The sequence below is a fragment of the Actinosynnema sp. NPDC050801 genome, from assembly GCF_040673975.1.
Lineage (GTDB): Bacteria > Actinomycetota > Actinomycetes > Mycobacteriales > Pseudonocardiaceae > Actinosynnema.
Map to the genome: position 1 here is coordinate 1 of NZ_JBFAQZ010000013.1, position 230,686 is coordinate 230,686.

The 230,686-nt window shown below is 71.0% G+C and carries 173 protein-coding genes, 1 tRNA gene and 4 pseudogenes (1 of these 178 cut by a window edge); 95 read left to right on the top strand and 83 right to left on the bottom strand.

Translation table 11 applies throughout. The annotated features are described in order from the left end of the window. The first annotated feature begins 719 nt into the window (after nucleotides 1-719). The gene (locus AB0K14_RS26295) at nucleotides 720-3,737 is read left to right on the top strand and encodes an RICIN domain-containing protein (protein WP_360455603.1); all 3,018 of its coding nucleotides are present in this window, start codon (nucleotides 720-722) and stop codon (nucleotides 3,735-3,737) included. Nucleotides 3,738-3,918: 181 nt separating this feature from the next. Further along, nucleotides 3,919-4,647 carry a LysR substrate-binding domain-containing protein gene (locus AB0K14_RS26300; protein ID WP_360455606.1) on the top strand — a complete coding sequence of 243 codons (729 nt, stop codon included), beginning with the start codon at nucleotides 3,919-3,921 and terminating at the stop codon, nucleotides 4,645-4,647. Nucleotides 4,648-4,651: 4 nt separating this feature from the next. On the opposite strand, the pseudogene AB0K14_RS26305 reads toward AB0K14_RS26300, so the two are convergent. From AB0K14_RS26305 to AB0K14_RS26315, 3 genes and pseudogenes are all read right to left on the bottom strand, one after another. Beyond that, a pseudogene (locus AB0K14_RS26305) lies at nucleotides 4,652-5,473 on the bottom strand (M20 family metallopeptidase); the annotation flags it as partial. A 451-nt stretch (nucleotides 5,474-5,924) separates the two neighbouring features. Continuing rightward, nucleotides 5,925-6,929, bottom strand: coding sequence for an IS3 family transposase (locus AB0K14_RS26310; protein ID WP_360455905.1), 1,005 nt, complete (start codon nucleotides 6,927-6,929; stop codon nucleotides 5,925-5,927). Next, entirely contained in the window at nucleotides 6,926-7,354 is a 429-nt protein-coding gene (locus tag AB0K14_RS26315; protein ID WP_360455911.1) for a transposase, read from the bottom strand. The genes AB0K14_RS26310 and AB0K14_RS26315 overlap by 4 nt, the downstream gene beginning before the upstream one ends. A 507-nt stretch (nucleotides 7,355-7,861) precedes the next feature. Here AB0K14_RS26315 and AB0K14_RS26320 point away from each other — a divergent pair. From AB0K14_RS26320 to AB0K14_RS26330, 3 genes are all read left to right on the top strand, one after another. Further along, nucleotides 7,862-8,386, top strand: a complete 525-nt coding sequence (locus AB0K14_RS26320) for a hypothetical protein (RefSeq protein WP_360455609.1) — start codon at nucleotides 7,862-7,864, stop codon at nucleotides 8,384-8,386. Between the two features lie 139 nt (nucleotides 8,387-8,525). After that, nucleotides 8,526-8,675: a hypothetical protein gene (locus AB0K14_RS26325; RefSeq protein ID WP_360455612.1), complete on the top strand. Its 150-nt coding sequence runs from the start codon at nucleotides 8,526-8,528 to the stop codon at nucleotides 8,673-8,675. A 109-nt stretch (nucleotides 8,676-8,784) separates the two neighbouring features. Further along, a complete protein-coding gene (locus AB0K14_RS26330) occupies nucleotides 8,785-9,318 on the top strand; it encodes a tetratricopeptide repeat protein (RefSeq protein ID WP_360455615.1) in 534 nt (177 codons plus the stop codon). A gap of 17 nt (nucleotides 9,319-9,335) precedes the next feature. Here AB0K14_RS26330 and AB0K14_RS26335 read toward each other — a convergent pair whose 3' ends face one another. After that, complete coding sequence (locus tag AB0K14_RS26335) at nucleotides 9,336-11,462, bottom strand: non-ribosomal peptide synthetase (RefSeq protein ID WP_360455618.1); 2,127 nt, start codon at nucleotides 11,460-11,462, stop codon at nucleotides 9,336-9,338. A 185-nt stretch (nucleotides 11,463-11,647) separates the two neighbouring features. On the opposite strand from AB0K14_RS26335, the gene AB0K14_RS26340 reads away from it, so the two are divergent. The 12 genes from AB0K14_RS26340 (at nucleotide 11,648) to AB0K14_RS26395 (ending at nucleotide 34,523) form a co-directional block, all read left to right on the top strand. Further along, a complete protein-coding gene (locus AB0K14_RS26340) occupies nucleotides 11,648-12,703 on the top strand; it encodes a hypothetical protein (RefSeq protein WP_360455621.1) in 1,056 nt (351 codons plus the stop codon). Beyond that, complete coding sequence (locus AB0K14_RS26345; protein ID WP_360455624.1) at nucleotides 12,703-14,091, top strand: DUF6002 family protein; 1,389 nt, start codon at nucleotides 12,703-12,705, stop codon at nucleotides 14,089-14,091. The genes AB0K14_RS26340 and AB0K14_RS26345 overlap by 1 nt, the downstream gene beginning before the upstream one ends. 25 nt (nucleotides 14,092-14,116) lie before the next feature. Then, nucleotides 14,117-15,826, top strand: a complete 1,710-nt coding sequence (locus tag AB0K14_RS26350) for a polyketide synthase (RefSeq protein ID WP_360455626.1) — start codon at nucleotides 14,117-14,119, stop codon at nucleotides 15,824-15,826. Further along, entirely contained in the window at nucleotides 15,823-18,135 is a 2,313-nt protein-coding gene (locus tag AB0K14_RS26355) for a lantibiotic dehydratase (RefSeq protein ID WP_360455629.1), read from the top strand. The genes AB0K14_RS26350 and AB0K14_RS26355 overlap by 4 nt, the downstream gene beginning before the upstream one ends. Then, nucleotides 18,132-21,545: an amino acid adenylation domain-containing protein gene (locus tag AB0K14_RS26360; protein WP_360455632.1), complete on the top strand. Its 3,414-nt coding sequence runs from the start codon at nucleotides 18,132-18,134 to the stop codon at nucleotides 21,543-21,545. The genes AB0K14_RS26355 and AB0K14_RS26360 overlap by 4 nt, the downstream gene beginning before the upstream one ends. Next, on the top strand, nucleotides 21,542-26,815 hold the full coding sequence (locus tag AB0K14_RS26365; RefSeq protein ID WP_360455635.1) for an SDR family NAD(P)-dependent oxidoreductase: 5,274 nt from the start codon (nucleotides 21,542-21,544) through the stop codon (nucleotides 26,813-26,815). The genes AB0K14_RS26360 and AB0K14_RS26365 overlap by 4 nt, the downstream gene beginning before the upstream one ends. A 17-nt stretch (nucleotides 26,816-26,832) precedes the next feature. Beyond that, complete coding sequence (locus AB0K14_RS26370; protein WP_360455638.1) at nucleotides 26,833-27,018, top strand: MbtH family NRPS accessory protein; 186 nt, start codon at nucleotides 26,833-26,835, stop codon at nucleotides 27,016-27,018. 2 nt (nucleotides 27,019-27,020) lie between these two features. Continuing rightward, the gene (locus AB0K14_RS26375; protein ID WP_360455641.1) at nucleotides 27,021-31,442 is read left to right on the top strand and encodes an amino acid adenylation domain-containing protein; all 4,422 of its coding nucleotides are present in this window, start codon (nucleotides 27,021-27,023) and stop codon (nucleotides 31,440-31,442) included. Continuing rightward, entirely contained in the window at nucleotides 31,435-32,811 is a 1,377-nt protein-coding gene (locus AB0K14_RS26380; protein ID WP_360455644.1) for an MFS transporter, read from the top strand. The genes AB0K14_RS26375 and AB0K14_RS26380 overlap by 8 nt, the downstream gene beginning before the upstream one ends. Continuing rightward, a complete protein-coding gene (locus AB0K14_RS26385; protein ID WP_360455647.1) occupies nucleotides 32,801-33,700 on the top strand; it encodes a TauD/TfdA family dioxygenase in 900 nt (299 codons plus the stop codon). The genes AB0K14_RS26380 and AB0K14_RS26385 overlap by 11 nt, the downstream gene beginning before the upstream one ends. A gap of 336 nt (nucleotides 33,701-34,036) precedes the next feature. Then, on the top strand, nucleotides 34,037-34,198 hold the full coding sequence (locus tag AB0K14_RS26390) for a hypothetical protein (RefSeq protein ID WP_360455650.1): 162 nt from the start codon (nucleotides 34,037-34,039) through the stop codon (nucleotides 34,196-34,198). A 37-nt stretch (nucleotides 34,199-34,235) separates the two neighbouring features. Next, on the top strand, nucleotides 34,236-34,523 hold the full coding sequence (locus AB0K14_RS26395; RefSeq protein WP_360455653.1) for a hypothetical protein: 288 nt from the start codon (nucleotides 34,236-34,238) through the stop codon (nucleotides 34,521-34,523). Here the strand turns inward: AB0K14_RS26395 and AB0K14_RS26400 are convergent. From AB0K14_RS26400 to AB0K14_RS26410, 3 genes are read right to left on the bottom strand one after another with little or no spacing between them, the layout of a single operon-like run. Next, complete coding sequence (locus tag AB0K14_RS26400) at nucleotides 34,477-41,364, bottom strand: amino acid adenylation domain-containing protein (RefSeq protein WP_360455656.1); 6,888 nt, start codon at nucleotides 41,362-41,364, stop codon at nucleotides 34,477-34,479. The genes AB0K14_RS26395 and AB0K14_RS26400 overlap by 47 nt on opposite strands. Beyond that, the gene (locus AB0K14_RS26405; RefSeq protein ID WP_360455659.1) at nucleotides 41,361-43,355 is read right to left on the bottom strand and encodes a beta-ketoacyl synthase N-terminal-like domain-containing protein; all 1,995 of its coding nucleotides are present in this window, start codon (nucleotides 43,353-43,355) and stop codon (nucleotides 41,361-41,363) included. The genes AB0K14_RS26400 and AB0K14_RS26405 overlap by 4 nt, the downstream gene beginning before the upstream one ends. After that, a complete protein-coding gene (locus tag AB0K14_RS26410) occupies nucleotides 43,348-45,237 on the bottom strand; it encodes a non-ribosomal peptide synthetase (RefSeq protein WP_360455662.1) in 1,890 nt (629 codons plus the stop codon). The genes AB0K14_RS26405 and AB0K14_RS26410 overlap by 8 nt, the downstream gene beginning before the upstream one ends. 123 nt (nucleotides 45,238-45,360) lie before the next feature. Here AB0K14_RS26410 and AB0K14_RS26415 point away from each other — a divergent pair, with 123 nt between their 5' ends. Both AB0K14_RS26415 and AB0K14_RS26420 read left to right on the top strand, forming a co-directional pair. After that, nucleotides 45,361-46,248 carry a linear amide C-N hydrolase gene (locus AB0K14_RS26415; protein WP_360455665.1) on the top strand — a complete coding sequence of 296 codons (888 nt, stop codon included), beginning with the start codon at nucleotides 45,361-45,363 and terminating at the stop codon, nucleotides 46,246-46,248. Beyond that, nucleotides 46,191-46,403, top strand: a complete 213-nt coding sequence (locus AB0K14_RS26420; protein ID WP_360455668.1) for a hypothetical protein — start codon at nucleotides 46,191-46,193, stop codon at nucleotides 46,401-46,403. The genes AB0K14_RS26415 and AB0K14_RS26420 overlap by 58 nt, the downstream gene beginning before the upstream one ends. On the opposite strand, the gene AB0K14_RS26425 is transcribed toward AB0K14_RS26420, so the two are convergent. After that, nucleotides 46,390-46,929, bottom strand: a complete 540-nt coding sequence (locus AB0K14_RS26425) for a tetratricopeptide repeat protein (RefSeq protein ID WP_360455671.1) — start codon at nucleotides 46,927-46,929, stop codon at nucleotides 46,390-46,392. The genes AB0K14_RS26420 and AB0K14_RS26425 overlap by 14 nt on opposite strands. Nucleotides 46,930-47,015: 86 nt before the next feature. On the opposite strand from AB0K14_RS26425, the gene AB0K14_RS26430 reads away from it, so the two are divergent. Together AB0K14_RS26430 and AB0K14_RS26435 are read left to right on the top strand one after the other, a co-directional pair. Next, on the top strand, nucleotides 47,016-47,621 hold the full coding sequence (locus AB0K14_RS26430) for a hypothetical protein (RefSeq protein ID WP_360455673.1): 606 nt from the start codon (nucleotides 47,016-47,018) through the stop codon (nucleotides 47,619-47,621). A gap of 241 nt (nucleotides 47,622-47,862) precedes the next feature. Further along, nucleotides 47,863-48,204 (top strand): hypothetical protein, encoded by a 342-nt coding sequence (locus tag AB0K14_RS26435; protein WP_364338998.1) that lies wholly within the window; start codon nucleotides 47,863-47,865, stop codon nucleotides 48,202-48,204. Between the two features lie 16 nt (nucleotides 48,205-48,220). Here the strand turns inward: AB0K14_RS26435 and AB0K14_RS26440 are convergent, their stop codons facing one another. The 3 genes from AB0K14_RS26440 to AB0K14_RS26450 form a co-directional block, all read right to left on the bottom strand. Next, nucleotides 48,221-48,637, bottom strand: a complete 417-nt coding sequence (locus AB0K14_RS26440) for a hypothetical protein (RefSeq protein ID WP_360455679.1) — start codon at nucleotides 48,635-48,637, stop codon at nucleotides 48,221-48,223. Between the two features lie 11 nt (nucleotides 48,638-48,648). Further along, nucleotides 48,649-49,617 (bottom strand): hypothetical protein, encoded by a 969-nt coding sequence (locus AB0K14_RS26445; RefSeq protein WP_360455682.1) that lies wholly within the window; start codon nucleotides 49,615-49,617, stop codon nucleotides 48,649-48,651. A gap of 878 nt (nucleotides 49,618-50,495) precedes the next feature. Then, a complete protein-coding gene (locus tag AB0K14_RS26450) occupies nucleotides 50,496-52,622 on the bottom strand; it encodes a tetratricopeptide repeat protein (protein ID WP_360455685.1) in 2,127 nt (708 codons plus the stop codon). 1,152 nt (nucleotides 52,623-53,774) lie between these two features. Between AB0K14_RS26450 and AB0K14_RS26455 the strand changes: the two genes are divergently transcribed. Continuing rightward, nucleotides 53,775-54,017 carry an integrase core domain-containing protein gene (locus tag AB0K14_RS26455; protein ID WP_360455688.1) on the top strand — a complete coding sequence of 81 codons (243 nt, stop codon included), beginning with the start codon at nucleotides 53,775-53,777 and terminating at the stop codon, nucleotides 54,015-54,017. A gap of 48 nt (nucleotides 54,018-54,065) precedes the next feature. Next, a pseudogene (locus AB0K14_RS26460) lies at nucleotides 54,066-54,397 on the top strand (transcriptional regulator); the annotation flags it as partial. Here the strand turns inward: AB0K14_RS26460 and AB0K14_RS26465 are convergent. After that, a complete protein-coding gene (locus AB0K14_RS26465) occupies nucleotides 54,370-55,041 on the bottom strand; it encodes a hypothetical protein (RefSeq protein ID WP_360455691.1) in 672 nt (223 codons plus the stop codon). The pseudogene AB0K14_RS26460 and the gene AB0K14_RS26465 overlap by 28 nt on opposite strands. Before the next feature lie 303 nt (nucleotides 55,042-55,344). Here AB0K14_RS26465 and AB0K14_RS26470 point away from each other — a divergent pair, with 303 nt between their 5' ends. Then, the gene (locus AB0K14_RS26470) at nucleotides 55,345-57,630 is read left to right on the top strand and encodes a tetratricopeptide repeat protein (RefSeq protein ID WP_360455694.1); all 2,286 of its coding nucleotides are present in this window, start codon (nucleotides 55,345-55,347) and stop codon (nucleotides 57,628-57,630) included. Nucleotides 57,631-58,529: 899 nt separating this feature from the next. On the opposite strand, the pseudogene AB0K14_RS26475 reads toward AB0K14_RS26470, so the two are convergent. Continuing rightward, nucleotides 58,530-58,884: pseudogene (locus AB0K14_RS26475) on the bottom strand (aldehyde dehydrogenase family protein); the annotation flags it as partial. Here AB0K14_RS26475 and AB0K14_RS26480 point away from each other — a divergent pair. After that, nucleotides 58,789-59,001 carry a hypothetical protein gene (locus AB0K14_RS26480; RefSeq protein ID WP_360455914.1) on the top strand — a complete coding sequence of 71 codons (213 nt, stop codon included), beginning with the start codon at nucleotides 58,789-58,791 and terminating at the stop codon, nucleotides 58,999-59,001. The pseudogene AB0K14_RS26475 and the gene AB0K14_RS26480 sit on opposite strands and share 96 nt — an antisense overlap. Nucleotides 59,002-59,018: 17 nt before the next feature. On the opposite strand, the gene AB0K14_RS26485 is transcribed toward AB0K14_RS26480, so the two are convergent. The 5 genes from AB0K14_RS26485 to AB0K14_RS26505 form a co-directional block, all read right to left on the bottom strand. Beyond that, nucleotides 59,019-59,234, bottom strand: a complete 216-nt coding sequence (locus AB0K14_RS26485) for a hypothetical protein (protein ID WP_360455697.1) — start codon at nucleotides 59,232-59,234, stop codon at nucleotides 59,019-59,021. After that, nucleotides 59,231-60,079 (bottom strand): effector-associated domain EAD1-containing protein, encoded by an 849-nt coding sequence (locus AB0K14_RS26490; RefSeq protein WP_360455700.1) that lies wholly within the window; start codon nucleotides 60,077-60,079, stop codon nucleotides 59,231-59,233. The genes AB0K14_RS26485 and AB0K14_RS26490 overlap by 4 nt, the downstream gene beginning before the upstream one ends. Before the next feature lie 31 nt (nucleotides 60,080-60,110). Then, nucleotides 60,111-63,122 (bottom strand): hypothetical protein, encoded by a 3,012-nt coding sequence (locus tag AB0K14_RS26495; RefSeq protein ID WP_360455703.1) that lies wholly within the window; start codon nucleotides 63,120-63,122, stop codon nucleotides 60,111-60,113. A 112-nt stretch (nucleotides 63,123-63,234) separates the two neighbouring features. After that, nucleotides 63,235-63,642, bottom strand: a complete 408-nt coding sequence (locus AB0K14_RS26500; protein ID WP_360455706.1) for a hypothetical protein — start codon at nucleotides 63,640-63,642, stop codon at nucleotides 63,235-63,237. Nucleotides 63,643-63,892: 250 nt separating this feature from the next. Further along, nucleotides 63,893-64,438: a hypothetical protein gene (locus AB0K14_RS26505; protein WP_360455709.1), complete on the bottom strand. Its 546-nt coding sequence runs from the start codon at nucleotides 64,436-64,438 to the stop codon at nucleotides 63,893-63,895. 774 nt (nucleotides 64,439-65,212) lie between these two features. Between AB0K14_RS26505 and AB0K14_RS26510 the strand changes: the two genes are divergently transcribed. The 7 genes and pseudogenes from AB0K14_RS26510 to AB0K14_RS26540 all read left to right on the top strand — a co-directional run bounded on the left by AB0K14_RS26510 (nucleotide 65,213) and on the right by AB0K14_RS26540 (nucleotide 70,948). After that, nucleotides 65,213-65,590: a CU044_2847 family protein gene (locus AB0K14_RS26510; RefSeq protein ID WP_360455712.1), complete on the top strand. Its 378-nt coding sequence runs from the start codon at nucleotides 65,213-65,215 to the stop codon at nucleotides 65,588-65,590. Nucleotides 65,591-65,851: 261 nt separating this feature from the next. After that, a complete protein-coding gene (locus tag AB0K14_RS26515) occupies nucleotides 65,852-68,236 on the top strand; it encodes a trypsin-like peptidase domain-containing protein (RefSeq protein ID WP_360455715.1) in 2,385 nt (794 codons plus the stop codon). A gap of 108 nt (nucleotides 68,237-68,344) precedes the next feature. Then, nucleotides 68,345-68,527 (top strand): annotated as a pseudogene (locus AB0K14_RS26520) (transposase domain-containing protein); the annotation flags it as partial. 85 nt (nucleotides 68,528-68,612) lie between these two features. Continuing rightward, entirely contained in the window at nucleotides 68,613-69,266 is a 654-nt protein-coding gene (locus AB0K14_RS26525; RefSeq protein WP_360455718.1) for an IS4 family transposase, read from the top strand. A gap of 186 nt (nucleotides 69,267-69,452) precedes the next feature. Then, nucleotides 69,453-70,226, top strand: coding sequence for a helix-turn-helix domain-containing protein (locus tag AB0K14_RS26530; RefSeq protein WP_360455720.1), 774 nt, complete (start codon nucleotides 69,453-69,455; stop codon nucleotides 70,224-70,226). Further along, a complete protein-coding gene (locus AB0K14_RS26535; RefSeq protein ID WP_360455723.1) occupies nucleotides 70,153-70,416 on the top strand; it encodes an integrase core domain-containing protein in 264 nt (87 codons plus the stop codon). The genes AB0K14_RS26530 and AB0K14_RS26535 overlap by 74 nt, the downstream gene beginning before the upstream one ends. A gap of 40 nt (nucleotides 70,417-70,456) precedes the next feature. Next, nucleotides 70,457-70,948 carry a hypothetical protein gene (locus AB0K14_RS26540; protein ID WP_360455726.1) on the top strand — a complete coding sequence of 164 codons (492 nt, stop codon included), beginning with the start codon at nucleotides 70,457-70,459 and terminating at the stop codon, nucleotides 70,946-70,948. 516 nt (nucleotides 70,949-71,464) lie between these two features. Here the strand turns inward: AB0K14_RS26540 and AB0K14_RS26545 are convergent. The 3 genes from AB0K14_RS26545 to AB0K14_RS26555 are packed head-to-tail and all read right to left on the bottom strand — an operon-like array spanning nucleotide 71,465 to nucleotide 74,437. Beyond that, nucleotides 71,465-73,228, bottom strand: a complete 1,764-nt coding sequence (locus tag AB0K14_RS26545) for a DUF2326 domain-containing protein (RefSeq protein WP_360455729.1) — start codon at nucleotides 73,226-73,228, stop codon at nucleotides 71,465-71,467. 29 nt (nucleotides 73,229-73,257) lie between these two features. Further along, the gene (locus AB0K14_RS26550; protein ID WP_360455732.1) at nucleotides 73,258-73,497 is read right to left on the bottom strand and encodes an ABC-three component system middle component 8; all 240 of its coding nucleotides are present in this window, start codon (nucleotides 73,495-73,497) and stop codon (nucleotides 73,258-73,260) included. After that, entirely contained in the window at nucleotides 73,481-74,437 is a 957-nt protein-coding gene (locus AB0K14_RS26555) for an ABC-three component system protein (protein ID WP_360455735.1), read from the bottom strand. The genes AB0K14_RS26550 and AB0K14_RS26555 overlap by 17 nt, the downstream gene beginning before the upstream one ends. A gap of 532 nt (nucleotides 74,438-74,969) precedes the next feature. Here AB0K14_RS26555 and AB0K14_RS26560 point away from each other — a divergent pair. From AB0K14_RS26560 to AB0K14_RS26570, 3 genes are all read left to right on the top strand, one after another. Next, a complete protein-coding gene (locus AB0K14_RS26560) occupies nucleotides 74,970-75,305 on the top strand; it encodes a hypothetical protein (protein WP_360455738.1) in 336 nt (111 codons plus the stop codon). A gap of 88 nt (nucleotides 75,306-75,393) precedes the next feature. Further along, nucleotides 75,394-75,852: a hypothetical protein gene (locus AB0K14_RS26565; RefSeq protein WP_360455741.1), complete on the top strand. Its 459-nt coding sequence runs from the start codon at nucleotides 75,394-75,396 to the stop codon at nucleotides 75,850-75,852. A 241-nt stretch (nucleotides 75,853-76,093) separates the two neighbouring features. After that, the gene (locus AB0K14_RS26570; protein ID WP_360455744.1) at nucleotides 76,094-77,740 is read left to right on the top strand and encodes a transcriptional regulator; all 1,647 of its coding nucleotides are present in this window, start codon (nucleotides 76,094-76,096) and stop codon (nucleotides 77,738-77,740) included. Here AB0K14_RS26570 and AB0K14_RS26575 read toward each other — a convergent pair. The 3 genes from AB0K14_RS26575 to AB0K14_RS26585 all read right to left on the bottom strand — a co-directional run bounded on the left by AB0K14_RS26575 (nucleotide 77,729) and on the right by AB0K14_RS26585 (nucleotide 80,168). Further along, complete coding sequence (locus tag AB0K14_RS26575; RefSeq protein ID WP_360455747.1) at nucleotides 77,729-78,079, bottom strand: signal peptidase I; 351 nt, start codon at nucleotides 78,077-78,079, stop codon at nucleotides 77,729-77,731. The two genes, AB0K14_RS26570 and AB0K14_RS26575, sit on opposite strands and share 12 nt — an antisense overlap. Further along, nucleotides 78,076-79,647 carry a transcriptional regulator gene (locus tag AB0K14_RS26580; protein ID WP_360455749.1) on the bottom strand — a complete coding sequence of 524 codons (1,572 nt, stop codon included), beginning with the start codon at nucleotides 79,645-79,647 and terminating at the stop codon, nucleotides 78,076-78,078. Before AB0K14_RS26580 ends, AB0K14_RS26575 begins: the two co-directional genes overlap by 4 nt. 137 nt (nucleotides 79,648-79,784) lie before the next feature. Beyond that, complete coding sequence (locus AB0K14_RS26585) at nucleotides 79,785-80,168, bottom strand: helix-turn-helix transcriptional regulator (protein ID WP_106614129.1); 384 nt, start codon at nucleotides 80,166-80,168, stop codon at nucleotides 79,785-79,787. Between the two features lie 167 nt (nucleotides 80,169-80,335). Between AB0K14_RS26585 and AB0K14_RS26590 the strand changes: the two genes are divergently transcribed. The 6 genes from AB0K14_RS26590 to AB0K14_RS26615 all read left to right on the top strand — a co-directional run bounded on the left by AB0K14_RS26590 (nucleotide 80,336) and on the right by AB0K14_RS26615 (nucleotide 85,785). Beyond that, a complete protein-coding gene (locus AB0K14_RS26590) occupies nucleotides 80,336-80,530 on the top strand; it encodes a helix-turn-helix domain-containing protein (protein WP_360455753.1) in 195 nt (64 codons plus the stop codon). Next, nucleotides 80,527-80,856 (top strand): WhiB family transcriptional regulator, encoded by a 330-nt coding sequence (locus tag AB0K14_RS26595; RefSeq protein ID WP_360455756.1) that lies wholly within the window; start codon nucleotides 80,527-80,529, stop codon nucleotides 80,854-80,856. The genes AB0K14_RS26590 and AB0K14_RS26595 overlap by 4 nt, the downstream gene beginning before the upstream one ends. Next, a complete protein-coding gene (locus tag AB0K14_RS26600; RefSeq protein WP_360455759.1) occupies nucleotides 80,853-81,185 on the top strand; it encodes a hypothetical protein in 333 nt (110 codons plus the stop codon). The genes AB0K14_RS26595 and AB0K14_RS26600 overlap by 4 nt, the downstream gene beginning before the upstream one ends. Next, nucleotides 81,182-81,793, top strand: coding sequence for a hypothetical protein (locus AB0K14_RS26605; RefSeq protein WP_360455762.1), 612 nt, complete (start codon nucleotides 81,182-81,184; stop codon nucleotides 81,791-81,793). Before AB0K14_RS26600 ends, AB0K14_RS26605 begins: the two co-directional genes overlap by 4 nt. After that, a complete protein-coding gene (locus AB0K14_RS26610; protein WP_360455765.1) occupies nucleotides 81,790-83,883 on the top strand; it encodes a cell division protein FtsK in 2,094 nt (697 codons plus the stop codon). Before AB0K14_RS26605 ends, AB0K14_RS26610 begins: the two co-directional genes overlap by 4 nt. Before the next feature lie 138 nt (nucleotides 83,884-84,021). Further along, on the top strand, nucleotides 84,022-85,785 hold the full coding sequence (locus tag AB0K14_RS26615; protein ID WP_360455768.1) for a recombinase family protein: 1,764 nt from the start codon (nucleotides 84,022-84,024) through the stop codon (nucleotides 85,783-85,785). Here the strand turns inward: AB0K14_RS26615 and AB0K14_RS26620 are convergent. Then, nucleotides 85,767-85,849, bottom strand: a tRNA-Leu gene (locus AB0K14_RS26620). The two genes, AB0K14_RS26615 and AB0K14_RS26620, sit on opposite strands and share 19 nt — an antisense overlap. Before the next feature lie 657 nt (nucleotides 85,850-86,506). Between AB0K14_RS26620 and AB0K14_RS26625 the strand changes: the two genes are divergently transcribed. Beyond that, the gene (locus tag AB0K14_RS26625) at nucleotides 86,507-86,935 is read left to right on the top strand and encodes a nitroreductase family deazaflavin-dependent oxidoreductase (RefSeq protein WP_360455771.1); all 429 of its coding nucleotides are present in this window, start codon (nucleotides 86,507-86,509) and stop codon (nucleotides 86,933-86,935) included. A gap of 186 nt (nucleotides 86,936-87,121) precedes the next feature. Here AB0K14_RS26625 and AB0K14_RS26630 read toward each other — a convergent pair whose 3' ends face one another. Next, nucleotides 87,122-88,225: a pectate lyase gene (locus AB0K14_RS26630; protein ID WP_360455774.1), complete on the bottom strand. Its 1,104-nt coding sequence runs from the start codon at nucleotides 88,223-88,225 to the stop codon at nucleotides 87,122-87,124. A gap of 521 nt (nucleotides 88,226-88,746) precedes the next feature. Here AB0K14_RS26630 and AB0K14_RS26635 point away from each other — a divergent pair. The 3 genes from AB0K14_RS26635 to AB0K14_RS26645 are packed head-to-tail and all read left to right on the top strand — an operon-like array spanning nucleotide 88,747 to nucleotide 91,341. Continuing rightward, nucleotides 88,747-89,289: an EF-hand domain-containing protein gene (locus AB0K14_RS26635; RefSeq protein WP_360455777.1), complete on the top strand. Its 543-nt coding sequence runs from the start codon at nucleotides 88,747-88,749 to the stop codon at nucleotides 89,287-89,289. After that, the gene (locus AB0K14_RS26640; protein ID WP_360455780.1) at nucleotides 89,286-89,876 is read left to right on the top strand and encodes a DUF6875 domain-containing protein; all 591 of its coding nucleotides are present in this window, start codon (nucleotides 89,286-89,288) and stop codon (nucleotides 89,874-89,876) included. The genes AB0K14_RS26635 and AB0K14_RS26640 overlap by 4 nt, the downstream gene beginning before the upstream one ends. Further along, nucleotides 89,863-91,341, top strand: a complete 1,479-nt coding sequence (locus AB0K14_RS26645; RefSeq protein ID WP_360455784.1) for a pyridoxal-dependent decarboxylase — start codon at nucleotides 89,863-89,865, stop codon at nucleotides 91,339-91,341. The genes AB0K14_RS26640 and AB0K14_RS26645 overlap by 14 nt, the downstream gene beginning before the upstream one ends. Before the next feature lie 37 nt (nucleotides 91,342-91,378). On the opposite strand, the gene AB0K14_RS26650 is transcribed toward AB0K14_RS26645, so the two are convergent. The 4 genes from AB0K14_RS26650 to AB0K14_RS26665 form a co-directional block, all read right to left on the bottom strand. After that, complete coding sequence (locus AB0K14_RS26650) at nucleotides 91,379-92,416, bottom strand: HEAT repeat domain-containing protein (protein ID WP_360455787.1); 1,038 nt, start codon at nucleotides 92,414-92,416, stop codon at nucleotides 91,379-91,381. Then, nucleotides 92,410-93,111, bottom strand: a complete 702-nt coding sequence (locus AB0K14_RS26655; RefSeq protein ID WP_360455789.1) for a HEAT repeat domain-containing protein — start codon at nucleotides 93,109-93,111, stop codon at nucleotides 92,410-92,412. The genes AB0K14_RS26650 and AB0K14_RS26655 overlap by 7 nt, the downstream gene beginning before the upstream one ends. A gap of 119 nt (nucleotides 93,112-93,230) precedes the next feature. Next, on the bottom strand, nucleotides 93,231-94,598 hold the full coding sequence (locus AB0K14_RS26660; protein ID WP_360455792.1) for a permease prefix domain 1-containing protein: 1,368 nt from the start codon (nucleotides 94,596-94,598) through the stop codon (nucleotides 93,231-93,233). Continuing rightward, on the bottom strand, nucleotides 94,595-94,969 hold the full coding sequence (locus tag AB0K14_RS26665) for a PadR family transcriptional regulator (RefSeq protein WP_360455795.1): 375 nt from the start codon (nucleotides 94,967-94,969) through the stop codon (nucleotides 94,595-94,597). The genes AB0K14_RS26660 and AB0K14_RS26665 overlap by 4 nt, the downstream gene beginning before the upstream one ends. Before the next feature lie 187 nt (nucleotides 94,970-95,156). Between AB0K14_RS26665 and AB0K14_RS26670 the strand changes: the two genes are divergently transcribed. The 6 genes from AB0K14_RS26670 to AB0K14_RS26695 all read left to right on the top strand — a co-directional run bounded on the left by AB0K14_RS26670 (nucleotide 95,157) and on the right by AB0K14_RS26695 (nucleotide 105,434). Beyond that, nucleotides 95,157-96,356: an MFS transporter gene (locus AB0K14_RS26670; protein ID WP_360455798.1), complete on the top strand. Its 1,200-nt coding sequence runs from the start codon at nucleotides 95,157-95,159 to the stop codon at nucleotides 96,354-96,356. Between the two features lie 28 nt (nucleotides 96,357-96,384). Further along, nucleotides 96,385-100,044: a nitrate reductase subunit alpha gene (locus AB0K14_RS26675; protein WP_360455801.1), complete on the top strand. Its 3,660-nt coding sequence runs from the start codon at nucleotides 96,385-96,387 to the stop codon at nucleotides 100,042-100,044. Beyond that, nucleotides 100,044-101,699: a nitrate reductase subunit beta gene (gene narH / locus AB0K14_RS26680; protein WP_360455804.1), complete on the top strand. Its 1,656-nt coding sequence runs from the start codon at nucleotides 100,044-100,046 to the stop codon at nucleotides 101,697-101,699. The genes AB0K14_RS26675 and narH overlap by 1 nt, the downstream gene beginning before the upstream one ends. Next, nucleotides 101,699-102,313 (top strand): nitrate reductase molybdenum cofactor assembly chaperone, encoded by a 615-nt coding sequence (narJ, locus tag AB0K14_RS26685; RefSeq protein WP_360455807.1) that lies wholly within the window; start codon nucleotides 101,699-101,701, stop codon nucleotides 102,311-102,313. Before narH ends, narJ begins: the two co-directional genes overlap by 1 nt. Beyond that, nucleotides 102,310-102,987 (top strand): respiratory nitrate reductase subunit gamma, encoded by a 678-nt coding sequence (narI, locus tag AB0K14_RS26690; protein ID WP_360455810.1) that lies wholly within the window; start codon nucleotides 102,310-102,312, stop codon nucleotides 102,985-102,987. Before narJ ends, narI begins: the two co-directional genes overlap by 4 nt. Nucleotides 102,988-103,691: 704 nt before the next feature. After that, nucleotides 103,692-105,434, top strand: a complete 1,743-nt coding sequence (locus AB0K14_RS26695; RefSeq protein ID WP_360455813.1) for an RICIN domain-containing protein — start codon at nucleotides 103,692-103,694, stop codon at nucleotides 105,432-105,434. A gap of 63 nt (nucleotides 105,435-105,497) precedes the next feature. On the opposite strand, the gene AB0K14_RS26700 is transcribed toward AB0K14_RS26695, so the two are convergent. From AB0K14_RS26700 to AB0K14_RS26710, 3 genes are all read right to left on the bottom strand, one after another. Next, nucleotides 105,498-106,685 (bottom strand): hypothetical protein, encoded by a 1,188-nt coding sequence (locus AB0K14_RS26700; protein ID WP_360455816.1) that lies wholly within the window; start codon nucleotides 106,683-106,685, stop codon nucleotides 105,498-105,500. A gap of 77 nt (nucleotides 106,686-106,762) precedes the next feature. Next, nucleotides 106,763-108,208, bottom strand: a complete 1,446-nt coding sequence (locus tag AB0K14_RS26705; RefSeq protein WP_360455818.1) for an AMP-binding protein — start codon at nucleotides 108,206-108,208, stop codon at nucleotides 106,763-106,765. A 43-nt stretch (nucleotides 108,209-108,251) separates the two neighbouring features. After that, complete coding sequence (locus AB0K14_RS26710; protein ID WP_360455821.1) at nucleotides 108,252-109,964, bottom strand: glycosyltransferase; 1,713 nt, start codon at nucleotides 109,962-109,964, stop codon at nucleotides 108,252-108,254. Between the two features lie 66 nt (nucleotides 109,965-110,030). Between AB0K14_RS26710 and AB0K14_RS26715 the strand changes: the two genes are divergently transcribed. Then, complete coding sequence (locus tag AB0K14_RS26715) at nucleotides 110,031-111,107, top strand: alpha/beta hydrolase (RefSeq protein ID WP_360455824.1); 1,077 nt, start codon at nucleotides 110,031-110,033, stop codon at nucleotides 111,105-111,107. 88 nt (nucleotides 111,108-111,195) lie between these two features. Here the strand turns inward: AB0K14_RS26715 and AB0K14_RS26720 are convergent, their stop codons facing one another. The 7 genes from AB0K14_RS26720 to AB0K14_RS26750 all read right to left on the bottom strand — a co-directional run bounded on the left by AB0K14_RS26720 (nucleotide 111,196) and on the right by AB0K14_RS26750 (nucleotide 116,136). Beyond that, a complete protein-coding gene (locus AB0K14_RS26720) occupies nucleotides 111,196-111,675 on the bottom strand; it encodes a SitI3 family protein (protein ID WP_360455826.1) in 480 nt (159 codons plus the stop codon). A 21-nt stretch (nucleotides 111,676-111,696) separates the two neighbouring features. Next, a complete protein-coding gene (locus tag AB0K14_RS26725) occupies nucleotides 111,697-112,944 on the bottom strand; it encodes a hypothetical protein (protein ID WP_360455828.1) in 1,248 nt (415 codons plus the stop codon). Next, a complete protein-coding gene (locus AB0K14_RS26730; protein ID WP_360455831.1) occupies nucleotides 112,941-113,252 on the bottom strand; it encodes a type VII secretion target in 312 nt (103 codons plus the stop codon). The genes AB0K14_RS26725 and AB0K14_RS26730 overlap by 4 nt, the downstream gene beginning before the upstream one ends. A gap of 12 nt (nucleotides 113,253-113,264) precedes the next feature. Beyond that, a complete protein-coding gene (locus tag AB0K14_RS26735) occupies nucleotides 113,265-113,759 on the bottom strand; it encodes a YbaB/EbfC family nucleoid-associated protein (RefSeq protein ID WP_360455834.1) in 495 nt (164 codons plus the stop codon). Nucleotides 113,760-113,873: 114 nt separating this feature from the next. After that, entirely contained in the window at nucleotides 113,874-114,554 is a 681-nt protein-coding gene (locus tag AB0K14_RS26740) for a glycoside hydrolase family 11 protein (RefSeq protein ID WP_360455837.1), read from the bottom strand. 396 nt (nucleotides 114,555-114,950) lie between these two features. After that, nucleotides 114,951-115,895, bottom strand: a complete 945-nt coding sequence (locus AB0K14_RS26745) for an alpha/beta fold hydrolase (RefSeq protein ID WP_360455840.1) — start codon at nucleotides 115,893-115,895, stop codon at nucleotides 114,951-114,953. After that, on the bottom strand, nucleotides 115,888-116,136 hold the full coding sequence (locus AB0K14_RS26750) for a hypothetical protein (protein WP_360455843.1): 249 nt from the start codon (nucleotides 116,134-116,136) through the stop codon (nucleotides 115,888-115,890). The genes AB0K14_RS26745 and AB0K14_RS26750 overlap by 8 nt, the downstream gene beginning before the upstream one ends. A 77-nt stretch (nucleotides 116,137-116,213) precedes the next feature. On the opposite strand from AB0K14_RS26750, the gene AB0K14_RS26755 reads away from it, so the two are divergent. Continuing rightward, nucleotides 116,214-116,810, top strand: a complete 597-nt coding sequence (locus AB0K14_RS26755) for a TetR/AcrR family transcriptional regulator (RefSeq protein ID WP_360455846.1) — start codon at nucleotides 116,214-116,216, stop codon at nucleotides 116,808-116,810. A gap of 53 nt (nucleotides 116,811-116,863) precedes the next feature. Here AB0K14_RS26755 and AB0K14_RS26760 read toward each other — a convergent pair whose 3' ends face one another. The 5 genes from AB0K14_RS26760 to AB0K14_RS26780 all read right to left on the bottom strand — a co-directional run bounded on the left by AB0K14_RS26760 (nucleotide 116,864) and on the right by AB0K14_RS26780 (nucleotide 120,368). After that, complete coding sequence (locus AB0K14_RS26760) at nucleotides 116,864-117,247, bottom strand: anti-sigma factor antagonist (RefSeq protein ID WP_360455849.1); 384 nt, start codon at nucleotides 117,245-117,247, stop codon at nucleotides 116,864-116,866. Nucleotides 117,248-117,333: 86 nt separating this feature from the next. Then, the gene (locus AB0K14_RS26765; RefSeq protein ID WP_360455852.1) at nucleotides 117,334-117,696 is read right to left on the bottom strand and encodes a response regulator transcription factor; all 363 of its coding nucleotides are present in this window, start codon (nucleotides 117,694-117,696) and stop codon (nucleotides 117,334-117,336) included. Nucleotides 117,697-117,716: 20 nt separating this feature from the next. Then, complete coding sequence (locus AB0K14_RS26770; RefSeq protein WP_360455854.1) at nucleotides 117,717-119,198, bottom strand: PAS domain S-box protein; 1,482 nt, start codon at nucleotides 119,196-119,198, stop codon at nucleotides 117,717-117,719. Nucleotides 119,199-119,251: 53 nt separating this feature from the next. Further along, a complete protein-coding gene (locus AB0K14_RS26775) occupies nucleotides 119,252-119,638 on the bottom strand; it encodes an ATP-binding protein (protein ID WP_360455857.1) in 387 nt (128 codons plus the stop codon). 82 nt (nucleotides 119,639-119,720) lie between these two features. Further along, entirely contained in the window at nucleotides 119,721-120,368 is a 648-nt protein-coding gene (locus tag AB0K14_RS26780; RefSeq protein WP_360455860.1) for a response regulator transcription factor, read from the bottom strand. 221 nt (nucleotides 120,369-120,589) lie between these two features. Here AB0K14_RS26780 and AB0K14_RS26785 point away from each other — a divergent pair, with 221 nt between their 5' ends. Next, on the top strand, nucleotides 120,590-121,702 hold the full coding sequence (locus AB0K14_RS26785) for a hypothetical protein (RefSeq protein WP_360455863.1): 1,113 nt from the start codon (nucleotides 120,590-120,592) through the stop codon (nucleotides 121,700-121,702). Here AB0K14_RS26785 and AB0K14_RS26790 read toward each other — a convergent pair. Together AB0K14_RS26790 and AB0K14_RS26795 are read right to left on the bottom strand one after the other, a co-directional pair. Continuing rightward, nucleotides 121,699-122,613 (bottom strand): GDSL-type esterase/lipase family protein, encoded by a 915-nt coding sequence (locus tag AB0K14_RS26790; RefSeq protein ID WP_360455866.1) that lies wholly within the window; start codon nucleotides 122,611-122,613, stop codon nucleotides 121,699-121,701. The genes AB0K14_RS26785 and AB0K14_RS26790 overlap by 4 nt on opposite strands. 112 nt (nucleotides 122,614-122,725) lie before the next feature. Continuing rightward, nucleotides 122,726-123,799, bottom strand: a complete 1,074-nt coding sequence (locus AB0K14_RS26795; protein WP_360455868.1) for a toll/interleukin-1 receptor domain-containing protein — start codon at nucleotides 123,797-123,799, stop codon at nucleotides 122,726-122,728. Between the two features lie 146 nt (nucleotides 123,800-123,945). On the opposite strand from AB0K14_RS26795, the gene AB0K14_RS26800 reads away from it, so the two are divergent. Further along, complete coding sequence (locus AB0K14_RS26800; RefSeq protein WP_360455871.1) at nucleotides 123,946-127,170, top strand: GH92 family glycosyl hydrolase; 3,225 nt, start codon at nucleotides 123,946-123,948, stop codon at nucleotides 127,168-127,170. A gap of 250 nt (nucleotides 127,171-127,420) precedes the next feature. Here the strand turns inward: AB0K14_RS26800 and AB0K14_RS26805 are convergent, their stop codons facing one another. Continuing rightward, nucleotides 127,421-127,693, bottom strand: a complete 273-nt coding sequence (locus AB0K14_RS26805) for a hypothetical protein (protein ID WP_360455874.1) — start codon at nucleotides 127,691-127,693, stop codon at nucleotides 127,421-127,423. Nucleotides 127,694-127,979: 286 nt separating this feature from the next. Between AB0K14_RS26805 and AB0K14_RS26810 the strand changes: the two genes are divergently transcribed. From AB0K14_RS26810 to AB0K14_RS26830, 5 genes are all read left to right on the top strand, one after another. Then, nucleotides 127,980-131,369 (top strand): N,N-dimethylformamidase beta subunit family domain-containing protein, encoded by a 3,390-nt coding sequence (locus AB0K14_RS26810; RefSeq protein ID WP_360455877.1) that lies wholly within the window; start codon nucleotides 127,980-127,982, stop codon nucleotides 131,367-131,369. 288 nt (nucleotides 131,370-131,657) lie between these two features. Beyond that, nucleotides 131,658-132,029 carry an STAS domain-containing protein gene (locus tag AB0K14_RS26815; protein WP_360455879.1) on the top strand — a complete coding sequence of 124 codons (372 nt, stop codon included), beginning with the start codon at nucleotides 131,658-131,660 and terminating at the stop codon, nucleotides 132,027-132,029. Between the two features lie 130 nt (nucleotides 132,030-132,159). Next, nucleotides 132,160-132,804, top strand: a complete 645-nt coding sequence (locus AB0K14_RS26820; protein WP_360455882.1) for a hypothetical protein — start codon at nucleotides 132,160-132,162, stop codon at nucleotides 132,802-132,804. A gap of 353 nt (nucleotides 132,805-133,157) precedes the next feature. Beyond that, nucleotides 133,158-134,150 carry a phosphotransferase gene (locus AB0K14_RS26825; protein ID WP_364339034.1) on the top strand — a complete coding sequence of 331 codons (993 nt, stop codon included), beginning with the start codon at nucleotides 133,158-133,160 and terminating at the stop codon, nucleotides 134,148-134,150. A 267-nt stretch (nucleotides 134,151-134,417) separates the two neighbouring features. Continuing rightward, the gene (locus tag AB0K14_RS26830) at nucleotides 134,418-135,965 is read left to right on the top strand and encodes a S8 family peptidase (RefSeq protein WP_360455888.1); all 1,548 of its coding nucleotides are present in this window, start codon (nucleotides 134,418-134,420) and stop codon (nucleotides 135,963-135,965) included. A 116-nt stretch (nucleotides 135,966-136,081) separates the two neighbouring features. On the opposite strand, the gene AB0K14_RS26835 is transcribed toward AB0K14_RS26830, so the two are convergent. Beyond that, nucleotides 136,082-137,899, bottom strand: a complete 1,818-nt coding sequence (locus AB0K14_RS26835) for an ABC transporter ATP-binding protein (protein ID WP_360455908.1) — start codon at nucleotides 137,897-137,899, stop codon at nucleotides 136,082-136,084. A gap of 115 nt (nucleotides 137,900-138,014) precedes the next feature. Then, nucleotides 138,015-139,748 (bottom strand): ABC transporter ATP-binding protein, encoded by a 1,734-nt coding sequence (locus AB0K14_RS26840; RefSeq protein ID WP_360455891.1) that lies wholly within the window; start codon nucleotides 139,746-139,748, stop codon nucleotides 138,015-138,017. A 97-nt stretch (nucleotides 139,749-139,845) separates the two neighbouring features. Here AB0K14_RS26840 and AB0K14_RS26845 point away from each other — a divergent pair, with 97 nt between their 5' ends. Further along, entirely contained in the window at nucleotides 139,846-140,466 is a 621-nt protein-coding gene (locus AB0K14_RS26845) for a TetR/AcrR family transcriptional regulator (protein WP_360455894.1), read from the top strand. 15 nt (nucleotides 140,467-140,481) lie between these two features. Here the strand turns inward: AB0K14_RS26845 and AB0K14_RS26850 are convergent, their stop codons facing one another. The 4 genes from AB0K14_RS26850 to AB0K14_RS26865 all read right to left on the bottom strand — a co-directional run bounded on the left by AB0K14_RS26850 (nucleotide 140,482) and on the right by AB0K14_RS26865 (nucleotide 145,442). Then, nucleotides 140,482-141,366, bottom strand: coding sequence for a virginiamycin B lyase (locus AB0K14_RS26850; protein ID WP_360455897.1), 885 nt, complete (start codon nucleotides 141,364-141,366; stop codon nucleotides 140,482-140,484). A gap of 219 nt (nucleotides 141,367-141,585) precedes the next feature. Next, nucleotides 141,586-143,010, bottom strand: coding sequence for a protein kinase (locus AB0K14_RS26855; protein WP_360455900.1), 1,425 nt, complete (start codon nucleotides 143,008-143,010; stop codon nucleotides 141,586-141,588). Nucleotides 143,011-143,332: 322 nt separating this feature from the next. After that, nucleotides 143,333-144,346 carry a hypothetical protein gene (locus AB0K14_RS26860; RefSeq protein ID WP_360455903.1) on the bottom strand — a complete coding sequence of 338 codons (1,014 nt, stop codon included), beginning with the start codon at nucleotides 144,344-144,346 and terminating at the stop codon, nucleotides 143,333-143,335. 100 nt (nucleotides 144,347-144,446) lie between these two features. Then, a complete protein-coding gene (locus tag AB0K14_RS26865; RefSeq protein WP_360466756.1) occupies nucleotides 144,447-145,442 on the bottom strand; it encodes a hypothetical protein in 996 nt (331 codons plus the stop codon). A gap of 118 nt (nucleotides 145,443-145,560) precedes the next feature. Between AB0K14_RS26865 and AB0K14_RS26870 the strand changes: the two genes are divergently transcribed. Beyond that, nucleotides 145,561-146,715, top strand: a complete 1,155-nt coding sequence (locus tag AB0K14_RS26870; RefSeq protein WP_360466753.1) for an epoxide hydrolase family protein — start codon at nucleotides 145,561-145,563, stop codon at nucleotides 146,713-146,715. Nucleotides 146,716-146,754: 39 nt separating this feature from the next. Here AB0K14_RS26870 and AB0K14_RS26875 read toward each other — a convergent pair whose 3' ends face one another. The 10 genes from AB0K14_RS26875 to AB0K14_RS26920 all read right to left on the bottom strand — a co-directional run bounded on the left by AB0K14_RS26875 (nucleotide 146,755) and on the right by AB0K14_RS26920 (nucleotide 157,175). Then, a complete protein-coding gene (locus AB0K14_RS26875) occupies nucleotides 146,755-147,279 on the bottom strand; it encodes a molybdenum cofactor biosysynthesis protein (protein ID WP_360466750.1) in 525 nt (174 codons plus the stop codon). Continuing rightward, nucleotides 147,258-147,761 (bottom strand): peptide-methionine (S)-S-oxide reductase MsrA, encoded by a 504-nt coding sequence (gene msrA / locus AB0K14_RS26880; RefSeq protein WP_360466747.1) that lies wholly within the window; start codon nucleotides 147,759-147,761, stop codon nucleotides 147,258-147,260. The genes AB0K14_RS26875 and msrA overlap by 22 nt, the downstream gene beginning before the upstream one ends. A 157-nt stretch (nucleotides 147,762-147,918) precedes the next feature. Continuing rightward, nucleotides 147,919-149,610: a cellulose binding domain-containing protein gene (locus AB0K14_RS26885; protein WP_360460258.1), complete on the bottom strand. Its 1,692-nt coding sequence runs from the start codon at nucleotides 149,608-149,610 to the stop codon at nucleotides 147,919-147,921. 158 nt (nucleotides 149,611-149,768) lie between these two features. Next, a complete protein-coding gene (locus tag AB0K14_RS26890) occupies nucleotides 149,769-151,913 on the bottom strand; it encodes a hypothetical protein (protein ID WP_360460256.1) in 2,145 nt (714 codons plus the stop codon). Then, nucleotides 151,876-152,664: a protein phosphatase 2C domain-containing protein gene (locus AB0K14_RS26895; RefSeq protein ID WP_360460254.1), complete on the bottom strand. Its 789-nt coding sequence runs from the start codon at nucleotides 152,662-152,664 to the stop codon at nucleotides 151,876-151,878. Before AB0K14_RS26895 ends, AB0K14_RS26890 begins: the two co-directional genes overlap by 38 nt. An 8-nt stretch (nucleotides 152,665-152,672) precedes the next feature. Beyond that, nucleotides 152,673-153,506: a vWA domain-containing protein gene (locus AB0K14_RS26900; protein ID WP_360460252.1), complete on the bottom strand. Its 834-nt coding sequence runs from the start codon at nucleotides 153,504-153,506 to the stop codon at nucleotides 152,673-152,675. A gap of 237 nt (nucleotides 153,507-153,743) precedes the next feature. Further along, on the bottom strand, nucleotides 153,744-154,523 hold the full coding sequence (locus AB0K14_RS26905) for a glucose 1-dehydrogenase (protein WP_360460250.1): 780 nt from the start codon (nucleotides 154,521-154,523) through the stop codon (nucleotides 153,744-153,746). Nucleotides 154,524-154,596: 73 nt separating this feature from the next. Next, complete coding sequence (locus tag AB0K14_RS26910; protein ID WP_360460248.1) at nucleotides 154,597-155,451, bottom strand: helix-turn-helix domain-containing protein; 855 nt, start codon at nucleotides 155,449-155,451, stop codon at nucleotides 154,597-154,599. 21 nt (nucleotides 155,452-155,472) lie between these two features. Continuing rightward, entirely contained in the window at nucleotides 155,473-155,934 is a 462-nt protein-coding gene (locus tag AB0K14_RS26915; protein ID WP_360460246.1) for an SRPBCC family protein, read from the bottom strand. A gap of 755 nt (nucleotides 155,935-156,689) precedes the next feature. After that, nucleotides 156,690-157,175: an NUDIX hydrolase gene (locus AB0K14_RS26920; RefSeq protein WP_360460245.1), complete on the bottom strand. Its 486-nt coding sequence runs from the start codon at nucleotides 157,173-157,175 to the stop codon at nucleotides 156,690-156,692. 135 nt (nucleotides 157,176-157,310) lie between these two features. Here AB0K14_RS26920 and AB0K14_RS26925 point away from each other — a divergent pair, with 135 nt between their 5' ends. The 3 genes from AB0K14_RS26925 (at nucleotide 157,311) to AB0K14_RS26935 (ending at nucleotide 160,113) form a co-directional block, all read left to right on the top strand. Further along, nucleotides 157,311-158,078 carry an SDR family oxidoreductase gene (locus tag AB0K14_RS26925; protein ID WP_360460243.1) on the top strand — a complete coding sequence of 256 codons (768 nt, stop codon included), beginning with the start codon at nucleotides 157,311-157,313 and terminating at the stop codon, nucleotides 158,076-158,078. Between the two features lie 50 nt (nucleotides 158,079-158,128). Further along, nucleotides 158,129-159,097 carry an RNA polymerase sigma-70 factor gene (locus AB0K14_RS26930; RefSeq protein ID WP_360460241.1) on the top strand — a complete coding sequence of 323 codons (969 nt, stop codon included), beginning with the start codon at nucleotides 158,129-158,131 and terminating at the stop codon, nucleotides 159,095-159,097. Between the two features lie 71 nt (nucleotides 159,098-159,168). Next, entirely contained in the window at nucleotides 159,169-160,113 is a 945-nt protein-coding gene (locus tag AB0K14_RS26935) for an RNA polymerase sigma-70 factor (RefSeq protein ID WP_360460239.1), read from the top strand. 180 nt (nucleotides 160,114-160,293) lie between these two features. Here AB0K14_RS26935 and AB0K14_RS26940 read toward each other — a convergent pair whose 3' ends face one another. Both AB0K14_RS26940 and AB0K14_RS26945 read right to left on the bottom strand, forming a co-directional pair. Beyond that, complete coding sequence (locus AB0K14_RS26940; RefSeq protein ID WP_360460237.1) at nucleotides 160,294-161,016, bottom strand: 5-formyltetrahydrofolate cyclo-ligase; 723 nt, start codon at nucleotides 161,014-161,016, stop codon at nucleotides 160,294-160,296. A gap of 10 nt (nucleotides 161,017-161,026) precedes the next feature. Further along, nucleotides 161,027-162,187, bottom strand: a complete 1,161-nt coding sequence (locus AB0K14_RS26945) for a helix-turn-helix transcriptional regulator (protein WP_360460235.1) — start codon at nucleotides 162,185-162,187, stop codon at nucleotides 161,027-161,029. 340 nt (nucleotides 162,188-162,527) lie between these two features. On the opposite strand from AB0K14_RS26945, the gene AB0K14_RS26950 reads away from it, so the two are divergent. The 7 genes from AB0K14_RS26950 (at nucleotide 162,528) to AB0K14_RS26980 (ending at nucleotide 173,374) form a co-directional block, all read left to right on the top strand. Next, nucleotides 162,528-162,908, top strand: coding sequence for a hypothetical protein (locus AB0K14_RS26950; RefSeq protein WP_364339048.1), 381 nt, complete (start codon nucleotides 162,528-162,530; stop codon nucleotides 162,906-162,908). Further along, a complete protein-coding gene (locus AB0K14_RS26955) occupies nucleotides 162,829-163,368 on the top strand; it encodes a bifunctional DNA primase/polymerase (RefSeq protein WP_364339051.1) in 540 nt (179 codons plus the stop codon). The genes AB0K14_RS26950 and AB0K14_RS26955 overlap by 80 nt, the downstream gene beginning before the upstream one ends. Continuing rightward, a complete protein-coding gene (locus AB0K14_RS26960) occupies nucleotides 163,365-163,694 on the top strand; it encodes a hypothetical protein (RefSeq protein ID WP_360460231.1) in 330 nt (109 codons plus the stop codon). Before AB0K14_RS26955 ends, AB0K14_RS26960 begins: the two co-directional genes overlap by 4 nt. A 231-nt stretch (nucleotides 163,695-163,925) precedes the next feature. Then, the gene (locus AB0K14_RS26965; protein ID WP_360460229.1) at nucleotides 163,926-165,899 is read left to right on the top strand and encodes a CHAT domain-containing protein; all 1,974 of its coding nucleotides are present in this window, start codon (nucleotides 163,926-163,928) and stop codon (nucleotides 165,897-165,899) included. Further along, on the top strand, nucleotides 165,896-171,061 hold the full coding sequence (locus tag AB0K14_RS26970) for an AAA family ATPase (RefSeq protein ID WP_360460227.1): 5,166 nt from the start codon (nucleotides 165,896-165,898) through the stop codon (nucleotides 171,059-171,061). Before AB0K14_RS26965 ends, AB0K14_RS26970 begins: the two co-directional genes overlap by 4 nt. Further along, nucleotides 171,058-172,413 carry a hypothetical protein gene (locus AB0K14_RS26975; RefSeq protein WP_360460225.1) on the top strand — a complete coding sequence of 452 codons (1,356 nt, stop codon included), beginning with the start codon at nucleotides 171,058-171,060 and terminating at the stop codon, nucleotides 172,411-172,413. Before AB0K14_RS26970 ends, AB0K14_RS26975 begins: the two co-directional genes overlap by 4 nt. Further along, entirely contained in the window at nucleotides 172,397-173,374 is a 978-nt protein-coding gene (locus AB0K14_RS26980) for a serine protease (RefSeq protein WP_360460223.1), read from the top strand. The genes AB0K14_RS26975 and AB0K14_RS26980 overlap by 17 nt, the downstream gene beginning before the upstream one ends. A gap of 88 nt (nucleotides 173,375-173,462) precedes the next feature. Here AB0K14_RS26980 and AB0K14_RS26985 read toward each other — a convergent pair whose 3' ends face one another. The 3 genes from AB0K14_RS26985 to AB0K14_RS26995 all read right to left on the bottom strand — a co-directional run bounded on the left by AB0K14_RS26985 (nucleotide 173,463) and on the right by AB0K14_RS26995 (nucleotide 176,763). Further along, on the bottom strand, nucleotides 173,463-174,623 hold the full coding sequence (locus tag AB0K14_RS26985; RefSeq protein WP_360460221.1) for a hypothetical protein: 1,161 nt from the start codon (nucleotides 174,621-174,623) through the stop codon (nucleotides 173,463-173,465). 99 nt (nucleotides 174,624-174,722) lie between these two features. Beyond that, entirely contained in the window at nucleotides 174,723-175,484 is a 762-nt protein-coding gene (locus AB0K14_RS26990) for an SGNH/GDSL hydrolase family protein (protein WP_360460219.1), read from the bottom strand. Between the two features lie 58 nt (nucleotides 175,485-175,542). Next, nucleotides 175,543-176,763: a glycoside hydrolase family 3 N-terminal domain-containing protein gene (locus AB0K14_RS26995; RefSeq protein WP_360460217.1), complete on the bottom strand. Its 1,221-nt coding sequence runs from the start codon at nucleotides 176,761-176,763 to the stop codon at nucleotides 175,543-175,545. A 660-nt stretch (nucleotides 176,764-177,423) separates the two neighbouring features. Between AB0K14_RS26995 and AB0K14_RS27000 the strand changes: the two genes are divergently transcribed. From AB0K14_RS27000 to AB0K14_RS27015, 4 genes are all read left to right on the top strand, one after another. Continuing rightward, entirely contained in the window at nucleotides 177,424-177,999 is a 576-nt protein-coding gene (locus AB0K14_RS27000; RefSeq protein WP_360460215.1) for a TetR/AcrR family transcriptional regulator, read from the top strand. Nucleotides 178,000-178,078: 79 nt separating this feature from the next. After that, nucleotides 178,079-178,528, top strand: coding sequence for a hypothetical protein (locus tag AB0K14_RS27005; RefSeq protein WP_360460213.1), 450 nt, complete (start codon nucleotides 178,079-178,081; stop codon nucleotides 178,526-178,528). 192 nt (nucleotides 178,529-178,720) lie between these two features. After that, nucleotides 178,721-179,842, top strand: coding sequence for an FAD-dependent oxidoreductase (locus AB0K14_RS27010; protein WP_360460211.1), 1,122 nt, complete (start codon nucleotides 178,721-178,723; stop codon nucleotides 179,840-179,842). Nucleotides 179,843-179,965: 123 nt separating this feature from the next. Further along, nucleotides 179,966-181,420 (top strand): amino acid permease, encoded by a 1,455-nt coding sequence (locus AB0K14_RS27015; protein WP_360460209.1) that lies wholly within the window; start codon nucleotides 179,966-179,968, stop codon nucleotides 181,418-181,420. Here AB0K14_RS27015 and AB0K14_RS27020 read toward each other — a convergent pair. The 5 genes from AB0K14_RS27020 to AB0K14_RS27040 all read right to left on the bottom strand — a co-directional run bounded on the left by AB0K14_RS27020 (nucleotide 181,402) and on the right by AB0K14_RS27040 (nucleotide 185,869). Then, nucleotides 181,402-181,950, bottom strand: coding sequence for a carboxymuconolactone decarboxylase family protein (locus tag AB0K14_RS27020; RefSeq protein ID WP_360460207.1), 549 nt, complete (start codon nucleotides 181,948-181,950; stop codon nucleotides 181,402-181,404). The two genes, AB0K14_RS27015 and AB0K14_RS27020, sit on opposite strands and share 19 nt — an antisense overlap. A 123-nt stretch (nucleotides 181,951-182,073) precedes the next feature. After that, nucleotides 182,074-182,538, bottom strand: a complete 465-nt coding sequence (locus tag AB0K14_RS27025) for a hypothetical protein (RefSeq protein WP_360460205.1) — start codon at nucleotides 182,536-182,538, stop codon at nucleotides 182,074-182,076. 14 nt (nucleotides 182,539-182,552) lie between these two features. Continuing rightward, entirely contained in the window at nucleotides 182,553-183,395 is an 843-nt protein-coding gene (locus AB0K14_RS27030) for a hypothetical protein (protein WP_360460203.1), read from the bottom strand. A 181-nt stretch (nucleotides 183,396-183,576) separates the two neighbouring features. Beyond that, nucleotides 183,577-184,635: an endo-1,4-beta-xylanase gene (locus AB0K14_RS27035; protein ID WP_360460201.1), complete on the bottom strand. Its 1,059-nt coding sequence runs from the start codon at nucleotides 184,633-184,635 to the stop codon at nucleotides 183,577-183,579. 64 nt (nucleotides 184,636-184,699) lie between these two features. After that, nucleotides 184,700-185,869, bottom strand: a complete 1,170-nt coding sequence (locus AB0K14_RS27040) for a DUF418 domain-containing protein (protein WP_360460199.1) — start codon at nucleotides 185,867-185,869, stop codon at nucleotides 184,700-184,702. Nucleotides 185,870-185,948: 79 nt separating this feature from the next. Between AB0K14_RS27040 and AB0K14_RS27045 the strand changes: the two genes are divergently transcribed. Continuing rightward, the gene (locus AB0K14_RS27045; protein ID WP_360460197.1) at nucleotides 185,949-186,551 is read left to right on the top strand and encodes a TetR/AcrR family transcriptional regulator; all 603 of its coding nucleotides are present in this window, start codon (nucleotides 185,949-185,951) and stop codon (nucleotides 186,549-186,551) included. Nucleotides 186,552-186,636: 85 nt separating this feature from the next. Here AB0K14_RS27045 and AB0K14_RS27050 read toward each other — a convergent pair whose 3' ends face one another. Continuing rightward, nucleotides 186,637-187,815: a M20 family metallopeptidase gene (locus AB0K14_RS27050; RefSeq protein ID WP_360460195.1), complete on the bottom strand. Its 1,179-nt coding sequence runs from the start codon at nucleotides 187,813-187,815 to the stop codon at nucleotides 186,637-186,639. 103 nt (nucleotides 187,816-187,918) lie between these two features. Here AB0K14_RS27050 and AB0K14_RS27055 point away from each other — a divergent pair, with 103 nt between their 5' ends. The 4 genes from AB0K14_RS27055 (at nucleotide 187,919) to AB0K14_RS27070 (ending at nucleotide 193,595) form a co-directional block, all read left to right on the top strand. Next, nucleotides 187,919-188,950: an Lrp/AsnC family transcriptional regulator gene (locus tag AB0K14_RS27055; protein WP_360460193.1), complete on the top strand. Its 1,032-nt coding sequence runs from the start codon at nucleotides 187,919-187,921 to the stop codon at nucleotides 188,948-188,950. A 32-nt stretch (nucleotides 188,951-188,982) separates the two neighbouring features. Further along, a complete protein-coding gene (locus AB0K14_RS27060) occupies nucleotides 188,983-189,981 on the top strand; it encodes a glycosyltransferase (RefSeq protein ID WP_360460191.1) in 999 nt (332 codons plus the stop codon). A gap of 123 nt (nucleotides 189,982-190,104) precedes the next feature. Next, nucleotides 190,105-192,330: a GH92 family glycosyl hydrolase gene (locus AB0K14_RS27065; RefSeq protein WP_364339090.1), complete on the top strand. Its 2,226-nt coding sequence runs from the start codon at nucleotides 190,105-190,107 to the stop codon at nucleotides 192,328-192,330. Beyond that, entirely contained in the window at nucleotides 192,327-193,595 is a 1,269-nt protein-coding gene (locus tag AB0K14_RS27070; protein WP_360460189.1) for a glycosyltransferase, read from the top strand. Before AB0K14_RS27065 ends, AB0K14_RS27070 begins: the two co-directional genes overlap by 4 nt. Nucleotides 193,596-193,601: 6 nt before the next feature. Here the strand turns inward: AB0K14_RS27070 and AB0K14_RS27075 are convergent, their stop codons facing one another. Beyond that, nucleotides 193,602-196,163 carry a toll/interleukin-1 receptor domain-containing protein gene (locus AB0K14_RS27075; protein ID WP_360460187.1) on the bottom strand — a complete coding sequence of 854 codons (2,562 nt, stop codon included), beginning with the start codon at nucleotides 196,161-196,163 and terminating at the stop codon, nucleotides 193,602-193,604. Nucleotides 196,164-196,333: 170 nt separating this feature from the next. Between AB0K14_RS27075 and AB0K14_RS27080 the strand changes: the two genes are divergently transcribed. Next, nucleotides 196,334-196,921: a DUF1360 domain-containing protein gene (locus AB0K14_RS27080; protein WP_364339065.1), complete on the top strand. Its 588-nt coding sequence runs from the start codon at nucleotides 196,334-196,336 to the stop codon at nucleotides 196,919-196,921. Between the two features lie 136 nt (nucleotides 196,922-197,057). After that, a complete protein-coding gene (locus tag AB0K14_RS27085; protein ID WP_360460183.1) occupies nucleotides 197,058-200,114 on the top strand; it encodes a tetratricopeptide repeat protein in 3,057 nt (1,018 codons plus the stop codon). On the opposite strand, the gene AB0K14_RS27090 is transcribed toward AB0K14_RS27085, so the two are convergent. The 5 genes from AB0K14_RS27090 to AB0K14_RS27110 form a co-directional block, all read right to left on the bottom strand. Further along, on the bottom strand, nucleotides 200,090-205,195 hold the full coding sequence (locus AB0K14_RS27090; protein ID WP_364339068.1) for a CHAT domain-containing protein: 5,106 nt from the start codon (nucleotides 205,193-205,195) through the stop codon (nucleotides 200,090-200,092). The genes AB0K14_RS27085 and AB0K14_RS27090 overlap by 25 nt on opposite strands. Nucleotides 205,196-205,284: 89 nt before the next feature. Further along, a complete protein-coding gene (locus AB0K14_RS27095) occupies nucleotides 205,285-206,682 on the bottom strand; it encodes an FAD-dependent monooxygenase (RefSeq protein WP_360460179.1) in 1,398 nt (465 codons plus the stop codon). Between the two features lie 18 nt (nucleotides 206,683-206,700). Further along, nucleotides 206,701-207,939, bottom strand: a complete 1,239-nt coding sequence (locus tag AB0K14_RS27100) for an MAB_1171c family putative transporter (protein WP_360460178.1) — start codon at nucleotides 207,937-207,939, stop codon at nucleotides 206,701-206,703. Continuing rightward, complete coding sequence (locus AB0K14_RS27105) at nucleotides 207,932-208,486, bottom strand: hypothetical protein (protein ID WP_360460176.1); 555 nt, start codon at nucleotides 208,484-208,486, stop codon at nucleotides 207,932-207,934. Before AB0K14_RS27105 ends, AB0K14_RS27100 begins: the two co-directional genes overlap by 8 nt. A gap of 58 nt (nucleotides 208,487-208,544) precedes the next feature. Further along, entirely contained in the window at nucleotides 208,545-209,279 is a 735-nt protein-coding gene (locus tag AB0K14_RS27110; RefSeq protein WP_360460174.1) for a hypothetical protein, read from the bottom strand. A gap of 523 nt (nucleotides 209,280-209,802) precedes the next feature. On the opposite strand from AB0K14_RS27110, the gene AB0K14_RS27115 reads away from it, so the two are divergent. From AB0K14_RS27115 to AB0K14_RS27130, 4 genes are all read left to right on the top strand, one after another. After that, a complete protein-coding gene (locus AB0K14_RS27115; protein WP_360460172.1) occupies nucleotides 209,803-210,759 on the top strand; it encodes a universal stress protein in 957 nt (318 codons plus the stop codon). Nucleotides 210,760-210,873: 114 nt separating this feature from the next. Then, a complete protein-coding gene (locus tag AB0K14_RS27120; protein ID WP_360460260.1) occupies nucleotides 210,874-212,196 on the top strand; it encodes a M20/M25/M40 family metallo-hydrolase in 1,323 nt (440 codons plus the stop codon). A gap of 176 nt (nucleotides 212,197-212,372) precedes the next feature. Continuing rightward, complete coding sequence (locus tag AB0K14_RS27125) at nucleotides 212,373-215,174, top strand: hypothetical protein (RefSeq protein ID WP_360460170.1); 2,802 nt, start codon at nucleotides 212,373-212,375, stop codon at nucleotides 215,172-215,174. Next, the gene (locus AB0K14_RS27130; protein ID WP_364339073.1) at nucleotides 215,153-215,398 is read left to right on the top strand and encodes a hypothetical protein; all 246 of its coding nucleotides are present in this window, start codon (nucleotides 215,153-215,155) and stop codon (nucleotides 215,396-215,398) included. Before AB0K14_RS27125 ends, AB0K14_RS27130 begins: the two co-directional genes overlap by 22 nt. Before the next feature lie 44 nt (nucleotides 215,399-215,442). Here AB0K14_RS27130 and AB0K14_RS27135 read toward each other — a convergent pair whose 3' ends face one another. Then, the gene (locus AB0K14_RS27135) at nucleotides 215,443-216,474 is read right to left on the bottom strand and encodes a hypothetical protein (protein ID WP_360464881.1); all 1,032 of its coding nucleotides are present in this window, start codon (nucleotides 216,472-216,474) and stop codon (nucleotides 215,443-215,445) included. A gap of 252 nt (nucleotides 216,475-216,726) precedes the next feature. On the opposite strand from AB0K14_RS27135, the gene AB0K14_RS27140 reads away from it, so the two are divergent. From AB0K14_RS27140 to AB0K14_RS27170, 7 genes are all read left to right on the top strand, one after another. Then, entirely contained in the window at nucleotides 216,727-217,860 is a 1,134-nt protein-coding gene (locus tag AB0K14_RS27140) for a S1 family peptidase (protein ID WP_360464884.1), read from the top strand. A gap of 167 nt (nucleotides 217,861-218,027) precedes the next feature. Continuing rightward, a complete protein-coding gene (locus tag AB0K14_RS27145; RefSeq protein ID WP_360464887.1) occupies nucleotides 218,028-220,940 on the top strand; it encodes a glycoside hydrolase family 3 C-terminal domain-containing protein in 2,913 nt (970 codons plus the stop codon). Further along, nucleotides 220,940-222,217, top strand: a complete 1,278-nt coding sequence (locus AB0K14_RS27150) for an extracellular solute-binding protein (protein WP_360464889.1) — start codon at nucleotides 220,940-220,942, stop codon at nucleotides 222,215-222,217. The genes AB0K14_RS27145 and AB0K14_RS27150 overlap by 1 nt, the downstream gene beginning before the upstream one ends. Beyond that, on the top strand, nucleotides 222,214-223,116 hold the full coding sequence (locus AB0K14_RS27155; protein ID WP_360464891.1) for a sugar ABC transporter permease: 903 nt from the start codon (nucleotides 222,214-222,216) through the stop codon (nucleotides 223,114-223,116). The genes AB0K14_RS27150 and AB0K14_RS27155 overlap by 4 nt, the downstream gene beginning before the upstream one ends. Then, nucleotides 223,116-223,928 (top strand): carbohydrate ABC transporter permease, encoded by an 813-nt coding sequence (locus tag AB0K14_RS27160; RefSeq protein ID WP_360464894.1) that lies wholly within the window; start codon nucleotides 223,116-223,118, stop codon nucleotides 223,926-223,928. Before AB0K14_RS27155 ends, AB0K14_RS27160 begins: the two co-directional genes overlap by 1 nt. A gap of 181 nt (nucleotides 223,929-224,109) precedes the next feature. Then, nucleotides 224,110-226,407, top strand: coding sequence for an alpha-xylosidase (gene yicI / locus AB0K14_RS27165; RefSeq protein ID WP_360464897.1), 2,298 nt, complete (start codon nucleotides 224,110-224,112; stop codon nucleotides 226,405-226,407). Next, nucleotides 226,404-229,214: a beta-galactosidase gene (locus AB0K14_RS27170; protein ID WP_360464900.1), complete on the top strand. Its 2,811-nt coding sequence runs from the start codon at nucleotides 226,404-226,406 to the stop codon at nucleotides 229,212-229,214. Before yicI ends, AB0K14_RS27170 begins: the two co-directional genes overlap by 4 nt. Here the strand turns inward: AB0K14_RS27170 and AB0K14_RS27175 are convergent. Further along, nucleotides 229,176-230,180: a LacI family DNA-binding transcriptional regulator gene (locus AB0K14_RS27175; protein WP_360464903.1), complete on the bottom strand. Its 1,005-nt coding sequence runs from the start codon at nucleotides 230,178-230,180 to the stop codon at nucleotides 229,176-229,178. The genes AB0K14_RS27170 and AB0K14_RS27175 overlap by 39 nt on opposite strands. A gap of 347 nt (nucleotides 230,181-230,527) precedes the next feature. On the opposite strand from AB0K14_RS27175, the gene AB0K14_RS27180 reads away from it, so the two are divergent. Then, on the top strand, nucleotides 230,528-230,686 hold the start of the coding sequence (locus tag AB0K14_RS27180; protein WP_360464906.1) for a glycoside hydrolase family 2 TIM barrel-domain containing protein. 3,597 nt of this gene lie beyond the right edge of the window; 159 of the gene's 3,756 nt are visible here — the first part of the coding sequence; it begins with the start codon at nucleotides 230,528-230,530; its stop codon lies beyond the right edge, outside the window.

Genomic DNA, 230,686 nt, shown 5'->3' on the forward strand with positions numbered 1-230,686 from the left:
AGCTACCGCACTCCGCACGAAGTCCGTGTCGGCTATCGTCAAGGTCTCGCCCTCGTGGCATGAAATCCGGTGTCCGGTCTTCGGGGACAACCTCAGCCACCGGTTTTACGCCGGTAGGCTTGTGGTCGAGGCCTGTCAACGCGTTCACCCGGCTGACCGCGCTCCCGCGACCGATCACCTGAACACCGGCCCACGCCCCGACGAGCAGTCGGCGGAGGACTCCCGGTCAACACGCCGGGCCATCGGCGTGCCCGCGAACTCCGGCGGACCTCCCCGAGATCGACTACCCGGCTCGCAGCCTTGATCAACGGTCAGCGAAAGGCGGAGGGTCGGCTTGACGGACGCCGAGTTCGGCGAGGCCCTACGAGACTTCCTGCGAAAACCTTCCCGTTACATCTTGACGAGGCCGATGTTATCGTTCACAGTCCACGTGGTGCGTTCGGTCACACCGCCGTTGGTTCCCTAACATCCATCGCCTCTATACCCCTACGTATTCCCTGCACACGGATCGTCTTCGAAGGATGTTAGCGCTAACAGGTTGCTTTCCGGGCAGTTGGCCGTGCGCGGGTGTCGTCGGCGTCCGCGCCGATGCGGCCCGCATCGTGTCGGCGATCCTCAATGACGAGAGGAAAGACGCTATGTCGGTTGGGTTTGCGCGCGCCGCGAGGGGGCGTCGTCGTTTGCGGTCGGGGTTGGCCGCCGCGGCGGCGGTGGCGTTCGTGGGCGGGTTGCTCACGGTGGTCACGACGTCGGCGTCGGCCGCCACGGTGGACACCACCGCCTGGTACGTGCTCGTGAACCGCAACAGCGGCAAGGCGATGGACGTGTCCGGCGTTTCCACCGCCGATGGGGCGGCGATCCACCAGTGGGCTCGTCACGGCGGAGCGAACCAGCAGTGGCAGTTCGTGGACTCCGGTAGCGGCTACTACCGGTTGAAGTCGAAGAACTCCGGCAAGGTCCTCGAAGTGGGCAACTGGTCGACCGCCGATGGCGCGAAGGTCCAGCAGTGGACGGACCACAACGGCACGAACCAGCAGTTCCGGCTGGCCGACTCCGACAGCGGTTACGTGCGCCTGATCAACCGCAACAGCAACAAGGCGGTCGAGGTCCAGAACGCGGCGACCAACGACGGCGCCGGCGTCGTGCAATACGGCGACTGGGGCGGCGGCAACCAGCAGTGGCAGCTCGTCCGCGTCGCCGAAGGATGGAATCCCGATTCGTCGTACACGACGACGGACACCGGCGAGGGCACCTACGCGGTTCCCATGCTCAACGCCGACGTGCCGGATGTCAGTGTCGAGCGCGTCCCCGCGTCGCAGAACGACGAAGGGCGCGACGTCTACTACATGGTCAGCACGACGATGCATCTCAGCCCGGGCGCACCGATCATGAAGTCGTACGACCTCGTCAACTGGGAGATCGTGAGCTACGCGTTCGATCGCCTCGACATCAGTGATGCCGCGTCCTTGCGCAACGGCCGGAACTCCTACGGCGAGGGACAGTGGGCCTCGTCGATCCGCTTCCACGACGGCACCTACTACGTGCTGATCAACTCGCTGAACCTCGGCGGCGCGTTCCTCTACCGCACTGACGACATCGAGAACGGAGCGTGGACGAAGACGGCGTTCGGTCGAGGCTTCCACGACCCTTCGCTCTTCTTCGACGACGCCAACGGCGGAACGCCGTACATCTTCTACGGTGGCGGTGGCGCCAGCGCGGTTCGGCTGAACCCGACGCTGACGGCGGTCGAGCAGGACTTTCCGGACGTAATCCGGCGCAGCGACTACGCGGATAAGCCGTACATCGGCAGCGATACGATCTTTGAGGGCGCCCAGGTGGCGTTCATCGACGGCTACTACTACGTGGTGATGATCACCTGGCCCGGCGACGGTCGGCAGGTCGTCATGTTCCGCTCGGCCGAACTGCTCGGGCGCCTCGCGGCTACCCCGGCGCCCTACGAGTCCCGTGGAGCGTTGAACTCGAACGGATTCGCCCAGGGCAGCCTCGTGCCCATCTCGAATGGCGCGGGCGACGACGACTGGTATGGTTTCTTCTTCCGCGACTCGTATCCGGTCGGTCGCATTCCGGCGCTGATCCCGGCGACCTGGAGCGACGGGTGGCCGACCTTCGGCAACAACGGCGTCGTGCCGGTCGACGGCGTCTTCCAGAAGCCGATCAGGCTCACCCCTGAGCAGGAGCGCTTCGAGCGGCTCAAGAGCATCGTCGTGTCCGACGACTTCGACAACGATGCACCGCACCGTGCCTACCAGGACGAGCGGTGGACGGTGCCGACACCACCCGACATCGACGAGACGCTGGTCGGCGTTGAACTCTTCGGCAATCCCGGCGTGGAGTCCGGAAGCACGGCGGGCTGGATCGCCAACGACGGCGCGACGCTCTCGACGACGACCGACGCACACACCGGCTCGACGGCTCTCGCGGTCACCGGGAGGAACGCCACGGGATCGGGGCCGGCGCAGAACGTCACCGGCAAGCTGCAGCACGGCGTCACGTACGACGTCTCGGCATGGGTCAAGTACGACAACCCCGCGAGCCCGGCGACCAAGCAGTTCCTCATCACCGCTCGGTACGGCGGCAGCAACACGACCTTCACCAACCTCTCGCCCGCCACCGCCGTGACCCGCGGGAGCTGGGGCAAGGTGTCCGGGTCGTTCACGATTCCCGCGACGCAGGCTCTCTCCGATGTCCGCATCTTCATCGAGACCCCCTGGGTGAGCAATCCGTCGTCGGACCCCAACACGCACCTCATGGACTACAAGGTCGATGACGTTTCACTCGTCGGGCGGCCGGCCGCCGAGCCGCCGCATCCCGATGAAATCGCCCCGAACGGGTCGAACCTCGACCTGGCCTGGGAATGGAACCACACGCCCGACAATCGGTACTGGTCGCTCACTGACCGCCAGGGGTGGCTGCGGTTGACGGCCGGCAAGGTCGTGACCGGTGCGTACACCCACCGCAGCCCCGGTGGCGAGCTCACCTGGCTCGAAGAAGCTCGCAACACGCTCTCACAGCGCTCCTTCGGACCCCGGCAGTCGGCCGAGACGAAGCTGGACGTCTCGGGCATGAACAACGGCGACGTCGCCGGTCTTGCGGCGTTCGGCCACGACTTCTCCTACATCGCGGTCAAGCGCGTGAACGGGGTGAACACGGTGGGAGTCGTCCATCGCGGACGTCCCTTCACCCCATCGATCGACCAGTCGGCGATTGAGAGCTTCCTCCCGGGCACCGCTACGGCGCTCGGGAGTACCGCGGAGGTACACCTGAAGGCGGATCTGGACTTCGCCCGGAGTCCGGAGCAGCTCTACACGACCTTCTATTACAGTATGGACGGGATCAATTGGACCAAGCTCGGCAACGCCGTCGGGCCGCTCGAGTTCGGCGGATCGATCCACTTCATGGGACACAGGTTGGCACTGTTCAACTACGCGACCCAGCAGACCGGCGGCCACGTCGACTTCGACCGCTTCCTGCTGAGCGACACGCTGACGTCGCAGAACCAGCCGCTCGACAAGGGCGACCTGAATGCCGCGATCGCCTACGCCGAATCACTCGACTCGGGGGACTACCCCGTCGAAGCGTGGGCGGCGATGCTCGACGCGCTCGCCGAAGCGCGAACCGTGGCAGCAGGGGTGGTCGGCACGCAGAACCAGATCGACGCCCCCGAGCGAGCGCTCAGCTATCAGCTCGCCCGCCTCGGAACGCTGAAGGCGCCGTGACTCGATGTCGAGCTGACGGCCGGCACCCGCTGCGAGGCCGGAAAGGTGGTCGTCACGGTGCGCGCGGCCAACGTGGAGGAGGTGCCGATCACGGTCGCCTTCGAGACGCCGCGTGGCAGCAAGTCCCGGGTGTCGGTCGCCCCCCGGCGCGAACGCGGTGCACGCTTTCACGACCCGACTGGTGAGCCTGCCGGCCCGGCAGGCGCTGGCCGCGGCGGACCTGGCGGTGTCCGCGGTGCGGGAGGCGAGCCGGCCGCTGCGGGCGGACGTGTGGGGGCACCTGTACGCGCCGATGCGCACGTTGGCGCAGGTGACCGCACGTGCCGGCGACGTGCGGCTGGAGTTGGGGCACGGGCGCGACCTGCCGTCGGTGGCGACCGCGTTGCTGCACGGCGACATCGACGTCGCGTTCGGTCGCGTCCACCCGCCCCTGCCCGCCGGGCTGACCCACCGGCTGGTGCGCGTGGAGCCGGTGGACGCGATCCTCGGCGCGGACCACCCACTGGCGGCCGAGCCCGCGTTGCGGCCCGAGCAGCTGCGCGACAGTGTGCTGTGGACCCCCGGAGCACTGGACCGGCTGGACTTCCTGCGCCGCTTCGCCCAGCACTTCGACATCCGCGACCACGCCGAGGGCACCAACCTGGGCTTGGACTACTTCCTCGCCGACGTGGCCGCCTCACCGCGCCGCTTCTCACTGCTGCCGGCGGACGTGCTGTTGCCGGAGTCACCGGGGATCCGGCAGATTCCGCTGGTCGAACCGACACCTCTCTACGCCTGGTCATTGCTGTGGCGCTCACCAGGCCACCCACTGCTGAGCGCCCTGGTGAGCGCCTGCGTGGCCGAAGCCGCGCGCAACCGCTGGCTGGAGTACGACCCGAGCCGCGACTGGCTACCCGAACCCAACCGCTGACCGCTCACGCGTTGCTGCACCGGCGCAGGGCGAGTTCGGCCAGGACGGTCGCGCCGTCGGACAGCACCGCGTCGTCGAACTCGGCGAGGGGGGAGTGGTTGTCGGTGGTGCCGCTGCCCGCGCCGAGCAGCACGAACGCGCCGGGGACCTGCTGGAGGACCCGGGAGAAGTCCTCGCCTCCCGGCAGCGGGTTGGTCAAGGGGCGGAAGCGGTGCTCACCGAGGACGTCGGTGATCGTGTCGCCGACGAAGGCCGCCTCCTGCGGGTCGTTGACGGTCATCGGGTAGCCGTCGACGTAGGTGACGTCGGCGTGCAGGCCGTGGGCCTGCGCGATCGACCGGGCCAGGGTGATCGCGGCGTCCTTGATCCTGGCCTTGGCCTGCGCGGAGAACGTGCGCACGGTGGCTTCGAACCGCGCGGTGTCGGGGATGACGTTGCGGCGGCTCCCGGCGTGGAACGAGCCCACGGTCAGGACCACGGGGTCGAAGATGTCGGACTGGCGCGTGACCAGGGTCTGCAGTGCGGTGACGATCTCGCACGCCACCGGGATCGGGTCCTTCGCGCGGTGCGGCCTGGCGCCGTGCCCGCCGGAGCCGACGACGGTGACTTCCAGCCCGTCGGAGGCCGCCATCGTCGTGCCGGGGCGGGCGGTGAACAGCCCGTGCGGCACGGCGGCGCTGAACACGTGCAACGCGTAGGCGGCGGCCGGTTTCGAGCCCGTGGCGTCCAGCACGCCCTCGGCGATCATCGCGGCGGAGCCGTCCCACTCCTCCTCGCCGGGCTGGAACATGAAGATCACGTCACCGGCCAGTTGGTCCCGCCGGGCGGGGCAAGGGTGGGAAATTTCCCACTCCAACTTTCGCTCAGCGAAATGAGCTTGACCCAGCTTGGTCGCTGTCAGCGGTCATCTGTTGTAGTGGGGAAGTGTTTTCCGCGTCGCCGGAAGCGTTGGTCCGATTCTATGGTCACTATTTTAATTAACGGCTCGACGAGTTGCTGGGACAGGGTCTCGTAAAGCGCGACTGATCGCTCTGGTCAAAGCCTAATGCTGTCTGAAGATGATGCGCTCTATGCGGGTCCCGGCCTCGCGCTCGCACGCCGCGCCCGAAGTGCTCCGGCGAGAGGAGCCGCTCGTGTACCCGGTACCTCGCCACGCGGGCACCGGTGCAGCCGGGGTGCCGGAGGCGGGGCACGTGCGGCTTGCCGACCAGGTCGTCGCGATCGCCGTTGTGAAGCAGCACCCCCGGTAGTTGTCAAGGTGAATGAGACAGGTTGTGTTACGGGGCCGGTTGCGGTTGCCCGACGGGCTGGTTGATCCAGGCCGCCTCGGGTAGCCGGGGTGGGTGCGGTCGGCGTGCGAAGCGTTGCGGGTGCCGGGTGTGGGCGCGGTCGAGGGTGACCTGGCGTTGGTCGCGGATCTGTTCGGCGGTTCCGAAGTGGATGGACGCGGGGGTGTGCATCCCGATGCCGGAGTGCCGGTGTTCGTGGTTGTAGGCGAGGAAGAATTCCTCGCAGAACGCGCGGGCGTCTTCCAGCGACCCGAACCGGTCGGGGAAGTCGGGCATGTACTTCATCGTCTTGAACTGGGCTTCGGAGTAGGGGTTGTCGTTCGAGACGCGAGGTCGGGAGTGCGACCGCAGGACGCCGAGGTCGACCAGGAGTTCGGAGACCGGCTTGGACACCATGGCGCCGCCTCTGTCGGCGTGGATGGTGTGCGGCCGGGTGCCGTTGCGGGCGACGGCGTCGGCGAGGAAGTCCCGAGCCACGACGGCGTGCTCCGCGGCGGCGACCAGCCATCCGGTGACGTAGCGGGAGAAGATGTCCAGAACGACGTAGCACCGGTACCAGACCCCTTTCACCGGTCCTTTCAACGCGGTGATGTCCCACGACCACACCTCGCTTGGGCCGCGGGCCAGAAGCTCGGGGCGGACGCGGGTCGGGTGCGTCGCGACGCGGCGGCGTTCGCGGACCTGCCCGGCGGCGCGGGCGATCCGGTACATCGTCGACACCGAGCACCAGTAGCGGCCCTCGTCCAGTTCCCGCGCCCACACCTGCGGGATCGCCAGGTCCCGGTAGGCCGGGCTGGTCAACACCTCCAGCACCGTGGCGCGTTCGCCGGCGTCCAGGGCGTGCGGCGGTGGGCTGCGGGGCGGCCACGGGCCGTGTACCGGCCCTCTGGGCCCGCGGTGCCGGTAATGGGTCGCGCGGGACATCCCCGTCAACGCGCACGACTTCGTCACCGGGACGTCCGCGTCGCGCAGTTCGGTGAACGCGGTCGTCAGGACGAGCTCGGCGGCCTGTCGTCGTCCGTGCCCTCCGAGAGTTCCTGCAAGAGCGCGTGTGCTTTTCCCATGATGTCCAGCGCCATCCGTGTCTTCGCCAGGTCGGAGGTCGGTTTCGCGTTCTGCCGGCGGAGTTTCTCCAGCTCGATCTGTTCGGCCGTCTTCCTCGTCGACGGCGCGGATTCCGTCGGCTCGCCACCCAGCCGGCCCGCGTCGCGCGCCCGTGTCCACTCGATGACGTGGGAGGAGTACAGGCCCTCGCGGCGCAGGATCGCGCCTTTCTCGCCGTTCGGGGCGTTCTCGTACTCGGCGACGACGGCGAGCTTGTACTCCGGGGTGAACGCCCGCCGGGACGGGCGTGCGGCCGGGCCGGCGGGCGTCCCGCCCGAGGAACGCCGGGACTGCTTGTCGGATGGTGTGGACACGAGCACCAGGATCTCCGATCCCGCCCTTGGTCAGGAACCTCACTCACACGAGGTGTCTCACAGCAGTCTGACCAAGAGGGCCCCGACCGGTACATGTCGCTGTTCGGCCGGGCCCGCAGTGAAGTCGGGCACGCCGTGTGCCTGTGCCGGACCGACCAGGTGGTGCGTCTGGTGATCCGCTGCCGGTCCGGGCGGTATCACCTGGCCAACCCGCAGTCGAGCCCAGCGACCCAGGCCCCGCCGCCCGCGCCGAACCAGGGCTGCCGCGCCGGCTGCACGCCGTGCGTGCCGATCGCGAGCGACGTCGACTGCGAAGGCGGCTCCGGCGACGGGCCGGCGTACGTGCGCGGCCGGTCACCGTCATCGGCCCGGACGTGTACCGGCTGGACGGCGACAACAACGGCATCGGCTGCGAGTAGGCCGCCCTGACAGCGGTGTCCGAGGGACGCGGAATCGGATACGACACAAGGTGGGAGTCGGGGAACCATCGATGAAGGGCTGGGTGTCATGTCACGGAGGTTCGGTACTTTCCTGGTGCTGGTGCTGACCACGGCGGGCGGCTTGTTCGCCACGACCGGCGCCGCTCATGCCGTCACCGTGGACCAGGTCTGCGTTGGCACGTGGGCGGTCACCTACGACCCGCCCATCACCAACACCCCGCAGGAGGTGACCGGAAATCTCACCGGGTTCTTCCCCGCCTGCACGAACCTCGGCGCGCCCGGCGGGTCGTACGCCCAGACGTTCACGGACACGGTGTCGTGCGCGACGTTCCTCAGCGCGGGAGCGGCGTCACGCACCTACACGTGGAGCAACCCGTTGGCCGCGCCGACGACGTTCGCGTACAACTGGACGGTCAGCGACATCGGCGGCCAGGCGGTGATCACCAACACGGGCCTGATCACCAGCGGCACGTTCGCCCCCGCGAGTGCGGAACAGGTAGCCGTACTCCTGACGCCGGACGTCCTGCAATGCGCCGGCACCGGGATCTCCAGCCTCACCGGCCCGACCACGCTGACCATCTTCCGCCCGTAGCCGTAGCCGTAGCCGTAGCCGTAGCGGTCAGCGGTCAGCGGTCGGGCGGGAGGGTGGCGATGTAGTCGGTGACCAGTCCGGTGATGAGCCGGTGGTCGGTGTCGGTCGCAGCCGAGGCGGTCGAGCCGAGGTCGTCGTCGTGGTTCCGGAAGCGGACCCGGCCGTCGCCGGGGCGTTGCGGTCCTCGACGACCTGCTCGGCGGTCTCGGTGAACAGGTTCGTGGCGCTGGCCACGATGATGGTGTCGAGGCCGTCCTGGGTGTGGAGTTTGTCGATCAAGCCCTGGTAGGCGGTGCCGGGGCCGTGGGCGGTGAGGGGCCGAAGGCGAGGTCGGTGGCCTCGGACGAGGCCGTGGTGTGCGTGCGGGCGAGGCCGTCGGACACCGGCGGCCACGCCACTTGAACAGCAGCGATGACTTTTCGAGCGGCACAAGGGACGACCGGCAGGCACTGGAGCACGCCTACTGCAGCCTCCGCCTCTACCGCACGCTCGACCAACCGGCATGGGTAGCCCGCGCGCTCAACGGGGTCGGCTGGTTCGCCGCGCGCGTGGGCGAGTACGACACCGCTCGCGGACACTGCCTGGCCGCTCTCACCCTGCACCGACACCACCACGACACCGTCGGCGAGGCCGCCACGCTGGACAGCCTCGGCCACATCGACCACCACTCCGGACACCACCGGCAGGCGATCCACCACTACCGACAGGCCCTCACCGGACGCCGTCTCCTCGGCGACACCGCAGAGGTCGCCGGCACCCTCGACCGGCTCGGCCACCCCCATGCCGCTCTCGGCCAGACCGAGGAGGCCCGCGCGGTCTGGGGGGAAGCGCTGGAGCTGTACCGGAACCAAGGACGCCACGACGACGCCCAGCGCGTCCAGGAACAACTTTCCGCGCTGGACCACGGGCAAGAACCGGACTCCCGCACGTGACCGAGCGGATCAGGCGTTCAGCGGCGGGTGCCGCGTCGGGTGCGGTCGAGCCGGCGGCGGGCCATGCGGTCGGTGATCGGGGCGGTGGGGTCGGATTTCGTTCCGGCGCCCAGGTACTCGGCCAGTCCGGCGACGGTCGGGTGTGCGTAGATCGCGGTCAGCGGGAAGGACCGGCCGAGGCTCTCGACCAGTCTGTGGTGGACGGTCGCGGCCAGCAGCGAGTGTCCGCCGATGTCGAAGAAGCGCTCGTCCCGACCGATGTCGCCCCGCCCGAGCACGTCGGCCCAGACCGAGGCGATCCGGCCTTCCAGACCGTCACCGGCCGGCGTCGTGGGACCGGAGGAGCGCAACGGGTACTGCTCCAGCAGCGCCCTGGTGTCGGCCTTGCCGGTCGGCGTCAGCGGGAGGTCCGGGACGACGTCCACAGTGGTCGGTACCAGGTAGTCGGGCAGCACGCGGGCCACCGCCGAGCGGACTTCGTTCGGCCGCAACCCATCCCGACCCGTGACGAACGCGCGCAACAGTTGCTCGTCGCCACGGCGGTCCGCGAGGACCACGGCCCTGGCCACACCCGTGACGCGGCCAAACACGAGTTCGACCTCGCCGGGTTCGACCCGGTAGCCGCGCACCTTGATCTGCCGGTCGCGCCGACCCAGGTACACCAGCCTGCCGTCGGGCAGCCGCCGGGCCAGGTCACCCGTGCGGTAACGGCGCACGCCCGCGTGATCGGTGTCGAACCGCGCCGCCGTCTCGTCCGGATCGTCCCAGTAGGACCCGAGGTGGTCGCTGCTGATCATGATCTCGCCCGCGACCCCGGACGGCGTGCCGTCCGGGGCGACCAGGCTGATCCGCGCGCCGTGCAGCGGCCACCCGATCGGCAGGACCCCGTGGTCCCCGGGCGTCCCGCCGCTCAACGGCAGGTGGTTCTGCACCGCGAAGCTGATCTCCGTCGCGCCGTAGCCGTTGACGAGCACACCGTGCGGCGGCATGTGTTCGCGGCAGCGCTCGAAGTCCGCGTGGGTGACCGTCTCGCCGCCGAGCACGACCACGCGCAGGTCCGGCAGCACCGAGCCGGCCAGGCAGTCGGTGAGGTACCGGAACACGGTCGGCGTGGAGTGGTAGATCGTCACCCCGTGCGTGCGCAACGCCTCGGCGAGCCCGGCCAACCCGAGCGCCCGGACGTCCACCGGCACGCAGCACGCGCCGGTCAGCACCGCGGAGAACGTGTCGGTGACCGCCATGTCGAAGCTGAACGACGACACCACGCTGATCCGGTCGTCGGGCGTGATCCGGAGGTTGGCGTGGTGCAGGCGAACCTGGTGCAGCACGTTGCGGTGGGTCTGCACGACCCCCTTCGGCACACCCGTGGAACCGCTGGTGTGCAGGATGTAGGCGGGCGCGTCCGGAGCGGGCGGCCGGTGGTCGGGGCGGGGCGCGGACGCCGGCGCGTCGGCGACGTCCAGGACCGCCGTGCCGTAGCCGGCCGCGAGTGGGCGGTGCGCGGCGCTGGTCAGGATCACCGACACCTCGGCCTGGGCGACCATCGCGGCGAGCCGCGGCGCCGGGTAACGCGGGTCCAGCGGCACGTAGACCCCGCCGGCGGTGAGCGTGGCCAGGATGGCGGCGACGGTGTCCGGGCCGTGGTCCAGCAGCAGGCCGACCCGGTCGCCTGGTGTGATGTCACCCAGAAGGGTTATGTAGCGAGCCACCTGTTCGCCCAGTTCGCGGTAGGTGAACGCGGCGTCGTTCCCGATCACGGCGGGCCGCTCGGGAGACCGGTCCACCTGCTCCCAGAACGCCTCCGGAACGGACCGGTCGACGCCCGCGTCCGGCCGTGGCGCGGGCGGCGCCAACCGTTCCGCCGCCGGTTCGGGCAGCGGGTCGGCATCCGGGTCGGCGTGCAGCCGTCCGAACGCCGTGACCAGGTCTTCGTCCATGCAGCGGGCGAACGCCTCCGGCACGTCGACACCGTCGAACTCCAGCGTCAGCCGGCCGTCGACGACGACCAGCCGTGCCTCGGGCGGGATGCCGGTCAGCCCGTCGGGAGTGCCCTGCGACGTGGCGTCGTCGAGCAACCGCACCCGCGTCGAACCGCTGTAGCAACGCAGCACGGCCAACGCCGCTGCGACTTCCGTGGTCGTCATCGAGCCCCCAACTCTGTACAACCGAGCGGGAGCGTACCCGCGAACGATTCTGAACAGGAGCCTTTCAGGGGGGCCCAACGGTATGTAGCATCCGTCAACAGCCACGACCGGCCGCAGATTTTCCGGGTCGCCGTGGTGCGAGCGGCTCTGGGGAGAGCGTGACGCTGCTTGGGGGGAGCGCACCTGTGCACAAACTCGCCGTCATCGGCACGGGGGACTTGGCGCGCGCCGTGTGCTACTCGCTGGCCGCGGTGGGGCGCACGTCGGTCGAGGTCGTCGTGGTCGGCCGGAGCGTCGACAAGGTCAACCAGCTCTGCTACGTCGCGAACGCCCGCGCGGCGACCGCCGGACGCACCGGTCTCGCCTTCACGCCGTTCGTCGGGGACGTCGAGCCGGCCGTGGCCGACGTCGACGGTGCGCTGGTGTGCGCGTCGAGCCAGTCGCCGTGGGAACGGCTGACCGCGCCCTCGGCGTGGACCGCGCTCGTCGGACGCGCCGGCTACGGGATCACGCTGCCGTTCCAGGCCGAACTCGCGTTGCGGGTCGGCCGCGCGTTGCCCGAGCGGTCGTGGCTGGTCAACGGGTGCTTCCCGGACGCCGTCAACCCGCTGCTCGCCGCGCTCGACGTGCCGGTGCTGTGCGGCATCGGCAACATCGCGCTGCTGGCCGCCAGCGCCCAGGCCGCACTCGGGCTGCCCGACCAGGGGCGGCTGCGGATGCTCGCCCACCACGTCCACCTGCACGAACCCGCCGACGGTGTGGACGAGGTCCGCGCCTGGCACGACGACGAGCCGATCACCGCGCCCGGCGAACTGCTGGCCGCGCAACGGAATGCCGAACGCACCGAGCTGAACCAGGTCACCGGGTTCGCCGCCGCCGTGCTGCTGGACGCGCTGCTGTGCGGGACTCCGGTCGAAACGCACCTGCCGGGACCGCACGGCCTGCCCGGCGGCTACCCGGTGAGGCTGGAGGGCACGGCGATCGAACTGCGCCTGCCCGCCGGGGTGAGCCGGGCCGACGCGATCGCGTTCAACCAGCGCGCCGCGGCGGCCGACGGGGTCGTGGTCGACGGCGACCGGGTGGTCTTCGGCCCCGAGGTCGCCGAGCACCTGCCCGGGTTGGCCGACGGGTTCCGCACCGTCGACCTGGCCGCGGCCACGGCCGAACTGAACGCATTACGGGAGCGACTGCGCGGCGAACCGGTTGTGCAGCAACGGGGTGGAGTGGAGATGCCGGTCTGATGCCGAATTCCGTGACGACGGCGCCCGCGCCGAGTGGCACCGCGAACCTGCTGGTCGACTTCTACGACCTGCTGCCGAGGGCGATCGAGCGCTGCGTGCCGGACCGGCGCCCGGCCGTCGACGACCCGGCCGCCTTCTCGCCCGGCTTCGCGTTACCGGACCTGGACGACCGCGTCCGCGACTTCCTGTCGGCGGCGACCGCGGGCTGGCGGCCGTTCGGCGAGTACGGCGGCCACAAGTTGACGTTGCTCGACCTGACCGGCAACCCCGGCACCGGCACCACCAAGACGTTCGCCTCGCTGCTGATCGTGGCCAGGGCCGTCGAGTACATCCGCCGCACCGGCGAACCCGTCGTGATCTTCTCGCCGACGTCGGCGAACAAGGGCACCGCACTGCGCGACGCCGTGCTGCGGGCGATCGACGCCGGGCTGGTCGAACCGGAGCAGCTCCGGGTGATCGTGCTCGCGCCCGAGTCGTGCCGGCAGAAGCTGCGGGCGAGCAGGCTGTCCGACGACGCCCGCCTGCGCGCGCTCAACCCGATGCTGCTCTACGGGGGCCCGAACGCGGAAGGCGTCAAGCCGCTGGGCCGGGAGTTCGTCGACCGGCACGCCGCCGCGCTGCGCCGGGACGGCGTGAACCTGTGGTTCACCCTGCAACTGGACAACTACCTCACCGCCGACGTGACCAGGGCGTTCTTCGAGCAGCGCGTCGACCCGACCGACGCCGAAGGCGCGGCGCCCCGGCTGCACGCGCACGCCGTGTCCAGCGCGTTCGGCCTCCTCGGCTACCACCAGGGCCGGGCGGTGCTGGAGGACCTGGGCATGGCTGACCGGTCGACCAGGCCCGCGAGCCTGCTCGTGCAGCACCTCGGCACGCCCGACATGGTGATCAACCTGCGGCACGGCGACTTCGACCAGGGTCGCAGGCCGGACTACCGGCTCGACGACGCCACCGGGCTGTACCGGCAGTCGGCCGACGCGCGGTTCCCGGAGGTCACCTACGACCCGCGCGAGGTGCTGGACCCGACGTTCTACACCCACCACCCGGCCACCTCGCCCGCGATGAACGACCTGATCACCACGTTCGGCGGCGACGGTGTCGTGGTGTCGCTGGCCGAGTGCGTGGCCCGCTACCCGGCGCTGCGCGCGTTGCTGGGCGACGGCGCGTGCGCGCTGCCCGCCGACCTGCGCACGCTGCGCGAGTGGTCGCTGGTGATGGCGTTGACCGGGGTGTGCAACGCGATCGACCGGGGCCTGGTGGAGGAGGGGCGCGACATCGTGGTGCACGGGTCGGGCTGCTACTCGACGGCCGACTACGAGCCGCTGGGCACCGAGGCGACGACGCCGGTGCGCACCGTGGAGGACATCGCACGCGCAGTGTTCGGCTGAGTTCCGACGGGCTGGGGGGAAGTCCATGGGGTACAGCGGCGACGAGATCGCCGTCGTGGGGTTGGCCGGGAGGTTCCCGGCGGCTCCCGACGTGCCGACGCTGTGGCGCAACCTGCTCGAAGGGGTCGACGCCGTGCACGACCACACCGACGAGGAGCTGCGCGCGCTCGGCGTCGGCGAGTCGTTGATCGCCGATCCGACCCACGTGCGTGGGCACGGCAGGCTTGCCGGCGTCGCCGACTTCGACGACGGGTTCTTCGGCCTGGCCGAGGCAGAGGCGCGCGCCATGGACCCGCAGCAGCGGCTGTTCCTCGAACAGTCGTGGGTGGCGTTGCAGGACGCGGCCGTCGACCCCGCCGGCGGTGAACGCGCGGTCGGCGTGTTCGCGGGCGCGTCCGCGAACCGGTACTTCCTGTTCCGGCTGCTCGCGGGCCAGACGGGTGCGGCGGGCGAGGATTGGGAGGAGCGGCTCGCGTCGCGCTGGGCGCCGGACTACCTGCCCGCCCAGGTGGCCTACCGGCTGGGCCTGACCGGGCCCGCGATCGCCGTGCAGACGGCGTGCTCCAGCTCGCTGGTCGCCGTGTGCACGGCCGCGCAGAGCCTGTTGGACTTTCGGTGCGACGTGGCGTTGGCCGGTGGCGTGAGCGTCACCGAGCCCCGGTTCCGGCACACCCCCGGCGGGCTCGTGTCGCCGGACGGCCGGTGTCGCGCCTTCGACGCGGCCGGGCAGGGCAGCGGTTACGGCAGCGGGGTCGCCGTGGTGGCGCTCGAACGGCTTGCGGACGCGTTGGAGCGCGGTGCGCAGGTGTACGCGGTGCTGCGCGGCTGGGCGGTCAACAACGACGGTTCGGCGCGCGCCGGGTTCGCCGCGCCGGGGCTGGACGGGCAGGTCGCCGTGGTGACCGAGGCGATGGCCAGCACGTCGGTGACCGGCGCCGACATCGGCTACGTCGAGGCGCACGGCAGCGGCACGCCGGTCGGTGACGCGATCGAGGTGGCCGCGTTGACGCAGGCGTTCGGGGCGTCGGCGGGTTCCTGCGCGCTCGGCTCGGTGAAGACGAACCTCGGCAACCTCGACGCCGCCGCCGGCGCCACCGGGTTGATCAAGGCGGTGCTCGCCGTGAAGCACGCGACCATCCCCGCCAACCTGCACCACGACGTGCCGAACCCGGAGATCGACTTCGCGGACGGGCCGTTCTTCGTGCCGGTCAAGACGATCGAGTGGACCCGGCCTGAGCGCATGGCCGGGGTCAGCTCGTTCGGCCTCGGCGGGACGAACGCGCACGTGATCGTCGAGCAGCCGCCGGTGGAGGCTCCGCGGGAGGCCCCGGACGGTCCGCGCGTGCTGGTGGTCTCGGCCCGCACGCCCGAGGCGTTGCGGCTGTTCGCCGCCCGGCTGAGCGCCCACCTGACGACATCGGCCGGGGTGCGGCTGGACGACGTCGCCCACACGTTGGCGAGCAGGCAGCAGTACGCCTGCCGGGTCTCCTCGGCGTGTGACGACATCACGGCGGCGATCGCGTGGCTCGACCGGGTCGCCGCCGGTGAGGACACCGGTTCCGTCGACCCGGTGCCGGAGAGCGGTGGCCGCGTGATCCCGTTGCCGCACCACCCGTTACGGCCGCGGCGGCACTGGATCACCGTGGGCGGAGTCGACGATCGGACCACTGTCGGCGGAGTCGACGATCGGACCACTGTCGGCGGAGTCGACGATCGGACTGAGGTGTCGTCGTGAGCGAGCACCTGGTGCCGTTGGGCACGACCGGCTGGTCGGTGTGGCGGGACGCCGTGCTGCGCAGCACCGGGTTCCCGATCGAGGGCCTGGACCGGTTGGCCGCGCCGGAGGCCGCCGAGGCCGCCGACGCGTTCCTCGCCGGAGAGGCCGCCGAGTCGCTGTTCGACGAGGAGTTCGAGCGGGCGCTGGCCGCCGGCAGCGCGGTGTGCCGCGACCTCGCGGCCGATCCGCTGCTGCGGGAGGCGGTCACCTGGCAGAGCACCACCGCGCTCGCCGCGTTGGACGGGCTGCTGCGGGCCGACCCCGACGAGCCGCGCCGCAAGAAGCGCCGCGAGCGTGAACGCCTGGTCGCGCGGTACTGGCAGCGGTACTGCGCGAAGAACGAGACGATCGGGTTCTTCGGCCCGGCCGCGTGGGCGACCGTCGACCCGGACGCGCCGTCGATCACCACGCGGGTCGGTGACGGCCTGCTGCGCGACCGGGTGGTGCAGTTCGAGCACTGGGCGTTGACCGCCTTCGCGCACCGGCTGGCCGGGGAGCCGGAGGTCCGCCGCTGGCTGCCGCCCGTGTTGCAGCCCCACCTGACCCTGGACGAGGCGGGCCGCCGCGTGCTGCGGCCCGCGCTGACGCCGATCCCGGTGTCACCGGCCGAGACGGCGGCGTTGGCGCGCTGCGACGGTCGGGTGCCGGCGGTGACGGTGATCGCCGACCTGGTCGCCGGCGGTCTGGTCCGCACCGGGGACGACGGCCACCTGCTGCTGGAACGGCTGGCCGAGCGCGGACTGCTGAGCTGGCACGGCGACCTGCCGCAGGGACCGGACGCCGAACGCGTGCTGCACGCGTTGGTGGCGGGCATAGGCGATCCGGCCCACCGGACGCGGGTGACCGGTGAGCTGGACCGGTTGACGAAGGCCCGCGACGAGGTCGCCGCGGCGGCGGGGGATCCGGATCGGCTCAAGGCGGCGCTGGCCGGTCTGGCCGCGGAGTTCACCGCCGTCACCGGCGAGGCCGCACAGCGCCGGGCCGGGCAGACCTACGCCGGACGCGGGCTGTGCGTCGAGGAGACCGTCCGCGACATCGACGTGGTCGTCGGCGGACGGCTGCTGGCCGACCTCGCCGAGCCGATGGCGCTGCTGCTGGGTGCGGCGCGGTGGTTGACCGCGGAACTGGCGGACGCCTACGGGAACGTGGTGCGCGAGCTGTACGAAGATCTGGCCGCCGAGACGGACGAGGTGCGGCTGGCCGATCTCTGGTACCTGGCCCAAGGGCCGCTGTTCGGCGTCGGTGAACGACCCGTGGACGCGGTGGCGCGCGAGTTCGGCGGGCGCTGGGCGAAGCTGTTCGGGCTGGACGGCGCGCCGTCGGGTGGTCCGCGGCGCGACGGTCCGCTGCACTTCACGTCCGCCGAGCTGGCACCGGCCGCCGCGGCGGCGTTCCCGGCCGACCGGCCCGGTTGGTCGGCGGGGCGGCTGCACAGCCCGGACCTCCAGATCTGCGCCGCGGACACGGACGCGATCAACCGCGGCGACTACTTCGTGGTGCTGGGCGAACTGCACGCCGCGTGGGCGACGTTCGACTGCGCCGTGTTCACCCACTGGCACCCGGACCCGGACGCGCTGAACCGCGCGCTGGCCGCCGACCTCGGCGAACACCGGATCCGTCCGCTGTACTCGACCGACTGGCCGCGCTACTCCGGTCGCGTCGCGCACACCCTGGACGGTCCGACCGATCGTCAACTCGGGGTCAGCCCCGCACCCGGTGCCGACCAGGACCGCCTGCTGCCCGCCACGTCCGTCGTGGTGACACCGGATCTCGTCGCCCACGCACCGGACGGGCGGAGCTGGCCGGTGCTGGAGATGTTCTCCGCGTATCTCGCGGTCCACGCCGTGGACGGTTTCAAGCTGGTCCACGCGCAGCCGCACACACCGCGCATCACGGTCGACAAGCTGGTCGTGGCGCGGGAGACCTGGCGCACGACGGTCGGCGAGACCGGCCTGGCCGCCGCCGTCGGCGAACGGGACAGGTACCTCGCGGTCCGCCGCTGGCGGCGTGAACTGGGACTACCGGATCGGGTCTTCGTGAAGCTGGGCACCGAGATCAAACCGGTCTACGCGGACCTGACCAGCCCGCTGCACGCCGCGTCGCTGTGCGGCATGGTCGCCGCCGCCGCCCGCACCGACCGCGAGGGGGCGATGACCATCTCCGAAGTCCTACCCGATGTCGGCCAGAACTGGCTGGCGGACGCCGACGGCCGCAGGTACTCCAGCGAACTGAGGCTCCAGATCGTCGACCCGGTGGCCGCCCGATGACCACCGACGCGAACGGCACCGTCCACGGGCTCATCTTGGCCCAGGCCCGCCGCACGCCGGACGAGGTCGCGGTGCGGCAGTGGGAAGAGGCGTTGACCTACCGTGAGCTGGTCGGGCGCGCGGGCTCGCTTGCCGCTCGACTGCGTGCTCTGGGCGTGGGTCGGGGCGCGTTGGTCGGTGTGTGCGTGGCCCGGCGGCCGTCGATGGTCGTCGCGGTGCTCGGGGTGCTGATGTCCGGCGCCGCCTACGTGCCGCTGGAAACGACCCTGCCTCGTCGCAGGCTGGCGGACATCGCCGCCGACGCCGACATCGCGGCGTTGGTGGTCGACGGCGATGACCGGCCGCTGACCGGATACCCGCTGGTCCCCGTGCCGGAGGAGGTGTCCGACGCGGCACCGGCCGACCCGGTGGGGCCGGACGACCTCGCCCACGTGATCTACACGTCCGGTTCGACCGGCAAGCCGAAGGGCGTGCTCACCACGCACCGCAACGTCGTCGCGTTCGCGACCCGATCCGCCACGCGCATCGGGATCGACGCCGACAGCCGCACGCTCTGCTTCTCCTCCTACGCGTTCGACGCCTTCACATACGACGTGTTCGCCCCGCTGATGGTCGGCGGTTCCGTCCAGCTCGTCGGTGACGCGGACCGGGCCGACCCCGCCCGGCTGCACCGGTTCCTGCGCGAGCACCGGGCCACCTCGGCCTTTTTCACGCCGGTGGTCCTGCGGCTGCTCGACCCCGACCTGCCCGACCTGCGGACCGTGGCCGTCGGCGGCGAAGTGGTCGAGCCGGACCTGGTCGAGCGGTGGACCGCTGGCGGCAGGCGGTTCTGGCACGTCTACGGCCCGACCGAGACCACGGTCATCGTCCTCGCCAACGTGCTGACCGGGCGGTGGACCGAGCCGCTACCGCTCGGCGGACCGCTGCCCGACCACCGCTCCTACGTCGTCGACGAGAACCTGGAGCCGGTGCCTCCGGGCACACCGGGTGAACTCCTGATCGGCGGCCCCGGCGTGGCGCGGGGCTACCTCGGCCGACCGGGCCTGACCGCGTCACGGTTCGTGCCCGACCCGTTCTCCGGTGAACCCGGCGCCCGCCTCTACCGCACCGGGGACGTGGTGCGCGAGCGGCCGGACGGGCTGCTCGACTTCCTCGGACGCCGTGACGGCCAGGTCAAGATCCGCGGCCAGCGCATCGAGCTCGGCGAGGTCGAAGCGGTGCTGCGCGACCACCCCGCGATCGGACGGTTCGCGGTGGAGGCCATGCTGGGACCGTCCGGCGCGGAACTCGTTGCCTTCGTGGACGGACAAGACCTCCCGTCGCAACAGGAGATCCGGGACTACTGCGCGCAACGACTCACCGCCGCGATGGTGCCCGGTCGCGTGGTGCGGCTCGACGAGCTGCCGGTCAGCCCGGCGACGGGCAAGCTGGACCGCGCCCTGCTGCGCGAGCGGGCGGCGACGGTGGACGTGGCCGTGCCCGACGACGTGCCGGACGACCCGCTCGCGGCGATCTGGCTGCGCGTCCTCGGCGCCGTGCCGACCGACGACCGGGACTTCTTCGCGTCGGGCGGGCATTCGATCGCGGTGATGCGGTTCGTCGCCGCCGTCCGCACGGAGCTGGGCAAAGACCTTGGCGCGGACGACGTCTTCACCGGCCGCACGTTCGCGGGCATCGCCGAACGGGTCGAGCGGGCCGCCGCACTGCCCGACACCGAGCTGCCCACCGGCAACGCGCCCACGCTGTCACCGTCCCAACGGCGCATGTGGTTCCTGGACCAGTTCGCCCCGGACAGCGCGGCCTACAACATCGCGTTCGCCGAACGGCTGCGCGGCCCGTTGGACGTCACCGCGCTGCGCAGCGCGCTACGGGCCGTCGCCGAACGGCACGACGTGCTGCGCTGGCGGATCGTGGCCGAAGCGGGCGTGCCCGCCGCCGTGTGTGATCCGCCGACGGACATCCCGCTGCCGGTGGTCGACGTGGCCGACGCCGAACTGCCCGCCCGGCTCGCGGGCGACGCGGCGATCCCGATCGACCTGGCCACCGGCCCGGTGTGGCGGGTGAAGCTGTACCGGCTCGGACCGGACGACCACGTGCTCGGCGTCGTGCTGCACCACGCCGTCGCGGACGGCTGGTCGCAGTCGGTCCTCTACCGCGACCTGGCCGCCGCCTACTCGGGAGCCGAGCTGTCGAAGCTGCCCGTGGGGTACGCGGACTACGCGGTGTGGCGGGCGGAACGCGACGAGCGGGACGGCGCCGCCGACCTCGCCTGGTGGCTGGAGCACCTGGCAGGCGCGCCCACGGTCGTGGACTTCCCGCGCGATCGCCCTCGCCCGCCCGTGCAGACCTACGCCGGTCGCAGCGCTACGACGGCGTTCCCGCCGGAACTGGACGACGCGGTCCGCACGCTCGCCGCGACCCGGGGCGCGACACCGTCACTGGTGCTGCTCACCGCGTTCGGCCAGGTGCTGCGGCGGCTCACCGGGCGGACGGACAACGTCGTCGGCGTGGTCGTCGCCGACCGCGCCGAGTCGGGTTTCGAGGACCTGGTCGGGTTCTTCGTCGACATCGTGCCGGTGCGGCTGCGCGTGGACGACGACGCCGACTTCACCGCCGCCGTCCACGCGTGCCGCGCGGAGTTCCTGGGCGTCACCGGACACCCGGCCGCGCCGCTGGAACGGATCGTGGACGGGCTGGGCGTGCCGCGCGATCCGGCGAGGTCCGCGCTGGTGCAGGTGCTGTTCAACGTCTTCAACTTCGCCGAACCCCGGCTCACCCTGCCGGACGTGCGCACCGAGCCGGTGCCGGTCGCGATGCCGGGCTCGCCGTTCGACCTGACCGTGTACCTGGTCGAACGGGACGGCAGGTTCGCGCTCGACGTGGTGTTCAACCCGGACCTGTACGACCAGGACCGGATCGAGGTCCTGCTCGCCGACTACCTGCGGCTGCTCGGCGAGCTGATCGCCGCAGCGGACCGGCCGGTCGCGGGTGTCGCGGTCGACTGCCCGGACACCACGAGGCCGCGGTTCACCGACGTCGCGGAGCCACCTAAGCCGGCACGGGCGAGCGGCGGGGAACTGCGGACCCCGACCGAGATCGCCGTCGGCGAGGTCTGGTGCGACGTGCTGCGGCTCGACTCGGTCGGACCGACCGACAACTTCTTCGACGTCGGCGGGCACTCGCTCTCCGTCGTGACGGTCCAGGCCCGGCTCGCCGGGCTGTTCGACCGGGAGATCAAGGTGGTGGACCTGTTCCGGTACCCCAACATCCGCGCGCTGGCCGCACACCTGGACGGCGCCGCGCAGAACGTGCAGTTGGCAAGGGCGGCACAACGAGCCGCCGCCCGCAAGGGCCGCGCCCGCCGCAGACCCGCCACCCGCACCTCCTCTGAAGGAGAGATCGACGTATGACACACGAGGAGATCGTCGAGGGCGTCGAGCCGATCGCCGTCATCGGCCTGGCGGCACGGGTGCCCGGAGCCGCCGACGTCGACCAGTTCTGGCGCAACCTGGTGGACGGCGTCGAGTCGATCACCTTCTACACCAGGGAAGAACAGCTCGCGCTCGGCGTCACCGAGGACGAGCTGGCCGACCCGAGCTGGGTGTCGGCCGCGCCGGTGATCGACAAGCTGGAGTACTTCGACGCCGAGCTGTTCGGGATGACGCCGCGCGAGGCGGACCTGGCCAACCCGCAGCACCGGCTGTTCCTGGAGACGTCGCACTCGGCGTTGGAGGACGCGGGCTACGACCCCGCGCGCTACAGCGGCGCGATCGGCGTCTACGCGGGCACCGGTGCGGACCACTACCAGTGGACGAACCTGTTCCGGAACCCGGAGCTGTGGCAGAAGGCCGCCGGGAACCTGGCGATCTCCAGCTCCAACTACCCCGATTACGTCGCGACCCTGGTGTCCTACAAGCTCAACCTGCGCGGGCCCAGCCTCACCGTGCACACGGCGTGCTCGACGTCGCTGGTCGCGACGCACCTGGCCGTCGAGGCGCTGCGCAACGGCGAGTGCGACATGGCGCTGGCCGGCGGCGTGTGCGTCGAGCTGCCGCACGGCAAGGGCTACCAGGGCATGGAGGGCTACACCTCGCCCGACGGGCACTGCCGGCCGTTCGACGCGCGCGCCAACGGCACGTTGTGGGGCAGCGGCGTCGGCGCGGTCGTGCTCAAGCGGCTGTCCGACGCGATCGCCGACGGCGACCACGTGCGCGGCGTGATCCTGGGCAACGCGATCAACAACGACGGCTCGGACAAGGTCGGGTTCTCGGCGCCCAGCGTCGAGGGACAGGTCGAGTGCGTCGCGCAGGCGCTGGCCGTCGCGGACATCGACCCCCGCACGGTGGGCTACGTCGAGGCGCACGGCACCGGCACCGCGCTCGGCGACCCGATCGAGGTCGCCGCGCTGTCCACCGCGTACGCGCAGGGCACCGACGACCGGCAGTGGTGCGCGCTCGGCTCGGTGAAGGCCAACCTCGGCCACCTCAGCCAGGCGGCGGGCATCGTCGGCCTGATCAAGACCGTGCTCGCGCTGGAGCACAAGCTGATCCCGGCGACGATCAACTTCGAGTCGGTCAACCCGGCCATCGACATCGAGGACAGCCCGTTCCACGTCGCCACCACCCTGTCGAAGTGGGAGGCGAACGGGACGCCGAGGCGTGCCGCGGTCAGCTCGTTCGGCATCGGCGGCACCAACGCGCACCTGATCCTCGAAGAGGCTCCTCCGACGGACGAGGTGCGTCCGGCCGCGAGCCCGGCGCACCTGCTCCAGGTCTCGGCGCACACCGAAGCCGCGCTGTCCGCCGCCGTGGACCGGCTGGCCGCGCACCTGGAGGAGAACCCCGACCGCGACCTGACCGACGTCGCCTACACGCTCCGCGTGGGGCGCACCGCACGTGCCCACCGCGCCGTCGTGGTGGCGGCCGACGCGGAGTCCGCCGTCAAGGCATTGCGCAAGGCCACCACCGGGCACGCCACCGGTCCGGCGCCGCGCGTGGCGTTCCTGTTCACCGGGCAGGGCGGCCAGTACGCGGGCATGGGCCGCGAGCTGTACGAGACCGAGCCGGTGTTCCGCGACGTGGTGGACGAGTGCGCCGCCGTCCTGGAACCCGAGCTGGGTCTGGACGTCCGCACGCTGATGTTCACCCTCGGGGCCGACGAGGAGCTGGGGCGGACCGAGTACACGCAGCCCGCGCTGTTCGTGCTGGAGTACGCCCTCGCCGCGCTGTGGCGCCACTGGGGTGTCGAGCCGGCGGCGATGATCGGCCACTCCGTCGGCGAGTACGTCGCGGCCACGCTCGCGGGCGTCTTCGAACCGGCGGACGCGCTGAAGCTGGTCGCCGCGCGCGGCAGGCTGATGCAGTCGATGCCGGAGGGCTCGATGCTGTCCGTGCCGCTGGACGAGACCGCCGTGGTCGACCGGCTGGCGGGCACCGGGTGTGCCGTCGCGACCGTGAACGGGCCCGGCGCGTGCGTCGTCGCCGGTCCGACCGACGCCGTGACCGCTCTCGCGGAAAGCTTTGCGGCGCAAGGCGTTTCGTGCCGGATGCTGCGCACTTCGCACGCGTTCCACTCGCCGATGATGGACCCGGTCCTGGACGAGTTCGCCGCGGCGGTCGCGGCGGTGCCACGCCGTGCGCCACGGCTGCGGTTCCTGTCCAACGTCACCGGGTTGCCGATCACCGACGAGCAGGCCACCGATCCGGCGTACTGGGCGGCGCACCTGCGCCAACCGGTCCGCTTCGGCGCCTGCGTGGCCGCGCTCCTGTCCGACGGCGGCACGTGGGCGCTGGTCGAGTGCGGTCCCGGCAGGCAGCTCTCGGGGTTGGCGCGGCAGCAGCTCGCACGCGAGGCGATGCCGCCGCTGCCCAGCCTGCCCGGCCCGACCGAGAAGATCCGGGACGCGGCGACGCTGTACGCCGCGGTCGGCAAGCTCTGGGTCGCGGGCGTTGAGCTGCGCGAGTTCGGCCGACCCGGTCACCGGGTGTCCCTGCCCACCTACCCGTACCAGCGCAAGCGTCACTGGGTCGACCCGAGCCCCGACGCGGGGCTGTCGGCCCCGAAGCCGCGCACCGGTCCACTGCCGCTCGACGACTGGTTCGCCGTGCCGACGTGGCAGCAGCTCCCGCCGTTGCCGCAGACGGCCTCCGAAGCCGGTGAGTGCCTGGTGTTCGTGGCCGGGGAACGCGGAACCGCGCTGGCCGACGCACTGCGCGCCGACGGCGTGTCCGTCACCGTGGCCGCGCCGGGGGACGCCGTCGACACCGCCGGCGTGAGCTGGATCGTGCACGCCGCGGCGTTGGACGCCGAGCCCGCGGGCACCGACATCGACGCTGCGTGGCAGGTGCAGGAGAACGGCTTCTTCAGCGTGCTGCGGCTCGTGCAGGCGCTGGCCGGTCGGGACGAGGCCGGCGACGTCCGCCTCGACGTGCTGTCCACGGGTGCGGAGGACGTGCTCGGCCCCGACCTCACCCGACCCGAGCAGGCCACGTCGATCGGCATGGCGCGCGTCCTGCCGCTGGAGCTGCCCTGGCTGACCGTGCGCGGCATCGACGCGGCGGACCGCACCACGGCCGCCCAACTCGTCGCCGAACTGCGGTCGGACGGCCCGTCGGTCGCGCTCCGGTCCGGGCGGCGGTGGGCGCTGGAGTACCAGCAGGTGTCGCTGCCTCCTCGCCCGGACACGCTGCGCGAGCACGGCCGCTACCTGGTGACCGGTGGGCTCGGCGGTATCGGGATCACGCTCGCCGAAGACCTCGCCGAGCGGTTCCAAGCACGCCTGGTGCTGATGTCGAGGTCCGGTCTGCCGCCACGCGAGGAGTGGGACACCCACCTCGCCGTGCACGGCTCAAGCGAGCGGATCGGCCGGGCGATCGAGGCCGTCCGCCGGATGGAACGGGCGGGAGCGACCGTGCTCGTCGTCGCCGCCGACGTCACCGATCCGGTCGCGCTGCGCCGCGTCCGGGAGCGGGTGACGGCCGAACTGGGCGGGTTGGACGGGATCGTGCACGCCGCGGGCCTGGCCGGCGGTGGCATGGCGGAGGTCAAGGACCACGCCGTGGCCACGAACGTGCTCGCGCCGAAGCTCGCCGGGACGCTCGCGCTGCGGCAGGCGTTCGGCGACCTGCCGTTGGACTTCGTCGCGCTGTGCTCGTCGGTCACGGGCATCGTGGGCGGCTTCGGCCAGGTCGACTACTGCGCCGCCAACGCGTTCCTGGACGCCTACGCCCGCAGCGACCACGGCTGGCCGTGCCGGGTGCTCTCGCTGAACTGGGGCGGGTGGCAGGACGTCGGCATGGTGGTCGACGGCCTGCCGGTCGCCGCACCCGAAGTCGGTGAGCCGGTCGACCACCCGGTGCTCGGCCGCCGCGGAGAGTCGGCGTGCTGGGGCGTGATCAGCCCGGAAACCCAGTGGCTGCTGGACGAGCACCGGATCGCCGAGGTCGGCGTGGTGCCCGGCACCGGTCACCTGGAGAACGCGCGGGCGACGGTCGCGCGGTGCGTGCCCGCGCCCGGGGACGACGCCGTGGTCGAGCTGACGGACGTGGCGTTCCTGGAACCGCTGTCGGTGCCGGACGGGTCGGCCGCCGAGTACCGGGTGAGCCTGGACGGCGCGGACTTCACGATCACCAGCCTGCGTGACGGCGTCCGGCGTGAGCACGTGCGCGGCAGCGGCGGTTGGACCCAGTCATCCACAGTGGACAAAGTGGACGTGGAGGCGATCAAGGCCCGGTGCGTCCGGACGGCGGACGACGGGCACAACGCGTTCCGCACCGGTGGCCGGACCAGCATGCTCACCTTCGGCCCGCGCTGGGCCGCGTTGCGCGACAGCTTCGTCGGCCCGGACGGCGAGGAGTTGGCGCTCATCGAGGCGCCCGCCGAGGCGTCGGGCGACCTCGACCGGTGGGTGCTGCACCCGTCGATGCTGGACGTCGCCACCTCGTTCGGCAGTCGTGGCGAGGGGGCCTACCTGCCGCTGAGCTACGGCCGGGTGGTGGTCCGCGGACCGCTGCCCGCGCGGTTCTACAGCCACCTCCGCTACACCGACACCACGGACGAGGTGCTGACCGCCGACCTGACCCTGGTCGACGAGACCGGCACCCCGTTGGTCGAGATCAGCGAGTTCACGCTCCGGCGGGTGGGCACCGATTCGGTCGCCCGGAACCTGGCCGACGAACCCGTCGCGGAGACGACCACCGGGCGCGGCATCCGGCCGGTCGACGGCGCGGAGGCGTTCCGCCGCGTGCTGGCCGCCGACCTCGGGTCGCAGGTCGTGATCAACACCGAGACGGTCGCCGAGCTGATCGTCCGGATCAACTTGACCACCACCGACACGATCGCCTCCGACGAGCCCGGCGCCGACCCGGTGACGCCCTCCGGCGCGGAGCCGACCACCGAACTGGAAGGGGTCCTGGCCCGGATCTGGGCCCAGACGATCGGCGTCGACCACGTCGGCGTGGACGACGACTTCTTCGAGCTGGGCGGCAACTCGCTGGTGGCGGTGCAGCTCATCGCCCAGATCCGCAAGGCGGTCGGCGTCCGGCTGCCGATGCGCAGCCTGTTCGACGCGCCGACGGTCGCCGGGCTGGCGGCCAAGGTCGAGCAGCTCCGGGCGGCCGAACCGGCTGAGCGAGCCGAAACGCCCGCGCGCACCATTCCGAAGCTGCGGCGCAACGCCTGATGACGGGGGGACGAGCGATGTTCAAGGTGGTCGTGAACGACGAGGAGCAGTACTCGATCTGGGCGGCGGACAAGCCGAACCCGCCGGGGTGGCACGACGCGGGGTTCACCGGCGAGCGCGAGGCGTGCATCGCCCACGTGGACGAAGTGTGGACCGACATGCGCCCGCGCAGCCTGCGCGAAGCGCTCGCGGAGCAGGACTGACCATGACCGACCTACCGGAGGCGCAGTTCTTCCCGGCGTCGTTCGCCCAGGAACGGCTCTGGTTCGTCTCCCAGCTCGCGCCCGACCTCGGCGTCTACAACATCGGGTTCCCGGTGACGTTGCCCGACGGCCTCGACGTGGACGTGTTCCGGGACGCGTTCGGAAAGCTGGTCGACCGGCACGAGACGCTGCGCACCGCGCTGGCGCACCGGGACGGCGAGCTGACGCAGGTCGTCCACCGGAGCGTGCCGGTGGAGTTCGCGGTGACCGACGCGTCGCCGGACGAGGTCGACGCGCTGGTGACCGCCGACTGCGCGGAGGCGTTCGACCTGGAGTCCGCGCCGCTGTGGCGGGCCAGGCTGATCCGCCTGCCCGACGACCGCTGGGTGCTCGGTTTCGTGGTCCACCACTGCGTGTTCGACGCACGGTCGGTGTCGAACCTCATCGGCGACCTGACCGAGCTGTACCGGGCGGCCGAGCGGGGCCGGGCCGCCGAGCTGCCCGAGCTGGAGATCCAGTACGCCGACTTCGCCGCCTGGCAACGGGACCAGCTCGCCGGCGGCGAACTGGACGGCCAGCTCGATTACTGGCGGCGGAAGCTGGCCGACCTGCCGCCGGAGATCGGACTGCCGACCGACCGACCGCGTCCCGCCCGGCCGAGCCACCGCGGCGGCGAGGTGTGGTTCGAGCTGCCCGCCGAGGACAACCAGGCGGTCAAGCGGCTGGCCAGATCGGCGGGCACGACGGCGTACGCGGTGCTGCTGGCGGGTTTCGTCGCGGTGCTGCACCGGCTGTCCGGGCAGACCGACATCGTGGTGGCGTGCCCGATCGCGGGCAGGCAGTTGCCCGAGCTGGAGCCGTTGATCGGCATGTTCGTGAACACCCTGGTGTTGCGCACGGACTGCGGCGGCACGCCGTCGTTCCGCGAGCTGGTCGGGCGGTCCACCGAGACGCTGCGTTCGGCGATGGACCACTCCGAGGTCCCGTTCGACCGGCTCGTGGAGGAGCTGGCCCCGGATCGGGACTTCGGGCGCCCGCCGCTCTACCAGGTGGTGCTGAACCTGATCCCGTCCATCGGCAGCCCGCAGACCGGCAACGGCACCGCGAAGGTCGACCTCATCCTGGACCTGGTCGAGGACGCCTCCGGGCTGCTGCGCGGTCGGCTGGAGTACAGCACGGACCTGTTCGACCCGTCGACCGCGCGGGGGATGGCCGACCGCCTCGCGCTGGTGCTCGGGGCCGCGCTGGCGGATCCGGACATCGCGCTGGACCGGTTGCCGCTGCTGCTCGACGGTGAGCGTGAACGGCTGACCCGGCAGTCGATCGGCGCGGTGGACCCGGAGACGTCGGTGCCGGTCCGCTTCGCGCGGATGGCCTCGCGGCTGCCGGACGAGGTCGCGGTGCGCGACTCGGCGGGTGGCGGTCTCACCTACCGGGAGCTGAGCGGCCGGGCGAACTCGTTGGCGCACAAGCTGTCGGAGGTCGGCTCCGGGCCGGTGGCGGTGCTGTTCGACAACACCGTCGACCTGGCGGTGGCGGTCCTCGGCGTGCTCGCGTCCGGTCGCCCGTACCTGCCGCTGGACGTCGAGCACCCGCCGGAGCGGATCCGCTTCCTGCTCGCGGACGCGGGTGCCGTCGCCGTGGTGACCACGGCCGAGCGACGGATCGAGTGCGATGTGCCGGTGGTGCGGTTGGACGCCGACTGTGCCGATCGTGCCGAAGAGCCGCCGGCGGTCGTGGTTCGGCCGGAGTCGTTGGCCTACCTGATCTACACGTCCGGCTCGACGGGCAAGCCGAAGGCCGTCGGGGTGACGCACGGCAACCTGGCGGCCTACCTCGACGGGCTCGCCGCGGTGCTCGATCCGCCGGACCGCCCGGTGTGGGCCACGCTCCAGCCGTTGACCTTCGACTTCGCCGTCACCGCGTTCTTCGGCGCGTTGACGAGCGGCGGCACGCTGCACCTGGTGGGCCGGGAACTCGCGACGGATTCGGCGTGGCTCGGCCGGTACCTGCGACGCGAGGCCGTCGACTACCTCAAGATCACCCCGTCGCACCTGGCGGCGCTGGACTCCACCGAGCTGATCCCGCGTCGTGCGCTGATCCTCGGCGGCGAGGCGTCCACAGTGGACCGACTGCGTGAGCTGCGGCGCGAGGTGGACGTGGTCAACCACTACGGGCCGACCGAGACCACGGTCGGCGTGCTGGCGTTGCCCGCGGACCAGGACGTGCAGCCGATCGGCGTGAACACCCCGCTCGGTCTGCCGATGGCGCACGCCGAGGCCTACGTGCTGGACGAACTGGGCGAACCGGTGCCGGACGGTGTCGTCGGCGAGCTGTGCGTCGGCGGTGCGACGGTCTCCCGGGGATACCTCGGCAGGCCGGGTCTGACCGCGGACCGGTTCGTGCCCGACCCGTTCTCCGGCCGGCCGGGCGCGCGGTTGTACCGGACCGGCGACCGGGTGCGCAGGCTGCGCGGCGGTGCGATCGAGTTCCTCGGCCGGTTCGACGACCAGGTGAAGATCCGCGGTCACCGGGTCGAGTTGGGCGAAGTGCGGCACGTGTTGGCGGGTCACCCGGACGTCGCGGACTGCGCGGTGACGGCGTCACCCGACCTGGCCGCCTACGTCGTGCCGGTCGCGGGCAGGCGACTCGACCCGGACGCCGTGCGCGTCCACGCCGCCCGGTCGTTGCCCGACTTCATGGTGCCCACGACGCTGGCGGTGCTGGACGAGCTGCCGTTGACCCCGCACGGCAAGCTGGACCGGTCCCGGCTGCCCGCAGCACCCGCGGTGGACCTCGACGCGGACGCGCCGGTCGGGGAGTTCGAGGAGGTCGTCGCCGGGCTGTTCCGGTCGCTGCTCGGCCGTGACCACGTCCGGCGCACCGACGACTTCATCGCGATCGGTGGCCACTCGCTGCTGGTGATCCAGTTGATCACCAGGATGCGCAAGGCGTTCGGGGTGACGCTGCCGCTGCCGGTGGTGTTCGCCGAGCCGACCGTCGCCAGGCTGGCCGCTGTCGTCGCGGGCAGGCTCCAGACCGGCGAACTGCCGCCGATCACGCCCGTGCCCGCCGGCGTGCCCGAGTTGGCGTCCTACGGCGAGCAGCGGCTGTGGTTCACCGACCAGCTCAACCCCGGCGCGACGCTGCACAACGTGCAGTACCTGCGGCGGCTGTCCGGCGCGTTGGACCAGGACGTGCTGGAACGGGCGTTGCGCGAGATCGTGCGGCGGCACGAGGTCCTGCGGACCAGGTTCGTCGCCACACCGGACGGGCTGACCAGGGTCGTCGATCCCGAGCCCGGCTTCCCGTTCGAGATCGTGGACCTCGCCGGACCCGACTTCGCCGATCTGGATCCTTCCGAACGGGAAGAGGAGCGGCGGTGGTTGTTGGACGAGCACGGCGGGGTGCCGTTCGACCTGGCGACCCGGCCGCCGATGCGTGCCCTGCTGGTCCGTCTCGCGCCGGACGAGCACGAGCTGCTGCTCACCGTGCACCACGCCGTGTTCGACGGCCCGTCGGTCGAGGTGCTGTCCGCCGAACTGGCCGAGCTCTACCCGGCGTTGCGGGACGGGCGCGAGCCGCGACTGCCCGAACTCCCGGTGCGGTACGCGGACTTCGCGGCGTGGCAGCGGGCGGCGATGTCCGGTGAGGCGGCCGACGCGCAGCTCGCGTACTGGCGGCGGCAGCTCGCCGACCTGCCCGCCCGGCTCGACCTGCCGACCGACCGGCCCCGGCCGTCGAGGCTCGGCGTGAGCGGTGTGTACCTGCGGTTCGACGTGCCACTTGACGTCGTGGAGGCGTTGCGTGCGGTCGGCGCGGGGGAGGGGGCGACGCTGTTCATGGCCTCCCTCGCGTGCTACGTCGAGCTGCTGCGGCGGTACAGCGGTGCGCACGACCTCGCGGTGGGCGTGCCGATGATCACCAGGCAGCGGCCGGAACTGGAGCCCTTGATCGGGTTCTTCGTGAACACGTTGGTGCTGCGGGTCGACGCGGGTGGCGCGCCGACGTTCCGGGAGCTGCTGCGGCGGGTGCGGCAGGTGACCGTCGAGGCCTACAGCAACGCCGACGTGCCGTTCGAGGTGCTGGTGGACGAGCTGGCGCCACGCCGCGATCCGAGTACGACCCCGTTGGTGCAGACCATGTTCATGCTCGCCGACGACCGCCGCGCCCTGCCGGTCGACATGGGCGGGGTGAGCCTGGAGTTCGAGCCGTTCGGGCTGGGCAGCGCCAAGTTCGACGTGTTCCTGTACTTGTGGCGGCGGCCCGACGGGCTCACCTGCGCGCTGGAGTACCGGCCGGAGCTGTTCGACGCACAGACCATGAGGCGGTTCGCCGGCCACTACACCGACCTACTGGCAGCAGCCGCCGCCGACCCGGACAAACCGTTGGCGGAGACGGCCGCGGAGCTGATCGATGACTAAACCGACCGAGCCACCGGAACCGACCGCTGCCGGGTCGGGCGCTGCCGGACCGACCGACAGCGGGCCGATCGGGACCGAGCCGACCGCGACCGGGACTCTGTGGCGGCACCCGGACTTCTTGAGGTTGTGGGGCGGGCAGACGCTGGCCGTGTTCGGCGCGCAGGTTGCCCGCACCGTCCTGCCGCTCGTCGCCGTCATCCTGCTGAACGCGTCCGCCACGCAGATGGGCGTGCTCAGCGCGCTCTCACAGCTCCCCTTCCTCCTCTTCCTGTTCGCGGGCGTCTGGGTGGACCGGGTCCGCAGGCGCAGGGCGATGATCTGGACCGACCTCGGCCGGTTCGCGTTGCTGGCGTCGATCCCCGCGCTGCACCTGGTGGGGTGGTTGCGGATCGAGGTGTTGTGGGTTGTCGTGTTGGGCATCGGCGTGCTCGGGGTCATGTTCGAGACCGCCTACCACGCCTACCTGCCGTCGTTGGCCGGCCGCACGCTCCTCGCCGAGGGCAACCAGAAGCTCGAACTGAGCCGCTCGACCGCGCAGTTCGCCGGACCGGGCGTCGCCGGTCTCGCGATCTCCGCCGTCACTTCGGCACTGGTCCTGATCGCCAGCGCCCTGACCTACCTGGCGTCCGCGCTGCTGCTGGTGGTCATCCGCCGACCCGACCCCGCACCGCCCACCGCCGAGCAGCGGCCGAACGTGGTCAAGGCCATCGGCGCCGGCCTGCGCTGGGTGCTCCGACACCCCGTGCTGCGGGCGATCACCGTGGCGACGGCGGTGTTCTGGTTCTTCTACAGCGCCCTCCAGACGTTGTACGTGCTGTACCTGATCCGCGTGCTGGACGTGCCCGCCGGTTGGGTCGCGGCGATCTTCGCCGCCGCCGGCCCCGGCGCGATGGTCGGCTCGTGGCTGTCGATCAGGATCATGAAGCGCTACGGCGTCGGCCGGACCGTGCTGTGGTCGGTCGGGTGCGCGGTCGCCATCCTGCTGCTGATCCCGATCGCGTCCTGGCCGCAACCGCTGTGGCTGGTGATCGGGCTGCTGGTGGTGTCCCAGTTCGGGTACGGGCTGGCGTCCCAGATCGGCACGGTCGTCCAGACGACGTTGCGCCAGGTCGTCACGCCGGACGAACTCCAGGGCCGGGTCGTCGCCACGCTGCGCGCGTTGTCGCTGGCGATGGTCCCGGTCGGCGCGCTGATCGCCGGTGTGGCGGCCGACGTGGTGGGCGTGCAGACCGTGGTGTGGGTGGCCTCGATCGGCGTGCTGTCGCCGATGCTGGTGTACGCGACCTCGGTCATCCCCGGAATGCGTGATCTGCCGAGCGAGGAGGAGGCCGCCGCGATGGCGCCGGAGACGAGGAAACATGCGGAGTGACGGCACGACCGTCGTGCGGTTGGGCGCGGACGCGTCCCGCACCGAGGTCGAAGAGGCGTTGGGCACGAGCGGCGTCGTCCTGCTGCACGGGCTGGGCATCGGCACGCCCGAGCAGTTCCACGCCGCGGTCGCGGAGTTCGGCGACCCGCTGACCAGTTACCGGGGCGGGAACACGCCGCGCAGCAAGGTGGCCGACGGCGTCTTCACGTCCACCGAGTACCCGCCGGAGTACGAGATCTCGTTGCACAACGAGCTGTCGTACGCCAGCCAGTGGCCGCGTCACCTGTTCTTCTGCTGCCTGGTGGCCGCCGAGACGGGCGGTGCGACGCCGGTGTGCGACGGTCGGGCGCTGCTGGCGGACCTCGACCCGGCCGTGCGGGCCCGGTTCACGGAGCGGGGCGTGACCTACCGCCAGCACCTGCACGGCGGCTACGGGCTGGGCAAGTCGTGGCAGCGGACGTTCGAGACCGAGGAGCGCGCCGAGGTCGAACGGTTCCTCGCCGACGCGGACATGACGTTCGAGTGGACCGACGACGGCGGCCTGCGGACCGCCGCCACGCGACCGGCGACCCGGACCCACCCGGTGACGGGGGAAGAGGTGTGGTTCACGCAGGCCGACCAGTGGCACCCGTCGAACCTGCCGCCCGCCGAACGCGAGGCGCTGCTGGAGCTGGTGGACGACGAGGCGGACCTGCCGCACTCCGTCACCTACGGCGACGGGCAGCAGATCCCGGTGGAAGACCTGGACGCGGTCCGCGTCGCGGCGAAGAAGCACGAGGTGGCGTTGCCCTGGCAGCAGGGCGACATCATGGTGGTGGAGAACATGCTCGCGCTGCACGGCCGCCAGGCCTACACCGGCGCACGCCGGATCCTGGTGTCGATGACCTGACCGGCCGGGCAGAGTTCACCTGCCGTCCCCGCGACTCCATGAGGCCCTGCACGGGACTGGCCGCCGAATGCACTAAGGTCGGCCGCCTTGTGGAGTGGTCACAGGGGTGGGTGCGGCGATGCCTGATCGTGAACCGGAAGCGCAGGGCGCTGACGAATCCGAGTACGACGAGTCGGCGGTTCCGGCCGGCGACCTCGCAGGCGGGATGGTGAGCCAGCACGCCGTGGCCGTCGGTGGTTCCTCGATCACCCAGGTCGTCGTCGGCGACCAGCACATCTACCACTCGGACGGCGTCCACGACGTAAGACGCACCGTGTCGGACTCGGCGGCGGTGGAGTGTCCGTATCCGGGTTGGCGGCGTTCGGTCGCGAGCAGGCGCAGTGGTTCTTCGGTCGGGACGAGTTGATCTCGAACTTGACGACGCGCCTCGACGCGCGCCTCCGCACCGGCGGTGTGCAGGTGGTGGTCGCGCCATCGCGCGCCGCGCCGCCTCGGTGATCCGGTCGCCCTGCACACCGACACGGTCAGGTCGGCGGTGTGGTCGCCGGGCAGCCGGATCCTGGCCACGGCCGGCGGCGACAACACCGTCCTGATCTGGACCTCTCCGGCCTGGACGACGTCCGGAACCGACTCGTCGCCCGCGCGTGCACCGCCGCCGGAGGCGGCCTTTCGGAACAGGAGTGGGAACAGCACGTCCCCACCCTGCCCTTCGAGCCCACGTGCCCATGACCGCGCAGAGAAGGCCCTCGATCGCTCAGCGGAGGTCGAGTCCGCCGTCAGCCCGCCGTCAGGTCCGCCACCGACCGCACCGGAGCCGTGCTGAACAGGAGTTGGTCCTCCCGGGCGATGATGTCCACGTCGTCCGGGTTCGCCAGCGCGCCCAGCAGGTCGGCCACCGAATTCTCCAAAGACGCCGACATCCGGATCAGCGCCGTGCACACCTTGCGCAGCACCAGGTCCATCCGGTCGTCCGAGAACGTCCCCTTGTTGTAGACGAGGCTCAGCGAGATCGTCTCCGCGGGCCCGACCACGACCCGCACCTCGTGCTCGGTGTTCGCCCCGCCGATGATCCGCCGCCACGTCTCCGAACGGGGCGCCGCGCGCAGCGGACCGTCCATGAAGAACAGGCACGACTGGTAGAGGTCGGCCCTGGTCGGGATCTCGCTGACGCCCTTGATGCGGCGCAACGGGCTCCACTGGTGCGCGCGGTCGTCGACCTGCGTGGCCTGGAGTTCCCGCAACCACGTGAGCAGCGGCTTGGCCGGGTCGACGTCCACCCGCGCGGGCAGGTGCAGGTTGCTGTAGCCGACCACCTGTTCCGCGCCGGGCACCTCGTCCGGCCGGCCACCGACCACGTTGCCGAACAGCACGTCGGTGTCGCCGGTCGTGTCGTGCAGCAGCAACGCCCACGCGGCCTGCACCAGCGAGAACAGCGTCAACTGGTGACGCCGTGCCGTCACCCGCAGCGCGGTGCTCAACCGCCGCGACAACATGGTCGAACGACCGGTCCGCTGCGGGTGCCGAGGCGCGGTCAGGTCGGCGTCCAGCTTCCGCACGAGCGGAGTCGCCGTGGTGAAACCGGCCAACCGCTCACGCCAGTAGGCCAACGCCGGATCCAGGTCCCGCTGTTCGAACCACTCGATGTACCGGGCGGGCGGCACCACCTCCGGCAGGTCGGCGGCACGACCATCCACAATGGACCGGTAAACGGTCTCGGCCTCGTGGAACGCCCGGTAGAACGAGACGCCGTCGAACAACAGGTAGTTGACGAACCACGTCCACCAGTACGTCCGCTCACCGACCCGGAACAGCGCGTGCCGCGAGTGGCCCGGTTCGGCCAGGTCGAACCCGCGGGCGTAGAGGCCGTCCATGTAGGCGTGCCAGCGCCTGCCCTGCTCCTGCGGGTCCAGGTGCCGCCAGTCCTCGACCTCGAACCGCAGCGGCACGTCCCGGTGCACCACCTGCAACGGCCGGGGCACGCCCTCGGTGAGGACACCGGTCCGCAGGTTGGGCTGCCTGGCGACGACCACCCGCCACGCCGCCGCCCACGCCTCGGGGTCGATGTCCTCGCCCGCCCACGTCAGGTCGAAGCCGTAGAGGCTCGGCTCGCGCCGGTCCCGGTAGCACGCCAGCATCCAGTCCTGGTGCGGACCGACCGGGTACACGTCCTCGATGTGCCTGCCGTTGCCGAACACCCGGCTCAGGGTCTCCTGGTCCAGCCCGGCCAACGGGAAGTCCGACGGCGTGCACGTGCCGATGTCCTCGCGGACGGCGTGCTCGGTGAGTCGCCGCAGCGTGAGCTCCACGTCGTCGGCGATGGCCTCGGCGGCGGGCCCGGCGAGCACGATCCGCGCGCGGACGCCGTCCCAGCGCAACACCACGTCGGCGTCAACGCCGAGCCGGTCGACCGGATCACCGTCCGCACAGCGCAACAACGGTTCGGGGTCGGCGACGTCGACGTCCACCAGGTGCACGACCACGGTCGCCGCAGCCAACGGCGACGACGCCCGGAGCTGCTCCTTCACCCCGGACGGGGAAACCTCGCCCCCGGCGGGCAGCGACACGACGACGTCGAACCGCCCGACACCCGCCGCCACGTCCCGGCGACGCACCCACAGCTCGTCCGACCGCGACCAGCGCACGCCCAGCGTCACGGCGGCCAGCAGGGCCTCCGCAGGCGACATCCGGTACGCCGTTGCCAGGGGGCCGGTCAGCGCGGCAACCTGCTCCGCGGTCGGCTCCAGCTCGACGACCTGGGTCGACTCGGTGATCGGTGATGGTTCGACCGCGTGGGACGGTTGCCGACCGGCCCACGCGGTGAAGCTGACCGGCCGGTCGGGCAGCCGGATCGCGGCACCCGCGGCGAGCTGCCGGTAGGCCAGGCCCAGCTCGGCGAGCAGAATCCGCACACCCCGCTCGTCCAACGCCAAGCGGTTCACCACGAGCGCGAGCCGTTGGGGTGTGGCGGAATCCGGGTCCGTGCCGACGACGCGGACGACCGCCGTGGCGGGGTCGAAATCCGCCACCGCGTCGTCCAGCAGCGAATCGGAGCGCGGCAGCCAGCGCACCCGCGGTTCACCCGGCTCGACCGACCACTCACCGGAGACCAGGGTGAGCCGCAACGCGTCGTGACGGCGTGCGACGAAGGCCAGCGCGGCGTCGAGCAGCTCGGGGTCCAGCCGAACCGTCGACTCCAGCAGCGTCGCCCACACCCCGCCTCGGAGCAGTCGCTGGGCGGTCGTCAGCGGCACCCTCGTCGGCACCGACTCGGTCCGTTGCGCGACGGTCGCCAGCTCGGCGATCGTCGGGTGCTCGAACAGCCCACGCGCGGTCAGCTCCAGCCCTTCGGCCCGCGCCCGACCCACCACCTGCACGCTGCGCAGCGAGTCACCGCCCAACCCGAAGAAGTCGTCCGTGACACCGACCCGTTCCAGCCCCAGCACCTCGGCCCAGATGCTCGCCAGCAGCCGCTCGGTCTCGTCCCTCGGGGCGACGAACGAGGCGTCGTCGGCCCGCGCCGAGGTCGGCGGCGGCAGCACGCCGTGGTCGACCTTCCCGCTGCGGTTCAACGGCAACCGGTCGAGCACGACGAACCGCGCGGGCACCATGTGGCTGGGCAGCCGTTCGGCCAGGTGCGCCTGCAACGCCGGCACGACCTCCGCCTCCCACCGGTCCCGCAGGCAGAAGTTGGCGTAACGCGACCAGTCGACCCGCTCCTCCGACACCGGCGGCTCGGCGGGCAGCTCCCCGGCGCCGACCGTGATGTCGAACAGCCCCGGGCCACCGGTCTCGGAGAACCGCAACCCGACCCGGTAGCCCAGCTCTTCCGCCACCGCGGCCGGCTCTTCGGGGTCGACCCCGTGCGGGACGAGCACCTTGGCCAGGTCACCGACCGTGGCGGGCGCCGCGCCCGGATCGGCGAGCACGGCCGCCGCACGCAGGTCGTCCGCGACGCGGGCGTTGGGGATGTCGCGCACGGTGGCGATTTCCGGTCGTTCGTCGGCGAGCCAACGACGGAACGCCTCCACCGTCCCCGGCCACGTCCGCGACGGGACCTCACGGGGTTCTGCGCCCTTTTCTTCGGCTGCGTCGTCACCGACCCGCAGCACCACGTCGTAGCGGAACCGCTCCAACTCCGTGTCGTGCGACCCGCGCTTGATGCGGACGTCGACCGAGGTGACGCCCGGAAGCCTGCGGAACAGCCCGGGGTCGACCAGCAGCTCGTTCTCGCCGCCCACCCGCTGCGCCACCCTGGCGCGGAGCGCGGCCGTGGACTCGCCGTCGTCACTGCGATACCGCTCGACCGACGTGTGGAACGCCTCCAGGAGCCCCAGGTGGCGGACGTCGCCGACGAACACCCGCCCGCCGGGCTCCACCAGGCCGATCAGTCCTTCGAGCACCTTGACCAGGTAGTCCACCGACGGGAAGTACTGGACGATCGAGTCGAGCAGGATCGTGTCGAACCGCTCGCCGGCCAGCCCGGTCAGGTCGTCGGCGGACTGCCTGCGCAGCTCCACCCGGTCCGGCCCGAGCCCGGCCAGCTCGGCCTGCTTCCGGGCCGCCGCGAGCGCCGCGCCGGACACGTCGGTGCCCACGTACCGCTCACAACCCGGCGCCAGCTTCCGCAGGAACAACCCCGTGCCGCAGCCGACGTCGAGGATCCGGCGCGGTCCGGACTCGGCGATCTGCGCCACCGCGTGATCGAGCCACTCGGCCATCGCCTCACGCGGGATCGGCTCGCCGGTGTAGCTGGAGTCCCAGCTGGCGAAGGGATCGGACTCCTCGCCGAACGCCAGGTCGAACACCTCGCTCCAGCCCTCGACGGCGTCGGTGCTGGACCGGTCGACCAGGTCGCTGCCCGGTTCGACGGACAGGTAGCCGACCAGGTCGACGTTGCCCTCCTGGTCGGTGCGGGGCAGCACGACCGCCTCGCCGACCATCGGGTGTTCGAGCATCGCCGCCTCGATCTCGCCCGGCTCGATGCGGTAGCCGCGCACCTTCACCTGGCGGTCGGTGCGGCCCAGGAACTCCAACGTGCCGTCGGGCAGCCACCGGACCTGGTCGCCGGTGCGGTACATGCGCGCGCCCGGCGTGCCGCTGAACGGCTCGGGCATGAACCGCTGCGCCGTCAACCCCGGCCGGTTCAGATAACCGCGCGCGAGCCCGTGACCCGCGACGAACAGCTCACCCGGCACGCCGATCGGCACCGGCTCCAGCCGCTCGTCGAGCACGTACAGCCTCAGATCGGGCAACGCCCGGCCGATCGGCGAGGACGGCGTGGCGGCCAGGTCCTCCAGGAGCACCCGCTTGTACGTGGTGTGCACGGTGGTCTCGGTGATCCCGTACATGTTCACCAGCGCGGGCTTGGCGTCGCCGTGCTCGGTGAACCACTGCTCCAACTCCCGCACGTGCAGCGCGTCGCCGCCGAACACGATCGTCCGCATGTCCAGGTCGCGGAACGAGCGGCCGATCGCGGTCAACGTCGTGCGCAGCGCCCGGAACGCGGGCGGCGTCTGGGTGAGCACCGTGACGCGCTCGGCACGCAGCAGGTCGACCAGCGCCTCGTGGTCGCGGACCGCGTCGGCGGGCACGATCGCCACCCGGCCGCCCTTGGTGAACGCGCCCCACATCTCCCAGACCGACAGGTCGAACGCGTGCGAGTGCAGCAGCGCCCACACGTCGGTCCCGTCGAAGTCGAAGTGCTCGTCCGCCGCGGTCATCAGCCGGACGACCTGCCGGTGCTCGATCATCACGCCCTTGGGCCTGCCGGTGGAGCCCGACGTGTAGATGACGTACGCGAGGTGGTCGGCCTTCGTCACCGACGGCGGGTTGTGGTCCGGCCCGGCCAGGTCGTCGACCGGGTCGTCGGGGTCGACCGGGCCGTCCAGCAGGACGATCCGGCCTTCGTAGCCCGGGAACCGGTCGCGCAGGTGCTCCTGGGTGAGCAGCAGGCGCGCGCCGGTGTCGCCGAGGACGTACTTCAGCCGTTCGGCCGGGTTCGTGGGGTCGAGCGGCACGTACGCGCCACCGGCCTTGAGCACGGCGAGCGTCGAGACGACCATCTCCACGTCCCGCGCGGCGCAGATCGCCACCAGCGTCTCCGACCCGACACCCAGCTCCCGAAGCCGGTGCGCCAGCCGGTTCGCCCGCCGGTTGAGTTCGGCGTAGGTGAGCCGTTTCGACCCGCGGTTCACCGCGATGGCGTCCGGCGTCAGCTCGGCCTGCCGTTCGAACAAACCCGGCAGGGTGTCGTGGACGTCCGGGTCGAGCGGCTGGGCGCCGAAGACGTCCAGCACCTGTGCGCGTTCGGCGGCGTCGAGCAGGGTCAGCTCGGACAGCCGCGCCGACGGCCGCGCGGTCAGATCACCCAGCAGGGTCCGGAAGTGCCCGGCCAGGCGGGCGACGGCGTCCGGCGTGAACAGGTCGGACTTGTAGACGAACCGGACGATCGCGTCGTCGGCGTCCGGTGTGGACGGTGGCCGGATCTCCAGCCACAGGTCCACGAACGCCGCGTCGAGGCCCATCGGGAAGTGCTCCATGCCCAGCGTCCCCGCCGGTGCGGTACTCGACCGCGACTGCTGGGTGTTCTGGAGCGTGAGCATCACCTGGACCAGCGGGTTGTGGCTCATCACCCGCTCCGGCTGCAACTCCTCGACCAGCTTCTCGAACGGCAGGTCGGCGTGCGCGAACGCGCCGAGCGCGGTGGCCCTGGCCTGGCCGAGCAGGTCCGAGACGGTCGGGTCGCCGCCGACCTGGACGCGCAGCGGCAGGGTGTTGGTGAACATGCCGATCAGCGGTTCGTGCTCGGACCGGGCGCGCCCCGCGACCGGGCTGCCGATCACCAGGTCGGTCGCGCCGGTGAGCCTGCTCAGCAGACCGGCCAACCCGGTGTGCAGCACCATGAACGGCGTGGCCTTGTGCGCGCGACCGCAGTCGACCACCGCGCGCCACAGGTCGCCGGGCAGCGGGATCTGGTGCGTCGCGCCGCTGAACGTCTGCACCGTCGGCCGTGGCCGGTCGGTCGGCAGATCCAGCAACGACGGCGCGCCCGTCAGGTGCTCACGCCACCAGTCGAGCGTCTTCGCCAGGTGCGCGCCGGTCAGCTCCTCACGTTGCCGGCGTGCGAAATCGCGGTACTGCAACGGCAGCGGCGCCAACGGGTCCGGCCTGCCGTCGACCCGCGCGGAGTACAGCCTGGCCAGCTCGCCGAAGAACAGGCCGGTGGACCACCCGTCGACCAGGATGTGGTGCACGACCACCGCGAGCACGTGGTCGTCCTCGGCCAGCTTGAACAGCCGCATCCGCAGCGGCGGCGCCTCGGTCAGCTCGAACGGGGTGGCGATCTCCTCGCCGATCCGCGTGCGGGCCGCCGCTTCGCGTTCCTCCGACGGCAGCGCGCCGAGATCCGTCAACGGTAACGAGACGTCCCCGGCGGGCGTCACCACCTGTGTCGGCTCGCCTTCGGGCGCGGGGAAGCACGTGCGCAGCACCTCGTGCCGTTCCACGATCCGCCGCAGGCTCCACGTCAGCGCGTCGAGGTCCAGCGGGCCGCTCAGCCGCACCGCCCAACTGATGTTGTAGGCCGTGTTGCCGGGCAGGAGCTGGTCGAGGAACCACAGCCGTTGCTGGGGAAAGGAAAGTGGAGCGCCCGTCGAACCCGTCATTGTTCCCCCTGGAGCAGTTCGCCGATCGCGGTGCCGACGCCCCCGGGCGTCGGGTCGGCGAAGACCATTTCCGGCGTGAGCGCGACGTCGAACGTCTCGTCGATGCGCGCGATCAGGGCGACGGCGATCAACGAGTCGCCGCCCAGCCCGAAGAAGTCGTCATCCTCGTCCACCCGGGGCTGTTGCAGCACTTCGGCGAACAGCAGGGCGACGGTCTCCACGATCTCGGCCGCCTGCCAGGAATCCTTGGCCGGTGCGGCCGGTGCGGCAAGCTGGACGGCGGGTGGCGGCACGGCCGGTCCGGCAGGCTCCACCGACTCGACGATGTGCCGCTGCCGCTGGAACGGGTAGGTCGGCAGCGGGACCCGGCGCCGGCGTTCGACGGGCCGGACGGCCTCGCCCGCCGACCACCGCCTGCCAAGCTGGTCCAGCTCTTCGGCCAGGCCTCCGGCCGCGGGCTCCCGCCCGGCATCCTGCTCAGCCAACGCACGGATCGCGTCCGCGTGGTCCGTCACCACCGCGTACCAGCGGTGCGGGAAGCCGACCCGGCCGACCTGGAGCGTGTACGCCACGTCGTCCAGCGACTGCTCGGGATGCGCGGCCAGGTGTGCGGCGAGATCGGCCTTCATCTCCCGCAACGCGGGCACCGTCGTCGCCGACAGGACCAGCAACCGGTGCGCCCGCGGTGGTCCGGCGGGCAACGGTCGCGGCGGCTCCTCCACCACGACGTGCGCGTTGGTGGCGCCGATCCCGAACGAGCTGACCCCGGCCCTCCGGGGACGCCCGCGATCCGGCCACGGCGTGGCCTCGGTGCGCACCGTGAACGGTCCCGCCGAGAAGTCGATCACCGGGTTGGGCTGCTCGAAGTTGATGCTCGGCGGCAGCACCCGGTGCCGCAGCGCGAGGATCACCTTCAGCAGCCCGGCGATACCCGCGGCGGCGTCCGTGTGGCCGATGTTCGGCTTCACCGTGCCGAGGACGGTGGAACCGGGAGCGCCGCCGCCGAACGCCTTGGTCAGCGCGGCCACCTCGATGGGGTCGCCGACCTGGGTTCCGGTGCCGTGCGACTCGACGTAGTCGATGGTCTCCGGCGCCACCTCGGCCGCCGCCAGCGCGGACCTGATCACCTTGGTCTGCCCGGACACGCCGGGCGCGCCGTACCCGACCCGGTCGCGGCCGTCGTTGTTCACCGCCGAACCCCGGATGACGGCGTGGACGTGGTCGCCGTCGTCCACCGCGTCGGCGTACCGCTTGAGCACGACGACACCCGCGCCGTCACCGAACACCGTGCCGTTGGCCTTGGCGTCGAACGCCCGGCACACCCCGTCCGGCGACAGCACGCTGCCCGCCCTGGCCACCGCGCCCCGTGCCGGAACCCGCACCGACACACCGCCCGCCAACGCCATGTCGCAGTCGCCGAACAGCAGCGCCTGACACGCCTGGTGCACCGCGACCAACGCGGTCGAGCACGTGGACAGCACTGTCATGCTCGGCCCGGTCAACCCCAGCTTGTGCGACACCCTCAGGCACAGATGGTCGGCGCCCGCGACCATCGCCAGCCGGACGTCGTCCAGCCCCGGGAACCGGTCGCGGTGCCTGCCGACCAGCGACCAGTACCGCGACTGCCCGCAGCCGCCGTAGACGCCGACCACCGCGTCGGTCGCCGACGGCGGGTAGCCCGCGTGCTCCATCGCCTGCCAGCACGTTTCCAGGAAGATCCGGTGCTGCGGGTCGCTCAGCATCGCGTCGACCGGCGCGTAGCCGAAGAACTCCGCGTCGAACCACTCCGGCCGGTCGAGCTTGCCGTACTGGCGCACGTACGCCGGATCGGAGAGCTGCCGCGGGTCCTCGCCCGCCGCCAGCAACTCCTCGGTGGTCAGCTCGCGCACGGCGGTCGCGCCGGTCGCGATGGTCCGCCAGTAGGCGTCCAGGTCGGGCGCGCCCGCGAACCGGCCGGCCATGCCGACCACCGCGATGTGGGTCTCAGTCACCGGAAGCGCCCTCCTCGGTCTGGTTGTCGGCTCCGTCGACGGCGATCCGATCGTCGGCTCCGCCGGCGGCCGTCCGGTTGTCGGCTCCGCCGGCGGTCACCCTGCCGCGACGCTGCCTCGCCAACCGGGCCCGGTCACGCCGCACGGGCGTCTCCACGACGGTGTCCGGCTGACCGTTCGCCGGCTGGCTTTCCAGGTGCCGGGAGAACGCGGCGATGGTGGGGAACTCGTACAGCTCGACCAGCGACACCTCGCGTGAGGCGATCCGCGTCAGGTGGCCGTAGATCTGCACCAGGGACATCGAGTTGCCGCCGATGTCGAAGAAGCTGTCGTGGATGCCCACCCGGTCGAGGCCCAGCACGGTCTGCCAGATCCCGACCAGCTCCCGCTGCAACGGGGTGTCGGGCGGCTCGTACGGCGCGCCACCGCCGCGTCCGGTGATCTCGGGCAACGTGTTCCGGTCGATCTTGCCGGTGGCGGTGAGCGGGAAGCGGTCCAGCGCCAGGTAGTCGTCCGGGAGCATGTACCGCGGTAACCGCTCGGCCAGGTGGGCGCGCAGCGCGACCGCGTCCGGGCCGCCGGTCACGTAGGCGACGAGCCTGCCGTCGACCATGGTCACGACCGCCTGGCCGACCTCGGGGTGCGCGACCAGCGCGGCCTCGATCTCGCCGAGTTCGATGCGGACCCCGCCGCTGCCCTGCACCTGGTGGTCGGTGCGGCCGATGAAGTCCAGCTCGCCGTCGGGCCGCACGCGGGCGCGGTCACCGGTCCGGTACAGGCGCTCGCCCGGCGCCCACGGGTGCGGGACGAAGCGGTCTGCGGTGAGCCCGGGACTGCCCAGGTAACCCCTGGCCGTCCCGACCCCGCCGAGGTAGACCTCGCCGACCGGAGCGGACCGGAGCTGGTCGTCCAGCACCAGCACCTCGGCGCCGTCGACCGCGCGTCCGATCGGGGGCACGCCGTCGAGGCCGGGTTCGAGGCGGGCGTACGTGCTCCAGACGCCGACCTCGGTCAGGCCGTAGAGGTTCAGCACGTCGAACGGCAGCCCGCGGCCCGGGTAACGGTGCAGCGCGGCGCCCCCGATGTGCAGCAGGCGCAGCGGGCAGTCCTCCGGCCACCGCATGTCGAGCGCGGCCTCGCCGACGGGCGTCGGCAGGAAGCTCACCGTGATCCGTTCGGCGAGCAGCCACTGGCGCAGGTCGGCGGGCGAGGACAGCAGCTCGCCGTCCGGGGCGTGCACGCTCGCGCCGGAGACCAACGCGGAGAACGTGTCCAGCACGCTGACGTCGAAACCGGGGGAGGCCGTCATCCCGACCCGATCTGCGGGGGTCAGCGCCAACAGCCGCCGCGACCAGTCGACCGTGTTGGACAGCGACCGGTGAGTGCTCATCACCCCTTTGGGTGTTCCCGTCGATCCGGACGTGTAAGTCACGTACGCGAGCTGGTCGGGGTGCACGGGCTCGGGCGCGACCACCTCGTCACCGGGGGTGAGCAGGTGCGGCCAGTCGAGCGTGAGGGCGTCCGCGGGCAGCCGGTCGCGCTGGTCGGGGCTGGAGACGACGACCGCGGGCTCGGCCTGGGCCAGCATCCGGGCGAGCCGGGCGGGCGGGTTCACCGGATCGAGCGGCACGATGGTGGCGCCCGCACCCAGGATCGCGAGCTGGGCGACGACCAGGTCGACACCGCGGGCCAGCACCACGCCGACCGTGCTCCCGGCCCGCACGCCTTCGTCGCGCAACCGCAGCGTGAGCCGCCCGGCGGCGAGGACGAGTTCTCGGTAGGTCAGGCTCCGACGCCCATCAGCGGCGGCGATGGCGTCCGGTGAGGTGGCCGCCCGTTCGGCGACGAGCACGTGGACAGGCAATGCCGAAGAATCGCGCACGCTCCCCCCCTTGCTTTGCGCGTGTGACGGCCGAAGCCGCGCCCGAGGGTAACCCCGAACAGACCAGCCGTGCACCGGAAAAGGTATTGATCGGGCGCGGTGGTTCGGGAACCCTGGGAGTCGATGGCGACCCGCGTGATCGCTGTGCTGCTGGTGTCCATGGCGGTGCTGACCGGCAGCGCCCCTCCGTGGCCCGAGCAGCGGTTACCGCCTGTCGCGACGACGCCGACGCCACCCGAGATGGTGGAGACGACGGCGCGGGCGCTCGTCGTGACGCCGACGGAAGCCGAGACGGCCCGCAGTCTCGCGACCCTGCGCAAGCTGGACGACCACCCGCTGTACTCGATGACCTACTACGGACCGGCGCCGCGCATCGACGGCTCGGTGGCCGACCGACCTGGGCCGGCCGACCGCGTGCCGTTCGGCTGCACGCTGTTCGTCGCGGCGGGCACGCCCGGCTCCCCGCTGGTGGGCCGGAACTTCGACTGGGACCACAGCCCGGCACTCGTGCTGCACGCGAACCCGTCCGACGCCTACCGCTCGGTCTCCCCGGCCGACCTGTCCTACCTCGGGGTGACCGCCGACGTCCCGGCCGCCGGAGCGACGTTGACGAAGGCGGTCACGCTGCCGTTCGACGGGATGAACGAACACGGCCTGGTGATCGGGATGGCCGCGCTGGACCACGCGCGAGGGGAGTTGCGCCCCGGCCGACCGGCCGTCGGGAGCGTCGGCGTCATGCGCCTGGTCCTGGACCGGGCGCGGACCGTGGACGAAGCGGTGGCGTTGCTGGACGGCCACAACATCGACTTCGACGGCGGGCCCGGCCTGCACTACCTCGTAGCGGACGCGACCGGCGCGTCCGCCGTGGTCGAGTTCCTGAACGGCGGGCTGCGCGTGACCCCGAACCGGCCGGCGCCCCTTGGCAGGCCATGGAGAACTTCCCACTCGCCAAGGTGGACGAGCAGTCCCGCTCGAACCACACCTGCTACCGCACCGCGTCGTCACGCCTGACCCGTGACGGCGGCAAGCTGTCACCCGACGACGCCCTCGCACTGCTCGCCGAAGTCGCACAACCACATACCCAGTGGTCCGCGGTCTACCGACCGGCCGAACGGGCGCTGCTGCTGACCACCGGCGAGCGCGTGCACCGACTCACGCTGCCCTGACGGCCGCACGTCGACATGAGGTCGGCGTAACCCGTCGCCGGCTCTGGACCGCTTGGCCACCCAGCTCATCTGGCTTTGAGGACAGGCCCGCCGGGAGAGTGCCTGGGCGCTGGAAGGGCTGTCGTCGGGTGTCGTCGAGATGTCGTCGCACGCGTTCGGCGTCGGTGTCGCGGCCTTGGTCCCGGTACAGCTCCAGGGCCTCCTGCCAGACCGCGCGGGCCTGTGCGTGGTGGCCGAGGGCGGCGTGGGGGTGGCCGAGCACGTCGAGGGTGTTGGCGGTCTCGGTGGTGTGACCGAGGCTGCGGAGCAGGGTGAGGGCCTGTCGGTAGTGGCGGATGGCCTGGTGGTGATTGCCGGTGTGGTGGTCGATGTAGCCCAGGCTGTCCAGGGTGTGCGCCTCGCCGTCGCGGTCGTGGTGGCGCCGTTGCAGGGCGAGGGCTTGCGTGCAGTGGTGGTGGGCGGTGTCGTAGTCGCCCAGTTGGGCCGCGTGCCAGCCCACTGTGCTGCGCACCTCGGCTTCCAGCACCGGCTGGTCGAGGGAGCGGACGAGGTCCAGGGCCTGGAGGTCGTGCTCCAGGGATCGCCGGTGGTCCCCCCGGAGCTCCCAGATTCGTGCGAGGCGTGGTGGGCGTGGCCCTGCTGGGCGAGGTCGTGGTGGTGTTGGGCCAGGGTGAGGGCTCGGTGCAGGTGGTCGACGGCTTGTTCGTGCCGCCCCAACTCGGCGTGGGCGCGGCCGAGGCGCCGGTGGGCGAGGACGCGGGCGGCGGGATCGGGCAGGTGGGTGGCGGCGTCGGCGGCGGCCTGCCACACGACGAGCTCGTCGTGGCGGTGCCCCCGCCGCCGGTGGAAGGTGGTCAGGGTCCAGGCCAGGTGAGACACGACCTGGTGGCGGTGCTGGGCGGCCGGCAGGTGCGGGTGGTGGGCGTCCAGCCAGGCCAGCGCGGCCGGGTGGTCGGGCAGCGGCTGGGGTGGGTGTCGGGGGCGGGCGGGTCGAGCCGGATCGGCGGTCCGCCGACCGGGGATCGGGGCCTGTTGGTCGGAGCTCAGTGCTCGCCTGGCGTGGTCGGGGTGGGCAGTTGGTGGTATGGGGTCGCGCAGGTAGCCGATGCCGGCGGTGACGAGGTAGTCCGCCGATGCGGTGTCCAGTTTCCGGGGGTGTCGCAGCAGCAGTTTTCGCAGCTGGCTGTTGTCCTTGATCCGGGTGGGTCGTGGGGGTAGTCGGGAGAACCGCTCGCCGTCGGATCCCCAGTGGGGATTGGTCGGGTCGTAGAGTGCGGTGAGGAAGCGGTCGACCAGCCTGGGCCAGGTGGGTGTGCCCCTCCAGTGTCGGCAGGCGAGTCCGCCGTGTGCGGCGGCGCGCTGGAAGGCGTGGTGGGTGCTGTGTTCCTCGGCCTGGATGGCGACGGTGCCGAGTGTTCCGGCGACGTGGTCGGTGAGCTCGTCGAGGTTGTCGCGGGCGATGTCGGCCAGTGTGGTCCCGGTGGGCAGCCTGCGGTCCGGGTCGATGAGCCAGTGGCAGAGTCTGCCCATGAGCCGGTCGACGGCCTCGATGTCGAGGCGGTCCAACTCGGTGACGGGGGAGTGGGCGTCGATGCCGCAGTTGGTGCGCCGGCGTCGGACCGTGTCGCGGACCCGGTGGGTGGTGTGGGTGTTGATCCGCAGCATGTCGCCGTCGCTCAGCGGGCCGTCTCCGGCGTGCCAGCCTTCCACGGGGCTGTTGCGCCACGCGCTGTTGACCAGGCCGTTGGCGGCCAGGTCCAGCACGGCGCCGACGTGGTCGGGGTCGATGCCGACCTGGTGACGGCAACGCGGGTGACTCAGGGCTTGAAGCGGAACGGCGCGGTCGCGGGTTCGGCGCACACGGCGTCACCGGCGCCTTCCCCGGTCTGGAACGGGAACACCTTGGCCTGGTACTCCGTCCACTTGTCCGCGTTGTGGCCGTCGATCGACTCGGGCCCGGCACCGTCGTCCTTGACCAGGCGGGCGACGCCGTCGGCGTCCGTGGTGACGTAACCGAGCACGACGCCGTTGGCGCCGAGGGCGGCGAACTCGACGTTCACCCCCGGAACGGGCTTGCCGTCGTCGGTCAGCCGGGCGGTCAGTTCCAGGTCGACGCGGGGAGCGCCGTGTCCTTCGACCGTGACCGGCTCGACCGCCAACGCGTAGCCGCAGCCCAGACCACATCCGGTGGTGACGACGGCCGGCGGCACCAGTGCGAACACCAGTGCCGCCACCCGGACTCGACTCAGCAAGGACCGCCGCCGGTTTCCCCCTCGGGAGGGAACGGGCTGAAGGCACGGGACACCGCGATGTCCAGCAGTTGCGCGGCTTCACCGTTCAGGTACTGCATCTGGCCGTTCACCACCTTTCCGGGATCCATGAAGGTGAACACGAACTTCCGGGTCGCCGGGTCGCCCAGGTCGGACGGCGGCAGGATGGTGATCCCGGAGATGCCGGGGTCGCCCGGAATCTGGTAGCCGAGCTTGCCAGGGCTCGACTCGTCCGCGTACACGGCCACCGGGGTGTCGTCGATCTGCACCAGGAACGTGGCGTTGGCCCGCTTCTTCATGTCGAACACGTGGAACCGCAGGCCGGTGTGCGCGTCCGCGGGGTCGAGCTGGAAATCGAACTCGTAGAGCGGGAACAGCGGCTGGTCGAACTTCTCGACCCGCATGCTCAGCTTGATGTCCAGCTGCGCCCGGACGCTCGGCGCGACCATGCTGAACCGGTCGTACTCGCCCTCCACGCCAAAGGCGATGTAGCCGAGCCCCGGCCTGATGGTCATGTCCTTCACGCCCTCGACCGCGACGTACACGCCGTCGATCCGCACGTCGGGCGCCTGCACGTGCCCGTCGTCCACGTGCAGGGTGAGCAGCGGGATCCCGATGCACGCGACGATGTCCTGCTCGAACTCCTTGATCGGCAACGCCTCGGTCTGCTGGAGCTCGAACGAGCCGCCCGCGAGGATCGCGCCGGTCGGTTCCGGCTCGGACCGCAGCCGGGTGCTGAACGTGCCCAGGTCGTTCGGCCCGATCTCCACGGTCACCTTCTGACCGAGGTCGACCAGCTTGGCGAACACGTCGTTGGTCTGCAGCCGCAACGGGTCGCCCGCCAGCGCGAACCGGCCCTGCACGAACGCCTCGGCGTCCATGCCCGGCGCGGCCGAAGTGACCGTGATGACCGGGACCTTGAGCGCGTCGCAGACGCCCCACACCGTGGCCTGTCCACGACCTGCCTGGGAACGAAGACCGTGGAAAGGCGGGCGGACAGCTGCTGCTGGCCTTGGGCTACGCGACGGCCTCGGAGGCCGACCAGCCCGACGCGCCCGCGGGCCAGGTCGACGCACCGGCTCGGGGAACCCGCCCCGCGCGCCAGCCTCTCCGGCCGCCAGCCCGTCCCAAGCGCCCTTCAACGCCACAGCGGCGGCACCGGCAGACCGGGTTCCACGTCGCCCTCGGCGCCACCCGTTCGCGGGACGCATCCCCGGCCGGGCGAGCTGAACACCCATCGCCGGGCGAACTCCATCACGACCGCAGTCGACAGGTCTTGGTGCGACGAGCCGGACGCCGCCCACTGCTCCTGCCCTCACGGCGGCAGACACCCCACGAGCAGCGACCACCAGGTAGGCTCGGGGCGGCGTCGGGAAACACAAAGCCCCACGATGTAATTCCAGGCGACCTGGAATTACATCGTGGGGCAAATTATATGTCCGAGAGGGTTTGTCGACCACTCCGGAGCGGGAGATCTCCCGCGCTAATCGCGCGGAGAGACATGCGGCGACCTTAGCGCAGTCGCGGTGTAGTGCAAGCATAACACGGGAAAATGCACGTGTCGAATCACGGCGCGTCACCGGACGAGCACACAGCCTTCGGGTGTCGCGGCCGCCGTCCACACCAGGCACCACAAAGCACGTACCTGCGGGATTTCGGCTTTATCAACAGTCGTCGGGGCATAGACCGCCGCCTTCTGACGCCGCCTGGGCCCAGTGCCACTACCCGCAACCGCAGTGCTTCTCGCTCGGCTGGAGACAACGGATGCGCCCTCTGCCTTGCGGGGCTCTGCCTTGTCGACTCCTCGACGCCGAGTGGATACCTACGCCGGGTGGGTGTCCGCGTTGCGCTCTCCTGCGGGTATTCGGGCGGATGTCGCTGTGAGCAGCGTGTGTACTTCTTCGGTTTCGGGGTGGTCGATCTCGGTGCACAGGTCCAGCGTGACCGCGAGCGCCCTGGCTGCGTGGCTGTCGCGACCCAGTCCCAGGTATGCGTTGGCCACCCGGCGCAGGACCTCGGCCTGCGACCACAGGTCCCCGAAATCCCGGTAGATCTGCAGGGCGCGCCGGTACTGGCGGATCGCGGCGACCAGATCACCCAGGCCATGGTGGACGCGCTCCAGGCTTTCGGCCGCGTCGGCCAGACTGGCGCGATCGCCGAGACGGGCCAGCACTTCCACCGCCTGTGTGCAGCACTTCAGTGCCGCAGCGTGGTCACCCAGCACGGACAGCACCCTGCCCAATTGGTTGAGCGCGCGTGCCGCTCTGGCCTCGTGGCTGGCCGACTCCGCGAGCGCGACAGCGCGCTCGGCGTGGAATCGGGCGTCATCCAGATTGCCGTCCCGCTCGTGGATCAGGCTGATCGCATGGTGTGCGTGCGCCTGCCCGACGATGTCCGGCAGTTGAGCGGAGACGCGCAGCGCCTCCTGCAGCACGGCTGTGGCCAGTGGGTAGTTGCCGCTGAGCGTGTGCACGCGTCCGAGTACGCGCAGCACAGTCGACTCGGCGCGACGGTCACCGATGCGGCGCGGCGCGGCGAGACCCGCGTCCAGGCTCGCCCTCCAGTCGTGCCGGCTGCCAGCACGCCCCATATAGGACGAGAGCGCCCACGACAGGCGCCACACGTGGTCGTCTGCACCGATGCGGACGGCCTGGCCGAGCGCGGCCAGCAGATTCGTGCGCTCGACGGTGAACCACGCCCAGGCCGCGTCGTGGTCGCGCACCGTAGCGAGGGCCACCCCTTCCCGGCGCGGTTGCACCGGGATCGATTCGCGGTGCGGGTACAGCAACCGGTCCGCGGCGATCGCGGTGTGCAGGTAGCAGTCGAACACCCGCAGCTCGGCCGACCGCCGTTCCGGCTCCCTCGCGGCGAGTTCGACCGCGTAGTCGCGCAGGAGGTCGTGGTGGAATCGATAGCGGCCGCCGGGCAGCTCCTCCACCAGCGAGGCCGCTGCCAGCTGTTGCAACAGCGGCCGGGTCCGGGCAGACGGCAGCCCGGTCAGGCTCGCGGCGGCCTCCGTCCCGAAATCAGGTCCGGGGTGCAGTCCCGACAGCCGGAACAGGCGCGCCGCGCGCTCGGTTAGCGCGTGGTAGGACAGGGCGAACACGGTCGGGACATCGGTGTCCGCACTATCCGCGATGGACAGCTCGGCCAGCTCGGTGACCAGGTCGTCCAATCGTGCGGACGGCCGGACGGTGGCCTGGGCCGCCGCGACGGCCAATGCGATCGGCAGTCGCGCGCATCGCCGGACCAATTCGTCCACCGCGGGGTCGTCGCGGCTGACCTCGCGAGGGCCCAGTCGGGTCAACAGGATCTCGCGTGCCTGCCCCGCCGACGGCAGAGCCACGTTCAGTTGGGCCGCCTGCTCGCGTGCCACCAGGCTGTCCAGTCTGCGTCTGCTGGTCACCAGCACCGCGCAACCGGGACTGTCCGGCAGCAGTGGCCGCACCTGATCGGTGTCGCGCGCGTTGTCCAGCACGAGGAGCATCCGCCGGTCCGCCACCAGCCTGCGGAACAGGGCCACCTGCGTGTCAAGGTCGTCGGGAATGCGCTCCTTCGGCACGTCCAGGGCAAGGAGGAACCCGCGCAGCGCGGCGGGGTCCATCGGGCCGCGGTGGTTGAAGCCGCGCAGGTCGACGTGTAGTTGTCCGTCCGGAAAGCGGTCGCGGGACCGATGCGCCCAGTACACGGCGAGCGCGGTCTTTCCCACTCCCGCGGTGCCCGTGAGCAAGATGACGACAGGCCCTCTTGTCGAGTCTGCGGGGTCCAGCCGGGTGGACAGGAAGTCCAACTCCTCCTCACGGCCGACGAACGTCGCGGGCGAGGGCAGCACGGCCATGGGGCGCCGAAGCGGAGTAGCTCGGTGAAGGTGCACGTCACCGTTGATCACGCCTGCCTGGACGACTGGTCCGGTGACCGCGCCCGACACCTCGTTGTCGACTCCGCCCACCGGTTCAGTGTTCCGCCTCGCCCACCTGCCGTCGACCTCCGGCGTGAGGGACGAGCAAGGGCCGCAGCCGCCTGGCGCACGTTGGTCGGGCGGGCCGGAGAGGACATCACCCGGTGCACGGTGTCGGGAGACGGTGCCGCGGTCGGCTCGCTGGCTTCGTCGTCGCTGACGGCTCGAGGTTTTCTGGAGCAGCCCTCCGGAACCTTGTGCCTGCCGATAACCTCATCCATGCAGGTAGAGGAAGCGCGACACCCAGGGCCCCGAGGCGCTCAGGGTCACGGCTGCCATCCGCCGTGGTGTCGGCCAGCACGGCATGATGACCGGCTGCGCTGCTCCGACTGGCCTATCTGAGCGTGACCAACGCGTTCGCGTTACTGCGTCTGCTGTCCATGAGCGACCGGGACAAGGACACGGAGATCCTGGCGCTGCGCCACCAGATCTCGACCCTGGAACGCCAACTGGGTAACAAGCGTCCGCGGTTCTCGCCCGGCGACCGTGCGTTGCTCGCGGCGCTGCTGCACCGACTCCCGGTCGATGTGCTTCGTCGGCTCCGACTGCTGGTGCGCCCGGAGACGGTGCTGCGGTGGCACCGCGACCTCCTCACTCGCCGCCACGCTGCCAGGTCCCGTCCCCTGCGGCCCGGCCGACCGCGGACCATCCGCTCGATCCGACTCCTGGCCCTACGCCTGGCACGGGAGAACCCCCCTGGGGCTACCGCCGCATCCACGGCGTCGGCATCAAGGTTGCAGCCTCCACCGTCTGGCAAATCCTCCAGGACGCCGGAATCGACCCGGCCCCCGAACGCACCACGACGACCTGGTCGGACTTCCTCCGCTCCCAGGCCGACGCACTCCTGGCCTGCGACTTCTTCGAGACCTCCACCCTGAACGGCGCCCGCCTGTACGTGCTCGCGGTCATCGAGCACGCCAACCGCCGGGTCCGCGTCCTCGGCGCCACCGCGCACCCCACCGCCACCTGGGTTACCCAAGCCGCCAGAAACCTCGTCATGGACCTCGAAGACGAAGGCCGACACGTGCGCTTCCTGATCCGGGACCGCGACGGGATGTACCCCGCCCTGTTCGACCACATCCTCGCCGAGGCGGGCGTCAAAGTCGTCCTCAGCGGTGTCCGCATCCCCCGCATAACGCGATCATGGAACGCTGGATCCGCAGCTGCCGCCACGAACTCCTCGACCGCACCCTCATCTGGAACCGGCGGCACCTCCTCCACGCCCTGCGCGAGTACGAGAAGTATTACAACACCCACCGACCCCACCAAGGCATCGGCAACGCACGACCACTACGCGCTTTTCCACGAGTCGTCACCGATCAAGCAGCGATCACCCGACTCGACGTCCGCCGACGGCAACGACTGGGCGGCATACTCAACGAGTAACACCACGCCGCCTGACCTGCACGGACGACATTTTCGGCAAGCACAGCGCTGCTGGTGCAGGAGCGGTCTGGGCATGTGCTCAACACGTCCGGGCGGCTGGCCGTTGTTCCGAAGGGCTTCCACCAGCCGTTGACAGATGTGCGTGCGGACGCTCGGGTCAGCGCCACCCTGCTCCGTGAGCTGGAGGAGGAGCTGTTCGGACGCGACGAGGTGGACACCACGGTAGGGAAGTCCGTGCGGCTGCGCCGATGCACCCTGGCCGGTGGTCCGCGTCGATACGGTGGCTGCGTGATGACCCCAGCAGGATACGGATGGAATGCACCGGGTTCGGGTTCAACCTGGTGGACGGGAATTACGAGCTCGCCAGCCTTGTAGTTATAATATGAGCCTTCACCCAAGTCAAGTAAGACCAGGTCTTGGACGAAGTGGGGCGGGCACGCCGAAGTGATCTCAGTGAGTCTGAGGTGTACCGCCACAAATCGAAGTTGGCGAGGGTGCGCGTGGCTTCGGTGATCGCTTCGGTGGCGGCGAAATCGATCTCACTGGCATTACTTCGGCATGCTGTTTGGTCAGGTGCACATCTGGCGGGTGGGTGACCAGATTTCGAAACTGTACCTTGGACGAGAACGTTGGACCACGCGTCCACCACCGCGCTGCACGGTCGGGTCTGGGTCGGCGCGAAACAAGCTCGCGTGTAGCCGCCGCTGAGAGTGCTGGACAGGCAATCCCGGTCGTAGGTGATGGGACCGTTCACGTAGAGCGCCACGTGTGGCGCCGCAAGCGAAACCGCTGACGTGCCGTAGTTGGCGACGATTGCCACGGCCTGCGTGGCGGTGTTGTTCACCACCACGCACGACTTGACGACGACATTGTGCGTCGGATGCGGAACGGAGGTGCAGTGGAATGCGCTGGTCTGCGTGACCGGCTGCCAGTACGGATCGGCGTTCGCGGTGCCGCCGCCGAGCACGAGGAACGAGCCGATTAAGGCAGACGCGATCGCCGAAATCTTCAAAGAACGGATCACGAATCCCCTGAGTATTCATTGTGTGAAGTCCGTCGACAGTGGGCCCCAATCCACATGAACTTCCATCGGAGCCTAACAGGCTGAGACCCCGCTGAGATCCGCCGGATGGACGACCGGGCAGTGGTGTCCGACGTCGGCCTTCGGTGTCAACTGGATGATGTTGTCGACCGGCTGATCAACGGACGGGTGGTCGTTGACGGGTCCGGTCGATGGGGCGGCCATGCCGAACTGTCCGTTGACGATCGGGTCTGCGACGTCGGCCTGTTCGGTCCGGCACGCCGGTTTCACGGCATGATCTGCGTCATGGTCGACGGACACGACGAGGCGTCGGCCGGTGACGTGTCCAACAGCGTCGCCAGCGGGAGTCCGGAGCTGCTGTTGCAGGCCGGCGTGATCAAAGGCGATGTGCACCAGTACGGGCACCTGCCACGGACGACCGCGCGGTTGCCGTACCGGTTCGGGCGGGTGCCCCCTCGTGCGGATGCGTTTCAGCCGCGGCGGTTGGCGTTGGAGGTGGACGACGCCCGCACCGTCGTGTTGTCGGGGCCGGGGGGCGCGGGCAAGACGCAGCTGGCTGTCGATCACGCCGAGAACGCCTGGGTCACCGGGGCGGTCGACCTGCTGGTGTGGCTGACCGCGACGGACCGCGGGACCTTGGTGGCGGACTACGCGACGCTGGCCGCGGACTTGACCGGCGTCGAGGACGCCGACCCCGCCGTGGGCGCTCGGCGGTTGATGGGCTGGCTGGTGTCCGCGCGGGTTCGGTGGCTGATCGTGTTGGACGACGTCAGGGTGCCCGGCGACGTCGACGGGTTGTGGCCGCCCACCACCGGGTTCGGCCGGACGCTGGTGACGACCCGCCGGTCGGACGCCGCGTTGCGCGGTGGCAGGCTGGTGCTGCCCGTGGGCATGTTCACGACCGACGAGTCCGCCGCCTACCTGGCGGCCAAGCTCGCGTCGCACCCCGGGCTCGGGGACGGTGCGGTGGAGTTGGCGCAGCGCGTGCGGCACCTGCCGCTGGCGTTGGCGCAGGCGGTGGCCTACCTGATCGACCGGCACCTCACCTGTCTGGAGTACGTGCGGAGGTTCGACGACACGCGGCGGCAGTTGGCGGCGTTGTTGCCGGAGCCGGGCGCGGTGCCCGACGAGTACCACGGCACGGTCGCGACGACGTGGTCGTTGTCGGTCGAGTTGGCGGATCGACTGGCGCCGGAAGGGCTGGCCGGCCCGCTGCTGGAGGTCGCGGCCCTGCTCAACCCCGACGGGATCCCCGCGGCGGTGCTGGTCACGCCCGCAGTGCTCGGCCACCTCGCGGGCGTCGTGGGGCGGGAGGTGGACGCGGAACAGGCGCGGGACGCGTTGACGTGCCTGAGTCGGTTGAGCGTGGTGACCGTCCGGCCCGACCGGCTGCACGGCGAGGTCCGGGTGCACAACCTCGTCCAACGGGCCACCCGCGACGCCCTGGACGACGAGCGGTTGGCAGCACTGGCGGACGTCGTGGCGAGGGCGATGTTGGAGGCCTGGCCGTCTGTGGAGACCGACGCCCAGCTGGCGGAGGCGCTGCGCGCGAACACGGCGGTCCTGCACGCGGTCGCCGCGGGGTGGCTGTGGTCGTCGGGGTGCCACCCGGTGCTGCGGCGGGTCGCCGAGAGCCTCGGTGAAGCCGGTCGACCGGTCGAGGCGCGGGAGCACCTGGACCGGCTGGAGGCGGTCGCCGTGGACCGGCTGGGTCCCGAACACCGCGACACGCTGGCCATCCGGTCGATGGCGGCGACGTGGGCCGGTCGGGCCGGGTCGCCCACCGACGCGGCGTTCCTGCTGGAGAGGGTGGTCTCCGATCAAGAACGCGTGCTGGGCGCGGACGACCAGGACACGATGAGCACGCGCAGCCAGCTGGAAATTCGGCGGGGCCGGTACCAGTTGACCGCCTACGGCGTCGTCATGACGCCAACGGACGTCCTGGCGGCGTTGCGCAAGGTGCTGACCGACCAGACCCGGCTGCTGGGACGCTTGCACCCGGACACGATGGCCACCAGGGGTCGGATCGCTTTCCTACGAGCCGAGACCGGTGACCCCGTCGCGGCGGCCGAAGCGTTCGAGCGGCTGCTGCACGACCAGGTGAAGGCGTTCGGGCCGCACCACCCGTCGGTCCTGGCTACCCGGAACAACCTGTGGATGAGCCGCGCCGAAGCGGGTGAGACCCAGGCGGCGTTGGTCGCCTTGCGCGAGCTGGTGGTCGAACTGGCGCGTGTCGTCGGTCCGAGGCACGTCGACACGCTGACCGTGCGCAACAACATCGCGTTCTGGCAAGGGGAACTCGGCGACTTGACCGGGGCGACGGCGGCGTTGCGCGAGCTGGTGGACGATCAGGCGCGGCTGCTGGGGCCGAGACACCCGCTGACCCTGACGACCCGCGGCCACCTCGCCCGACGGCTCGGGGACACCGGCGACGCCGTGGGCGCGTTGCTGGCCTTCGAGGAGCTGCTGGCCGACCGGCTGAAAGTGGCCGACAGCGATGATCTGGAAGTGCGGACGACCCGCAGCAACGTCACGTTCTGGCGCTACATCGTCGGCGACCACCATGCATAGCTGTTGGCGACGGGGCCGGGCCCGGTGGAGGACCGGCCCCGTTGTTGTCGGTCAGGGGTGGGTGAGGGTCATGATGGAGAGGGTGTTGGAGCCGGAGTTGCAAACCCGACCGTGCCGGGCGGCTTGGAGTCGAGCCTTCAGCCGCCAACGAACCAGCGGAAACTGCTCGTGCGCCCGCGATACCGCCGCGTCGCGGTCGGCCAGGGGTGCGAACGTGTGCGCCGGCTGCCCCCTGACGCCGCGTCCGGCACGCGTTGCTCCGGCAGGCACCACAGCGTCGCCGAATCCGCCTAAAAGTGCTGGTCCGAGTAGTTGACGTACCCGCGTCAACCAGTTACGAGATGATCTTCATCGCTTCCCGCAGCGACTTGTGCCACACGTCACCGGAGGCCACCCGTGGCCGATCAAGTGCGCGTTCAGGTTCTGCCGGGCCCGATGCCCAGCGTGAACCGGTTGCCGGACAACAGCTGCACCGTCGCCGCTTCTGCGCGCCACCACCGCCGGGTGGTACTGCACGGCCAGGCAGGTCACGTGGGTCATCAACTCGATGCTCCAGGCATGTCATCAGCAGTCCGCCCGTGCAACCTGGTGATGGGATGGTGCGGCACGGCGGTGATGACCTGCGGCAATGGGTCCAGCACCAATCGGCGGCACTCCTTCCGTTGCAGCGACGGCACCGCCATCAGCGCGCGGAACAGCGCCTCGGTGGCCGTCACCCGGGCGTCGAGCAGCCAGACCGGTTCGGGCACGCCGGGCATCCGAACGATCCGGTGACGATCGGTGTCGGTGATCGGTCGGGCACGGGCGTAGCCGCGCGTCAGCGCAACCGCGATGAGACGGTGGCGGGGCCGCAGCGCGTCCGAGTGGAGCACGTGCTGATGCGCCACTCGGTCGGTGCAGCCGGATCCATTGAACGACACCACCGGCAGCCGGAGTCCTCGGCCAGCGCGCCCGCCGCCTCGTTCGGCACCGGCAGCACCGACCACGAGCCGACAGGCAGGCCGGTGCTCGGCCGGCAGGTCGCCGAGCAGCAGCGCCACCAGCGGTGTCGCTGGCGCGGGCTTGACCCCGATCGGCGTGCCCACCGCCAGTGCGGGCCCAACCTTGTATGCCACCAAGTTCAGCGGAAGCTGAACGGCGCGATGCCCAGCACCGGCCGTGCGGCGCGCGCCGCACCACCGACAGCTGGCCGTCCGCCGCCGGATCGGTGTGCAGCCGGTGGAGCTCGCCGGAGAACCGACGCGCCTCCTCGGCGGTGGTCGGTTCCACGGCTGGCATCGCGCCCCGGCCGCGCACCTGCACGCCCTCGTCCGAGGACAGGACGTCCAGGCGGGGCACGTCCACCGGATAGAACGCCTGCACCTCGGCTGAACCGCGTTCCGGGAGCGTCAGGCGACCCGGTGGGCGGCCAAGGCGGAGGCGATCCGGGATGCCCGGATGCCTTCGTTCTTGCGCATGAGTGGCTTGCCGGCGACCTCCTGAGGACGACCGCCCGCGTGGTGGACGGCGATCAGGTCGCCTGTGGCGTTGAAGACCGGCGCGCCCGACGAGCCCACCTGGGTGTCGGTGAGGTAGTGAACCTTCCTGTCGTCGAAGTAGGTCACCTGGTTGCGGGCGAAGCCGAGCCGCTTGCGTTGACCCCGGGGGGCTGCACCACGAACGCCTGTCCGTCCTTGGCTGGCGCAACCGACCGGGACGGGATGATGATCGGCCAGCGCTCGTCCAATGGTGTGGTCATGCGGATCACGGCCCAGTCATCGTCCTTGTCGGAGACCACGTCGGTGGCGTCGCACAAGATCTGGGTCGCGCCGACGATGCCGCCCCGGCCGTCGTCCTCGAACCCGAACTCGGCGGTCACGGTGGCAGCGGCGGCGTCGGTCTCGCTGTTGTGCAGCACGTGCCAGTTGGTGAGCAGGAGGTCCTCGCCGATGCGAAAGCCCGTGCCGTACTGCTCGTCGCCGCCCACCCACACGTTGAGCAGGCACACCGCGGGAGCGACCGCGACAAGGCGCTCCAGGGTCGTGGTCAGGCCGGGCACCCGGCCGATCTGGATGGTGAGGTCGTCCTGGTACAGCAGGGCTTCCGGCTCGGTGACGTGGTCGTCGAACACCGGTTGCCCGGTCGCGCTGACCGGTTCGCTGGACAGCCTTGTCGGCCGATCCGCGAGCAAGTCGGCCAGGAACGGTTTGGCGGGATTGACGTCGGCCAGCGCCTTGCTGGCCGCCGTGACCAGGGCGCGGGTGCGTCCCTCCGCCGCAGCCTGTGTGAGGGCGTCCATCCACAGGTAGGTCGGCGGCTGCTCGCTATCGATCTGGGCCATGTCCAGGCCTGCTTGCCGGGCCACCAGCTGGACCGCCTGCGACTTCGGGTACAGCGTCGTGAGCGTGCGGTGCAGTTGCTGGGCCACCCGGTCGTCGAACGGGTACTGAAAGGCGTCGAGCGGGTTCATTGTCGCTCCACGAGTTACTGCACTGTCTGAATCAGTCGGCGACGGCGGGATCGACCTGGTACGGCTCGGCGGGCGGAACCTCAATGTCGGCGTTGGCATTGCGGATGGCGTCGCCTAGCAGCGCGCGGTGTCGTTGCGAGTTAGCGAGCGACACCATGAACCCGTGGCCCTCGCGATCGCGTTCGACCGCCCACGGCAGCAAGTCTGCGGGTTGCGTGGGAGGGGCGTAGCGCCACAGGTCGGGACGAGCGGGTTGGGTCCGGAAGGACTTGGCTGGCTTGGGCAGGGTACGTTCGAGGAACTCCAGCACGTTGTCCAGCGACTGCAACACGTGGACGCAGTTGCGCAGCGAGCCAGCCGGAGCCGTCGCGAGCACGGTGAACAGGCGCAATAACTGGCCCGAGCCGTGCTCGGCGCGCTGGCGGATCTCGGCGAACAACTGCTCCTCGGTCAGGGTGCCGGCGAAGACCTGCCGGTTGATGACGTCCATCGGGGTCAGCGCGCTCTTGCGGCCGCGCAAGGTGAAGCCGACGGCCGCGAGGACGAGCAGGAGGGCGGGCACATCGATGAGGATCTCGACCTCGCCGCGGATCGGCATGTCCACCGGCAGCACCGCGAAGACCGCGGCAGCGAGGATCAGCAGAACGATCCGGGGAGCGGTCCGCACTGCGCGCAGACGATCACGCCACGAATCCGCGTGACGACCCCACTCCGGCCGGTAGTCCGGAACACGCAACAACACACGGTGCGGCAGCAGCCACTGCTTGCCGCGCGGCGGATTGTCGTGCAGCACCGCGGCGAACATGGTGATCGGCCACGCGAAGGCCCACACGAAGATGACGCTGCCGGCGAGACCGACGAAGTCGAGCTCGGTCGCCTCGACCACCAGGGCGAAGAGGGCGTTCACCGTGAGCGCAAAGACCAGGGCGCTGCCCACTATCCCGGTCGCGACCAAAGTGATCGCGTCCGACGTCGTCATGCGCTCGAGACCCTTGCGCAGCCGCCAAGCGAGCGCCGCCAGCCCTGCCGCCAAGCCGCAGAGGGTCAGCACACCTGGTACGTGTGCGGCTCTCGTCGCCTGAGACAGCAGCAGCACCGCCCCTCCCGCCAGAGTGGCCATCGCCACCTTGGCGGACGCTTCCAGCAGGTCAACCAGAATGCCCCGCTCGTGGCGCGCGGGAAGCGGGAGCGGTGCGTCCAGCCACGTGCTCACTCCCTGCGCCACTATGACGAACCGCTCCGCGAACGTTGTCCTTGCCAGGTCGACCCGCAGGTAGGACGCGATGATCGAGGTCGTTCGCTCGTCGTAGTGCAACGACCTGGCTTGCCGGTACAACGCGAGAACGTGGTCCGGTGAGCAGAGTGGCAGTAGGTCCAGTGCGAGGTCCCGCTCGTGCCGACCGCCGCCGAAGACCGCCTGCCACACCACCTGGTCCACCGACGCCCGCAGCCCTGGCGAGATCGGCAGGGCCGGTCGTGTGAACGCCGCTGCGGAGACGACCTCCAGGACGTGCAGCACCTCCTGGTCCCAGCGGAAGGAGCCCAGCGGGGGCAGGGTAGCCGATAAGGCGGGGTCCGGCGCGCCGCAGCGCTGCGCCACGAGGTCGTCCACGGCCTGCATCAGGGATGCCGTATAGGTATCGTCGGCGCGGCGCAGGACAGTGATGAGCAGCGCTCGGGTGGATTCGTTGCGCACCATGACCGGCAGCGCGGGCGCCAGGCGGGTACGCACGACGTAGCCTGCGGCCAGATGGGTTCCCACGATCGGGAAGCGGAACGTGAAACCGCCGCGTTCCACCGCACCCAACTGCGCCGCCAGCAATGCCGCGGCCTCGTGCTCACCCGCCTCGGCCATGATCACGCGATAGGCCGTCGCCTCTGCCCGCTCGCGCAGTGCCACCGCTGTCTGACCGACGGCTGCGTGCCGGTCCAGCCGGGTGCCGATGAACGACTCCACGACACTGCCGATGTCCGTCCCGGCGGGCGCGTCGAGGACATGCACCCCGAACTTCATGATCAGTTCCGGTGTGGCGAGCAACTCGGCGAGCTCGTTATCGACCAGCGCGGTGACGGTGAGGCCTTGCTTTTCCAGCAGCACACGGGTCCGGTGGCGATCTGGCGGTCGCACGGTGAAGACCGGGCGCGCGTCGGGGAACTGGTCCCTCACCGCGACCAGGGCGCGGTCACGGTCGCGGTGACGCATGAAGTTCCGGAGCGCCTCGAAGTAAGCGACCTCCTGCTCGCGCGTCAGTTCTGCGTCGAGGTCGAACAGGAACACCCAGCGAGGTCCGCCGGGGTTGTCAAGGTAGGCCTCCAGTTTGCTGCCCAACGCCGAGTTGCCCTCCGACACCGACCGCTTGAGGTGGTCACGGACGAGGTCTTGGTCGATGGGGCCGCCGACCCTGGGCAGCATCCGTACCGACACGTATACGACCAGTTCGCGCGGCCTGCGCCGTTGCCGCACGCGGCGGCAGGCATCGGCCGCGAACTGCCACAATGCGACGCTCTTGCCGCTGCCCGGCACCCCTGCCACCACAGCGACCGACGCCGTGGCCATCCGCGACGTGGACAGCTCACGGACCGTCGACGTCCGTCCCCGACTCAACCACGCCAGCCCGTCGGAAACGTCCAGTGGCAGGGGCACGTGGTTCGACGGGACGAACCCGCTTTCTGCCTGCGTCCGCCGCACCGTCGCTTCGACCGCCGCGGCGATGTCGCGCAACACCGACCGGTCCGCCGACGGGGTGAGGATCGCCGTCGCCGCTCCGACCACGAGGAGCGCCAAGCCGAGCAACAGTGCGATGCCGAGCGGCAACCCGTCCGATGACAACGCGGTCACCTTGCGCCCTCGCAGTGCGACCACTGCGACTGCGACGGCGACACCTCCGAGCAGGGCGGTGATCCACCCGATCAGGGGGCGGAACGACCGGGTCTCGGACCGTCCGCGCACGAACTCGACCAGGAACGCGGCGAACGCGAGCACGGCCGCCGCGCCCGAGAACCACTCACCGACCGCCTCGATCGCCGCCACTAGTGCGTCCATCTAGTACGCCACCACTCCCGTGACCCGTCACGTGTCATCACAACAGGTAATCGAGCGCGCCAGCAGCCCGTTACGCCTGCCGACCTCGCCTCTGCGCTATCCCGTCGTACCGTCAGTACGACGAGAGCTGCGAGGTTGTGCACCGCGTCGGTGGTGATGTCCAGCGAGGTGACCAGCCAGCATCGCTGTTGCAGCTTGAGCACCGCGTGCGCGCAGCCGGGAGTCGATCACGTCCGCGTCGCCGGTGAGGATGACCGACAGGTCCAGGCCGTAGACGCCACGGTTGAGCTGCCACACCACCTCGGCGGGATAGTCCGTCGAGACCTTGCAGCACCAGCGAGGAGGCAACGTAGCGGTCACACAACACTACCCTGCCCTCGCGCAGCGCGGGCTGGATCTCGGTGTCGAGCCGGTGATGCCGGTCGGCGGCGCACAGGCAGGTCAGGGCCATCCCGCGGTAGGCGTCGATGCCGCGTCTGGCCAGCTCGCCCAGCGGCGCGCAAGAATGATTTCGTCTCATTTGGCTGCGGAGGGAATTGTAATTCGCGGTCCATGTCGCTTGGAATTTGCGGGGTTGCTCGCAGACGTGAGGGGTGCTCGAGCGTAAGGGTGGTCTGCAGGTCCGTCTCGTGCCCCCAAAAGTGCGGTCACGGGGCCGATGGAATAATCCGCCGAGCGAGGCCGGATGGAAGGGACCGCCTTGGTGGGCTTTGTCGAAGTTGCTGCGGTGAAGCTCGGCGAGACCCTGGTCAAGAGCGCGCTCGAAGCGATCACCGGCCAGGAGAGGCGTTCCTAGAGGCGGTCGTAGCGGCGGCGGTTGATCGGGTCGCCGTTGCAGTGTCGCAGCAGCGGTTCGGGGTGGGTTTGCCGTTGCCGCGGTGCCGGCGGTGGGCGAGCAGTGATGCGATCAGGGTGGGGCTGACAGGTTGCCTGCGGACGGTGGTGTTCTTCTCGCGGAGTTGGATCAGGCAGGTGGTGGGTTCGATGTCGTCCTCGCGCAGGGCGAGTGCTCCGCCGCGTCGGCACGCGGTCTCGAGGTGGAGTCGGAAGAGCAGGGTGTCCAGGACGGCGTCGCGTCCGCTGGCGGTGACGGCGTCGGCGAGTGCGGTGACTTCGGTGGGGCTGAGGGAGTGGCGGGTGGTGGGTCGTCGTCGGGGTTTGGGGACTTTGGCGGCGGGGTTGTGGTGGGGTGGGAGGAGGTTGTCGTTGATGGCGCGGTTGTAGATGGCGCGCGTGGCGGAGACGAGGTGTTCGGCGACGGAGTGGCCGCCGGTGTCGTTGCGTCGGATCCGTCGGTTCTCGACCAGGCGGCGCATGAGGCCTTCGATCTCTGTCGGGGTGACCTGGTCCAGGTGTCGTTCGCCGAAGGTCTCGGTGATGCGGGTCCAGTAGGTGCCGTAGGTGCGCCGGTGCCGGAGGCGGCTACGACCAGGGGGATGTAGTCGTTGAAGGTGGGCAGGTCTGTGGGTACCCACATGAGGTCTTCGGGGGTGAGGCCGAGTTGGGAGAGGAGCAGTCGGGCGGCGCGGACGGTCGTGGGGTCGGTGCTCACCAGGTCCTCGTGTCGGTGATGTTCGGCTGGGAGGTTCCGAGGCGCCGGGCTGCGGAATTGATCTTGCTCGGCCTCGGGTCGAGAGTTGTATCACCGTTGGCACGGGCTCGCAGGGCGGCAGATCGACGGTGCTGCCGTGCCTGTGTCGCCGGTTCATCCGTGCTTGGGGAGCACTTTGTGTCGGTGCCGCGTTCTACATCGTCGTTCACCCGATTGGATGCCGTACCTCTCGGGTGCTGCAACAGTTCAATTGTTCCACGACGACGGTTACGGCGAACAGGTGCACGCGTGGCGCGGAACGAGCTGTGGGGCCTGCCCGCCTTGTTCGGCGGCGAGGACTCGCGTCTGGAAGGGCTGCCGGGCGCTGCGTACGTTGGGACCTACGCCTTCGCGGGCTACCGGATGGTCGGCTTGGAGTCGGGTGACCCGCGCGTGTGGCTGGATGTGGTGTGCGGCGTGGTAGGGCGCAGCGGGCTGAAGCCGGACCCCGGCGATCTGCCTGCCGGGCCTTCCAAGATGACGTCTGCGGAGGAGCGAAGTGACCGAGTACGTAGAGGTGCGCACCGAGGACGGCGAGCTGGTGCCGTTCGAGACCGACGAGTACGACGGCACAGTGCAGGCCGGGCGGAACTGGGAGAAGGTTCAGGAGACCTTGGAGCAGGGTGTCGAGCGGGCTCGCCACGTCGCCCGCACAGTGGCAGCACGGGTCGCCGACATGCCGCCGCCCCGCCCAGACAAGGTGGCTGTGGAAATCGGCCTCAAAGCTGGTCTGAGCGGCGCGTTCGGCATCGCCAAGTCGTCCGCCGAGGCGCACATCAAGATCACCATAGAGTGGCATCGGAACGATGCGCCCGTGTCTGCGCCACCCGAGGACAACGAGTCGAAGCCGGCTGCGAACGGTGACGTAGAGGAGTAGAGCATCTTGACGAACCCGCTCCTGCATGGACGCCGGACGGGTCGATACCGAGCATTGACCAGCCAGAATGCAAGCTGCTGCTCCTCGTGGCCCGTCGATGGTCGACATCAAGGATCGACTTGCCTTGTTGATCACGCTGTCGCGACATAGTCAACGGTTGTACAGACTCGCAGTGTGGTCGATCACGAGAAATGATCGGTGTGGTGAGCGCGAGCCAAGGGAGGCCAAACGGTGTCATCGCAGGGGGACCGAGTCGTAGCCGTGCGGTCGTCAAAGCATGGGAGCGGGTTCCGGATTGGCGGTGACCTCGTCGTGACCGCATTGCACGTGTTGAACGAGGGCGTGGAGATCGCGGATTCCGGGATGTCGACGTGGTGGCCCGCTGAGGAGCTGTGGCGGAACACCGAGTTGGATGCGGCGCTCCTCCTCCTGGATCGGGAGCATGACCTGGGCCCAGTCCTGCCGGTACGGTGGGGGGTGCTCGCGTCGGAGACTCCTCGGTTGCCGGTGGAGGTCCAAGGGTTTCCGCGTTTCCTCACCGATACTGGTCAGGACGAGCCGTGGGGATTCGAGCAGGCCGACGGGCACATCAACCCCGCCTCGACCAGTCGCCACGGCGCAATGCACGTCAATGTGGACAGCAAGACCTTCACGATCGACCCTCATCAGTGGCCGGGGATCTCCGGAGGTCCGGTGCTGTGTCACGGGGCGGTGATCGGGCTGACGCAACGGGCTGGTGCACAACGCCTGGTTGCCATGCCGATCGAACATCTGCTGCGAGATTCAGAATTTCGCGATTCGGTGAAAGAACACTTGGGCGAGGTGCCGCCCCTGGAGGCGGTTGACCTGGCCGGGATCGCGCCTGGTCCGGTCCGCCCGCCGCGCTCCCCGTTGGGGTTGTTGCGCCCAGTTCAGGCTGCGCTGCCTTACATCCCGCGCGGCGATGAGTTGATTGACCTCTACACTTGGGCGACGAAGCCAGGGCTGGATGTGCGACTGGTGCACGGTCCTACCGGTTCGGGTAAGACTCGATTGGCACATGAACTGGTGCGGGCGGTGAACGGGCAGGGTGGTGCCGCGCTGTTCGTGGACGACATCGACACCCTGCGTCCGACTGCCATGGACAGCCTGCAACGCCTGACCAGGCTGACGCGACCGACACTGGTGGTCGTCGATTACGCCGAGACCAAACCCGATCTGGTCATCCTGCTGCTTGAAAGCCTGGTGTACAACGAGCCGGAGCGCCCAGTCAAACTGCTGTTGCTGGCCCGGTCGACCCGAGGCTGGTGGTCCCTGCTGCGGCGCAGGTCCGGCAACTATGGCGATGTGCTGCTCGACGCAGAGGTCAGCCATTTGACAGCGGCTCCCATGTCGCCGGAACAGGGCGACAAGGAATTCGACCGGGTGCTTGACGCCCTGGTGTCCGAACTGGCCGCGCTACCAAACTATAGTGACCACGACTGGGCTTCGGCTGTCGGCTACATTGCGGCCGTCCCCTACGCAGAGACTGGCATGCGGGTATATCCGATGGACTGTCAGGTCGATGCTCTCACCGCGTTGCTTGAAGCCGAGGGTCTGTCACCGGCGGACCACGGGTCGACGCTGGAGATGCTGCTGGGCCACGAACACCGGTACTGGCGCCAAGCCGCTCGGCAGTCGGGGTGGAATGTCCCGGACACGGTGCTCAATGTGTTGCTTGTGCTGGTCAACCTTTACGGTGCACAAAACCGCGCGGACGCGGTGGCGCTACTCAAGCGTTGCACTGGTCTTGACGACGAAAAGGTGTTGCGTTTTATTGCTGGCTTTTTCGACATCTTCAGTGAAGGTTCGGACTCCGGCCACTTCTGGAGTCCTGTGCGTCCCGGTGTGCTCGCTGAATATTTGGTTCTTGCCGGGATTCGCGAGGATCCAACGTTGCTGACGGCCACACTGCCGCACGTGCGTGAATACCAGGCGGTGCACGCGCTGGTCCTGCTCAGCCGCGCCGCACCCATGGACGTGGAAGTTTGGTCGTGGGTGGCCACGGCCGTGGCGAAACACAAGCATGTCCTGCCGTTCGATCTGCTGGCCGGCGCGGCGATCGCTGCCCCGGATCCTCGCGGAATAATCGACGCGTTGAAGGCGTCCCATGAGAAGTTGCGCCCCGATCAGAAAGTCGTCCTGTCCGCCATTGCGGGGGAGGTGGTCCCTGAGGAGGCGCGTCGGCATCTGTGGTCGCTGTATCTTCAGGCCTACTCGAGTCTGCCTGATGCCGGCTTGCGCCGCGCTGCGAACCGGGCCGCAGGCGTCACGGAAATCCTGGCGCTGTTCGCTCCGGAGTTGACAAACGCCGTCGACACGGGCATCGAGGTACTGCCCTTGGTTTCGGAGACACTGCGCCAGTTGTACAAGGCAGCTACCCAGCTCAATGAGGGGTACTACGACAGCGGCGAGCACGTCGCACACCGCGTTAATAAGGTTCACGGACTCGTCCACGAAGTGCTCGAACACTTAAATGAACTGACTGTGCACCGCCGCGTCTTTGATTCCAGCCTACGTCCACTGGACGAACTCTCTGCGCTGCTGCATGAGTTGGTTAACGAAGTCGCCGAGAGTCGGGCTCGGTTGAAAGATATCGTTAACTGGATTGACCCCAATGCCGTTTAGTTAGGTGGTTGTGGGTGTGTTGGCGCTGGTGGTGGGTGTGTTGTGACTACGGTGCGTGGGGTGTCGTCAGGGGTGGAGCGCCGGTTCACCGATGGGATCAGCCTGGGTGTGTTGACCAGGCTGATCGATCGGGATCTGGTGGATGAGGTGTTGGCGGTGACCGGTCGGCGGGAGAAGCGGTCGCGGTTGCTGCCGGCGCGGGTGGTGGTCTATTACGTGCTGGCGTTGTGTCTGTTCTTCGAGGATTCCTACGAAGAGGTGATGCGCAAGCTGGTCAACGGGCTGCGGTTTCTGGGCACGTGGAGGGACGGGTGGCGGGTGCCGCGACGGGGGCGATCTCGCAGGCCAGGCAACGCCTGGGTGCGGAGCCGTTGCGGTGTTGTTCGACCGGGTCGCGGTGCCGATGGCCGAACCGGGCACGAAGGGCGCCTGGTTGCGCGGGTGGCGGGTGATGGCGGTGGACGGGGTGGTGCTGGACGTGCCCGACACCCCGGACAACCGGAAGGTCTTCGATCGTCGCGGCGACACGGCGTTCCCGCAGGCCCGGGCGGTGGGGTTGGGCGAGTGCGGCACCCACGCCATCGTCGCGGCCGCGTTCGACTCCTGGCGGGTGCAGGAACGCGAACTGCTGCACCGGATCCTGGACCGGATGGAGCCGGGGATGCTGGTGCTGGCCGACCGGGGCTTTTACGGCTACGACATGTGGACCGCCGCCGCCGCGACGGGCGCGGACCTGCTCTGGCGGGTCACCGACACCGTCGAGTTACCGGTGTCGGAGTGGCTGCCGGACGGTTCCTACCGGTCCTTCCTGCTGCCCAAGCACGTCAGGAACAACCTGGGGCGGGGCAAGTCGCATTTCCGACTGGAGGAGTTGCGGGTGCAGGTGCGGGTGGTCGAGTACATGGTCACCGACCGCGGACCGTCCGACACCATCCGCCTGATCACCACCATCACCGACCCCGACCACGCCGCCGCGGCCGAACTGGCCGCGCTCTACCGGTGCCGCTCGAAAAGTCATCGTCGCTGGTAGAGCAAGGCGTGTCGCCGTGTTGAGAGCATGTCCGGGTGATCGTGTCCCTGCTGTATAAGATGACCCGGAGGTTGCTGTCCGTCCCGTCGGCCTTGCTGCGCAGCGAGGCGGCGGAGGACGCGGAGCTGCTCGTGCTGCGGCACGAGAATGCGGTCCTTCGTCGGCACCTGACAGGCCCGGTCCGCTATGAACCTGCGGATCGGTTCTGGTTCGCCGCACCTGTCCGGGTTGGTGGATCGTCGGCGGTGGCGGGAGGTCTTCCCGGTCACGCCGGGCACCCTGCTCGCCTGGCACCGCAGGTTCGTGGCCCGCAAGTGGGACCACACCGCGCGGCGACGCACCGGACGTCCACCAACTCGAGCGGTGATCAAGTCGTTCGTGCTGCGGCTCGCCAGAGAGAACCCGCGGTGGGGTCACCGGCGGATTCAAGGCGAACTGGCCCGGCTCGGCCACCGGATCGCCCACTCGACGGTCTGGCAGATCCTGCACGACGCGGGCATCGACCCGGTGCCACGCCGCTGCGGCCCGAGCTGGCGCGAGTTCCTCACCGCCCAGGCCCAGGGCATGATCGCGGCGGACTTCCTCTACCTCGACACCGTGCTCGGCACACGTCTGTACGCGCTGGTGTTCCTCGAACACGGCACCAGGCGCCTGCACATCACCGGCGTCACCGCCCACCCGACCCAGGCATGGACCACGCAGCAGGCCAGGAACCTCGCCGCCGACCACGCAGCAGGCCAGGAACCTCGCCGCCGACCTCGGACACCGGACGCCGTCCCTGCGCTTCCTGATCCGCGACCGCGACGGCAAGTACGGCGAAGCGTTCGACACCGTCTTCCAAGCCGACGATCTACACGTGCTCCGAAGCGCGCCGCAGGCACTTCGGATGAACGCCCACTGCGAACGGGTCATCGGCACCATCCGACGCGAGGCACTCGACCACATCCTGATCACCGGTGAGAGCCACGCACGGCATGTCCTCACGACCTACGAAGACCACTACAACCGACACCGACCCCACCAGGCCCGTGACCAACTACCACCCGAAGCCCAGCAGCACCCCACCGCGGTACACGACCTCGACACCCACAGACTGCACCGCACCCGCATCCTGGGCGGACTCATCAACGAGTACAGATACGCCGCTTGACCAGCAACAATGACTTTTCGAGCGGCACAGGCTCGGGCGATTGTTCGCGCCGGAGAACCGGGACCGGACCGTTGCCGCCCTGGTCGAGTCGCAGGGAACGAACGGCGCGGCGAACGGCAGGAAGGCGGCGAAAGCGCGGCTCGCCAAAGCGGAGGCTCAGTTGAGCCGGTTCCAAGAGGCCATCAAAGCCGGAATTGACCCGCTGGCACTGGTCGAGCCGATGAACGAGGCGCAGGCCGTTCGAGCTGCCGCGCGGGCGGAACTGGAGGGAACACCGGCACCGGACGCGCTCAGCACCGCCGAGGTGCACGCGATGATCGACTCGCTGGGTAACGTGGGAGCGGCCCTGGCTGATGCTGAGATAGAGAGCGTGGCGAGCTTCTACAGGGCGGTTGACCTGCAAGTTCGCTACACGCATACGGCCCACGAGGCTGATGTGATCATCAAACCTGTGGGCCGTGTGAATAGTGTGCGTGTCCGAGGAGCGACTTGTGCACTATCCACACGACTTGCTCTCCGCGTCACCCTTTGACCGAGGACTGCTAATCTGTCCCGCCCGCGTCTGCCTGGACCACGGGCGGGGCAGACGGGTAAGTAGGCGCACGTACACTTCGAACGGTGAATCGCTGATGCCTCGCTAAGGAAAGGCCGTAAAGCTCTTGGCAATCCGCTCGTATGTGAGCAGCGTAGGTCTGCGGCCTGGTGCGGATAGCGACCGAACGCGATGACTATGTGAAAGCGGTCGGACGACGTGGTCGGCACTGGAGACTGGAACTAGCCGACCGCTATTGGCCGTCTATTGACGCACCCCACTCTTGATGCCGCCCCTCGGTCCGCGTTCGATAGGCACACGCTGTGGCCCATTTCAGCCATCATATGGATGGTTGCAGGCCCGGCCCGTTCGGAGAGGTCGAAACCATCATGACAGCGTCTTATTTGACTGTCTTATAGTAGTCGGTCTCAACCGTACGAGCTTCTTCCCGGTCATCCCGCGGGTTGCGATTCAAGGGGTTCATCGACTTCCGTGGAGTCAAACTTCAATGCAGCCTTACCACGGTGTCATCTTGAACAAACGTCCATTGTCACCTTCGTCGTGAAGGAGTGCAATGACGTCACTATCGTCGATAGCTGCCTCCGTGGACCCTGTGGGTACAGGAACGTCGCTATCCAAGACGGAGATCACTGGCTGAATCCCCAGATCGGCATACTCGCGGAACACTCTCACCAGACTTTCCCGTTTGCGAGGTTCGAGCTGCTCCAGCGCCCCGTCGTGGTACACGAATCGTGGGAATGGCGCATCCAAGTACGTTCGCAGCAACGCTAGATCAAATGCGATGCAGAGAAGTTTCTTGTAAGATGTTCCTTTGTCGCCGCTGGTTGCGGTGCCGGATTCGCCAATGAACTCTGCACTGAAGTCGATCCCACCTGCCTGGTTCACCCTCATGGCGAGAATAGCGTTCTGTCCGAGGACCTGGAAGATAATCTCAGTGAAGAAACGCCGCAGCCGTCCAAATCTGCTGTCTTCGTTCTGACTGAGCGACTCGAGCTGCTCTTCTACTGCAGTTACGAGGTGACCGTACTCTTCGTTGAGTGTCCGTACTTGACGGCGAAGTTCAATTAGCCTCGTTGCGGCAACCCTGCGATTCTCAAGATTGATTAGATCTGATCGCATTACGGTGAGCTCATTGCTGAGTTCTTTGTACTTCGCCAGTGCTTCAGATTGGCGAAGGTACGCGAGGGCGCGAGCGCGCGATTCGTTTAGGTGCTTAAGTTCCGAATCGATCGAAACTAGCCGTTCTTGTGCTTCTTTGGATTGCCGCTCTAGCGCTTCTCGACGTTCCTGGGTGATGGCACGATTGAATGCAATTAGTTGCTCGTAATCTCGCTTAATCTGTTCGCCGAGCGTAATTCCTGCCTCGGCGAATAGCTTCTCGGCGTCTGAAGGCCGAAAAATTACCCGCTCTTCCTCGAGCGAGCTTGCAATTCGAGTTAGAAGTTGCGCGAGTCGGTACTTCTCCTCATTCAATCCTGATATGCGATTTTCGATCTCATCAACAACTTCGGCCGTTACCCGGCTATCGTCGTCCGAAAAGTCAAGGGTATCGAGCGCTTTTTCGCGAGCTTCGATGTCACGACGTTTCACAGATATAAGACCGTCGAGTACGGAAGGATCAGCCGCTTCGCTTCCCCACTCTTGCGTCACTGAGTTCAGATGCGTCGTCGCTTGCGCAGCCTCTTCACGTTTGTCGTAAAGGGCTATTACGGCTTCAGATTCCATGCCTAGGAGATGTGCTACAAAAGGCTTCCAGTCTTGGTGTTTGCCTGAAAATTTTCCTAGCTGGAAGACATCAAGATAGTCAGATTGCGATCGGATTAGATATCCGACCAGCTTCCGGAAACCCCAGGGCCTCAGAGCTTCAAGCTTAAGATACCCGTCAAGCAGTAGCCGGGCACGATCAAAAGAAAGGCCGAGATGATCCCAATCTTCTACGCTGGCGTTCGTCGCGTCGGATACAGGGCGATCACTATGTAGGAAGTCGATCTTAGTCCCTGGGTCAACAGCGCGACCAATCGTGAGGAACGACCCGTCGTCAAGTGCAATTTCTAGGTAGAACGTGAATTCGCGGAACCGCTGCTCGTTCTTAAAAAGGAAGAATGTGCTAGATTTTCCTTTGAGTAGGCAGAAGTCAATAAGCTCGCCAACGGTGGTCTTGCCTAGATTGTGCGTATCCAAGAGTCGATTCTCAGGCACGCGAATCTCGGCCAGTACCACTGACATGCCGTCATTGAACACCAGCGGCTCGAAGATCATAGGCGTATTGCTGTACAGCCTGCGAAGTTTCACGATTTACCCGTATACTCGAAGGTGTCAACGGTCTTCCTGTAATCGACGAGCCCTAGCAGGTACAGTAAGCTAACTGCTGGTGTAAAAAGGTAATCCGCCGAGTCTGACCTTTTCTCGAGCACTGCTTTGAGTTCATCGTATGCAACGGCGCGTTTCCGGCGCAATGCTTTGAGGAGCAGTGTGGCTGCCGCCAGCACAGTCTCGTCAGGGTGAGAGTGCTTATTGGGTAGAAGCATCTTGCGTCTCCCCAATGTCGCAATGCCAGTACATATAAAATAGCATTACTCGCAATAATCTCCGGTGGCGAGAAAGTACGACATCGCGTTTGACGAGGAGGTCGACCAGATAATTGAAAACTTTATCGAAACTTTGGAACTCTGCACGGTGTGCGATGACTTTGAGTTGAAAGTCTTCAACTGCGCTGTCGTATAGTTCGCGTACTGCTACGTTTGCGGGGTGCGCGAGAAATTTATCGATCTGGGCGGTATAGGGGAGATACCTGTCGCTCAGTGTCTTGGCGAAACTCGGTGACATATTGTTCAACGCGTTCTTTTCCACATAGGAGACCCGGTCAACTACGGGTGCATCTGCGTCCAACAGTGGAAGATCAAACTCCCGCGCGATAGCCAAAATTACTTCCGCCAGGTCACTACTTGATACCAGAAGAGGCCCGTCAATCGGATCAATTCTCGCGAGGACAGTGACGTCTGGGAACATGTGCAACAGGGTGTCAAGATACTCGGTGCCAGCGAGAAATACCCTCTTCGATTCCAGGCCTGTATCGGCGACGATGCGCTTCTTTATTTCTTCATGACTAACAGCACCGAGTCGGCGATTTGCAAAAAGTGCATAGTTGTCGACCTCGTTTACAGCGACGAGCTTCTTGATGCGGCCGATCTCTTCGGTAAGGGTACTGCTGTCATTTCTTCCGCTGAATCCGCTGTCGCTGTAGTGAACGTTGGTGCCGTTCGTGTGCTTAGCTTGTATGATCGTCAGTCCGGTCCAAGGCTCTGCTGTGCTCGGGAAACGCTCAGCTGTACCTTCGAAGCGGGCGTCACGTCCTCCATCAACTCCGGTTGCGAAGGATTGGACTGCCATGCCGCAGAGCTTGCGCGCACACTCGACTACAAGTCGCTCGAATTGAGCGTCATCGAGGTCTTCGTATGCGTAGCTCATCCGACGATTCTACTAGTACTTGGGCCGCGACGTGCGCTTCACGGTCGTCTGTGTCGCAACCGTTGTGCCGTGCGCTGCCAGTAGAAGATCGGCGAGCCCGGTGCTTCTGTGCACCACTCTGCACCGTCGTTGCAGGTGACGCAGGCAGCCTCAGAACCAGGACGGTCGGCTGGGGCCAGCACGAGGAGCGTTGGCCGTAGAGGTTCCGGCCAGCGTTAGCCAGGCTGGTGCCCGTCCTGCGCGCTGACGTCGGTGGGCCTGGCAGGTCACTGGAGGGTCATTCGCCTCGACTGGACCGCTGGCCAAGCTGTGGTCATCGGATCGTCTGAGGCGGTGATGGGCTTGTTGTGGAGTGAGTTGGCGAGTGATGCTGGCGGGATTGTGCTGTTCCTGGTGTGGCTCGTGATTCTTCTGCTCTACCTCGTCGCTGTCGGTAGGCGGTACGTGCGGCAGTGCCAGGAGAACGCACAGGCGGCGGTTTGGGCGCGGGATGAGGTGCGTCTGATCCGTGAGGAGCAGAGGGAAGGCAGTCATGACCTTGACGCTGGTGAGTGACAGGGACCAGGGAGAGGGTGGGGAGACGCCCGCTTCGTTGTTCGATGATCCGAAGATCGTCGGTGAGGTTCAGGAGTTGGTGGACGATCAGGCTCCGCGGGTGTTCGCGGTGGTTCAGGAGACGTTCGGGCCGCCGGAAGACTTGCAGATCGTGGCGTGGGGGATGACCAGCAGGACGGGTGTGGAGGTGGTCGGTGTTCACGGTGGGACGCGCATGGGTCTTCAGTCGGCGGAGAATGCGCTGATCTTCTACCGGGTCGGTGGGCGTGCGATTCCCCGGATCTTCTGGGTTGGTGGCGAAGGTGGGGAGTAGCGGGCTGGAGACCGCGTTGGAGTGTGTCTCCCGCGGGTGGCCGGTGGTTCCGGGTGCGCTGTGGGTCGATGACACCTACGTCGACCCCGTGACGGGCGCTGACTCCGATGTGCTCGCCCTGTCGTCTCCGGCGTTGGCGACGCTGGACCCGGGTGAGGTCCGGCGGTTGTGGCCGGCGCTGGAGGAGGGTGTCACGCGGTCGACGTTAATTGTCCTCGGGGAGCTGATGACGGCGATCGTTGTGAGGCCGGAGCAAGCGCGGCGGGTGATCGAGTCGGAGGCGTTCAGAGCTTCGCCGACGCCTGTGGTGATGCTGCCGGTCCCGATGTTCGGCGTGATGATCGAGTCGGCGGTGTTCGTGGTGTCGTCGGCGGAGGGGTTGGACGAGAAGTTGGTCTTCCCCGCGGACGGGTTGCTGCCGCTGCCACCGACTGTGGTCGAGGGGTACGAGACGCGGTGGCTGGTGTCGCCGGTCGAGTGTGACGGGCTGATGAGCGGGCCGGAGCTGGCGCGGCTGTTGGCGCTGGAGACTTCCAACCGTCGTTGACCGCACCTTCGACGGTTGGGCATGGGGTGCCGGACGCCTCCCCCGGCACCTGTGGGACGGGACGGCCGTGTGCGAACCATCCATTCGGATGGCGTCGCACACGGCCGTTTCGTGCGTATGGGACGGGCTCGTGTGTCCCGTCCCAGCCGTCACTGCTGGGTGTTTCCGCTGGTCAATGCCGGTGCGGAGGTTGTCCCGTTGGTAGGGACGGGTTGGCCTGGTGGGACGGGGCTGGGGACGGGTGAGTGTCACGTCGTGGCACACTGAAATCAACGGCTCGTCAGCGCAGAATCAGCCGGTAGGTGAGGTGGTCATGCGGACGGCGCGCACGGTGCTTGAGCAGAAGATCTGGGATCGACAGCAGACGCTTGAGGAGTTCGCCGAGTACGTCGAGGTCTTCGCGCGGGAGGCCGGAGAGCCCGGCACGATCAGCTTGCGCCACCTCCACCGGCTTGCGGCAGGGCGGCGGTCGTCTGGTCAGCCGCTTGGTCCCGTGCGGCCGGTGACTGCTCGGCTGTTGGAGAAGATTTTTCGGACCAGCATCCATGATCTGTTGGCGGAGCCTTCGGCCGCCGGCTCCGCGGGGAACGGGGTCGGCAAGCTGGATGTGCGTGGGAACGTCGACTTGGCTGACATGGCGGACTGGTTGGACGAGCGGGCCGGATGGTCGCCGGGGGAGAGTCGGGCGAAGGTTCACGCGAAGCTGGCTACGTTCGAGGCGGGAACGCTGGTCGACCGTCGGTATCGGCGCGCGAAGGCGAGTCGGGAGCAGATCGTTCGTGCGCTGCGTGCGTACTACCGGCGTGGAGTCGCGGGGTACGACATGTACCGGGTGCGTTGTGGTGGCGAAGACGTCAGGACCAGCATCCTCGCGCGTCCCGAGTGGCTTGCTCACTCAGCTTCGTTGACTGCGGAGAACGACCGCTTGGTGCTTGCCGGTCGTCGTGACGGCTCGCGTGCTGGCTTGAGTGAGGCGGCGGCGGAAGCGGCTGTGGCGCGACTCGCTGAGTGGGCGGCGTTGGACGTGAGGGTCATGAACCTGCCGCTCTACCGACTGTTGAGCGTCGACGTCGGCTCGGCCATCGGCGGCACGGTGGGTCTGGTGGACTTCGCCGAGTACGCGCTGACTGCGGATCTGCTGGAAGGCGAGCTGGTCGACGCGGTGGCTACTGGCGCTGAACCTGGTGCTCTGCCGCTTCGGCGCGAGTTCCTGCCGAGTCTCGAGGCCGTGCTCGACCTACCGGGGCGGGTGTGCGCGGGTGGTGTGCTTGCGCTGTGTGCGATTGCTCGGCCGCGTGATCCGTACCGTGGGGCGCCGGACTACGCGCTGCTGGTGCAGGAGCGGTCCGGGCATGTGCTCAACACGTCCGGGCGGCTGGCCGTTGTACCGAAGGGTTTCCACCAGCCGCTGACCGATGTGCGCGCGGATGCTCCGGTCAGTGCCACCCTGCTCCGTGAGCTGGAAGAGGAGCTGTTCGGGCGCGACGAGGTGGACACCACGATGGGGGAGGGCCGTGCGGCTTCTCCGATGCACCCTGGTCGGTGGTCTGAGCCGATGCGGTGGCTGCGTGATGATCCGAGAAGGATGCCGATGGAGTGCACTGGGTTTGGGCTCAACCTGGTCAGCGGGAATTACGAGTTCGCCAGTCTTGTGGTAATCGAGGACGAGGAGTTTTGGACGCGCTTCGGCGGGGCGATTGAGTCCAACTGGGAGGCGTCCGGGTTGCGACTGTATTCGAGCCTTGATGAGGAGTTGATTGCCGACTTGGTGACGCACGAGTCCTGGAGCAACGAAGGTCTGTTCGCGTTGCTTCAAGGACTTCGGCGGCTCGCGGAGATCGGCGGCAGGCGGGTGAGGCTGCCAGCGGTTGAGGTGTCAGGTCTGTGACGGCCAGCGGACCGTGAGGACGGTCGAGTCTTCGAGCGCTTCCCACGAGTGATCGACGCCGGCACCCCACATCACGTAGTCACCGGGGCGGGTCATGGTGGTGTTGCCCTCGGTGGTGTCGATGCGGAAGTTGCCCTGTACCAACAGGACCAGGGTCGTCCGCTGGTCGTCGGAGGTCCACTCGACACGCTTGTCACCCGCCGAGTGGTTGAACCACTTGACCTCAACGTCCTTCTGGGACCGGACACCCTCCGACGGGTCGATGAAGTGGCCCACCAGCCAGCCGCGGGTCACCGCGCCGTCTTCGTTGGCGTTTCCGGCTTGCCAGTTGGCGGTCACTCTGTCTCCCATTCGATCGTTGGCAAGTTCACGCGACTCCCGCCGATTTGCTGTAGACGGCGGAGGCCCTGGAGGAGCGCGAACAGTCCTTCGTTGCTCCACGCTACATCGCTGGTCAGTTCTTCAAGACTGTCGGTGTCGAGGCTGGAGAACTGGCGCAGGTTCGATGCTTCCCAGTTCGCTCGAACCTGTCCGCCGAACTCGGTCCAGAACTGCTCGTCTTCGATGACGATCAGGCTGGCAAACTCGAAGTTGCCGCTGACGAGGTTCAAGCCGAAGCCGGTGCACTCCATCCGAAGGCGGCCCGGTTCTGCGAGCAGCCAGCGCATCGGCTCGGAGAGGCGAGTCGGGTGCATCGGGTCCGCGTGGCGTTGGTCGCTGACGGTGTTGTCGATGTCGTCGCGGCCGAACAGCTCCTCTTCCATCTCACGGCGGAGGGTCGCGCCGATCTGGGCATCGGCTCGGTAGTCGGTCAGCGGCTGGTGGAAGCCCTTGGGGATCACGGCCAGGCGGCGTGCGGCGTTGATGACGTGGCCTGAGCGTTCCTGAACCAGCAGAAGGTAGTCCGCTTCACCGCGGAACGGGTCGGCCGGTCGTGCGATCGCGGTCAGAGCGAGGGCACCGCCCGCGCACATGCGGTCGGAGACGTCGAGGACCGAGGGCAGGTCGGGTAGGTAGGCGTCGCGGAGGGGGAGGGTGCCGGGCCTGATCGGCTGGCCCGTGGTGAGAGCGTCGACCAACTCGCCTTCGAGTAGGTCCATCGTCACCACGTACCCCACGAAGTTCGTCACGCCGACGCTGCCGTCGAGCTTGTGCCTCTGCACACCCACGTCGAGCAGTCGGTACAGCGGCATGTTGACCATGCGGTTGCCGAGCGCCAGCGCTTCGGCGAGCCGTTGTGCCGCGTGTCCGGCGCTTGCCTCGTCCATCGTCTGGTGATCGTTCGGGATGACGGTCGACAGCTTGAGCCGGTCGTGGGTCGGGATGAGTGGGCAGTCGAGGTCGAGCCAGTCCGGGTGCGTGAGCACGGTCGTGGACGCACGCGTGCTGGAGCCGAAGCGCGCGGCATAGCGGCCGTGGCCGGTGGTGGCCGTGCCGTAGTACTCGGCGAGCGCTCGTGCTGTGTCGCGCTGGTTCACCCGTCCTCGACGGACGCCCCGGTCCTGTAGTGCGCGGACGTCGAGGCGCACGAGGCGTCCGGCGACATCGCGCCGTGCCGTTCCCGGTTCCCAGCCTGCGTGCTGGTCGAGCCAGTCCAGCGCCGCGACGATGTTCGGGTCGGAACTGAGCCGTAGTTCGGCGTCGGCCGCCGAGCCATCGGGGAGGTTGAGCTTCGGTTCGGCGATCAGGGCGGCGAACCTGGCCTGAACTGTGGGGTCGGCCTGGTCGTGGGCGGTGTCGAGGAGCTGTTGCATCTCGGACTTCGGCTTCAGGTCCGGTTTCTGGTGCCAGCCGGCGACCGTGCGGACGGCGATTCCCAGGTGCTCGGCGAACGCTTCGTTCGTGAGGCGCATGGCTGCCTGGAGTGCGCTGGCGGTTCGGCCGGTCCAACCCTCGTGCTGGCTCATCTTCTCGCTATCCCCCGGAGCGATGTGCACTGGTGGTGCACTGGATGTGCATCGGTGATGCATGGGGCCGAAGGCGTCTCCGCTGTGGAATTGAGCCTATGGAAAGCAGCTCGCTCTACCAGCGGAAATGCATCGCGCTAACGGCGGTCGCGGACGTGTTCGATCACGGTCGAGAGGTCCGACTTGAGGTCGTCGAGGCGGTCGGTGATGTCGTTGAGCCGCTGCTCGAAACCGTCCAAACGGGACCAGAGGCTGTCGGTCGGGTTGGTGATCGGCTCGTCGGCCTCCGGTGGCCTTCGACCGTGCAGCACGGAGTCCAGGTGCTGCGGGTGCCAGCCGAGCGTGGTCGACAGGGACTCAAGGGTCCGTGGGCTGCGGCGGCGTTCGACCGTGTGGTGCTGGATCTCGCGCACGATCGCTTGGGAGACGTGCGAGCGTTCCGCAAGCTCCCGTTGACGCCAACCCAGCTCATTCACGCGCTGGTTGATGGCCTTGGCGACTGCCGCCCAATCCTCCGACACGTATTCCTCCGCGCTCCGCCTCAGCGCTGAGATTAGCCGTCTTCCGCTGTTCCGTGACGTGACACGGCGCATTTCGTGCCGGGTGCGATCAAACGCGCCTTCCGTTGCGCTGAAATCAGCAATCTAGAGCTGAAATCGTGAGCTCGATTACTCGAAGGGCATTTCTGATGCGTACTTCTCTGCCTTCTTCCGGTTACACGGTTCGTCAGGCCGCTTGGCTGCTCGGGGTCGAACCGTCCACCCTCTACCGCGCTGTTCGGCTCGGCAGGCTGCCGCTGGTGCGGCGGCGCGGCCGGTTCGTCATCCCGGCGAACGTGCTGGTGCGGCTGCTTGGCGAGCCCCGTTCGGGAGGCACGCCGTGAACCTGGTCGAGATCGCTTGGGAGCTGGACCGGCTCCGGTGGGTGCCGAGTGCGGTGCTGGCCCTGGTTGTGGAACGCGACGGGCTGTGCATGTCGACGTTCCCGGACCTGCCGCCGTGGGTGGACGAGGAGATGACCGATCGGGAGCTGGCCGCGCGCATGTGCGCTGGCTGCCCGGTGCGGGACGAGTGCTTGGAACTGGCGTTGCGTACGGCCGGCGCGGACACGGTCGGCGTGTGGGGCGGGTTGGCTGCCGACGATCGGCGCGAGCTGCACTCGCACTGGCTGCGACGCGGTGAACGGGTCGAGAGGGGGTCGGGTTCATGAACGCTCTCAGCCTCACTCCGACGCAACTGCTCGCTGGACTTGGCGTGGTCCTGGTGTTGCTGCTCGTCTGGCGGACTGGTGCTCGGCGAGCGAAGGCCGCCGCGAATGCGGCACGGACGAGTGCGCGGCTGGTGTCGCTCGCCGGTCGGGTGCTGGTGAACGCCGCGCTGATCGTGATCGTCCAGTGGGTGGTGATCACCCAACGCGGTGGCGGGTGGCTGCTGCTGGCGGTACTCGTCGTGCCCGCGCTGTTCGCGTCCTACACGTTGACGCGGGCGCTCACTGTGACCACCTATGAGCCGTCTCGGCGTCGAGGTGAGCGGCGATGAGCGAGCCGGTTGCGCGGGTGGCGCGGCAGGTCGACCGGTTGTGCTGGACCGGGATCTTGCTCGGGCTGGCATTCACGATGACCAACGTCCAGCAGTTCGCGGCGGCCGGTGCATCGGTGTGGTCGCTCGCGTGGTGTGCGGCGTGGCTGCTCGATCCGATGGTGTCGCTGGTCCTGCTGGCGATCCTTCGGGCCGAGCAGGTCACCGCTCGCTACGGCGTCCGGATGGGCGGGTGGGTGCGCGCGGCGAAGTGGTTCACGCTCGCGGCCACGTACGTCATGAACACCTGGAGTGCGTTCGTGGCCGGCTCGGCGGCGCTCGTGGTGCTGCACTCCGTGCCGCCGTTGGTCGTGTTCGTGGCTGCGGAGGCGGTCACGGAGCTGCGGGACAAGCTCGGCGCTGCCGTGAACGCTGAGCCGAGCGCTTCGCCGGCACCGGCGCCCTCGGCTCCGCGGACGTCATTCGCGGACTACCTCGCGGTGGCTCGGGCGGCGCGAACGCCGGAAGTGAAGGTGACGCCGGCATGGGTCCGGGAGGTCACCGGGTGTTCGCGCGGGCTGTCGTCACGACTCGCGGCGGCGCTCACGGAGGACGGGGGCCGTTCATGAACGGCGACCTGGTGCCCACTGAGCCGGTGCTCGATGGCGAGTTGGTCGGTGAACCGAAGACGTTGGTTCGGCGGTTGGAGAGCGGCTGGCGACGTGCGCGCGTCTTGCCGCCACAGTTGAAGTCATCACAATTGCTTCAGTGTTGCTTGAAAGATGCACTTGGTTGGCTAGTACGGCTGCCGGGTCGGTTCCTCAGAAGAGTCGGCAGGGGAGCGGTAGTAGCGGCTCGCGCGTGGCGGCGCTGGGTGCGGGTGAGGGACTACCGGGAGGCTGCGGAGCAGTCCGAGAAGTTGGCTGACAAGTTCGTGGAGATTCGCGCCTTGACGCTGTTCCGGTGGAAGGTGACCGGTGCCGTGGTCGGGGTGGTCGCGGCGGTGCTGCTCGTGCTGTACGTGCTCTATGGCGGGATTGTCCTGTGGAGTGCGGCCGGGTTGGCGTCGGTGGCGCTGGCGATCGTGGGGCGGCGGAAGGACGGCTCGCCGGGGCGCAAGGCGGTGTTGGGCGGAGCGCGCACGCTGGCGTGGACGATGGACTCACAACTCCTGGTCGACGCATTCCGGGACGCGAAGTTGATCGGCAAGGACGAGACCTTGCGGTTGGTCGAGCGCGCGGCGCGTGTGGGGGAGGGCTGGGCGGTCACGGTCGATCTTCCGGCTACCCGGAAGGCTGTGGACGTCATCAAGCACCGGGACGCGCTTGCGTCTGCGCTGGCGGTGGACGAGGTGCAGCTCATCGTGGAGCGGGTCCGTGGTCGTGGTGGGCACGCGGGGCGGGTGTCCTTGTGGGTGGCTGATGAAGACCCGTACGCGGGTCCGCCGTTGCGGATGCCGTTGCTGGATGTGGAGTGGTGGGACGCGTGGCGGCCGGTGCCGTTCGGGAGGGATGCGCGGAACCGGCGGGTTGACCTCCCGTTGGTGTGGACGTCGTTGCTCGTGGGCGCAATACCCAGACAGGGCAAGACGTTCGCTACTCGGTTGGCTGCCGCGGGGCTCGTGCTGGACCCGTACGCGCGCCTGTACGTGTTCGACGGAAAGGGCGGCAAGGACTGGGAGGCTGCCGAGCAGATCGCCTACAGGTACGTGTGCGGGGACGAGCTTGAGCACGCCTACGCCGTGCGGGACCACCTCGTGGAGTTGGTGGCAGAGGTTCAGAGCCGGTACGCGCGGATGGCCACTTTGGACGATGACGTGTGCCCGGAGTCGAAGATCACTCCAGCCATCTCACGGGACGTCGATCTCGGGATGCCGATCACTGGAGTGGTGATCGATGAGGTTCAGGTGTTCCTGGAGAACCCGACGCGTGAACAGGTGGGCGGCAAGAAGACCACGCTCGGCGCGTACATCGCCGACCTGTTGACCTACCTCGTGAGGAAGGGACCGGCCGCCGGTGTGGTGGTCATCCTGGCCACTCAGCGGCCGGACTCGAACACCATCCCCTCTCGGCTGCGGGCAGTGCTCGGCTCACGGTTCGCGTTGCGGGTGATGGACTGGCGCGACTCGAACATCGTGCTCGGCGAGCAGATGAACACGCGCGGGTATGACGCTTCGACGTTGCTGCCGAGTCACAAAGGCGTCGGCATCCTCCGGCCGGACGGCGAGACGGACGCCGGCGCGGACATGATCGCCATGACCGTGCGGACCTACTACATGCCCAACGCCGAGTGGCGGGTGATCTGTGCGCGTGGCCGTGCGCTTCGAGAGGCCGCGGGCACGCTCGCCGGTCACGCCGTGGGCGACGATGCGCCACGTCCGATCGATTCGACGCAGGTCGTCAAGGCGCTCGGGAGCGGGACGGCTGATGGGTGGGTCGTGGAGCTGCCGGAGCCGTTGGCTTCGGTCGTGGACTACCTCGGCGAAGAGTTGGACGAGCGGGAGTTCGTGCCCACGTCAGAGTTGGTTGAGGCGCTGGAGGTCGAGGCGGTCACGTTCGCTCGCGAGATGAGCGAGCTGGGGTGCAAGCCGCTACGGCAGTACGTGCCGGATGGGGAGACTTCACGGCGTGTTCGTGGCTACCTGACTGCGGACATCCGGGCGGCTGTCGAGGGAGTGGCGGCTGATGAAATCGGCTCGCAGGGCGGTGATCAGGCATGACCGGCGCCGCCCGTGTCACCGTGCGCCTGCCGGATGAACTACCTGTGCTGACGGCTACTGCCAGCCGGATACTGCTTGCCATACTGGTCGAACTGACCGAGGTGGAGGTCTTGGACGGACCTCCGGAAGGGGGTGACCGTGACTGTTGAAATCAGCCGAGACCCATGGGCGGCGCTGGACGGGCTGCTGGGTGTCGAGGTGATCGAAGCGATCGAGGACGGTATCGGGCCGGTAGCGGTCTATGGGCGGTGTTCGACGGAGGACAACCAAGACCCGGAGACGTCGCGCGGGTGGCAGTTCGGCAACGCACGGAAGTTCGTGGAACCGCTCGGCGGGCATGTGGTCGAGGAGTTCTTCGACGTGGGGCAGTCGCGGTCCGTGCCGTGGGACCGTAGGGAGGAGGCTGCTCGGCTGCTGGCGGCGCTCAAGAACCCGAACCGAGGATGGAACGCGCTGGTCGTTGGCGAGGGGACGCGGTGTTGGTTCGGTAACCAGTTCTCGCTGATCGCTCCACGGTTCGCCGCATACGGAGTCGACTTGTGGGTGCCGGAACTGGGCGGCAAGTTCGACCCGCGCAATCCTTCGCACAAGATGCTGATGAGCGTGCTTGGCGGGATGAGCGAGTCGGAACGCCAGCACGTCCAGGCGAGGGTCCGAGCCGCCATGGATGCCCAGGTGGTGAACGAAGGGCGGCACCAGGGCGGCCGTGCGCCCTACGGCTATGTGGTCGTGGACGGTGGTCCACACCCGAATCCGCGGAAGGCGAGTGAGGGCTACCGGCTCAGAGTGTTGGCGGTGGACGAGCCGTCTGCCGAAGTGGTCCGGCGGATCTTCGCCGAGTACATGACCGGCGAGAGGGGTGACAGGGCGATTGCCAACGGGCTCAACCGGGACGGCATCCCGTGTCCCTCGGCACGGCGGCCGGACCAGAATCGGCACCGGATCGCGGACGGCTGGCAGGGCAGCACGGTTCGGGCGATCCTGGACAACCCGAGGTACACGGGGTTCGCGTTCTTCGGACGGTGGGCGAGGCAGGAAACGCTGCTCGACCCTGACGATGTGGCTGCTGGGCACGTGATCCGGTTCCGGCGAGCGGCACCCGAGAAGGTGGTCCGCTCGCGCAAGCCGGCGCACCCGGCGATCGTGTCGGTCGAGGAGTTCGTGGAGGCCCAGTTGCTGCGGCGCTCGCGGGCTGCCGGTGGGCTGGCGGCAAGCCGGAAGCTGGAGCGAGGCCCGAAGGCCACCAAGCGGCCCTATCCGCTTCGGGGACGTGTTCGGTGTGCGTACTGCTCGCGGCGAATGGAGGGCACTCCGCGGAAGACTCGCACCTATTACCGGTGCTCTGCGCGAACGCTGGTGCCGGGTTCACCAGCACTGAACGGCCACCCGAACAATGTCTACCTACCGGAAGCGGCGGTGTTGGGTCCGCTGGGTAAGTGGCTGGACGGGCTGTTCGCTCCGGGAAGCCGGGACCGGACTGTTGCCGCGCTGGTCGCGTCCCAGCGGAAGGTGACTGCGGCATCGGCCGCACACGATGCCGCGAGGAAGCGGCTGGAGGTTGCAGAGGCGAGCTTGAAGCGGCTCCAAGCGGCCATCGCTGCCGGTGTGGAGCCTGCTGCGCTGGTCGAGGCGATCAACGAAGCTCAAGCTCAGCGCAGTGCAGCACGGGCCGAGCTGGACGGGGCGAGTCCGGTGACCGGTATGAGCGATGCGGAGGTCTACGCGATGATCGACGCGCTCGGAGATGTCGGAGACATCATCGGCCGAGGTGATCCGCAGAAACTGGAAGACCTGTTCGCCAGGTTGGGGCTGGAAATGCTCTATAACGCCGAAAGGCGGACGGTCGATGTGACCATCCGCCCTGCCGGTAGGGTTAGTGCACGTGTCCGAGGGGGGACTTGAACCCCCACCCCCTTTCGGGGACTAGCACCTCAAGCTAGCGCGTCTGCCATTCCGCCACCCGGACTCCCCGGCTTGCGCCGTGGTGTGGGCATAGATTACATGATCGTCTTTCGTGGTCCAAATCGGGGTCGGTGCTTGGTTGGCGGCTGACGTTTGTGCAGGTCAGAGGTGGGCGGTTGGTGGGTGCGGAGGTCTGGTGGCGGAAGGGGTGCGGCGGCTGTGGAGGTGGCGAGCGCCGAGTGGTGGGGCGGGGTCGCCGGATTGGATCACGAAGCAGGTGCAGGCGATCGCGGGGCGATCGAGATGCTTGCCCTTGCGGGCAGTGCTGAAGCCGGCCGTCGAGCGGATTGCCGACCCGGCGGCCAGCCATTCTTGTCCGCGCGATACCGAAGTTGCCTCGACCCGTGCGGCGTATCTCTGCGGCGGTCCCGCGAGGGGGATCCGACGGTCGCTCACCCTCTGGCGACTGGGTGCCGTACCAGCGTGCCGGCCGCGTGCCGGACCCCTGACTTCCGTTCGGTCGGAACGGCTTGTCTCCGACCCGGTCGTTTGCGGCGTAGCGGGCGGTCTTGCGGTGAAGATCGTTTTCGTCCATCGTGGCGTTGACGTTTGTCGTGAGCGGTGACGGCCGGGGTGATCGCTTCGATTCGGGAGCGGTTGGAGTTGAGCAGTTCCGGCCACCGGAATACACGACCACGAAATCGGAAAGGCGAGACGAACCGTGACCGACTGGAACGCCAGGATCATCGAGGACTTCCGGGCCAGCGGGGGCCGTCCCGGCGGCCCTGTCGCCGGAGCCCCCGTGGTGCTCGTCCACCACCGCGGCCGCAAGACCGGGCAAGAACGACTCACGCCCATGATGTACCTGCCGCACGAGACGGACGACGACACCATCTACGTCTTCGCCTCCAAGGGCGGCACGCCGGAGAACCCCGACTGGTACTACAACCTCGTGGCGGCCGGCCAGGCCGTCGTCGAGCGGGGCTCCGAGACCTACCCCGTCAAGGTCCGCGAGCTCAGCGGGACCGAGCGCGATCAGCGGTTCGGTGAACAGGCCCGCCGCTTCCCGAGCTTCGCCGACTACGCGCGGGTGACCGCCGGGATTCGCACGATCCCCGTCTTGGAGCTCACGCGGGACGCAACCCGCTGATCGCCCGTGCGGGACCGCGGGAGGGGTCGGTGTGTGTCACGCCGTGAAGGTGGGTGTGAACCTTCCGAAGTCGCGTCGGTGTGCGCTGGCCTTCGGCACCTGCTCGCGGTCTGGACGGGCTGCCGCCACGTGCGCGGGTGACCTGTCCAGACCGCGAGCAGGTAAGAAGCCGAATGGCAAGCGATGTTAGCAGGCGCCGTTCGACTCCTGCAGGCCCTTGTTGGCGCCCGCGGTCCGGCTCACGATGTTCGGGACGCAGCTGGTCTGGTCGAGCGTGAAGCTGTAGGGGATGCTGACCGTGGTCGTGGACTTGACGTCGGGACCGGCGGGCTTGTGCTCGCTGCTCGGGGCGGACCAGGTCACGTTGTCGAAGGTGTTGCCGCTGACCTGCCAGTAGCCGGCCTCGTCGGTGTAGAACGTGCCGAGGACGTCACGGGAGTTCTTGAAGTAGTTGTTGTCCACCTTGGCCCTGGCACCGGCCCGGGAGTTGATGCCGGACTCGTTGAGGCTCACGTAGTGGTTGTTGTACATGTGCGCGATACCGCCCCGCAGCAGGGGTGCGCGGGAGTCGATGTTCTCGTACAGGTTGTGGTGGTAGGTGATGAACCCGTTCGAGCGGTCGCTCTCGCTGGACCCGACCAGCCCGCCGCGGCCGGAGTTGCGCAGGGTGCTGTAGGACAGGGTCACGTACTGGGTGTTGTTCTTCATGTCGAACAGGCCGTCGTAGCCCTCCGACTCGCCACCCGACGCCAGCAGGTTGACGTGGTCGACCCAGACGTTGCGGACGTTGCTCTCCATCCCGATGGCGTCGCCGCCGTTGGAGGTGGGGGAGCCCGACTTCTTGACGTTCCGGACGGTCACGTTGCGGATGATGATGTTGCGGGACTCGCGGATGTGGATGCCCAGCTGGTCGAAGACGGCGCCGCCGCCGACGCCGATGATGGTGACGTTGCTGATCCGCTTGAGCTCGATCACGCCGGCGGCGGTCTCGCAGCTGTTGCCCGAGACCTTGGCGGTGTTGCCGTGGTTGATGGTGCCCTCGACCTGGATGGTGATCGGGGTGCTGGTGCTGGCCCGGCCGCACAGGGCCTGGTGGATCTGGGTTCCCGTGGTGGCCCGGACCGTCGCCCCGCCCTGACCGCCGGTGGTCCCGCCGTTCTGGGACGCGTAGCCGGTCGCGGTGCCGGCCGCCGCCGACGCCGGTGACATCGCCAGGACCGCACTGGTGGCGGTCGCGACGGCCAACGCGGCCACGACGGCGGGGATCCGCCATGCTGCTGATCGTTTCACTTCGTCTCCTGCGTCTTCGAAGGATCGGTGGTGCTGTCAGGTCCGGTGGTACCGGCGCGGGTCGCCGACACGCGGCAATGACCGGCGGTGGGGTGTCTCGGGCGTTCGCCTATGCGCACACTCATGCGTCGCCTCCTTGCGAACAGCACGGATGGACAGCGGTCCCTTGCGACGCCGATCACTGCGACTGGCCGGTTCAACAGTGTGAACAATGACTGGGAACGCTCCCAGGGAGCATTGCGCAACTTTGTGCAACAGGCAATAAAATTCACGGTCATGAACGATTGTGTTCCGCCGCGTTCGCGAAAATAGCGCGACTGCCGGGTGTGGCATTCGCACGGTCGGTTCACTCATATGAATAGAACCGGGGCGGCTGCGCGTGGTGGCCGACTCGGCCGGAGGCCGCCACCCGACCGGATGGTGTTGTGCTGTCGGGCGGGTGGGGTGCGGTCAGGACTGGTGGGATCCAGGGTGCCGGGCCGATCCAGGCCTGCCGTACTTCGAGCGAGGAGTTGTTTCCCGTGACCGTCGTCCAGGACTCTTACACCGCCAAGATGGCCGCCCGGTTCGCCACGCTCGACCGCGACCACGACGGCCGGGTGAGCGTGACGGACTTCGAGGAGATGGCCCAGGCGGTCCTGATCGCCTGCGGACGGCCGGTGGAGTCCTCCGAGGGGCAGCGGCTGATGGAGGGCGCGCGGACGTTCTTCGCCGGTGTGGCCCGAGTCGCCGATGTCGACGACGACGCGGAGATCACCGAGGCGGAGTTCGTCGCGGCGGCCCGGGACCGGATGCGGGGCGACGCCGAGGGCTTCACCGAGATCGCCCGCCCGTGGGCGGAGGCGGTGGTGGCCGTGGCCGACACCGACGGCGACGGCCGCGTGGACCTGCCCGAGTGGGAGCGGGTGCTGGTGGCCATGGGCGCCACGCCGCGGCGTGCGGCCGAGCAGGCGGCCGCGGTGGACACCGACGGTGACGGCGTGGTCAGCGTGGCGGAGGTGCTGGCCACGGCGGTGGCCTTCTACACCGGGAACGGCGCCGGGCACCAGTTCGACCAGGCGTGAGGACCGCTCCGGCGACGCGGCCGGGGTCACCGCCGGTCCCGGCGGCGTGGGACGGGCCGGCGCCCGGTGGGGTGCCGGTCGAGTGGGTCCGGGACTACCTGTGCCGGCCGCACCCGCAGCTGGGGCGACCGGGACCGGTGTGCCCGTACGTGCCCGCGGCCGTGGCCGCGAGGTCACTGTGGACGGTCGTGATCACCCGTCGTCCCGACCACGTCGACGACCTGGTCGCGACGATGGGCTGGTACCGGGACTGGTTCACCGCCAACACCGATCCGGGGGACGTCCGGCAGGCGTTGCTGGTCGTGTTCCCCGGCCTGCGCCCGGACCGGGTCGGGCTGATCGAGCAGGCGCAGCGGCGCTGCAAGACCGCCTTCGTCCGCGCCGGACTCATGATCGGTGAGTTCCACGGCGGACCGCCCGCGGCCGGGGGGATCCGCAACCCGGCGTTCCGGCCGCTGCGCAGCCCGGTGCCGCTGCTGGTGGTGCGCCGCATGGTCGCTTCCGACCTGCCGTTCCTGAGCACCGATCCCCGGCACGTGGCCGCCTACCGGGCGGCGTTCCCAGGAGCCGCCGATGCGACACCGTGAACCGCCCGAACCGGTGGCGCACATGGACGTCGAGGAGTTCCGCCGGCAGGGCTACGCGGTGGTGGACTGGCTGGCCCGGCACTGGAGCACGCTCGAACACCGACCGGTGACGCCGGACGTGCGTCCCGGGCAGGTCGCGGCCGGTCTGCCGGGCGAGGCGCCGGAGCACGGCGAGCCGTTCGAAGCGCTGCTGACCGACGTCGAACGGGTGCTCGTGCCCGGGATGGCGCAGTGGCAGCACCCGATGTTCCTGGGTCACTTCCCCATGACCAACTCCGGACCGTCGGTGCTGGGTGAGCTCCTGACCGCGGGCCTGAACCCGCAGGCGATGCTGTGGTCGGCCAACCCGGCGCTGGTGGAGCTGGAGGGCGTGGTCTGCGACTGGCTGGCGGCACTGCTCGGCCTGCCGGCCGCGTTCCGCGGCAACGGGGTGCTGGGCGACACCGCCTCGTCCGGGGTGCTGGTCGCCCTGGCCGCGGCGCTGTGGCGACGTGGCGGGCACGACTGGCGGCAGCGGGGCACGGACTTCCGCGGCACCGTCTACACCTCCGCCGAGGGCAACTGCTCCATCACCAAGGCCGTCCGCGTGGCCGGGGTCGGCGAAGCCGCGCTGCGACTGGTCGAGACCGACCCGGCCACCCTCGCGATGCGCGTGGACCACCTGCGTGAACTGGTCGAGGCGGACCTGGCCGACGGACGTGTGCCGGTGCTGGTCGCCGCCACGATCGGCACCACCTCCACCACCGCCGTGGACCCGGTCGTCGAGATCGGCGCGCTGTGCCGCGAGCACGGGATCTGGTTGCACGTCGACGCGGCCTACGCCGGTGTCGCGGCCGTCTGCCCGGAGCTGCGGTGGGTCAACCACGGCGTGGAGTCGGTCGACAGCTACTGCGTCAACCCGCACAAGTGGCTGCTCACCGGCATGGACTGCAGCGCCATGTGGGTCACCGACCAGGCCGCGCTGACCGCCGCGATGTCCACCGCACCGCCTTACCTGCGGGGGACCACCGGCGATCCGCGTGCGGTGGACTTCCGCGACCGGCAGCTCCCGCTCGGCCACCGCTCCCGTGCCCTGAAGCTGTGGTTCGTGCTGCGCTGGTACGGCGCCGAAGGACTGCGAGCCCACATCCGCCACGGCATCGCCCTCGCCGAGCGCTTCGCCGCCCACGTCCGCGCCGACGACCGCTTCGAGATCGCCGCGCCGCACCCGTTCGGCCTGGTCTGCTTCCGCCTGCGCGCCGACGACACCACCAACGCCGAACTCCTGCGACGCCTCAACGCCTCCGGTCGGCTCCTGCTCAGCCACACCGAGGTCCACGGCCGCCACACCCTGCGCATGGCCACCGGCGGCCCGACCACCACCGCGGACCACATCGACAGCGCCTGGCGGCTCGTGACCGCCGCGGCCGACGGGCTACGGGGTCCTCGACGGCTTCGCGACGGTGCGGCCGTCGCCGGTGAGTAGCCGCAGCACGGGTCGCGACCTTGCTGGAGGACGACGGTCAGTGAGCGGCGTCGTCCCGGTCATCGGGGGAGCGCGCTTCGAGGACCCCGACGAAGGCCGAGGCGACGAGGGCGACGGCACGGTCGTCGTCGTGGGACAGCCGGCGCAGGACCTCCCGCGCGGTGGGCCCGGACAGTTCGACCAACGCCTGGGTCAGGCGTATCCGCGTCGCGGAGTCCGCGGTGGGCGCGGCGAGTTCCTCGACCAGTGCGGTCGTGATCCGGTCCGCGCACTCGGGGTCCCGGGACAGCGTTCCCAGGACGTCCGCCGCGTCGACGTCGTGGGAGCCCTCGACCACCATGCCGACGAGGGTCGGTACGGCGGCGGTCACGCCACGGCGGCCCAGTGCCAGGGCGGCGTGCCCGCGCACCGTCGGGTCCGGGTCGCCGAGCGCGTCCCCGAGCACCGCGGTCGCACCGGGGGCCTCGGGCATCCCGGCGATCGCCAGCACGGCGCGTCGCCGGACGTCGGCGTCCTCCGAGTGCACGCCCGCGGTCAGCGTCGCCAGGCCGTCGTCGCCCGATCGGGCGAGCGCCCAGCGCAGGGCGCCCGCGACGTGGGGGTCGGCCTCGGCCAGCACCGCCGCGGCCAGCAGTTCGGCGGGAACCGGCACGCCCTCCGGCGGGGCCAGGACGGCCTGCTGCCTGCGTGCGGCGCTGGCCGAGTTGAGGCCCTGCATGAGGTCGACGATGCGCAGGACGTCCTGCCAGCCGGTGGGTGACGACGCATCGACCGCGCGGAGCCGTTCGAGCAGCTCCTGCTCCCGCTCCAGGCGGTCCTCGGTCCACCGGATGAGGTCGCCGACCAGGTCGGACGGCGCGAACGCCGGGTCGTCCAGCGCGCGTCCGATCTGCTTGAGCGTGAGCCCGAGCGACCGCAGGCCCTCCACGTGGAAGATCCTGCGGACGTCCTCGGCGGAGTACTCGCGGTAGCCGCCGACGGTGCGACCGGTCGGCCGCACCAGCCCGAGGGCGTCGTAGTGCCGCAGCATCCGGGTGCTCACGCCCGAGTGGCGGGCCACGTCGCCGATCAGCAAGCCGTGTTCTCCGAGATCTCGGGGGCACCGGCGGACGCGGTGCCGGCGACGCCCGACGCGGCCAGGGCGGCGGCTCGTTCCGGGCCGAGCGTGACCACTCGCCTCGCCTCCTCGACGGCCGCGTCGAAACCGGTCTCCGGGTCGCGCAGGAGCAGTCCGGTGGCACGGGCGTGCGTGGCCACCGCCGGGTCGGGGTTCGCCGCGGCCTCCTCCAGGGCGGGCTCGATCACGTCACCGAGGTCCACCAGGGCCCGGCTCAGGCTCAGCCGCACGTCGCGGTCACCGCGGCCGAGCTGCACGACCAGGTCGCCGACCAGGTCCGCCTTCGCGTCCTCCGGCACGAGCGCGACCGCGACGCGCCACGCGGTCCGCGCGACCTCGTCGTCGGCGTCACGCAGCAACTCGCGCGTGATCCAGGCCCACGCCCTCCGGTCGCCGATCTTGGAGAGCGTGTGCAACGCCTGGCCGCGGGCCTGAGCGCGCCCGGAGTCGAGTTCCCGGCGGATCCGGGGCAGGGTGATCTCCGGCGGGAGCCGGGTGAGCGCCCAGGACAGCATGTCCCGCACGAAGAAGTCGGGCTCGACCGCGCACCGCTCGACGAGCGGCTCCAGGAGACCGGGGTCGGGGTTCGAGCCGACCGCCAAGGCCGCCTGGAGCCGGACCGACGAGTCCGGGGCGCTCAGGGCTTCGGCCACACGGGTGCTTTGTGGACTGGTGTTCGTCGTAGTGATCGGGACCACCTCCTGCACCCAGTGCACACCTTGTCACAGTGTCAAGGTCAAGCCGTGACCGGCGGAACGGGAGGTAGTCCTCCTCAGAGGTAGCCGAACAGCGGTGGGAACAGCAGCACCACGACCCAGGCCCACGCCGCGAACACCGGGAGGTAGGCGGTCTGCCAGCGTTCGAGCTTCGCGAACGGCACCCGCCCGCGGGCCAGGCCGAGCAGCAGCCACGCCGACCAGGCGAGGTTGGCCAGCAGGATGACGTTCTCCCCGAGCGCGGCCGCCTTGTTGGGCGTAGTGCCGTACTCGGTGATGCGCCCGGTGATCTCCAGCAGCACCAGCACGTCGATGACCAGCGCGCTGACCACCAGCGCCAGCTGGAGCTTGTCGAACAGGCCGGGAGGCGCGAGCGGATCGCGGGCCGAGATCGAGTAGAGCAGCAGCCCCAGCACCACGACCAGCAGCAGGTCGAACAGGATCAGCGCCTCCCGCTCGACGTCGATGCCGGAGCTGGTCACGCCGAGGGTGACCAGGAAGGCCAGCAGCACCGCGGTGAACAGGGGGGTGAACAGCCGGGTGAGCACCGGGGCGATGTTCTCCACGACGCTCTGCTTCGCCTCGACCAGCCACCCCGCGACCACCACCGCGGCCGCCGCGCCGCAGGGGACGAGCCACTGCCCGATGAAGACCTCCGGCGAGACGCCGATGGCCTCGAACGTGCCGAACACGAACGCCACCAGCACACCGCCGCCGAGGGCGATGAGGACGTAGTAGACGAACCACTCGCCGGTGAACCGGACGAAGTCCATCCGACGGCGCGGCGAGCGCAGGTCGTCGGACACGTAGGCCAGGCCGACCACGAACCACAGGGCGATGGGCAGGTGGATGGCGGTCAGGACGACCGATTGCGAGTCCTCGGCGAGGGGGTAGGCGTTGGCCGCCACGGCGCCGAGCGCGAACAACGCCAGCAGCACACCCACCAACCCGGTCGCCGCACGCCGCCGCCAGGCCAGGAACCCGGCCAGCCAGGGCAGCGCGAACAACCCGACGTTGGGCGCGTAGAACGCGCCGTCCCGCTCGAAGTTCAGGCCGAACAGCTCCGGCGCCTTGATGGACGCGGCCGCGCCCGCCGCGCAGAGCACCATCACGAGCAGCTCGCGCCGGGACCGCTCGACCTTGGCCGTGCCGTCGGTCTCCCCGGTGAGCACCAACTGCTTCCACAGCCGCTCGGAGTGCTCGCGGGCGAACTCGCGGGACAGGTCGTCCAGGCTGCCCATGCGCTTGACCGCGACCAGGAACGCCTCGTCGGCGTGCAGGCCGACGCCGAGGAGTTCGTCGACCGAACCGCGCAGGTGGTCCTCGAGCTCCTCGACGTCGGTCCCGCGCAGCTCCGGGCGGCGTTGCACGTAGGTGCGCCACTGGGCGAACTGGGCCTCCAGGTCGTGCCCGCCGTCGGTCATGCGTGGCTCCCCATCGGGTTCGCGAACAACGGCCGGGCGTCGCCGCGACCGTGCCAGACCTCCTTGAGCGCGCCCACCACCGTGTCCCACTGGCGGCGTTGCTCGGCGAGCTCGGCCAGGCCGCCCGCGGTGATGCGGTAGTACTTGCGCCGCCGCTCCCCGGCGACCGACCGCCAGCTCGACTCCACGTGCCCGAGGCGTTCGAGCCGGTGCAGCAACGGGTAGAGCAGTCCCTCGGTCCAGTCCAGCTCACCGCCGGACAACTCGCTGATCCGCCGCAGGATGGCGTAGCCGTAGCTGTCCGCCTCGGCGAGGATGCCCAGCACCATCGGCGTGGCCGAGGCGGCCACGAGGTCCTTGGTGACTTTCACTGACCCTCCACCGTGCCCTAGAAGTGTTAGGCATAGTAGAGCTAGGTATCGAACAGTCGCAATGCGGGTGGTTCAGGTCACCGGCGGTGACGGTCGGGCCGGTACCCCCGATGCTTCGCACTGCGGGATCGCCATCCCCTGCTTACGTTCGTCGCGCAGCCGATCAGCGACGACCGACGGGCCGGTGATGAGCGAAGGACGTGTCGGGACCACGCCGTACCTGATGCTGGGTGTCGCCACCGTCGGGTTCGCGGTGAACTTCTGGGCGTGGGCGCTGCTGAGCCCGCTCGGACCGCTGTTCAAGGAGTCGCTGGGGCTCAGCGCGTTCCAGCAGGCCCTGCTGGTGGCCGTGCCGGTGGTGGTGGGGTCGCTCGGCCGCATCCCGGTGGGCGCGTTGACCGACCGGTACGGCGGGCGGCTGATGTTCCCGCTGATCTCCGCGGCGACGATCGTCCCGGTGCTGTTCCTCGGCCTGGTCGGGCACGGTTCCCTGGCCGGGCTGCTGGTCGGCGGCTTCGTCCTCGGGCTCGGCGGGTCGTCGTTTGCCGTCGGCGTGCCGTTCGTCAACGCCTGGTTCCCGCCACACCGCCGCGGCACCGCGATCGGGGTGTTCGGCGCGGGCATGGGTGGCACGGCGATCAGCGCGTTGACGACGGTCCAGCTGGTCGACGCCGGGGGTGTGCCGACGCCGTTCGTGCTGACGGCCGCGGTGCTGGCGGTGTACGCCGTGGTGGCGTACCTGGTGCTGCGCGACGCGCCGGGCTGGTCACCGCCCGCCGAGTCCACGATGCGCCGGTTGCGCGACACGGTCCGGTTGCCGGCGACCTGGCAGGCCTCGGCGCTGTACGCGGTGGCGTTCGGCGGGTACGTGGCGTTCTCCGTCTACCTGCCCGCCTACCTGCAGACCGCCTACCACCTCGGTCAGACCGACGCGGCGAACCGCACGGCCGGGTTCGTGCTGCTGGCGGTCGTGCTGCGGCCCGTGGGCGGGTGGCTGTCCGACCGGGTGGGCGCGGTGGACGTGCTGACCTGGGCCTTGGGCGTGACGGCGGTGTGCGCGGTGGTACAGGCGTTCACGCCGGAGCTGATGCCGGTGGGCACGGTCGCGTTCCTGGCCATGGCCGCCGCGCTCGGCGCGGGCAGCGGAGCGGTGTTCGCGCTGGTCGCACAGCTCGCGCCGGCCGACCGGGTCGGCTCGGTGACCGGCGTCGTCGGCGCGTCCGGCGGCCTGGGCGGGTTCGTCCCGCCGCTGTTCATGGGCGCCCTCTACGGGGTGTTCGAGTCCTACGCGCTGGGGCTGGCCGCGCTCGCCGCGGTCGCGACGGCGTCCCTGGTCTTCACCACGACCGCCGTGCGGCGCGCCACCGCCCGCTCGGCCGTGACCTGACCGCCGCGACCTCTGGAGGAACCGCACCGTGAGCCCCGAGCCCGGTCTCGACTCCGAGCTGACCGACGCGCTGGTCCGGACCCGCCGCTTCTTCACCCGCGCCGAGGTGTCGGACGACCTGCGCACGCTGCACCGGATCGGTGGGCGCGACGCCGACGAGTTCTACCGGGACCGCTGGAGCCACGACAAGGTCGTCCGCTCGACGCACGGCGTGAACTGCACGGGGTCCTGCTCCTGGAAGGTGTACGTCAAGGACGGCATCATCACCTGGGAGACGCAGCAGACCGACTACCCGTCCGTGGGCCCCGACCGCCCGGAGTACGAGCCGCGCGGCTGTCCGCGTGGCGCCGCGTTCTCCTGGTACACCTACTCGCCCACCCGGGTGCGCTACCCGTACGTGCGTGGCGTGCTGCTGGAGATGTACCGCGAGGCCAAGGCACGCACCGGCGACCCGGTCCTGGCGTGGGCGGAGGTCGTCGAGGACCCGGTACGGGCCCGGGCGTACAAGTCGGCCAGGGGCAAGGGCGGGCTGGTGCGGGCGTCCTGGGACGAGGCGACGGAGATGGTCGCCGCCGCCCACGTGCACACGATCAAGCGGTACGGGCCGGACCGGGTGGCGGGCTTCTCGCCGATCCCGGCCATGTCGATGGTGTCGCACGCGTCCGGCGCGCGGTTCGTCTCCCTGCTCGGCGGCACGATGCTGTCGTTCTACGACTCGTACGCCGACCTGCCGGTGGCGAGCCCGCAGGTGTTCGGCGACCAGACCGACGTGCCGGAGTCCGGCGACTGGTGGGATGCCGGTTACCTGATCATGTGGGGCTCCAACCTGCCGGTCACCCGCACGCCCGACGCGCACTGGATGGCCGAGGCGCGCTACCGGGGCCAGAAGGTGGTCGCGGTGGCCCCGGACTACGCCGACAACGTGAAGTTCGCCGACGAGTGGCTGCCCGCCCGTCCCGGCACCGACGGCGCGCTGGCCGTGGCCATGGGGCACGTCGTGCTGCGGGAGTTCTTCGTGGACCGCCGGGTCCCGTACTTCACCGACTACGTCAAGCGGTTCACCGACCTGCCGTTCCTGGTGCGCCTGGAGGAGCGCGGCGGCGTCCACGTCCCGGGCAAGTTCCTCACCGCCGCCGACCTCGACGGGCACGCCGACGTCGAGCACGCCGCGTTCAAGACGGTGCTGCTCGACGCTCGATCGGGTGAACCCGTGGTGCCGGGCGGGTCGCTCGGGTTCCGCTACGGGGAGTCCGGCGCGGGGCGGTGGAACCTCGACCTCGGCGAGGTCGACCCGCTGCTGTCGGTGGCGGGCGACGAGGCGGTGGAGGTCGAGCTGCCGCGGTTCGACGTGACCGGTGCGGTGCGCCGGGGCGTGCCGGTGCGGCGGGTCGGCGGGCACCTCGTGACGACGGTGTTCGACCTGCTGCTGGCGCAGTACGCGGTCGGCCGCCCCGGGCTGCCCGGCACGTGGCCGACCGGCTACGACGACGCGCGGGAACCGGGCACGCCCGCGTGGCAGGAGGCGATCACGGGCGTGCCCGCCGCGGCCGCCGCGCGCATCGCCCGCGAGTTCGCCGCGAACGCCGAGCAGACCCGCGGCCGATCCATGATCATCATGGGTGCGGGCGCGAACCACTGGTTCCACTCCGACACGATCTACCGCGCGTTCCTCGCCCTCACCACGCTGACCGGCTGCCAGGGCGTCAACGGCGGCGGCTGGGCGCACTACGTCGGGCAGGAGAAGTGCCGCCCGGTCACCGGGTGGACGCAGCTGGCGTTCGCGCTGGACTGGTCACGCCCGCCGCGCCAGATGATCCAGACCGCGTTCTGGTACCTGCACACCGACCAGTTCCGCTACGACCCGTTCGGCGCGGACACCCTCTCGGCGACCACGGGCGGCACGTTCGCGGGCCGCACCACCGCGGACGTCATCGCGCTGGCCACGCGCCTGGGGTGGATGCCGTCCTACCCGACGTTCGACCGCAACCCGCTCGACCTGGCCGACGAGGCGGCGGCCTCGGGTTCGTCCGCGGCCGACCACGTGGTGCGCGAACTGCGCGCGCAACGGCTGCGGTTCGCCTGCGAGGACCCGGACGCGCCGGAGAACTTCCCCCGCGTGCTGAGCATCTGGCGCGCCAACCTGCTGGGGTCCTCCGCCAAGGGCGACGAGTACTTCCTCAAGCACCTGCTCGGCACGGACTCGTCGCTGCGCGCCGAAGAGTCGTCCCACCGGCCGCGCGAGGTCGTCTGGCGGGAGGAGGCGCCGGTCGGCAAGCTGGACCTGCTGCTGACCCTGGACTTCCGGATGACCAGCACCACGTTGTGCTCCGACGTCGTGCTGCCGGCCGCGACCTGGTACGAGAAGCACGACCTGAACACCACGGACATGCACCCGTTCGTGCACTCGTTCAACCCGGCCATCGCACCGCCGTGGCAGACCCGCACCGACTGGGACGCCTTCCAGACGATCGCGCGGGCGTTCAGCGCGTTGGCCGAGGAGCACCTGGGTGTGCGGCAGGACGTCGTGGCCACCGCGCTGACCCACGACACACCGGACGAACTGGCCACCCCGCACGGCCGGGTGCGGGACTGGCGGGCGGGGGAGTGCGACCCCGTCCCCGGCGTCACCATGCCCCGGCTGACCGTCGTCGAGCGCGACTACCCGGCCGTCGCGGCGAAGATGGCCGCGCTGGGACCGTTGGCCGAGGAGCTCGGCGCCACCACCAAGGGCATCACCTACGAGCTCGGCCCCGAGGTCGACCACCTGCGCCGCAAGAACGGCGCCATCCGCGGTGGACCGGCCGACGGGAGGCCCTCGCTGGCGCGCGACCTGCACGCGTGCGAGGCGATCCTGGCCCTGTCCGGCACCACCAACGGTCGCCTCGCGACCCAGGGCTTCCGCACCCTGGAGCGGCGGACCGGCACGCGGCTGGCGGACCTGGCCGCCGAGCACGAGGGCAAGCGGATCACGTTCGCCGACACGCAGGCCGCGCCCGTGCCGGTGATCACGTCGCCGGAGTGGTCGGGCAGCGAGACCGGCGGTCGGCGGTACTCGCCGTTCACCATCAACGTCGAGCGCCTCAAACCCTGGCACACCCTCACCGGGCGCCAGCACTTCTACCTCGACCACGACTGGATGGCGGAGCTGGGCGAGCAGCTGCCGGTGTTCCGCCCGCCGCTGGACATGACCGCCCTGTTCGCCGAACCGCGCATCGGCGAGCTGGGCGAGCACGGCCTGACCGTCCGCTACCTCACGCCGCACTCCAAGTGGTCCATCCACTCCGAGTACCAGGACAACCTGCTCATGCTCAGCCTCTCCCGGGGCGGCCCCGCGATGTGGCTGTCGCGGGAGGACGCGCGCAGGATCGGCGTGGCCGACAACGACTGGATCGAGGCCGTCAACCGCAACGGCGTGGTCGTCGCGCGGGCCGTGGTCTCGCACCGGATGCCCGAGGGCACCGTCTACCTGCACCACGCGCAGGACCGGCTGATCGACGTGCCGATCGCCGAGGCGTCCGGGCGGCGCGGCGGCATCCACAACTCGCTGACCCGGCTGCTGATCAAGCCGTCGCACCTGATCGGCGGCTACGCCCAGCTGACCTTCGCGTTCAACTACCTCGGCCCGACCGGGAACCAGCGCGACGAGGTGACCGTGATCCGGCGCCGCAGCCAGGAGGTGACCTACTGATGCGCGTCATGGCCCAGATGGCGATGGTGATGAACCTCGACAAGTGCATCGGCTGCCACACGTGCTCGGTGACCTGCAAGCAGACGTGGACGAACCGGTCGGGCGTCGAGTACGTGTGGTTCAACAACGTCGAGACCCGCCCGGGGCAGGGGTACCCGCGCACCTACGAGGACCAGGAGCGGTGGCGCGGCGGGTGGGCGCTGGGGCGGCGCGGGCGGTTGGGGCTCAAGGGCGGCGGCCGGTTGCGCAAGCTGCTCACCATCTTCAGCAACCCCAAGCTGCCGGGCATCGACGACTACTACGATCCGTGGACCTACGACTACGACACCCTCACCAGCGCGCCGCGGCAGGAGCACATGCCGGTCGCGCGGCCGCACTCGCTGCTCAGCGGCGAGCCGACGAAGATCACGTGGTCGGCGAACTGGGACGACAACCTCGGCGGCGCGCCCGACCACGGCGCGCGGGACCCGATGCTCAAGGGCATCGAGGACAAGGTCCGGTTCGAGTTCGAGCGGACGTTCATGTTCTACCTGCCCCGCATCTGCGAGCACTGCCTCAACCCGTCGTGCGCGGCGTCCTGCCCGTCCGGGGCGATCTACAAGCGCAGCGAGGACGGCATCGTGCTGGTCGACCAGGACCGGTGCCGCGGCTGGCGGATGTGCGTGTCGGGCTGCCCGTACAAGAAGGTGTACTTCAACCACCGCACCGGCAAGGCCGAGAAGTGCACGTTCTGCTTCCCGCGCGTGGAGGTCGGCCTCCCGACCGTGTGCGCGGAGACCTGCGTCGGCCGGTTGCGGTACATCGGGCTGGTCCTCTACGACGTCGACCGCGTGCTGGAGGCCGCGTCCACGCCCGACCCCCGCGACCTGTACGAGGCGCAGCGGCGGGTGTTCCTCGACCCGCACGACCCCGAGGTGGTCCGGGAGGCCGAACGCGCGGGCATCCCGCGCGACTGGGTGCAGGCCGCGCAGCGGTCGCCCGTGCACGCGCTGATCAACACCTACCGGGTCGCGCTCCCGTTGCACCCGGAGTACCGGACCATGCCGATGGTCTGGTACATCCCGCCGCTGTCGCCCGTCGTGGACGTCCTGCGGGACACCGGGCACGACGCCGAGGACCACGGCAACCTGTTCGCCGCCGTGGACGCGCTGCGGATCCCGGTGGAGTACCTGGCGAACCTGTTCACCGCCGGCGACGTGCGGCCGGTGGACGCGGTCCTGCGCCGACTCGCGGCCATGCGGTCCTACATGCGCGACATCAACCTCGGCCGCGAGCCGCGCGAGGAGATCGCCGCCGACGTCGGGATGACCGGCGAGCAGGTCTACGACATGTACCGGCTGCTGGCGCTGGCGAAGTACGACGAGCGGTACGTCATCCCGCCGGCGCACGCCGAACAGGCGCACGGGTTGGAAGAGCTGGCCGCGGAGTGCAGCCTGGACTACGAGGGCGGGCCGGGGATGGGCGGGTCCGGGCCGTTCGGCGAGAGCTCGGGCGGTGCGTCGCCGATCGCCGTGGAGAACTTCCGGATGCTGCGCGACCGGCAGACCTCCGACACCTCCGCCGCGCCCGCGGACAAGGGCAGTCGCGTCAACCTGCTCAACTGGGACGGCAAGGGCAGGCCCGAAGGGCTGTTCCCGCCGCGCCGGGAGCCGTGATGAACGCCGTCGCCTGGCAGGTCCAGTCGTTGTCGATGGGCTACCCGGACCACGACCTGGTGGCACGGGTCCCGCTGCTGCGCGCGGTCACCCGGGCGGTGCCCGAACCGGTCGCCGCGCCGCTGCGGCCGTTCTTCGACCACGTGGAGGCGACGCCGCTCACGGCGCTGGCCGCCGACTACGTCGCGACCTTCGACCACCGCAAGAGGTTCAGCCCGTACCTGACGTACTTCGCCTACGGTGACACGCGCAAGCGCGGCATGGCGTTGCTGCGCTTCAAGCACGCCTACCGCGCCGCCGGGCTGGAACCGGACGACGGGGAACTGCCCGACCACCTCGCCGTGGTGCTGGAGTTCGCCGCGACCGCCGACGAGCGGGTCGGCCGCAAGCTGCTGCTGGAGCACCGGGCGGGGCTGGAGCTCATGCGGCTCGGGCTGCGCGAGGCCGGATCGCCGTGGGCCGGGGTGCTGGAGTCGGTGTCGGCCACCCTGCCGCCGATGGGCGGGCGCGACCACGAGGCCGTGGCCCGCCTCGCCGCCCAGGGACCGCCCGAGGAGGAGGTCGGCCTGGCGCCGTTCGCCCCGCCCGAGTTCATGCCGGGAGGCCGCCGATGACCGCGCTCGACATCCTGCTGTACGGGGCCGTGCCGTACGCGGCCATCGCGGTGTTCGTGGTCGGGCACGTGTGGCGGTACCGGTACGACAAGTTCGGCTGGACCACGAGGTCGTCCCAGCTCTACGAGAACCGGCTGCTGCGGGTGGGCAGCCCGCTGTTCCACTTCGGCATCCTGCTGGTGGTGCTGGGCCACGTCGGCGGCCTGCTGGTCCCCAAGTCCTGGACCGAAGCCGTCGGCGTGAGCGAGACCGCCTACCACGCCGTCGCCGTCGGCCTCGGTGCCCTGGCCGGCTTCTGCACGCTCGTGGGCGCCGCGATCCTGGTCTACCGCCGCCGCACCGTGGGCCCGGTGTTCTCCGCGACGACCCGCAACGACAAGGTCATGTACGTGCTGCTGCTGGCCACGTTGGTGCTGGGCCTGGGCACGACCGTGCTGGGCAACCTCACCGACGACCCGCACGACTACCGCGAGTCCGTCTCACCGTGGTTCCGCTCGATCTTCGCCTTCCAGCCGCGGCCGGAGCTGATGGCGGACGCGCCCCTCGGCTTCCGCCTGCACGCCCTGTCGGCGTGGGTGCTGTTCGCGTTCTGGCCGTTCAGCCGCCTGGTGCACGTGTTCTCGATGCCGTTGGGCTACCTGACCCGCCCCTACGTCGTCTACCGCAGCCGGTGACCGGCGACCCGGCGGTCGCGGCGTGTTGCGCACCGCGAGGGTCTGGAACACGAAGGCGAGCACGAGCATGCGGCAACCCGCGATGACCAGCGCGACCAGCGGCACGATCGCGTCCACTGGGGACGGAGCGCGGACGTGCCGGTGGCTGCCGGAACGGGTCACGGGTGCCCCGGCACGGGGATCCCCGCTCGCGGCACCCGCGGCCGGTGGTCGTCCAGCACGGAGTCCGGCATGGCCCGATCACGGCAGGTCCGGCCCCGTGGCCGTGCAACACCACCTGGGCCGACGCGGACTCCCCTCGATCGAGTGACATCCCGTCGCCGCGCGTTCCACGGCCGGGTCGCGAGCGGCCGGGTCACCCGCCCCTTCACCTTCCCGTCGTGGCCGGAGTTGCCGGAGGAAGCGCCCGCGGTCGGTGATATCCGGGCGGTGGAATAAACGGGTGCGGTTCACAAGTGTGTACTCGGTGCTGTTCACAAGTATGACCGACCGCATTGGTCCCGTCATTGTTCGTTGATCGACCGGATAGCCGCCGACCTGCATGTTCGATGCTCATTCGACGTCGGTTCGTCGAGTCGGCCCCGCCGTAGTCGTTGACCGCGCGCTTCGCGTCCCCTTAACATCCGGCCGCGCCGCTATTTCTCCGCCGCCGAACCACACTTTCTCCGCCCCGATTCAGGTGGCCAGGTGAATGGGAGCTTGTCATGAGCACACAGGAACGCCCACCGGCCGAGCGGCCGCGCGGTGCGCGGTGGCGGCTGAGCCTGTTGGCCGGCGCGGGTGCGGTGGCGCTGGCCGTCAGCCTCGCCGCCTGGCCGGCGGCCACACCCGCGAACGCCGCCGTCGGCGCGGGCACGTACACGGTGAAGAACGCGGGCAGCGGGCTGTGCCTCGCGGTGCCCGGCTCCGGCACGACCGCCGGCGCGCAGGTGCAGCAGGCGACCTGCGCGGGCGGCGGCGGTCAGCAGTGGACGCTGACCGCGGTCGGCGGCGGGTTCCGGATCACCTCGGTCGCCAACGGCCTGTGCCTGGGTGTCCAGGACGCGTCGACCTCGGCGGGCAAGGCCGTCCAGCAGCAGGCGTGCACGGGCGCCACCAGCCAGACCTGGACGTTGACCGCGAGCGGCGCCAACTACCGGGTGATCAACGCCAACGGCGGCAAGTGCGCCAACACCAAGGACAACTCCACCGCGGCCGGTGCGCTGGTGCAGACGAACTCGTGCGACAGCGTCGCCACCAAGCAGTGGACGTTCACCCCGAGCGACGGCGGCCCGACGTCGACCACCACGTCGACCACGACGAGCACCACGACGTCCACCAGCACGACGACGTCCACGACCACCACGACCACGAACCCGCCCACCGGCACGCTGTACGTGGCGCCCAACGGCCGGGACACCGCGTCCGGCACGCAGGCCGACCCGACGACGCTCACCTCGGCCATCGGCCGCATCGCCGCGGGCGGCACGATCTACCTGCGCGGCGGCACGTACGCGTTCTCGCAGACCGTCACCATCCCCCAGGGCAACAACGGCACCTCGGGCGCCCTCAAGAAGCTCAGCGCCCACCCCGGTGAGACCCCGGTGCTGAACTTCTCCGCCCAGGCCGAGGACCCCGCCAACCGGGGCCTCGCGGTCAACGGCAACTACTGGCACGTCCACGGCGTCGTGGTCGAGCGGGCGGGCGACAACGGCATCTTCGTGGGCGGCAGCAACAACATCTTCGAGCGCACGGTGACGCGGTTCAACCGCGACACCGGGTTGCAGCTGTCGCGGATGCTGTCCACCACGCCCAAGGACCAGTGGCCCGCGAACAACCTGATCCTCAGCGCCGAGTCGCACGACAACGCCGACTCCGACGGCGAGGACGCCGACGGGTTCGCCGCGAAGCTCACGTCCGGACCGGGCAACGTGTTCCGCTACGCCGTGGCGCACAACAACATCGACGACGGCTGGGACCTCTACACCAAGACCGACACCGGCCCCATCGGCGTGGTCACCATCGAGGACTCCCTGGCCTACGAGAACGGCACGCTGAGCAACGGCGGTCAGGCCGGCAACGGCGACCGCAACGGCTACAAGCTCGGCGGCGAGGACATCGGCGTCAACCACGTCATCCGCCGCAACATCGCCTACGACAACGGCAAGCACGGCTTCACCTACAACCGCAACCTCGGCACTATGACCGTGTCGGACAACATCAGCATCGACAACACCGAGCGCAACTTCTCGTTCGACGGCGGGTCGTCGGTGTTCCGCAACAACACGTCGTGCCGCAGCGGCAGCGGCACGAACGACAAGACCGTGGGCAACGTCGACGGCACCAACCAGTTCTGGACCGGCACGAACGGCTCCCGCTGCGCTTCCTACAGCGGCGCCCTCACCTGGTCCTACGCCTCGGACGGCCGCCTGCTCGTCGCCTTCGGCGGCAAGCCCGTCGTCCGGTAGCGGCTCGCCGGCGTCACGGGCGGTTGGGGCTCGTGACGCCGGCCCGCCGTGCGGGGCAGGGGCTCAGAGTCGGCCGGTGGGTCGACGCCCGTCGGTGAGGTCCGCCACCTGCTCCGGCGTGAACGGCGGGTCGAGCAGGTCGCCGCGGTGGCCGTGGCAGCGGAACATGTCGGCGATGTAGTGCATGCGGTCGGGCAGGTCGGACCAGTCCCGCGCGGCGGTGTCGAGCAGGCTGTCCGCGGTCGGGTCGACGGTCCGCAGCAGGGACAGCAGCTCGGGGTGGGACAGCCGGGCGAGCAGCGGCGGGAACTCGGCGGGCAGGTCCCGGCTCAGGTCGAGCAGCTCACCGCCGGGCAGCGCCAGCGTCATCAGGTGCTCGGTGACCGCCCGACGGGCCAGGCCGCGGGCGTGGTCGGCCAGCCGCTCGGCGGCCCGGCGCACCGGGCCGCGTCGGCCGAGCACGGTCAGCAGCACCAGCCGCAACCACCTGACCACGCGGTTGCCCGGCAGGAGCAGCTCGAACAGGTGGCGTTCGAGGTCGCGCGGGTCGACCACCGGCGTCTCCAGGGCGGCCGTGATCTCCGGTTGGAGTCGGGTCTGCTCGTGCAGGCCGATCTCGATGTTGGCCAGCAGCAGGAGCTCGGCGCGGTGCTTCGGGTCGTCGGCGGACCGGGCCTGGTGCAAGCGGGTGAACGCCTGGCGCAGGTAGCGCTGCCCCTCGGGCGGCTCGCCGGGGCGCAGCGTGGCGCAGAACCGCTCGATCCGGCGGTCGTCGGCGGGCTCGGCCAGGAAGCGGGCGAACTCGCGGGCGATCTCGGCGAAGACCTTGAGGTTCCCCCGCGCCGAGGCGTCGGCGGCCACGTCGAGCCGCGCGGTCGCCACGACGGCTCGGCGCACCGACCGTTCGACGTGGTCGAGGGCTTGGCCGGGGACGGCCCGCCGCAGCGCGCGCACCAGGAGGTCGACCGCGGTGGCGGTCTCGGGGGAGGACTCGACCATCCGCTCCAGCAGCCGTGTCGGGTCCTCCTGCCGGATGGTCTGACCGACCTGCTTGGACGCCCACACCGCGAACGTGCACCAGTTCGCCGACCCGCCGGTGCGGTCGGCCACCGCACGGGACAGCTCGTGGTAGCAGTGGGTGATCATGAGGTTGCGGACGACCGGGTCGGCGTGGGCGGCGATCCGGTCGACGTCGGCGACCGTGGGCGGGACGCCGCTCAGCTCGTGCACGTCGCCACTGGTTCGGGTCATGGCCGCCGACCTCTCTGTCCGGGGTGTACACGTGGTTGGTCGTCACGAGGGCGACGAACGTGACACCCGGACCGGGGTCAGGGCCGCCAGGTCCGCACGACGTGGCGGCGCAGCTTGCCGGAGCCGGTGCGCGGCAGGGACGGTACGAACACGACCTTGCGCGGCACCTTGTAGGCCGTCAGGTGACGCCTGGCCAGGGCGATCAGGGCCGCGGCCAGGTCGTCGTCTTCGAGCGGACCGTCGGCGCGCACCACGTACGCCCGCAGTTGGACCGAACCGTCGTCGTTGGCGACCGCGCAGACCGCGGCCTCGCGCACCAGGGCGTGGCCGGCCAGGAGGTGTTCGACCTCCAGCGGGTGGACCTTGATGCCGCCCACGTTCTCGATGTCGTCCAGCCGACCGGTGACGCGCACGTACCCGTCGGCGTCCACCGAGGCGAGGTCCCCGGTGCCGTACCAGTCGTCGGTGCGCTTCGCCGTGCCGTCGTCGGACACGCCGAGCGTGATCGTCGGGCCGCGCACCTCCAGCCGTCCGGTCACGTCCGGTCCGACGACGGCGCCGTCGTCGGCCACCACGCGCACCTCGTACGGCGGCAGCGCGCGCCCGGTGGTGCCGAAGCGGCGTGCGGTCCGGGTGTTGTGGGTGAACGCCTGGCCCACCTCGGTGCTGCCGATGCCGTTGAGCAGGCGGTCGCCGAGGACCTCCACCAGCCGTCCCTCCAGCGCGGGGGAGAGGACCTCGCCCCCGGTGGCGGCGATGCGGAGGGTGGCCAGCCGGTCGCTGCCGGGGTGGGCGATGAGCCTGCCGTAGAACGTCGGCACGGCGAACAGCGCGGTGACGGTGTACTTGTCCACGATGGCCAGCACGTCGTCCACCAGCGGCGCCTCCGGGTTCAGCACCACGCGGCTGCCGCTCATCAGCGGGAAGAACAGGGAGTTGCTCAGCCCGTAGGCGAAGTACATCTTGGACACCGAGTGGACGACGTCGTCGGGCCCGAGTTCCAGCGCGGGCACCGCGAACGAGCGGTGGTGGACGACCGGGTCGCCGTGCAGCTGCGGGACCAGCCGGGGCACGCCGGTGGTGCCCGAGGTGAACGTCGCGTACACCTGGTCGGCGACGGAGCGCGGCGTGACGGGGATCGGTTGTACGCCTTCGAGTTCGGCGAAGGTGGTCGTGCGGGAGTCGGCGGGCCCGTCGCCGGGGCGGCGCACGACCAGCGCGGGCCGGGCGGCACGCAGCACTTGGCGCAGTTCGTCGGCGTGCAGCCGGGGGTTGACCGGGACGGCCACCGCGCCCGCGTGCACGGCGCCCAGGAACGTCAGGACGAAGTCCGGCCCGTCGTCCAGCACGAGCGCGACCCGGTCGCCGGGCCGCACGCCCGCGGCGACCAGCGCCCCGGCCACGCGAGCCGCCCCGTCGTACACGTCGGCGTGCGTCAGCATCGCGCCGTCGACCTCGTAGGCCGGGCGGTCCAGCCACCCTCCGGCGTCGGCTCCGGCACGCAGCACGTCGACCAGGTTCATCCCAGGGCTCTTCCTGCTCGGGCCCGCCCGGGGGCGGGGAACGTCACGGGTCCACCAGCTCGGCCACTTCCGCGCGCCACTCCAGCACCACGTCGAACAGGCCGGCGACGGCGTCGAGGTCCGTCAACGGCGTCGGCCCGCCGCGCAGCGCCCCGACGAAGTCCGCGTACGCGCCGCTCACCGGTGGCGCGACGAGGTCCGCCGCCAGGGCGGCGCCGGTGACCGAGAAGTGGAACCGGGGTTCGCCCCAGCCCAGCTCGATCGTCCCGGTGATGCCGCCCGCCACCGCCACGGCCCGCACCTGAGAACGGGTCGCCGCCACCGTCCGCACGTCGGTCACGGGCACGCCGAGCACCCGTTCGACCGCGTCCAGCGCGTCCGGGCCGAGTTCGGTGACGACGTCGCGGCCCTCGGGCTGGTCCAGGTGCACGGTGAAGCCCTCGGCGCGGCCCTCGGTGACGGTCTTGGCCGCTTCGACCAGCTCCGGGTGGTGCGCCCACGGCAGGTCGACCGAACACCGGCCGGGCGCCTGCCGGGCGGCCTCCACCAGGCGGGCCAGGTCGTCCACGGCCCGCTTGCCCAGCAGCACGTGCAGTCCCCGTCGCAACGCCGTCAGCGTGGCCGCGATGTCCGGCACCTGCACCACGACGCCCTCGGCGGGCACCGTCTCCACCAGGCGCGTGCCGTCCCGGAGCGCCCAGGGCGCGCCGTGGGCCCGTGCGGCCGGCAGCACGGTGCGCACGTCGGGATCGGCCAGGCCGACCACCCGCACGCCGCGCACCACCGGCACGGGATCCGCGCCGACGACCAGGACCCGCACGTCGGCGGGCTCCGCGGTGGCCAGCACGCGGTCGCTGGCGAAGAAGCTCAGGTCGGCCGGGGCCGGGTCGTGCCCGGTGAGCACCGAGACCCGCGGCCGGTCCAGGTCGGTGTAGTCCTTCGCCACCGGCACCCACTCCAGGTCCGCGGCCGTGTGCGTGGGCCCGGAGGCGAAGACGTCCGCCCAACGGCGGCGGATCACGCGCATGTGGCGCTTCCAGACGGGCAGCTTGTCGTGGCCGACGTGGTTGAACGTGGTGCCCTCGAAGTGCCGCATCGCCACCGACCCGATGTGGCGCAGCCGTTCGCCGTCGGCCCGCAGGCGGCAGCACAGGTCGACGTCCTCGCACAGCGAGACCGGGTCGAACGACTCGTCGAACCCGCCGACCCGGCGGAACGAGCTGTGCCGCACCATCAGCGCGGCGGTGGGCGCCCACGACTGGTCGCGGTGCTCGCGGTGCCGCGCGTCGAGCCGCCGACCGCGTCCGACGGGACCGATCCGGCCGTCGGCGGTCGACGCGCCGCCCGCGCACTGCACCACGGCGTCGTCACCGGGGTAGAGCAGCAACGGCGACACCGCGCCCAGCGCCCGGTCGGCGGCCAGTTCGGCGGCGAGCACCTCCACGACGTCGGCGTCGTCCACGAGCACGTCGTTGTCGAGGAAGAACAGGAACTCGCCGCGTGCCACCGCCGCGCCGACGTTGCGCCGTTCGCTGCCGCCGCGGTCGTCCTCGTGGCGCAGGACCGTCAGGGGGCGCGGGTGGTCGAGCGCGGCCAGGTACTCGGCGGTGCCGTCGTCGGAGCCGTTGTCCACCACGACGACCTCGAAGTCGCCGGACGCACGGGCCAGGGACGCGAGCGCCCGGCGCGTGTACTCCAAGCGGTTGCGGACCAACATCACGACCGAGACCAGGCCCGGTACCGGGGTCGGGTTCACACTGCGCCCTTCACCGAAGGGGGATCGTCTGCGAGGCGGCACGTCACCGCGCCGGTCGAGCACGACATGGGGGTGGGGGTGGTGCCCGCGCGCGGCGGTGGCGTCGCCGCCGACCGCCTCATCGGCCGTCCATTCCACTATGGTGGGGATCGACCGCGGCGCATTCGTGAGTTCGGAAAACCGGTGCCGCCAACCCGCCTCCCGGCGAACTGGATCGTTACCGGCGCTGATCGTAGAGGGTGTTCGGCGACGGCGCCAGACCGGGAATCGGACTTCCGAAGGGAAATCGTGGACGACGTCGTCGACCTCGCCGGATTGCACTCCGGGCGGTACTTCCCGGAAGATCGGGAACAACCGGGCGAGTCCATTCGGACGGCATTGTTCTGCCATGCGGCGGGCTTTACCGGCCTCCTGTGGCGTTCCGTTGTGAATAACCTGCGGACGCCGTTGCGCGCGGTGGCGCCCGATCTCCGCGGCCACGGCTCCGCGCCGCCCCTGGCCGAGGACGCCGACTGGGGCGTGTTCGCCGACGACGTCCTCGACACGGCCCGTGCGCTCGGCCCGGGGCCCCTGATCGGCGTGGGCCACTCGTTGGGCGCGACGTCGCTGCTGCTGGCCGAGGCACGGGCGCCGGGCACGTTCGACCTGCTGGTCTGCTTCGAACCGATCCTCGCGACCCACCACGACCCGGCCTTCGCCGAGGCGGCGGCCCGGCGCCGCGCGGTGTTCCCGTCACGCGCCGACGCGCTCGCCCGGTGGTCGGCCCGGCCGCCGCTCGCGGACCTCGCGCCGGAGGTCCTCGCCGACTACGTCGAGTCCGGCCTGGCCGGGCAACCGGACGGTCGGGTGCGGCTGCGGTGCTCGCCGGAGGTGGAGGCCCACCTGTTCCGGACGGCGATCTCCTGCCCGTGGCGGGAGGCGCTGCCGCTGGTGCGGTGCCCGACGGTGTTCCTCCGCGGCGGCGGATCCGCCGTGGTGACCCGGGAATCGCTCGCGGCGGCGTGTGCCGCACTGCCCGCCGGACGGCTGCGGGAAGTGCCGGGACTGGACCACCTGGGTCCGCTGGCCCGGCCCGGGGTGTTCGCGGCGGTCCTCGACGGGCTGCTCGCGGACTTCGAGGTGACCGCCCGCGATCGTGCATGATCCCCGCAGGCCGGCCGTTGGCGATGCCGTGGCGGGACCCGTCGTTGTGGACGTCACCGGGCCTGTTGCCGGCCGCCGTCGGGTCGGTTCAGTCCTCCGGGAAGACGTGGGTCTCACGCCGGTAGGGCTGGTGGAGCAGGGCCAGGCGGTGGGACGGCCAGAGGTCGTCGCGCTCGTTGAGCAGCAGCACGCCGGCGCGGCGCACCAGCCAGACGACCTCGAAGTCGTGGTGCAGCACCGCGTCGCCCGGCACCTTCGCCAGCACACCCGCCACCAGCCGCACGACGTCGTCCTGCTGGTCGCCGATGTCGGTCTTGGCCAGGCCGAAGGCCACCAGCACGGTGGGCGTGGCGCCCAGGACGTCCGGCAGCGGGTTCCACGGCTCCGGCTCGTCCGCCACGACGCGCAACCACGTGCCACGGGTCGTCGCCGCGTTCTCGCCGAGCAGCCGGGCACCGTCGGTCGCCGGGTCGAGCAGTCCGGCGGCGACACCGACCTCCCGCAGCGCGTCGGCGACCTGTGCCGCCGGACGCGGTGTGGCGAGCGCGAGACTGTACGAAATGGACACTGGCATTCCTTGATCGCGGGGCTACGGGTACAAGTGAAGCACGTTGCCGCTCTTGTCGATGACGATGACTTCCTTGAGGCCCGCGATCGGCCAGTCGTGCAGCTGCTTGCGCAACGCGGCCGCGTCGACCGGGCTGTCGGCGAGGTTGACCACGACCCGGTCGGTCTGGCCGACCTTGACCTTCTCCGCGATCCGGCTCGCGATGTTGCGCGGGACGGGGGTGGAGGGCGCGATGGCGTCGAAGATCCGACCCTCGATCCGGAAGTCCGGGTTCTTGGCGCCGGGCACGGTCGGGTTCTGCTCGACGTCGTACCCGGCCCGGGCGAGGGTGGTCGCCGACTCGTTCTCCCGTTGCAGGGAGCGCTTGGTGTCCGCGTCGTTCTTCGGGTCGATCTCGGTGCGCTTGCCACCCGGCTGGGCGTTCGGGTCCGGGTCGCGGGAAGGGCCGGTGGACCCGTCCCCGTTCGGCTTCGGCTTCTTGCCGGTGTCGTCGGGCGGCTTCTTGTCGCCGCCGCCCCGCGACCGCAGGTCGTCCATCTTCTTGCGGATCCGGCGGAACAACTCGCCCAGGCGGCGCACCAGGGGCGCCAGCTTCTGCATGGTGCGCACCAGCTGCTTGACCAACTGGGCGATCCGGGCCGCCCACTTGGCCGCGGCGGCCGAGGCCTGGGTGGCCACGGCGGGCAGGCCGATGATGGTCAGCGCCTCCAGCGCCCACACCGCCAAGCGTCCCACCAGTTCCGCGATCAGGTCCCGGACCGCCTCGCGGACCGCGCCGACGACCACGCCCGCCATCTCGATCGCGCTGCCCAGACCGGACGCGGCCTCCGCCGCCGCGCCGATCACGGCCGCGACGTCGGCGGCGCGGGCGCGGTAGGCGTCGGCCGCCCTGCCGGTCCACCCGGCGGTGTCCGCGGTGTGCTCGGTGGCGTAGGCGGTGTGCACCTTGCCGACCGCGGTCGCGACGTTGTGCCACGTCCGGGACTGAGCGGACACCGCCGCGGCGTTGCCGGCGAGCTTGTCGAGCTGCTCCCGCAACGGGCCGACGTGCTCCATGACGAACGCGACGACGCTGGACGCGATCGACCCGAACGGGTCCACCACGACGCTCAGCGCTTCCAACCCCGTGGACGCGGCGCCGAGCCCGGTGTCGACCCAGCTCCCGCTCCGGATGCCCTCCACCAGGTCGCCGACCGCCTCGGCGATGCCGATGCCCGTGTACGCCTTGGTCGAGTCCTGCACCGGTGCGACCAAGGGGTTGGGGGTCATCGCATGCCGCCTTCGATGCGGGTGAAGCCGTGCACGGCGGCCAGGTCCTCGGAGTCGTAGTCGTCAGCCGTGTCGCGCAGGTTCCGCGACACCGCCTCCAGCCCACCGCGGGCGGCTTGGAGCGCCTCGTGCGCGGCCTTCTCGACGTCGTTGAACAGCGGTGGCAGGAACTGGCAGATGATGCCGTACGCACCGTCGGGCGTCACCTGGCCGGCGGCGTCGGCCGCGGTGCCCAGGCTCGCCGCGTGGGCGTCGACCTTGCCCGCGTGGGCACGCAGGTCGCCGCCGGTCACCTCGAAGCCGGCCATGATCCCCCTCGCTCAGCGGTCGTCGAAGACGGAGACGTCATCGGAGTCGTCCGGCACGGGTGGCGCGGGACGCCGTGTGGCGGTGGCGGCGGTGGTGCGCGTCGTGGACGGCGGGTCGGGTTCCCCGGGATCCGCGAACTTCTGCGCGTAGTACCCGGCGATCCGCTCGGCGCCGTCCTCGCCGAGTGTGTCACCTGCGACCTCGCGGACGCGTGCGGTGATCTGCGCCTTGGCCTGGTTGATCGCGGCCATCAGCTGCCGGCCTACCTCGTCCGGCGCGCTGCGGGCGACCTGGTCGGTGAACTTCGCGTCGACCAACGAACCGTCGGCGTCCACGGTGACCGTGACGACACCGTTCGGGCTGGTCGCGGTGATCCGCACACCCTCGACCCGCTGCTGCAACTCCTGGTACCGCTCGGCCTTGCGCTCGAACCCGGCGACCCACTCGTCCAACCCGCGTTCGACGGCGGCCGGGTCCCCGCCGAATAAGTCACCGGGCACGGTCATGCCGACGACCATACCGACGGATCACGGCCGCCGGGGCCGGAATCGGCCATGAACAGCCGTGTGGCGCGGCGGCTGCTTCGCCGCCGCGCCACCGGGCGCCGTGATCGGGTCTGCTCACCCGCTCACGGTGATGTTCGAGTTGCCACTGCTCTGGTAGCCCTCGGTCGCCATGATCATGTAGTAGCTGAAGTTGCCCAGCCGCATGTTGGCGCGCGACCACGCGTCGAAGTGGTTGCCGGTGGTGATGGTGCCGCCGACCTTCTTCTGCTGCCGGACGCTCCAGAACTGGGGGAACGTCTTGTTGCCCTCGACCGACGGCGCGTTGTACCGCATCGTCTGGTAGATGTCGTACGTGCCGCCGTCGCTGGTGACCGTGCCCCTGTGCTGGCCGGTGGGCCGGTAGTTGCCCCAGCTGTCCACGATGTAGTACTCGACGAGCGGGTTCGAGGTCCAGCCGTAGAGGCACAGGTACCCGTTGCCGGACGGGTTGAAGCTGCCCGAGTAGCGCACGGTCCGGCGCCCGCCGTTGCCCCAACCCTTGCCGCACACGAAGTTGCCGGTGTTGCGCCACGAGGTGCTGTACTGCCCGCCCGATCCCATGGTCATGGAGACGGTGTTCTGGGCATCGGTCCAGAACGAGAAGTAGTAACCGTTGTGGTAGCCGGTCTGGTTCGTGGTGACGGTCTGGGCGTGCGCGGTGCCGGGCACGATCAGCCCCGAGCCCAGCGCCAAGGCTCCGGCGCCGCCGATGAACATCCTGCGGCTGATCGGGTGCGCAGGGGCGTTGTCTTCCATATGTGTGCTTCCTCCTCGTTGAGGCCAGCGAGGGGCCACCCGTGTGTTCCTTATGCGTACACTGCGACGTGGTCGTCGACCGTCATCCGAATGATCGGCGCTCGACCGACCGGGCCGCGTGGGTGACCCGACCGACAGTGGTTCAGGGTCCGTCGATGCAGACAGTGTTCGGCCGGTTCCGGCGCGTTGTCAACGATTCTCGTAATGTTGCGAAAACCTTCTCGGAATACTTGCGAAATTCCGTTCGGCGACCGCCCGTCTCACTAGCTCCGGCCCTGGTGGCGGCAATGTCGGCGGAGCGGGCGCCCAGGTGGCGGTGAAAGGTTTCGGAGGCCGTTCGAACCACGGCCGCCGATGTGGCGCGCGGGTCGGCCGGTGTCGCGGAGGGGCCACAGCTCAGCCGATGAGACTGGTAAGCACCTGGACCAGGGGTCGGGGGTGCTGCGGGCCGAGGTGTGGGGCGTCCAGCGTGTGGACGTCGAACCGGTTGTGCGGGGTCGCCTGGTCCGCTTCGGCGATCATCCGGTCCTGGAGGGCGAGAGGGATGGCCCGGTCACGGGTGCAGCGCAGGTAGGTGCGCGGGATGCGACCCCAGGTCGCCGGCTCGCCGCGGGCGTCGTCGGTGACCACTGCCCAGGACTCGTCGGGCTCCATGGCGTTGAGGGCGGCGAGGAAGGCGGGGTCGTCGTAGCCGTCCGCGAGCGCGGCCTTCGCGGCGGCGATGAAACCGCTGTCCGCCGAGCGCCAGTTCGTCCGGGTGACCCCCGTCCGCTCCGGATCGGTCAGGCTCGGCAGTGTCGGCAGCAGCGTGGTCGCGCCCTCCGGGGTCGCGAAGCAGTCCAGCACGCTGCGGAACCGGACGCAGCAGAACGCGGTGAGGTACACCAGTCGCGCGATGAGGTGGGGAACCTCGTTGCCGACCCTGGTGATCGTGGCACCGCCCATGCTGTGCCCCACCAGGACGACCGGCCCGTGCGCGGCGACACGGCGGACGACGCGCGTGACGTGGTCGACGTTGTCGGCCAGGCGGAGCCCGGCCAGCGGCGACGGTGCGGCGGCCAAGGCGGCCGGATCCTGCGGGGCCTGGTAGGAGGGCGGGAAGTGGCCGGCGGGTCCGTGCCCCGGCAGGTCCACGGCCATCGCCCGTCGGCCGGCCGTCGCCAGTCCGGCGATCACCGGGGCGAAGGAGCCGGCATTGCCGTTGGCGCCGTGGACGAGCACGAAGGTCGGTTCGCCACGTCGGGCTGTTCCCCCGCCCGGTTCCCGCGCCGCCCACGTCCCCGCCGCGCTCGCACCGAGCAGGGCGGTGCCCAGGAACCGCCGTCGGGGAAGCTCAACCACGAGCGGCCCTCTTCCCGGTCTCGCGCCGGATCAGCCCGTGGACCAGCAGCGCGGTGCCGAGCGCGCCGACGACGAGGTCCGCCCACGTGGGCGCTCCCGCCGCTCGGAGCAGGCCCGACACGCCGAAGCTGGTCTGCCACAGGGCCTCCGTGACTGCGGAACCGAATCCCTGGACGGCCAGCACCGCGCCCAGCACCCACTGGACCGCGGGTGTCGGTTTGCCGATCCCGAGCTGCGCCATGGTCACACCTCCCGTTTCGATACGTCTGTATCGGATGCTACCACGTTCCGATACGAGCGCATCGGTAGGCTGTCGCCATGCCGAGGCAGGTTGACCACGACGACCGACGACGCCGGATCGCGCAAGCGGTCTGCGAACTGATCGGCCGGGACGGGCTGGAAGCCGCGACCCTGCGCGAGGTGGCGGCCCAGGCCGAGGTGTCCCTGGGAGCCGTGCAGCGGTGCTTCCGCACCAAGGAGGAGATGCTGGTCTTCGCGCAGGAGCACGTGAACCGGCGGGTCACCGAACGCGCTCGGGCGCGGATCGCCGAATCCCCGGAACCGGGGTCGGTCGCGACCATGCTGGAGCAGACGCTGACCGCCATGCTGGCGGTCGACGACGAGGGCCTGCTCGACGCGCGCGTCTGGATAGCCTTCACCGCGCAGTCGGCCGTCGTCCCCGCCCTCGCCGCCGTCCAGCGCGGTCACTACGCCGGACTGGCCGAACTGCTCGTCGTCCTGCTCCGGGCGGGCCAGGAGAACGGGCAGATCAGGCCCGACGTCGAGATCGAAAGCGAGACGGACGCACTCATCACCCTCGCCGACGGCCTGACCGTCCAGGTGCTGCTCGGCAGGCACACACCCGAGTCGGCACTCGCCGTACTCCAGCGACGAACCACCGGTCTGCGGACCTGATCGGCCAGGGGGTGCGGTCGGCGACCTCGCCGGCGGCCGGCACCACCGCGTGGTCAGTCCGCCTGGTGGACCTGCTGCGACGAGGAGATCGACGCCAGCGCGTCGTCGACCGAGGGGTGCACGTCGAGCAGGGACGAGACGGTGGTCAGCTGGATCGGCCGCAACACCGCGCGCCGGGTCGCCACGAGGGCGAAGACGTCGACGCGGCGGCGGAGCTCCAGGAGCAGCGACAGGCCCGCGGAGCTGAAGAACACCACGTCGGTCAGGTCGAGGACCAGCGTCGACGCGCTCTCCGACAGGTGTGGCGCGAGGGCGGCGCGGACCTCCGGAACGGTGTCGGCGTCCAACTCGCCCGCCACGCCGACGACCAGGACGTCGCCCCTTCGGGTGACACGGATGTCGAGGATCGGTGAGGGTTGCCCCATCGGCTCGGCCACGACGTCTCCCCGCTGCGATGCGTTGTCGATCCCCAGTTGTACCAGGCCGACGCTCCGGCTCGGAGGACCGAGGCGCACCACCGCGGTCAACCGCGCCCCGTCCGTCCCAACCGGCGGACGGCCGCGATGATGTCGTCGTTCGACACGCCCTTGACGAGGTGCTCGCCGACCCCGACCGACCGGATCTCGTGGAACGCCTCGTCATCGGTGGAGGCGGACAGCGCCAGGATGCAGGTCCCGGGCGAGCGGCGCCTGATCTCGCGGGCGGCCCGACCGCCGCCGCCACCGGGCATGCGGACGTCGAGCACGACGACGGCGGGCGCGTGGCGCTCGACCAGCTCGATCGCCTCGTCCGCGTCACGGGCCACCGCGACGACCTCGAAGTCCGGCTCGGCGTCGAGCACCTCGCGCAGCGCGTCGCGGATCATCGGGTCGTCATCCGAGATCACCACCCTGAGCCTGGCGTCCGTCACGGGTCGACCCCGTTCGACGTCGGGATCCAGAACCGCACCACCACGCCGCCGCCGGGGCCTTCGTTCACCGACCACCAGCCACCCGCCGTCTCCGCGCGCTCGCGCATCTCGACCATGCCGAAGTGGTCGAACGCCGGGCGGTCGGACGGGGTGGCGGCCCCGAGACCGACGCCGAGACCGACACCGACGCCGTCGTCGGCGACCTCTACCAGCGTGCCGCCGTCGACCGAGGTCAAGGACAGCTCGACCGAGGTCGCCTGCGCGTGCTTGCCGATGTTGGCCAGCGCCTCCTGGCAGATGCGGAAGATCGTGACCGCGGACTCGGCCTGCGGCTCGGGGTCCAGCGAGTGCCGCAGCCGGTAGGTGATGCCCCACGCACCGGTGACGTCGGCGAGGTAGTGGTTCAGGGCCTCGACCAGGCTGTGCCGGTCGAGCTCCGGCGGGCGCAGCCGGTACACCAGGTCGCGCAGCCGCCCGATGGACGCCCGCACCGCCTCGTCGAGCCGGCGCACGACGGCGGCCTCCTGCTCCGGCAGCCGGTTGGCCAGCAGCTGCAACCGCATGCCGACGGCGACCATGGCCTGGATCGAGTCGTCGTGCACGTCCCAGGCGATGCGCCGGCGCTCCAGTTCCTGCGCCTCCACGAGGTGCCCGACGAGCCGGCGCTGCTCGGTCAACGTCCGCTCGACCCGTCGGCGTTCGGTCATGTCGCGGGTGACCTTGGCGAAGCCGCGCAGGCGGCCGGTGTCGTCGAACAGGGCGGTGATGACGACGTTGGCCCAGAACCGGGTGCCGTCCTTGCGCAGCCGCCAGCCCTCGTCCTCGAACCGGCCCACTTCGGTCGCCACTTCGAGCTCGCGCCACGGCTTGCGCGCCACCAGGTCCTCGGGCGGGTAGAACTTGGAGAAGTGCTCGCCGAGGATGTCGGCGGCCGAGTAGCCCTTGATCCGCTCGGCGCCCGCGTTCCAGCTGATCACGTGACCCTTCGGGTCCAGCATGAAGATCGCGTAGTCCAGCACGCCCTGCACGAGCAGCCGGAACCGCTCCTCGCTCGACCTGAGCTCCTCGTCGACCCGCCGGCGTTCGGTCATGTCGCGGGTGACCTTGGCGAAGCCGCGCAGGCCGCCGGTGTCGTCGAACAGGGCGGTGATGACGACGTTGGCCCAGAACCGGGTGCCGTCCTTGCGCAGCCGCCAGCCCTCGTCCTCGAACCGGCCCACCCGCGCGGCGACCTCCAACTCGTGCCACGGCTTGCGCGCGGCCAGGTCGTCGGGCGGGTAGAACTGGGAGAAGTGCCGGCCGAGGATGTCGTCGGCCGCATAGCCCTTGATCCGCTCCGCGCCCGCGTTCCAGCTGATCACGCGACCCGTCGGGTCCAGCATGAAGATCGCGTAGTCGACCACGCTCGCCACGAGCAGGCGGTACGCGTCCTCGGTCGGCGGTTCGTAGTCGGGGACGGCGGGGTGATCGTCGGCCATGGCGTCACTGTGCACGACGGCCCGCGGGGGTGCCACGGACAGGCAGCGCGGTGTCAGGACAGGCCCGGGCCGTCGGCGGCCATCTCGCACCACACGACCTTGCCGCCGTGTTGGGGACGCGCCCCCCACGCCGTGCTCAACAGCTGCACGAGCTGGAGACCCCACCCGCCGACGGCCGCCGACAGCCGGGTGCGGGGCAGGACCGGGCTGCCGTCCTGGACCTCGATCCGGAGCCTGTGCACGGTGCCGGCCAGCCGGATCACCGGGATGGTGGTCGTGTGCCGCAGGGCGTTGGTCACGAGTTCGGAGACGACGAGCACGGCGTCGCTGTGGTCGCCCCGGTACCCCAGGTCGGCGAGGGTCTTGCGGACGAACACGCGGGCCAGCCCGGCCGCGCCCCGGTCGACCGGCGCGCTGAACTCCGCCACGGGGCCGGACACGGAGAGATCCACACTCGTACTCTGCGACATCGGGCGGTCGGTGCCCAGACGCAGCGTCACCGATGCGACTAGTGCATCCGCACTAGTCGAGCAGGCCGGTGCGGCGGGCGATCGCCACCGCCTCCAGCTTCGACCTGGCGCCCAGCTTCTCCAGCACCCGCTGGACGTGGTTGCGCACGGTGTTGCGCGTGACGCCCATGCGCACGCCGATCTCCTCCGTGCTCGTGCCCTCGGCCATCAGGAGCAACGCCTCGCGTTCGCGGATCGTGAGCGCCACGCCGTTCTTGGTCCGCCCGGTGAGCTTGTCCAGCACGCCCGCGAGCAACCCGCCGTCGAACACGACCTCACCGGCCGCGACCCGCAGCACGGCGTCGGTCAGCTCCTCCAGCCGGGCCGACTTGTGCACCAGTCCCGCCGCGCCGGACTCAGCCGCCCGTGCGGCGACGGACACGTTCGCCTCGCCGGTCAGCACCAGCACCCGCGCGCCGCACGCCTCGAAGCCGGGGATCGCGTCCAGGCCGTCGCCGTCGGGCAGTCGGCGGTCCAGCAGCACCACGTCGGGCCGGTGGAGCCGGACCTCGGCCAGCGCGGCGGCCACGGAGCCGACCGTGGCCACGACCTCGACGTCGCCCGAGTCCTCCCACGCCAGCCGGATCACCTCGGCCACCAGGTGGTGGTCCTCCACCAGGACCGCACGGACGGGTCGGGACGGCTGGGGTGGGTGCGCCATCTGTGCGGGTCCTCGTCGCTGGTCCGACCACCCACCCTAGTCGTTCCGCTCCGCCGGGTCCGATCGCCCGGCGAGGACGGGGTACACGGCCTGCTGCGGGTCCTGACGTCGCGGAACGCGTGGTGGTGCGGTCGCGTCGCAGGGTGTGTTGCGGTTCGTGGTCCTCGCCGGTGCCGGTTCCCGGTGTTCTGGTGGGGTGGTGGCGCCGACCGCCGGTCGGTGTGAACGGGGGGAACGTCGTGGTGGAGGAGCCGCAGCCGCCGCGCTGGGCGGTGTGGGTCGCGCGGGCCGTGGCCGTGGTGGTCGTGCTGCCGGTGCGGTTGGCGTGGGAGTGGGTCAAGGTCGCCGGACGGGCCGTGCGGCGGTTCGTGCTGCGTCCCCTGGCGGCGGTGCTGAGGCGGGTCGGGATCGCCGCTCGTGCGGTGGGGCGGTCGCTGTGGCGGTGGGTGCTCGCGCCGATCGGGGTCGGTGTGGGGTGGGTGGCCGACGCGGTCGGTGCCGGGCTGCGCTGGTGCGGCGCGGTGGTGGTGCGGTACCTGGTCAGGCCGGTCGGCGTGGGTCTGCGGTGGGTGGCGGGTGCGGTGGGAGCGGGGTTGCGCTGGTGTGGCCGGGTGGTGCTGCGGTACGTGCTCAGGCCTGCCCGGGTGGGTCTGCGGGCGGCGGCCGGGCTGGTCGGTCGCGGGGTCGGTGCGGTCGCCGACGTTGTGCGTCGCGGGTTCGGGGCGGTGGCGCGGTTCGTGATGCGGCCGGCGGGGCGGGGGCTGCGCCGCGTGCTCGTGCCGGTCGGGCGGTGGTTGCGCGGGGCGGGTGCGGCCGTCGGTGGTGGGCTGCGTCGGGTGGCGGCGGCGGTGGGACGTGGGCTGCGCGTGGTGGTGGTCGAGCCCTTGGGGTGGGTCTGGCGGAACCTCGTCGTGCGGCCGTCGCGGTGGCTGTGGCGGGACGTGGTCGTGCGGGGTGCGCGTGCGGTCGGCCTGGGGCTCTGGTGGGTGGCGAGGCTCTTCGGTGCGGCTCTGCTGTGGGCGTTCCGGCTGGTGGGGCGGGGGCTGGCGGTGCTCGGCCGTGCGGTGCGGGACGCGGTGTCGTGGGCTTGGCGGCGGGTGGCGGTGCGGTGGTGGCGGCTGGTGGTGCGCGTGGTCCGCGCCCTGGTCGTCACCCCGGTCAGGTGGGTCCACCGCGTGGTGCTCGCGCCGGTCGGCCGGCTGGTCGGGCGGGTGTGGCGGGCCGCGGTGGTGGCCCCGGCCCGCTGGGTGCGCGTCTCGGTGGTCGACCCGGTGCGGTTGGCCGGGCGGCGGGTCCGCGGCCAACTGCGCGGTGCGTTCGGACGTCGCGACTAACGGCCGGTGGCGCTGAGCACGGCGGACGCGATCGCCTCGTGACCGGCGGGCGTCGGGTGCACGTCGGTGTGCTCGCAGAAGTACGTCAGGGCGCACACCTTCGCCACCGGCGTCGGGATCGGGCCGTAGGCCGGGTCCTGGGTCAGCTCCGTCAGCGACCCATAGCCGCCGGTGGTGGCGGTGACGTCGGCGAACTTCGCCCCCACCTTCTCGTACTCGGCCTTGAGGGCGGCGTTGAAGAAGTCGCGGAACAGCGACACCGACAGGCGGGCGAGGTCCTGGCCGTTCGGGAACGCGGGGGACACCCACGCGCCGAGGAACACGTCCGGGTAGGTCAAGCCCACGATCGGGGCGTCGCCGGCGGCCTCGCGCAGGGCGGGCAGGGTGGCGGCCAGGTTGGCCCGGACCGCGGCCACGGCCTGGGAGGCGCAGGTCAGCGGGTCGCTCGCGTGGGCGCACGGCGCCAGGTCGTTGCCGCCGATCACGACGGTCACCAGGCCGACCCGTCCCCGGTGTTCGCGCAGCACCTGCACGGCCGCGTCGAGCTGGGTGCGCCCCGCCGGGTCGGGCGCGTCGGGGCCGCGGTTGCCGGGCGCGCAGCCCGGCTCGGCCCGAAGCTGCGCGGACGTGGCGCCGCTGCACGCGAGGTTGATCAACCGCAGCTCCGACCGCTCGGCGACGAGGTAGGCGAAGCCGGCCCGGTCGGCGCCCGCGGGTGCGCCCGCGTCGGCCGGCCGGTAACCGGTCGCGTACGAGTCGCCCAACGACACGTACACGCGTTCGCCGGCCGGTGCGCCGCCGGTCGTGGACGTCGGGTCCGGGGCCGGGGTGGTCGCGCCGGGGCTGCCGGTGCACGCGCCGAGCACCACCAGCAGCGCCCCGACCAGTGCCGATCGCCGAAGTCCCGCCACGCCGACCCCTTCCCTTCCAATACGTGATCGTTCCGGGTTCCCGGCCCACCGTCCGACAAACCCGTCCACTGTGGACCGTCCGGTCGGCCGGGCCGGGGTCCGCGGGGCGGGATCAGTCCAAGGCGATGTCGTCGTCCGGCGTCCCGAGGTGCTGGACGCGGTAGGTGATGGCCGACAGCGGCACGTTGCGCACGAAGAACACCCTGGACGGCGTCTCGGCCGACGTCGTGATGCCGCTGCCGTCGAAGCAGAGCCAGTCGATGCCCAGCAAGCGGGTCATGAAGTCCTCCACGCCCTGCCCGGCGTGCCGGCGCACGCTGGTGACGCACCTCTCGTACCAGAGGTCCTGGTCGGGGGAGCGGTAGTCGCGCGGACGACGGCCGAGGTCGGCGAGTTCCTCCTTCGTCGCGGTGAAGCGCGCGGCGCGCTTCGGGTCCGACATGATCCGGAACGCGGCTTTCCAGGTCGCCGGCAGCAGGTCCAGCTTCCGCCGGTTGAGGTCGCCGAGCTCGAACGTGAGGGCCGTCCACGACACGTTCGAGTTCTCGACCTGTTCGAAGGCGTCGCCGATCCAGAGGTTGGCCAGGACCTGCCGCAGCGTGCGGTGCCGTTGTTCGTCGTGGTCGCCGACGAACACGTACGCGCGATCGGGCGACCCGAGCGAGCCGTGGTGGTCGAGGCTCGTGCTCGGCACCAGGCGGACGGCCCGTCGGACCGGCGCGCGGTCGGCGTGACGCGACTGGATCTCCGCGGCGGGCATGGCCATCCGGGAGCGCAGCGCGTGCTTGAGGCGATCGGCGACGCCCGGGAGACCGCCCGCGTCGGTGACCGAGACGCCGTGCTTGAGCCGCAGGCCGTACGGCAGGTCGACCGCGCCGCCCGGCTCGTCCAGCAGGATCGGCACGACCCGGTGCGGGTCGTGCTCCCGGCGGGCGAGGTCGAGCGCCCTGGCGATCTCCTCGCGCTGGTAGTGCGCGGCGTCGGTGCGCGGCGAGACCAGCACCAGCGTGACGTTGGCCCGACCCTGCGCGGCGGAGAGCCGGTGACCCCAGTCGTCGCCCGGCAGCAGGCTCCGGCGGTCGAGGAAGACCCGGAACAGCGGGCTGAGCAGGTCGTGCAGGGCTTCCGCGGCTGCCCGGTCGGCGCCGGCGTACGCGATGAAGAAGTCCCACCGGTCCTCGGCCACCGGACCAACCTACCGCCGCGCGGGGTCTGACCGGTCAGGGTGACGGTCGGGGCTGGACGAGCGGGGGAGTCGTGCGCGAGAGTCGGGGCGGTGATCGGGCACGCGGATCACCTGACAACGTTGTCACCCAGAGAGGGCCCTTGCCGATGCCGCTCAGACGAGGCAACACGCTCCTGTTGGCCGCCGCACTGGTCCTCGTGGGGACGCCGGCGGTCGCCGCGCCCGAGGCGCCCGAGGCGGTGGATCCGACCACGCTGGTGAACCCGTTCGTCGGCACGCAGAACTTCGGCAACACGTTCCCCGGCGCGAGCATGCCGTTCGGCATGGTGCAGGTCAGCCCGGACACCGGCGGCCAGGGCGGCTACGACTACCAGCAGCAGGAGATCCACGGCTTCAGCCAGACGCACCTGTCCGGCGTCGGCTGCGGCGTGATGGGCGAGCTGCCGGTCATGCCGACGACCGGGCCCGTGGACAACGTTGACACGGCCGGGTACCGGTCGCGGTACTCGCACGCCGACGAGGAGGCGCGGCCGGGCTACTACCGCGTCGGCCTGTCCCGCTACGGCGTGGACGCGGAGCTGACCGCCACCCCGCGCACCGGCTGGCAGCGCCACACGTTCCCGGCGGGCGCGCAGGCGAACGTGCTGTTCAACACCGGCAAGGCGAACCAGCAGGTGCTCGACTCCGAGGTGCACGTCGTCGGCGACCGGACGGTCGAGGGCCGGGTCCGCGCCGGGCGGTTCTGCGCCGGGCGCGACGAGCACACCGTGTACTTCACCGCGACCTTCGACCGGCCGTTCGCGAGCTTCGGCACGTGGCGCGGCACGACCCGTTCGCCGGGTGTGCCGGACGCCGCGGGCGAGGGCGGCAACGGCGCGTGGGTGAGCTTCGACGCGACGGCCGACCGGGACGTGGTGCTCAAGGTCGGCCTGTCCTACACCGGGCTGGAGGGCGCGCGGAAGAACCTCGCCGCCGAGACCGCCGACTCCTACGACTTCGACGCCACCAGGGCGCAGGCGCACCGGACGTGGGTGGAGCGGCTGGACTCGGTCCGGATCGACGGCGGCACGCCGGAGCGGCGGACCGCGTTCTACACCGCGCTCTACCACTCGCTGCTGCACCCGAACCTGGCCGGTGACGTGGACGGCCGGTACACGGGCTTCGACGGGCAGACCCACGTCGCCCAGGGCTTCACGCCATACCAGAACCTGTCGCTGTGGGACACCTACCGGCCGCAGAACCAGCTGCTGGAACTGCTCGAACCGCAAGTGGCGCGCGACGTCGCGCTGTCGGTCGTGGCGAGCGGGCGGGACGGCGGGTGGCTGCCGCGCTGGGCGCTGGCCAACAGCGAGACCAACATCATGACCGGTGACCCGGTGACGCCGTTCCTGGTCGAGGCGTGGTCGAAGGGCCTGCTCGCCGGCCACGAGGAGGAGGCGTACGAGCTGCTCAAGCGCAACGCCACCACCGTGCCGCCCGCCGACTCGCCGTACAACGGCCGGTCCGGCGTCGAGTTCTACCTCGATCGCGGGTACGTCCCGTCCGGCTTGGAGCTCGGCGTGGACTGCGCGCACAAGGGCGGTGACAACGACTGCGTGCACCCGGCGTCGGCCACGCTGGAGTACGCGGCGGCGGACGCCGCGCTCGCGGTCATGGCCCGCGGCCTGGGCAGGGACGACGACGCGCGCGTGTTCGCCGACCGCGGGCAGTGGTACCGCAACCTGTGGGACGCCTCGACGGGCCACTTCCGCCCCCGGACGGTCGAGGGCACGTGGGTGACGCCGTACGACCCGGTCGGCGCGGGCCACCAGTTCCACGAGGGCGGCGCCTTCCAGTACCAGTGGCTGGTGCCGCAGGACCCGAACGGGCTGGTGCGGCTCATGGGCGGGCGGCAGGCGACCGAGCAGCGGCTGGACGCGTTCTTCGCCTACGACAAGCTGCTCGCCGACCCGGCCCGGACCGTGCGCGAGGACTGGATCACCCAGCCCTACGACTACTACGGCAAGCCCACCTACAACCCGAACAACGAACCCGACCTGCTCGCGCCGTACTTCTACCTGTCGACCGGCACGCCCGCGAAGACCGCGACCGTGGTGCGCGCGGCGATGACGTTGTTCACCACGGGCCCGGACGGCATGACCGGCAACGACGACCTGGGCACCATGTCGGCCTGGTACGTGTTCTCCTCGCTGGGCCTGTACCCGACGATGAGCGGCGGCGACTTCCTGGCGCTGTCGAGCCCGCAGTTCCCGGGCGCGACGGTCCGCACCGGCGGCGGCACGTTGACCATCACCGCGCCGGGCGCGAGCGACACCAACCGGTACGTGCAGCGGGTCGCGTTCGACGGTCGTGACGTGCGCAGGACGTGGCTGGACTGGGACACCGTCGCGGGCGGCGGCACGTTGGCGCACCAGCTGGGGGACGCGCCGTCGTCCTGGGGCACCGATCCCGGCGCCGAACCGCCGTCGATCAACCGCGCGCAGGCCGACGGGCGGCGGCACGTCGACGCGTCCCTGCGGCAGTCGTCGGCGGTCGTGCCGACGGCGGACGCGCCGCAGACCGTGACGTTGCCCCTGGACGTGCTCGTCCAGGCGCCGGGCGCGGTGCCGGTCGCGCTGTCGGCGAGCGCGCCGGCCGGCTGGTCGGTCACGACGACACGGCAGCTGGTGGTCCAGTCCGGTCGCCTGCCGACCCAGCGGACGGTCCAGGTGGTGGTGACGGTGCCCGCGGGCACGCCGATCGGTCGTTACCCGGTGCGGGTGACCGCGGCCGGGCCGAACACCGTCGTGCGGGAGGCCGTGGTCGAGGTCCGGCGGGCGGCGACGTGCGCGGTGGCGGGGGAGCAGTGCGCGGTGGACCTCACCGGCGAGCTGAACCACGATGGCACGGCGACGGTCGCGGCGTCCGGCGAGGGCGACTTCGACGGCCAGGGGTGGAGCTACGACGCCGCGTTGCTGCCCGCCGCGGGTCCGGTGGCGTGGGGCGGCGTGACCTACCGGGCCCCGGACGCGACCGGGACGGCGGCGAACTTCGTGGAGGCGCGCGGGCAGGCGATGTTGCTGCCTGCCGGGAAGCACGCCGCGTTGCGGATGGTGGCGGCCTCGCACAACGGTCCGGTGACCGCGGCCGTGACCGTCCGGTACGCCGACGGCAGCACCGCCGAGGTGCCGATGGTGGTCGGCGACTGGGCGGGCTCCGGTGGCGCGGTGGTGCTGGAGATGCCGCACCGGATCAAGGCCGGGCAGGGCGTGGACGGCCCGCCGGTGCGCCTGTTCGGCCTGTCCCTGCCGCTAGACCCGGCCAAGGCCGTGCACTCCGTGACGCTGCCCGACGACCCGCGGGTGGAGGTGTACGCGATCACGTTGGTCTGAGCCCGTGGTCCGCGGCGGCCGCAACGGGCCGCCGCGACCGCGGTGGCGGCGGTTCGGGCACTCTGGTGGACGAGCGGGCCGCCCGGCTGTGGATGTCGTGGTGGCGCGCCGGGTGGCTGATGTGGCTGACCACCCAGGACCGCCGGCGTCTGGTCCCGAGGTGGGTGTCGCGACGGGCGAGGACAACACTGTTGGCCGCGGCCGGGGATCCCGCGGTCCACGCCGTGCTGGTGGGTTCGCGGCGGTCGGGTCAGTGGCTCGCCGGGGCGTGGTGGATGTAGACGATGGAACCGGCCGTGAGCCGGACGGGGCGTGCGGCCCGGGCTCCCCGCGGGCGCAGTGCTCGCAGACCACCCGGCAGGGGCCGCCGCACGTCGCGCGATCCTCGCCTCGGACGACCGGTCAGGGTGACCCGGCAGGTGGCGGTGCGGGTGTCGCGGTTGTAGCGGATCTCCAGTCGGAGGGCTTCGAACAGGGCGCGGGCCAGTTCCTCGGGTAGCTGGTCGACGCCGATGATCATCACGGGGACGAGTCGATCAAGTCGGGGTTGGGTGCGGCCAGTATGCGCTGCTCGACTTGATCGGTCGTGAGGTCGTTGCAAGACGGCGGCCTCCAGCGCCTTCAGGCTGGTTTGCGTGTCGCCCGTCGCCGCGGCGGCACGCGCAAGCAGGGCGTTCACCCAAGCGCGACGCCGCGGGCTGGACGAACTGCTCTCACGATCGGTCCGACTCGGCTTTGGCCACGTATAGTCACACCTTCGGCACGTTCGGTCATCGCGGTCGCGTTCGGTGTTCGAGAGGTGGACCATCATGGTGTCCCGGCGGGTTCGCTCGCCCCTGCGTGCCGTCAGACGGCTGCTGGGGATCTTCGTGGCAGGCGCGATGTTCGCGTCCACAGCGGTCGCGATCGGCGGCGTGGTCTTCCCCGGCGTGGCGTCGGCGGCACCGTGTGACCCGCCGGTGGTGAACAAGGTGGCCTGCGAGAACACCAAACTGGGCGCGGACGGCTGGCAGGTGCCGTTGCGGGACAATTCGATCCTGGGCTTCACGACGGACATCAGCGCGACGCCGGGCGGCCGGGTCGACTTCAAGGTGCTGACCAACGCGTCGTCGTACCGGATCGACATCTACCGGCTGGGCTGGTACGCGGGCAAGGGCGCTCGCTTGGTGGGGTCGGTGTCGCGCGACACGGCGCAGAGCCAGCCGCCGTGCCTGCGCGGCACGGACGGCAGCGCGTTGATCGACTGCGGCAACTGGGCGGTGTCGGTGAGCTGGAACGTCCCGGCGGACGCCGTGTCGGGCATCTACTACGCGCGGGTCGAACGCTTCGACACCGGCGCGTTGAACGAGATCGCGTTCGTCCTCCGCGACGACACCAGCACCTCGGACGTCTTGTTGCAGACCTCGGACGCGACCTGGGTGGCCTACAACCGGTACGGCGGCAACAGCCTGTACTTCGGCGACGGCCCCGGAGCGGGCGGTCAGGCCTACAAGGTCAGCTACAACCGCCCGTACACCGGCGGTGACGGCGACGAGAACTTCGTCTTCAACGCCGAGTACCCGATGCTGCGGTTCCTGGAGGCCAACGGTTACGACGTCAGCTACACGACCGACGCGGACTCCGCCCGGCGCGGGCACCTGATCAGGAACCACAAGGTGTTCATGGCCGTCGGCCACGACGAGTACTGGTCGAACGAGCAGCGGGCGAACGTGGAAGCCGCTCGGGACGCGGGCGTGCACATGGCCTTCATGACCGGCAACGAGATCTTCTGGAAGCACCGCTGGGAGAAGTCGATCGACTCCTCCCGGGCCGACTGGCGCACCATCGCCTCCTACAAGGAGACCAAGGGCACCCAGAACGACGGGGTGAACGACTGGACCGGCACCTGGCGTGATCCGCGCTACAGCCCGCCGCAGGACGGTGGCCGACCGGAGAACGCGCTGCTGGGCAACATCTTCACCGTCAGCGGCCGCCGCAGCGATTCGCTCCAGGTTCCCGCCGCCTACGGCAGGATGCGGCTGTGGCGGCACACGTCCTTGCAGGACATGGCGGCGAACACCACGTACACCTTCCAGCCCGGCACACTGGGCTATGAGTGGAACACCGTGCCGGACAACGGCTTCCAGCCGGCAGGCGTGGCGCAGCTGAGTCGAACCTCGGTGTACCTCGACGGTTACTACGTGCTGAAGAACCACGGTGACCAGTACGGTTCGGGCACCGAGACCCACGCCCTGACCTACTACCGGCACCCGAGCGGATCGTTGGTGTTCGGCGCGGGCACCGTGCAGTGGGCCTGGGGGTTGGACGACGACCACGCGTTCCGGACCAACACGCCCACCTCGGACGTGCGGATGAGACAGGCCACGGTCAACCTCCTCGCGGACATGGGAGTGCAGCCCTCCACCCTGCAGTCCGGGCTCACCCGCGCCACCGCGTCGAGTGACACGGTGGCTCCGACGGTCACCTTCACCAACGTGCCCCCGATCTCCGCCGTGGGTGCGCCCTACACGTTCTCCGGAACGGTGACCGACACCGGCGGTCAGGTTGCGGGGGTCGAGGTGTCGATCGACGGCGGCGTCCGCTGGCACCCGGCGGTGTGGCAGGCCGGGCAGACGTCGTGGAGCTACACCTACACACCGGCAGCGTCCGGCACGGCGCAACTCAGCGTGCGAGCGGTCGACGACTCGGTCAACCTGTCCGGCCTGGTCACGGCCTCGCCTGCCGTGGCCGCACGCACGTGTCCTTGCGGCATGTGGACCGACACCGACACGCCGAAGGTCGCCGACATGCCCAACGGTGGCGCACTGGAACTCGGCGTGAAGTGGCGGGCGAACACCGACGGGTACGTGCGGGGTGTGCGGTTCTACAAGGGTGCGGGCAACACCGGTACCCACACCGGCACGCTGTGGACGTCGACCGGTCAGCAGCTGGCGACCGGCACGTTCACAAACGAGACGACCAGCGGGTGGCAGACGTTGACCTTCCCGGTTGCGGTGCCGGTCACGGCCGGCACGACGTACGTGGTGTCGTACCTCTCGCCGACCGGGTGGTACTCGGCGGACATCGAGTACTTCAGCCGTGGATCGAGGTACCTGGAGCCGTTGACCGGTTTGCGGACCGGGGTGGACGGGGTGAACGGGGTGTACCGGTTCGGCCCGGGCTTCCCCGATCGCGGGTCCCAGGACAGCAACTACTGGGTCGACGTGCTCTGGGCGCCGGATCCCGGCCCGGACACCCGTGCTCCGGGACTGGTGGGCACCGACCCCATCAGCGGGGCCGGTTCGGTGGCCCTCACGCCGACCTTCCGCGCCACGTACGACGAGGCGGTGGACCCGGGCTCGGTCCAGGTCGGCTTGTCCGGCCCGGGCGGGACGGTCGGGGGAGCGACCTCGGTTTCGCCGGACGGCACGACCGTGTCCTTCACGCCTTCGCAGCCGCTGTCACCGGGGACGGGCTACGCGGTGTCGGTGCGTGTCGCCGACGCCGCCGGCAACCAGGCGCCGCAGTGGACATGGGCGTTCACCACCGGCTCGCAGCGATCAGCCGCCTGCCCCTGCACGATCTGGGACGACTTCGCCACCCCGGCCACTCCGGGCACGGACGACGGCAGTCCGGTCGAGTTGGGCACGAAGGCGCGTTTCACCGGCGAGGGTGAAGTCCTCGGTGTGCGCTTCTACAAAGGTCCGGGCAACACCGGCACCCACACCGGCTCGCTGTGGTCGTCCACCGGGCTGCTGCTCGCCACCGGCACGTTCGGCAACGAGACCTCGTCCGGATGGCAGACGCTGACGTTCGCCTCGCCGGTCGTCGTGCAGGCGAACACCACCTACATCGTCTCCTACTACGCGCCGAACGGCGGCTACGCGGTGAGCGGCGGCTACTTCCAAGGGCAGGGCGCGAGCTACGGGGCCATCCGCGCGCCGGCCAACGGCACCGACGGACCCAACGGCCTCTACCGGTACGGCGCCGGCGGCGGGTTCCCGACCTCGTCGTACAACGCGTCCAACTACTGGGTCGACGTGGTCTACCGCAGCGGCCTCAACGGCGACACGACTCCGCCGACCGTGGTCGGTTACACGCCCGGCGCGAACGCCGCGGGAGCCGGTTCGACCGCGCCACTGCCGTCGACCTCTGCGCCGAACGGGCCACCCCATTCGTATGTCCGGTCGGTCAACCCGCGATCCGGCGGTGACCCATGAGGTGACCGTCGCCACGACTGGGTCATTGAGGAAGTCCTGCTGCGGGTCGCTGACCAGGATCGCCGAGAGCTGCGTGAACCTGGCGCCCGCACACCTACTTGGAGTACCACGCGCGTGGCGCGTGATCACGGACAGGTGAGGATCGCCGACCCCCTTCCGGATGCCGCAGGCAAGACGGTGGTGGGCCGGTCCGATCACGAAGGTTTGCCGAGCGACGAATCAGGGAACGGGTACGGAGCCGGCGACCGCCGGTGATCGATCTGCGGGTGGACTGCCGTGAGGGGCGGAATGAGTCTGCATATTGCCGGTGACGATGTGGTCGTGTCGTTCAAGGCGCCGGGATCGGCCCCGGTGCTCGTCGTGCGAGGCTGTGTTGATACCGGAACTGCTCGGGTGCTGCGGGAACACCTGGACCTCGTGCCGGGAGGCCCCGGTGGCGTGGTCGTCGACCTGAGCGATGTGTCCTTCTTCTCGGCGGCCGGCGCCGCGGCGCTGGCGTCGGCGAGCCACCGGCTCCGGCTGCACGTGGTCGTGACGCCGTTGGTCCGGCAAGTCCTGCACGCGGCGGGGGTGGCCGACTTCCTCGACCTGCACGACTTCCCGGCGGCGGCCGAGGAGGCGGCGACGTCCTCGCCGGCTCCGCTGCTGCTGGTCGGCTGAGCGATCCCGTCCGGCCGCGCCACCCGGTGCGGCCGGACGGGGTACGCCTTGACCCGGATGGGCCTGCGCCGACCCTCCAACTGCGGAGGCGCCGCACTGATCTTGACGGAATGTGATCAACAGGGGCCGTGTGAGTGACGGTCAGTCACGCCCTGTCGGGCCTTATCCGAACGGCAGCCGGCTGGATAGGTTGAGCGAGTTCGTTGCCGCACAAGGGAAAGGTTCGTCCGTGTCGTTTCCCGGAAGTCGCTACCTGCCATCAGTCGGGCTGGAAATTCCCTGCAGTTGCCACGCGGCCGACACGCCGTTGCGCGTGGAGGGTTTCGGGTTGGTCACCCTGGATTTCAAGGGAGGTATCAAGGTCAGGGTCGAGGGGAACATCAGTGCGGGGCTCGGTGGTGTCCGGCTGAAGGTGATCGGCCACGAGGTGAGTGCCGACTCCCCGGTCTTCGGCAAGGTCACGATCTCCCAGGCCGACGTCGACGTCACCCCGTTGAGCCTGCTGGAGACCATCGGGAGCAACCCGCCGGTGTACCGGCAGACGATGTTCCTCGACTTCACGATCACCGTGGAGAAGCCGCCGGCCGGTGACGGGCCGCTGGTGCTGTCGAACACCAAGACCGCGGCGCTGGTGAGCCCGAGGTTGACCAACTTCCCGCCGCAGGGTGATGTGTACCAACTGCAGGAGCCGGTCGACCTGGCGCCGGTCGGCTCTCCGGACCAGGTCGTCGCGCAGCTGCAGCAGTTCCCGGTCACCGTCTCGCACAACCCCTGAGCGCATCACTGGGTGAGTTGACACCAGGCCGTTCCCGCCGGAGTCGGTGGATCGGGTGACCGCGGAGACCGGGCGGGAAGGGCAGCGTGATCGGCTACCGTCGCCGCGGGTGGGCGCGGCCATTGGCGGAGTCGAAGACCGGTGGTTCGTGGGGTGGTGCTGGCGGCCGACAGCACCACCTCCGACGTACCGGACACGCCGGAGAACGCAGGGCGGTTCGGACGCCCGCGCAGCGCCCGTTCCGTGGCGCGGGGTGATGGTGGATCGAGTACACAATGGACGATCCGGCACGTCCCGGACAGGGCGGCTAATTCGGTTGTCGCTGGGGTTTCGGGCGGGTTGGATGACCGGACATGAACCCGGCACAGGCGGCCGAGCGGCTCGGGTTGGGGCAGTTGCTGGATGCCCCGCTGCTGCTCAAGGACGACGAGCAGAGCCCGGTGTGGAAGGCCGTGACCGACTCCGGCTCGTGGGTGGTGAAGATCGCCCAGCCCTGGGGTGACTTCTGGCTGGCCATGGCCGCCCAGGCGGGGGCGCTGGAAGCCGCCGCGTGGGAGATCGGTGTCGCGATGCCCGAGCCGCGATCGACGACTCTGGGAGAAGCGGGGCTGTGGCGACCGATCGGGGACGGTGCCTACGCCCGTGCGGTGCGCTTCGTGGAGGGCGCGCATCCGATCGCGCCGACGTCGGAACCGTTGGGGGCCTGGGCCGGTGGGCTCGTCGCCGACCTTGCACGGTGCGCGGTTCCCGCCGACCCGACCGTCGATGGCGACTACCGGTCGAACTCCCCGGAAGAGTGGGAGGAGTGGTTCGCCCAGGCCGAACGCCTCGCGGTCCTCAGTGCCGAGCACGTCCGCATCTTGAAGCTGTCGGTGGAGCAGGCCGAGGCCATGGTCGAGGATCAGCAGGAGTTGTGGCGATCCAAGTTGGTCATGCACCGCGACATCCGGCACCAGAACGTTCTGACCGGCTCCGACGGACTCGTGCTGCTGGACTTCGATGCCGCCGGGGCGCAGGATCCGTGGTGGGAGCTGGTCTTCACCGCTTTCGGTCTCGCCGGCTTCGGCCGTCGGTCGGAAGTGCCCGAGCGCCGCATCGTCGAAGCGTGCCTCTCCGGGTACGTCGCCGCGGGAGGAGCAGTCGGGGCGGTCGACGAGTCGGCGTTCACCGGGATGTTCACCGGACGCGTCGGAACGGCGGCTTGGCAGCTGTGGATGGCCTGCGGCCACCGGGGCGGGAGTCCGGAGTACCAGGCCGGCTTCGCCCGGACGCTCAGGGAGTCGGTGGGGGCGATGGCCGTGATGCTCAAGGCCATGCCGACCTGGGCCACTTGGCTCAAGGCGTGAGCGGGCAACGCCGGACAAGGCGCTGCCAACAGATGAGGCTTCGGTGAGTTCGACGAAGCCTCATGCAGCTGAAGTCACCCTCCACCGCGCGACATCCGCCTGCGCCACGTCATCCGCGTCGGCGGTCTAGGCCGTCCGCACCGGGTTCCGTTACACCGCAAGGCCCTTCCGCACCTCCCGGCCTTCGGGCTGCCGCACCGGTCTGGCCCGCGACCGCGACCGACGTGTCACTCTCGGTGGCCGGATCTCAACCCTGCGGAGGTTTCGATGAAGCGCAAGAGTGTTGTGGTGAACGGGGTGTTGGGCGCGCTGGCGCTCACCACCGGTCTCCTGGTCGGTGCGCCACCGGCGGGTGCGGCGGACGGCGACATCAAGCTCGCCGCCGCCGGCACGGCCGTGCCGGGGCACTACGTGGTGGTGCTGAAGGACGACGTGACCGCCCAGGCGGCCGAACTCACCGCCAGGCACGGCGGCACGGTCACGACGACGTGGCGGCACGCGTTGCGCGGCTTCGCCGTCAGCGCCAGTGAACGGGAGGCGAGAAGACTCGCCGCGGACCCCGCCGTGCGATCGGTCAGCGAGGACGGCCTGGTCCAGGCGGTCGACACGCAGCCGAACCCGCCGTCGTGGGGGTTGGACCGCATCGACCAGCGCGACCTGCCGCTGAACTCGTCCTACAGCTACGACACGACCGCGTCGAACGTGCGCGCGTACATCCTCGACACCGGCATCCGGACCACCCACTCGACGTTCGGCGGTCGGGCGTCGTGGGGCTACGACGCCGTGGACGGCACCAACACCGACTGCAACGGCCACGGCACGCACGTGGCGGGCACCGTCGGCGGCAGCGACTACGGCGTCGCCAAGGGCGTGCGGCTGGTCGCGGTCCGGGTGCTCAACTGCGCGGGCTCCGGCACGTTCGCCCAGGTGATCAGCGGCGTCGAGTGGGTGACCGCGAACGCCGTCAAGCCCGCGGTCGCGAACATGAGCCTCGGCGCCGCGGCCTCTGCGGCCACCGCTCCGCTGGAGACGGCCGTGCGCGGCTCCATCGCCTCCGGCGTCACGTACGCCTTGGCGTCCGGCAACTCGAACTCCGACGCGTGCGGGTTCAGCCCGGCGCTGGTGCGCGAGGCGATCACGGTCAACGCCTCGACCAACACCGACGCGCGGGCGTCGTTCTCCAACTTCGGCACGTGCAGCGACATCTTCGCGCCCGGTCAGAACATCACGTCGTCGTGGCACACCGGCGACGCCGCCACCAACACCATCAGCGGCACCTCCATGGCCGCACCGCACGTGGCGGGCGCGGCGGCGCTGTACCTGGCCACGCACACCGGTGACGCCCCGGCGACCGTGCAGGCCGCGCTCGTCAACGCCTCGACCCCGAACAAGATCACCAACCCCGGCGCGGGTTCGCCGAACCGGCTGCTCTTCACCGGCGCCACGAACGGTGGCCCGTCGACCGTCGCGGCGGTCCGCTACTACGGCCGGGGCGACCACCTCACGTCGGTCACCGGCGCCCCGTCCGGCTACGTGCTGGAGAGTGGCCTGGGCCGGCTGCTGACCACCCAGGCGCCGGGCACGCACCCGCTGTACCGCTGCGTGATCGGTTGGGACAACTTCACCTCCTACGACTCGAACTGCGAGGGCCAGTCCCGCGTCGGCCTGCTCGGCTACGCCCACGACGGCGCGGTCGCGGGCAGCCACCCGATCTACCGCTGCCTGGTGCGCGGCAGCGGTGACCACATGGAGTCCTACGACCCGAACTGCGAGGGCCAGATCACCGAGGGCAACCTGGGCTACTTCCTCGACTGAGCGCAGCACCACCCACCGGTAACACGAACAGCCGGTAGCACCACCAGCCGGTAGCACGACCAGTCGGTGCAACGCCGACCTCGGCGGCGGCCCGGACGGGCCGCCGCCGAGGCGGGTCAGACCGCGGCCGCGAACTGGGCCGCGTAGAGCCGGTGGTAGGCGCCCTCGGCGGCCATCAGCTCGTCGTGGCTGCCCTGTTCCACGATCCGGCCGGACTCCATCACCAGGATCACGTCGGCGTCGCGGATGGTCGACAGGCGGTGCGCGATGACGAAGCTCGTCCGCGACGACCGCAGGGCCGCCATGGCGTGCTGCACCAACGACTCCGTGCGGGTGTCCACGGAGCTGGTCGCCTCGTCCAGGATCAGCAGCGAGGGGTTGGCCAGGAACGCCCGCGCGATGGTCAGCAGCTGCTTCTCACCGGCGCTGACGTTCGTCGCCTCCTCGTTGATGACGGTGTCGTACCCGTCCGGCAGCGTCCGCACGAACCGGTCCACGTAGGTGGCCCGGGCCGCGGCGATGATCTCCTCCTCGGACGCCGAGGAGTTGCCGTAGGCGATGTTGTCCCGGATCGTGCCGCCGAACAGCCAGGTGTCCTGGAGCACCATGCCGGTCTGCGCGCGCAGGTCCTCCCGCTTCAGCGCGGTGATGTCCACGCCGTCCAACGTGATGCGGCCCGCGTCCAGCTCGTAGAACCGCATGATCAGGTTCACCAGCGTGGTCTTGCCCGCGCCGGTGGGACCGACGATCGCGACCGTCTGCCCCGGCTCGGCCACCAGCGACAGGTCCTCGATCAGCGGCTGCTCGGGCCGGTAGGAGAAGCTCACGTGCTCGAACTCCACCCGGCCGCGGCGCTCGGCGGGCAACGACGCCTCCGCCGGGTCCGGCTCCTGCTCCTCGGCGTCGAGCAGTTCGAACACCCGCTCGGCCGAGGCGACACCGGACTGCATGAGGTTCGCCATCGACGCCACCTGGGTCAGCGGCTGGGTGAACTGGCGCGAGTAGTGGATGAACGCCTGCACCTCGCCCAGGGTCATCGACCCCGACGTGATGCGCAGGCCGCCGACCACCGCGACCGCGACGTAGCTGACGTTCGACAGGAACATCATCATCGGCATGATCAGCCCGGACACGAACTGCGCGCCCATCGCGGAGCCGAGCAGCTCGTCGTTGCGGCGCTTGAACTCCTGCTCCGACTCGCGCCGGCGGCCGAAGACCTTCACCAGCTGGTGGCCGGTGAACGCCTCCTCGATGTGGGCGTTCAAGGCGCCGGTGTGCTTCCACTGCGCCACGAACAACGCCTGCGACCGCTTGCGGATCCGCCCGGTCGCCACCACCGAGATCGGGATCAGCAGCAACGCGATCAACGTCAGCAACGGCGAGATGGTCAGCATCATCACCAGCACGCCGATGACGGTCAGCAACGACGTGAGCAGCTGGCTCAGCGTCTGCTGCAACGTGGTCGACACGTTGTCGATGTCGTTGGTGACGCGGGACAGCAGCTCGCCGCGCGGCTGGCCGTCGAAGTACCGCAGGGGCAGCCGGTGGATCTTGTCCTCGACGTCGGAGCGCAGCCGGAGCACGAAGCGCTGCACCACGTTGTTCAGCACGCGGCCCTGCCACCAGGCGAACAGCGACGAGATGAGGTACAGGGCCATGACCCAGATGAGCACCGTGGCGAGCGCGGTGAAGTCGATGCCCGCGCCGGGTGTGCCGCGCATCCGGCCCAGGACGCCCTCGAAGATGATGTCGGTGGCGTAGCCCAGGATCTTGGGGCCGGCCACGGCGAAGGCCACGCTGATGACGCCGAGCGCGACCACGACCAGCAGCGCGACCCGTTCGGTCCGCATCCGCTGGACGAGTCGCCGGGCGGACGGGCCGAAGTTCTCCGCCTTGCCCATCGGCATCCCCATGCCGGGCAGGCCGCCGCCCATCCGAGGGGGTGGGGCGGACCGGGTGGTGGTGGGCGCGCTCATGCCGCCTCCTCGCTGACGTTCGTCGGCGCGAGATCGCGGCGCGCCGTGTCGGACGATTCGTTCGCGAGCTCGCTCATGCTGCCTGCTCCGAGGTCAGCTGCGACTCCACGATCTCCACGTACGTGGGGCAGGAGTCCAGCAGTTCGTGGTGGGTGCCGATGCCGACGACGTTGCCGTCGTCCAGCACCACGATCCGGTCGGCGTCCAGGATCGTGGACACGCGCTGCGCGACGATCACGACGACGGCGTCGCGCGTGTGCGGCCGCAGTGCCGCGCGGAGCCGGGCGTCGGTGGACAGGTCGAGCGCCGAGAACGCGTCGTCGAACAGGTAGATGTCCGGTTTGCGCACCAACGCCCGGGCGATGGAGAGCCGTTGCCGCTGGCCGCCGGAGACGTTCGTGCCGCCCTGGGCGATCTCGGCGTCGAGCCCGCCCGGCATGTCGGCCACGAAGTCGCGCGCCTGCGCGATCTCCAACGCCTCCCACAGCTCCTCGTCGGTGGCGTCGGGCTTGCCGTAGCGCAGGTTGGACGCGACCGTGCCGGTGAACAGGTACGGCCGCTGCGGCACCAGCCCGATCCGCGAGCACAGGGCGTCGATGTCGATCTCGCGGACGTCGGTGCCGTTGACGAGGACACCGCCGCCGGTCACGTCGATCAGTCGCGGCACGAGGTTGAGCAGGGTCGTCTTGCCGGTGCCCGTGCTGCCGATGATCGCGGTGCGCTGCCCGGCCTCGGCCCGGAAGCCGATGTCGCGCAGCACCGGTTCGTCCGCGCCGGGGTAGCGGAACTCCGCGCCGCGGAACTCCACCGAGGCCTGCCGGGGCAGGTCGAGCAGCGGCGCGGTGGGCGGCTGCACCGAGGACTCGGTGTCCAGCACCTCGTTGATCCGCTCGGCGCTCACGGAGGCGCGCGGGATCATCATCGAGATGAACGTGGCGAACATGACCGCCATCAGGATCTGCATCAGGTAGCTCAGGAACGCGGTCAGCGCGCCGATCTGCATCTCGCCGGTGTCCACGCGGTACGCGCCGAACCACAGGACGGCCACGCTGGAGGCGTTGAGCAGCAGCATCACCACCGGGAAGATCAACGCCTGGAGCCGGCCGACCCGCAGCGCCGTGTCCGTGAGCGCCTCGTTGACGTCGGCGAAGCGCCGGGTCTCCGCGCGTTCCCGCACGAACGCCCGCACCACGCGGATGCCGGACAGCTGCTCGCGCAGCACCCGGTTGACCTCGTCGATGCGCTCCTGCATGAGCCGGAACTGCGGGACCATGCGGACGACGATGAGGCCGATCGAGATGGCCAGCGCGGGTATACAGACCACGAGCAGCCACGACAGGCCGACGTCCTCGCGCAGCGCCATCACGATGCCCGCCACGCACATGATCGGCGCGTTGACCAGCATCGTGCAGCCCATCACGACCAGCAGTTGGACCTGCTGCACGTCGTTGGTGGTGCGGGTGATCAGCGACGACGGCCCGAGCGTGGCGACCTCGCGCGCGGAGAACTCGCCGACGCGGTGGAACACGGCCGCGCGGACGTCGCGGCCGAAGCTCATCGCGACGCGGGCGCTGTAGTAGACCGCGCCGACCGACGACAGGATCTGGATGACCGACACGACGACCATCCAGCCGCCGGTGGACAGGATGTAACCGGTGTCGCCCGCGGCGATGCCGAAGTCGATGATGTCGGCGTTGAGGCTCGGCAGGTACAGCGAGGCGATGGTGCCGATCAGCTGGAGCACGAGCACGGCCGTCAGCTCACGTCTGTACGGCCGCAGGTGGGTGATCAGCAAGCGGCTCAGCAACGATGCTCCCCCAGAAGAAACGGATCGTGTCTACCATGCAAGGTAGACCCGCACGATAAGAAACGCAAAGTATCTAAAGGCTGGGTAAAGGGGCAGGGTGACCGGGACCAAGTCACGCCGGCGAGGCGCGGAGCTGGAGCACGCCATCCTCGACGCGGCCTGGGACGAGCTGCGCGACGTCGGCTACGCCCGGCTCACCATAGAGGCTGTGGCCGCACGGGCGGGAACCAGTAAACCCGTCATCTACCGCCGCTGGGCCGGTCGGGCGGAGCTGGTGCTCGCTGCGTGGTTCCGCAACATCCCGGTGGAACCGGACGTGCCCGACACCGGCTCGCTGGACGGCGACCTGCGCGTCCTGTTCTCCCGGATCGCCCGCCGCGCCGACTCGATGATGAACGAGATGGTCGCCGGCGTCATGGGGGAGGCCTTCCGCCACCCCGAGGTCGCGGCCCTGCTCACCGAACGCCTGGCGCACCCGGCGCCGCTGACCGACGCCGTGGAGGCGATCGTCGGCAAGGCCGCGGCCCGCGCCGAGCTGCCCCCGGTCGAGCTGCCCGACCGGGTGAAGCGCCTGCCGCTGGACCTGGTCCGCAACGAGTCCATGACCTTCTGCGGCGGCCCGTTGACCGACGAGACCGTGGCGTCGCTGGTGGACGACGTCTACCTGCCGCTGCTGCACGGCCTGGCCGGCCTCCAGCAGGACGCGGGCACGGCCTGAGCGGCGCCCGGACCGTCAGCCGCGGGTGATCCTGGCCAGGGCGCCGGTCTCCAGCGCGACCCACAGCGCGCCGTCCGGCCCGACGGCGATGCCGTGCGGCTCCGCGTGCGACGCGGGCAGCGCGTGCGACTCGACGGAGCCGTCGGCGGTGACCACCCCGATCCGGTTGGCGCCCCACTCGGTGAACCAGTGGTCGCCGCGGTCGTCGGCGACGATCGCGTGGGGCCGGGCGGCGCGGTCGGCGAGCGGGAACTCGGTGACCTCCCCGTCGACGGTCACCCGGCCGACCTGACCCGCCGCGATCTCGACGAACCAGACGGCGTCGTCCGCGCCGGCGCAGATCCCGACCGGTCCGGCCGCCTCCGTGGGCAGCCGGTGGACGGTGACGGTGCCGTCGGCGTCGATCCGGCCGATCGCGCCCGTCTGGTTGAGGGTGAACCACATCGCGCCGTCCGGACCGGCGGTGATCGCCGACGGGAACGCGCCGGCCAGCGGCAGCGGGAACTCGGTGATCTCACCGCTCGTGGTGATCCGGCCGATGCGGTCGGCGTTGATCTCGGTGAACCACATCGCGCCGTCGTGCCCCACGGCCAGCCCGTACGGACCGCACTCGGGCGTGGGCGGCGTGAACCCGGTGATCTCGCCGTCGGTGGTGATCCGGCCGATGCGGTGCGCCTGGAACTCGGTGAACCAGAGCGCGCCGTCCGGGCCGGCGACGATGACGGTGGGCCCGCAGCCGGGGTCGAGCCGGTGGCTCGTCGGCTGCCCGCCGGGTACCAGCCGGCCGATCCGGGAGGCCCCGACCAGGGTGTACCACAACGCGCCGTCCGGGCCGGTGGTGATCCCGTACGGGCCGCTCGTGCGATCGGCGACGACGTGGGTCTCGATGGTGAGTCGCATGGTGGAGGTGTTCGTCTCCCGGTGCGCGGCGGTCCCGGGCGGTGGGATCCGCCGCTGTGGATTTCGTGATGGTGATCTTACGTGTGCCCATCGGCCGTCCGGGGTAGCCCAGGATGGCCGTGTGCGCGCGTTCCAACACGGTAGGTCGGCTCCGGCCGGCCGGGTCGGACTGGCGCGGAAGGTTGAGCAAACCAGCCTCCGTGCCGGTCCGACCTCCTCTCAGCCGCTCCCAGTGCAGTCGAGGTCCGGATCCGGCGTGGACGGGCCGTTGGCCGTGAAGCCGAACGTGGTCGAGCCGTCGGCGGGCAGCTTGGCGTTGTGCGCGGCGTTGGTGACGGTCATCGAGCCCTCGTCCACGGTGAGGGTGCCGTTCCACAGGTTGCTGATCGCGTGGCCGTCCGGTCGGGGCCAGGTCACGGTCCACCCGGTGAGCGGTTGCCCGCTCGCGTTGCGCACGGTCACGTGGGCCTGGTAGCCGCCGGGCCAGGAGTTGGTGATCCCGAACCGGGCGGTGCAGTCGGACCCCGGCCTGGCCGTCGCGGTGGTCGTGGTGGTCGTGGTGGTGGCCGTCGTCGTACTGGTCGGGGTGCCCGTGGTCGCGGCGGACGTGGTGTCCGAGGTCGCGGAAGCCGAGGTCGCGGACGTCGTGGTCGAGGTGGACGTGGTCGCGGTGGGCTGGGCGTTGCCGGTCGAGTCGTGGCGGGCCAGCGAGTTGCCGATCACGATTCCGCCCGCGACCAGCACCACGGCACCGGCGATGAGGGCGATCCGCCGCCACGGCACGCGGTGCGGTGCGGTCAGCGGTCGCGTGTCACCGGACCGCGCCGCGCCCGGCACCGACCGGCCCTCCACGACCGCGCCCAGCAGGGCGTGCGTCTCGGCCATCGTCGGCCGTTGCGCCGGGTCGCGCTGCAACACCCGTTCCAGCACGTCACCCAGCGGGCCGGGGAACCGCAGCGGTTGCACCTCGCCGTCGGCGACGCGGCGCAGCAGCGCGTACGGGTTGTCGGTCGTCCCGAACGGCGGGTGGCCCTCCAGCGCCGCGTACAGCGTCGCGCCCAGGGAGTAGACGTCGGAGGCGAACACCGCGTCCTGGCCCGAGGCCACCTCGGGGGCGAGGAACGCGGGCGTGCCGACGACGACCCGGGCGTCGGTCACGGTGTTCTCGCCGATCGCCCGCGCGATGCCGAAGTCGGCGATCTTCGCCGTGCCGTCCTCGGCCAGCAGGACGTTGAACGTGGAGACGTCCCGGTGCACGATCCCGGCCGCGTGCGCCGCCGCCAGCGCCGACGCCACCTGCCACCCGACGCCCGCCACCAGCTCCTCGGGCAACGGTCCGCGCTCGTCGACCAGCTCGGCCAACGTCCGCGACGGCAGGTACTCCATGACCAGGCACGGCTTGCCGTCGTGCTCCACGACGTCGTGCACGGTGACCGCGTGCGGGTGCCGCAACCGGGCCGCGACCCTTCCCTCCCGCACCATCCGCTCCACCGCGACGGGCGAGCCACCCGCCCCGAGGAGCTTGACCGCGACGGCTCGCCCCAGCCGCTCGTCGCGCGCCCGCCAGACCACCCCGGCCGCGCCGCGCCCGACCAACTCCACCAACCGATACCGCCCGGCGATGACCTCGTCCCGTTCCGACACAGCCAGAAGCTACTTGTCCGCCCGTCCACCGGGCCAGCTCCACTGATCGGGACAGGGGGCACCACAGGGGGGCACGGGGGCGTTCGACTCCCCGGCTGAACGCGCTCGTCGGCAGGTCGAGGAGCACTCGGTGCGCCGAGCCGTGCGCCGTCGACCAGTCAGCGGGGGAGCAGCGGTGGTCGACGCGGTTGAACTGGTGGTGGTGGCCGTGGTCCCTCCCGGGGATCCACGGCGTGCGGCCGGGGCCGCTCCGCGAATGCCGTCCGACCGGATCGGCGTGGTCGGTGGTCCCGGTGCGGCGACCACCGACCACGCCGACGGATCAGCTGCCCGCGATGCTGATCCGGCCCGGGTCGCCCTGCCACCCCGTGGCCTGCTCGACGTCGCCGTACGGCAGCCAGCTGCCGTCGCCGAAGCGGATCGTGTGCAGCAGCCGCTGGTCGTCGGTCGCGATCGCCAGGTGCAACGCGCCGCTCGCCGCGGTGATCGTGGCCTGGCGCACCACGCTGCCCGGATCACCGGTCTGCGACGCGACGTCGTGGAACGCGGTCCACGCGCCGTTCGACCGCCGCGCGGCGTGGTAGAGCCGGCCGTCGCCGCCGGTCACCACGGCGTGCAGCTCCGTGCCGACCTGGGTCATCACGACGGTGACGGCCCTCGTGCCGGTCGGTGGGGTGAACGGCACGTCGGGCAGTCGCTCCCACCCGCCGTCCGCGTACCGGACGAAGGACGAGAAGGCCCCTCCCAGCGGGATGTTGTTGACCAACACGTGCAGGGCGCCGCCGGAGCCCGCGATGGCGAACTCGTCGCCGTAGGTGGACTGGACCGGCACGGTCGACAGGCTCGACCACGTGCCGTCGGAACGCCGCAGCGCGTGCTGCAGGGAGCCGTCACCGGTGCGGTCCCATCCCACCCGGTGCAGCTCGCCCGCCACCCCGGCCAGGGCGAACGTGGCGGTCGTGCCGCCACCGGGAGGGGAGACCTGCGTCGCCCACGAGCCGCTGGCGCGGCGGATGACGTACCACGTCGAGGTCTGGGGACCGATCCCGTGGCTGTAGTAGGTCATCACGTGCTCTTCGCTGCCCACGATGGCCGAGGCCACCGTGTGCGGACTGTGACCGACCGGTGCGTTCGGCACGAAGTTGAACGGGTACCAGTTGCCGTCACCGCGGCGGACGGTGTGCAGCACCTCGGCCCCGTGCGCCGTCATGGCGAAGTGCACTTCCCCCGGGACGTGCAGGACTTCCGGTTCGGCCTGGGCGGGTGCGGTGGCCGTGAGTGACGCCATGGCCAGTGCCGCGATGATCGGTATTTGGAGCGTGGTTCTCCTCAACATTGCATTTCCCCCTTTTTTACGCAGCCCTGTGCGGGCGCGCGTCATTGCGTGGACCAGCGGTGCGGCGACCGGGCACGACCCCGGTCGCCGCACCGCCGGGTCAGCTGCCGGCGATGGTGAGGCCGTTCGGCGTCAGGCTCGGCGATCCGGTCGCGTCCAGCACGTCCCCGAACGGTCGCCAGCGGCCGTCGCCGGAGCGGATCGTGTGGAGGATCCGGCCTTCGCTGGTGGTGACGGCCACGTGCAGCGTTCCTCGTGCGGCGGTGATCGCGGCGCTGGTGACGGTGCCGCGCGGTACGCCCGTCTGCGACGCGATGTCGTGGAAGCCGGTCCAGGCGCCGTTCGACCGCTGCGCGGCGTGGTACAGGCGGCCGTCGCTGCCGGTCACCGCGGCGTGCAGCTCGGTACCCACCTGCGCGACCTCGACGTTGACGGCCGTCACCCCGGCCACCGGCGGGGTGAACGGGACGTCGGGCGTCTGCTCCCACGTGCCGTCGGCGTGCCGGACGTAGGACACGATGACCGTGTCACCGCCGATGCCGTCGACCAGCAGGCGCAGGTCCCCGCCGACGCCCGCGATCGCGACGTTGCTGGTCGGCGAGCTCAGGGCCGGTATCGCGACCGTCTCCGACCACGTGCCGTCGGCGTGGCGCACGTTGTGCCGCAGGGTGTCGTCGCCGCTGTTGCGCCGCACCCGGTGCAGCTCGCCCGCGACGGCCGCCACGGCCAGGTCGGTGGTGGACCCGGTGGTGTCGGGACTGCCGACCACCTCCGACCACGAACCGTCGGCGTGGCGGATCCTGTGGTGCAGCCACGGCCGGTAGGGCAGGCCGGAGTAGTCCTCGTACAGCAGGTGCTCCTCGCCGCCGACGATGGCCGACACCAGTTGGCGCTGCGAGTGGGACGTGCCCAGGTAGCCGAACCCGTACCAGTTGCCGTCGCCGCGGCGGACCGTGTGCGCCACCCCTGTCGCACCCGGGCTGCCGAAGGTGGCCAGGTGGACCTCGCCCGGCACGTGCGAGACCTCCGGCTCGGCGACGGCGGTCGCGGTCAGCGACCCCATCGCCAACGCCGCCACCACGGGTATTCCGAGCATGGTTCTTCTCAACATCGTTCCCCCCTGCCATGCACGCCGGTGTGGTGTGCATCACCACATGCCTACCACTCTTGGTGAGAAGTAACGTGCCGATTGGGAAAATCGTCAGATAGTCACGATGAGGGAGGATCGACCGGTGATCCCGTTCCACATCGCCGTACCGGACCACGAGCTGGTCGACCTGCGGCACCGGCTGCTGGGCACGCGTTGGCCGGACGAGGAGGTGGTCGCCGACTGGTCGCAGGGTGTGCCGCTCGCGTACCTGCGCGAGCTGTGCCACTACTGGGCCACCGAGTACGACTGGCGCGCCACCGAACGGCGCCTGAACGCACTTCCGCAGTACCGCGCGGAGGTCGACGGCACCGGCATCCACTTCCTGCACGTGCGCTCCCCGCACGAGCAGGCGTTGCCGCTGGTCCTCACCCACGGCTGGCCCGGCTCGGTGCTGGAGTTCGAGAAGGTCGTCCCGCTGCTGACCGAGCCCGCCGACCCGGCCGACGCCTTCCACCTGGTGATCCCGTCACTGCCCGGCTACGGCTTCAGCGACCGGCCCGCCGAACCCGGCTGGGGCGTGCGACGCATCGCCGCGGCCTGGCGGGAGCTGATGGCCCGGCTCGGCTACCGGCGCTACGGCGCGCAGGGCAGCGACTGGGGCACCAGCGTCACCACCAGCATGGGGCAGCAGGACACCGGCCAACTCGCCGGCATCCACGTGATGCCCCCGATCGCCGCACCCGACCCGGCCACGTTCGACGACCTCACCGCGGCGGAGCGGACGGCACTCGCCGACCTGCGCCACGCCCAGTCCCACGAGTCCGGCTACGCCGAGCAGATGACCACGAAGCCCCAGACGGTCGGCTACGCCCTCACCGATTCCCCCGCCGGGCTGTGCGCCTGGATCGTCGAGAAGTTCGCCTCCTGGACCGACAGCGGCGGCACACCGGAGACCGTGCTCACCCGCGACGAGATGCTCGACGACATCACCCTGTACTGGTTCACCCGCACCGCGGCCTCGTCGGCCCGGCTGTACTGGGAGAGCTTCCGCCAGGTCGGCGAGTGGTTCAGCACCGCGACCGACGACACCGTCACCGTTCCCACCGGCTGCACCGTCTTCCCCAAGGAGGTGCCACGCCCGTCCCGCCGCTGGGCCGCCCGCCGCTACACCGACATCCGCCACTGGGGTGAACCCATCCGAGGCGGCCACTTCGCCGCGTGGGAACAGCCCGCCCTGTTCGCCGAGGAGCTGCGCACCTTCTTCCGGATGGTGCGCTGACCGGCGACGGCGGCGTGATGTCCGGGTGCGCCGACGTGCTCAGGCGACCAGGGTCGCCGGGCCCAGCCGGAGCAGGCCGTCGTCCAGCGGGACGCAGCGCTTCCCGCCGCGGCCGCGGAGCGCCCGGAACGCACCCGGAGCGATCACGGCGTTCATCCACGCGCACGGGTTCGCTGGGCGGTGGGTCTCGAACCTCACCGGGCCGTCGCCGGAATCCAGGCTGAACACGTCGTGCCGGGCGAGTCGGTCCACGTCGAACCCGCGCAGCACGATGTTGCGCCGCACGACCAGCGGGCTCGGCGCGGTGGTCAGGCCGAGCCCGCCGGTGACGTCCTCCAGCGCCTCGACGGCGAAGACGGTCACGGCGGCCGTGCGGTGGGCGGGTCGGTTGAAGTAGCGGTCGCCCACCAGGCCCAGGCCCGCCCGGACCACGACGTGATCGCGCGAGACCGGCTCGGGATCGGGTCGTGGTCCGTCGCCGGGACGTCCCTCGTAGGCGTGCACGGGTGACACGTGCAGCGCCACCACCTCGACGGTGGTGCTCAACGCTCGCCGAGTTGCCATTCCGGCCGCACGTAGTGGCAGGTGTAGCCGTTGGGGAACCGCTCCAGGTAGTCCTGGTGCTCCGGCTCGGCCTCCCAGAAGTCACCCGCCTGGGTGACCTCGGTGACGACCCTGGCGGGCCACTTGCCGGACGCGTCGACGTCGGCGATCGTCGCCTCCGCCACCTGCTTCTGCCCGTCGTCGGTGTAGAAGATCGCCGAGCGGTAGCTGGTGCCGATGTCGTTGCCCTGGCGGTCGCGCGTCGTCGGGTCGTGGATCTGGAAGAAGAACTCCAGGATCTGCCGGTAGCTCAGCTGCGCCGGGTCGAAGACGATCTCGATCGCCTCGGCGTGGCCGCCGTGGTTGTAGTAGGTCGCGTTCGGCACGTCGCCGCCGGTGTAGCCGACGCGCGTGGAGACGACGCCCGGGTGGCGGCGGAACAGATCCTGCATGCCCCAGAAGCAGCCGCCCGCGAGGACGGCCTTCTCGGTCACGGTAGCCATGTGGTCGCTCCGCTCCTCGGTCCGATGGATGTGCACCAGGGTGAACGCTCCCACGCCCCGCTGTCATCCCCGGCACCGCTGTGATCCACGGCTCCGAGCCCCGGCGTGGAGGCCGCGAGCCTCCACGCCGGGTCCCCGCCCTCACAGGTCGGTGCGACTAGCCGGCCGCGCAGGTGGGTGTCATCCCCGCGCCGGTGCCGGTCGCCTGGTAGCCGAACTCGGTCGACTGGCCGGCCGCGAGGTTGCCGTTGAAGCTGACGTTGCGGAAGTTCACCGTGCCGGTGTTGCCGCTGCGGGTGGTGTTCCACGCGTTGGTCACGGTGGCGCCCGACGGCAGGGTCATGGTGACGGTCCAGCCGTTGAGCGGCGTGGAGCCGGCGGTGACCTTCACCGTGGCCACGAAGCCGCCCGTCCACTGGTTGAGCGACACCGCCGCCGTGCAGCCGCCGGGCTGCTGCGAGGTGGTCGTCGTGGAGGTCGTGGAGGTCGTGGTCGACGTGGAGGTGGACGTCGAGGTGGAAGTGGACGTGGAGGTAGAGGTGGAGGTGGAGGTGGAGGTGGAGGTGGTCGTGCTGGTGGGGCCGTCGGTCAGGGTCGGCGTGGTCCAGTCGCGCCACTGGGACAGGTTGCCGGTGGCCTTGCTGTGCATCTGCACGCCGCCGGTGAAGCTGCCGGTGTTGCGCAGGAACTTGCCGATGGCCTGCGTCAGCGGGGTGCGCCACTCGGACCGGTTGGCGCAGTGGTTGCCGTCGGAGACGTTGGAGTGGTACAGCAGGTTTCCACCCGCGCCGAGGGCCTTGTAGACCTCCGCGCCGCCCAGCGCGGCCACGCTCGCGGAACGGGGGCCGAGGTTGGCGATGTGGGGGTTGTCCATGACGAACAGGCCGCGCGGCGCGACCATGGCCACCAGGGAGTGGGTGTCGATGGGCGCGGCGTTGGGGTTGCCGGTGTAGGAGCTGAAGGCGTCGCCGAACCACGGCTGCTCGCCGTAGGCGCTGGACAGGGTCTGGCCGCCCTCGGCGTTGACGCCGCGGTAGATGGGCAGTCCGGCGGTGCCCGACTCGATCGGCATGGTGAGGGCGACGCGCTGGTCGAACACACCGGCGGCGAAGGCGCCCTTGCCGAAGCGCGAGCAGCCGGTGACGCCGATGTCGGCGCGCAGGACGTTCCCGCCGGACTGCTCCACGACGTCGATGATGCGGGACACGCCCCAGGCCCACGCCATGAGCAGGCCGGTGGAGCTGGTGTTGCCGTAGATGCTGTAGAACGCGCCCTGCTTGTTGTTGCGCGGCGTGCCCTCGCGGCCGACCGAGTAGGGGTCGAAGCTGATGGTCGCGGCGCCGGCGGCCCGGATGGTGGCGGTGTCGCCGCCGAACCCGCCGTAGACGATCACCGCCGGGAACGGACCCGTGCCCGACGGCAGCTGCACGCTCGCCGAGAAGCTGGAGCTGCGGCCGTTGTGGGAGACGTTGACCGTGATGCTGCTGCTGGAGACGGTGCCGGTGACGCTGGAGGGCTTGGCGGGCTTGTCGCCGTAGACGTGGCGCTCGGCCAGCTCCCGGATCTCGGCCCGTCGGCACCGCCAGTCGGACTTGGACGTGATCCGCTGGCCGTTGAGCTTCGTGAACGGGTCGGGCAGCCGGGAGTTGGACGGGAACGACCCCGGCGGCGACACCGCGCAGTCCGCGCCCTCGTCCTCGACCCCCGCCAGCGCCACGACACCACCGGCCGCGGCGGTCGCGGTCGTCGACCTCGCCACCGCCGTCAACGTGCCGGCCAGCGCGAGCGCGGCTATCGCGAACATGACGGCCGCCGAGCGGATCCGCGGGCGGCCCGAACTCTTGATCACCAGGGCTCTCCTTTGAGACAGGGTGGTGGAGCGGCGACGGAGCGAAAGATCACCGGTCGATGACCTAAAGTTTCGATCAATGAGTCGAAACATGTCAATGAATACCGGCACGTCGGTTCAGGTCACGGTCTCAGTTGGAGCCCGACGGCCGAAGCGGCTCAGTTCCGGCCCGTCAGGAGGAACCGGAGGTACCGGCGGTAGCTGATCGGCCGGAACGCCTCGGCCCGCGTGATGCCCTCGGCTGCGGCTTGTCGTGCGCGTTCCAGGCGCACGGCGGCTTCGGCGACCGTGCGGTCGTGGTCGACCCGGGCGCGTGCGGTGGCAGTGTTGGCGCTCTTCATCTCGTCGGCGAGGGCGACCTGGTCGGCGCGCAGCTCCGCCCGCAGCTCCACGACCTTCGCGTCGGCCTCGGCCAGCACCCGCTGGTGCTCGGCGTCCAGCGCGGCCCGCTCAACGGCGGACCGAATCTTTAGCGCCTGGTGCTCCACGGGCGTCAACGACGTCGGCCGGTCGGCCGAGGCCTCGGCGGTCAGGCGGGCGCGCCACCGGTCGATGAGCCCCGCGGCCACCTCACCGACACCGGCCGCGCTCACACCGCGGCCGTCGGCGAGGACGAAGACCGCCACCCGGTCGGGACCGTCCACCTCGTAGCGGACGCCGACGAAGTCACCGGCGGTGCGGACACCGACCGCTTCCAGGTTGGCGGTCAGCGCGGGCCCGACGCCCTCGATGCCCGCGGTCGCGAGGCGGAACCCCGCCAGCTCCGCGCGCAGGTGCGCCTTCTGCCGCCGGACCAGCAGCCGCTGCTCCTCCAGGTGCATCCGGGCCGCCGAGTACTGCCGGTCGCGCTCGATCCGGTCGAGGTGCTGCTTGACGGTCCGCTGGTGGTCTCGCAGGCGCTCGTCGTGCCGCTGCCGCAGCATCCGGCGCCGCCGGTCCTGCTCCGCCCTGGACCTCTCGGTCGCCTCGGCGATCCGCCGGGTCTCCTGGTCGACCGTGGTGGTCCGGGCGGCGGCGACCGATCGGTCGTCGACCAGCCGCTTGCGCTCGGCCCGCGCGGCGCGGGCCCGTGCGTGCTCGGGTTGGCGGCGGTAGCCGGCCGCCGTGAGCGCCGCCCACGCCAGCAGCGCCGACACGTCCGCCACCGCCACCGCCTCGTCCACGACGATCGCCGCCGGCACGCCGAACGGCAGCAGCACCACCAGCAGCCAGGTCAGCACGGCCAGGGCCGGTGCGCGCCGGCTGAACCGCACCGAGGGCGGTGGGGCGGGCCGGTGCGGCTGGAGGCGTTCGGCCACCCACGACGGCAGGGCGGTGGCGACCGCGGCCGGGGTGTCGACCACGTCCGGGACGCCGACCGGCTCCACGCCGGTGAGCGGTTCGAGCGGCGGGGGAGCGGCGCGGTGGTGCAGCAGGATGTCGTGGAAGCGCTCGGCGAGCCCGCGCAGGCGCGCGTCGGGGTGACCGGTCAGGGTGGCGAGCCGGAATGAACCCGCCGGGTCGGTGAAGTCGGACTCGGCCAGGAGCAGGTGCTCGGCGTCCTCGTCGCGCAGCTGCCGCCACAGCGCGGGATCGGTCGCCACCGCCACCAGCGACAGGTAGACCACCCAGGACGAGAACCGGTCGACCTCCGGGCCGAAGTCCGACGAGGTGCGGTCGGGCGACTGGTAGTTGCGGTGCCCCGTCTCGGCGGCGGGCAGGCCCGCGAGCGCGGGCACGTACGTGGCGTCGTAGTCGACCAGCTTCAGCGAGCCGTCGTCGGTGACCAGGAGGTTGCCGTGCTGCAGGTCTCCGTGCCCGACGCGGGCCGCGGCGAGGTCGGCGACCAGGCGCGCGAACCGGTCGGCGACCCGCCGCAGCGCCGCCGGGTCGTCGACGTGCCGGTCGACCCAGCGCAGGAGGTTGACCGCCTCCACCCACTCCATCCGCAGCACGGGGTACCAGGCGCCCTCCACGAGGATGCCCCGGTCGAGGTAGTCGAAGCCGACGGTCCAGCCGTCGGCCAAGCCCGCCAGGTGCTCGCCGATGGCGCGGTAGCGGGTCGCCTGCTCCGGTGCCTCGCGGGTGAAGCACTTGATCGCGTAACGGGTGCCGTCGGCGACGGTCACCGAGAAGACACCGGCGAAGTTGCCCGAGATCGCGCGGGGTCGGCCCAACGCGTCGACCCGCACCTCGGCCCCGGCCAGGTCGGTGCTGCGGAAGCACAGCGCGGTGTCCTGGAGCGCCTCGACGTAGGTCGCGCCGGACGGGAACGCGCGGGCGGGCTCACTCGAAGGCGACGTGAACGACGGTGACGTCGTCATTGCGCATCAACCCCTCCGCGCGGGTCGTGGTCAACCACGCCGTGAACGCGTCGAGATCACCCGAGCGCGTGAACTCGTCCAGTACGTGCCACGGTCGGTCGCCGCGTTCGGCCGCACCCAGGAACCACGCGGCGAGCGCGTCGGTGCAGAGGAAGAACCGGTCGCCCGGTTCCGCGGCGCCCGACGCCGTCCGCACGTGCCGTGCCAGCAGCGCGCCGTCCCGGTCGAACGCGTTGACCAGCCCCGGCGAGTTGTCGAACGCCGCCGCCGACTCCAGCGGGAACGCTCGCAGCAGCCGGTCGTCGCGGGTGTGGAACAGGCAGCTGTCACCCAGGGCGGCGACCTCCCACCGGGTCGCCGACGGCCCGGTGTCGAACCGCGCGGCGAGCACGGCGGCGTGCGGCCCGCGGTCCAGCTTGGGCTGCTCGTACCAGGCGATCGGGCGGCCGCCGGCCTCACGGTCGGCCACGTAGTCGGCGAGCCACCGGCGCCACGCCTCCCCGGCGCCCATCAGGGCCGCCGCGAAGCGGTCCACGTCCCGCAGCACGCGGTCGTCGTCGCGCACGGCGTCGGTGACGGTCCTGGTCAGCAGGTCGGCCCACGGGCCCGCGAGCAGGCTCTCCGACGCGCCGTCGGCGACGGCCGCGGCGAGCCACGTCCCCTCGTCGGCGGCGGGCAGGACGCGGGCGGCGTCCTCGCACTCACCCGGTGTGTGGCCGTGCTTGGGCACGCGGAGGGAGGAGGTGACCATGCCGCTGCTCAGCGCAGGTCCGTGGCACGCGTTCCGATGTCCAGGAACTGCACGAGCGAGGTGATGTCGGCGTTGTAGACGAACCCCCGGGTCAGGTCGCCCGCGGCCACGCCCTGCTGCATCGCGTAGAAGCGCATGTGCGGTGGCAGCGGGCTGGACATGCCGAACAGCGTGCGCGCGTAGGCGTCGGGCAGCGCGGTGTCGGTGTCGGGGAACGTCACCGGCACCGCGTCGGTGGCCGAGACGTGCAGGTTGAACAGCAACGCGGCGCCGTCGGCGGTCACGTGCGTCTGCACGGCCCACGCGGCTCCGGCGGGATCGCCGTCGGTGGACTCGCCGTCGGTCAGGTTGAGCACGATCGGCGGGAAGCCGTCCGGGTGCCGGACCACCCAGTCCGACACCAGCGACTCGGCCAGGGACAGCGCCCGGCACATCGGCGTCGCGCCGTGGGCGACCGGGTCGACCCAGACCGGGAACCGGGTGGTCGTCTCCACCAGCCCGCCCGCGCCGTCGGGCACCTCCTTGACCCGCTTCTCCACCCGCGCCGGCTTCTCGGCGACCTGGCTGAGCGGCACCAGCTCCCGTCCCGCGAGCGGGCCGGTGAACGCCGAGCCGACCCCGTGCCCGTAGCCGATGACGGCGACGTGGAAGTAGTCGCGGACGCCCTCCTCCTTCGCGCACTTCACGCTCAGCTCGGCGAGCAGCCGGTTGATGGCGTCGGCGACCACGTCCGACTTGCGCTGCCGCCCGCCGCCGATCGGGTTCTCCATCGACGCCGACTGGTCGACCAGGAACACGAAGCACGACGGGTTGGCGCGACTGATCTCGGCTGTGTAGGTCACGAAGGGTGTCCACCTCTCCCACGGGACGGCGTGTGGATCACCCGAAAGGCTAACGGAGGGCCCGATCAGCTCCCCGGCAGCACACCCGGCCGGATCGGCTCGACACCGACGACGTGGTGGACGCGGGTGGGCTCGACCGGCACCATCGCCCGCCGGTCACTCATCGGGGATCCGGAACTCGTAGCGGTCGGTCCCGCGACCACCGCCGCCGATCGTCGCGCGGTCGGGACGACCCCGTCACCCGACGCCCGCGGCCGCGACGAGGCCGCCGTCGACCACCAGGTCCTGCCCGTTGACGTAGGACGCCTCGGCGGAGGCGAGGAAGGCGACCGCGCCCGCGACGTCGTCGGCGGTGCCGAAGCGACCGGCGGGCACCGCGGCGACGACGGCGGCCCGCGCCTCGGCGGGCACGTTGTCGTGGAACATCGGTGTCTCGATGTAGCCGGGGCTGACCGAGTTGACCCGGATGCCCCTGGTCGCCAGCTCGGCGGCGAGGGTGCGCGCCAGGTTGTGCACGGCCGCCTTGGTCGCCGCGTACAGGGAGCCGCCGGGCAGGCCGCGGTGCAGCGTCCACGACGCGTTGATCACGACCGCCGCGTGGTCGGACAGCAGCGGCAGGGTCTTCTGGACGGTGAAGAACACGCCTTTGAAGTTGATGTCCACCACCCGGTCGAACTCGGCCTCGGTGACCTCGCCGTTCGGCTGGAACGACGCGACGCCCGCGTTGGCGAACACCACGTCCAGCCTGCCGTGCCGGTCGCGGATCGCGTCCACCACCGCGTCGAGGTCGGCGGGGTCCGCCACGTCGCCGCGCACCGCGAGGACGCGGTCGCCGCCGTCCAGGTCCTCGGCGGCGGCGTCCAGCCGGGTCTTGTCACGCCCGGTGATGACGACGTGGGCGCCCTCGGCGAGCAGCCTGCGCGCGGTGGCCAGTCCCATGCCGCTGGTGCCGCCGGTGACGAGGGCGATCCGGCCGTCGAACCTGCTGTGTGCGATCGGGGAAGTGCTGTGCTCCATGGGACCCAGCGTGCCGACCGGCGCGTGCCGCGACCAGGGCGCGGTCAACCTGGGAGTGGCACCACCACCCTGGTCAGGCCGGTGCGGCGAGCCGGACGGGCAGCAACGCCGCCACCCGTTCCCCGGTCCCGGTGCCGGGCCGCGGGTTGTACAGCTCCACGTGCCAGTCCGGGTGGTCGGTGACGGTCAGCGTCGTCATGTCGAACACCAGCTCACCGGCTTCCGGGTGGCGCACCGCCTTCACCGCCTGGCCGGGCACGGCCACCTCGTGGCGCGCCCACAGCTCGGCGAACTCGGGGCTCACGGCGCCGAGGCGGTCGACCACGCGGGCGAACCCCGGGTCGTCGGGGCGGTGCGCGATCGCGGCGCGGAAGGCGGCGACCACGACCGACGCGACCGACTCCCAGTGCACGTGCGCGTTCCGGTACCGGGCGTTGGTGAAGAACGAGACCAGGCAGTTGTGGTCGGTGTCGTCGTAGCCGAACACCGCGCGCGTCGCGTCGTTGACCGCGAGCAGGTTCCAGTACCGGTCGCGGAGGATCGCGGGCCGCGGGTTCCACGCGTCCAGCAGCTGCCGCAGCTCCGGGGTGACCGCGCCACCGTCCACACCGGCCGGTCGGGGCGGGTTGAGACCGGCCAGCAGGTACAGGTGCGTGCGCTCGGGTTCGGTCAGCCGCAACGCCCGGCCGATCGCGTCCAGCACCTCGGTGGAGACGTTGATGTCACGGCCCTGTTCGAGCCAGGTGTACCAGGACACGCCGACCCCGGCCAGCGCGGCGACCTCCTCGCGCCGCAGACCGGGCGTCCGCCGCCTGCCGGTCGCCACCACGCCGACGTCGTCGGGCGTGAGGCGGGCCCGGCAGGCGCGCAGGAAGTCGCGGAGCTGCTCGCGACGCCGTCGTGCCAACTCGGGGGATTCGCTGGTCATGCCCCACGGTAACAACGGCCGTCAGGCCGCGAAGTGGGCCTTCACGCTGGCGATCTCCTGCGCGAAGAGGGCTTCGAGGTCGGCCGCGAAACCGTCCGGTGCGCCGGGGACGACGCGGAACTCGCGCTGCCAGTCGAGGAAGCTGCGGCCGGGTTCGTCCGTCACCGGCCGGACTCGGTAGGTGGCCACGTAGTCGACGATGAACAGCACCTGTGCCACCGAGCGGTAGGTCAGCGAGCGGTCGGTCTCCGAGCGCCCCACCACTTCCTCCCGCGCCAAGTCGTGGTTCGGCAGGAGGGTGAACTCGAACGAGGAGGGGACCTTCTTGACCGAACCGCCGTTGGTCCAGTGCGCGTTGTCGACGCCGTCGCCGAACACGATGTCCAGCAGCACCATCATGTCCCGCACCTGCGCCCACACCTCGTCGGGGTCGGCGTCGAGGACGGCGGAGTGGTAGACCGAGTACTTCGGTAACAGGGCCATGGCGCATGGTTCCACCCGATCACCGCCGACGACAATCCGGCGAGCGTGTCATCAGGGGCCGTCGGGCGAGGCGACGTCCACAGTGTTGCGCACGGCGCAGGACAGGATGACCCGCGAACACAGAAACTACGGCCTGTGTGACCGGTTGTAGCGACTGCATACCCTTGTCGCCTGGTCGACGAGGCACGCCATAGAGGGCGGCCAGCGGCAACAGGTGCCCGGGCAATGCTCGTCCCTGCTGTCTGCCTGAAGATTTCGGGTCAACCCACTTCACGTGAATCGTACGACTGGATACATTCCCGGGAGTGCGGCACTACGTGAAGTGGGCCGACTGAAAGAAGATCCACAGGATTGACGCGCCTTCGCGGGCTTACCGGCGTCACGTGAGCCGGGCAAGCCGGCTCACCTCGTCGTGAGGTGATCACATGGAGGTGCGCATTGGAAGGAAACGATCATGCGGAGGATGACGATCCCGAGCATGGCGAGGAACGCCAGCCTGGCCAAAGGTACCGCTCTGACCAGGCCGTCGTCCTTCTCGGTGCCCTGGTTCAGGTCGTCGCGTTGATCGGTGGGATCAGCGACCTGATCAGGTGACCTGTTGGGTGGTGTACCGGAAGGTGCGCCACCCAACCTCACGGCAGGGTGTCTCACGGAGAACGTCCCGCCGTGAGACACTATCAACCTACAACCTCTGGTTGGATAGAGTTTGGTTGCTGTCGATCATCAAAACAGGTCTGTACATTCTCGCCTGATGGTCAGCTGACGGCGTAGCCCGACTCGCAGAGAACCAGTCGGCCCGTCACGACGGCGTTGAGGGCGGCGTCGATCCGGCGGGCCAGGGTTGGTTTCACCAGATCACGGACGTCGGCCACGGTGTAGAGGCCGACCGAGCGGATTTCCGGATCCGTGAGTTCGATCGCGTTCACGTCGTCCTCGGTGATCACCCCACCGTCGAAGACGAACGCCAAGCCCTCGGGCATCGGGTCGTCGGTGGGGATGTAGTCGATCACCAGGAGCGGTCCGAGAGGGCGGTCGATGCCGATTTCCTCCGCGACCTCCCGAACGGCGGTTCGCCAGGGTGCTTCCCCGGCGTCCACGGACCCTCCGGGGATCTCCCATGTCTTCTTGTACGTGGTCTCCACCAGGAGAACGCGGCCCGCCTGGTCTCGGAAGAGGACGCCTGCGGCCGTGCGCTTGCGGTTCAGTGAGGCCGCGTACTCGTCGAACGGCAGAAGGTCCACGGCGATCGAGGCTACCGCCGTTGAACGCGGCCCCCGCCGCCGTGGTGGCGTGTCACAAATGACCATGGCTGTCTCGTCTAGGGGGTCGACGGGGGTCCGGGAACGACCCGCGACCCCGGGTGAGGAGACTCGATCATGGGTGAGCACGACACGCGGCGGACGGTCGCGCTGGTCACCGGGGCGAACAAGGGGATCGGCCGGGCGGTGGCCGAGCAGTTGGCCGCGCTGGGTACGACGGTCCTGGTCGGTGCCAGGGACCTGCGGCGCGGTGAGGAGGTCGCGGCGGCGCTGCGCGCGTCCGGTGGGGACGCGCACGCGGTCACCCTGGACGTCACCGACGTCACCACCGCACGGGCGGTCGCGCGGCAGGTCGAGGAGCGCTTCGGCCGCCTCGACGTGCTGGTGAACAACGCGGGCATCACCGGCTCGGGGCAGGTCTCGCCCCAGGACGCGGTCGACCAGGTGCCCAGCTCGGTGGACCCGGAGATGGTGCGTGCGGTGTTCGAGACCAACGTCTTCGGGGTGATCGCGGTGACCAACGCGGTGCTCCCGCTGCTGCGGCGGTCACCGGTGCCCCGCATCGTCAACGTCAGCAGCCACGCCGCGTCGCTGACGTTGACCGGCGACCCGCACGGCCCGTTCGCGAGCCTGCTGCCGTCGGCCGCGTACACGCCCTCCAAGGCCGCGCTGAACTCGCTGACCGTGCAGTACGCCAACGAACTGCGCGAGGACGGCATCCTGGTCAACGCCGTCGCGCCCGGCTTCGTCGACACCGACAGCAACAACCACACCGGCCACCTCACCCCCGCGCAGGGCGCCGAGGTCGTGGTGCGCCTGGCGACGCTCGGCGCGGACGGGCCGACCGGCGGGTTCTTCGGCGCCGACGGCCCGGTGCCGTGGTGACGGCGGTCCGCACGGCGGGCAGCATGGGTGGCGACGGGGGAGGGGCCGGCGTGACGCGCACCGAGGAGTTCGAAGAGCTGCGGCCGCTGTTGTTCTCGATCGCCTACCGGATCCTCGGCAGCGTGGGTGAGGCCGAGGACGCGGTCCAGGAGACCTGGCTGCGGTATGCGGCCTCCCCGACCCGGCCCACGTCGACCAAGTCGTACCTCTCGGCCGTGGTGACCCGCATCGCGATCGACGTGCTGCGCTCGGCCCGCGTCCGGCGGGAGTCCTACGTCGGGCCGTGGTTCCCCGAGCCGTTGCTCACCGACCCGTACCAGGACCCGGAGCGCTCGGCGGAGCTGGCCGACTCGCTGTCGATGGCGGCCCTGGTGCTGCTGGAGCGGCTCACACCGCTGGAGCGCGCGGTCTTCGTGCTGCGGGAGGTGTTCGGGTTCGCCTTCCCCGAGGTCGCCTCGGCCGTGGGGCGCTCGGAGGCGGCGTGCCGTCAGCTCGCGGTGCGGGCGCGCCGGCACGTGGACGCGGGCCGGCCCCGGTTCGCGGCCGACCGGCGGGAGCGCGCGGAACTCGCCGAGCGGTTCTTCGGCGCCTTCCGGGAGGGGGACCTCGACGGGCTGCGGGAGATCCTCGCCGCCGACGTGCAGCTGGTCGGTGACGGCGGCGGCAAGGCACCCCAGTGGGCCACCCGCTTCGTCGGCGCCGAGAACGTGGCCCGGGTGCTGGCCGCGCTCGTGCCGCCGTTCGTGCGGATCGGCGGCGTGGTGGAGCAGCGCCCGGTGAACGGCGAGCCGGGCGCGGTGTTCCGCGACCGCGACGGCAAGGTCGTCAACACGTGGGCGCTGGAGGTCCTCGACGGGCGGGTCCGGACGATCCGCACGGTGATCAACCCCGACAAGCTCCGGCACGTGGGTCCGGTGGCGGACGCCTGGGCGGTCCTCCACGAGACGAACCAGGCCCGCCGCTCCACGGGTGACCTGCCTCACGCCGTTGTCACAGCGGTCGAACGGCCGGTGTCCTGAGGCCGACGCCTTCGAGGTCGCCGTCGGACGGCGACCGACGATCGGACGGCGACCAACGAGAGGAGCGAGCCGTGGACGCACGCTCGACGGCCGCCGGTGACCGGGACCGGCCGGCAGGCACGAAGGCCCCGGTCGCCGATCCGGCGACGGACGCCTTCGTCGCCCACCGCAACCTGCTCTTCACCGTCGCCTACGAGATGCTCGGATCGGCGGCCGACGCCGAGGACGTGCTCCAGGAGACCTGGCTGCGGTGGGTCGAGGTCGACCTGGCGCGGGTGCGCGACCATCGCGCCTACCTGGTCCGGATCACCACGAGGCAGTCGCTCAACCGGTTGCGCACGATGCGCAGGCGCAAGGAGTCCTACGTCGGCCCGTGGCTGCCCGAGCCGCTGCTCACCACACCGGACGTGGCCGAGGACGTCGAGCTGGCCGAGAGCGTGTCGATGGCGCTGATGCTCGTGCTCGAAACGCTGGCGCCGACCGAGCGCGCGGTGTTCGTGCTGCGCGAGGTCTTCCAGGTCGGCTACGACGAGATCGCCGCCGCCGTCGACAAGACCCCCGCCGCCGTGCGCCAGATCGCGCACCGGGCCCGACGGCACGTCGATGCCCGCCGTCCGCGCGAGGTGGTTCCGCCGAGCCAGGTCCGCACGGTCCTGGAGTCGCTGCGGCGCGCGCTCGAATCGAGGGATCCGCAGACGCTCCTCGACGTGCTGGCTCCCGACATCGTCCTGGTCGGCGACGGCGGCGGGGTCAAGCGGGCGGCGCTGCGGCCGGTCACCGGCGCGGAGAAGGTGGTCCGGATGTTCCTCGGTGGGCTCGGCAAGGTCCACGGCACGCTCACCGGCGAGCCGACCGTGGTCAACGGCAACCCGGCGCTCGTCGTGCGCCTGGACGGCGAGCTCGACGGCGTCCTGGCGATCCGGGTCGAGGACGCGCGCGTCAGCGGCCTCTACTACGTCCGCAACCCTGAGAAGCTGACCCGCGTCGCCTCCCAGACCACGCTTACCCTGCGCTGAACCCCGTACTCGACGGCAGGTCCCTGACGAAGAGGGCGGGCCTTCCGTGACTTCCTCTCAAACCCTGACGAACCCCTGTTGCGGCTGGTAGAGAGATTGCGGGGTCGTAGCCCGGCGGCCAACGACGTGGATGCCTTGGGGCTTGCGGCCGGCCCAAGAGTCGGCCGCGGCTGATCTCTGTCAGCTGAACGATCGCCGTCGCGATGCCAACACCGGGATAGCCGCGATCTTCTCGGCGGATAGCTCATCCCACAGCAGGCCCCGCGGTCGCCGTGGCTCCGGGCAGCGGATCGTCGTCTCTGGTGTCACGACCACATCGACGCTGAAGTCGTGTGCAGTCTCGGGCAGCTCGTCGTCCACGACCTGGAGCGCGTGCACTGTCGTCACGATCGTGGTGTCAGGCCCGATGAGACCAGCTTCCTGAAGCAGGGCCACCTCGATGTCCGAGTACCCGGCGCCCTTGCCGAGGCGGACTCCGCGCCGGTTCACCGCCACGCTGCCGCAGACGATCAGGTCCACGGGACTCATGGCATCAACATCCACGTGATGACCGACCTGGGCAGCGGTATGCCGCACAGCCGCTTCCTCCGGCGTGATGTCCAGCTTCGTTGGATCGAGCACGATGAACGGCCGTTCTCCGGCGAGCTTGGGAACCGCCATGTAGACGAGCTTGCCTTCTCGCAGCGCGCGGGCTCGGACGGGCTGCTGAGCGGTATCCGGCACCGCCTTGACCACCCGCGCGTTCTTCCACTCGGGCAGGTCTGCCAGGCGATCTGCGGCCTCCTCGGCACCGTGGAAGGAGGGGATGCGGCCGTGGACACCAGGCGGAACGGCATGTTCCCGTTCCAGCAGTGCCCACACATGTTCGCGGGCAGCCTGCTTCGCCTGATCGACGTCCGCCACGTCGGCCCTCCTACTTCGTCGCCATCAGCGTCATCACCCGGTCGTGGACATCTTGCACCTCGGGCTCCCGACGCCACGGCTGCATCTCGCGGCAGGCGTCGAACAGGATGTTGAGTCCGCCACCGCCCCAGGTCAGCTCGATCACGTCCATTGCCTCGTGCAGCGTCCCGGCGGCCTGGTCCACCTGGCCCTGGCGCAGACGGGCCAAGCTGAGGTTGCCGAGCACGATGGCCGCGGACTTCGAGCGCTCGCGGAGTTCGGCAGCCGTGGCGCCGAGGATGCTTTCGGCCCTCTCTGCCTGGCCGAGGAAGAGGTAGCACGAGCCGGCCAGTCGCCCGCGTTGGGTCGGGGAGAACAGGTCGAGCGCGACGTCGTCGGCGTCGACCTGCTCAAAGTGACGATCAGCCTCTCCGAGCATCCGCTCGCAGTCGGTCAGCTGTCCCATCATGGCGTGGGCCTCGGCGGCGTGGAGCGTGGCGAGGCCGCTGAGCACCCGGCTCGTCTCCGCGGTGGTTTCGGCTGCCCTCAGGGTCAGCGCCAAGCCAGTGGAGGGATCGGTCTCGCCGTAGAGCGCCACGTAGCTCTTGCGCAACCAGGCCAAGCCTTCGGCCGCAGGGTCGCGCACCCGTTTGGCTGCTGTGACAGCCTGGTCGAAGTAGCGGTGAGCGGTGCGGTGGTCACGACGCTGCGAGGCGTCCCAGACGAGCTGCCCCATCAAGATCGCGCCTTCGGCCTCGACCGCGCTCAACTCTCGGCGAACACGGTGTGCCTTGGCGTGTGCGGAGAGGAAGGTGATCTGCCCCAGCGCCTGGCCTGTCTCCGCGAGGAGCGAGGTCGAGGGAGCCCGGTCGTACCGTTCATCGAGTTCGTGAACATGCTGCCGCAGCTGTGCCACAGTCAAGAGATCCACAGAGCCGGGCTGCTCCAAGGAGTGGGCGAGGCGATCACCTGGCTCGCCATGCCCACCAGCCGCAAGTATCTGATCAAGTCTGTCGAGTGACATTCGCAGCAGGCGGGCCAGCTTCGGGCGCTGGTAAGGAAGAGGCTCTCTTTCACCGGCTTCCCACCGCACCACCGTAGAACGGTCGACGTGCATGGCCTCGGCGAACGACTCCTGGGTGAACCCGGCCGCTTTCCGTGCCCGTGCAAGACCGATTCGCCGTACCGCCATCGGATGACCTCCCTAGCATTGTCTTGCCGGTGATCCGGTTGGTGTTTCGCCTGGTCAAGGGTACCCCTGCGCCACTGTGGCCCCACCTGGGCGTGGGTTTGTCCCTGTTGATCGGCTCGGCGGGATTCCATTCTTGCTCTCGGCCCCAGTGCCAGGCGATGCACCTGGAAGGGCACACCGGCGGATTGTCCCGACGAACACTACCTGCCGGTATGTCGCGCGCTGATCCCTGGCGCTGGGTGCCACACCTGCGAAGACCCCACCGCAAGAGAGCGACCCAGTAATGACGTCCGCACGAATCCAGCCGTCCATATAAGACGAGGACCAGGGCCGGACCACCATGCCGCACACCATCCGCTTGCGCACCGGCGTCTTCACCAAGGCCGCCCGTCTCGCGGGATTCCGCTCGGACTATGTCCTCGCCAAGGCGATGGACGTCAACCGCTCCACAATCGCGCGGGTGCTGGGCGGCGAGTTGCAGCCTGGCCCGGCGTTCATCGGCGGGGCGCTGGTCGCCCTCGCCCCGATGCAGTTCGACGACCTGTTCGAGGTCGTTCCTGCTTCCACTCCGACAGAAGATCGCTCAACAGAAAGGCCAGGCAGTGCCGACCAGCACGCCGGACACCGAACCGTCCACGACCTTGCAAGCCGCACTGAGCTACGCCGAACTGGGCTGGCCCGTCCTGCCGGGAGCCGTCTGGAAGGACCGACACTTCGCTAGCCCAGTAGACGAACAACGTGTCAGCAGTCCCTGCCTCCGGCCGATCGAAGAAGCAACCACCAACGCCGAGCTGGTGCGCGAGTGGTGGTCGGCTTCGGGACTGCACGAGCCGAACGTCTTCACCGTGACTGGTTCGGAGCTGGGAGCTTTCGCCGTGGCCGAGTCGCTGGTCATGGAGCTTGCGGACAACCCGTGGTTCGCCGCGTTCCCGACGCCGGTGCCGGCGTTCCCGAACATTCCGATCGCCTACTTCCTGGTCCGGCCGCCGATGCCGTCGGTGCTCATGAGCCACGAGGCGCGAGTGGTGGAGGCCGGGATGCCCCTGCCGTTGCCGCCGAGCGCTCTGGAGACCACCCCGGTGATCTGGCTGGTGACACCCGAACAAGCGGGGAGCCGCCTGATGTCAGGTGACGCGCTGGCCGACCTGATCCAGAGCTTCGAGAAGAGGAAGAGCGCATGACCGGGCTGGCCGATGTCGGGCTGAGCGCCGAGAACCTGGAGGTGGTGCTCACCTACGTGCTCCAGGAGGTGGCACGCGAGGAGGCACCGCGGCTGTTCGCGCTCGTGGAGGAGTACGGCTGCGGGGAAGACGTCCGCGTCGCGGGCTACGGCTTGGCCTACGCCGAGCGTGCTGATGTCAATTCCGTGGAAGGTGACTTCCCACTGCACGCCCAGAGCGCGGAGAGCGCCCGGACGCTGTTCGAGATCAGCTCTCAGTCGGCAGGGGTGCAGCGGGTCCATGTGGTGTGGCTCGATGAAGCCGCAGAGACCGCCCGGCAGCGCTGAGGACCGACTACCCGGCAGGCACAGTCGGACGCGAACCCGGCATGACTTCGGTGGGATGCGCGTCGTGATCGAAGACGCGTTCCGTGCACGATCCACTACGTCCTGCTCTCGACGGCGGTACGGATTAGCACTAACGGGTGACAATTCGTAACCCCACATGGCGGGCAGGCGACTTCAGGGATAAGCGGCCGGCGGGGAGGTGCCGTGTCCGAATCGAGTGGGTGAACCCATGTGGACGCGTTGATCGAAGTCACGCGGAGCGGCCAGGGGGCCGACTACCGGGTCGACCTCTACGTCGGTGACGACGGGGTGTGGCCGCCCGAGCCGACGGCCTCCGACACCGTCGCGGCCGACCTCGGGGTCGGGGCGCTGCCCGCGGCGTTGGCCGGGGCCGAGGTCCCGGAGGCGGTCGTCGGGTTCCTGCACCAGAACCCGGAGTCGCAGACCTTCGCCCAGGTCGGTCTGCACCTCGGCGGGCTGCTGCTGCCGCCGACCGTGCGGGAGCACTGGTCGCGTGCCGGGGTGAAGCGGACGTTCCTGAGCGTGGAACCCGGATTGCGCCGCCTGCCGTGGGAAGCGGCCAGGGCCGCGCACGCCCTGTTCCTCGACTCCGACCACCCGTTCACCAGGGTGCACGAGCGCGCGGTGCGCGACGACCCGGTCGCCGACTCGCTGCCGATCCGGGTGCTGGTCGTGCGGGGTGACGACGATGACGACATCGGCGCCCGCGACGAGATCCGGGAGATCAAGAGGGTGGTCGGCGGCGCACCGGGGCGGATCGAGGTGGAGTTCCTGTCCCGGCCGGCCGAGTCGGACCTCAAAGCGGCCTACAAGCGGGTCAGGCCGCACGTGCTCCACTTCATCGGGCACGGCACGCGCAAGGCGAGCACCAAGGAACCGGCGCTGCGGATCGTCCCGCCCGGCCGTGAGGCCTGGTTGCTCACCGCGACCTACATCGCGGACCTGCTCAGCCGTCCCGCGCCGCGCCTGGCCATCCTCAACGCCTGCCGCTCCGGTGAGACCGCGGACGCGGTCGCGCTGACCGACGTGTTCCTGCAGAGCGGCGCCGCCGCGGTCGTCGGCATGCAGAGCGACATCCGCGGCACGGCGGCGGCCCTGTTCGGCGGCTCGCTGTACCGGAGCCTGCTGGACAACGAGCCGGTCGACCGCGCGGTCGCGACGGCCCGCGAGGCCGTGTACACGGCCGGCGTGAACGACGGCGCCAGGGACTGGATCCTGCCGAGCCTGACGTTGCGGGTGCGTCCCGACGACGTGCTCCCGGACCTGTCCGCGACCGGTGCGCGGGCGGCCCGCATCGAGCAGCAGTTCGAGAAGGAGGTCGGCGCGTTCGTCAACCGGGTGCACGAACGCCACACGCTCCTCGAGGGCGTCGACCCGGGCGCGGGCGAGCCGCTGGAACCGCTGCTGCTCGTGGTCGGCGACTCGCAGGTGGGCAAGACGCGGCTGCTGAACTGGCTGCGGCGGCGGTGCGCGGTGCGCGGCCGGCGGGTGAAGTACGTCAGCTTCGACCGCCCCAACCCGCTGGACGTGCAGGGTCCGGGCGACCGCCCGACCCGGTTCGACTTCCTGGAGGTGCTGTACGCCATCCGGGACGTGGCGGAGGACCTGCCGAACCCGCCGGAGGGCGTGGCCGGCGCGTTCGACCGGTTCAACCACGACGTCGTGCACCTGGCCGAGGGCAGGCTCCCGCCGGACCCGCCCGTGCCGACACCGGAACCGACGAGGTGGCCGCGGCTGACCGGCGGCACGTCGCACCACGTCGCGGCGACGTTCGAGTCGTTCCGGGCGTGCCTGGGCCGCGCGGCGCAACCCGAGCCGCTGCTGCTGATCTTCGACCACGTCGGGAACGTGCTGGACTCGGCGTTCCGGCAACAGCTCTACGACCACCTCATCCGCCACGTCGCGGACGGCGAGCTGCCCAACCTGAGCCTCGTGGTCGTGATGACGAACGAGCAGACCGCCACGCACTGGCCCGAACGCGGCGGCGGCAAGCGCGTCGACCTGCACTGCATCGAGGCCGAGGAGTTCCCCGCGCTGGCCGAGGACGTGGTGCTGGCGGTGGGCCGCGCGATCGGGCAGCGGCACGTGCAGCTGATCAAGGCCATCGGCGAGGGCGTCGCCACCGGCCTGTGGAGCCCGGCCGTCCTCGGCGACCTGGAGAACCTCGTGAGGCGGATGCGATGACCCACCTCGACGCCGAGCTGTTGCGCCGGCTCGCCAAGGGCGACTCGCTGGAGGACGTCCTCGCCGCCCTGCAACCCGCGCCGCAGGCCGACGTGCTGCGGCGGTGCGCCACCGTCCGCGCGTTCGACCGGGAGCTGTACGAGAAGGCGCTCGTCGCGGACGTCGAGGGCGCGCCGTCGTTCGACGAGGTCGTCACCGCGCCGGAGGTCGAGCCGATCCCGGGCGCGGCGGGCGGGTACCGGCTGCGGCCCGGCGCGAAGTCCCGCTACTGGAACGGCTGGTGGCCCGACGGGTCCGACCCGCGTGTCGTGCCCGACGACCTGCGTGCGGTGACCACCCGCCTGGCGCGGCACTACCGCGCCGCGCACAAGCACGTGGACCTGCTCGAACAGCTGGTGCTGATCGACCACCGCGCCGCCGCCGAGCTGTTCGTCCGGCTGTACGCGAAGGCCGACCACCGGCACGACCTGGCGCTGTGCCAGGAACTGCTCGACGTGCTCAGCGCCGAGGACCGGGCGCGGCTGATCGGGCCCGAGCTGATCGCGCTGCGCCACGACCGGGCCGCCTACCTGCGCACGAGGGGCCTGTGGTCCACCGAGTACCTCCAGTCCGCCACGTTCCTGGAAACGGCCGGGACGAAGGCGACCTACCAGCGGCTGATCCGGGGCGACGGGCCGCGGATCGTGGTGCTGCACGGTCCTTCGGGGCGCGGCAAGACCACGGAGCTGCGCTGGCTGGTGTCACGGGTGCTGGTGCCGGGCCGCGTCCCGTGCGCCCTGGGCGACTTCGACGTGCTCGACCCGGTCAACGTCGCGCGCTACCCGTGGCTGCTGCTGGTGGAGGCGGCGGCGCAGCTGGACCAGCAGCTGGCCGCCGCACCGTTCACCGAGTTCCTGGAGCGGTACGGGTGGACCGGCCTGCTGTCGCGCCGCGAGGTCGTCGACCCGAGCCGGGTGGCCGCCGCGAGCAGGCGCCTGGGCGACCGGCACGACCGGCTGGGGACGAGCGTGACGCGCGACTTCGTGCGGACCCTCGACGAGGCGACCGCGGGCGGCCCCGCCGTGATGGTGCTCGACGCGCTGGACAAGGTGCACGCGAACCGGCCGCGGGAGGAGCTGGACGGTCTGCTGCGGCAGCTGCTCCGACTGCACCACGACTGCGCGGCGGTGCGGTTCGTGCTGGCGGGGCGCTACCCGGTCGGGGTCGGGGTCGGACCGGCCGTGGTGGAACGGCGCCTGACCCCGTTCACGCGCGACGACGCCCTCCGCTACCTGGGTGCCCTGCGCCGCATCACGCGGTCCGACCTGCGACAGGCGATCGCGGACAAGGCGGGCGGCGAGCCGGTGGTGCTGGCCCGCCTGGCCGACCTCGTGCAGCAGCGGCCCGACATCACCCCGGCCGAGATCAAGGAGCACCAGGCCGACCTGACCGCGCTCGTCCTCCAGGTGCTGCGGCCGATCGCCGACCCGGGGCTGCGCTGGCTGCTGCGGTACGGGATGGTGCCGCGGACGCTGAGCGCCGACTTCGTCCACGCCGTGCTCGAACCGCACCTGCGCGCGGCCGCGTCCGGTGACGTCGACCTGGACGACCCGGGCGAGGACATGCTGCCCGGCGCCGCGTCCGAGCCCTTGTTCCCGACCTGCGCGGACATCGACGTCGACGCGCTGTGGGCGCGGCTGAAGGGGTTCGCGGGCACCACGTCGTGGGTCGTGCCGGTGGCGGGCGAACCGGACTCGCTGCGGTTCGGCGGCACGGTGGTCGAGCCGATGCGCCGGCTGGTCCGCCGCCACCGCGTGCACGACCTGCTGCACGCGGACGCGGTGGTCTTCTTCGAGCGCAAGGCGGACGCCGACCCCGACCGGTGGGACCGGTGGACGCGGGAGGCGGTCTACCACCGGTTCCGGCTGGTGGGGCCCGCGGCGGTGGACTACTGGCGCGCCGCCCTGGACGAGGTCGAGCTCGGCGAGGCGCACCGGCGCGCGGCGTTGGCCGAGGAGGTGCTGGGGCCCGACTACGTCGACGCCGATGGCGAACCGCGCCGGTGGCGGGGGCACACGCCGATCGTCACCCGGGAAACGGTGGTGGAGGCGCGTTACGAGCTGGCCGCGGCGCTCACGCAGATGGCCAGGGTGGGTGGCGTCGAGGCGGCGGACCAGCTGTGGAGCCGGGCCGAGGAGAACTTCGCCGCCGTCGTGCAGGACCGGGGCGGTCCCGGTGCGGAGGTCGTGCCCGACTGGCGGCTCGCGTACGTGCGCGCCGCGCTCGCGGTGAAGTCCGGCGACACGTCGACCGCCGAGCAGGAGCTGAAGTGGGCGTTGCCGCAGGCCGCCGGCACCAAGGACGAGGTCCGGCTGCGCATCCTGCTCGGCGACGTGCTGCTGCTCGTGGGCGACCGGCAGGCACCCGACGAGTACCGCCGTGCGGCGGAGGCGGCCGTGCGCGTCGGCGCGCGCCGGTGGGAGCCGCCGATCCGGCTGCGGATCGTGCGGGCGTACCGGCACTTCGGTCGCCTGAGCGAAGCGGTGCGCGAGTTGACCGCCGCCCGGCGCGGTGCGCCGCTGAACCCCCAGGAGCAGCGCCGGTCCGGTCTGCTCGCGGTCGAGCTGGGTCTGGGCGTGCACCGGCTGGCGTGGGCGGCGCAGCACGCACGACGGGTGGCCGCGCACGACGGCGACTGGGAGGGGCAGGCCGCCGGGGCGAGGGTCGCGCTGGCCGCGCGCGAACCGCTGCTCGCGCTCGACCTGGCGCACCGCGCCGAGCGCGCCGCCCGGGACACGACCGACCCGACCGCCGCGCCCGGGACCGCGCTGACGCGTGAGCTGACCGGGCTCGCCGAGGGCATGGTCGCGCACTACGGCAAAGCCCTGCACGCGCTGGAGACCGCGCGGTCCCGGTGGCACCGCGAGGGCGACCGCTCGGCCGTCGCACGCTGCCACGCGCACTCCGCGCTGCTGCTCATGCGCGAGATCGGCAACCTCACCCTGGCCGAGCACCACCTGGCCGCGGCCGCCGACCTGACCACCCCGGGCAGCGACGCGTGGTGCCGCGTCGAGCTGGCCCGCGTGGAGCTGCTCGGCCTGGCCGCACGGCCGCACGAGGCGTGGGACGCGGTCTCCGCCGTGATCGGCGAACTGCACGGGCGGTCACGTCCACCGCACCCGGTGGCGCGGGCCGCGGTGGAAGGGCTCGCGATCGGCCTGCCGGACGTGTCCCGGTGGTTGCCGGGTGAGCTGGTGGCCCGGCTGCGTGAGATCACCCCGGCGTCCGCGCGGGTCGTGGTGCTGGCCGAACTCGGCCGGGTGCCCGATCCGCACGACGACGCCGCACGCGACGCCTGGCGGCAGGTCCTGCCGCTGGTGGACACGACGGCGGAACGGATGCGCGCGGCGGACCGGGCACTGCTGGACCTGACGCTCGCGGAGGTCGACCGGCTGACCGGCGACCCGGTGGCGGCGCGGCGCAAGCTGGCCGCGGCGCACCCCGGCGGCACGTTCCTCCTGCGGGAGTGGGCGCGGGCGGCGGACCGGCTGGGCGTCGGACACCGCCTCGCGCGCGACGACGTCGAAGCGTTCCTGTCCCGGTTCGCGGCGCACCCGATGCTGTGCGCGGCCTTCCTGGTGGAACGCGCGGAAGCGTTCATCGGGCTGGACGACCTGACCGAGGCGGACGCGTCGCTGCGCCGGGCGGCCCCGCTGCTCGACGCCGCGGGGGAGCGCGAGACCCAGTGGCACGCCCGGCTGCACTACGCCGGCAGCGTGGTCGCCGAGCGGTCGAGCCGGGAGCCGGAACCGGAGCTGGTCCGCGCCGGCGCGGCCTTCGCGGCGCTGGGCGACACCCGGCGCGCGTCGGTCGCCGCCCGGTTCACCAGGGGCCGGATCAGCACGACGTTGAAGCGGTCGCGCGGGCGCATCCGGCTGACGGCCGCGGGCCGTGACCTGGTCGTGCAGACCTCCATCCCACCCGGCGGGGAGACCACCACCCACCACGACGGCGCCCTGGCCGACGCACGGCCCGGACCCCTCGCCGAACGGCTGCGGGCCGACTGGGCGGCGACGTGCGCCTGGCTCGGGTCGCTGGTGCTGCCCGCCGACGCGCTCCGGGCGCTGGACTCGCCGCACGCGGGCGCGTTCGACCTCCGGTGCGACGTGGAGGACCGCGGGCTCGGTGCGGTGCCGTGGGAGCTGGCGCTGCGACCGGACGTGCGGCGACCGGTCGTGCTCGACCCGGCGGTCGCCACGTTCTACCGGGCCGTCTCGCGGGAGGCCGCGTACCGCGACGAGATCAGGTTCGCCCAGGTGGGCCTCAACCGGGTGCTCGGCGCGGACCTGGCGGCCGACGGCGACCTCGGCCCGCACACGCGGGACGCGGTGCTGCGGTACCGGCAGGTGCGTGGGCTCACCCGGGACGCCGACCTCGACGTCGACCTGCTGGACCGGTTGCAGCGCGACCTCGCCGAACCGGCCACGCCGTTGGTGGTCCTGGCCCAGCCGAGCGGGTCGTTGCAGATCAACTCGACCCGGGGCCACCTCGGCTCGGGGGTCGACCTGGCGCGGATGTACCGCCGGCACGGCTTCGACGTGGAGCCGGTCGACAACCCGACGCTGGACCGGCTCGCCGGCGCGGTCGCCCGTGCGGTCCACGGTGGACGGCCGCCGGCGGTGGTGCACCTGGCGGGCGGCCTGCGCGAGTCCGGCGGAGGCGTCGCGCTCACCTTCCTGGCCGGCGGCTGGGCGAAGGAGGCCTTCAGCGCCACCCCCACCGCCGAGGAGATCCCGGTGACGGCGCTCAACCGGGTGCTCGCGGCCGTGCCCCGCGACCTGTTCCGGCCGCTCGTGGTCCTCGACGTGAACCGCCCGTGGGGCTCCGAGGACGCCATCTCCTACCTGCTGCTGCGCAACGCGTTCGCGGGCGACCTGTTCGCCCTGGGCCGCTGCGCCGGCGTGCTCGGCACGGGCCTGGCCGGCGACGACGGGTACGAGCTGTGCGACTCCATGATCGGGTCGATCGCGGCCGGCCGCACGCTCGGCGAGGTGGCCGGCGGCCTGCGCTCGCCCGCGCACCGTGCGACCGGACCGGACCGGGTGCTGCCGTCCGCCGGTGTCGCGCTGCACACGCACCTGCCGTGGCTGCGGCTCGTGCCCGGACCGGGAGGACGACCATGACCACCGTCGACCGCAAGGTCGCCGAGCTGCGGCACAAGCTCGCGGGCATCGACGCGGACTTCGCCCGCTGGCGCGACGAGACCGGACCGGGCCGGACCCTGCGCAAGCACCGCACGCAGGTCGTCCGGCTCACCGACCGGCTCGGCGGGGTGGTCGAGCGGATCGGCGCGGAGCTGGACGCCGTCGCGACCGACGGCGACGACGTGCTGCGGGAGTGCCGCCGGCTCCAGCTGCGGATGCTCGAAGTGCACCGGCTGTGGGACTTCTACCGCTCGAAGCTGAACCTGCGGTACGTGGACTGGTACCGGCCGTTCCTCACCGCCGTGGACGAGTTCGCCTGGCTCTGCTACGCGCCCGCGGCGGCCGGCAGCGACCGGGAAGCGCCGCTGGTGCACCTGAGCGGCGAGTTCAGCCCGTTCACGCACCTGCGGGAGACGCCGTTCGCGGTCGAGGACGTCCCGGACGCCCTGGACACCACCGACTTCCTCGGCGTCGTCACGAGACTGCCGATCCCGATCATCGGCCTGCCCTGGTACCAGCTCGTGCACCTGCCCGACGCGACGGTGATCGCGCACGAGGTCGGCCACGCCGTGGAGCGCGACTTCGAGCTGCTCGGGACGGTGCGCGCGCTGACCCGGCCGGTGTTCACCACCATGCCGGAGGCCAGGCGGGACGCCTGGGACACGTGGCTGCCCGAGGTCTTCGCCGACCTGTACGCGGTGCTCGCGGCCGGACCGGCGTTCGTGTCGGCGCTGGCCGACCTGCTCGTCGTGGAACCGGCGCGGATGGCGGCGGAGGTCGCCGCCGGGGCACCGGTGCTGGTCCACCCGCCTGCTCCGGTCCGGCTCGCGCTGACCGCGACGGCCCTGGCGGCGACGGGGTTCACCGCGGCGGCGGACGAGGTGCGGCGATCGTGGCCGACGGCCTGCGGGCCGTACGAGGCCGACATCGCACCCATGACGACCGCGCTGCTCGACGGCCGGTACCCCGGCCTGGGCGACCGCCCGCTGCGCGCGGTGATCTCGTTCACCGCCGCCCAGCAGGCGAACGCCGTCACCGCCGCCGACGGGCTGGTGGACCACCAGCGGCCGGAGACCAGCGACGTCCGGTCCCTGGTCGCGGCCGCGCGCCTGGCGTTCGACCGGCAACCGGCCCTGTTCGCCCCGCCGCCGCCCGGCGAGGTCAACGCCCAGGACCTGATCCTCGACAAGGTCGCGAAGGCCGTCGGGGACGGCTCACGCGCCGGCGAGGACGAACGGGCGCCCGCGGTGGACGACCGGGCCGCCGGCGCGGAGCTCTACGACCTGATGGACAAGATGATTTCGGAGGCCCACGATGACCACCACGACTGACCGACCGCAGGACCCCATGGCCGCCGTGGAGGACCTCGCCCGGATGATCGCGGGCGAGGACGAACAGCGGTTCGTGCTGGTGTACCACGCCTTCGCCAACCAGGTGGACGGCTTCCTCACCGGCGACGGCGCCGAGAGCTACCGGCTGGCCCGCTCGCTGCTGCGCCGCGGCGTGTCGCCCCTGACGAGGTCGGCGGTCGGCGCGGGCGCGCAGGCCCCGACCGACAGCATCTACACCGACCCGGTGTACCTGGCCAACATGCGCGCCGTGGTCGCCGACCGCGCCCGCATCATCGGCGGCGTGCCGACGTCGGACTTCCCGGACTGCGTCGCGGTCGGCAGCGCCAACGGGTGGTGCTGCTCGGGCACGCTCGTCTCGCCGAACGTCGTCGTCACCGCCGGGCACTGCGTGGAAGGCGGCTGCGCGGCGCGCGTGTTCACCGGCAAGGACGTGAACTTCCCCCAGGACGGCGAGGTGATCGGCGTGCGGACCGCGCTCGCGCACCCCGACTACCTCCCGCCCCGGCCGACCGGCGACATCGCGGTCCTGGTGCTGGAACGCCCGACCTCGCTGCCGCCGCGGCCGCTCGCCACCCGGGACCAGCTCGCGGACGCCGCGTTCGTGCGGCTCGCGGGCTACGGCAACACCGACGTGCACGGCACGACCGGCTACGGGCGCAGGCGCATGGTCGACGTGCCGATCGCGAGCGACGACCCGCGGTACGGCGCGGACGCGGACACCGAGTTCGTGGCCGGGGCGCCGTTCCTCGACCGGGACAGCTGCAACGGCGACAGCGGCGGGCCCGCGTACGTGTCGTCGGACGACCAGTGGTTCCTGGCCGGTGCGACGTCCCGGGCCACCGCCTCCTCGCTGCGCCCCTGCGGCGACGGCGGGATCTACACCCGGGTCGCGTCCTACGAGGAGTGGCTGTGGTCCGTGCCCGGAGCCATGCGACCCTGACCGTCACCGAGCCATGCGCCCCTGACCGTCACGGGGAGCAGCCGGGCGGCCCTTGCCGGGAGCCGGGCGACCCCGACCCGCGCCGACGTCAGTAGGCGGCGGCGCGCACGGCGAACACCGAACGGCTGCCCGCGTACTCGGTCAGCGACCAGAGCTGCCCCTTGGCGGGCCAGTACGAGAAGTCCTCCGGCCCGATCGGCAGCACGTCGTGGTGCATCACGACGGACCCGCCCGGCTTGAACGTGGCCAGGTCTCCGGCGTTGCCGCTGCCGTCGCTGGTGGACAGGTAGAACTTGCCGCCGACCGCGGTGGCGCCCTGCATGCTCTGCACGGACACCTCGTAGGCCTCGCTCGCGCGGGCGTAGCCGTCCGACGACGTGGTGAGCATCCGGGTGGTGTAGTCGATGGGGAAGCGGAACAACCGGCTGCCCGCGCCGGGGTTGGCGTACTCGCCCACGACGACGCTGTCCGGGGTGCTGGTGCGGTCCAGCGACGCGAACGAGAACCGGATGGGCGCGTGCCCGTTGGTGGTCGACTGGTTGTAGGCGAACACCTGCGGCAGCACGTACTTGTAGCCGTAGGCCTGGTAGCTGCCGTCGGACTGGCGGCCGATCGCCGAGCCGTTCGTCGTGCTGGTCTGCCACAGGTGCCGCAGGTCGAAGACCCGGAAGCCGCTGCTCGTGGCGGCCACGTACAGCAGGTGGCCGTACCAGAACATGCCACCCGCGTGCAGGTTGACCGGCCGGAACGACGCGTGGCCCGCGGTCGTGGTGTACGGCTCGACCAGCAGCACGTGGCGGTAGGTGGGCGCGGACGGGGTGGCGTAGTCGACGAACGAGACCCGGATGCCCCGGTCGATGCCGTCGGTGCCGTTGTCGTACCAGCTGACCAGGATCGCGGTCGAACCCTCGTAGGTCGCCTCGCCGTAGGCGTCCGCGGTGGTCGTGATCCCCTGCGGCATCCAGTACGTGACGTCGTCGTCCCCGCTGTTCCAGCAGAACGCGGCGAGCCGGTTGGCCGCGGCCGGCGAGCAGGCGGTGGCGGCCCGGTTGCCGTCGCCGACGACGGTCGGCACGCTCACGTTCGGCAGCGCCGCGTCCAGGTCGTCGATCAGACCGGAGTAGGCGGTGGCCTTGAGGCGGAAGTTCGACGCCGGCAACGTCGTCGCCGCCTGTGCGGGCAGCGCGGGGGCCACGGCCGCGACGAGCGCCGCGGCGATCCCGACGAGCACCATCCGGTACTTCTTCACCAGACCACCGCCATTGTTGGTCGACTACTGACGAACCGCCATCATGGCGGCACTCGTCGGCCGGGGCAACGGTCGGTGTCCGGTCAACTACCGCCCGGATCAGACGCGCGGCTTGGCGTCCACCGGGATCCAGTCGGGGTGCTTGCCGGTCGCGTCGTCACCGGACGAGATGCCGCGCAGGCGGCGGTTCACCCAGGGCAGCACGTGTTCGCGGTAGTAGCGGGCCTCGCTCAGCACGCTGCGGCGTGCGGCGGGGGTCGGGTCGACCGCGTGCGCCTCGGTGGTGTGGCCCAGCGCGTTGAGGACCAGGGACGCGACCCGCTGGTGGCCTGCGGCGTTGAGGTGCAGCCGGTCCGGTGACCAGTACTCGGCCCGGCGGACCTCCACGTCGTTGAACGCGTCGACGAACAGGATGTCGTGCCGCGCGGCCAGCTCGGCGATCGCCGCCGTCAGCACCTCGCCCCGGCGGTGGATCGTGCGGCCGAACGGCAGCCGCTGCGCCGGGTTCGCCCCGCTGAGCAGCACCAACCGCACCCCGGCCGCCACGCACCGGTGAACCGCCCGTTCGGTCAGCTCGACCAGCCGCGCCAGGTCGACACCGGGGCGCATCATGTCGTTGCCGCCGCCGTTGAGCGTCACCAGGGTGGGCGCGGGCGTGAGGGCCAGCGCCGTGTCGAGCTGGCTGGTCGCGATCGGTTCGAGCAGCCGGCCGCGGACCGCGAGGTTGGCGTAGTGCACCGTCTCGCCGAGCCCGACGGCCAGTCCCGCCGCCACCAGGTCGGCCCACCCCCTGGGCGAGCCGTCGGGGAGCTCGTCGCCCACCCCTTCGGTGAAGCTGTCGCCGATGGCCACGTATCGCACTGCCGATGCCTCCCCCAGCCGGAACCTCGGCCCAGCATATGAGGCGACCCGACGTGACTCAGCACACCCGCTTCGCGGCCAGCACGCGGTGGGCCGCCTCGTCGACGCGGGCCGCCGGCAGGGCACCCGAGGCCACCGCGCCTTCGAGGTGGTCGAGCACCTCGCGCACCCGGCCGCCCGAGGACCACAGCGCGATGTCGGCGCCCGCGGCCAAGGCCTGCGTGACCGCGTCGGGCAGGCCGACCCGGTCGGTCACCGCGCGCATCGCGCCCAGGTCGTCGGTCATCGCCGGACCGGTGAAGCCGAACTCGCCGCGCAGCAGCGCGTAGGCCGCCGGGCTCAGGGTCGCGGGCACGCCGCCGGTCAGGCCGGGCACGTCGATGTGCCCCAGCATCACCACGACGTCGCCGAAGCGGGGCAGGTGCCGGTACGGGACCAGGTCGGCGCCCCGCAGCGCGTCGAGCGGGGGAGAGGTCACCGCGCCGAGGTGGGAGTCGCCGGTGGTGTTGCCGTGCCCCGGGAAGTGCTTGACCACCGGCGTGACGCCCGCCTTGTGCAGCCCTTCGGCGAACGCGAGCGCGTAGCCGAGGGCGGTGGCCGGGTCGGCGCTGAACGACCGGTCACCGATGACCGTGCGGTCGGGCTGGCCGCTGGTGTCGAGCACGGGGGCCAGGTCGGTGGTGACGCCGCGGTCGCGCAGCGCGAGCCCCCGCTTCTCGGCCACGGCGCGGACCTCGTCCGGCGACATGGCGGCCGCCATCTGGCGGGCGCTGGGCAGCGAGCCTGCGAGCGCTTCGAGCCGCTGGACCCGTCCGCCTTCGTCGTCCACGGCGACGGTCAGCGGCAACGCGGCCGCGGCGTGCACGGGCGCCAGCGCCCCGGCGCTGAGCAGGCCGACGTCGTCGCCGCCGATGAAGATGCCGCCCACCTGCTCACCCTGGACCGCGGTGAGGGCGTCGGCGGGTCCGCGCGGGTCGACGCCCACCACCAGCAGCTGGGCGAGCCTGGCCCGCAGCGGCAGGGCGGCGACGTCGTCCGCGCACGGGTCCGCGGCCGGCACCGGTGCGGGTGGCTCGGTCGAGGTGGACGAGGGCGGTGCCGACGAGGACTGGGCGGACGAGGCCTGCGCCGACGAGGACCGCAGCGCCGCGGGTTGGGTCGACCGGTCTCCGCCCGACACCGACGTCACCACGGCGAACGACGCGGCGACGAGGGCGCCGAGCGCCACGAAGAGCAGCAGCGTCGACGTCCCGGCTCTCCGGCGACCGGTGCGCTTCACTTCCGCCCGGTTCCGTAGTCCGACACGTGCGCCAGGTGCACTGTGCTCACTCCCACGTCTTCACCCGATCGGCGACGAGTCGCCGTGAGCGGCGGCCACCGCCATCGTGCGGGTGTTCCCCGGCGACCGCAACCGCGGCACAACCGGGATCACATTCACATTTCGCGTCCAGGGGCATCGAGGACAGGATATCCGTTCCACGGAACGTGCGTGGACGACCACGTTTTGCGCAGTGCGATGGTCGATCACATTTCCATGATTTTCGTGCTTTCACCGGTCAGGGCGCCACCGCCGATGTTTCCGGTGCGCGGTGTCCGGTTCGGCGGCGGCCGCGGCGGCGTCGTGCCCGGTCAGGGCGGTGCGCGGGTGAAGTGCCACGCCGGCTCGTCCTCTCGGATGCACGGCGGGTCGGTCGCGTGTGGCCGGTCACCGTTTCTCGTGGTCGATGGACGTGGCGCCGTCCGAGATCGTGCCGGGGGTCCGCCGGTGCCGCGCCGCCGGTGTGGATCGCTTTCGCGTGCGATGAGCCGAGCGTTTTTCCGATTCCGCAGGACGAGAAGGGGTCGTGCCACTTCTCGGGCATGGTCGGCAGACTTTCGACGCTGAAGTACGTCGCCGCGCGGGGCGGTCGGACGTGGCCCGGGCACTACTGTTCGGATCATGGCGAGAGGACGGGTCACCCGCGAGGACTGGACGATGGCGGCGTTGCGGGCGCTGGCCCGCGGCGGTGTGGCGGCCGTGTCCGTGGACGGGCTCGCGGGTGAGCTCGACATCACCCGTGGCAGCTTCTACTGGCACTTCAAGGACCGCGAGGCGTTGCTCGTGGCCGCGGTGGAGTTCTGGGAACAGCGCGCCACCGCCGACCTCATCACCCGGCTCACCGCCATCGAAGACCCGGTGGACAAGCTGGGCGAGGGGTTCCGGGCGGCGCTCGCCACGGAGGTCGTCGCCGGCTTGGAACCCGCGCTCGTCGCACACGCCGACCACCCCGCGATCGCCCCCGTGCTGACCCGCGTGATCGAACGGCGCATCGCCTACCTCGCCGAGGTCTACGCCGAACTGGGCCTCACCCCGGCGGTGGCACGGCGGCAGGCGGTCGTCGCCTACGCCGCCTTCCTCGGTTGGGCGGACCTGCGGCGGGTGGCCGCCGGCGTGGTGCCCGAGGTCGCGGCGGACGGCCCGCGCGGGCGTGCGGCGTTGAAGCATCTCATCGAGCAGATGACCGTTGTGCGGTAGGCCACCCGGCGTTGACATACACATGTGTATGGATCGAACATACGCATGTGTATGGTCAACTGGGAGGGCGGTCGGAGCCATGTCGCGTCGAGCGTTGACGGCGTTCCGGATCGGCGCGTGGGCGTGGGTGGTCACCGGTGTGGGACACCTGGCGATCTCGGCCGCGCTGACGCTGCGGCCGGAGGAACCCGCGGCGGCCCGTGCCGTCGCGGCCATGCAGGAGTACCACACCGAGATCGCGGGCGTCCGGCGCAGCCTGCACGACCTCGACCAGGGCATGTCGCTGGTCATGGCCGCGGCGCTGATCTTCGGCGGGGCGGTGTGCCTGCTCGTGGCGCGGTCCGCACCCGACCTGGTCACCCGGTCGCGGTCGCTCAGCGGCCTGTGCCTGGCCGCGTCGCTGGTCGTGCTCGGCCTGTCGTCGTTGCTCCTGCCCGCACCGCCCATCGCCCTCTTCGCGGTTGCCGGGGTCGCGTTCGGGTGGGCGCTCGGGACCGCTCGCACGGCCCCGGCCGCGCTGCCCGCGTGAGCGGAGACCCGTACGCCCCCCGCGGCACCGGTTCCACTATTCGCCACCTCCGCCGAAGTCGAGCCGTTTCGGCCGAGCGGTTCCGGTGGCGGCCGGACCCCGTGAGGACTGGTGGGAAACGGGTATCGTGCGGGTGAAGGATCTCCAGGTGCCGCAGCGAGAACGGGTTGCCGTGATCGGAGGCGGATCGGCATGGTCGCGCACGTCGTCGTCATCGGCGCGGGTGTCTACGGCGCGGCGGTGGCCGCCTCGCTGACCCGCCGCGGCGCCCGGGTGACCGTCGTGGACGCCGGCGCGCCCGGTGGCGGCACGTCCGGTGCGACGTTCTCGTGGACCAACTCCTGCGGCAAGCAACCGCGGTCCTACCACGACCTGAGCGTCGCGGGCATGGAGGCGCACCGGCGACTGGCGGCCGACGTGCCGCACGGCGACTGGTACCACGAGACCGGCAACCTGGAGTGGGCCGGTACCGACGCCGAGCGCGACGGGCTGCGCGCGAAGGTCGCCGGAGTGCTCGACTACGGGTACGAGGCGCGATGGCTCGACCGCGCGGAGGCGTTGGTCCTCGAACCCGACCTGGACCCCGCGGGCCTGCCCGACGACGGGATCGCCTACTTCCCCCGCGAGGGCTGGGTGGAGCCGACCCGGCTGATCGGCCACCTGCTGGCGACGGCGGTCTCCGGTGGCGCGGAAGTGGTCGGTGACGACGCGGTGACCGCCCTGGAGGTGACCGCCGGCGCCGTGCGGGCGGTCCGGCTCGCCTCGCGCAGGCGGCTCGTCGTGGACGCGGTGATCGACTGCGCCGGGCCAGGAGCGGCGCGGGTCGCCGAGCTGGCCGGCCTCGCGCTGCCGATGCGCAACACCCGGGGCGTGCTCGTCCGCACGTCGCCGGTCGCGGTGGCGGTGTCCCGGGTCGTCCACGCCCCGCACGTCCACCTGCGCCCGGACGGCGCGGGACGGCTGTTGCTGCACACGCCGGAGATCGACGACGCGGCCACCGCGTCCGACACCGGACGCATCCGCGTGGACCCGTCGGCGGTGGACGAGGTGGTCGCGGCGAGCCGTGCGCTCTACCCGGGCCTGCGCGCCGCGACCGCGGAGAGCGTCCGGGTCGGCGAACGACCCATCCCCGGCGACGGGCTGCCGGTGCTGGGGCGGGCGCTCGACCTGCCGAACTTCCACTTCGCCGTCTCGCACAGCGGCGCGACGCTGAGCCTGCACGCGGGCGACCTCGTCGCGGCGGAGGCGTTGGGGGAGGACCGGAGCGACGCTTTGGCCCCGTTCCGGTACGAGCGGCTGACCGGCGTCCACTGAGGACCGGGTGCCGTCCGCGCACTTCGGCCGGCCGTAGCGGTGGCGTCCGAGGTGATGGCGCGACCCGGGCGTGCCTGGCACTGTCGCGCTGCCCGCGCACGGATCGACCCCCCGGAGGAAGTCTTGGCGGAGGACGCGAACGGTGGGCTGCGCCGGCAGTTGACCAGCCGCCAGATCGGCATGATCTCGCTCGGCGGCACGATCGGCACCGGGCTGTTCCTCGGCTCCAGCCTCGCGATCTCCATGGCCGGACCGGCCGTCGTGGTGGCCTACCTGGTCGGCGCGCTGGCGGCGGTGGCGGTGGCCTACGCGGTGGCCGAGATGGTCGTCGTGCACCCGGAGGCGGGTGGTTTCGGCGCGGTCGCGGCGCGGTACGCGGGACCGTTGGCGGGGTACGTCCAGCGGTGGTGCTACTGGGCGACCCAGGTGATCACCGTCGGCGGCGAGGTGGTCGCGGCCGGCCTCTACGTGCGGTACTGGTGGCCCGAGGTGCCGCTGTGGGCGGCGGTGTGCGTGTTCTCGGTGGCGATCCTGGCGGTCAACTTCGCGGCCGTGCGCCTGTTCGGCGAGGTCGAGTACTGGTTCGCGATGATCAAGGTGACCGCCCTGGTCGTGTTCCTGGTGCTCGGCGCGTTCTACATCGTGCTCGGGCCGCCCGGGCAGGACGCGGCGGGGCTGTCGGCGTGGACCGCCCACGGCGGGTTCGCGCCCCACGGCCTGGTCGGCGTGCTCCTGGCGATCACCGTGGCGACCTTCAGCTACGGCGGCGTGGAGTCGGTGGCGATGACCGCCGCCGAGTCGCGCAGCCCGGCCCGGGACATCCCGCGTGCGGCCCGGCGGGTGGTGGTGCGCCTGACGCTGTTCTACGTGCCGGCCACCGCGATCATCGTGGCGATCGTGCCGTGGACGCAGGCCGCCGCGGTCGACGGCGTGGCGGAGAGCCCGTTCGTGACGCTGTTCACCTCGATCGGCATTCCGGCGGCCGCGGGCGTGATGAACCTCGTCATCCTCACCGCCGCGTTGTCCGCCGCGAACACCACGCTGTACTTGGCGTCCCGCACGATGCACTCACTGGCCCTGGACCACTACGCCCCGCCCGCGTTGGCCGCCGTGACCCGGCACGGCAGCCCGGTGAACGCGGTGCTCGCGTCGACCGCGGGGCTGGCCGCCGCCGCGGTGGCCGCGGCCGTCTCACCGGACGCGGCGTTCCCGGTGCTGCTGGGCATCGCGTTGTTCAGCGGCATGACGGCCTGGCTGCTGATCTTCATCAGCCACCTGGCGTTCCGGCGGGCCCGCCGGCACCTGCCGCCGTCGCCGGTCCGGCTGCGAGGTGGGGCCCTGACCGCCGTGCTGAGCCTGCTGTACGTCGTGCTGGTGCTGGTGGCCACGGCGTTCACCGAGGCGTTCGGGCCGGCGTGGCAGGTCGGCGTGCCGTTCGTGGCGCTGGTGCTGCTGTCCTACCCGCTGGTGCGCCGCCGCCGGTCGGCCCGGGAACGGTCGGCCGACCAGCGGGTGGACGCAACAGGGGACGAGGCGGCGAGGGCAGAGGCGGCAGGGTCTCAGACCGAGTCGACGTAGCCCTGCTCGACGATGCGCTTGGCGGACTCGTCGTACGCCGCCGGGTCCGTCGGCGCGAACGTGCCCAGCCCGTCGACGTACCGGTTGAACATGCAGAACGCCGCCGCGATCAGCACGGTGTCGTGGATCTCGACGTCGGTGGCGCCCTCGGCCCGCGCCCGGTCCACCAGCTCGGTGGTGACCTTGCGGCCCGAGTCCTGCACGGCGGCGGCGATCCGCAGCAGCGCGCGCAGCTTCTCCGACACCGGCGCGGTGTCGAGGTCCGCCTTCACCTGCTGCACCAGGGTCATGCCCTCGTCCAGTTGGGCGGCGGCGAACGCCGAGTGGGAGTTGTGGCAGAACGTGCACTCGTTCAGGGCGGACACGTAGGACGCGATGAGCTCGCGTTCCCCGGCCGGCATGGAGTGCGGTGCGCGGAGGAGGACTTCGGCCAGTTCGTTGAGCGGCTTGGCCGTCTCGGGCCGGAACCGCATCGGGCCGGTGATGCCGGGGTGGATGGTCTCGTCCAAGCCGAGGTCGATGTGCGCCATGGCGGTCACGCTAACCGTCACCGGCCACTCGGGGGGTGGCCGGTGACGGCCCGGACTGCGTGGTCCCGCAGTGCGGTGCGCGGTCCCGCCGCGAGGGGCGCGGCGGGACCGGGTGCGGTGGCGTTACTTGGCGTGGCCGCGCAGCGTGAGCAGCACGGCGCCGGTGGTGATGCCGTAGGCGACGACGTGGCCGAACAGGCTGACCCACTGGGGGCCGCCGACCACGAACACCATGTCGCTCATCATCGGGTCGGCGGTGACGCTCAACCACAGCGGCATGATGATCAGCGCGCCGAGCACCCACAGGACCGCGCCGTAGACCATGCTCGCGGCGTAGACGGGCGGCATGAGCTTGAGGTTGCGGGTCAGGAGCCCGAACAGGGCGCCCCCGATGGCCGAGATGATCATGTGGACGATGAAGCCGACGACGGCGTTGTCCACGCCGATCAGCATGCCGACCATGGGCAGCATGTCGACCCCGGCCATCAGCAGCCCGAACACGAGGCCGCCGGCGAGGCCGGCCATCGCCCCGTTCCGGATGGGCGAGTCTGACCTCGTCGACGTCGAGGCAGCGAGTGTCGCGGTCACGTTCAGCTCCTTTGTCAGTTGTAGGGCATGGTCGGGAACCAGCCGAACCCGAAGATCGACGGGACGCGCACGTCCCAGTACACGAGCAGGAACACACCGAGTGCGATCAGCAGCGAGGCGCTGACCAGGGTCGAGCGGCGCGTGTGGCTGCTGAACCACCGCAGGAACCGGCCCTTGGTGCCGAGGGCCAGCGCCGCGAACACGATCACGACGAGCAGGACGTTGCCGATGGACTGGAGCACGAACGTGCCCGCGCCGAAGAGCGGGTTCCCGGACTCCACCGCGGAGCGGAACAACTTGATGAACATCGGGTAGGGCCGGCCGATCAGGAACGCGCCGACCAGCGCGCCGAGCACGACCACGCGGGCCACCGGCCGGCCGCGGAAGACGTCGGGCACGACACCGAGGGCGGCCAACCCGAGGTAGGCCATGGCCAGGCCGACGATGCCGAACACGATGGCCGACTGCACCAGGCGCACCGGCATGGTGCCGACCATCGCGCTGGACAGCTGCGGCAGGCTCGGTCCGACCAGCACGCCGATCGCGCCGTAGACCGCCGACACGCCCACCATGCCCGCCGTGAAGAAGCCGAGGGGGCGCAACAGGGATCTCAAGGTGCCCTGTGCGGTCCCGCCGGCTTCGCTCATCGGGCCGATCGAGGCGGCCATCGCGATGTTGCACGCGGTGAACGTGCCCGCGAGCCCGGAGACGAAGGCGAACGCCAGGCCGGCGGCGGTGCCGGCGATCGAAGCCGTCGCGGCTTCCTCACCGAGCAGCGCGTTGGCCACGTTCGCGCCGATCACGTGATCGACGAACTCGTAGGACCACAGCACGGACAGCAGTACTCCGGCGATCACGCTGCCGAATATCAGCCGTCCTGATCCTGTGGCACGATCGGTGCCGATGTCGGGCCGGGCATTGACCACGGGCGTCCACCTCGCTTCGGTCGGGTGTGGAATGCGGTCGACTCAATGTCCTGGGCGGCGCACCGCTCCGACAACTTCCATGCTGCTGTCCTCGCCGCACGAAATGGCGGGTTCAGCGCGCCGTGCCGCACCGGGCGCTGTTCAGGGTGTCGAGGACGGCCGTGTACGCGGGCTTCTTGGCGCCGGCGGAGGTGAACAGCAGCGGGGTGGAGGAAGCCCGCCACGAGTCGCTGTCGCGGATGCCCCACACCGTGATGCCGGTGCAGCGGTCGACCGCCAGGCAGGCCCGCACGACGCGCCGGTAGCTCTCGGCCTGGGCCGTGCCGGATCCTTCGACGTCCAACTCGGTCAGCTGCACGTCCACGCCGAGGTCGGCGAAGTTGCGCAGGGTGGTGACGAAGTCGGTCGGCACCGGGTGGTTGGCGCCGAAGTGCGACTGGAGGCCGACGCAGTCGACGGGCACGCCGCGGGACCGGAAGTCGCGCACCATCCGGTACACGGCCTGGGTCTTGGCGTGCGACCAGTTCTCGATGTTGTAGTCGTTGTAGCAGAGCTTCGCGCCGGGGTCGGCCGCCCGGGCCGCGTGGAACGCCGCCTCGATCCAGTCGTCGCCGGTGCGCTGGAAGTTGGAGTCGCGCCGCGCGCCGGTCGGGCCGTCGGCGAACGCCTCGTTGACCACGTCCCAGGCGAGGATCCGGCCGCGGTAGTACGCCATCACCTGCGTGACGTGGTTGAGCATCGCCTGCCGCAGCGCCGCGCCCGACAGGTTCGTGAGCCAGCCGGGCTGCCCCGCGTGCCAGAGCAGGGTGTGCCCGCGCACCCGCTTGCCCTGTTGCGCCGCGTGGTTCACGATCCGGTCGGCCGCGGTGAAGGTGAACCGGCCCTGGCTCGGCTCGGTCGCGTCGAGCTTCATCTCGTTCTCCGGCGTCACCACGCCGAACTCGCGGTCGAGGATGCCGGTGTAGGCCGGGTCGGACAGCTTGTAGGCCGTGACGCCCGCCCCGAAGTACCGGCCGGTGCGTTGCGCGGCCTCCGCGAGCGTGGCGGCGGGTGGGACTGCGGCGGAGGATGGGACGGCGGCCGCGGCGGCAGGTGCGACCGGGAGCAGCACACCTGCCGCGGTGAGGGTCGCGGTGGTCAAGGCCAAGGACGCGGATAAGAGTTTTCGCACTTCGAAGCCCCTTTCGGCACGGAGGTGCCACACGATCGTGGGGTCCGAGCGCGGCGGGCAATGGTTATCGAGAGTTTTCGAAACCACGGCGGCCGTAGGTGAGTCGCCGCAGCAGCCATTCGGCCGGACCACCGCGGTCCACGCGGCGCAGCACGTCGGCCAGGGCGACGGTGGCCAGCCAGGTGAGGACCGCGATCCCGGACGCGGCCGCCGTGCCCGCCTCGGTGCCGAGCCCGCCCGCGTAGGGCACGAAGACCGCCACGAACACCACGGACTGCAACAGGTAGCAGGTGAGGGATCGCCGTCCGCACGCGGCCAGGGCGGTCAGCGCCCGACCCGGCCGGGTGACGCGGGCCGCGACCAGCCCCACGAGTGCCGCGTAGCCCACGCCTCCGGCCAGCCCGGTGACGCCGTGCAGCACGTACGCGGGCACCGACAACGCCGCCGGTGCCCGCGTCCACACCCCCGCGTCCAGCAACGCCAACGGGGCACCGCCGAGCACGGCCAGGCCGATCCCGGCGAGAGCGGTCACGCGCAGGACCGGGACGTGGTGGTGCGGCTCGTCCAGCAGGCGACGGCGGGCGGCCCACACGCCGAGCACGAACGGGATCACCAGTTCCACCACCAGCATCGGCGTCAGCACACCCCACAACGTCACGCGCTCGCCCAGGGCGGTCACCGGGTCGGTCGCGGCGACCATGCCCGAAGGGCCGCCGAACTCGGCGATCCGCATCCCGTTGACCAGTGCCGCGCCCGTGTGCACGAGCAGCCACGCGCCGGCGAGCACGAGCAGCGCGCGGTCACGCCACCGCAGGACACCGACCATCAGCAGCCCGGCCAACCCGTAGGCGGCGAGGATGTCACCGAAGAACAGCAGCAGGGCGTGGCAGCACCCGAACACCAGCAACCACCGGCTCCGCCTGCGCAGCAACCCGCGCGTGGCGCGCCAGTCACCGGTCTGCTTGCCGGTGAGCTGCACGAACCCGTAGCCGAACAGCGCGGCGAACATCGGCATGGCCCGGCCGTCGACCAGCGCCACCTGGAGCCCGGTGACGACGCGGTCGAGCGTGCCGCCGTCGATCGCGTACGCCCGGAAACCGGTCGGGTGGCCGGACAGGTACATGTGCGCGTGGGCCAGCGCGATCATCAGCAGCATCGCGCCGCGGGCCAGGTCGGGCGCCAAGGCACGTCCGCCGGCGAGCGGCCGGGGGAGCGTGGCGGAAGATGTGGACAACGGAACACCCCAGTTGGATACGGCTTCGTAGCTTATCGAGGGGATAAGCTACGGCACCGTGTCTTGAGATGGAAGTGACATGGAGAAAGCGGTCGCCAGGGCGCCGGAGCGGCGGCGCGGCGAGGCACTGGTGCGCGCCATCCACGAAGCCGCGCTCGCCGAACTCGCCGAGGTCGGGTTGGGTCAACTCAGCATGGAGGGCATCGCCCGCCGGGCGTCCACCGCCAAGACCGTCCTCTACCGGCGTTGGGCGAGCCCGCACGAGCTGCTGGTCGACGCGGTGGCCCAGGCCCACCCGGTGGAAGTGCCCACCGCCACCGCGGACGACCTGCGCACCGACCTGATCGCGGCGCTCACCGTGCTGACCGACTGGATGCCGACCCCGGCGGCGACCGCGGTGCTGGCGATCATCTCCGAGCGCCACCGCTACCCGGCCCTGGCGGAGGCCCTCTACACCGAGGTCTTCGACCCCCGGGGCGGCACCTTCACCAGCACGGTCCTGCGCCACTACGCAGCCAACGGCGGTCTGGACCCCCGCCGGCTGACCCCCATCACCACCCAGATCGGCGAGGCGATGGTGTTCAAGCTGTCCATGGACCTGGGCCGGGTGCCGACGCGGGACGAGCTGGCCGCGATCGTGGACGAGGCACTCCTCCCGGCGCTCGGCTTCCCACCCGGCTGACGGACTCGCCGACCGACCTCCGGTCCGGTCGACGGATGCGGGTCCGGCGCCGTCGCCGGACCGGGCCGACCGCAGGGGTACCGGCTCAGCGGTTCGTCCCGTCGCGGCCCCGGCGCAGGGCCAGCTCGGCGAGGACGGTGGCGCCGTCGGGCAGCACCGCGTCGTCGAACCGGGCGAGCGGGGAGTGGTTGTCGGTGGTGCCGTCGCCCGCGCCGAGCGGGATGAAGGCGCCGGGGACCTCGCGCAGGACGCGGGAGAAGTCCTCGCCCCCCGGCATCGGGTCGGCCAGCGGCCGGTAGCGGTGGCCGAAGAGCTCGGTGATCGTGTCCGCGACGAACGCGGTCTCCCGGGGGTTGTTCACCGTCATGGGATACCCGTCGACGTAGGTCACGTCGGCGCGCAGGCCGTGCGCCCGCGCGATCGACCGGGCCAGCTCGACCGACGCGTCCTTGATCCGCGCCTTGGCCGCGGCGGAGAACGTGCGCACGGTCGCCTCGAACCGGGCCGTGTCGGGGATGACGTTGCGCTTGGTCCCCGCGTGGAACGACCCCACGGTCACGACCACCGGGTCGAAGATGTCGGACTGGCGGGTGACCAGGGTCTGCAACGCCGTGACGATCTCGCACGCCACCGGGATGGGGTCCTGCGCGCGGTGCGGCCGGGCGCCGTGCCCGCCCGAGCCGACGACGGTGACCTCCAGCCCGTCCGACGCCGCCATCGTGGTGCCCGGCCGGGCCGAGAACACGCCGTGCGGCACACCGGCGCTGAACACGTGCAACGCGTAGGCGGCCTCCGCCCGGCGGCCCGCCGCGTCCAGCACGCCCTCGGCGATCATCGCGGCCGAGCCGTCCCACCCCTCCTCGCCGGGTTGGAACATGAAGACCACGTCCCCGGCCAACTCGTGCCGCCGGGCGGCCAGCAGGTGCGCGGCGCCGACCAGCATCGCGGTGTGCAGGTCGTGGCCGCACGCGTGCATCGCACCGTCCACGCGGGACGCGAAGTCGAGCCCCGTGCGCTCCTGCACGGGCAGCGCGTCCATGTCGGCGCGCAGCAGCACCACCGGTCCCGGGCGGGCGCCACGCAGCACGCCGGTCACGGAGGTCAGCGCATCGCCCGTGGACAGCTCCAGCGGCAGCCCGTCCAGCGCGGCCAGGACCTTCTCCTGCGTGCGCGGTAAGTCCAGGCCGATCTCGGGGTCGGCGTGCAGTCGTCGGCGCAGCCGCACCAGGTCGTCCATCAGGGCCGCGTTCTCGCTCGGTGACATGGGTGGTCTCTCCTCCGGTCCGTGGCGGGTACTTGCCCGAGGATCACGGTCCGTGTCACGCTCGCCGCCACAATTGCCGAGATCGCTCAGGGGATGGCCTCCAGTGCAGGATTCGTTCACGCCCGACGAGACGGACCTGAGGCTCGTCCACGCCCTCCAAGCCGCGCCGAGGGCCACCTGGCACGAGGTCGGCCGGTCGCTCGGCATCGACCCGGTCACCGCGGCACGCCGCTGGCAGGCGCTGGTCGAGGCGGGCACCGCGCGGGTCACCGCCTACCCCGACGTGCGGCTGTGGGCCAAGGACCACTGCAACGCGTTCATCGAGATCGACATCGAGCCGACCGCCCGTCCGCACGCGGTCGAGGTGCTGTCCCGCATACCGCAGATCGTCTCGATCTCGATCATCAGCAGTGGCCGGGACCTGTTCCTGACCGTGCTGACGCCGGACCTCACCACGTTGTCGCACGTCGTGCTGCACCAACTGCACGGCCTGCCGGGGCTGCGCCGGACCCGGACGCACACCGTGACCACCGTCTACGGCGAGGGCAACCGCTGGCGGCTCGGCGCGCTGGAACCGCAGCGGCGCGCGCAGCCCGCCCACCCGGTCCAGCCGACCGGCGGCCGCGCGGTCTGGAAACCCCACCACCGGGAGGTGCTGCGCACCCTGGACGACGGGCGCAGGCCCGCGGCCGAGATCGCGGCCCGCACCGGCAAGAGCGGGTCCACCGTCCGCCGGTGGCTCAACGAGATGGTCGAGGACCGGCTGCTGTCGCTGCGGTGCGAGGTCGCGCAACCGGTCACGGGGTGGCCGATCGCCGCGACGTTCTGGGCCAGGGTGCCGCCGGACGAGCTGGACCGGACCGCCACCGCGTTGACCGAACTGCCCGAGGTGCGCCTGTGCGCGGCCGTCACGGGCGCCGACAACCTCGTGATGACGTTGTGGCTGCGGTCCCTCGGCGACATCCAACGCCTGGAGGCCGAACTCGCCCGGCGACTGCCCGCGCTCACCCTCACCGACCGCGCCGTGACGTTGCGCGCGGTGAAGCGGATGGGCTGCCTGCTCGACGACACGGGCCGGATCACCGACGTGGTGCCGATCGACCCCTGGGCGCGCGATCATGGCGGAACCGGGTAGCCGCGGCACGCGGAGGGCGTAGTTTCGACGCCATGCGCGTCCTGTTCGCCGCCCTCGCGTCGGTCGGTCACACCTATCCGCTGATCCCGCTCGCGATCGCCGCACGGGATGCCGGGCACGAGGTGCACTTCGCCGTCGGTGAAGAGGTGCACGCGCCGTTGGCCGCCAACGGGCTGCGCCCGTTCCGCCCCGCGGACACGTTCTACGAGATGTACCCCGAGGACCTGGAGCCCGAGCTCGCGCGCTTGCGGCCCGACCTCGTGGTGCACGGTTGGGGAGTGCCGGGTGCCGCGGTCGCCGCGCACCGCGCGGGCATCCCGGGGCTCTGGCACGGCTTCGGCCGCATGTTCCCCGACGGGATCGGCCTGGCGCTGCCGACGGAGAACACCGAGGCACCCGGCCTGCCGCACGTCGACATCTGCCCGCCGTCGTTGCAGGACAGGGACTTCGTGGCCACCCAGCACCGGATCGAGCTGCGTCCGGTCGGGTACGCCGACCCCGGCGCACTGCCCTCGTGGGACGGTCGGCGCGCGTCGCAACCCCTGGTCTACCTGACCCTCGGCACGGCGTTCGGCACCGCGGAGCTGCTGGCCACGGCGGTCAAGGGGTTGGCGGCGCTGGACGCGCGCGTGGTCGTCGCCACCGGTCGGGTGCGGCCCGACCAGCTCGGCGACGTGCCGGACAACGTCACCGTGCACGCGTGGCTGCCGCAGGCGGAGTTGTTGCCGCACGTGGACGTGGTCGTGCACCACGGCGGCAGCGGCACCACGCTCGGCGCGCTCGCCGCGGGCGTGCCGCAGCTGATGCTGCCCCAGGGCGCCGACCAGTTCGCCAACGCCGACGCCGTCAGCGCCGCCGGGGCCGGGCTGCGGCTCCTCCCGGGCGACGTGGACCCGGACGCCATCGCCGACCACGTCCGGACCCTGGTGCGCGACGATGAGTACGCCGGTGCCGCCCGCGCCATCGCCGAGGAGATCGCCCGGATGCCGTCGCCCGCCGACGTCGCCCGCCGACTCCCGGACTACACCTGACGGGGGCCGACCCGACCGTCCCGACGCCCGACCGGGTGATCGACACGGCGTTCCCGTCGAGTTCACGCAGCGGAAACCATTGGCCGCCCCGCGTGGACTTACAGTCTTGCCATCCTCGACGAGATTGATCCCTTCATCGGAACGGCGGCGACCTCCCTGCCCGCGGCGCAGGGTCTCGCCGCTACCTGGTGGTGGCCGAAAGCGCAGATCGGCAACACCCACCCGGGCGCGACCTCCCCGCTCGGGATGGTGTCCGCCTGCGCCTACTCGGGCGCCTACCCGACGGGCTACGGCCGGTACACGAAGAACACCGAGGGCCTGCCGGAGGAGATGTTCGACCGGCCGCAGGCCTCCGGGTTCACCCACTTCCAGCAGTCCGGAACCGGAGCGATCCGCAAGTACTACAACTACGTCCGGGTGACCCCGATGGTGCAGCAGCTGGACACGCTCGGTCAGGCCTGGCCGCTGCACGACGAGGTCGCCGAAGCCGGGTACTACGCGGCCACGCTCGACACCGGCGTCCGGTGCGAGATCACCGTCGGCGCCAAGGTCGCGGTCCACCGGTACACGTTCCCGGAGCACCGGGCCGCCCGGATCGTGGTCGACCTGTCGTGCGGCGGGCTGGCCATCGACCACGGCCGCACGGTGCCGCTGCGGGCGCACGTGGAAAGCCTCGGGCACGGCCGCGCGCAGGGCACGGTCGTCGTGGAGGGCGTGCCGCTCTCGGTGCACATCGAGGTCGACACGCCGGGGTGGCGCCAGATGCTCTGGCACGACCGCCGGCTGATCGAGGGCGGCACCCGGCTGGACTTCGACCGCATCCGGCAGACCACGCTGCGCCCGTTCGGACTGCTGTTCATCGGGCCCACCCACGCCGGGCAGAGCGTCGAGGTGCGCATCGGCTTCTCCCTGCGAGGCTGCGAGCAGGCCGAGCGCAACCTGCACCGCGAGTGCGGCGAGAGCCCGCCCGCGTTCGACGCCATCCGGGCGGGGACCAGGGAGCGGTGGCGCGACCACGTGGGCCGCGTCGAGGTCGAGGGTGGGTCGCCCGCCCGGCGGCAGGTGTTCGCCACCGCCCTGTACCACTCGCTGATCAAACCGTGCTTCGCCGACGACGAGAGCCCGTTCTGGCCGACGTCCGGGCCGTTCGCCTTCGACGTCTGCACGATGTGGGACATCTACAAGACCCAGGTGCCGCTGCTCGCCGCGATCGTGCCGGACCGGGCGGTCGACCTGCTGGAGTCGCTGATCCGGGTGTGCGAGGAGGAGGGCAACTTCCCGATCGGGTACCGGATGGCGCGCGGCGCGGACCGGTTCTTCCGCCAGGCCAGCGCCCTGGTGCACACCGCGTTGGCCGACGCGCACGCGCTGGGCCTCGGCGACCTGGACTGGAACTGGGCGCTGGTGCACATGGAAGCCGACCTGCGCCGGTTGTACGGCGAGGACTTCTACGAGCACGGCGTCGTGCACCCGATCTCGCACACCCTGGACCTCGCCTACGCCTACCACTGCACCGCGGGCGTCGCGCGGGCCCTGAACGACGGCCGGCTCGCCGACGACCTCGCCGCGCGCAGCCTGCTGTGGACGAACGCGTTCGACCCGGCCACCGGCCTGCTGCACGACTCGTCGTTCTACGAGGGCGGCAAGTGGAACTACTCGTTCCGGCTCATGCACGACATGGCCGGGAGGATCGCGATGGCCGGTGGTGACGACGCGTTCGTCACCATGCTGGACGCGTTCTTCGGCTACGGCGCGGCGGCGGTGACCCAGCCGGGCAGGCTGCCCGACCCGGCGGAGATGGCGGTCGGCTACGCGCTGAACCGGTTCGAGGGCCTCAACAACGAGCCGGACATGGAAGCGCCCTGGTCCTACCACTACGCGGGCCGCCCGGACCGCACGGCCGAGGTCGTGCACGCCGCGCTGACCTGGCAGTTCGGCACCGGTCCCGGCGGGCTGCCGGGCAACGACGACTCCGGCGGGCTCAGCTCCTGGTACGTGTGGGCCTCGCTCGGGCTGTTCCCGATCGCCGGCCAGAACCTGTTCCTGGTCAACGCGCCCGCGTTCGCGCGGGCCACGGTCCACATCGGCGACCGCGACTTCGTGGTCGAGACCAGGGGCCACCGGGAGACACCGGTCAGCTCCGACGGGCTGGAACGGGTGCCACCACCGCAGTACGTGCAGTCCGCCCGGCTCAACGGCAGACCGCTGGACGTCGCGCACATGCGTGCCACCGACATCCACGCGGGCGGGCGGCTGCAACTCGAACTCGGCCCCGAGCCGTCGGCGTGGGGCCGTGAAGTCCGACCACCGTCACTGTCCGACTCACCCGCGACGGGAGCCCGCACATGAGCAGGCCGAACCGCCGCCTCGTCATCGTGGTGCGGGCCGATCCGGTGATCTGCGGTCACTCCGGTGAGGCCCGCAACCTGGCCGAGGCCGCTTTGACCCGGGGCTTCGACGACGTGCGGCTGCTGACGTGGCCCATACCCGCCCTGCAGGCGGCCGGGCTGCCGCTGAAGCCGCTCGACCGGATCATGCCCTACAGCGCGGGCATCACGGTGGAGCGGCCGGAGCCGGTGGGCGACTACCGGGTGCCCGACGGCCGGTACGTGGCCGGGCTCACCGGCCGCCTGGTCGAGCTGCTCGCCGAACCGGTGCCGACCACGTGCCTGTCGATGTACCTCGCGCCGCACACGGCGGTCGTGGGCGAGGCCGTGGCGGCGGCGCGCGCGGCCGGCTTCGCGCCCGACGTCCGCACCATCGCGAAGGCGGTGGGTTCGGACGTCACCAACGTGATCCGCTCGTGCCTGCGCGAGAACCGGTTCGGTGCGGCGGTGGCCCTGTTCACCACGTTCCTGGCCAACGACCAGGTGATCGCGGTGTCGGAGTACACCAGGCAGGAGATCATCGCCTCCGCCGAGGCCGTCGACGCGCACTGCGGCACCCGCCTGGCCGACGAGTGCCGCGGCCGGGTCTCGGTCAGCTACCCGCCGATCGACACCTCGGCCTACCTCGACCTCGACCCGGGGCGGGTCGACGCCGCCCTGGCGCGACGCGGCCTCGAACGTGACGGCTACGTGCTGTTCCTGTCCCGGGTGGCGCGGGCGAAGGGCATCCACGACCTGGTGACGGCGTTCGCCCGGTCGCGGGCCCGGTCGCGGGTGAAGCTCGTCGTGGCCGGGAACGGTCCGGCCCTGGAGGACATCCGGGCGCTGACGCGTGACGACGAGCGGGTCGTGCTGCTGTCCGACGTGGACGACGACGAGAAGCCGTTGCTGATGCGCGGCTGCGCCGCCTACGCGTTGCCGACCAAGCCCGAGCCGGACTTCGTGGAGACCTTCGGCATCGCGTTGGCCGAGAAGATGCTCGCCGGCGGCGGACCGGTGATCACGACCACCACCGGCGGCACCGGTGAGGCGGTCGGCGGCACGGCGATCATCGTGGAGGCCGGTGACGTCGCCGGCCTCGCCGCCGCGATCGACCGGGCGGTGCTGGAGCTGTCACCGGAGCAGCGGCGGTCCATGGAGGACCGGGCCAGGGCGCACGCCATGTCGTTCGACCGGGCCCGGGTGTTCGACGACCTGTTCGCGACGTCCCAGGCCACCCCGATCTGAGCCCCGTCATGCGGCGTCCGCGAAGAACATCGCGGCCGACAGGTAGCAGAACACGAACAGCCCCAGGTAGATCGTCGACGAGTACCCGAACTGGTGCCGCAGCGGCACGGCCAGGGTGCCGACCACGGGGCTTTGCACCGCCGGCAGCCATCGTCGTACGTGGCCGGCGTCCGGGGTGAGCCAGGCCATCGCCAGGAAGACGTTGACCAGCGCACCGAGCAGGACGGTGCCGAACTGGTCGTCGAAGGACAGCAGGAACTGCAACTGGGTGATCAACAGGGTGACCATGACGATGTTCAGGCGTGTCCGGAATCGCCGATAGGTGGTGCGAGCTGACGTCAGCTCGACGGCCAGCCAGAAGAGGTAGAGGCAGCAGGGCAGGCAGATCCAGAACATCAGCCCGGTCACCCAGGGGATCAGACGGCCCGAGCCCTCGTCATGGACGAAACTGCTGTACACGCGGCCTTCGCCGAACAGGGCGACGGCCGCCAACCAGGTCGCGCACAGCCTCATGGCGTGGCTCTTGTACCGCACCGGTCCGGGCACGACCGTTCTCGTCAACCTCTCCGGAAGGGCCGGGAACGAGTAGTCCGCACTCGTCGACGAGCCCTGTCGAAGGGAGCGCGCGAGCAGCGCGAGCTTGTCGTGCGAACGCTCCCGGTAGTCGAACCACTGGTGTCGACCGAGCAGCGCCAGGGTTTCGACCTGCCGGACGCTCGTGCACACGACGTAGACCAGGTCGGGATTCTCCCGCTCAAGCTCCTCCAGCCAGTCCAGCCGGGTGCGGTTGGTCAGCAGGACGATGGGGACTACGCGCCGTTCCGGGCTCTCACCGTCGGCGTGCCCGCGGTCGGCCAGTGCGGCCTCGATCTCCGCTGCGATGTGACCGTCCGCGGGATGGTGCAGCAGTCGCCATCCCGGCGGCCGTTCCGATGCGGTCCGCGACGGTAACCGCGCAGGCAGGACGTGGTGGTCGCCCCTGTGCGCACCGGGCGGCTCGTTGTGCTGGAGCCGCAGTCTTTCGGGTGCCACGCCGGTGGCCAACCAGCGGTACAGGGAAGCGGAGCGCCGCGACTTCCAGAACGCGACCACCGCGAGTCCGAGGAGCAGCAGCGTCGGCCAGCGCCATTGTGCGCTGGTGGCTGTCAGGTACGGGCTCGCGTCACCGGTGGAGAGGAAGGAAGAACCGTAGGTGAAGGCATACGACGAGCCGTAGTCCACGTACTGCCCGAGCAGCATGTCGTCGAGGTCCCGCCATGCCGAGGAGTGCAGGTTGGCCGGTGTTGACATCAGTCCGCCGGTGACGCTGACGATCACGTGGCTGGTCGAGTGCTCGATGAAGCTGGTGTTCACGTAGAGCCAGGCCGAGCCGAGCAGGGCGAGCGGCAGCAGGGCGAGCACGAATCTCCGCCGATAGAGCACGGCCACCAGGAGGAACGCTGACAAGGCCGTGAGCAGCAGGGTCATGACGGTGATGCCCAGGAAGGCGTAGACCTTGCTGGACAGCCCGTGGAAGGTGAACCCGAGCAGGTGGGTCGTGAAGCTCGGATCGACGTCCTCGGGCAGGTTCCGCGCGTGCGGCTCGGTGATCGCCAGCAACACCCGGGCATTGAGCACGTCGAAGAACAGGCTCGCCGCGAATATCAGGCCCAGGGCCGTCGTGGTCAGGAAGACGCTCGGGGGCAGGCGTGACGGGAGGCGGAGCGGATTCCCCTTCGGCGCACGGTCGCGGTGACGCCGGGGCTGGGTGAGCAGCTCCACCAACGTCTCCACCTTCGCTTCGAACCGGCTGCGCAGGTCGATGATCGCCACGGCTTCGCGACTCAACTCAGGTGGCAGTGCCACGGCCTCGAAGAGGACGACGTACACCTGCTTGCCGTCCTTGAGCGCGGTGCGCCACTCGTAGTCCACGTTCTTCGACTTCAAGGCGTCACGTGACGCCACCAGCACCAGCGACGTGCAGGCCGCGAGGCCCCCGTCGATGCTCTCCTTCCAGTCGGCGCCCGCCTGGATCCGGTGGGTGTCGAACCACACGGGTATCGCGTTGCCGTCCAGTCGCAGCATCAACGATTCGGCGAAGTAGAACTGCCTGCGCGAATAGCTCAAGAAGACCTGGGGGCTGCCCGCTCGATCTTTCCGGCCGGTCGGCCGGTCGACGTCCCCGTCCGGCGGTGTCCCGTCCGCGTCCGCCTCGTCGGGCACGTCGTCGAGGCGGGAATAGACGTAGAGCAGGACGAACGGGCTGACGATTGTGAACGTTAGGATGTATCCGTCCACCGATGCCTTGGTGAACACGGCGATGACAAATCGCAACACCTCGGCGGAAACGGCGACGGCGAAACCGGCGTTACGCCGGGCGAAGACCAGGAGGACGCCGACGACCTCGCCGGCGGAGACCACCCCCATGACGAGGTCCCAGGGCGACGAGCGCCCGTGGTCGATGTCGACCTCGAACTCGGTGACACCGCTGTACGTCGCCCAGGCGGCCTGCATGAGGACGAGCGAGAGCAGGACGATCGGTAATGTGCCGTCCTTCGTCGAGGCACGTGCGCCGGCGAGGTGATGCATGGTCTCCCACTTCGTGACACAGCGACCGCGGTCGACGTCCTGGCTGAACTCGTTCCGAGCACCCTGCCGTGCACTCGTGCCGGTCAGCGCCTCGGCGACACAGTAGCGTCAGGCGACTGACCCGCACCGTCACCGATCGGGCGACCGACCCGTGGAATCACCACCGTCCGGTGACCCACCTCCGCAGCAAGGTCGTGCCCCGTCCGCGTGAGTTTGAACCGGCCGATCCCGGCTACACCTCGGCCATGCCGATCACCGACCTCTTCCGGCGGATCAGCTCCGCCTACTCCGCCGGCGAGCAGCGCCCACTGCGGGGTTACCTGGCGACCCTCTGCTCGTACGGCGCGCTCGTCACCGGGGCCACCGTCGCCGGTCGCCGGGCCGGGGTGCGCCTGCCCGAACAGGTCTCGCTCAGCGACGTGGCCCTCCTGTCGCTGGCCACGCACAAGGCCAGCCGCCTGCTGACGAAGGCAGCGGTGACGAGCGTGCTGCGCGCGCCGTTCGCCCGGTTCGACGGACCGGCCGGGCCCGCGGAGGTCAACGAGTCGGTCCGCGGCGACGGGATCCGGCACGCGGCCGGCGAGCTGGTGACCTGCCCGTTCTGCTCGGGCGTGTGGATCGCCACGGCGTTCACGGCCGGTCTGGTGTTCGCGCCGCGTGCGACCCGGCTCGCCGCGACCACGCTGTCCGCCGTCGCGGTGTCGGACTGGCTGCACTTCGCGGACAGCAAGCTCAAGCAGCCCGCCCACAACGACTGAGCGCACGAACACCGGGCGTGCCCGCAAACGTGCGGGGTCGACTCGCCGCGCAAGGGGCAGGCTCGCAAGGCGTTCGGGTATCTTCGGATGACGCGGCAGGCACACTGCTCCGATCCCGTCGGGCGAGGTGGCGTGGATGGTGCGCATCGAATCCGCTGTCCACCGGACGATCCTGGTCGTCGACGTCGAGATGTTCGGCGACCCCGACCGGACCGATCGCAACCAGGTGGCCGTGCGAGCGGGCGTGTCCCGGGCCCTGCGGCGCGCGTTCGGCAAGGCCGGGATCCCGTGGCGGCGGTGCGATCGCGAGGACCGGGGTGACGGCGTGTTCGTCCTCGCACCACCGGACGTGCCCAAGGCCCGTTTCGTCGAACGGCTGCCGGAGGAGCTGGTCCGCGCGCTGCGCGAGCACAACGCCGCCCACGCGCCGGAGGAGCGGATCCGGCTGCGGATGGCGTTGCACGCGGGCGAGATCCGCTACGACGACCACGGGGTGACGGCGGCGGCGATCAACCTCGCGTTCCGGCTGCTGGACTCGGCCCCGCCGAGGTCCGCACTGGCCGGCTCGTCCGGTGTGCTCGCGGTGATCGTGTCGTCCTGGTTCCACGACGAGGTGGTGCGGCACAGCGCCGTGGGCGCGGGGTCCTTCGAACCGGTGGGCGTGGAGCTCAAGGAAACCTCGGCGGTCGGTTGGATCACCCTGCCCGACGACCCGCGTCCCGTCACGGCCGCCCCGCCACCGAGGACGGCACCACCGCCGGACGAGCCGAAGCCGGACGAGCAGAAGTCGACCGACCCGAAGTCGGACGCACGGCCGGGCGTGCGGCGGACGCTCCCGCGGGACACCACCGCGTTCACCGGCCGCACGGACGAGGTGGCGTGGCTGCTGGCCGCGGCGCGGGATCGGGACCAGCCCGCGGTGCTCGCGCTCGACGGCATGGCCGGTGTCGGCAAGACCGCGCTCGCGGTCCACGCGGCCCACCGGATGGCCGACCTCTTCCCCGACGGCCGGCTGTTCCTGCCCCTGCACGCGCACACCGACGGCCGCGAGCCGCGTGATCCGTCGGAGGCGCTCGCGTCGCTGCTCAGCGGCGTCGGGTTCGACGCCAAGCACGTGCCGACCAACCTGGACGACCGGGCGGCGCTGTGGCGCGACCACCTGTCCGGCAGGCGCGTGCTGCTCGTCCTGGACGACGCGGCGAGCGCGGAACAGGTCGAGCACCTGCTGCCGCCCACCGGCGGGTGCCTGGCGCTGATCACCAGCCGCCGCCGGTTGACCTCGCTGGACAACGCCGCGACGTTGACCCTGGGCACCCTCCCGCCGCACGACGGCGCCGCGCTGTTCGCCCGCCTGTCCGGCCGCCAGGACGTCGCAGACGTCGGTGACGTCGCCGCGGGTGGTGACGCGGCGGCGTCGGTGGGGGAACTGGTGCGGTTGGCGGGCCACCTGCCGCTGGCGATCTCGCTGCTCGCGGGCCGGTTGCGGCACCACCCGTCGTGGACGGTCGAGGACCTGGTGGACGACGTGCGCACGGCGCGCGACCGGCTCGGCGAGACCCGCGCCGAGAACGTCGCCGTGGCCACCGCGCTCGACCTGTCCTACCGCAACCTCTCCGACGACGGCCGCCTGCTGTTCCGCCGCCTCGGCCTGCATCCCGGTGTCGACCTGGACGCGCACAGCGCCGCCGCGCTGGCCGACATCACGCTGTTCGACGCCCGCGCGCTGCTGCGCGCCCTGTACGACGACCACCTGGTCGAGGAGCCGTCCCGGGACCGCTACCGGATGCACGACCTGGTCCGCGAGCACTCGCGCGCCCTGGGCCGCGACGACGGCGAGGCCGAGAACCGCCGGGCCCTGGACCGTCTCCTCACCTACTACCACCGCACCGCCGCCGACGCCGACGACCTGATCAGCGACGACGGCGGGTCGACGCCCCACCGGATCCCGCCTCCCCGGCCGCTCGGCGCCGGCGACTCGCACTTGAGCACCACGGCCGAGGCGTGGACGTGGATCCGGGCCGAGCACTCGAACCTGATCGCCTGCCTGCTCGACCCGGCGAACCGGGCCGAGCACCGCCACGTGGTGGACCTGGCGGGGGCGATGATCGCGATCCTGGACACGGTCGGGCCGTGGGACAAGGCGGTGCAGGTCCAGGAGATCGCGGTCCGGGCGGCCCGGCGGCTCGGCGACGATGCCCGCACCGCGACCGGGCTGGTCCACCTGGGTTACTTCCGGCAGCGGGCCGGCGACTACCGCGCGGCGATCGACACGCTGGGGGAGGGCCTGCGGCTCCAGCGCGAGCTCGGCCACCTGCCGGGACAGGTCGTCGCCCTGATCGGCCTGGGTATCGCACGACGTCAACTGGACGACTACGCGGGCGCGGCCGAATCGCACGCGCAGGCGCTGGAACTGGCCCGCGTCCTGGGCAGCCGCGCGGACGAGGCCTTGGCGTTGAACCAACTCGGCATCGTGCGGCAGTCGCAGGGTGAACTCGCCGCCGCGGCCGAGGCGCACACCAGGGCGCTGGAGCTCTACGAAGCGCTGGGCCACCGCCACGGCCAGGCCGACGCGCTCGCCGAACTCGGTCTGGTGCGGCGGGCCACCGGCGACCACACCGCCGCGCTGGACCTGCTGTCCCGGGCCGCCGCCGACTTCCGCGAGCTGGGCGACACCTTCAACGAGGTGTTCTCCCTGAACAACCTCGGCTCGCTGTGGCGGCTGACCGGCGACCCCGGCAAGGCGATCGAGATCCACCTGTCCGCCGTGCGCGCCAGCGCCGCGCTGGGGGACCGGCTCGGCCAGGCCGTCGGCCTGAACGGACTGGGCGCGGCCTACCGCGTCGCGGGCGACCTCCCGGCCGCCGCCCGGGCGCACCAGCAGGCCCTGGACGTCTACCGGGCGATCGGCCACCGCGCGGGCGTGGCCGAGACCCTGAACCAGCAGGGCGTCCTCCTGCTCGCCACGTCCGCGCCGCACGAGGCACGCGACCGGCACACCCTCGCGTTGGACATCGCCCGCGAGATCCGCGTGCCGATCGAACAGGCCCGGGCGTTGGACGGCCTCGGCCACTGCGCCACGGCGTTGTCCGACCCCGACACCGCCGCCGACTGCTTCCGGCGGGCCCTGGCGATCTTCGAGCGGATCGGCGCTGCGGAGGCGGCCGTGGTTCAGTCCACTTCGGACGGTGGTTGACGTCGTGGGGTGACGATGTTGTCCAGGCCGTACCGGCCGTCGACGTCGCGGAGGTTGAGCGTGACGCCCACGCTGCGAGGCTCGGCCAGGATCGGCTCGAAGCCGTCGAAGTCGACCTGCACCCACGGCGAGCCCTCGTCGTCGACGATCGGTTCGGTCAGGTCGTAGGTCTCGCCCGTCTCCGGGTCGGTCCACTCGGACGGCAACTCGGCGGCGAACCTGGCGGGCACGTCGAGGCCCATCTCCCGGTGCACGTCGAGGTTCCACACTCGCAGCACGCCGTCGCGGTCACCCGCCAGCACGGTCGGGTGGCCGTCCAGCTCGCCCAGCGCCACCGCGGTGATGCCCATGGCGACCCGGCCCTCGGTCAGCGCCGGGCCGACCTGCTCACGGGTACGCAGGTCCCACAGCCGGACCGCCTCGTCGTCGCCACCGCTGATCGCGACCGGCCTGCCGTGCAGCACGCCGAACGCGACCGCGTCCACCGGGTCCTCGTGGCCGTCGAAGTAGTCGCCCAGCTCGCGGTGCGCCCGAAGGTCCCACACCTGCATGGTGTCGTCGCGGCTGCCGCTGATCGCGATGGGCGTGCCGTCCAGCTCTCCCGCGGTGACCGCCTCCACGTGGTCGTCGTGGCCCAGCAGCACGCCGACCTGCTCGTGCCGGGCCACGTCCCAGACCCGGACCGTGGTGTCCTCGCTGCCGCTCACCGCGACCAGGCGCCCGTCCACGACGCCGAACGCGATCGCGCGGACGACCGCCTCGTGGCCGGTGAGCGGCGCGCCGACCTGCTCGCGGCGGTCCAGGTCCCACAGGCGCACGGTGGAGTCGTGGGACCCGGTCACGGCCAACGCCCGCCCGTTCCACACCGTGCACGCCACGGCGGAGATCGCGGCACCGACCCGCCACCGGTACGGCGCCACGACCTCGACCAGGTGCTCACCCGTGGTCAGGTCCCAGAGGTCGAGCCCGGGCCCGTGGCTGGTCACCGCGACCGGCCGCCCGGCGAGGACGGTCACCGTCGCCGCCCACAGCCGGTGGCCGGGGCGGGTGAGCGGCTCGGCGAGCTGCCGGTGCGTGCGCAGATCCCACGTCCGCAAGCCCTCTTCGTCCGCGGTGACGGCGACCGGCCGCCCATCCAGCTCCACGAAGTCGGTGAAGTGGATGCCGCCGCGGTGGTCGCCCATGGCGGGCACGACCTGCGCGCCGAACAGCCGCGGCTCGCCGGGCGGCTGCGTGGCCCGGGAACGCCGCCGGTCCTCGCGGTGGCGCAGGGCGCGGACCGCGGTGAAGATCTCCAGGCTCGCCTCGTCCAGCTCACCGACCAGGTCCGGGTCGAGCTCGCCGTCCTCGGCCTGCCGGATGGCCGCCTGGAGCAGGTCGCGCTGCTCGCGGTGGTCGACCACGGCCTCCCTGCCGATCCGCAGGTTCTCCCGGGGCACCGAGACGACCTCGTCGAACAGCTCGGTCCGCTCGTCGTCGTCCGGGACCAGGACGCCGAGCACGACACCCAGCCGCACGCCCGGCATCCGCTCGACGGTGTCCACCATCTCGTCCAGCGTGCGGGGGAACAGGTCGGGGCCGTGCTCCAGCAGGTCGGACAGCTGCACGACGGTGGTGCCGCGGGCGGCGTGGGACGTGGCGGCGCGCAGCACGGCAGCCGCCGCCCGGTGCGCCGCGCACACCCGCGCGTGCCCTCCGGTGGCGGCCAGGCAGGTGGCCACCAGGTCGTGCCCCTGGGCCAGCACGGCCGGGCCGGGGTTGGCGTAGGAGTACCGCAACGCGGCCTGCGCCATGGTGAGCGCGTCGTCGGGTCGGCCGAGCGCGTCGCGCACCTTGGCCCGCAGCCGGAACACCTCGCCGAGCAGCTCGGTGTCGTCGGCGTCCTCGAACACGGCCTGGCTGTGCCGCAGCACGTCCTCGGCCTCGGTGACGCGGTCGAGCGCCAGCAACACCACGGCCGTGTCGAGCCGCGACCGGGCCCGCTCGTGGTCGGTCGCACCGCGCCGCACGTGCAGCGCGTCGATCCGTTCGCACAGCCGCAACGCCACGTCCCAGTCGCCGAAGTGCGTGACGGCTTCCAACGCGGTGCTGAGGACCACGCCGCGGGCGCTGACCGGCGTGACGCGTTCGGGCTCGTCGCCGTCGTCGTCCAGCCCGTCCACCACGTCGACCAGTTCGACGGCCCGTGACGCCGCCTCGTGGTGCTGTCCCATCCTGGTCAGCACGGACAGCTCCGCGCAGGCGTCGGCGACCCGCGTCCACGGCCCGTACCCGGCCAGGTCGCTGAACGTCGGCAACGCGCGCGCCAGGTCGAGCGCGCCTTCGAGGTCGCCGCGGTCGATGAGGATCTCCACGCACTCCGACGCGGCCACCGACGCGATGTCGAACCGCCCGGTGTCCACGCCGACCCGCACCAGGTCGGTGAACATCCCGGCCGCCGCTCGCGGATCGCTGCGGGACAACAGCTTGACGTACAGGGCGGTCACGTCGGGGTGCTCGACAGCGTCCTGGTCGCGGGCGATCATCCGGCGCAGGTAGCTCATCGCCCGGTTGGTGGTCTCCGGTGCCGGGTCGCGGTCGGTCGCGGAGGCCAGCACGTCGACCGCCTGCGCGCGCCTCCTAGTGCGCAGCAGGTACGGCGTCGCGGCCAGACCGGCCCACACGATCGCCTCACCGGACCGGCCCTCCCGCTCCTCGGTGTGCGCGTGCCCGTACACCGCCGCCAGGCACTCGACCGCCTTGTCGTCGACCAGCGCGCCGAACGCCGGATCGGTGCCCGCCCGGATCGCCTCGCCCACGCCGGGGTGCAGCCGGAACACCTGCTCCGCCGCGTCGTCGCCCTCGACCTCCACCATCACCGCGGCCACCAGCGGCTCCAGCGCCGACGCCAGCGGCGGCGCGTCCCCGCCGCGCAGGTCCCGCCAGACCAGCCGCCACACCTCCCGGACGACCCACGGCCGCCGCTCGTCCTCCTCCAGGTGCGCCAGCAGTTCCACCAGCACGCGGGCGGGCGCGGGCAACGAGGCCAGCGCCGACCCGGTCCACGCGGACAGCAGCCGGATGAACTGGCCGCCGTCGAGCGCGCTGGCCCCGGTGGTGAAGAACGCGGTGACCGGCGCGTCGCGACCGGCCGCCTCGGCGGCGGCCAACGCGTCGGCGAGCCGGTCCGGTTCGGCCGCCGCGAGGTCGGCCAGTTCGAGCAGCTTCGGGTGTCCCTGCGCCATGTCGAGCACGCGGCGGACCAGCCCGAGGTCGTCGGCGGACTGGTCGGCGGCGCGCTCGGCGGTGGGCTCGTCGCGCAGCAGCGCGCCCAGGTGCGGCAGCTCGCGGGCCAGCAGCACCGACTCGGCGATCGACAACGCGTGCGTCGACAACACCACCACGCGGCCCTGGTCGAGGTCGGCGGGCACCACCCGGCTGGTCAGCACGACCCGCGACAGGCCGCCGTGGCCGAGCAGGCCGTCGATGAGCAGGCCCCACAACGGATCGCGCCACGTGGCGTCGTCCGACAGCAACGTGCCGACGTTGTCCAGCACCAGGAGGACGGCCTCCTCGCGCAGCACCGCGGCCAGCCGGGGCAGGAACCGGCGCAGCTCCGCCTCGCTGCCGACCGCGTCGAGCACCGGGAGGTCCAGCTGGGTCTCCAGCGCGGTGGCCAGGCCGACCAGCGCCTGGCCGAACTCGTCCGGCTGGTCCGGCGCCCGCCACCACGCCAACGCGCCGAACCGGCCGCGGTGCTGGTGCGCCAGTTCCAACGCGCACGCGGACTTGCCCGCGCCGACCACGCCGACGAACAGCACGCCCGTGCGGCCGCTCGCCGGCGCCAACGCGGTGCTCGCCTCCGCCAACGCCTTGGTGCGGCCCACAAAGCGCTCGGGTTCGGGCGGGAACCACGCCATCCGCTCCGCGTAGGGGTCGAGCACCGCGCGTCCCGGCGGCGGTGCCACCCGCAGGCCCATCGTGCCCGCGCCGATGAGCATCGGCGTGCCGATGGACGCGGCGGGCACGGCGGCGGACGGCCGTTCGCCCACCGCCTTGGGCAGCGCGAGCGCGACCGCGCGGTCGACCGGCTGACCCGCGCCGAACAGCCTCGGGTACAGCTCACCGGCCAGCGCGATGGCGAACCCGTCCGTGACCGGGTAGCGCATCGCCAACGCGGTGATGCCCAGTTCCCGCACGAGAACCCGGGCCAGGTCCACTTGGGCGGCCGCACCGCCGTCGTCCGGCGCGACCTGCCCGGCCAGGTCGTCCAGCCCCAACGCGTGCAGCGTGGTCGCCGCCTCCGCCGCGCCGGACCGGCACGCCGACAGCACGGCCAGCTTCAACCGGTGGCGCGCGGGCGCGAGCAGCTCGACGAGCTCCTCGGTGGAGATCACGTCGGGTTCGCCGTCGGCCTGCTCCAGCACCAGCGCGCCGACCCCGCCGTGCCCGGACACGTGCAGCACGTCCCACCCGGGGTACTCCTCGACGGCCTCGGCCAGGCGTTCCCGCGTCACGCCGTACTGCAGCACCCGCAGCTCGATCGCCTTGCGCGACTCGGCCGCGATCGTCCGCACCGTCCGGGCCAGTTCGTAGCGCTCCCGCCGCAGCGCGAGCACCGACGAGCGCGCGGGCACGGAGAACAACGCCAGCACGCGGACGCTGCCGACCACGTCGTCCTTGTCGACGGGCGGGTCGAGGTCGGCGGGTTCGTAGATCAGGCTGATCTGCTTGCGCGCCAACGCGACACCGTCGACCCGCGCCAGTTCAAGCGGTCGGGACAACAGGAATTCCGCGCCGCGGGGCACGACGACCCGCACCGATCCGGATAACCGGGACAGCAGTGCCGGGCCGAACACGCACTCGCTGATCCACTCGGCGACCCGGTCGACGGCCGCCGTCTCGGACCCGACCGGGTCGTGCGGCAGCCGGTGCCGGTCGAGGTGCCCGACCAGGTCGCAGAACGCCTCGTACTCGGCGGTGTCGACGTCGAGGTCGACCTGGTGATCGGCCAGCACCGGCCCGGACTCGGCGCTGAGCACCCAGCGCCACCGGTGGGGACCGGCGACCTCGACCGCCTTGAGCGTCTGCGCCACGTCCATCCCTCCGCCGAGGAAAACGAGAGCGGGCCACACGTTTTGCAGGCTCGCCAAGGGATCCTAGCGACGTGGCGCACCGCCGGGGGAGGTCGTCAGCGCGGACCCCGGAGGCGGGTCGCCAGCCGGGACTCGGCCTCGGTGAACGGCGCGTCGGTCGACGGTGGCCGGCCCGGTCCGCGCAGGGCGTCGAACACGACACGTGGTGACAGCAGGAGATTCCGCAGTGGCGTGGACAGGGTGTAGGCGTCGATCTGGGCCCGGGTGACGGACAGTCGGCCGGTGGCCGTCAGGACGAGCCGGTCGAGGTACCGCTCCTGCAGGCGGGCGAGCCGGCCGCGCGTCGCCCCGGTGGTGCCGGGGTAGCGGAGGTCCTGGGCGACGGCCATGTCCCACGCGTCGTCCATGAGCCGCGCGAACTCCCGTTGCAGGCGCTTGGCCGCACGGCCGTCGAGCCCGTGCCGTGCCAGGCCGTCCCGCAGCGCCACCGCCTGCCGTGCCGCGACGGTCATCCCGTGCCCGTACACCGGGTTGAAGGCGCAGGCGGCGTCCCCGATCACGACGAACCCGCCCGGCCAGGGGGAGAGGCGTTCGAAGCGGCGACGGCGGTTGACGGTGCCGTGGAACCCGAACGGCCGGGTGAGCGGTTCGGCCGCGCCGATGAGGTCGGCGATGGCGGGGTGGCGCAGACCGCGGGCGAAGGCGAGGAACCCCTCCGGGCTCACGTCCGGTTCGCCGCCGCGCGTGCCGCCGAGGCTGAGGATCCACCGGCGGCCCTCGATCGGCACCAGCGCACCGCCCTGGCCGAACGGCGAGGACCGCGGGTCGCCCTGGATGCTGATGCCCGGGTAGTCCTCGCCCGCGTCGGCGGGCACCCGGTACACGCACGTGGCGTAGACCATGCCGGAGTCGACGCGTTCCTCGCGCACCGGCGGCAGGCCGAGCTCGGTGAGCCAGAGGTCGGCTTTCGACCCGCGACCGGTCGCGTCGACCACGAAGTCGGCGTGGACCTCGCGCCGCACCCCGGTGTCCCGGTCGCGCAGCCGCACCCCGGTGATCCTGGTGCGGTCGCCGAGCAGGCCGACCACGTCGGTGGCCTCGACCACGTCGACCTGGCCGGTGGCCAGTACCCGTTGCCGCACCACCCGGTCGAGCAGCGCCCGGCCGCACCCGATCACGAACTGCATCTCGTCCACTCGGGGCAGCCAGCCGGACTGGGTGTAGACCAGCAACCGGTTCGGCAGCCCCAGGTGTTGCGCGCCCGCGTCGAGCAGGCTCGCGGTCAGGCCGGGCAGCAACTCGTCCAGGGCACGGCTGCCGCCCGCCATCAGCACGTGCGCGTGCCGGGCGTGGGGCACGCCCTTGCGGTCGCCGTCACCGCCGAAGCGGTCCCGGTCGACCACCGTGACGCGGTCCACGTGCGCGGAGAGGGCGGACGCGGCGAGCATCCCCGCCAGGCTGCCGCCCAGGACCAGTGCGTGCGTGCTCGGCACGGGGTCTCCTTTTCCTGATCACCGACGGACCGCGGTCCCGGTGGTGCGACCGGCGTCGGACAGGGCCGCGGCCACCACCGGGCCGGTGAACGCGTCGGCCACCAGCACGAGCCGGGTGCGTTCACTGGCGAACGCGTGCCTGGCCTGGAGGGGACCGTCCTGGTCGGCGGGTCCGTCGTCGCCGGGCGCCACCCCGCGTGCCCGGGCCACCAGCGCGGCCTTGATCCGCGCGGCCTCGGCCACCGCCGAGAGCTCCGCCTCGGTGAGGCGCAGTGGTGCGGCACGCCGTCCGACCGCGTCCGCGACGGCCGGGTCGTGTCCCGGCCGCAGCCGGTGCAACCAGTCGTTGATCTCGATGACCCGCCAGAACAACCGGTGCTCCGGGTCGAAGCGCTCCCGCAGCGTCGCGGGCACATGCCGCATGGCCGGGTCGACCGCCCGCAGCTCACGCCACAGCGGACGCAGCCGCACGTGGTCCCCGAGCGCGTCCCGGGCCCGGGTGAGCCGATCGCGCCAGTGCGACAGGCGCGGACCCCACGCGGCGATGCTCGCGCCGACGACGACCACCGGCACGGCGAGGGTGAGCGACCCGGGCGCCGCGATGCTCCAGGCGTCCAGCTCCGCGCCGAACCAGCTGCCGATGACGGCGACGAGCACGATGGCCGCGTAGGCCGACCCGATCAGCACGCCGACGGCGTTGAGGCGCAGCCCGCGCCGCAGCCACGGCCGGTCCTCCGGCGTCTCGTCGGCCCACAGCCAGCACAGGCGGACCACGTTGAGCAGCCCGACCAGGTACGTGACGTGGTAGAGCACCAGCAGTTCGGCGAGGTGCGGGGTCCGCGCGAACGCGGCCGGGAAGTCGCCGTGGTGCTCCTCGGCGGGCGCGCCCAGGGCGAACAGCACCACCATCGTGGACAGCACCAGTGCGGAGGCGACCAGCACCCGCCGGGTCGCCTGCCAGGCCCGCGCGGGCGGGTGCCGCCAGTACAGCAGCATGGCCTGGTTGGCGGCGACGAACGCCACGCCGAAGCCGTACACCAGCAGCACCGACAGGTTGGGCACGCCGGTGAGCCGGTCGAAGGTCACCCCGACCACCGGCGCCAGGAGCAGGAACGCGGGCGCGGCCGTCACGCACGCCAGGCAGATGGGCAGCACCGCGGGCCTGCGCTCGGGCGGTGCCTGCCGGAACGCCCGGTACTTGTGCGCCAGCAAAGCCAGCACGCCGCACGCGCTCAGCAGGTACTGGACGTCAGCCACGGGCGCCCCGCTCGGGTGAGTACCCGAACGAGTACCAGGCCCGCGTCGCCAGGTCGTCGCCGTCGGGCGGCGACGGCTCGGGGTGCTGCCGGCCCGCCCACTCGATCAACGCCCGCGTCAGCACGCCGGCCACGCGGTCGGCCTCGCGCTCCTCCTTGCGGGACATGTCGGTCCGGCCCGCCAGGATCCGCAGCATCGACGGCGACAGGTCCGGGTAGAGCAGCCGGCGACCCTCCTCGGCGTCGAGCCGCGGCGGCCGGTGGCCGCACAGCATGTGCGCGATCTCGTGCAGCAGGATGAGCAGCCGGTGCACCCAGCTGCGGGCCGTGGTGACGATGACGACGTGCACCTCGTCCTCGGTGACCGCCCACAGCCCGCTCGTGCCGCCCGCGCCGAGGTCGTCGAACCGCAGGATGATCTCCCGCTGGAGCCGCCGGGCCATCACCTCGCACAACCGCGCGCACACCGCCTGGGTGGTCGCGGAGTCGTCGAGGTCGAGTTCGCGGATCAACCCGTCGCTGAGCTCGCGCAGGTCCCTGGCCTTCATCCGGTCACCACCCGGGCGTGTCCGGCGCCCGTCACGGCCGGGTCGTCAGCGTGTCCCGTCATCGGCGCTCGTCATCGGCCGCCACCGCCGGACCGTCCGGTTCGAGCGCGCGCCTGATGGCGTCCTCGGCCGGGACGCCGGGGTGCAGCGCGCGCACCAGCGCGAGCAGGATCTTGTTGCGCACGCCCGGTGGCGGAGGTTGCTCGGCGGTGCGCAGGATGACGGTGTTCACGCCGAGCCTGTCCATCGCCAGCCTGGTCTCCAACTGCTCGTCGACCCGGGCGGCCAGCTCGTCGTCGAAGAAGTACGCGGGCGCGGCGCCGAACGCCTCGGCCAGCCCGAGGATGTGCTTGAGCCTGGGGTTGTCGCTGGTGCCGGCCACGAGCTCGCGGACGTAGTTGGCCGAGATGGTCCCGTACGGGCCGTAGCTGATCCGGGCGGCGACCTCCTCCGGCGAGAACGGGCCCCGGTTGGCCGGGTACACGGTGTCGAACAGGTGCTTCACCGCGCCGCGCCGCCACCCCGGGCGTTCGCCGTCGCGCAGCCGCGCGCGACCGCCGACGAAGCACGCCGGGTGCACGCCCAACGCGGTGGCCAGGCCCTCGATCGTGCGGCACGTGGGGTTGTCCTTGTCGCCCCGGCGCAACTGCGAGATGTAGGTGTGCGTGATCTCGCCACCGTCGAGGCGAATCCGCTCGGCCAGTTCCACATTCGTGTAGCGCGGCCGGTCGCCGGGACACAGGCACAGCTCATCGAGAATGTCGGCGAATAGACGCGAGCCGCCCGCGGTCATGGTCACCCCTCGTACGCACGACTGCTTCATCCCGCAAGCACTTCCACTGCGGGTGGCAGGCCAAAGCTACTCCGCAACCGCAGTTGATTCCATGGTGGCCCCCCAGTAGCCTGATCGCGGCGGTTCCACTGGTGTTGGGGGCGAGATGCCACGGCATCTCAGGAGTGGAACGGAAGGGCTGGCTGCGCGGTACAGCGAGATCCCGGGTGACGACGCCGGCCGTCACCAGGCCCTGCGGTTGTGCCGTCGCCTCCGCCACGGCGGCACACGTTGAGGGGTGCGCAGGGCCTCGGGACCTCGTGGTCCGCGGGTGCTCCCGCGCCCGGACCGAATTGAATTCACATTCGCGTCGTCGCCTGCCGCTCGCGAATTCGGCCGCGAGTGCGCCGCCCGGCGGTCGCCGTTTCACCGGCCGATCCGGTACGGCGCGGTGCGGTATCGGAAAGCCGCCGTTCGCGTGTCACCCTCGACTTCTCCGGATACCCCCGTGACGTCGGGTGCACGCCGAGAGCGGAGGTGGGCGATGGCCGGCCCGGACACCCCGGGACGCGCGGACAGCGCGATCGGGCGCGGCGCGGTGGTCGTCGGGTTCGACGGCTCCGAGCGGTCGCGGCAGGCCGCGCACTGGGCGGCGCGCGAGGCGGCGGGCCGAGGGGTGCGCCTGCTGGTCGTGAACGTCCTGCGCGGGCCGTTCCCCGAGGTGGTGGTGACGCCGGTGTCGATGCCGCTGCCCCAGCTGGTCGGTGAGGAGGCGGTCCGCGCGTACACCGCCGACCACCTCGCCGAGCTCGCCGCGCAGTGCGAGGAGCTCGCGCCGGGGGTCGAGGTGGACACCCGGGTGTTCGAGGGACACCCGGCCGCCGTGCTGGCCGAGGTCGGGCGGGAGGCGGTGGCCCTGGTCGTGGGCTCGTCCGGCGCGACGGGCCTGGCCAGGGTGTTCGCCGGTTCCGTCGCGGTAGACCTCGCGCAGCACTCCACCGCGCCGGTCGTGGTGGTCCGCGACGCGGGCGTCGACGACGGGCGGGTGGTGGTCGGAGTGGACGGTTCCGAGCCGGGCGACCGCGCGATCGACTTCGCGGTGGACCACGTGTCCAGGCACGGGGGAGTGCTCGTCGGCGTGCACGCCACCACCGGGTTGCCGGTGGACGCGATGGCGCCGGGCGGTGCCTGGGGACAGGGGCTGGGGCTCGGCCTGGACGTCGACCAGCTCCGGACCTCCGCGGACGCCCTGGTCGCCAAGTGCCTCGCCGGTCCGCTCGCCCGGCACCCCGGCGTGCGGGCGGAACGGGCGGTGTCGCTCGCCCGGCCCGCCCAAGCCCTGGTCGAGCAGGCCGAGGGCGCCGCGCTGCTGGTCGTGGGCACGCACGGGCACGGGGCGCTGCGGCGCGCGCTGCTCGGCTCGGTCAGCCACGCAGTGCTGCACCACGCGCCCTGCCCGTTGGCCCTCGTGCGGGCGTCGGGGCACCCGGACGCCGGGTGACGACGCCGTCCACACCGGACCGCGAACGCGCCCGACGGCCCTCTTCCCGCCCGGCGCGGCGCACACGTCGCCACGACGCCGGGTGAACGATGGTAGGAAGACCGGGTGAGTAACTTGGATGTCGGGGACGGGCTGCGGCTCGCGCAGGACGAGGTCGTGTCGCTGACCAGCGAGTTGATCAGGATCGACACGACCAACACGGGGGACGCGGCCACGCTCGTCGGGGAACGCGCGGCGGCCGAGTGGGTCGCGGAGAAGCTGGCCGAGGTCGGCTACGAGACCACCTACGTCGAGTCCGGCGCCAAGGGCCGCGGCAACGTGGTCGCCCGCCTGGCGGGCGCCGACCCGTCACGGGGCGCGCTGCTGGTGCACGGCCACCTGGACGTGGTGCCCGCCGACGCCTCCGAGTGGTCCGTGCACCCGTTCTCCGGCGCGGTCCAGGACGGGTACGTGTGGGGCCGCGGCGCGGTGGACATGAAGGACATGGTCGCGATGACGCTCGCCGTCGCGCGCCGGTTCAAGCGGGACGGCGTGGTGCCGCCGCGCGACATCGTGTTCGCGTTCCTGGCCGACGAGGAGGCGGGCGGCCTGTTCGGCGCCAAGTGGCTGGTCGACAACCGGCCCGAGCTGTTCGAGGGCGTCACCGAGGCGATCAGCGAGGTCGGCGGGTTCTCCATCACGCTCAAGGACGACGTCCGCGCCTACCTGGTGGAGACCGCCGAGAAGGGCATCCGGTGGCTCAGGCTGCGCGTCCGCGGCACCGCCGGCCACGGCTCGATGATCCACAACGACAACGCGGTGGCCAAGCTCGCGGCCGCGGTCACCAAGCTGGGGCAACACCGGTTCCCGCTCGTGCTCTCGCCGTCCGTGCGCGAGTTCCTGGCCGGGGTCTCGGAGATCACCGGGCTGGAGTTCCCCGAGGACGACCTCGAAGGCTCGGTCGGCAAGCTCGGCGCGCTGTCGCGGATGATCGGGGCGACGCTGCGCGACACCGCCAACCCGACCATGCTGTCGGCCGGGTACAAGGCCAACGTCATCCCGTCGTTCGCCGAGGCCACCGTGGACTGCCGCATCCTGCCGGGCCGCGAGGAGGCGTTCGACCGCGAGCTGGCCGAGCTGCTCGGCCCGGACGTGGAGCGCGAGTGGCTGGGCCTGCCGCCGGTCGAGACGACGTTCGACGGCGCGCTGGTCGACGCGATGACGGCCTCGATCACCGCCGAGGACCCCGGCGCCAGGGTGCTGCCGTACATGCTGTCCGGCGGCACGGACGCCAAGTCGTTCCAGCAGCTGGGCATCCGCAACTTCGGCTTCGCCCCGTTGAAGCTGCCCGCCGACCTGGACTTCTCCGGCCTGTTCCACGGCGTGGACGAGCGGGTACCGGTCGACGCGCTCCAGTTCGGCGTCCGCGTGCTGGACCGGTTCCTGCGCAACTCCTGACGCACCGGGTGCCGTCCGCGTCGAGCGGACGGCATCCGGTAGCGCTTTCGTCCGCATTAATCGTGGCAGTGCGGCCGGTCAATTGGTCCGTTCGAATGCAGGTCCCGCCATTCGTGAGTTCGCCACAAACATCGCCTCGATACTGCTCGGATCGGTCCGACAGGAAGAGGTAGAGGGTGAACGACCCCTTCTTTCGTGGCGTCCACGTGCTGCTGTCGGTCGTCCGGGACCTGGTGGACCGCCCGCGGTGGGGCCTGCGCCGGGGCCGGGACGGGCTTCGCGGCGACCGGCCGCTCCCGCTGCTGTGCGTCGTCGGCGATCCCGGTGGGAACGACGTGCCGGAGGCGTTGGACGCCCGCCTCCGCAAGACCGACGCCCGGCGCAAGCGGAAGGTGCCGCACGCCCACGCGAAGGCCGAGGACGCCGAATCGGTCGCCACGAAGCGGTGGTCGACGGTCGTGCGCGAGGCGCCGCTGCTGCCGCTGCTCGACGTGCTGCACAGCGAGTTGACGGCCGACCGGTTCGCCCGCGACAGGTTGAGGTCGTTCCGCCACTACCGGCTGGTCGACTGGCTCACCGGTCGGCGCCTCGACCCTCCCGTGGGCCCGCACGACGCCCACGCGATCGTGCGGGAACTGCGTGACTGGTACGCCGCGGCGGACAGCCGCGTCGACCTGGAGCAGCAGGCGGCGGTGCAGCAGCTCGCCGGGCCGTCCCTGCTCACCAGGCTCGTGATGACGCTGCTCACGGTCTGGCACCGTCCGCTGAGGTTCTGGTTGTGGGTGCACCGGGTGCCGCTGGTCGGCCGGGAACCCCGCTGGTTGATGCGCCAGCCGTTCATGCTGCCAGGGCATTCCACCACGTTCACCGGGTTCGCCGAACGCCTCACCGCGGGCAGGCGGGCCCAAGAGAATCCCGAGCACGTCAAGAAGCTGCTCGTGCACGCCTTCCTCCAGGACCTCCGGCTGGCCTACCGGCCACGTCGCCTGCGACTGCGCCGGTGGCAGCGCACGGCGTACACCGTGGTGCTGCTGTCGGGTCTCACCGAGGACAACGGCGGCTGGGAGCTCCTGCGGCTCATCAACGACGTCCGCAACGAGTCGACCGAGCACGACCCCCTGCTGGTGCTCGCCACCGCGGCGGAGAAGCCCGCGGACCTCCAGCCCGGACGGCCGGTCGAACCGGTCGGCCGGATCAAGGCCGAACTCGACGCCTGGTCGGCCGGGCTGCCCGTGCACCGGCAGTCGTTGCGCCCCGACGCGCGGTTCGTGTTCGTCCGGCTGCCCTCGCGGGCGGAAGACGGCCCACCCACCCAGGCCGACGAGTCGGCGTGGGTGGACCTGGGTGACGTCCAACCGCGCCAACCCCCGTTGCCGGCCCGGAGACCGGTCGTCGTCGGCGTGGTGATCGCCTTGCTGGCCGCGGTGTTGGTGCCCGGGACTCCGTGGATCTGGGTGCGCGCGGAGAACGACTGCCTGCCCGACCGCGCGCCCGGTGTCGCGGTCCGCTGGGTCGAAGCCACCCGGTCCTGCGTGGGCTACAGCGACGACGTGGCGCAGGTCTTCGGCCTGGACCCGAGGCTGCGGGCGGCACAGCTCGCGGTGTTCGAGTCCAACGCCACGGCTGAACGGCTGTCCGACGAGGACCCCGACCGGACGTTGGTGAGCGTGATCTACTTCGCCGACCTGACCTACCCGGTGTCGGACCCCGGCGCGGACGCGTCCACCTCCGAGGAGCTGGAAGGGCTGCTGATCCGGCAGGAGGCCCAGAACAAGCCGAGCACCACCGAACCGCTGCTGCGGGTCTACGTGGCCAATGGCGGCGACCGGATGGTCGCCGCCCGCACCGTCGTGGACGACCTGCTCGAACCCCTGCTCGCCGCCGATCCCACGATCATGGGCGTGATCGGCATGGAGTTGACCGTGGACGCCACGGAGAGCGCCATCGGCGCGCTGGGCGACCTCGGCACGCCAGTGGTGGCCACCACGCTGACCGGCGAAGTGCTGGCCAGCCGGTCCCCGCTGTACTTCCAGCTCGTGCCGGGCAACCCGGTACAGGCCGCACTGGTAGCCGAGCACGCCCGCCGCGTCGGCAAGCAGGTCACCGTCTACCACCCGCCGCTGACCGACAACTACCTCGACAGCCTGGTGTCCGGGCTGCTCAAGGCGCTGGGCGCGGACGAGACCGCCTCCCGGTCCTGGCAGCGGCAGGTCGGCGAGGTCGAGATCGTCTGCGGCAGGCAGCACATCGCCTTCTACGCGGGCCGCGAGGAGGAGTTCGCGCCGTTCCTCGCCGAGGTGGTGGACCAGTGCCAGAACGACCGGCCGGAGGTCATCGGTGACGACACCACGTCCCGGTTCATCGCGCAGAGCGACCTGCGGCTGAAGAACGAGTTCAAGGGCATCGCGGTCTCGTTCGTGTCGATGGGTTCCCGCGTCGTGTTGTCCGGTCCCGACTGCGTCGCCAAGGGCCAGCCCGCCGCTCCGGGCCCCTCCGATCCCGCCGCACGTTCCCTGGTCGCGTTCTGCGCGGGCCACCACAGGCTTCGGGGTCGGATCACCGGCCCCGGTCGGGCTGCGGACTTCGCCCGGCTGCTCGCCGAGTCCGACGACCACATGCCGTGGCCGGGCGAGCGGATCGGGCTGGCCTACGACGCGGCCGGCCTGTTCGTGGACGCGGTGCGGGAGAACCAGACGCGGGCCAGGGTCGCGAACCCGGACTCGTCGGCCCCCTCGACCGGTCCGCGCCACCCCGTCCACCGGGCCGCGATCGCCCAGGAGCTGCGCGAGCCGGACAAGTTCCAGGGCGCCACCGGCCGGATCGACTTCGGGCGGTCGCGGACCGGCCTCACCCGCCCGCTGGCGATCCTGACCATCTCCGACATCCACGACCTGGCCGAGGCACCGAGCTGCGTGTACGAGATCAGCGTCCCGGCCGAACCGGGAACACCCGGTCCGTGGGGCACGCCGGACTGCTGACCTCTGCCGCGCTGCGGATCGACCACGGCAGCGGCTCTTGGCATGGCCTGACCAGTGCGATGTCAGAGCGCTCGATCACCGGCTTGGTCACCGCGGTGGCGTTGAGCGGACTGGTCGCGCCCGCCGCCCGAGCCCGCACCCGCGGCACCGGAGACGAGCGGGTGCCGGTCGACGCGCTCCAGTTCGGCGTCCGCGTGCTGGACCGGTTCCTGCGCAACTCCTGACGCACCGGGTGCCGTCCGCGTCGTGCGGACGGCACCCGCCGGGATCAGCTGATGACCCACCGGACGGCGCGGCCCGGGCCACCCCAGCCCCCGGACGTACCGACGATCACGCCCGCCCGGTTGATGGACCACGCGTCCCCGGTGGGGCTGTTCGCGGGCAGCCCGAGGTCGAGAACGGCGCCGCTCGTGCTCCAGCGCACCGGCCTGTACCCGCCGGTGGTGTCCTGCGCCACGCCGACCGCCACGCCGTCGTCGTTGATGGCCCGCGCGCCGCTGTTGTGCGGGGTCGCGGCGCCGAGGTCGTAGATCGACAAGCCGTCGCGGCTCCACCGCACGGCGCGTTGGGTGCCGTACCTGTTGAACGCGTAGCCGACCGACTGGCCGTACCGGTTCACCGCGTTCGCCCTCGCATCGCCACCGCTGGGCAGCGTGGGCAGCACGGTGACGGTGCCGTCCCGGTTCCACCGCACGGCCCGTTCGGGCAGACCGCTGCCGAACACGCTGCCGGCCGCGACGCCGTTGGGCGCGACACCGCCCAACAGGCTGTTGGCGTACCCCGGCGGCAGTGCGTACGCGGTCAGCACGCCGTCGGCATCCCACTTCACGGCGCGGCGGCCGGCGCCGAGCCGGTCCCACCCCTCGCCGGCGACCACGTTCGCGTCGTCGATGCCCAGGCCGAAGCTGTCGCTGTAGCCGGGCACCAGGCCGAGGTCGGTGCGGGTGCCGTCGAGGTTGAACCGCACCGCGCGGGTTCCCCCGCCTGCCGCCTCCGAGTGGCCCGAGATCACCCCGGTGCCGTTGATCCCGTTCGCGGTGCTGTACCGCCCGCCGGGCAGCGTGCCCAGGTCGGTGATGCCGCCACGCGCGCCCCACCTCACCGCGTGCCGCCAGCCGTCGCCGCCGGACCAGCCGACCATCACGCCGGTGTGGCCCACCGCGGTGGCGGAGGCCTCGGTCGCACTGGGCAGCACGCCCAGGTCGGTCCTCGTGGTGGTGGCTTGCGCGGTGCCGGTCAGGACCGCGGTGGCCGCCACGGCCGCCGTCAGGGCGACGCCGAGTCTTCGGTGCTGGTGCATGAGTCCTTCCCCCCCTTTTGATTGGTGCCTGCGTTCGGATTCGAGCCCGGTAAGGGTATGCGGCGGTCGCACCGTCCCGGGTGGATTTGCGCCGATCACCGGCGACCGACCGGGAGAACCGGGGGATTGACGGCACGGGACGACGTTGGCATGGTCTGTACCAGTGTGAGAGCGCTCTCAACGACTTGCGCCGGCGCGTGGTGGGCCTGCACCGGCCCCGCGCCCCCTGCGGACAAGGAGGACTGCGTGCGTATGACAACGTTGACAAAGGTCGGGACGGTCGCCGCGCTGGTGATCGGCCTGGTGACCGCACCCGCCGCCCACGCCGGGCCGGCGGCGGAACGGCTGTCGCCGGGGCTGGTGTCCGCGATGCGGGCCGCGTTCGGGCTGACCGAAGGGCAGGCGCTGACCAGGATCGCCCAGGAGGCCGAGGCGACCGAGCGGGCGCCGTCCGCGCGCGCCGCCGCCGGGTCGTCCTTCGGCGGCATCTGGTTCGACCAGGACAAGGGCGTGCTCGTGGTCGGCGTGACCGACGCCGGCGCGGCCGAACGGGTCCGGGCGACCGGCGTCGAGGCGCGGCCGGTCGAGCGGACCGCCGCGGCACTCGACCGGGTCAAGGACCGGCTGGACGCGCTGTCGGCGGCGGGGGAGGTGCCCGCCGCGGTGACCAGTTGGCACCCGGACCCGCGCACCGGCGCGGTGGTGGTCGACGTCCAACCCGCCGTGCAGACCGCAGAGGTCGCGCGGTTCCTGGCGCAGGCACGGCGGTTCGGCCCGATCGAGGTGAACACCGAGGGCGTCACCGCGCCCGTGCCGTTCGCCGCGGGCACCGTCGGCGGCGACCCGTACTACACCGGCAACGTCCGCTGCTCCATCGGCTTCTCCGTGCACGGCGGGTACGTCACGGCCGGGCACTGCGGCCGGGCCGGCGCGCAGGTGTACGGCTGGGACCGGTCCTGGCAGGGCCAGTTCGGCGGGTCCTCGTTCCCCGGCAACGACCACGCGTGGGTCCGCACCGGTGGCGGTTGGTGGAACGTGCCCGTCGTGCTCGGCTGGGGCACGGTGCCCGACGCGCTGGTGCGCGGCTCGTGGGAGGCGCCGGTCGGCACGTCGGTCTGCCGCTCCGGCTCCACGACCCGCTGGCACTGCGGCGTCATCCAGTCCCGCAACGAGACCATCCACTACGCGCAGGGTGACGTGCACCAGATGGCGGGCACCAGCGTGTGCGCCGAGGGCGGCGACTCCGGCGGCTCGTTCATCACCGGCGACCAGGCCCAGGGCGTCACCTCCGGCGGGTACGGCAACTGCTCGTCCGGCGGCCGGACCTGGTTCCAGCCGGTCAACGAGATCCTGTCCACCTACGGCCTGACCCTGCTCACCGCCTGATCGCGGGCGCGGACCCGCCCGTGCACCCCCACGGGCGGGTCCGGGCCGGCGGACACGTGAACATCACGCGTCCGCCGGCTTATTGCGTCCACCACGGTCGCCCTCTACCGTGCACAGTCGAAGCGCTTCGATGACGCCGGCGCTTCGCCTAGACGAAGGGGACGTCCGTGTCCAAGGCCCGACGCCCGGTGCTGCTGCCACTGGTCGCCTTGCTGCTGTTCGCGCCGCTGCCCGCGCACGCGGCCGAACTGCCGTTCCGCGACCCCGACCTGCCCCGCGCGGTCCGGATCACCGACCTGCTCGGCCGGTTGACCACCGACGAGAAGGTGTCGCTGCTGCACCAGTACCAGCCCGCGATCCCGAGGCTGGGCATCGGCCCCTTCAAGACCGGCACGGAGGCCCTGCACGGCGTGGGGTGGCTCGGCGCCGCCACCGTGTTCCCCCAGGCGCTCGGCCTGGCGAACACCTGGAACCCGGCGCTGGTCGAGCGGGTCGGCGCGGTGACCGGCCGCGAGGCGCGCGGCTTCCACGCGCGGGACCCCGCGTTCAACGGCCTCAACCTGTGGGCTCCGGTGGTGAACCTGCTGCGCGATCCCCGGTGGGGCCGCAACGAGGAGGGCTACTCGGAGGACCCGCACCTGACCGGGCGGATCTCCACCGCGTTCGGTCACGGCGTCCAGGGCGACCACCCCGACTACCTCCAGGCCGCGCCGACGCTGAAGCACTACCTGGCCTACAACGTCGAGGACAACCGGACCACGGTCGACGCGATCCTGCCACCGCGCATCCTGAAGGACTACGACGAGGCCGCGTTCAAGCCGGCGATCTCCGCCGATGCCGCGACCGGCGTGATGGCCTCGTACAACGTGGTCAACGGCCGCCCGACGCACGTCATGCACGACCTGGACGACGTGGTGCGGTCGTGGACCGACGAGGACCTGATGATCGTCGGCGACGCGGCGGGCGCGTCGAACCTGACCGGCTCCCAGCGGTACCACGCCACCAAGGCCGACGGCAACGCGGCGGCGATCCGCGCGGGCCTGGACAGCTTCACCGAGGACAACCAGAACTCCGCGCCGACCACGACGGCGATCAAGACCGCGCTCGCGCAAGGCCTGATCACCGTGGCGGACGTCGACGACGCGGCCCGGCACGTGCTCTCGGTCCGGTTCCGGCTCGGCGAGTTCGACCCGGCCGGCCGCAACCCGTACGCGAGCATCACGCCGGACGTCATCGACGCGCCGGAGCACCGGCAGCTCGCCCGGGAGGCCGCCGCCGAGCAGGTCGTCATGCTGCGCAACGACAACCGCACCCTGCCGCTGTCCACCGCGGACACCAAGGAGGTCGCGGTCGTCGGCCAGCTCGCCGACACGCTGTACGAGGACTGGTACTCCGGCACCATGCCCTACCGGATCACCCCGGTGAAGGGGCTGGCGGAACGCGCCGCGGTGACGTCCAGCGAGGGCGTCGACCGGATCCGGTTGAAGGACCTGGCCACCGGCAACTACGTCACCGCGTCCGCCGCCGAGTCCGGCGCGGCGCTCACCGCCACCGCGGCGACGCCGACCGACGCCACCGGGCTCGACGTGTTCGACTGGGGCGAGGGCACGGTCACGCTGAGGGCCGCCGCCAACGGCAAGACCGTGTCCCTGGGCGACGGTCGCAGCCTGGTCAACAACGCGGTGCAGCCCAACGGCTGGTTCGTGCAGCAGCAGTTCGGGCTCGTGGCGCAGGCCGACGGCTCGGTCGTGCTGGAGTACTCGGGCAACGACGTCACCCAGTCGTGGTTCGGCCCGAACAGGTACGTGGTCGTCGGCGCGGACGGAAGGCTCACCCTGGGCGCCGCCGAGGTCGGGAACGCCACGAGGTTCGGGCGCGAGGTCGTGCGCAGCGGCGTGGACAGCGCGGTGGAGGCGGCGAAGGGTGCCGACGCGGCCGTCGTGGTGGTCGGCAGCATGCCGTTCATCAACGGTCGTGAGGACGACGACCGCAAGACCACCGTGCTGCCGGCCGGTCAGCGTGCCGTGATCGACGCGGTGCGCAAGGCGAACCCGCGCACGATCGTCGTGCTGGAGAGCAGCTACCCGTACGCGGGCGACTGGGACACCGCCGACCTGCCCGCGATCCTCTGGACCACGCACGCGGGCCAGGAGACCGGGCGCGCGATCGCCGACGTGCTGTTCGGCGACCGCAACCCGAGCGCCAGGCTGACCCAGACGTGGTACCGGTCCGACGCCGACTTGCCGGACAAGCTCCAGTTCGACATCTCCAAGTCCGGCCACACCTACCAGTACTTCCAGGGCAAGCCGCTGTACCCGTTCGGGTACGGGTTGAGCTACACGTCGTTCCGGTACTCGAAGATGCGGCTGGACCGGGCCGCGGTGGACGCCGCCGGCGAGGTGGAGGTCCGCGTGGACGTGACGAACACCGGTGACCGGGCGGGCGCCGAGGTGGTCCAGCTGTACTCGCACCAGAAGAAGTCGCGCGTGCGGCAGCCGGTCAAGCAGTTGCGCGCGTTCGACCGGGTGGAGCTGCGGCCGGGTGAGACGAAGACGGTCGAGCTCACCGTCCGCGCGGCCGACCTGGGGTTCTGGGACGTGACCCGGGAGAAGCGGGTGGTGGAGAGCGCGCCGCACGACCTCACCGTCGGCCCGCTGACCCGTGCGATCACCGTGCGCGGCGAGACGATCCCGCCGCGCGACCTGCGCAGGACCACGCCGGCGCAGAACTTCGACGACTACTCGGGCGTGACCCTGGTGGACACCACCAAGGAGCGCGGCACCGCCGTCGCGTCGACCGCGCCCGGGCAGTGGATCTCGTTCGACGACGTCGACCTCGGCCGGCGTTCCCGGACGCTGACGGCCCGGGTGGCGAACCCGGACGCTCCGACCACCGTCGAGGTCCGCCTCGGCGGCCCCACCGGCCGGGTGGTCGGCACGCTCGCCGTGCCGACGACGGCCGACAAGTACTCCTGGACGCGTATTTCCGCACCACTGCGCGGCGCGACTGGTAGGCAGGACGTGTACCTGGTCTTCACGGGGAAGGCCCGGATCGACAACCTCACCGTGGAGGGATCTTGATGCGCAAGCGTCTCCTGGCGGCCGCCGTCGCGGCCCTGATGGCCGTGGCCGGCTGCGGGGGCTCGGACGAGGCCTCCGACCCCAACACCCTCAAGTTGTGGCACTTCGAAGGCCCCGACAGCGCCATGGGTGTGGCCTGGGCCGAGGCGATCAAGCAGTTCGAGGCCTCCCACCCCGGTGTCAAGGTCGAGTTCGAGGAGAAGGGCTTCGAGCAGATCCAGAAGACGGCGCCCATGGTGCTCAACTCCAAGGACGCGCCGGACATCCTGCTGTACAACAAGGGCAACGCGACCACCGGCCTGCTGTCCAAGCAGGGTCTGCTGACCGACATCAGCGACGAGGTGACCAAGCGCGGCTGGGACAAGAAGCTCGGCCCCGGCATCGACACCACGGCCAAGTACGACGACCGCGGCGTGATGGGTTCCGGCAAGTGGTACGGCATCCCGAACTACGGCGAGTACGTGATGGTCTACTACAACAAGACCATGTTCGACCAGCAGGGGCTGGCCGCGCCGAAGACGCTGGACGAGCTGACCGCCGCGATGGCGAAGTTCGCCGCCGCCGGCATCACGCCGCTCGCGGTCGGCGGCGCGGAGTACCCGGCCCACCAGATCTGGTACCAGTTGGCGTTGACCAAGGCCGACCGCGGCTGGGTGGACCGGTTCCAGCGCTACACCGGTGACGTGGACTTCCACGACAACACGTGGGTCTTCGGCGCGGAGACCTTCGCCAAGTGGCTGCGCGAGGGCTACATCTCCAAGGACTCCGCCGGCGTGAAGGCCGAGGACATGGGGCTGGCGTTCATGCAGGGCAAGAACCCGATCATGATCAGCGGTAGCTGGTGGTTCGGCCGGGTGCAGGCCCAGGTCAAGGACTTCGAGTGGGCGACGGTGCCGTGGCCCGGCATGACCTCCGGGTCGAGCGGCAACCTGTGGGTGGTGCCGAAGGGGTCGAAGAACAAGCAGCACGCCTACGACTTCATCGAGATCACCATGTCGCCGGAGATCCAGGACAAGCTGCGCGACGCCGGTGGCATCCCGGTCGCGCCGAGCGCCACGCCGCCGACCGACCCGAAGGTCAAGCAGCTCAACGACGACTTCCAGGCGCTCGTCGACGCCGACCGGTTGGCGTTCTACCCCGACTGGCCCGCGCCCGGCTTCTACGACGCGCAGGTGTCGTCGGTGCAGAAGGTGATCACCGGGCAGATCGGGGCGCACGAGGCGCTCACCGAGATGGCGGACTACTACAAGGAGAACACGGCGAGCGTCGGCAAATGAGCCTGGTTCCCACCTCGATCCGCGACCGCGGTTCGTACCTGCTCTTCCTCATCCCCGGCGGCCTGCTGCTGCTCGCGGTGATCCTGGTGCCGCTCGGGATGAACATCGGCATCAGCTTCACGGAGTGGTCCGGCGCCGGCGAGCCGGAGTGGATCGGCCTGGACAACTACACCAGGCTGATGGGCGACGGGACGTTCTGGGCGTCGTTCCGGCACAACGTCGGCCTGGTGGTGGCGATGGCGGTCCTGCCGACCCTGGCGGGGCTCGTCATCGCCGCGGCGCTGTTCGACTTCATCGGCAAGCACTTCGGGTCGAAGCACGCCTCCGTGCTGCGGGCCGCGGTCTACCTGCCGCAGGTGCTGCCGATCGCGGTGGCCGGGATCGTGTGGAGCTGGATCCTGGCCCCGCAGGACGGCGCGCTGAACGAGGTGCTGCGCGCCGTCGGGCTGGACTCGTTGGCGCAGAACTGGCTCGGTGACCCGGACCTGGCGCTGTGGTCGGTGATGGGCGTGATGCTGTGGATCCAGGTCGGCTACCCGGTGGTGATCTTCATGGCCGGGATGCAGCGGGTCGACCCGTCCCTGCACGAGGCCGCGGAGCTCGACGGCGCGTCGTGGTGGGGCCGGTTCTTCCACGTCACCGTGCCGCAGATCCGGCCGGAGATCTTCGTGGTGCTGCTGACCTGCACGATCGCCGCGTTGAAGGTGTTCGCGCCGATCTACGTGCTGACCAGGGGCGGGCCGGGCGGCTCGACCAACGTGCCGTCCTACTACTCGTTCCAGAACTTCTTCGAGAAGACCCAGGTCGGCTACGGCGCGGCGATCGCGACCGTGCTCACGGTGCTGATCCTGGTCCTCACGACGGTGTTCCTGCGCGTGCAGAACCGGGGTGAGCGCTGATGCGGCGGCACGCGGTGCTGTGGTCGATGATCGTGCTGGCCCTGGTGATGCTGGTGCCGTTCTTCATCGTGGCGCTCAACGCGGTGAAGACACCGGACGAGTACTCCACCGGCGGCCCGCTCGACCTGCCCTCCGGCATCTCGCTGGACGGCATCATCGCCTTCTGGGAACGCGTCGACTTCGGCGAGAAGCTCCTCAACAGCGTGGTGATCAGCGGGTCGGTGGCCGTGCTCGCGGTGGTGGTGTCGGTGTTCAACGCCTACGCGCTGGGCATCGGCCGGGTGAAGGGCCGGCTGTGGATCCTGGTGGTGTTCCTCATCGCGAACACCCTGCCGCAGGAGGCGCTGGTCTACCCGCTGTACTTCCTGGCCAACGAGGTCGGGCTGTACGACACCAAGCTCGCGGTGATCATCATCTTCACGGTGATCCAGGCCGCGTTCGGCACCTACCTGCTCACCTCGACGTTGGGCGGCTTCCCGCGCGAACTGCTGGAGGCGGCCCGCATCGACGGTGCGAACAAGTGGCAGACGTTGGTGCGGATCGTGGTGCCGATCAGCAGGCCCACCCTGGGAGTGCTGTTCGTCTTCTTCTTCATCTGGACCTGGAACGAGTTCTTCCTCCCGCTGGTGCTGCTGATCTCGAACGAGAACCAGACGGTCCCGGTGGCGCTGGGTGTGCTCCAGGGTCAACGGATGATGGACGCCACCATGACCAGCGCCTCGGCACTGCTCGGTGTCATCCCGGCCATCGTCTTCTTCCTCATCTTCCAACGCGCGTTGACCCGCGGCATCACGGCGGGAGCGGTCAAGTGATGCCCGCGTCCGCGGAGGAACGGGCCCGCCCGATTCCCGTGGTCGGCGCGTCCGAGGAAGCCGCACCGGCCACAGGTGGACGACGCGACCACATCCGGCCGACAGCCCGGCGGGCGTCTCGTCCCGATGCCCGCGACCAGCGTTCCCCCGCAGGCACCAGCCGCTACCGATTGGAGTTCGGGTGAAGTTCAGCAACGGGTACTGGCTGCTGCGCCCCGGGGTCGAGGCCGCCTACCCGGCCGAGGTGCACGACGTCACCACGGGGACCGGGGAGGTCGTCGTGCACGCGTCGACCCGCCCGATCCGGCACCGCGGCGACATGCTCAAGGGACCGGTGGTCACCTTGGGCCTCACCTCGCCGATGGCGGACGTGATCGGTGTGCGGATCACCCACTTCTCCGGGGAGACCACGAAGGAACCCGCGTTCGCGCTCGCCACCGACGGCGCGCACGAGGCGAAGGTGGTCGAGGACGACGCCGGGGTGGTGATGACCGCGGGCGCGCTGTCGGTCCGGGTGCACCGGGGCGAGGAGTGGCGGGTCGACTTCACCGCCGACGGCCGTTCGCTGACCAGCAGCGGGTTCAAGGGCATCGGGCTCATGACGGTGGACGGCAAGCACCACGTCCGCGAGCAGCTGATCCTGGGAGTCGGCGACACCGTCTACGGGCTGGGCGAGCGGTTCGGGCCGTTGGTCAAGAACGGCCAGACCGTGGACATCTGGAACGCCGACGGCGGCACGAGCAGCGAGCAGGCGTACAAGAACGTCCCGTTCTACCTGACCAACGCCGGGTACGGCATCTTCGTCGACCACCCGGGGCACGTGTCGTTCGAGGTCGGCTCCGAGGCGGTGTCGAAGGTCCAGTTCAGCGTCGAGGGCGAGTCGCTGGAGTACTTCATCGTCTACGGGCCCACGCCGCGGGAGATCCTGCGCAAGTACACCGCGCTCACGGGTCGGCCCGCGTTGCCGCCCGCGTGGTCGTTCGGCCTGTGGCTGTCCACCTCGTTCACCACGGCCTACGACGAGCAGACCGTGTCCGGGTTCATCGACGGCATGCTGGAGCGCGACCTGCCGTTGAGCGTGTTCCACTTCGACTGCTTCTGGATGCGCGAGTTCCACTGGTGCGACTTCGAGTGGGACCCGCGCACGTTCCCCGACCCGGTCGGGATGCTGGAGCGGCTGCGCGCCCGGGGGCTGCGCATCTCGGTGTGGATCAACCCGTACATCGCGCAGCGGTCGCCGCTGTTCGCCGAGGGCAAGGCGAACGGCTACCTGCTGCGCAGGCCCAACGGCGACGTGTGGCAGTGGGACCTGTGGCAGCCGGGCATGGCGCTGGTGGACTTCACCAACCCGGCCGCCCGCGCCTGGTACGCGGCCAAGCTCGACGCGCTGCTGGTCCAGGGCGTGGACTGCTTCAAGACCGACTTCGGCGAGCGCGTGCCGACCGACGTGGTCTACCACGACGGCTCCGACCCGGAGCGGATGCACAACTACTACACCCACCTGTACAACAAGACGGTGTTCGACGTGCTGCGCAAGCGGCGCGGTGACGGTGAGGCGGTGGTGTTCGCCCGCTCCGCCACGGCCGGCTCGCAGCAGTACCCGGTGCACTGGGGCGGCGACTGCGAGGCCACCTACGAGTCGATGGCGGAGAGCCTGCGCGGCGGGCTGTCGCTCGGCCTGTCGGGCTTCGGCTACTGGAGCCACGACATCGGCGGCTTCGAGGGCACGCCGTCGGCGGCGTTGTTCAAGCGGTGGATCGCGTTCGGCCTGCTGTCCTCGCACAGCAGGTTGCACGGCAGCTCGTCCTACCGCGTGCCGTGGCTGTTCGACGAGGAGTCCGTCGACGTGCTGCGGCACTTCACGAAGCTGAAGCTGCGGCTGATGCCGTACCTGGACGGCGCGGCTCGGCAGGCCGCCGCCGAAGGCGTCCCGATGATGCGGGCGATGGTGGTGGAGTTCCCGGACGACCCCGGCTGCGCCCACCTCGAACGCCAGTACATGCTCGGCGACGACCTGCTGGTGGCGCCCGTGTTCTCCGACGAGGGCGACGTGTCGTACTACGTCCCCGAGGGGACCTGGACCCACCTCCTGACCGGTGAGACCGTGCAGGGCCCGCGGTGGGTCCGGGACCGCTGCGACTTCCTCACCGCGCCGGTGCTCGTGCGCCCGGGCACCATCCTGCCGGTCGGCGCGGTGGACGACCGTCCCGACTACGACTACGCCGAGGGCGTCACGCTGCAGGCGTACCGGCTGTCCGACGGCGACCACGTGACGGTGGTCGGCGACACGACGTTCCGCACCCACCGCAGCGGCGACGAGGTCCGGGTCGAGGCCGAGGGCGCGCCGTCGGCGTGGCGGCTCCTGCTCGTCGGCGTGCGCGCGGTCGACGCCGTGGAGGGCGGCTCGGTCGGCGAACACCCCGACGGGGTGCTCGTCAGCGCCGAAGGCGGTGCCCTGACCCTGCGCGGGCTCCGGTGAGGCCGTTAGCCGTCGTCCTCGTGCTGCTGGGCACGCTCGCCGCGACCACCCCGGTGGTCGCGGCGCCGGCGCCCGTCGAGGAACGGCACGAGGTCTCCTACGACAAGTACTCGCTCACCGTGGACGGCGAGCGGGTCATGCTGTGGTCGGGGGAGTTCCACTACTTCCGGCTGCCCAGTCCCGAGCTGTGGCGCGACGTGCTGGAGAAGATCCGGGCCGCCGGGTTCAGCGGCGTGTCGCTGTACTTCCACTGGGGCTACCACTCGCCCGCGCCGGGCGTCTACGACTTCACCGGCGTGCGCGACGTGGACCGGCTGCTGCGCATCGCCGATGACCTGGGCCTGTACGTGGTGGCCCGGCCCGGTCCGTACATCAACGCCGAGACCAGCGGCGGCGGCTTCCCGGCGTGGCTCAAGGCGGTGGAGGGACGCGCCCGGTCCAGCGACCCCGGCTACACGGCGGCGTACACGCAGTGGCTGGACCACCTCAACCCGATCATCGCCCGGCACCAGGTGTCGCGCGGCGGCTCGGTGATCGCCTACAACGTGGAGAACGAGTACGCGGTCAACGTCGACCCGGCCTACATGGAGAACCTCCAGCGACTGGCCCGCGCCGCGGGCATCGACGTGCCGATCGTGCACAACAACTGCTGCGGCGGGAACCTGGCGAACTGGTCGTCCGGCCGGGGCGCGGTGCAGATCCCCGGCGTGGACGACTACCCGCAGTCGTTCGAGTGCCACAACCCCGACGCCTGGGGCCCGTGGGGCGACGGCGTCACGCGCAGGCTGCGCGACGACGCGCCGGTGTACGCCGCCGAGTACCAGGCGGGTGCGATCGACCTGAACGACGCCGGGTACGACCGGTGCCGCGAGCTGACCGGCCCGAGCTACATGAAGGTGTTCTACAAGAACAACGCCATCTCCAGCGGCGCCACCATGTACGGCTACTACATGACGTTCGGCGGCACGTCGTGGGGATGGCTCCCGCAGCCGAACGACGTCTACACCTCCTACGACTACGGTTCGGCGATCACCGAGTCGCGGCAGCTCACCGCCAAGTACGACGAGTTCAAGCGGCAGGGCTACTTCATGACCGCCGTCGCGCCGCTGACCAAGACCGACGAGGCGACCGGACCGGTGCCCGCCGACCCGGCCGTGCTGGCGCGGGCGCGGGCCAACCCGGACACCGGGACGCAGTTCGTGCTGGTGCGGCAGGCCGAACTCGCCGGCACCGCGGACGTCTCCACGACCCTGGACTGGTCCACCCCGGACGGCCGCTACCAGGTGCCCGTGCGGGTGAACGGCCGTGACGCCAAGATCCTCGTCGCCGGGTACGACCTGGGCGGCCAGCGGCTGGTGTGGTCGAGCTCCGAGATCCTGACCCACGTGGACGTGTCCGGTCGCGACGTGGCCGTGCTCTACGGCCGTGCCGGCGAACAGGGCTCCACGGTCCTGCGCTACGCGTCGGCGCCGACGGTGCGCGTGCTCGACGGAGAGGTCCGCGGCTCCTACGAGAACGGCGACCTGCGGCTGGACTACACGCACACCGGCCTGGCCCGCGTGCTGGTCTCCGGCGGCGGCCGGCCGCCGATGCTGCTGATGCTGGGCACCGACGAGACCGCCGCGCGGTTCTGGCGGCAGGACACCGCGGCGGGCCCGGTCCTGGTCCGCGGCACCTCCCTGGTCCGCTCCGCGGAGATCAAGGGCGACCGGGTGGCGCTGCGCGCCGACACCGACCGGGCGGGTGAGGTCGAGGTGTTCGCCCCGGCGCGCCACCTGTCCGTCGGCGGGCGACCGGTGCCGGTGCGCCGCACCTCCAGCGGTTCCCTGCTCGGCTCGCTGCCCGGTCCGGAGCAGGTGCGCCTGCCGGAGCTGACCGACTGGCGCTACCGGGCCGAGCAGCCCGGTCTCGGCGAGTCCGGCTGGACGACGGCGGACAAGACCACCACGGTCAGCCCGATCAAGCCCAAGACGCTGCCGGTGCTCTACGCCGACGAGTACGGCCACCACAACGGCAACGTCTGGTATCGCGGCGGGTTCACCGCCACCGGCGCGGAGAAGACGGTCTCGGTCAACGCCATCACCGGCCGGCGCGGCATTTACCTGGTGTGGCTCAACGGCCGGTACCTCGGCTCGGCCGCCGGTGGCGTCCAGGCCGACTCCGAACCGGTCAACCCCGATCCGGGGCGCGGCGACTTCGCCGTGCCCGAGGGGTTGCTGGTCGACGGGCAGCGGGCGACGTTGACCGTGCTGGTCGAGAACATGGGCCACAACGACGACTGGACCGCCGACGACGTGCGCCACAAGCAGCCCCGTGGCCTGTTCGGGGTGGTGGTCGAGGGCGCCGCGGCGCCGATCTCCTGGCAGATCCGGGGTTCCCGGCCCATGGACGGCGAACGCGGCCCGATGAACACCGGCGGCCTGTACGGCGAACGCGCCGGCTGGCACCTGCCCGGCTCCGGCGGCTGGCAACGCCCGCCGGGCGCCCTCGCACCGGGGGTGTCCTGGTACCGCACGGACTTCCGGCTGGACCTGCCGCGCGGGCACGACGTCTCGCTCGGGCTGCGGTTCGACGACGCCACCGCCCGCGGCTACCGCGTGCTGATCTTCGTCAACGGCTGGAACATGGGCCAGTACCTTAACGGCGTCGGCCCGCAGCGGGAGTTCGTGCTCCCGAGCGGTGTGCTGCGCGACCACAACACGCTCACCTTCGCCGTGATCTCCACCGAGGCGGCGCAGGGTGATCCGGGGCCGGTGCGCCTGGTGACCCTAGGCAACCACCGGACCGGTGCTGTCGCGGGCGGTTAGCCGCGGCGGCAACAGCCGGACCTCGGGCGCCGCCTGGCCGTCGAGCTGACCCATCGCCAGTTCGACGGCCAGCCGCCCGAGCTCCACCGCGGGGATGTCGACCGAGGACAGCGGCACGGCCTGCGCCTGCGCCACGTCGGGCGGGCAGACCGCCAGCACGGAGACGTCCTGCGGCACCCGCTTGCGCCGTCGGGCCAGTTCGGACAGCAGCGGGCCGAGGATGGCCTCGTTGTGCACCACCAGGCCGGTGACCGGGCGGCGGGTCGACAGCCCGTCCAGGCACTCGCGCAGGCCGTCGTAGGTGGGCACGCAGGCCAGCGCGGTCGCCTCCACACCGCGCCGCGCGGCGGTTTCCCGGAACCCGTCCAGGAAGCGGCCCGCGTAGCTCGTGCCGCGGTCGTAGACGGCGGGGGAGGGGCCGATGAGCGCGATGTCGCGGTGGCCCAGGTCGGCCAGGTGCGTGACGCACGCCGAGCCGGCGGCGGCGAAGTCGAGGTCGACGCAGGTCAGCTCCCGCGCGTCGGAGGGCACCCCGATCAGCACCGCGGGCGTGGCCAACTCGCGCAGCACCGGCACCCTCGGCTCGGCCGCTTCGACGTCCATCACGATGATCGCGTCGGCGAGCGAGGACGCCACGACCCGGTGCAGGCCTTCGGCGCCTTCGTCCGCGGTCAGCAGCAGCACGTCGTGGTCGTGGGCGCGGGCCTCGGTGACCGTGGCCGCGACGAACTGCATGACCACCGGCACGTTCAGGTCCGTGCGCAGGGGCACGACGAGGGCGAGCACGTTGGTGCGGTTGCTCGCCAGCGCCCGCGCGCCCGCGTTGGGGCGGTAGCCGAGCACCCGGATGCTGTGGTTCACCCGGCGCCGGGTCGTCTCCGAGATCGAGCGCTTGCCCGACAGCACGTACGACACCGTGCTGGGCGAGACTCCCGCCGCCCGGGCGACGTCGGCGATGGTGACCATCGGACGATCATAATACGCCCGGTCGCGTGGCCCGCCCCGGCAAGTCCACAGTGGACCCCGGACGTCGCGGTCGGGTGACCGCGGGATGAACGACACCTCTCCTGCGTCCTCCGGGAGGAGGCGAGTGGGCGGTGGCGTCGCCGACGCGATCCTTCAACACCGAACATCCGCAGCGCGGCCGACGCGTGCGATTCGAGGGTGGGCGGTCCGGTTCGCGACCCTGTTTTGGCTGCTCATCACCTCGTGGATGACGCGTTGTGACCGCGCGCGGAACCCGAATGCACCCTTGACGAACCGGCGGTGTGTGCTCAATCTTGTGTGGTTCTGGTTGAACATGGAGGTTCAGTATGTCGCGCCTGCGCGCCTTGGCAACGGTGTTGTGCGTTGTTGGTGCTTCGGTCGTCAGCGTCGGTTCCGGCGCCGCGTCGGCCGCCGCACCGCCGGGCGACCTCTACTCCTACCTCGAAGACCCGGGCATGGTCGCCGAGGGCCAGGAGCCGGCGCAC

What these genes read in the sequence shown, in the direction of transcription:
- AB0K14_RS26950 (WP_364339048.1), top strand. Translation starts at nt 162,528, where the DNA reads ATGCCGCACACCATCCGCTTGCGCACCGGCGTCTTCACCAAGGCCGCC.
- AB0K14_RS26700 (WP_360455816.1), bottom strand. Translation starts at nt 106,685, where the DNA reads ATGACCCGAACCAGTGGCGACGTGCACGAGCTGAGCGGCGTCCCGCCC.
- AB0K14_RS26800 (WP_360455871.1), top strand. Translation starts at nt 123,946, where the DNA reads ATGCCGCTCAGACGAGGCAACACGCTCCTGTTGGCCGCCGCACTGGTC.
- AB0K14_RS26975 (WP_360460225.1), top strand. Translation starts at nt 171,058, where the DNA reads ATGACCACCGTCGACCGCAAGGTCGCCGAGCTGCGGCACAAGCTCGCG.
- AB0K14_RS27005 (WP_360460213.1), top strand. Translation starts at nt 178,079, where the DNA reads ATGTCGCGTCGAGCGTTGACGGCGTTCCGGATCGGCGCGTGGGCGTGG.
- AB0K14_RS26945 (WP_360460235.1), bottom strand. Translation starts at nt 162,187, where the DNA reads ATGGCGGTACGGCGAATCGGTCTTGCACGGGCACGGAAAGCGGCCGGG.
- AB0K14_RS26670 (WP_360455798.1), top strand. Translation starts at nt 95,157, where the DNA reads ATGAGCGAAGGACGTGTCGGGACCACGCCGTACCTGATGCTGGGTGTC.
- AB0K14_RS26740 (WP_360455837.1), bottom strand. Translation starts at nt 114,554, where the DNA reads ATGGAAGACAACGCCCCTGCGCACCCGATCAGCCGCAGGATGTTCATC.
- AB0K14_RS26365 (WP_360455635.1), top strand. Translation starts at nt 21,542, where the DNA reads ATGACACACGAGGAGATCGTCGAGGGCGTCGAGCCGATCGCCGTCATC.
- AB0K14_RS26850 (WP_360455897.1), bottom strand. Translation starts at nt 141,366, where the DNA reads ATGCGACTCACCATCGAGACCCACGTCGTCGCCGATCGCACGAGCGGC.
- AB0K14_RS27175 (WP_360464903.1), bottom strand. Translation starts at nt 230,180, where the DNA reads ATGGTCACCATCGCCGACGTCGCCCGGGCGGCGGGAGTCTCGCCCAGC.
- AB0K14_RS26810 (WP_360455877.1), top strand. Translation starts at nt 127,980, where the DNA reads ATGGTGTCCCGGCGGGTTCGCTCGCCCCTGCGTGCCGTCAGACGGCTG.
- AB0K14_RS26335 (WP_360455618.1), bottom strand. Translation starts at nt 11,462, where the DNA reads ATGACGACCACGGAAGTCGCAGCGGCGTTGGCCGTGCTGCGTTGCTAC.
- AB0K14_RS26490 (WP_360455700.1), bottom strand. Translation starts at nt 60,079, where the DNA reads ATGAACCCGCTCGACGCCTTTCAGTACCCGTTCGACGACCGGGTGGCC.
- AB0K14_RS26915 (WP_360460246.1), bottom strand. Translation starts at nt 155,934, where the DNA reads ATGGCCCTGTTACCGAAGTACTCGGTCTACCACTCCGCCGTCCTCGAC.
- AB0K14_RS27105 (WP_360460176.1), bottom strand. Translation starts at nt 208,486, where the DNA reads ATGAAGGCCAGGGACCTGCGCGAGCTCAGCGACGGGTTGATCCGCGAA.
- AB0K14_RS26905 (WP_360460250.1), bottom strand. Translation starts at nt 154,523, where the DNA reads ATGGAGCACAGCACTTCCCCGATCGCACACAGCAGGTTCGACGGCCGG.
- AB0K14_RS26350 (WP_360455626.1), top strand. Translation starts at nt 14,117, where the DNA reads ATGGGGTACAGCGGCGACGAGATCGCCGTCGTGGGGTTGGCCGGGAGG.
- AB0K14_RS26505 (WP_360455709.1), bottom strand. Translation starts at nt 64,438, where the DNA reads ATGCGCCGCCTGGTCGAGAACCGACGGATCCGACGCAACGACACCGGC.
- AB0K14_RS26875 (WP_360466750.1), bottom strand. Translation starts at nt 147,279, where the DNA reads ATGGCAACTCGGCGAGCGTTGAGCACCACCGTCGAGGTGGTGGCGCTG.
- AB0K14_RS26695 (WP_360455813.1), top strand. Translation starts at nt 103,692, where the DNA reads ATGAGCACACAGGAACGCCCACCGGCCGAGCGGCCGCGCGGTGCGCGG.
- AB0K14_RS26345 (WP_360455624.1), top strand. Translation starts at nt 12,703, where the DNA reads ATGCCGAATTCCGTGACGACGGCGCCCGCGCCGAGTGGCACCGCGAAC.
- AB0K14_RS27135 (WP_360464881.1), bottom strand. Translation starts at nt 216,474, where the DNA reads ATGCACCAGCACCGAAGACTCGGCGTCGCCCTGACGGCGGCCGTGGCG.
- AB0K14_RS26735 (WP_360455834.1), bottom strand. Translation starts at nt 113,759, where the DNA reads ATGACCGTGCCCGGTGACTTATTCGGCGGGGACCCGGCCGCCGTCGAA.
- AB0K14_RS27010 (WP_360460211.1), top strand. Translation starts at nt 178,721, where the DNA reads ATGGTCGCGCACGTCGTCGTCATCGGCGCGGGTGTCTACGGCGCGGCG.
- AB0K14_RS26605 (WP_360455762.1), top strand. Translation starts at nt 81,182, where the DNA reads ATGAGCGAGCCGGTTGCGCGGGTGGCGCGGCAGGTCGACCGGTTGTGC.
- AB0K14_RS27115 (WP_360460172.1), top strand. Translation starts at nt 209,803, where the DNA reads ATGGCCGGCCCGGACACCCCGGGACGCGCGGACAGCGCGATCGGGCGC.
- AB0K14_RS27090 (WP_364339068.1), bottom strand. Translation starts at nt 205,195, where the DNA reads ATGGACGTGGCGCAGACGCTCAAGGCGGTCGAGGTCGCCGGTCCCCAC.
- AB0K14_RS26580 (WP_360455749.1), bottom strand. Translation starts at nt 79,647, where the DNA reads ATGAGCCAGCACGAGGGTTGGACCGGCCGAACCGCCAGCGCACTCCAG.
- AB0K14_RS26890 (WP_360460256.1), bottom strand. Translation starts at nt 151,913, where the DNA reads ATGACGACGTCACCGTCGTTCACGTCGCCTTCGAGTGAGCCCGCCCGC.
- AB0K14_RS27070 (WP_360460189.1), top strand. Translation starts at nt 192,327, where the DNA reads ATGAGCAGGCCGAACCGCCGCCTCGTCATCGTGGTGCGGGCCGATCCG.
- narI (WP_360455810.1), top strand. Translation starts at nt 102,310, where the DNA reads ATGACCGCGCTCGACATCCTGCTGTACGGGGCCGTGCCGTACGCGGCC.
- AB0K14_RS26380 (WP_360455644.1), top strand. Translation starts at nt 31,435, where the DNA reads ATGACTAAACCGACCGAGCCACCGGAACCGACCGCTGCCGGGTCGGGC.
- AB0K14_RS26560 (WP_360455738.1), top strand. Translation starts at nt 74,970, where the DNA reads ATGACCTTGACGCTGGTGAGTGACAGGGACCAGGGAGAGGGTGGGGAG.
- AB0K14_RS27085 (WP_360460183.1), top strand. Translation starts at nt 197,058, where the DNA reads ATGGTGCGCATCGAATCCGCTGTCCACCGGACGATCCTGGTCGTCGAC.
- AB0K14_RS26780 (WP_360455860.1), bottom strand. Translation starts at nt 120,368, where the DNA reads ATGGCGCACCCACCCCAGCCGTCCCGACCCGTCCGTGCGGTCCTGGTG.
- AB0K14_RS26770 (WP_360455854.1), bottom strand. Translation starts at nt 119,198, where the DNA reads ATGGCCGACGATCACCCCGCCGTCCCCGACTACGAACCGCCGACCGAG.
- AB0K14_RS26970 (WP_360460227.1), top strand. Translation starts at nt 165,896, where the DNA reads ATGACCCACCTCGACGCCGAGCTGTTGCGCCGGCTCGCCAAGGGCGAC.
- AB0K14_RS26360 (WP_360455632.1), top strand. Translation starts at nt 18,132, where the DNA reads ATGACCACCGACGCGAACGGCACCGTCCACGGGCTCATCTTGGCCCAG.
- AB0K14_RS27000 (WP_360460215.1), top strand. Translation starts at nt 177,424, where the DNA reads ATGGCGAGAGGACGGGTCACCCGCGAGGACTGGACGATGGCGGCGTTG.
- AB0K14_RS26660 (WP_360455792.1), bottom strand. Translation starts at nt 94,598, where the DNA reads ATGACCGACGGCGGGCACGACCTGGAGGCCCAGTTCGCCCAGTGGCGC.
- AB0K14_RS26385 (WP_360455647.1), top strand. Translation starts at nt 32,801, where the DNA reads ATGCGGAGTGACGGCACGACCGTCGTGCGGTTGGGCGCGGACGCGTCC.
- AB0K14_RS27140 (WP_360464884.1), top strand. Translation starts at nt 216,727, where the DNA reads ATGACAACGTTGACAAAGGTCGGGACGGTCGCCGCGCTGGTGATCGGC.
- AB0K14_RS26960 (WP_360460231.1), top strand. Translation starts at nt 163,365, where the DNA reads ATGACCGGGCTGGCCGATGTCGGGCTGAGCGCCGAGAACCTGGAGGTG.
- AB0K14_RS26610 (WP_360455765.1), top strand. Translation starts at nt 81,790, where the DNA reads ATGAACGGCGACCTGGTGCCCACTGAGCCGGTGCTCGATGGCGAGTTG.
- AB0K14_RS26495 (WP_360455703.1), bottom strand. Translation starts at nt 63,122, where the DNA reads ATGGACGCACTAGTGGCGGCGATCGAGGCGGTCGGTGAGTGGTTCTCG.
- AB0K14_RS26455 (WP_360455688.1), top strand. Translation starts at nt 53,775, where the DNA reads ATGGAACGCTGGATCCGCAGCTGCCGCCACGAACTCCTCGACCGCACC.
- AB0K14_RS26415 (WP_360455665.1), top strand. Translation starts at nt 45,361, where the DNA reads ATGGCGACCCGCGTGATCGCTGTGCTGCTGGTGTCCATGGCGGTGCTG.
- AB0K14_RS26320 (WP_360455609.1), top strand. Translation starts at nt 7,862, where the DNA reads ATGTCACGGAGGTTCGGTACTTTCCTGGTGCTGGTGCTGACCACGGCG.
- AB0K14_RS26895 (WP_360460254.1), bottom strand. Translation starts at nt 152,664, where the DNA reads ATGGTCACCTCCTCCCTCCGCGTGCCCAAGCACGGCCACACACCGGGT.
- AB0K14_RS27020 (WP_360460207.1), bottom strand. Translation starts at nt 181,950, where the DNA reads ATGGCGCACATCGACCTCGGCTTGGACGAGACCATCCACCCCGGCATC.
- AB0K14_RS26555 (WP_360455735.1), bottom strand. Translation starts at nt 74,437, where the DNA reads ATGAGCTACGCATACGAAGACCTCGATGACGCTCAATTCGAGCGACTT.
- AB0K14_RS26825 (WP_364339034.1), top strand. Translation starts at nt 133,158, where the DNA reads ATGAACCCGGCACAGGCGGCCGAGCGGCTCGGGTTGGGGCAGTTGCTG.
- AB0K14_RS26815 (WP_360455879.1), top strand. Translation starts at nt 131,658, where the DNA reads ATGAGTCTGCATATTGCCGGTGACGATGTGGTCGTGTCGTTCAAGGCG.
- AB0K14_RS27075 (WP_360460187.1), bottom strand. Translation starts at nt 196,163, where the DNA reads ATGCATCACCTCGCCGGCGCACGTGCCTCGACGAAGGACGGCACATTA.
- AB0K14_RS26590 (WP_360455753.1), top strand. Translation starts at nt 80,336, where the DNA reads ATGCGTACTTCTCTGCCTTCTTCCGGTTACACGGTTCGTCAGGCCGCT.
- AB0K14_RS26470 (WP_360455694.1), top strand. Translation starts at nt 55,345, where the DNA reads ATGGTCGACGGACACGACGAGGCGTCGGCCGGTGACGTGTCCAACAGC.
- AB0K14_RS26830 (WP_360455888.1), top strand. Translation starts at nt 134,418, where the DNA reads ATGAAGCGCAAGAGTGTTGTGGTGAACGGGGTGTTGGGCGCGCTGGCG.
- AB0K14_RS26545 (WP_360455729.1), bottom strand. Translation starts at nt 73,228, where the DNA reads ATGATCTTCGAGCCGCTGGTGTTCAATGACGGCATGTCAGTGGTACTG.
- AB0K14_RS26500 (WP_360455706.1), bottom strand. Translation starts at nt 63,642, where the DNA reads ATGAGACGAAATCATTCTTGCGCGCCGCTGGGCGAGCTGGCCAGACGC.
- AB0K14_RS26750 (WP_360455843.1), bottom strand. Translation starts at nt 116,136, where the DNA reads ATGGCGCAGCTCGGGATCGGCAAACCGACACCCGCGGTCCAGTGGGTG.
- AB0K14_RS26860 (WP_360455903.1), bottom strand. Translation starts at nt 144,346, where the DNA reads ATGTTGAGGAGAACCACGCTCCAAATACCGATCATCGCGGCACTGGCC.
- narH (WP_360455804.1), top strand. Translation starts at nt 100,044, where the DNA reads ATGCGCGTCATGGCCCAGATGGCGATGGTGATGAACCTCGACAAGTGC.
- AB0K14_RS26550 (WP_360455732.1), bottom strand. Translation starts at nt 73,497, where the DNA reads ATGCTTCTACCCAATAAGCACTCTCACCCTGACGAGACTGTGCTGGCG.
- AB0K14_RS26645 (WP_360455784.1), top strand. Translation starts at nt 89,863, where the DNA reads ATGCGACACCGTGAACCGCCCGAACCGGTGGCGCACATGGACGTCGAG.
- AB0K14_RS26600 (WP_360455759.1), top strand. Translation starts at nt 80,853, where the DNA reads ATGAACGCTCTCAGCCTCACTCCGACGCAACTGCTCGCTGGACTTGGC.
- AB0K14_RS26865 (WP_360466756.1), bottom strand. Translation starts at nt 145,442, where the DNA reads ATGCTCGGAATACCCGTGGTGGCGGCGTTGGCGATGGGGTCGCTGACC.
- AB0K14_RS26725 (WP_360455828.1), bottom strand. Translation starts at nt 112,944, where the DNA reads ATGACCCCCAACCCCTTGGTCGCACCGGTGCAGGACTCGACCAAGGCG.
- AB0K14_RS26530 (WP_360455720.1), top strand. Translation starts at nt 69,453, where the DNA reads ATGAACCTGCGGATCGGTTCTGGTTCGCCGCACCTGTCCGGGTTGGTG.
- AB0K14_RS27045 (WP_360460197.1), top strand. Translation starts at nt 185,949, where the DNA reads ATGGAGAAAGCGGTCGCCAGGGCGCCGGAGCGGCGGCGCGGCGAGGCA.
- AB0K14_RS26870 (WP_360466753.1), top strand. Translation starts at nt 145,561, where the DNA reads ATGAGGGAGGATCGACCGGTGATCCCGTTCCACATCGCCGTACCGGAC.
- AB0K14_RS26730 (WP_360455831.1), bottom strand. Translation starts at nt 113,252, where the DNA reads ATGGCCGGCTTCGAGGTGACCGGCGGCGACCTGCGTGCCCACGCGGGC.
- msrA (WP_360466747.1), bottom strand. Translation starts at nt 147,761, where the DNA reads ATGGCTACCGTGACCGAGAAGGCCGTCCTCGCGGGCGGCTGCTTCTGG.
- AB0K14_RS26755 (WP_360455846.1), top strand. Translation starts at nt 116,214, where the DNA reads ATGCCGAGGCAGGTTGACCACGACGACCGACGACGCCGGATCGCGCAA.
- AB0K14_RS26925 (WP_360460243.1), top strand. Translation starts at nt 157,311, where the DNA reads ATGGGTGAGCACGACACGCGGCGGACGGTCGCGCTGGTCACCGGGGCG.
- AB0K14_RS26910 (WP_360460248.1), bottom strand. Translation starts at nt 155,451, where the DNA reads ATGACCAGCGAATCCCCCGAGTTGGCACGACGGCGTCGCGAGCAGCTC.
- AB0K14_RS26715 (WP_360455824.1), top strand. Translation starts at nt 110,031, where the DNA reads ATGGGGGTGGGGGTGGTGCCCGCGCGCGGCGGTGGCGTCGCCGCCGAC.
- AB0K14_RS26705 (WP_360455818.1), bottom strand. Translation starts at nt 108,208, where the DNA reads ATGAACCTGGTCGACGTGCTGCGTGCCGGAGCCGACGCCGGAGGGTGG.
- AB0K14_RS26835 (WP_360455908.1), bottom strand. Translation starts at nt 137,899, where the DNA reads ATGGGCGGCGGCCTGCCCGGCATGGGGATGCCGATGGGCAAGGCGGAG.
- narJ (WP_360455807.1), top strand. Translation starts at nt 101,699, where the DNA reads ATGAACGCCGTCGCCTGGCAGGTCCAGTCGTTGTCGATGGGCTACCCG.
- AB0K14_RS26370 (WP_360455638.1), top strand. Translation starts at nt 26,833, where the DNA reads ATGTTCAAGGTGGTCGTGAACGACGAGGAGCAGTACTCGATCTGGGCG.
- AB0K14_RS27110 (WP_360460174.1), bottom strand. Translation starts at nt 209,279, where the DNA reads ATGACCGCGGGCGGCTCGCGTCTATTCGCCGACATTCTCGATGAGCTG.
- AB0K14_RS27160 (WP_360464894.1), top strand. Translation starts at nt 223,116, where the DNA reads ATGCGGCGGCACGCGGTGCTGTGGTCGATGATCGTGCTGGCCCTGGTG.
- AB0K14_RS27050 (WP_360460195.1), bottom strand. Translation starts at nt 187,815, where the DNA reads ATGTCACCGAGCGAGAACGCGGCCCTGATGGACGACCTGGTGCGGCTG.
- AB0K14_RS26375 (WP_360455641.1), top strand. Translation starts at nt 27,021, where the DNA reads ATGACCGACCTACCGGAGGCGCAGTTCTTCCCGGCGTCGTTCGCCCAG.
- AB0K14_RS26400 (WP_360455656.1), bottom strand. Translation starts at nt 41,364, where the DNA reads ATGACGGGTTCGACGGGCGCTCCACTTTCCTTTCCCCAGCAACGGCTG.
- AB0K14_RS27060 (WP_360460191.1), top strand. Translation starts at nt 188,983, where the DNA reads ATGCGCGTCCTGTTCGCCGCCCTCGCGTCGGTCGGTCACACCTATCCG.
- AB0K14_RS27155 (WP_360464891.1), top strand. Translation starts at nt 222,214, where the DNA reads ATGAGCCTGGTTCCCACCTCGATCCGCGACCGCGGTTCGTACCTGCTC.
- AB0K14_RS26535 (WP_360455723.1), top strand. Translation starts at nt 70,153, where the DNA reads ATGAACGCCCACTGCGAACGGGTCATCGGCACCATCCGACGCGAGGCA.
- AB0K14_RS27150 (WP_360464889.1), top strand. Translation starts at nt 220,940, where the DNA reads ATGCGCAAGCGTCTCCTGGCGGCCGCCGTCGCGGCCCTGATGGCCGTG.
- AB0K14_RS26435 (WP_364338998.1), top strand. Translation starts at nt 47,863, where the DNA reads ATGTCGGCCAGTGTGGTCCCGGTGGGCAGCCTGCGGTCCGGGTCGATG.
- AB0K14_RS26980 (WP_360460223.1), top strand. Translation starts at nt 172,397, where the DNA reads ATGACCACCACGACTGACCGACCGCAGGACCCCATGGCCGCCGTGGAG.